205 protein-coding genes and 3 riboswitches (2 of these 208 cut by a window edge) are annotated in these 230,686 nt (G+C 62.7%); of the genes, 101 read left to right on the top strand and 104 right to left on the bottom strand.

Annotated features, from left to right (window positions below; all coding sequences use genetic code 11):
• Positions 1 to 136 carry the start of a gamma carbonic anhydrase family protein gene (locus tag RTH74_RS16155; protein ID WP_316915337.1) on the bottom strand. 407 nt of this gene lie to the left of the window's left edge, so only the first 136 of its 543 coding nucleotides appear in the window; its start codon is at positions 134 to 136; its stop codon lies off the left edge, out of view.
• Between the two features lie 130 nt (positions 137 to 266).
• On the opposite strand from RTH74_RS16155, the gene prlC reads away from it, so the two are divergent.
• Together prlC and RTH74_RS16145 are read left to right on the top strand one after the other, a co-directional pair.
• Positions 267 to 2,315 carry an oligopeptidase A gene (prlC, locus tag RTH74_RS16150; protein WP_316915336.1) on the top strand — a complete coding sequence of 683 codons (2,049 nt, stop codon included), beginning with the start codon at positions 267 to 269 and terminating at the stop codon, positions 2,313 to 2,315.
• The gene (locus RTH74_RS16145; protein WP_316915335.1) at positions 2,312 to 2,605 is read left to right on the top strand and encodes a YheV family putative zinc ribbon protein; all 294 of its coding nucleotides are present in this window, start codon (positions 2,312 to 2,314) and stop codon (positions 2,603 to 2,605) included. The genes prlC and RTH74_RS16145 overlap by 4 nt, the downstream gene beginning before the upstream one ends.
• Before the next feature lie 69 nt (positions 2,606 to 2,674).
• On the opposite strand, the gene RTH74_RS16140 is transcribed toward RTH74_RS16145, so the two are convergent.
• Complete coding sequence (locus RTH74_RS16140; protein WP_099526776.1) at positions 2,675 to 3,466, bottom strand: AraC family transcriptional regulator; 792 nt, start codon at positions 3,464 to 3,466, stop codon at positions 2,675 to 2,677.
• A gap of 81 nt (positions 3,467 to 3,547) precedes the next feature.
• Between RTH74_RS16140 and RTH74_RS16135 the strand changes: the two genes are divergently transcribed.
• The 13 genes from RTH74_RS16135 (at position 3,548) to RTH74_RS16075 (ending at position 18,778) form a co-directional block, all read left to right on the top strand.
• On the top strand, positions 3,548 to 4,534 hold the full coding sequence (locus tag RTH74_RS16135) for a bile acid:sodium symporter family protein (RefSeq protein WP_316915334.1): 987 nt from the start codon (positions 3,548 to 3,550) through the stop codon (positions 4,532 to 4,534).
• A 76-nt stretch (positions 4,535 to 4,610) separates the two neighbouring features.
• Complete coding sequence (locus RTH74_RS16130; protein WP_316915333.1) at positions 4,611 to 5,672, top strand: PA0069 family radical SAM protein; 1,062 nt, start codon at positions 4,611 to 4,613, stop codon at positions 5,670 to 5,672.
• A gap of 60 nt (positions 5,673 to 5,732) precedes the next feature.
• Complete coding sequence (locus RTH74_RS16125) at positions 5,733 to 6,638, top strand: AraC family transcriptional regulator (protein ID WP_316915332.1); 906 nt, start codon at positions 5,733 to 5,735, stop codon at positions 6,636 to 6,638.
• 227 nt (positions 6,639 to 6,865) lie between these two features.
• Positions 6,866 to 8,176 carry a sugar ABC transporter substrate-binding protein gene (locus tag RTH74_RS16120; RefSeq protein ID WP_316915331.1) on the top strand — a complete coding sequence of 437 codons (1,311 nt, stop codon included), beginning with the start codon at positions 6,866 to 6,868 and terminating at the stop codon, positions 8,174 to 8,176.
• A gap of 175 nt (positions 8,177 to 8,351) precedes the next feature.
• The gene (locus RTH74_RS16115) at positions 8,352 to 9,284 is read left to right on the top strand and encodes a carbohydrate ABC transporter permease (protein WP_106734171.1); all 933 of its coding nucleotides are present in this window, start codon (positions 8,352 to 8,354) and stop codon (positions 9,282 to 9,284) included.
• Between the two features lie 10 nt (positions 9,285 to 9,294).
• Positions 9,295 to 10,128 carry a carbohydrate ABC transporter permease gene (locus tag RTH74_RS16110; RefSeq protein ID WP_106734170.1) on the top strand — a complete coding sequence of 278 codons (834 nt, stop codon included), beginning with the start codon at positions 9,295 to 9,297 and terminating at the stop codon, positions 10,126 to 10,128.
• A gap of 15 nt (positions 10,129 to 10,143) precedes the next feature.
• Complete coding sequence (locus RTH74_RS16105; protein ID WP_316915330.1) at positions 10,144 to 11,247, top strand: sn-glycerol-3-phosphate ABC transporter ATP-binding protein UgpC; 1,104 nt, start codon at positions 10,144 to 10,146, stop codon at positions 11,245 to 11,247.
• Between the two features lie 26 nt (positions 11,248 to 11,273).
• Positions 11,274 to 12,749 carry a mannitol dehydrogenase family protein gene (locus RTH74_RS16100; RefSeq protein WP_316915329.1) on the top strand — a complete coding sequence of 492 codons (1,476 nt, stop codon included), beginning with the start codon at positions 11,274 to 11,276 and terminating at the stop codon, positions 12,747 to 12,749.
• 16 nt (positions 12,750 to 12,765) lie between these two features.
• A complete protein-coding gene (tal, locus tag RTH74_RS16095) occupies positions 12,766 to 13,728 on the top strand; it encodes a transaldolase (protein WP_316915328.1) in 963 nt (320 codons plus the stop codon).
• 2 nt (positions 13,729 to 13,730) lie between these two features.
• Positions 13,731 to 15,230: a xylulokinase gene (gene xylB / locus RTH74_RS16090; RefSeq protein ID WP_316915327.1), complete on the top strand. Its 1,500-nt coding sequence runs from the start codon at positions 13,731 to 13,733 to the stop codon at positions 15,228 to 15,230.
• Between the two features lie 29 nt (positions 15,231 to 15,259).
• Complete coding sequence (locus tag RTH74_RS16085) at positions 15,260 to 16,213, top strand: carbohydrate kinase (RefSeq protein WP_316915326.1); 954 nt, start codon at positions 15,260 to 15,262, stop codon at positions 16,211 to 16,213.
• Between the two features lie 12 nt (positions 16,214 to 16,225).
• Positions 16,226 to 17,890, top strand: a complete 1,665-nt coding sequence (gene pgi, locus RTH74_RS16080) for a glucose-6-phosphate isomerase (protein WP_316915325.1) — start codon at positions 16,226 to 16,228, stop codon at positions 17,888 to 17,890.
• A 159-nt stretch (positions 17,891 to 18,049) separates the two neighbouring features.
• Positions 18,050 to 18,778 carry a carbonic anhydrase gene (locus RTH74_RS16075; protein ID WP_099526789.1) on the top strand — a complete coding sequence of 243 codons (729 nt, stop codon included), beginning with the start codon at positions 18,050 to 18,052 and terminating at the stop codon, positions 18,776 to 18,778.
• A gap of 251 nt (positions 18,779 to 19,029) precedes the next feature.
• Here the strand turns inward: RTH74_RS16075 and oadA are convergent, their stop codons facing one another.
• Positions 19,030 to 20,841: a sodium-extruding oxaloacetate decarboxylase subunit alpha gene (gene oadA / locus RTH74_RS16070; RefSeq protein ID WP_115290400.1), complete on the bottom strand. Its 1,812-nt coding sequence runs from the start codon at positions 20,839 to 20,841 to the stop codon at positions 19,030 to 19,032.
• Between the two features lie 8 nt (positions 20,842 to 20,849).
• Entirely contained in the window at positions 20,850 to 22,265 is a 1,416-nt protein-coding gene (locus RTH74_RS16065) for an acetyl-CoA carboxylase biotin carboxylase subunit (protein WP_106734162.1), read from the bottom strand.
• Positions 22,266 to 22,419: 154 nt separating this feature from the next.
• On the opposite strand from RTH74_RS16065, the gene RTH74_RS16060 reads away from it, so the two are divergent.
• Together RTH74_RS16060 and RTH74_RS16055 are read left to right on the top strand one after the other, a co-directional pair.
• Positions 22,420 to 23,394 (top strand): LysR family transcriptional regulator, encoded by a 975-nt coding sequence (locus RTH74_RS16060; RefSeq protein ID WP_316915324.1) that lies wholly within the window; start codon positions 22,420 to 22,422, stop codon positions 23,392 to 23,394.
• 71 nt (positions 23,395 to 23,465) lie between these two features.
• Positions 23,466 to 24,653 (top strand): XdhC family protein, encoded by a 1,188-nt coding sequence (locus RTH74_RS16055; RefSeq protein ID WP_316915323.1) that lies wholly within the window; start codon positions 23,466 to 23,468, stop codon positions 24,651 to 24,653.
• Positions 24,654 to 24,897: 244 nt separating this feature from the next.
• Here RTH74_RS16055 and RTH74_RS16050 read toward each other — a convergent pair whose 3' ends face one another.
• The 5 genes from RTH74_RS16050 to hexR all read right to left on the bottom strand — a co-directional run bounded on the left by RTH74_RS16050 (position 24,898) and on the right by hexR (position 29,313).
• Complete coding sequence (locus RTH74_RS16050) at positions 24,898 to 27,135, bottom strand: xanthine dehydrogenase family protein molybdopterin-binding subunit (protein ID WP_316915322.1); 2,238 nt, start codon at positions 27,133 to 27,135, stop codon at positions 24,898 to 24,900.
• A gap of 14 nt (positions 27,136 to 27,149) precedes the next feature.
• Positions 27,150 to 27,608 carry a 2Fe-2S iron-sulfur cluster-binding protein gene (locus tag RTH74_RS16045; protein ID WP_316915321.1) on the bottom strand — a complete coding sequence of 153 codons (459 nt, stop codon included), beginning with the start codon at positions 27,606 to 27,608 and terminating at the stop codon, positions 27,150 to 27,152.
• 213 nt (positions 27,609 to 27,821) lie between these two features.
• A complete protein-coding gene (locus tag RTH74_RS16040; RefSeq protein WP_099526796.1) occupies positions 27,822 to 28,034 on the bottom strand; it encodes a PA3496 family putative envelope integrity protein in 213 nt (70 codons plus the stop codon).
• Positions 28,035 to 28,103: 69 nt separating this feature from the next.
• The gene (locus RTH74_RS16035; RefSeq protein WP_099526797.1) at positions 28,104 to 28,409 is read right to left on the bottom strand and encodes a YceK/YidQ family lipoprotein; all 306 of its coding nucleotides are present in this window, start codon (positions 28,407 to 28,409) and stop codon (positions 28,104 to 28,106) included.
• A gap of 37 nt (positions 28,410 to 28,446) precedes the next feature.
• Entirely contained in the window at positions 28,447 to 29,313 is an 867-nt protein-coding gene (gene hexR / locus RTH74_RS16030) for a transcriptional regulator HexR (RefSeq protein ID WP_017363449.1), read from the bottom strand.
• Between the two features lie 288 nt (positions 29,314 to 29,601).
• Here hexR and zwf point away from each other — a divergent pair, with 288 nt between their 5' ends.
• Positions 29,602 to 31,026: a glucose-6-phosphate dehydrogenase gene (gene zwf / locus RTH74_RS16025; RefSeq protein WP_221899489.1), complete on the top strand. Its 1,425-nt coding sequence runs from the start codon at positions 29,602 to 29,604 to the stop codon at positions 31,024 to 31,026.
• Positions 31,027 to 31,040: 14 nt separating this feature from the next.
• Here zwf and RTH74_RS16020 read toward each other — a convergent pair whose 3' ends face one another.
• Together RTH74_RS16020 and znuA are read right to left on the bottom strand one after the other, a co-directional pair.
• Positions 31,041 to 32,282 carry an MFS transporter gene (locus tag RTH74_RS16020; RefSeq protein ID WP_316915320.1) on the bottom strand — a complete coding sequence of 414 codons (1,242 nt, stop codon included), beginning with the start codon at positions 32,280 to 32,282 and terminating at the stop codon, positions 31,041 to 31,043.
• A 213-nt stretch (positions 32,283 to 32,495) separates the two neighbouring features.
• Positions 32,496 to 33,434, bottom strand: a complete 939-nt coding sequence (gene znuA, locus RTH74_RS16015; RefSeq protein ID WP_316915319.1) for a zinc ABC transporter substrate-binding protein ZnuA — start codon at positions 33,432 to 33,434, stop codon at positions 32,496 to 32,498.
• Between the two features lie 66 nt (positions 33,435 to 33,500).
• Between znuA and zur the strand changes: the two genes are divergently transcribed.
• The 7 genes from zur to RTH74_RS15980 all read left to right on the top strand — a co-directional run bounded on the left by zur (position 33,501) and on the right by RTH74_RS15980 (position 39,189).
• Complete coding sequence (zur, locus tag RTH74_RS16010) at positions 33,501 to 33,986, top strand: zinc uptake transcriptional repressor Zur (protein WP_316915318.1); 486 nt, start codon at positions 33,501 to 33,503, stop codon at positions 33,984 to 33,986.
• Positions 33,983 to 34,771, top strand: a complete 789-nt coding sequence (gene znuC / locus RTH74_RS16005) for a zinc ABC transporter ATP-binding protein ZnuC (protein ID WP_099525159.1) — start codon at positions 33,983 to 33,985, stop codon at positions 34,769 to 34,771. The genes zur and znuC overlap by 4 nt, the downstream gene beginning before the upstream one ends.
• Complete coding sequence (gene znuB / locus RTH74_RS16000; protein ID WP_192984436.1) at positions 34,771 to 35,559, top strand: zinc ABC transporter permease subunit ZnuB; 789 nt, start codon at positions 34,771 to 34,773, stop codon at positions 35,557 to 35,559. Before znuC ends, znuB begins: the two co-directional genes overlap by 1 nt.
• Before the next feature lie 89 nt (positions 35,560 to 35,648).
• Positions 35,649 to 36,494 carry a PA5502 family lipoprotein gene (locus RTH74_RS15995; RefSeq protein WP_099525157.1) on the top strand — a complete coding sequence of 282 codons (846 nt, stop codon included), beginning with the start codon at positions 35,649 to 35,651 and terminating at the stop codon, positions 36,492 to 36,494.
• Positions 36,495 to 36,678: 184 nt separating this feature from the next.
• Positions 36,679 to 37,686 (top strand): methionine ABC transporter ATP-binding protein, encoded by a 1,008-nt coding sequence (locus tag RTH74_RS15990; protein WP_316915317.1) that lies wholly within the window; start codon positions 36,679 to 36,681, stop codon positions 37,684 to 37,686.
• Positions 37,686 to 38,354, top strand: a complete 669-nt coding sequence (locus tag RTH74_RS15985; RefSeq protein ID WP_003464751.1) for a methionine ABC transporter permease — start codon at positions 37,686 to 37,688, stop codon at positions 38,352 to 38,354. Before RTH74_RS15990 ends, RTH74_RS15985 begins: the two co-directional genes overlap by 1 nt.
• A 64-nt stretch (positions 38,355 to 38,418) precedes the next feature.
• Positions 38,419 to 39,189: a MetQ/NlpA family ABC transporter substrate-binding protein gene (locus RTH74_RS15980; protein WP_316915316.1), complete on the top strand. Its 771-nt coding sequence runs from the start codon at positions 38,419 to 38,421 to the stop codon at positions 39,187 to 39,189.
• Between the two features lie 86 nt (positions 39,190 to 39,275).
• Here RTH74_RS15980 and RTH74_RS15975 read toward each other — a convergent pair whose 3' ends face one another.
• The 11 genes from RTH74_RS15975 to RTH74_RS15925 form a co-directional block, all read right to left on the bottom strand.
• Entirely contained in the window at positions 39,276 to 39,704 is a 429-nt protein-coding gene (locus RTH74_RS15975) for a GFA family protein (protein ID WP_316915315.1), read from the bottom strand.
• A 64-nt stretch (positions 39,705 to 39,768) separates the two neighbouring features.
• Positions 39,769 to 40,182 carry a YbaN family protein gene (locus tag RTH74_RS15970; protein ID WP_316915314.1) on the bottom strand — a complete coding sequence of 138 codons (414 nt, stop codon included), beginning with the start codon at positions 40,180 to 40,182 and terminating at the stop codon, positions 39,769 to 39,771.
• The gene (locus RTH74_RS15965; RefSeq protein ID WP_316915313.1) at positions 40,175 to 40,765 is read right to left on the bottom strand and encodes a biliverdin-producing heme oxygenase; all 591 of its coding nucleotides are present in this window, start codon (positions 40,763 to 40,765) and stop codon (positions 40,175 to 40,177) included. The genes RTH74_RS15970 and RTH74_RS15965 overlap by 8 nt, the downstream gene beginning before the upstream one ends.
• Positions 40,766 to 40,804: 39 nt before the next feature.
• Positions 40,805 to 42,139 carry a TolC family outer membrane protein gene (locus RTH74_RS15960; protein ID WP_316915312.1) on the bottom strand — a complete coding sequence of 445 codons (1,335 nt, stop codon included), beginning with the start codon at positions 42,137 to 42,139 and terminating at the stop codon, positions 40,805 to 40,807.
• 2 nt (positions 42,140 to 42,141) lie between these two features.
• Positions 42,142 to 43,458, bottom strand: coding sequence for an HlyD family type I secretion periplasmic adaptor subunit (locus RTH74_RS15955; protein WP_316915311.1), 1,317 nt, complete (start codon positions 43,456 to 43,458; stop codon positions 42,142 to 42,144).
• Complete coding sequence (locus tag RTH74_RS15950) at positions 43,455 to 45,212, bottom strand: type I secretion system permease/ATPase (protein WP_316915310.1); 1,758 nt, start codon at positions 45,210 to 45,212, stop codon at positions 43,455 to 43,457. Before RTH74_RS15950 ends, RTH74_RS15955 begins: the two co-directional genes overlap by 4 nt.
• Positions 45,213 to 45,378: 166 nt before the next feature.
• Positions 45,379 to 45,945, bottom strand: coding sequence for a heme acquisition protein HasA (locus RTH74_RS15945; RefSeq protein WP_316915309.1), 567 nt, complete (start codon positions 45,943 to 45,945; stop codon positions 45,379 to 45,381).
• Positions 45,946 to 46,015: 70 nt separating this feature from the next.
• Positions 46,016 to 48,631 carry a TonB-dependent hemoglobin/transferrin/lactoferrin family receptor gene (locus tag RTH74_RS15940; RefSeq protein WP_316915363.1) on the bottom strand — a complete coding sequence of 872 codons (2,616 nt, stop codon included), beginning with the start codon at positions 48,629 to 48,631 and terminating at the stop codon, positions 46,016 to 46,018.
• Positions 48,632 to 48,801: 170 nt separating this feature from the next.
• Positions 48,802 to 49,770, bottom strand: a complete 969-nt coding sequence (locus tag RTH74_RS15935; protein WP_316915362.1) for a FecR family protein — start codon at positions 49,768 to 49,770, stop codon at positions 48,802 to 48,804.
• A 98-nt stretch (positions 49,771 to 49,868) separates the two neighbouring features.
• Positions 49,869 to 50,381 (bottom strand): RNA polymerase sigma factor, encoded by a 513-nt coding sequence (locus RTH74_RS15930; protein ID WP_316915308.1) that lies wholly within the window; start codon positions 50,379 to 50,381, stop codon positions 49,869 to 49,871.
• Between the two features lie 67 nt (positions 50,382 to 50,448).
• A complete protein-coding gene (locus RTH74_RS15925) occupies positions 50,449 to 51,303 on the bottom strand; it encodes a LysR family transcriptional regulator (RefSeq protein ID WP_316915307.1) in 855 nt (284 codons plus the stop codon).
• Positions 51,304 to 51,446: 143 nt separating this feature from the next.
• Here RTH74_RS15925 and RTH74_RS15920 point away from each other — a divergent pair, with 143 nt between their 5' ends.
• Positions 51,447 to 51,872: a VOC family protein gene (locus tag RTH74_RS15920; protein ID WP_084341967.1), complete on the top strand. Its 426-nt coding sequence runs from the start codon at positions 51,447 to 51,449 to the stop codon at positions 51,870 to 51,872.
• A 33-nt stretch (positions 51,873 to 51,905) separates the two neighbouring features.
• Here the strand turns inward: RTH74_RS15920 and RTH74_RS15915 are convergent, their stop codons facing one another.
• Positions 51,906 to 54,788 (bottom strand): EAL domain-containing protein, encoded by a 2,883-nt coding sequence (locus tag RTH74_RS15915; protein WP_316915306.1) that lies wholly within the window; start codon positions 54,786 to 54,788, stop codon positions 51,906 to 51,908.
• A 291-nt stretch (positions 54,789 to 55,079) separates the two neighbouring features.
• Here RTH74_RS15915 and uvrD point away from each other — a divergent pair, with 291 nt between their 5' ends.
• The 5 genes from uvrD to RTH74_RS15890 all read left to right on the top strand — a co-directional run bounded on the left by uvrD (position 55,080) and on the right by RTH74_RS15890 (position 61,407).
• Positions 55,080 to 57,263, top strand: coding sequence for a DNA helicase II (uvrD, locus tag RTH74_RS15910; RefSeq protein WP_316915305.1), 2,184 nt, complete (start codon positions 55,080 to 55,082; stop codon positions 57,261 to 57,263).
• Positions 57,264 to 57,432: 169 nt separating this feature from the next.
• Positions 57,433 to 58,527 (top strand): TRAP transporter substrate-binding protein, encoded by a 1,095-nt coding sequence (locus tag RTH74_RS15905; protein ID WP_316915304.1) that lies wholly within the window; start codon positions 57,433 to 57,435, stop codon positions 58,525 to 58,527.
• Positions 58,528 to 58,576: 49 nt separating this feature from the next.
• Positions 58,577 to 59,659 carry a TRAP transporter substrate-binding protein gene (locus RTH74_RS15900; RefSeq protein WP_316915303.1) on the top strand — a complete coding sequence of 361 codons (1,083 nt, stop codon included), beginning with the start codon at positions 58,577 to 58,579 and terminating at the stop codon, positions 59,657 to 59,659.
• A 155-nt stretch (positions 59,660 to 59,814) separates the two neighbouring features.
• Entirely contained in the window at positions 59,815 to 60,396 is a 582-nt protein-coding gene (locus RTH74_RS15895; RefSeq protein ID WP_316915302.1) for a TetR/AcrR family transcriptional regulator, read from the top strand.
• 156 nt (positions 60,397 to 60,552) lie between these two features.
• Positions 60,553 to 61,407: a hypothetical protein gene (locus RTH74_RS15890; RefSeq protein ID WP_316915361.1), complete on the top strand. Its 855-nt coding sequence runs from the start codon at positions 60,553 to 60,555 to the stop codon at positions 61,405 to 61,407.
• Positions 61,408 to 61,524: 117 nt separating this feature from the next.
• Here the strand turns inward: RTH74_RS15890 and RTH74_RS15885 are convergent, their stop codons facing one another.
• Complete coding sequence (locus RTH74_RS15885) at positions 61,525 to 61,995, bottom strand: GNAT family N-acetyltransferase (protein ID WP_316915301.1); 471 nt, start codon at positions 61,993 to 61,995, stop codon at positions 61,525 to 61,527.
• Between the two features lie 104 nt (positions 61,996 to 62,099).
• Here RTH74_RS15885 and RTH74_RS15880 point away from each other — a divergent pair, with 104 nt between their 5' ends.
• Positions 62,100 to 62,507 (top strand): SMI1/KNR4 family protein, encoded by a 408-nt coding sequence (locus RTH74_RS15880; RefSeq protein WP_037005543.1) that lies wholly within the window; start codon positions 62,100 to 62,102, stop codon positions 62,505 to 62,507.
• A 153-nt stretch (positions 62,508 to 62,660) separates the two neighbouring features.
• Here the strand turns inward: RTH74_RS15880 and RTH74_RS15875 are convergent, their stop codons facing one another.
• A complete protein-coding gene (locus RTH74_RS15875; protein ID WP_106734143.1) occupies positions 62,661 to 63,314 on the bottom strand; it encodes a GntR family transcriptional regulator in 654 nt (217 codons plus the stop codon).
• A gap of 247 nt (positions 63,315 to 63,561) precedes the next feature.
• Here RTH74_RS15875 and RTH74_RS15870 point away from each other — a divergent pair, with 247 nt between their 5' ends.
• The 3 genes from RTH74_RS15870 (at position 63,562) to RTH74_RS15860 (ending at position 67,191) form a co-directional block, all read left to right on the top strand.
• Positions 63,562 to 64,956: an aspartate aminotransferase family protein gene (locus RTH74_RS15870; protein WP_316915300.1), complete on the top strand. Its 1,395-nt coding sequence runs from the start codon at positions 63,562 to 63,564 to the stop codon at positions 64,954 to 64,956.
• A 90-nt stretch (positions 64,957 to 65,046) separates the two neighbouring features.
• Complete coding sequence (locus RTH74_RS15865; protein ID WP_316915299.1) at positions 65,047 to 66,414, top strand: glutamine synthetase family protein; 1,368 nt, start codon at positions 65,047 to 65,049, stop codon at positions 66,412 to 66,414.
• Positions 66,415 to 66,462: 48 nt separating this feature from the next.
• Positions 66,463 to 67,191: a transporter substrate-binding domain-containing protein gene (locus RTH74_RS15860; protein ID WP_316915298.1), complete on the top strand. Its 729-nt coding sequence runs from the start codon at positions 66,463 to 66,465 to the stop codon at positions 67,189 to 67,191.
• 3 nt (positions 67,192 to 67,194) lie between these two features.
• Here the strand turns inward: RTH74_RS15860 and RTH74_RS15855 are convergent, their stop codons facing one another.
• Positions 67,195 to 67,905 carry a tetratricopeptide repeat protein gene (locus RTH74_RS15855; RefSeq protein WP_316915297.1) on the bottom strand — a complete coding sequence of 237 codons (711 nt, stop codon included), beginning with the start codon at positions 67,903 to 67,905 and terminating at the stop codon, positions 67,195 to 67,197.
• Between the two features lie 92 nt (positions 67,906 to 67,997).
• Between RTH74_RS15855 and RTH74_RS15850 the strand changes: the two genes are divergently transcribed.
• Positions 67,998 to 68,486 carry an acyl-CoA thioesterase gene (locus RTH74_RS15850; RefSeq protein ID WP_316915296.1) on the top strand — a complete coding sequence of 163 codons (489 nt, stop codon included), beginning with the start codon at positions 67,998 to 68,000 and terminating at the stop codon, positions 68,484 to 68,486.
• A 4-nt stretch (positions 68,487 to 68,490) separates the two neighbouring features.
• Here RTH74_RS15850 and RTH74_RS15845 read toward each other — a convergent pair whose 3' ends face one another.
• Positions 68,491 to 69,423, bottom strand: a complete 933-nt coding sequence (locus RTH74_RS15845; RefSeq protein ID WP_316915295.1) for an AraC family transcriptional regulator — start codon at positions 69,421 to 69,423, stop codon at positions 68,491 to 68,493.
• A gap of 196 nt (positions 69,424 to 69,619) precedes the next feature.
• Between RTH74_RS15845 and RTH74_RS15840 the strand changes: the two genes are divergently transcribed.
• The 3 genes from RTH74_RS15840 (at position 69,620) to RTH74_RS15830 (ending at position 78,625) form a co-directional block, all read left to right on the top strand.
• Positions 69,620 to 75,343, top strand: coding sequence for a filamentous hemagglutinin N-terminal domain-containing protein (locus tag RTH74_RS15840; RefSeq protein WP_316915294.1), 5,724 nt, complete (start codon positions 69,620 to 69,622; stop codon positions 75,341 to 75,343).
• A gap of 17 nt (positions 75,344 to 75,360) precedes the next feature.
• A complete protein-coding gene (locus tag RTH74_RS15835) occupies positions 75,361 to 76,998 on the top strand; it encodes a ShlB/FhaC/HecB family hemolysin secretion/activation protein (RefSeq protein WP_316915360.1) in 1,638 nt (545 codons plus the stop codon).
• Between the two features lie 70 nt (positions 76,999 to 77,068).
• Positions 77,069 to 78,625 (top strand): sensor domain-containing diguanylate cyclase, encoded by a 1,557-nt coding sequence (locus RTH74_RS15830; RefSeq protein ID WP_316915293.1) that lies wholly within the window; start codon positions 77,069 to 77,071, stop codon positions 78,623 to 78,625.
• Positions 78,626 to 78,646: 21 nt separating this feature from the next.
• Here the strand turns inward: RTH74_RS15830 and RTH74_RS15825 are convergent, their stop codons facing one another.
• On the bottom strand, positions 78,647 to 79,180 hold the full coding sequence (locus tag RTH74_RS15825) for a zf-TFIIB domain-containing protein (RefSeq protein ID WP_316915292.1): 534 nt from the start codon (positions 79,178 to 79,180) through the stop codon (positions 78,647 to 78,649).
• A gap of 122 nt (positions 79,181 to 79,302) precedes the next feature.
• Here RTH74_RS15825 and RTH74_RS15820 point away from each other — a divergent pair, with 122 nt between their 5' ends.
• On the top strand, positions 79,303 to 79,698 hold the full coding sequence (locus tag RTH74_RS15820; RefSeq protein ID WP_099525138.1) for a DUF3301 domain-containing protein: 396 nt from the start codon (positions 79,303 to 79,305) through the stop codon (positions 79,696 to 79,698).
• A 12-nt stretch (positions 79,699 to 79,710) separates the two neighbouring features.
• Here the strand turns inward: RTH74_RS15820 and RTH74_RS15815 are convergent, their stop codons facing one another.
• Both RTH74_RS15815 and RTH74_RS15810 read right to left on the bottom strand, forming a co-directional pair.
• Positions 79,711 to 80,589, bottom strand: a complete 879-nt coding sequence (locus RTH74_RS15815) for an alpha/beta hydrolase (RefSeq protein WP_316915291.1) — start codon at positions 80,587 to 80,589, stop codon at positions 79,711 to 79,713.
• 37 nt (positions 80,590 to 80,626) lie between these two features.
• Positions 80,627 to 81,604, bottom strand: coding sequence for a CobW family GTP-binding protein (locus RTH74_RS15810; protein WP_316915290.1), 978 nt, complete (start codon positions 81,602 to 81,604; stop codon positions 80,627 to 80,629).
• A gap of 95 nt (positions 81,605 to 81,699) precedes the next feature.
• Here RTH74_RS15810 and RTH74_RS15805 point away from each other — a divergent pair, with 95 nt between their 5' ends.
• Positions 81,700 to 82,050 carry an NADH:ubiquinone oxidoreductase gene (locus RTH74_RS15805; protein WP_316915289.1) on the top strand — a complete coding sequence of 117 codons (351 nt, stop codon included), beginning with the start codon at positions 81,700 to 81,702 and terminating at the stop codon, positions 82,048 to 82,050.
• Between the two features lie 355 nt (positions 82,051 to 82,405).
• Here RTH74_RS15805 and RTH74_RS15800 read toward each other — a convergent pair whose 3' ends face one another.
• Genes RTH74_RS15800 through dksA form a run of 3 tightly spaced genes read right to left on the bottom strand, consistent with a single transcriptional unit; the run spans position 82,406 to position 84,692 of the window.
• A complete protein-coding gene (locus RTH74_RS15800) occupies positions 82,406 to 83,050 on the bottom strand; it encodes a DUF1826 domain-containing protein (protein ID WP_316915288.1) in 645 nt (214 codons plus the stop codon).
• The gene (gene zigA, locus RTH74_RS15795) at positions 83,050 to 84,255 is read right to left on the bottom strand and encodes a zinc metallochaperone GTPase ZigA (RefSeq protein ID WP_316915287.1); all 1,206 of its coding nucleotides are present in this window, start codon (positions 84,253 to 84,255) and stop codon (positions 83,050 to 83,052) included. Before zigA ends, RTH74_RS15800 begins: the two co-directional genes overlap by 1 nt.
• 14 nt (positions 84,256 to 84,269) lie before the next feature.
• Positions 84,270 to 84,692 carry an RNA polymerase-binding protein DksA gene (dksA, locus tag RTH74_RS15790; protein ID WP_099525132.1) on the bottom strand — a complete coding sequence of 141 codons (423 nt, stop codon included), beginning with the start codon at positions 84,690 to 84,692 and terminating at the stop codon, positions 84,270 to 84,272.
• A 71-nt stretch (positions 84,693 to 84,763) separates the two neighbouring features.
• On the opposite strand from dksA, the gene folE2 reads away from it, so the two are divergent.
• The 7 genes from folE2 to RTH74_RS15755 all read left to right on the top strand — a co-directional run bounded on the left by folE2 (position 84,764) and on the right by RTH74_RS15755 (position 90,743).
• Positions 84,764 to 85,654, top strand: coding sequence for a GTP cyclohydrolase FolE2 (gene folE2, locus RTH74_RS15785; protein ID WP_316915286.1), 891 nt, complete (start codon positions 84,764 to 84,766; stop codon positions 85,652 to 85,654).
• Between the two features lie 3 nt (positions 85,655 to 85,657).
• On the top strand, positions 85,658 to 86,077 hold the full coding sequence (gene hisI, locus RTH74_RS15780; protein WP_316915285.1) for a phosphoribosyl-AMP cyclohydrolase: 420 nt from the start codon (positions 85,658 to 85,660) through the stop codon (positions 86,075 to 86,077).
• Positions 86,074 to 86,307, top strand: a complete 234-nt coding sequence (gene yidD / locus RTH74_RS15775) for a membrane protein insertion efficiency factor YidD (protein ID WP_316915284.1) — start codon at positions 86,074 to 86,076, stop codon at positions 86,305 to 86,307. Before hisI ends, yidD (RTH74_RS15775) begins: the two co-directional genes overlap by 4 nt.
• On the top strand, positions 86,304 to 86,864 hold the full coding sequence (locus RTH74_RS15770; RefSeq protein ID WP_074938559.1) for a carbonate dehydratase: 561 nt from the start codon (positions 86,304 to 86,306) through the stop codon (positions 86,862 to 86,864). Before yidD (RTH74_RS15775) ends, RTH74_RS15770 begins: the two co-directional genes overlap by 4 nt.
• On the top strand, positions 86,861 to 88,198 hold the full coding sequence (locus tag RTH74_RS15765; RefSeq protein ID WP_420713168.1) for a dihydroorotase: 1,338 nt from the start codon (positions 86,861 to 86,863) through the stop codon (positions 88,196 to 88,198). The genes RTH74_RS15770 and RTH74_RS15765 overlap by 4 nt, the downstream gene beginning before the upstream one ends.
• A gap of 157 nt (positions 88,199 to 88,355) precedes the next feature.
• A complete protein-coding gene (gene thrS, locus RTH74_RS15760) occupies positions 88,356 to 90,284 on the top strand; it encodes a threonine--tRNA ligase (RefSeq protein ID WP_316915282.1) in 1,929 nt (642 codons plus the stop codon).
• A gap of 108 nt (positions 90,285 to 90,392) precedes the next feature.
• Positions 90,393 to 90,743, top strand: a complete 351-nt coding sequence (locus tag RTH74_RS15755; protein WP_316915281.1) for a hypothetical protein — start codon at positions 90,393 to 90,395, stop codon at positions 90,741 to 90,743.
• Between the two features lie 48 nt (positions 90,744 to 90,791).
• Here the strand turns inward: RTH74_RS15755 and RTH74_RS15750 are convergent, their stop codons facing one another.
• The 6 genes from RTH74_RS15750 to RTH74_RS15725 form a co-directional block, all read right to left on the bottom strand.
• On the bottom strand, positions 90,792 to 91,808 hold the full coding sequence (locus RTH74_RS15750; RefSeq protein ID WP_316915280.1) for an iron ABC transporter permease: 1,017 nt from the start codon (positions 91,806 to 91,808) through the stop codon (positions 90,792 to 90,794).
• Between the two features lie 26 nt (positions 91,809 to 91,834).
• Complete coding sequence (locus RTH74_RS15745) at positions 91,835 to 93,064, bottom strand: ABC transporter substrate-binding protein (RefSeq protein WP_316915279.1); 1,230 nt, start codon at positions 93,062 to 93,064, stop codon at positions 91,835 to 91,837.
• Positions 93,061 to 94,038: an ABC transporter ATP-binding protein gene (locus tag RTH74_RS15740; protein WP_316915278.1), complete on the bottom strand. Its 978-nt coding sequence runs from the start codon at positions 94,036 to 94,038 to the stop codon at positions 93,061 to 93,063. Before RTH74_RS15740 ends, RTH74_RS15745 begins: the two co-directional genes overlap by 4 nt.
• A 2-nt stretch (positions 94,039 to 94,040) precedes the next feature.
• Positions 94,041 to 96,146: a TonB-dependent siderophore receptor gene (locus RTH74_RS15735; protein WP_316915277.1), complete on the bottom strand. Its 2,106-nt coding sequence runs from the start codon at positions 96,144 to 96,146 to the stop codon at positions 94,041 to 94,043.
• 144 nt (positions 96,147 to 96,290) lie between these two features.
• On the bottom strand, positions 96,291 to 98,228 hold the full coding sequence (locus RTH74_RS15730; RefSeq protein ID WP_316915276.1) for a DUF2207 domain-containing protein: 1,938 nt from the start codon (positions 98,226 to 98,228) through the stop codon (positions 96,291 to 96,293).
• 2 nt (positions 98,229 to 98,230) lie between these two features.
• Complete coding sequence (locus RTH74_RS15725) at positions 98,231 to 98,797, bottom strand: LemA family protein (RefSeq protein ID WP_316915275.1); 567 nt, start codon at positions 98,795 to 98,797, stop codon at positions 98,231 to 98,233.
• Between the two features lie 91 nt (positions 98,798 to 98,888).
• Between RTH74_RS15725 and RTH74_RS15720 the strand changes: the two genes are divergently transcribed.
• From RTH74_RS15720 to RTH74_RS15705, 4 genes are all read left to right on the top strand, one after another.
• Positions 98,889 to 100,808 carry a DUF294 nucleotidyltransferase-like domain-containing protein gene (locus RTH74_RS15720; RefSeq protein WP_316915274.1) on the top strand — a complete coding sequence of 640 codons (1,920 nt, stop codon included), beginning with the start codon at positions 98,889 to 98,891 and terminating at the stop codon, positions 100,806 to 100,808.
• Positions 100,805 to 101,512, top strand: coding sequence for a 3'-5' exonuclease (locus tag RTH74_RS15715; RefSeq protein ID WP_316915273.1), 708 nt, complete (start codon positions 100,805 to 100,807; stop codon positions 101,510 to 101,512). The genes RTH74_RS15720 and RTH74_RS15715 overlap by 4 nt, the downstream gene beginning before the upstream one ends.
• Positions 101,513 to 101,818: 306 nt before the next feature.
• Positions 101,819 to 102,196, top strand: a complete 378-nt coding sequence (locus RTH74_RS15710) for a GNAT family N-acetyltransferase (protein WP_106734215.1) — start codon at positions 101,819 to 101,821, stop codon at positions 102,194 to 102,196.
• 130 nt (positions 102,197 to 102,326) lie between these two features.
• Complete coding sequence (locus RTH74_RS15705) at positions 102,327 to 102,488, top strand: DUF2986 domain-containing protein (RefSeq protein WP_106734123.1); 162 nt, start codon at positions 102,327 to 102,329, stop codon at positions 102,486 to 102,488.
• Positions 102,489 to 102,566: 78 nt separating this feature from the next.
• Here RTH74_RS15705 and RTH74_RS15700 read toward each other — a convergent pair whose 3' ends face one another.
• A complete protein-coding gene (locus RTH74_RS15700; protein ID WP_316915272.1) occupies positions 102,567 to 103,469 on the bottom strand; it encodes a LysR family transcriptional regulator in 903 nt (300 codons plus the stop codon).
• Between the two features lie 183 nt (positions 103,470 to 103,652).
• Here RTH74_RS15700 and RTH74_RS15695 point away from each other — a divergent pair, with 183 nt between their 5' ends.
• On the top strand, positions 103,653 to 105,041 hold the full coding sequence (locus RTH74_RS15695) for an L-serine ammonia-lyase (protein WP_143505763.1): 1,389 nt from the start codon (positions 103,653 to 103,655) through the stop codon (positions 105,039 to 105,041).
• Positions 105,042 to 105,149: 108 nt separating this feature from the next.
• Here the strand turns inward: RTH74_RS15695 and RTH74_RS15690 are convergent, their stop codons facing one another.
• Entirely contained in the window at positions 105,150 to 106,817 is a 1,668-nt protein-coding gene (locus RTH74_RS15690; protein ID WP_316915271.1) for a BCCT family transporter, read from the bottom strand.
• A 283-nt stretch (positions 106,818 to 107,100) separates the two neighbouring features.
• Here RTH74_RS15690 and cls point away from each other — a divergent pair, with 283 nt between their 5' ends.
• Both cls and RTH74_RS15680 read left to right on the top strand, forming a co-directional pair.
• A complete protein-coding gene (cls, locus tag RTH74_RS15685) occupies positions 107,101 to 108,546 on the top strand; it encodes a cardiolipin synthase (protein WP_316915270.1) in 1,446 nt (481 codons plus the stop codon).
• Positions 108,547 to 108,604: 58 nt separating this feature from the next.
• The gene (locus RTH74_RS15680; RefSeq protein WP_316915269.1) at positions 108,605 to 109,330 is read left to right on the top strand and encodes a transporter substrate-binding domain-containing protein; all 726 of its coding nucleotides are present in this window, start codon (positions 108,605 to 108,607) and stop codon (positions 109,328 to 109,330) included.
• Here the strand turns inward: RTH74_RS15680 and RTH74_RS15675 are convergent.
• From RTH74_RS15675 to cbiE, 19 genes are all read right to left on the bottom strand, one after another.
• Entirely contained in the window at positions 109,313 to 110,524 is a 1,212-nt protein-coding gene (locus tag RTH74_RS15675) for a PepSY-associated TM helix domain-containing protein (protein WP_316915268.1), read from the bottom strand. The genes RTH74_RS15680 and RTH74_RS15675 overlap by 18 nt on opposite strands.
• A gap of 48 nt (positions 110,525 to 110,572) precedes the next feature.
• Positions 110,573 to 112,708, bottom strand: a complete 2,136-nt coding sequence (locus RTH74_RS15670) for a TonB-dependent siderophore receptor (protein ID WP_316915267.1) — start codon at positions 112,706 to 112,708, stop codon at positions 110,573 to 110,575.
• A gap of 166 nt (positions 112,709 to 112,874) precedes the next feature.
• Positions 112,875 to 113,390 (bottom strand): DUF3617 domain-containing protein, encoded by a 516-nt coding sequence (locus tag RTH74_RS15665; protein ID WP_106734116.1) that lies wholly within the window; start codon positions 113,388 to 113,390, stop codon positions 112,875 to 112,877.
• 387 nt (positions 113,391 to 113,777) lie between these two features.
• Entirely contained in the window at positions 113,778 to 114,185 is a 408-nt protein-coding gene (locus RTH74_RS15660; protein WP_106734115.1) for a DUF1850 domain-containing protein, read from the bottom strand.
• Complete coding sequence (locus tag RTH74_RS15655) at positions 114,182 to 116,209, bottom strand: TRAP transporter permease (protein WP_316915266.1); 2,028 nt, start codon at positions 116,207 to 116,209, stop codon at positions 114,182 to 114,184. The genes RTH74_RS15660 and RTH74_RS15655 overlap by 4 nt, the downstream gene beginning before the upstream one ends.
• Before the next feature lie 134 nt (positions 116,210 to 116,343).
• Positions 116,344 to 117,297, bottom strand: coding sequence for a TAXI family TRAP transporter solute-binding subunit (locus tag RTH74_RS15650; protein WP_143505779.1), 954 nt, complete (start codon positions 117,295 to 117,297; stop codon positions 116,344 to 116,346).
• A 535-nt stretch (positions 117,298 to 117,832) separates the two neighbouring features.
• Positions 117,833 to 119,173 carry a sigma-54 dependent transcriptional regulator gene (locus RTH74_RS15645; RefSeq protein WP_316915265.1) on the bottom strand — a complete coding sequence of 447 codons (1,341 nt, stop codon included), beginning with the start codon at positions 119,171 to 119,173 and terminating at the stop codon, positions 117,833 to 117,835.
• Positions 119,174 to 119,320: 147 nt separating this feature from the next.
• The gene (locus tag RTH74_RS15640) at positions 119,321 to 121,078 is read right to left on the bottom strand and encodes an ATP-binding protein (protein WP_316915264.1); all 1,758 of its coding nucleotides are present in this window, start codon (positions 121,076 to 121,078) and stop codon (positions 119,321 to 119,323) included.
• 40 nt (positions 121,079 to 121,118) lie between these two features.
• Positions 121,119 to 122,303: a C17 cyclopropane fatty acid synthase CfaB gene (gene cfaB, locus RTH74_RS15635; protein ID WP_316915263.1), complete on the bottom strand. Its 1,185-nt coding sequence runs from the start codon at positions 122,301 to 122,303 to the stop codon at positions 121,119 to 121,121.
• 147 nt (positions 122,304 to 122,450) lie between these two features.
• On the bottom strand, positions 122,451 to 123,245 hold the full coding sequence (locus RTH74_RS15630) for a DNA-binding domain-containing protein (RefSeq protein WP_316915262.1): 795 nt from the start codon (positions 123,243 to 123,245) through the stop codon (positions 122,451 to 122,453).
• Positions 123,236 to 124,081, bottom strand: coding sequence for a DUF692 domain-containing protein (locus tag RTH74_RS15625; protein ID WP_125834144.1), 846 nt, complete (start codon positions 124,079 to 124,081; stop codon positions 123,236 to 123,238). The genes RTH74_RS15630 and RTH74_RS15625 overlap by 10 nt, the downstream gene beginning before the upstream one ends.
• Positions 124,082 to 124,137: 56 nt before the next feature.
• Complete coding sequence (locus tag RTH74_RS15620) at positions 124,138 to 124,395, bottom strand: hypothetical protein (protein WP_099525107.1); 258 nt, start codon at positions 124,393 to 124,395, stop codon at positions 124,138 to 124,140.
• 114 nt (positions 124,396 to 124,509) lie between these two features.
• A complete protein-coding gene (locus RTH74_RS15615; protein WP_316915261.1) occupies positions 124,510 to 125,517 on the bottom strand; it encodes an iron ABC transporter permease in 1,008 nt (335 codons plus the stop codon).
• Positions 125,514 to 126,542, bottom strand: a complete 1,029-nt coding sequence (locus RTH74_RS15610) for an ABC transporter substrate-binding protein (RefSeq protein WP_316915260.1) — start codon at positions 126,540 to 126,542, stop codon at positions 125,514 to 125,516. The genes RTH74_RS15615 and RTH74_RS15610 overlap by 4 nt, the downstream gene beginning before the upstream one ends.
• Positions 126,542 to 127,309: an ABC transporter ATP-binding protein gene (locus RTH74_RS15605; protein ID WP_316915259.1), complete on the bottom strand. Its 768-nt coding sequence runs from the start codon at positions 127,307 to 127,309 to the stop codon at positions 126,542 to 126,544. The genes RTH74_RS15610 and RTH74_RS15605 overlap by 1 nt, the downstream gene beginning before the upstream one ends.
• Positions 127,309 to 129,417 (bottom strand): TonB-dependent receptor, encoded by a 2,109-nt coding sequence (locus tag RTH74_RS15600; RefSeq protein ID WP_316915258.1) that lies wholly within the window; start codon positions 129,415 to 129,417, stop codon positions 127,309 to 127,311. Before RTH74_RS15600 ends, RTH74_RS15605 begins: the two co-directional genes overlap by 1 nt.
• Positions 129,418 to 129,750: 333 nt before the next feature.
• Positions 129,751 to 129,945, bottom strand: a riboswitch (cobalamin riboswitch).
• 117 nt (positions 129,946 to 130,062) lie between these two features.
• Positions 130,063 to 130,755 carry a (2Fe-2S) ferredoxin domain-containing protein gene (locus RTH74_RS15595; RefSeq protein WP_316915257.1) on the bottom strand — a complete coding sequence of 231 codons (693 nt, stop codon included), beginning with the start codon at positions 130,753 to 130,755 and terminating at the stop codon, positions 130,063 to 130,065.
• A gap of 167 nt (positions 130,756 to 130,922) precedes the next feature.
• The gene (locus RTH74_RS15590) at positions 130,923 to 131,642 is read right to left on the bottom strand and encodes a cobalt-precorrin-6A reductase (protein WP_316915256.1); all 720 of its coding nucleotides are present in this window, start codon (positions 131,640 to 131,642) and stop codon (positions 130,923 to 130,925) included.
• Positions 131,639 to 132,841 (bottom strand): precorrin-6y C5,15-methyltransferase (decarboxylating) subunit CbiE, encoded by a 1,203-nt coding sequence (gene cbiE / locus RTH74_RS15585; RefSeq protein ID WP_316915255.1) that lies wholly within the window; start codon positions 132,839 to 132,841, stop codon positions 131,639 to 131,641. The genes RTH74_RS15590 and cbiE overlap by 4 nt, the downstream gene beginning before the upstream one ends.
• Positions 132,842 to 132,897: 56 nt before the next feature.
• A riboswitch (cobalamin riboswitch) is annotated at positions 132,898 to 133,103 on the top strand.
• 92 nt (positions 133,104 to 133,195) lie between these two features.
• Between cbiE and cobG the strand changes: the two genes are divergently transcribed.
• From cobG to RTH74_RS15555, 6 genes are all read left to right on the top strand, one after another.
• Entirely contained in the window at positions 133,196 to 134,509 is a 1,314-nt protein-coding gene (cobG, locus tag RTH74_RS15580) for a precorrin-3B synthase (protein ID WP_316915254.1), read from the top strand.
• Positions 134,502 to 135,128 carry a precorrin-8X methylmutase gene (locus RTH74_RS15575; protein WP_316915253.1) on the top strand — a complete coding sequence of 209 codons (627 nt, stop codon included), beginning with the start codon at positions 134,502 to 134,504 and terminating at the stop codon, positions 135,126 to 135,128. The genes cobG and RTH74_RS15575 overlap by 8 nt, the downstream gene beginning before the upstream one ends.
• Positions 135,128 to 135,868, top strand: a complete 741-nt coding sequence (locus tag RTH74_RS15570; protein ID WP_316915252.1) for a precorrin-2 C(20)-methyltransferase — start codon at positions 135,128 to 135,130, stop codon at positions 135,866 to 135,868. Before RTH74_RS15575 ends, RTH74_RS15570 begins: the two co-directional genes overlap by 1 nt.
• A gap of 133 nt (positions 135,869 to 136,001) precedes the next feature.
• On the top strand, positions 136,002 to 137,657 hold the full coding sequence (gene cobJ, locus RTH74_RS15565) for a precorrin-3B C(17)-methyltransferase (protein ID WP_316915251.1): 1,656 nt from the start codon (positions 136,002 to 136,004) through the stop codon (positions 137,655 to 137,657).
• 194 nt (positions 137,658 to 137,851) lie between these two features.
• Positions 137,852 to 138,694 carry an AraC family transcriptional regulator gene (locus RTH74_RS15560; RefSeq protein WP_316915250.1) on the top strand — a complete coding sequence of 281 codons (843 nt, stop codon included), beginning with the start codon at positions 137,852 to 137,854 and terminating at the stop codon, positions 138,692 to 138,694.
• Positions 138,695 to 138,768: 74 nt separating this feature from the next.
• Complete coding sequence (locus RTH74_RS15555; RefSeq protein WP_316915249.1) at positions 138,769 to 139,368, top strand: LysE family translocator; 600 nt, start codon at positions 138,769 to 138,771, stop codon at positions 139,366 to 139,368.
• An 81-nt stretch (positions 139,369 to 139,449) separates the two neighbouring features.
• Here the strand turns inward: RTH74_RS15555 and RTH74_RS15550 are convergent, their stop codons facing one another.
• Positions 139,450 to 140,430 carry a helix-turn-helix domain-containing protein gene (locus RTH74_RS15550; protein ID WP_316915248.1) on the bottom strand — a complete coding sequence of 327 codons (981 nt, stop codon included), beginning with the start codon at positions 140,428 to 140,430 and terminating at the stop codon, positions 139,450 to 139,452.
• A 94-nt stretch (positions 140,431 to 140,524) separates the two neighbouring features.
• On the opposite strand from RTH74_RS15550, the gene RTH74_RS15545 reads away from it, so the two are divergent.
• The gene (locus RTH74_RS15545; protein WP_316915247.1) at positions 140,525 to 141,136 is read left to right on the top strand and encodes a LysE family translocator; all 612 of its coding nucleotides are present in this window, start codon (positions 140,525 to 140,527) and stop codon (positions 141,134 to 141,136) included.
• Positions 141,137 to 141,148: 12 nt separating this feature from the next.
• On the opposite strand, the gene RTH74_RS15540 is transcribed toward RTH74_RS15545, so the two are convergent.
• Positions 141,149 to 141,718 carry a flavin reductase family protein gene (locus RTH74_RS15540; protein ID WP_179529206.1) on the bottom strand — a complete coding sequence of 190 codons (570 nt, stop codon included), beginning with the start codon at positions 141,716 to 141,718 and terminating at the stop codon, positions 141,149 to 141,151.
• Between the two features lie 83 nt (positions 141,719 to 141,801).
• Positions 141,802 to 142,545: an SDR family oxidoreductase gene (locus RTH74_RS15535; protein ID WP_037004120.1), complete on the bottom strand. Its 744-nt coding sequence runs from the start codon at positions 142,543 to 142,545 to the stop codon at positions 141,802 to 141,804.
• 140 nt (positions 142,546 to 142,685) lie between these two features.
• Between RTH74_RS15535 and RTH74_RS15530 the strand changes: the two genes are divergently transcribed.
• Positions 142,686 to 143,597: a LysR family transcriptional regulator gene (locus tag RTH74_RS15530; RefSeq protein WP_179529205.1), complete on the top strand. Its 912-nt coding sequence runs from the start codon at positions 142,686 to 142,688 to the stop codon at positions 143,595 to 143,597.
• Positions 143,598 to 143,698: 101 nt separating this feature from the next.
• Entirely contained in the window at positions 143,699 to 145,003 is a 1,305-nt protein-coding gene (locus RTH74_RS15525; protein WP_316915246.1) for an MFS transporter, read from the top strand.
• A 4-nt stretch (positions 145,004 to 145,007) separates the two neighbouring features.
• On the opposite strand, the gene RTH74_RS15520 is transcribed toward RTH74_RS15525, so the two are convergent.
• The 3 genes from RTH74_RS15520 to RTH74_RS15510 are packed head-to-tail and all read right to left on the bottom strand — an operon-like array spanning position 145,008 to position 148,894.
• Positions 145,008 to 147,269, bottom strand: coding sequence for a TonB-dependent receptor (locus RTH74_RS15520; protein ID WP_316915245.1), 2,262 nt, complete (start codon positions 147,267 to 147,269; stop codon positions 145,008 to 145,010).
• Between the two features lie 22 nt (positions 147,270 to 147,291).
• The gene (locus tag RTH74_RS15515; RefSeq protein ID WP_316915244.1) at positions 147,292 to 148,521 is read right to left on the bottom strand and encodes an MFS transporter; all 1,230 of its coding nucleotides are present in this window, start codon (positions 148,519 to 148,521) and stop codon (positions 147,292 to 147,294) included.
• Positions 148,505 to 148,894, bottom strand: coding sequence for a hypothetical protein (locus tag RTH74_RS15510; RefSeq protein ID WP_099525082.1), 390 nt, complete (start codon positions 148,892 to 148,894; stop codon positions 148,505 to 148,507). The genes RTH74_RS15515 and RTH74_RS15510 overlap by 17 nt, the downstream gene beginning before the upstream one ends.
• Positions 148,895 to 149,040: 146 nt before the next feature.
• Between RTH74_RS15510 and RTH74_RS15505 the strand changes: the two genes are divergently transcribed.
• From RTH74_RS15505 to RTH74_RS15490, 4 genes are all read left to right on the top strand, one after another.
• Positions 149,041 to 149,994 carry an AraC family transcriptional regulator gene (locus RTH74_RS15505; protein ID WP_316915243.1) on the top strand — a complete coding sequence of 318 codons (954 nt, stop codon included), beginning with the start codon at positions 149,041 to 149,043 and terminating at the stop codon, positions 149,992 to 149,994.
• A gap of 110 nt (positions 149,995 to 150,104) precedes the next feature.
• The gene (locus RTH74_RS15500; protein ID WP_125834164.1) at positions 150,105 to 150,593 is read left to right on the top strand and encodes a carboxymuconolactone decarboxylase family protein; all 489 of its coding nucleotides are present in this window, start codon (positions 150,105 to 150,107) and stop codon (positions 150,591 to 150,593) included.
• A gap of 178 nt (positions 150,594 to 150,771) precedes the next feature.
• Positions 150,772 to 152,916 (top strand): TonB-dependent receptor domain-containing protein, encoded by a 2,145-nt coding sequence (locus RTH74_RS15495; protein ID WP_316915242.1) that lies wholly within the window; start codon positions 150,772 to 150,774, stop codon positions 152,914 to 152,916.
• 85 nt (positions 152,917 to 153,001) lie between these two features.
• The gene (locus RTH74_RS15490) at positions 153,002 to 153,736 is read left to right on the top strand and encodes an HNH endonuclease (RefSeq protein ID WP_316915241.1); all 735 of its coding nucleotides are present in this window, start codon (positions 153,002 to 153,004) and stop codon (positions 153,734 to 153,736) included.
• Positions 153,737 to 153,788: 52 nt separating this feature from the next.
• On the opposite strand, the gene cobF is transcribed toward RTH74_RS15490, so the two are convergent.
• From cobF to cobW, 5 genes are all read right to left on the bottom strand, one after another.
• Entirely contained in the window at positions 153,789 to 154,556 is a 768-nt protein-coding gene (gene cobF, locus RTH74_RS15485; RefSeq protein ID WP_316915240.1) for a precorrin-6A synthase (deacetylating), read from the bottom strand.
• Entirely contained in the window at positions 154,553 to 155,263 is a 711-nt protein-coding gene (locus tag RTH74_RS15480; protein ID WP_316915359.1) for a VWA domain-containing protein, read from the bottom strand. The genes cobF and RTH74_RS15480 overlap by 4 nt, the downstream gene beginning before the upstream one ends.
• Positions 155,245 to 156,246: an AAA family ATPase gene (locus RTH74_RS15475; RefSeq protein WP_316915239.1), complete on the bottom strand. Its 1,002-nt coding sequence runs from the start codon at positions 156,244 to 156,246 to the stop codon at positions 155,245 to 155,247. The genes RTH74_RS15480 and RTH74_RS15475 overlap by 19 nt, the downstream gene beginning before the upstream one ends.
• Positions 156,247 to 156,532: 286 nt before the next feature.
• Positions 156,533 to 160,279, bottom strand: a complete 3,747-nt coding sequence (cobN, locus tag RTH74_RS15470) for a cobaltochelatase subunit CobN (protein ID WP_316915238.1) — start codon at positions 160,277 to 160,279, stop codon at positions 156,533 to 156,535.
• 74 nt (positions 160,280 to 160,353) lie between these two features.
• On the bottom strand, positions 160,354 to 161,403 hold the full coding sequence (gene cobW / locus RTH74_RS15465; protein ID WP_316915237.1) for a cobalamin biosynthesis protein CobW: 1,050 nt from the start codon (positions 161,401 to 161,403) through the stop codon (positions 160,354 to 160,356).
• Positions 161,404 to 161,497: 94 nt separating this feature from the next.
• Positions 161,498 to 161,695: riboswitch (cobalamin riboswitch) on the bottom strand.
• An 86-nt stretch (positions 161,696 to 161,781) separates the two neighbouring features.
• On the opposite strand from cobW, the gene RTH74_RS15460 reads away from it, so the two are divergent.
• Positions 161,782 to 162,213, top strand: coding sequence for a cobalamin biosynthesis protein (locus tag RTH74_RS15460; RefSeq protein WP_316915236.1), 432 nt, complete (start codon positions 161,782 to 161,784; stop codon positions 162,211 to 162,213).
• On the top strand, positions 162,210 to 162,965 hold the full coding sequence (gene cobM / locus RTH74_RS15455; protein ID WP_316915235.1) for a precorrin-4 C(11)-methyltransferase: 756 nt from the start codon (positions 162,210 to 162,212) through the stop codon (positions 162,963 to 162,965). Before RTH74_RS15460 ends, cobM begins: the two co-directional genes overlap by 4 nt.
• 222 nt (positions 162,966 to 163,187) lie before the next feature.
• Here cobM and RTH74_RS15450 read toward each other — a convergent pair whose 3' ends face one another.
• Positions 163,188 to 163,418: a hypothetical protein gene (locus RTH74_RS15450; RefSeq protein WP_316915234.1), complete on the bottom strand. Its 231-nt coding sequence runs from the start codon at positions 163,416 to 163,418 to the stop codon at positions 163,188 to 163,190.
• A 174-nt stretch (positions 163,419 to 163,592) separates the two neighbouring features.
• Here RTH74_RS15450 and RTH74_RS15445 point away from each other — a divergent pair, with 174 nt between their 5' ends.
• Both RTH74_RS15445 and map read left to right on the top strand, forming a co-directional pair.
• The gene (locus tag RTH74_RS15445) at positions 163,593 to 163,805 is read left to right on the top strand and encodes a ParD-like family protein (protein WP_316915233.1); all 213 of its coding nucleotides are present in this window, start codon (positions 163,593 to 163,595) and stop codon (positions 163,803 to 163,805) included.
• Positions 163,802 to 164,563, top strand: a complete 762-nt coding sequence (map, locus tag RTH74_RS15440) for a type I methionyl aminopeptidase (protein ID WP_316915232.1) — start codon at positions 163,802 to 163,804, stop codon at positions 164,561 to 164,563. The genes RTH74_RS15445 and map overlap by 4 nt, the downstream gene beginning before the upstream one ends.
• Positions 164,564 to 164,616: 53 nt before the next feature.
• Here the strand turns inward: map and RTH74_RS15435 are convergent, their stop codons facing one another.
• The 23 genes from RTH74_RS15435 to rpmH all read right to left on the bottom strand — a co-directional run bounded on the left by RTH74_RS15435 (position 164,617) and on the right by rpmH (position 186,154).
• A complete protein-coding gene (locus RTH74_RS15435) occupies positions 164,617 to 165,084 on the bottom strand; it encodes a hypothetical protein (protein WP_316915231.1) in 468 nt (155 codons plus the stop codon).
• 66 nt (positions 165,085 to 165,150) lie between these two features.
• Complete coding sequence (gene glmS / locus RTH74_RS15430; protein WP_316915230.1) at positions 165,151 to 167,001, bottom strand: glutamine--fructose-6-phosphate transaminase (isomerizing); 1,851 nt, start codon at positions 166,999 to 167,001, stop codon at positions 165,151 to 165,153.
• A gap of 11 nt (positions 167,002 to 167,012) precedes the next feature.
• Entirely contained in the window at positions 167,013 to 167,783 is a 771-nt protein-coding gene (locus RTH74_RS15425; RefSeq protein WP_296231128.1) for a DeoR/GlpR family DNA-binding transcription regulator, read from the bottom strand.
• 73 nt (positions 167,784 to 167,856) lie between these two features.
• Positions 167,857 to 168,468: a LysE family transporter gene (locus RTH74_RS15420; protein WP_316915229.1), complete on the bottom strand. Its 612-nt coding sequence runs from the start codon at positions 168,466 to 168,468 to the stop codon at positions 167,857 to 167,859.
• A 51-nt stretch (positions 168,469 to 168,519) separates the two neighbouring features.
• The gene (glmU, locus tag RTH74_RS15415) at positions 168,520 to 169,878 is read right to left on the bottom strand and encodes a bifunctional UDP-N-acetylglucosamine diphosphorylase/glucosamine-1-phosphate N-acetyltransferase GlmU (protein WP_316915228.1); all 1,359 of its coding nucleotides are present in this window, start codon (positions 169,876 to 169,878) and stop codon (positions 168,520 to 168,522) included.
• Positions 169,879 to 170,001: 123 nt separating this feature from the next.
• Entirely contained in the window at positions 170,002 to 170,436 is a 435-nt protein-coding gene (locus RTH74_RS15410; protein ID WP_099525064.1) for a F0F1 ATP synthase subunit epsilon, read from the bottom strand.
• Positions 170,437 to 170,515: 79 nt separating this feature from the next.
• Positions 170,516 to 171,892, bottom strand: a complete 1,377-nt coding sequence (atpD, locus tag RTH74_RS15405) for a F0F1 ATP synthase subunit beta (protein WP_064493638.1) — start codon at positions 171,890 to 171,892, stop codon at positions 170,516 to 170,518.
• Between the two features lie 30 nt (positions 171,893 to 171,922).
• On the bottom strand, positions 171,923 to 172,786 hold the full coding sequence (atpG, locus tag RTH74_RS15400) for a F0F1 ATP synthase subunit gamma (protein WP_099525062.1): 864 nt from the start codon (positions 172,784 to 172,786) through the stop codon (positions 171,923 to 171,925).
• A 48-nt stretch (positions 172,787 to 172,834) separates the two neighbouring features.
• Positions 172,835 to 174,379, bottom strand: coding sequence for a F0F1 ATP synthase subunit alpha (gene atpA / locus RTH74_RS15395; protein ID WP_072425163.1), 1,545 nt, complete (start codon positions 174,377 to 174,379; stop codon positions 172,835 to 172,837).
• A 15-nt stretch (positions 174,380 to 174,394) separates the two neighbouring features.
• A complete protein-coding gene (locus RTH74_RS15390; protein ID WP_099525061.1) occupies positions 174,395 to 174,931 on the bottom strand; it encodes a F0F1 ATP synthase subunit delta in 537 nt (178 codons plus the stop codon).
• Between the two features lie 12 nt (positions 174,932 to 174,943).
• Complete coding sequence (locus RTH74_RS15385) at positions 174,944 to 175,414, bottom strand: F0F1 ATP synthase subunit B (RefSeq protein WP_021487439.1); 471 nt, start codon at positions 175,412 to 175,414, stop codon at positions 174,944 to 174,946.
• Between the two features lie 85 nt (positions 175,415 to 175,499).
• Positions 175,500 to 175,727 (bottom strand): F0F1 ATP synthase subunit C, encoded by a 228-nt coding sequence (gene atpE / locus RTH74_RS15380; protein ID WP_003241387.1) that lies wholly within the window; start codon positions 175,725 to 175,727, stop codon positions 175,500 to 175,502.
• A gap of 66 nt (positions 175,728 to 175,793) precedes the next feature.
• A complete protein-coding gene (gene atpB, locus RTH74_RS15375; protein ID WP_099525059.1) occupies positions 175,794 to 176,612 on the bottom strand; it encodes a F0F1 ATP synthase subunit A in 819 nt (272 codons plus the stop codon).
• A gap of 24 nt (positions 176,613 to 176,636) precedes the next feature.
• Positions 176,637 to 177,026, bottom strand: a complete 390-nt coding sequence (locus RTH74_RS15370; protein WP_045733559.1) for a F0F1 ATP synthase subunit I — start codon at positions 177,024 to 177,026, stop codon at positions 176,637 to 176,639.
• A gap of 130 nt (positions 177,027 to 177,156) precedes the next feature.
• Positions 177,157 to 178,026 carry a ParB/RepB/Spo0J family partition protein gene (locus RTH74_RS15365; RefSeq protein ID WP_316915227.1) on the bottom strand — a complete coding sequence of 290 codons (870 nt, stop codon included), beginning with the start codon at positions 178,024 to 178,026 and terminating at the stop codon, positions 177,157 to 177,159.
• Between the two features lie 11 nt (positions 178,027 to 178,037).
• On the bottom strand, positions 178,038 to 178,826 hold the full coding sequence (locus RTH74_RS15360) for a ParA family protein (protein ID WP_017676269.1): 789 nt from the start codon (positions 178,824 to 178,826) through the stop codon (positions 178,038 to 178,040).
• 11 nt (positions 178,827 to 178,837) lie between these two features.
• Positions 178,838 to 179,485, bottom strand: a complete 648-nt coding sequence (gene rsmG, locus RTH74_RS15355; protein WP_280084432.1) for a 16S rRNA (guanine(527)-N(7))-methyltransferase RsmG — start codon at positions 179,483 to 179,485, stop codon at positions 178,838 to 178,840.
• Positions 179,482 to 181,374, bottom strand: coding sequence for a tRNA uridine-5-carboxymethylaminomethyl(34) synthesis enzyme MnmG (gene mnmG, locus RTH74_RS15350; protein WP_316915226.1), 1,893 nt, complete (start codon positions 181,372 to 181,374; stop codon positions 179,482 to 179,484). Before mnmG ends, rsmG begins: the two co-directional genes overlap by 4 nt.
• Positions 181,375 to 182,090: 716 nt before the next feature.
• Positions 182,091 to 183,458 (bottom strand): tRNA uridine-5-carboxymethylaminomethyl(34) synthesis GTPase MnmE, encoded by a 1,368-nt coding sequence (gene mnmE / locus RTH74_RS15345; protein ID WP_316915225.1) that lies wholly within the window; start codon positions 183,456 to 183,458, stop codon positions 182,091 to 182,093.
• Between the two features lie 157 nt (positions 183,459 to 183,615).
• Positions 183,616 to 185,361, bottom strand: a complete 1,746-nt coding sequence (gene yidC, locus RTH74_RS15340) for a membrane protein insertase YidC (protein ID WP_316915224.1) — start codon at positions 185,359 to 185,361, stop codon at positions 183,616 to 183,618.
• Positions 185,362 to 185,363: 2 nt separating this feature from the next.
• Complete coding sequence (gene yidD / locus RTH74_RS15335) at positions 185,364 to 185,609, bottom strand: membrane protein insertion efficiency factor YidD (RefSeq protein ID WP_061238809.1); 246 nt, start codon at positions 185,607 to 185,609, stop codon at positions 185,364 to 185,366.
• On the bottom strand, positions 185,602 to 186,006 hold the full coding sequence (gene rnpA / locus RTH74_RS15330) for a ribonuclease P protein component (protein ID WP_166432402.1): 405 nt from the start codon (positions 186,004 to 186,006) through the stop codon (positions 185,602 to 185,604). The genes yidD (RTH74_RS15335) and rnpA overlap by 8 nt, the downstream gene beginning before the upstream one ends.
• Before the next feature lie 13 nt (positions 186,007 to 186,019).
• Positions 186,020 to 186,154, bottom strand: coding sequence for a 50S ribosomal protein L34 (gene rpmH, locus RTH74_RS15325; RefSeq protein ID WP_002551315.1), 135 nt, complete (start codon positions 186,152 to 186,154; stop codon positions 186,020 to 186,022).
• A gap of 519 nt (positions 186,155 to 186,673) precedes the next feature.
• On the opposite strand from rpmH, the gene dnaA reads away from it, so the two are divergent.
• From dnaA to RTH74_RS15270, 11 genes are all read left to right on the top strand, one after another.
• Positions 186,674 to 188,164 carry a chromosomal replication initiator protein DnaA gene (gene dnaA, locus RTH74_RS15320; protein WP_106734038.1) on the top strand — a complete coding sequence of 497 codons (1,491 nt, stop codon included), beginning with the start codon at positions 186,674 to 186,676 and terminating at the stop codon, positions 188,162 to 188,164.
• A gap of 38 nt (positions 188,165 to 188,202) precedes the next feature.
• On the top strand, positions 188,203 to 189,306 hold the full coding sequence (gene dnaN / locus RTH74_RS15315; RefSeq protein ID WP_125881409.1) for a DNA polymerase III subunit beta: 1,104 nt from the start codon (positions 188,203 to 188,205) through the stop codon (positions 189,304 to 189,306).
• The gene (recF, locus tag RTH74_RS15310) at positions 189,306 to 190,409 is read left to right on the top strand and encodes a DNA replication/repair protein RecF (RefSeq protein WP_125834193.1); all 1,104 of its coding nucleotides are present in this window, start codon (positions 189,306 to 189,308) and stop codon (positions 190,407 to 190,409) included. The genes dnaN and recF overlap by 1 nt, the downstream gene beginning before the upstream one ends.
• Before the next feature lie 4 nt (positions 190,410 to 190,413).
• A complete protein-coding gene (gene gyrB / locus RTH74_RS15305; RefSeq protein ID WP_316915223.1) occupies positions 190,414 to 192,834 on the top strand; it encodes a DNA topoisomerase (ATP-hydrolyzing) subunit B in 2,421 nt (806 codons plus the stop codon).
• A 411-nt stretch (positions 192,835 to 193,245) separates the two neighbouring features.
• Positions 193,246 to 194,973 carry a GmrSD restriction endonuclease domain-containing protein gene (locus tag RTH74_RS15300; RefSeq protein WP_316915222.1) on the top strand — a complete coding sequence of 576 codons (1,728 nt, stop codon included), beginning with the start codon at positions 193,246 to 193,248 and terminating at the stop codon, positions 194,971 to 194,973.
• A 323-nt stretch (positions 194,974 to 195,296) separates the two neighbouring features.
• Entirely contained in the window at positions 195,297 to 196,907 is a 1,611-nt protein-coding gene (locus tag RTH74_RS15295) for a class I SAM-dependent DNA methyltransferase (protein ID WP_316915221.1), read from the top strand.
• A complete protein-coding gene (locus RTH74_RS15290; RefSeq protein ID WP_316915220.1) occupies positions 196,904 to 198,214 on the top strand; it encodes a restriction endonuclease subunit S in 1,311 nt (436 codons plus the stop codon). The genes RTH74_RS15295 and RTH74_RS15290 overlap by 4 nt, the downstream gene beginning before the upstream one ends.
• A gap of 10 nt (positions 198,215 to 198,224) precedes the next feature.
• Complete coding sequence (locus RTH74_RS15285; RefSeq protein WP_316915219.1) at positions 198,225 to 199,109, top strand: OST-HTH/LOTUS domain-containing protein; 885 nt, start codon at positions 198,225 to 198,227, stop codon at positions 199,107 to 199,109.
• Between the two features lie 3 nt (positions 199,110 to 199,112).
• Positions 199,113 to 202,397 carry a type I restriction endonuclease gene (locus RTH74_RS15280; protein WP_316915218.1) on the top strand — a complete coding sequence of 1,095 codons (3,285 nt, stop codon included), beginning with the start codon at positions 199,113 to 199,115 and terminating at the stop codon, positions 202,395 to 202,397.
• Between the two features lie 13 nt (positions 202,398 to 202,410).
• Positions 202,411 to 203,121: a SprT family zinc-dependent metalloprotease gene (locus RTH74_RS15275; RefSeq protein WP_316915217.1), complete on the top strand. Its 711-nt coding sequence runs from the start codon at positions 202,411 to 202,413 to the stop codon at positions 203,119 to 203,121.
• Positions 203,122 to 203,355: 234 nt separating this feature from the next.
• The gene (locus RTH74_RS15270; protein WP_316915216.1) at positions 203,356 to 204,852 is read left to right on the top strand and encodes a reverse transcriptase domain-containing protein; all 1,497 of its coding nucleotides are present in this window, start codon (positions 203,356 to 203,358) and stop codon (positions 204,850 to 204,852) included.
• Positions 204,853 to 205,073: 221 nt separating this feature from the next.
• Here the strand turns inward: RTH74_RS15270 and RTH74_RS15265 are convergent, their stop codons facing one another.
• Positions 205,074 to 206,072, bottom strand: a complete 999-nt coding sequence (locus RTH74_RS15265) for a hypothetical protein (protein ID WP_316915215.1) — start codon at positions 206,070 to 206,072, stop codon at positions 205,074 to 205,076.
• Between the two features lie 144 nt (positions 206,073 to 206,216).
• Between RTH74_RS15265 and RTH74_RS15260 the strand changes: the two genes are divergently transcribed.
• The 11 genes from RTH74_RS15260 (at position 206,217) to RTH74_RS15210 (ending at position 216,381) form a co-directional block, all read left to right on the top strand.
• Entirely contained in the window at positions 206,217 to 206,939 is a 723-nt protein-coding gene (locus RTH74_RS15260) for a hypothetical protein (RefSeq protein WP_316915214.1), read from the top strand.
• Position 206,940: 1 nt separating this feature from the next.
• On the top strand, positions 206,941 to 208,896 hold the full coding sequence (locus RTH74_RS15255) for a transposase (RefSeq protein ID WP_316915213.1): 1,956 nt from the start codon (positions 206,941 to 206,943) through the stop codon (positions 208,894 to 208,896).
• Positions 208,896 to 209,831 carry a TniB family NTP-binding protein gene (locus RTH74_RS15250; RefSeq protein WP_316915212.1) on the top strand — a complete coding sequence of 312 codons (936 nt, stop codon included), beginning with the start codon at positions 208,896 to 208,898 and terminating at the stop codon, positions 209,829 to 209,831. Before RTH74_RS15255 ends, RTH74_RS15250 begins: the two co-directional genes overlap by 1 nt.
• 12 nt (positions 209,832 to 209,843) lie before the next feature.
• Complete coding sequence (locus RTH74_RS15245) at positions 209,844 to 211,721, top strand: TniQ family protein (protein WP_316915211.1); 1,878 nt, start codon at positions 209,844 to 209,846, stop codon at positions 211,719 to 211,721.
• A complete protein-coding gene (locus RTH74_RS15240; protein WP_316915210.1) occupies positions 211,715 to 212,047 on the top strand; it encodes a hypothetical protein in 333 nt (110 codons plus the stop codon). The genes RTH74_RS15245 and RTH74_RS15240 overlap by 7 nt, the downstream gene beginning before the upstream one ends.
• Before the next feature lie 11 nt (positions 212,048 to 212,058).
• Complete coding sequence (locus RTH74_RS15235) at positions 212,059 to 212,499, top strand: hypothetical protein (RefSeq protein ID WP_316915209.1); 441 nt, start codon at positions 212,059 to 212,061, stop codon at positions 212,497 to 212,499.
• Positions 212,500 to 212,509: 10 nt separating this feature from the next.
• On the top strand, positions 212,510 to 212,908 hold the full coding sequence (locus RTH74_RS15230; RefSeq protein ID WP_316915208.1) for a DUF6957 family protein: 399 nt from the start codon (positions 212,510 to 212,512) through the stop codon (positions 212,906 to 212,908).
• A gap of 114 nt (positions 212,909 to 213,022) precedes the next feature.
• On the top strand, positions 213,023 to 213,313 hold the full coding sequence (locus tag RTH74_RS15225; RefSeq protein WP_316915207.1) for a hypothetical protein: 291 nt from the start codon (positions 213,023 to 213,025) through the stop codon (positions 213,311 to 213,313).
• Positions 213,314 to 213,340: 27 nt separating this feature from the next.
• The gene (locus tag RTH74_RS15220; protein ID WP_316915358.1) at positions 213,341 to 214,078 is read left to right on the top strand and encodes a metallophosphoesterase; all 738 of its coding nucleotides are present in this window, start codon (positions 213,341 to 213,343) and stop codon (positions 214,076 to 214,078) included.
• A 402-nt stretch (positions 214,079 to 214,480) separates the two neighbouring features.
• Positions 214,481 to 215,137, top strand: a complete 657-nt coding sequence (locus RTH74_RS15215) for a hypothetical protein (RefSeq protein WP_316915206.1) — start codon at positions 214,481 to 214,483, stop codon at positions 215,135 to 215,137.
• A 104-nt stretch (positions 215,138 to 215,241) separates the two neighbouring features.
• Positions 215,242 to 216,381 carry a hypothetical protein gene (locus tag RTH74_RS15210; RefSeq protein ID WP_316915205.1) on the top strand — a complete coding sequence of 380 codons (1,140 nt, stop codon included), beginning with the start codon at positions 215,242 to 215,244 and terminating at the stop codon, positions 216,379 to 216,381.
• On the opposite strand, the gene RTH74_RS15205 is transcribed toward RTH74_RS15210, so the two are convergent.
• The gene (locus RTH74_RS15205; RefSeq protein ID WP_316915204.1) at positions 216,375 to 217,328 is read right to left on the bottom strand and encodes a hypothetical protein; all 954 of its coding nucleotides are present in this window, start codon (positions 217,326 to 217,328) and stop codon (positions 216,375 to 216,377) included. The two genes, RTH74_RS15210 and RTH74_RS15205, sit on opposite strands and share 7 nt — an antisense overlap.
• 127 nt (positions 217,329 to 217,455) lie before the next feature.
• Between RTH74_RS15205 and RTH74_RS15200 the strand changes: the two genes are divergently transcribed.
• The 7 genes from RTH74_RS15200 to RTH74_RS15170 all read left to right on the top strand — a co-directional run bounded on the left by RTH74_RS15200 (position 217,456) and on the right by RTH74_RS15170 (position 222,887).
• Positions 217,456 to 218,352 (top strand): competence protein CoiA family protein, encoded by an 897-nt coding sequence (locus RTH74_RS15200; protein WP_316915203.1) that lies wholly within the window; start codon positions 217,456 to 217,458, stop codon positions 218,350 to 218,352.
• Between the two features lie 114 nt (positions 218,353 to 218,466).
• Positions 218,467 to 219,549, top strand: coding sequence for an ATP-binding protein (locus RTH74_RS15195; protein WP_316915202.1), 1,083 nt, complete (start codon positions 218,467 to 218,469; stop codon positions 219,547 to 219,549).
• 23 nt (positions 219,550 to 219,572) lie between these two features.
• Complete coding sequence (locus RTH74_RS15190) at positions 219,573 to 220,133, top strand: DNA-binding protein (protein ID WP_316915201.1); 561 nt, start codon at positions 219,573 to 219,575, stop codon at positions 220,131 to 220,133.
• Between the two features lie 289 nt (positions 220,134 to 220,422).
• Complete coding sequence (locus RTH74_RS15185; RefSeq protein WP_031628938.1) at positions 220,423 to 220,755, top strand: YegP family protein; 333 nt, start codon at positions 220,423 to 220,425, stop codon at positions 220,753 to 220,755.
• Between the two features lie 369 nt (positions 220,756 to 221,124).
• Positions 221,125 to 221,691 (top strand): hypothetical protein, encoded by a 567-nt coding sequence (locus tag RTH74_RS15180; RefSeq protein ID WP_316915200.1) that lies wholly within the window; start codon positions 221,125 to 221,127, stop codon positions 221,689 to 221,691.
• 679 nt (positions 221,692 to 222,370) lie between these two features.
• A complete protein-coding gene (locus RTH74_RS15175; RefSeq protein WP_084314717.1) occupies positions 222,371 to 222,610 on the top strand; it encodes a type II toxin-antitoxin system RelB/DinJ family antitoxin in 240 nt (79 codons plus the stop codon).
• Positions 222,600 to 222,887, top strand: a complete 288-nt coding sequence (locus RTH74_RS15170; protein WP_316915199.1) for a type II toxin-antitoxin system RelE/ParE family toxin — start codon at positions 222,600 to 222,602, stop codon at positions 222,885 to 222,887. The genes RTH74_RS15175 and RTH74_RS15170 overlap by 11 nt, the downstream gene beginning before the upstream one ends.
• Positions 222,888 to 222,924: 37 nt before the next feature.
• Here RTH74_RS15170 and RTH74_RS15165 read toward each other — a convergent pair whose 3' ends face one another.
• The 7 genes from RTH74_RS15165 to RTH74_RS15135 form a co-directional block, all read right to left on the bottom strand.
• Positions 222,925 to 223,374 carry a hypothetical protein gene (locus RTH74_RS15165; RefSeq protein WP_316915198.1) on the bottom strand — a complete coding sequence of 150 codons (450 nt, stop codon included), beginning with the start codon at positions 223,372 to 223,374 and terminating at the stop codon, positions 222,925 to 222,927.
• The gene (locus RTH74_RS15160) at positions 223,371 to 224,273 is read right to left on the bottom strand and encodes an NAD synthetase (RefSeq protein ID WP_316915197.1); all 903 of its coding nucleotides are present in this window, start codon (positions 224,271 to 224,273) and stop codon (positions 223,371 to 223,373) included. The genes RTH74_RS15165 and RTH74_RS15160 overlap by 4 nt, the downstream gene beginning before the upstream one ends.
• 92 nt (positions 224,274 to 224,365) lie before the next feature.
• A complete protein-coding gene (tagQ, locus tag RTH74_RS15155) occupies positions 224,366 to 225,253 on the bottom strand; it encodes a type VI secretion system-associated lipoprotein TagQ (protein ID WP_143505078.1) in 888 nt (295 codons plus the stop codon).
• 56 nt (positions 225,254 to 225,309) lie between these two features.
• Positions 225,310 to 227,112 (bottom strand): SUMF1/EgtB/PvdO family nonheme iron enzyme, encoded by a 1,803-nt coding sequence (locus RTH74_RS15150; RefSeq protein ID WP_316915196.1) that lies wholly within the window; start codon positions 227,110 to 227,112, stop codon positions 225,310 to 225,312.
• Positions 227,105 to 228,304 (bottom strand): FtsX-like permease family protein, encoded by a 1,200-nt coding sequence (locus tag RTH74_RS15145; RefSeq protein WP_316915195.1) that lies wholly within the window; start codon positions 228,302 to 228,304, stop codon positions 227,105 to 227,107. Before RTH74_RS15145 ends, RTH74_RS15150 begins: the two co-directional genes overlap by 8 nt.
• A complete protein-coding gene (locus RTH74_RS15140) occupies positions 228,304 to 229,020 on the bottom strand; it encodes an ABC transporter ATP-binding protein (RefSeq protein WP_316915357.1) in 717 nt (238 codons plus the stop codon). Before RTH74_RS15140 ends, RTH74_RS15145 begins: the two co-directional genes overlap by 1 nt.
• A protein-coding gene (locus tag RTH74_RS15135) for a serine/threonine-protein kinase (protein WP_316915194.1) crosses the window boundary here: on the bottom strand, positions 229,020 to 230,686 show its 3' portion. Its footprint extends 1,348 nt past the window's final position; 1,667 of the gene's 3,015 nt are visible here — the last part of the coding sequence; its start codon lies off the right edge, out of view; its stop codon occupies positions 229,020 to 229,022. Before RTH74_RS15135 ends, RTH74_RS15140 begins: the two co-directional genes overlap by 1 nt.

Raw genomic sequence — 230,686 nt, 5'->3', positions numbered from 1 at the left:
CGCCACGGATCACGGTCAGCGGCCAAACCGAGCTGTCCTCCCCCAGTTCGACGTCACCGATGACCACGGCGCTGGCATCGACGAAAGCCCTTTCGCCAAGCTGTGGAGTGGCTTGTTGGTAACTACGAATCGCCACGATAGAAATCTCCTGGGCTGCGGGAAAGCTTGATTCTAATTAAGATCACCCCCATGTCGGTTGTAATCGCGCCAGAAAAATTGCCGCTCTGCGCCGCAACCCCACATTCATTCGCCACAGGTGCCTCGTCGTGACCGCGAACAATCCCCTGCTGCAAGACTTCGACCTGCCGCCCTACTCGCAGATCAAACCGGAACACGTCGAGCCCGCCGTCGACCAGATTCTGGCGGACAGCCGCGCCGCCATCGCCAAGCTGCTCGAAGCGCAGCAGGCCAATCCGAGCTGGGACGGCCTGGTGCTGGCGCTGGACGAACTGGGCGCGCGCCTGGGTCGGGCCTGGAGCCCGGTGAGCCACCTCAACGCCGTATGCAACAGCGCCGAGCTGCGCGCGGCCTACGAGGCCTGCCTGCCCAAGCTGTCGGAATACTGGACCGAAATGGGCCAGAACAAGCCGCTGTTCGAGGCCTATGACGCGCTGGCCAAAAGCCCGGCTGCCGCCAGCTTCGACGTGGCGCAGCAGACCATTCTCGAACACGCCCTGCGTGACTTCCGCCTGTCCGGCATCGACCTGCCAGCCGAGCAGCAGAAGCGCTATGGCGAAATCCAGATGCGCCTGTCCGAGCTGACCAGCAAGTTTTCCAACCAGTTGCTCGACGCTACCCAAGCCTGGACCAAGCACATCACCGACGAGACGCGCCTGAACGGCCTGACCGACTCGGCCAAGGCGCAGATGAAGCAGGCTGCCGAGGCCAAGAGCTTGGACGGCTGGCTGATCACCCTGGAATTCCCCAGCTACTACGCGGTAATGACCTACGCCGAAGACCGCGCGCTGCGCGAAGAGGTGTACGCCGCCTACTGCACCCGCGCCTCCGACCAGGGGCCGAACGCCGGGCAGAACGATAACGGCCCGCTGATGGCCGAGATTCTCGACCTGCGTCAGGAGCTGGCGCGCCTGCTCGGCTTCGCCAACTACAGCGAACTGAGCCTGGCCAGCAAGATGGCCGAGAACACCGATCAGGTGCTGAGCTTCCTGCGCGATCTGGCGGTACGCAGCAAGCCCTTCGCCGAGCAGGATCTGAGTGAGCTGAAAGCCTTCGCCACCGAGCAGGGCCTGGATGACCTGCAAAGCTGGGACGTCGGCTACTACAGCGAGCGCCTGCGCCAGCAGCGCTACAGCATCTCCCAGGAAGAAGTGCGCGCCTGGTTCCCGGTGGACAAGGTGCTCACCGGCCTGTTCGCCATCGTGCAGAAGCTCTACGGCATCGAGATTCGCGAGCTGAAAGGCTTCGACACCTGGCACCCGGATGTGCGCCTGTTCGAGATTCAGGAGAACGGCCAGCATGTCGGTCGCTTCTTCTTCGACCTCTACGCCCGCGCCAACAAGCGCGGCGGTGCCTGGATGGACGGCGCCCGCGACAAGCGCCGCACCGCCGACGGCCAACTGATCGCCCCGGTAGCCAACCTGGTGTGCAACTTCACCCCGCCGGTCGGTGGTAAACCGGCGCTGCTGACCCACGATGAGGTCACCACCCTGTTCCACGAATTCGGCCACGGCCTGCATCACCTGCTGACCCGTGTCGAGCACGCCGGCGCCTCGGGCATCAACGGCGTGGCCTGGGACGCGGTCGAGCTGCCCAGCCAGTTCATGGAGAACTGGTGCTGGGAGCCGGAAGGCCTGGCGCTGATCTCCGGCCACTATGAAACCGGCGAGGCACTGCCACAGGCCATGCTGGACAAGATGCTGGCGGCGAAGAACTTCCAGTCCGGGCTGATGATGGTGCGCCAGCTGGAGTTCTCCCTGTTCGACTTCGAACTGCATGCCACCCACGGCGACGGCCGCAGCGCGCTGGATGTGATCGAGGCGATCCGCAGCGAAGTCTCGGTGCTGCGCCCACCTGCCTACAACCGCTTCGCCAACGGCTTCGCACACATCTTCGCCGGTGGCTATGCGGCCGGTTACTACAGCTACAAGTGGGCCGAAGTGCTCAGCGCCGATGCCTTCTCGAAATTCGAGGAAGAAGGTGTGTTCAACGCCGATACCGGCCGCGCCTTCCGCGAAGCGATCCTCGCCCGTGGCGGCTCGCAGGCGCCAATGGTGCTGTTCGTCGACTTCCGTGGCCGCGAGCCGAGCATCGACGCCCTGCTGCGCCACCTCGGCCTGAGCCAGGAGGCCGCATGAGCGACGCCCCGGTGAACAGCACGCCAAAACGCTTCATCGCCGGTGCCGTGTGCCCGGCGTGCAGCGAGACCGACAGCATCAAGATGTGGAACGTCGACGGCGTGCCGCACCGCGAATGCGTCAAGTGCGGCTATGCCGACACCCTCGACGCACGCGGCAACTCGGTGCCCAAGGAGATCCCCACGCGGGTCAACGTCAGCGGCCTGAAACCCAAGGCTGCCGACCCCAACGTGCAGGCGGTGCAGTTCTTTCCCAATCCGAAGCTGAAAAAGCCGAGCGAGCCCAACTAGTCCGGGCATTCTCGGGTGGGTTAGCGGCGCCGAGTGCCGATGATGCAGGCGAGTTGCACCCGCATGACTTTACTCGCGGAAAAACTCCCCGGGCGTCGCACCGAACTGGCGGCGAAAGGCCGCGATAAACGCCGATAACGAGTCGTAGCCGCAGGCCAGCGCCACATCAGTGACACGCTCGCCCTGCTCCAGCGGGGTGAGCGCATCGAGCAGGCGCTGGCGCTGGCGCCATACGCGAAAGCTCAGGCCCGTTTCACGCAGGAACAGCCGGCTCAGGGTCTTCTCCGACACCCCCAGGCGCTCGCCCCATTCGGCCAGCCCCAGCTGACGCAGCGTTGCATCCTCCAATCCCTGGCACACTTCGCGCAGCCGCGCGTCTTGCGGCAGCGGCAGCATCAACGCCACGTCCGGTGCTGCGCGCAGTTCGTCCAGCAACACAGCAGCTAGCCTGCCAGGTGCACCCTGCTCGTCATACTCGGCCGGTAACGCACTGAAGCCGCGAATCAGCTCGCGCAGTAGCGGGCTGACCGCCAGCACTCGACATTCGGCCGGCCCCCAGGGCACCGCGCTGCCGTCGATGTACAGACTGCGCATCTCGGTGCGCGGCGAGCTGAATACCTGATGCTCGACACCTGCCGGTACCCACACCGCGCGCTGTGGCGGAGCGACGAAGCGCGCGCCAAGAGTCTGCACCTCGAGTACCCCGGCGATAGCATAGGACAGTTGCACCCAGGGGTGCGTATGGCGAAAGGTCAGGGCGCGGTTGGTCAGCGATTCGGTGCGGCCATAGAGCGGCCGAGGCAGGCTCGGCAGCTCGGGCAGGCTGCGATGCAGGGTAGCGGGCTGTCTGTTTGTCGACACTTGCTGGCTCTTTAGCGTTAGCCGGAAATTTTCGATGACGATAGTCTGGCGCCCTCCTGTATCGCAAGTCCGAGATTCGCCATGTTCCTGCGCCGCCTGCTGCCCGATAATTTCACCCTGACCCTGCTCGCTGTGGTGCTCGCCGCCACGTTGCTGCCTGCCAGCGGCCAGGTCGCCACGACCTTCGAGTGGATCACCAACCTGGCCATCGCCCTGCTGTTCTTCATGCACGGCGCGAAGCTGTCGCGCCAAGCGATTCTCGCTGGCGCCGGGCACTGGCGCCTGCACCTGCTGGTATTCGCCTGCACCTTCATCCTCTTCCCGCTGCTCGGCCTGGCGCTCAGGCCGGCGCTGGAGCCGCTGCTGGGCAAAGAGCTGTACCTGGGCATGCTCTACCTGTGCGCACTGCCGGCCACCGTGCAATCGGCCATCGCCTTCACCTCGCTGGCGCGCGGCAACATCCCGGCGGCGATCTGCAGCGCGGCAGCCTCCAGCCTGCTGGGTATCTTCCTCACCCCGCTGCTGGTGGCCTTCCTGATGGGCGTGCACGGCGACAACGGCTCGACCCTCGACGCCATCGGCAAGATCAGCCTGCAGTTGCTGCTGCCGTTCGTTCTCGGCCAGATCGCTCAGCGCTGGATCGGCGGCTGGGTCAACCAGAACAAGAGCTGGCTGAAATACGTCGACCAGAGCTCGATCCTGCTGGTGGTCTACACCGCCTTCAGCGCCGCGGTGATTGGCGGCCTGTGGCAGCAGGTTCCGCTGGCCACCCTGCTGCTGGTGATTGCCGCCTGCTGCGTGTTGTTGGCGCTGGCCCTGGTGCTGACCCACCTGCTGGGCAAATGGATGGGCTTCAGCCTGGAAGACCGCATCACCATCCTCTTCTGTGGCTCGAAGAAGAGCCTGGCCACCGGCGTGCCCATGGCCCAGGTGCTGTTCGCCGGCAGCACCATCGGCGTACTGATCCTGCCGCTGATGCTGTTCCACCAGATCCAGCTGATGGTCTGCGCGGTGCTCGCACAGCGTTACGCCAAACGTGAGGAGGCACCGCAGACCGCGGCCGTTTGATCGACGCCGCGATGGAAGGGACTTGCTCGGGCTCGAAATAACTGTATTTTTATACAGCATATTTTGGAGTCCGAGCATGTCCGTCAGCCTGCCGCCACGTGGCCGTGGTACCGCCAGCAATCCGCACAACCGCTATGCGCCAACCCGCTCACAGCAGGAAGACGACGGCTGGTATCAGGACGAAACACCGCCAAGTCGCGCCACCGAAGTGCGCAAGGAGCAGGCGAAGACGGCGATCACTCGCAATAACTCACCGGACGTCGGCTTCGACCGCTCGGTGAATCCCTACCGCGGCTGTGAACATGGCTGCATCTACTGCTTCGCCAGGCCAACTCACGCCTACTGGGACATGTCGCCCGGCATCGACTTCGAAACCCGTCTGATCGCCAAGACCAACCTGGCCGAGCGCCTCGAGGAGCAACTGCAGAAACCCGGCTACGTGCCACAGCCGATTGCCCTTGGCATGAATACCGACGCCTACCAGCCCATCGAGCGTGAACAGCGCCTGACCCGCCAGACCCTGGAAATCCTGCTGCGCTACAAGCACCCGCTGCACCTGATCACCAAGGGCTCGCTGATCCTGCGCGACGTTGACCTGCTCAGCGAGCTGGCACACCACAATCTGGTCAGCGTGGCCTTCAGCCTGACCACCCTGGATGACGAACTGAAACGCATCATGGAGCCGCGTACCGCCGCCCCAGCGGCGCGCCTGCGTGCCATGCGCACGCTACATGAGGCGGGGGTGCCGGTCAGCGCCATCTGCGCGCCGATGATTCCGCAGATCAACGACATGGAGCTGGAGGCGCTGCTGGAAGCCGCCCGTGATGCCGGTGCTCGCTCGGCCGGCTACGTGCTGCTGCGCCTGCCGCTGGAGATCGCCGGGTTGTTCGAGGAGTGGCTGCAGGTGCACTTTCCGGAGCGCGCCGCACACGTTATGAGCCTGATTCGCCAGAGCCGCGGCGGCAAGAATTACGACAGCCGCTTCGGCAGTCGCATGCGTGGCGAGGGCCTGTTCGCTGAACTGTTGGAACAGCGTTTTCGTCTGGCGCGGCGCAAGCTCGGCCTGGATCGGCGCGGCAGCGTGATGCTGGACTGTTCGCAGTTCTGCCCGCCGGGTGCGCAATTGAGCCTGCTCTGACTTGGCAGCCCGTCTCGATATGTTAAAACGTGGTGATCGAGGTACTGGCCAACGACAACCATGAACCGCACATCCCGCGTAGCCGATCCGTCCTACGAACTGATGGACGACCACGAAGGCCATTCGCTGATCTACCGTCAGCACGGTTTTCCCTCGCCCCTCGTGCGCTGGCACTTTCACAAGGAATACGAGCTGCACCTGATCGTCGCCAGCTCCGGCAAGGTGTTCATCGGCGACTACATCGGCAACTTCTCCCCCTACACCCTGTTCCTTACCGGCCCCGGCCTGCCGCACAACTGGATCAGCCAGGTCGAGGAAGGCGAGGAGGTGGAAACACGCGACATGCTGGTCAACTTCACCGATGAAGTGCTGGAAAGCGGTACCGCCGTGTTCGCCGAGCTCAATGTCCTGCAACCCTTGCTGGCCCGCGCGCAGTTCGGCATCGAGTTCCGTGACCCACAGATGATTCGCGAAGCCAGCGTGCTGATGGGCAAGATCGCCAGTGGCCGTGGCATCACGCGCCTGGGCCATTTTTTCATCCTCATGGAACTACTCGCCGGCAGTGAGGATTACCAGCTGCTCTCGGCCGTGACCTCGTCGGAGCTGGGCGACGAGCAGCATGTCGAACGCATCAACCGGGCAGTGGACTATATCTTCCAACACTACGCGCAAGGCATCAGCCAGGAAGAAGTCGCCGACCACCTAGGCATGACCACCACCTACTTCTCGCGCTTCTTCAAGCAAGCCACCGGGCGCGGCTTCGTCGAGTTCGTCAATCGCCTGCGGGTGAGCAAATCCTGCGAGCTGCTGAGTAAGAGCGACAAGCCGGTGACCGACGTGTGCTTCGAGTCCGGCTTCAGCAACATTTCCAACTTCAACCGCCGTTTCCAGCAGCTCAAGGGCATGACCCCGTCGGGCTATCGCAAGCTGGCGGTGCAGCGCCTGACCGAGCAAAACCTGTACTGAATCAGCAGCAGCACTCTGCGCCAATATCGTCCACAACCCTCATGCCAGGCCGTTTCTCCGACGGTCTGATTGGTTTGCGCTTCCTCTTCGAGTGCAAAAAAGTATCGATAGCTGTGCGTTCAAGGATTTGTCCGCACGCGCTTGCGGGGGTGTAATCCGGCCCGAGCGAAACAAAAACAATAACGTTCTTCCGTAGCCGTGCTGGCGCGGGAGAGGAGTTCACAAACATGAACAACTCGATCAAAGCACTCGTTGCAGCCTCCTGCCTGTCCCTCACCGTGGTCGCCCAGGGCGCCGAAACCCTGACCATCGCCACGGTCAACAACAGCGACATGATCCGCATGCAGCGGCTCGCCAAGACCTTCGAAGAACAGAACCCCGATATCCGCCTGAAATGGGTGGTGCTCGAGGAAAACGTATTGCGCCAACGCCTGACCACCGATATCGCCACTCAGGGCGGCCAGTTCGACGTGCTCACTATCGGCATGTACGAAGCCGCATTGTGGGGCGAGAAAGGCTGGCTGGAGCCGATGACCGAGCTGCCGGCCGACTACGACCTCGACGACGTCTTCCCCTCGGTGCGCGAAGGCCTGTCCGTCAAGGGTGAGCTGTACGCCCTGCCGTTCTATGCCGAAGCCTCGATCACCTATTACCGCAAGGATCTGTTCGAACAGGCCGGCCTGGAAATGCCCGAGCAGCCGACCTGGGAGCAGATGGCCGAATTCGCCGGCAAGCTGCATCAGCCGGACAAGGGCGTCTACGGTCTGTGCCTGCGCGGCAAGGCAGGCTGGGGCGAGAACATGGCGCTGATCACCACCCTGGCCAACGCCTACGGTGCGCGCTGGTTCGACGAGCAGTGGCAACCGGAATTCACCGGCAGCGAGTGGAAGAACGCGCTGAACTTCTACGTCGACAACATGAAGAAGTACGGCCCACCCGGCGCGTCCAGCAACGGCTTCAACGAGAACCTGGCGCTATTCAACAGTGGCAAGTGCGCGTTGTGGGTCGATGCCAGCGTCGCCGGCTCCTTCGTTACCGACAAATCCCAAAGCAAGGTCGCCGACGCGATGGGCTTCACCTTCGCGCCGACCCAGGTCACCGACAAGGGCGCCTCCTGGCTGTATTCCTGGGCGCTGGCGATCCCCACCAGCTCCAAGTCCAAGGACGCCGCCAAGACCTTCAGCGCCTGGGCCACCTCCAAGGCCTATGCCGAGTTGGTCGCCGAGAAGGATGGCGTGGCCAACGTGCCGCCAGGCACCCGTGCCTCGACCTACAGTGATGCCTACATGCAGGCCGCGCCGTTCGCCAAGGTCACTCTGGACTCGCTGAAGAAGGCTGACCCGGCCAACCCCAGCGCCAAGCCGGTGCCCTATGTGGGTATCCAGTTGGTGACCATTCCCGAGTTCCAGGCCATCGGCACTAGCGTCGGCAAACTGTTCGCCGCCGCCCTGACCGGGCAGATGCAGCCTGAGCAGGCGCTGCAGGCCGCCCAGCAGAGCACTGCCCGGGAAATGAAACGCGCCGGGTATCCGAAGTAAACAACCCGCAGTCCCGCGGTTCCGTAGGGTGGGCCGGGCGGCGTTCCGCTTTAGCCCACCACGAACTCAAGGTGAAACGGTGGGCTGAAGCCCACCCTACGGGATGGAACGCCGCCCGGCCACCGCGAGTCCGCTCTAGATACACCACCTCCCCCATTACGCCTTCGGAGGCATGATGAATTCTCCGGCCATCGATACCCCCGCCGCGCAGGCCAGCACGCCGGTGGCGCAAAAGCCTCGGCGCCTGGCGCCCGGCTGGTTTCTGGTCAGCCCTTCGGTCGCTTTGCTGCTGATCTGGATGATCGTGCCGCTGGGCATGACCGTCTATTTCTCGCTGATCCGCTACAACCTGCTCTACCCCGGCGAGAACGATTTCGTCGGCCTGGAGAACTTCGAATACTTCGTCACCGACGCCGCCTTCCTGTCCGGCGCCGGCAATACCCTGCTGCTGGTGGGCAGCGTGTTGTTGATCAGCGTGGTGCTCGGCGTCCTGATCTCCGCATTGCTGGAGGCCAGCGAGTTCTTCGGCCGCGGTATCGTGCGGGTGCTGCTGATCTCGCCGTTCTTCATCATGCCCACGGTCAGTGCGCTGCTGTGGAAGAACCTGATCTTCCATCCGGTATCGGGGATTCTCGCCGCCATCTGGCAGTTCTTCGGCGCCCAGCCGGTGGACTGGCTGGCCCACCATCCGTTGTTCTCGATCATCATGATCGTGTCCTGGCAATGGCTGCCGTTCGCCATTCTGATCCTGATGACCGCCATGCAGTCACTGGATCAGGAACAGAAGGAAGCCGCGCGCCTCGACGGCGCCGGGCCCATCGCCATCTTCTGGCACCTGACCCTGCCGCACCTGGCGCGGCCGATTGCCGTGGTGGTGATGATCGAGACCATCTTCCTGCTCTCGGTATTCGCCGAGATCTACACCACCACCAGCGGCGGCCCAGGTTACGAGTCGACCAACCTCGCCTACCTGATCTACACCCAGGCGCTGCTGCAGTTCGACGTCGGCATGGCTTCGGCCGGCGGGCTGATCGCGGTGGTGATCGCCAACATCGCTGCCATCGTGCTGATCCGCATGATCGGCAAGAACCTGACCGACAAGCAGTGAGGGCCCTGAGATGCTGACGCTGAAACAATCCCGTCGCCTGCAGAGCCTGATCATCGGCGCCCTGGCCTGGGCAATCGCCGCGGTGATCTTCTTCCCGATCTTCTGGATGGTGCTGACCAGCCTGAAGACCGAGATCGACGCCTTCGCCACGCCACCGCAGTTCATCTTCACCCCGACGCTGGAGAACTACCTGCACATCAACGAGCGCAGCGACTACTTCGCCTTCGCCTGGAACTCGGTGCTGATCTCCGTCTCGGCGACGCTGCTGTGCATGTGCCTGGCCGTACCGGCGGCCTATTCCATGGCCTTCTTCGAAACCCGCCACACCAAGCGCACGCTGCTGTGGATGCTGTCGACCAAGATGCTGCCGCCGGTGGGCGTGCTGGTGCCGATCTACCTGCTGGCCAAGCAGTTCGGTCTGCTCGATTCACGCCTGGCACTGATCATCATCTACACCCTGATCAACCTGCCGATCGTGGTGTGGATGGTTTACACCTACTTCAAGGACATCCCCGTGGACATCCTCGAAGCGGCGCGCCTGGATGGCGCCACCACCTGGCAGGAGATCGTCCGCGTACTGCTGCCGATCGCTCGCGGCGGCCTGGCATCGACCATGTTGCTGTCGCTGATCCTGTGCTGGAACGAGGCGTTCTGGTCGCTCAACCTGACCAGTTCCGCCGCCGCCCCGCTGACCGCCCTGGTGGCCTCCTACTCCAGCCCCGAGGGCCTGTTCTGGGCCAAGCTTTCCGCCGTTTCGACCCTGGCCTGTGCGCCCATCCTGATCTTCGGCTGGATCAGCCAAAAACAACTTGTACGCGGCCTGTCCTTCGGCGCGGTGAAATAACGGGAGACTTTCAACATGGCTGATCTGAAGATCCGCAATCTGCAAAAAGGCTTCGACGGTACGGCGATCATCAAGGGCGTCGACCTGGACATCCGCGACCGTGAATTCGTGGTTTTCGTCGGCCCCTCGGGCTGTGGTAAATCCACCCTGCTGCGCCTGATCGCCGGGCTCGAAGAAGTCAGCAGCGGCCACATCGAACTCGATGGCCAGGACATCACCGACATGGCCCCGGCACGCCGCGACCTGGCCATGGTGTTCCAGACTTACGCGCTGTATCCGCACATGACCGTGCGCAAGAACCTGTCCTTCGCCCTCGACCTGGCCCGCGTGGGCAAGCAGGAGATCGAGGCCAAGGTCGCCAACACCGCGCGCATCCTGCAGCTCGACGCCCTGCTCGAACGCAAACCCAAACAGCTCTCCGGTGGCCAGCGCCAGCGCGTGGCCATCGGCCGCGCCATCGTGCGCAACCCGAAGATCTTCCTGTTCGACGAGCCGCTGTCCAACCTCGACGCCGCCCTGCGCGTACAGACCCGCCTGGAACTGGCACGGCTGCACAAGGACCTGCAGGCCACCATGATCTACGTGACCCACGATCAGGTCGAAGCCATGACCCTGGCCGACAAGGTAGTGGTGCTCAATGGCGGGCGTGTCGAGCAGGTCGGCTCGCCGCTGGAGCTGTATCACCATCCGGCCAACCTGTTCGTCGCCGGCTTTCTCGGCACACCGAAGATGGGCTTTCTGCGCGGCACCCTGAACAGGGTCGAGGCCGACAACTGCGACGTGCAACTGGAGTGCGGCACGCACCTGACGCTGCCGCTGTCCGCCGCCGGCCTCAGCGTCGGCAGCACGGTAACCCTGGGCGTACGTCCGGAGCACCTCAACGTGGTCAGCACCGGCAACGGCCGAATGCAGGTGACGGCCGACGTCAGCGAGCGCCTGGGCAGCGATACCTTCTGCCACGTGTCGTGCGCCTCGGGCGAGATGCTCACGGTGCGCGTGCGTGGCGACTTCGCGCCGCGCTACGGCGACACCCTGACACTGGATTTCGATACGGCGCACTGCCACCTCTTCGACGCCGATGGCCAAGCCGTCGCCAAACCACTGCAGCAGGCCGCCTGACGCCGCTCCACCACGGGATTTTTCAGATGAAACTCAATCGCCAGCAGCTTTCCCGGCTTGGCGGCGCCGTAGCGCTGCCCAGCTACACCGCCGACATGATCCGCACCGGCATCGCCCATTTTGGCGTCGGTGGTTTTCACCGCGCCCACCAGGCGGTATACACCGACGCCCTGATGAACCAGGGCCTGGCGCTCGACTGGGGTATCTGCGGGGTCGGCGTGCGCAGTGAAGACCGCGCCATGCGCGATGCCCTGGCCGGCCAGGATTACCTCTACACCCTGGTCGAACTGGGCGACGAGCCGAACCTGCCGGTGCGGGTGATCGGCGCAATCAACGACATGCTGCTGGCCGAAGAGTCGCCGCAGGCGCTGATCGACAAACTGGCCGACCCGGCGATTCGCATCGTCTCGCTGACCATTACCGAAGGTGGTTACTGCATCGACGACAGCACCGGCGAATTTCTCGCCGAGCTGCCAGCCATCGAGCACGACCTGCAACATCCCGAGTCACCAAAGAGCGTGTTCGGCTTTCTCTGCGCTGCCCTGGCCAAACGCCGTGCTGCCGGCATCCCGGCCTTCACCCTGATGTCCTGCGATAACCTGCCGCACAACGGCGATGTCACGCGCAAGGCGCTGCTGGCCTTCGCCCACCTGGCCGACCATGAGCTGGCCACCTGGATCGACCACCACGTGAGTTTTCCCAACGCCATGGTCGACCGCATCACGCCGATGACCAGCGCCGCCCATCGCCAGCAACTGGCTGAGCAGCACGGCGTCGACGATGCCTGGCCGGTGGTCTGCGAGCCCTTCGTGCAATGGGTGCTGGAGGACAAGTTCGTCAGCGGCCGCCCGGCCTGGGAAGCGGTCGGCGTGCAGTTCACCGACGACGTCACGCCCTACGAGGAAATGAAGATCAAGCTGCTCAACGGCAGCCACCTGGCGCTGACCTACCTGGGCTTTCTCAAGGGCTATCGCTTCGTCCACGAAACCATGAACGACCCGCTGATGCGCCAGTACGTACGCACCTTCATGGACCTCGACGTGACGCCGCAGCTGGCGCCGGTGCCAGGCATCGACCTGAGCACCTACAAGGACACGCTGATCGAGCGCTTCTCCAACCAGGCTATCGCCGACCAGCTGGAGCGGGTCTGCTCCGATGGCTCATCGAAGTTTCCCAAGTTCATCGTGCCCACCCTGCATCGCCTGATTGAGGACGGCAAACCGCTGGACCGCGTGGCCCTGGTGGTCGCAGCCTGGGCGTTGTACCTCAAGGGCGTGGACGAAACCGGCGCCAGCTACCGCATACCCGACCCGCGCGCCGAACACTGCCAGGCACTGGTGGCCGACGATGCGCAACTCACCGCACGGGTGCTCGGCGAGGAGGCGATCTTCGGCAGCGCACCAGGGCGTTCGGCCGAGTTCGTCGCCGCCTTCGAACGCAGCCTGGCCAGGCTGCGCGAGCAGGGCGTGAGCCAGACCCTGCACAACCTGTTGCACGCCTGAGGCCCTGGAGACGCATATGCCCAGCTTGCTCGCGCAACTCAAGCAGCACAGCGTGGTGGTCGCCGATACTGGCGACCTGGCCGCCATCGATCGTTTCCAGCCCGAGGACGCCACGACCAACCCCTCGATCATCCTCAAGGCGCTGCAAGCCGGGCAGTACCAGCAGCAGGTAGACCACGCGCTGCGCCAGGCAATGGCCAGCGGCATCTCGGTCCCGGCGATCATTGCCGATGCCTGCGACCGGCTGGTGGTGAGCATGGGTGTGGAAATTCTCGCGGCGATCAGCGGCAAGGTCTCCACCGAAGTGCCGGCGGCGCTGTCCTTCGACACCGCTGCCACGCTGGCGCGAGCACGCTCGCTGCATCAGCGCTATCTGCAACTGGGCATTCCCGGCGAGCGCGTGCTGGTGAAGATCGCCGCTACCTGGGAAGGCATTCAGGCGGCGCGGCAACTGGAGCGCGAAGGTATTCACTGCAACCTCACGCTGATCTTCAACCTGGCCCAGGCACGCGCCTGCGCCGAGGCCGGCATCTATCTGGTGTCGCCTTTCGTCGGGCGTATTCTCGACTGGCACAAACAACAAAACCCGAATGCCAGTTTCGACGCCGAGAACGATCCAGGCGTGTTGTCGGTGCGCCAGGTCTATCGCTTCTTCAAGCAGCATGACTACGCCACGGTGGTGATGGCAGCGAGCTTTCGCAACATCGGCGAAGTGCTCGCCCTGGCCGGTTGTGACCGCCTGACCATCAGCCCTGCCCTGCTCGCCGAACTGGAGCAAAGTAGCGGCGAGCTGCAACCGGCATTGGCGGATGACGGCCGCCGCACACTCGCGCCGACCTGCCTCGACGAAGCGCAATTTCGCTGGCAGATGAACGAAGACCCCATGGCCACGGAGAAACTGGCCGAAGGTATTCGCCAATTCCATGCCGATCAGCTCGCCCTGGAAGCGCTGCTGCTCGAGCGCATGCGGGAGCTCTGAGCATGTACCTCGGTATCGACTGCGGTACTCAGGGCACCAAGGTCCTGGTGCTGGATGCCGACAGCGGTCAGGTGCTCGGCGCCGGCAGCGCCAGCCATACGCTGCACAGCGGCGCCAATGGCCGCCGCGAGCAGCAGCCGCAGCAGTGGCTGGAGGCTTTCGAGCAGGCCACTCGACAGGCGCTGGCGGCCGCCGGCATCAGCGGCGAGCGGATTCTCGGTATCAGTGTTTCCGGCCAGCAGCACGGCCTGGTGCTGCTCGATGAACAGGGTGCGGTGCTGCGCCCGGCCAAGCTCTGGTGCGACACCGAATCGACCCCGGAGAACCAGCGCCTGCTCGATCACCTGGGTGGCGAGGACGGTTCGCTGCAACGCCTGGGCGTGGCCATCGCGCCCGGTTACACGGTGTCCAAACTGCTCTGGACGAAAGAGCAGCACCCGGACCTGTTCGCCCGCATCGCGCATATCCTGCTGCCGCACGACTACCTCAATTACTGGCTCACCGGCCGGGCCTGCAGCGAGTACGGCGACGCCTCCGGTACGGGCTATTTCGACGTGCGTACGCGCTGTTGGGACCGCGAGCTGCTGAACGTCATCGACTCCAGCGGGCGCCTTTGCAACGCGCTGCCAGAGCTGATCGAGCCGGATCAGCCAGTGGGCCGCCTCCGCCCGCAGATCGCCCGGCAACTGGGCCTGAACCCGGATGCCGTGGTAGCCAGCGGCGGCGGCGACAACATGATGGGCGCCATCGGCACCGGCAACATCCGCCCGGGTGCAATCACCATGAGCCTGGGCACCTCCGGCACCCTCTACGCCTACAGCGACCACGCGATGATCAGCCCGCACGCGCAGGTGGCGACCTTCTGCTCGTCATCCGGCGGCTGGCTACCGCTGATCTGCACCATGAACCTGACCAGCGCCACCGGGCTGATCCAGCAATTGCTGGAGCTGGACATCCAGACCTTCGGCGAGCTGGTCGAGCAATCGCCCATCGGCGCCGAAGGCCTGCTCATGCTGCCGTTCTTCAACGGCGAACGAGTGCCGGCATTGCCCAGTTCGCGCGCCAGCCTGCTGGGCATGGACAGCGACAACCTGACCCGCGCCAATCTGTGCCGGGCAGTGGTCGAAGGCACCAGCTTCGGTCTGCGCTACGGCCTCGACCTGCTGCGCGCCAGCGGCCTGCAGAGCCAGACCATCCGCCTGATCGGCGGCGCGGCGAAGAGCCCGGTATGGCGCCAGGTGATCGCCGACATCATGGGCACGCCACTGGTCTGCCCCCAGCACACCGAAGCCGCCGCACTGGGCGCCGCCATCCAGGCGGCCTGGTGCCTGACCCCCGGCGCAGATCGCCAGGCACAGCTGGTGGCGCTGTGCGAGCGTTGCGTGCATCTGGATGCCAGCACCCAGACGCAGCCAGACCCAGCACGCACGGCGCAGTACGAAATGGTCTATCAACGCTACCGCGAGCAGGTCAGCCTGCTGGCCGATAACAAACCGGCGTGATCACGCCTTGATTCATGAGGGAAAGGAACATGTACCTGGTCTGTGGCGAAGCGCTGTTCGACGTGTTCATCCAGAGTGACGGCGCACGTGGCAATGAGCTGGCCTTCAAGGCCATCGCCGGTGGCTCGCCGTTCAACGTGGCGCTGGGCTTGCGCCGAATGGGCGCCGACTCGGCGCTGTTCACCGGGATTTCCTCGGACAGCCTCGGCCAGCGCCTGCGCCAGGTGCTGCGCGACGAGGGCGTGAGCGATAGCTATCTGATCGCCAGCGATGCGCCGACCACCCTGGCGATGGTCGGCCTGGATGCTGCTGGCTCGCCGCACTATTCCTTCCGCGGCGAAGGCTGTGCAGACCGCCTGCTGCTCGCCGAGCACCTGCCGGAACTGGATGCACAGGTGCGCGGCCTGCATGTCGGGTCGTTCTCCCTGGTGGTAGAGCCGGTGGCCAACACCCTGCTGCAGCTGGTACAGCGCGAACATCAGCAACGCCTGATCAGCCTCGACCCCAACGTGCGCCTCGGCCCGGCGCCAGATATCGCCCACTGGCGCGAGCGCGTCGAGACCTTCGCCCGCTACGCGCATCTGATCAAGGTCAGCGAAGAGGATCTGCAACTGCTTTACCCAGAGCGCGACCCGCAGCAGGTCGCGGCAAGCTGGCTCAACGAACGCTGCCAACTGGTGTTTCTCACCCACGGCAGCAAAGGCGCCAGCGTCCACAACCGCCATGGGCACTGGTCGGCACCGGCGGTGGAGGTACACACCCGCGACACCGTCGGCGCTGGCGATACCTTCCAGGCCGCGCTGCTCAGTTATCTCGCCCGCCACGCACTGGACACTCCCGAAGCGCTGGCGACGCTGAGCCGCGAGCAGATCAACGACATGCTGTGCCTGGCCATCGAGGCTGCCGCGCTGACCTGCTCGCGAGTCGGCCCTGACCTGCCCTATCTGCACGAGCTGGACCGCCATCACCTGGCAGCGCGCTGAAGAGGATTGCCAATGCCTTACGCCCCCTCCTCCCAGGATGTCACCCGACTGCCCAGCTGGCAGGCACTGAACGAACATCGCCAGGCGCTGGACGGCTTCAACCTGCGTCAGGCGTTCGCTGACGACCCACAACGCTTCGAGCGCTTTTCTCTGGATGACTGCGGCCTGTTCCTCGATTACTCGAAGAACCTGATCGACGAACGCACGCGCAGCCTGCTGGTCGACCTGGCCAGGGACGCCGGCCTGACGCAGGCCATCGCGGCGCTGTTCGAGGGCGCGCAGGTCAATGCCTCGGAGCGCCGGCCGGCCTTGCATACGGCGTTGCGCCGGCCGTTGGGCGACCGCGTGCTGGTCGATGGCGAGGACGTGATGCCCCAGGTACACCGCGCCCTGTTACGCATGAGCGAGCTGGTCGGGCGCGTGCATCACGGCCTGTGGCGCGGCTATAGCGACAAGCCCATCACCGATGTGGTCAATATCGGTATCGGCGGCTCCTTTCTCGGCCCGCAACTGGTCTCCGAGGCGCTGCTGCCCTTCGCCCAGCGCGGCGTACGCTGCCACTATCTGGCCAATATCGACGGCAGCTCGTTTCAGGAGCTGGCCGCCAAGCTGAGCGCCGAGACCACCCTGTTCATCGTCTCGTCGAAAACCTTCAGCACCCTGGAAACCCTGAAGAACTCCCAGGCCGCACGCGGCTGGTACCTGGCCCAAGGTGGCTCGGAAGAGGAGCTGCATCGACACTTCATGGCGGTGTCGAGCAACGTCGAGGCTGCCAAAGCCTTCGGTATTCGCGAAGAAAACATCCTGCCGATGTGGGACTGGGTCGGCGGGCGCTACTCGCTGTGGTCGGCCATCGGGCTGCCGATCGCCATGTCCATCGGCATCTCCAATTTCAAGGAGCTGCTCACCGGCGCCTATCGCATGGACCTGCACTTCCAGCAGGCGCCGTTCGAACGCAACATGCCGGTGCTGCTGGCCCTGCTCGGCGTCTGGTACGGCAACTTCTGGGGCGCGCAGAGCCACGCCATCCTGCCGTATGACCATTATCTGCGAAACATCACCAAGCACCTGCAGCAGCTGGACATGGAGTCCAACGGCAAACGCGTGCGCCAGGACGGCAGCGCCCTGCAGATCGCCAGCGGTCCGGTGATCTGGGGCGGTGTCGGCTGCAACGGCCAGCACGCCTACCACCAGTTGCTGCACCAGGGCACGCAGCTGATCCCCGCGGACTTCATCGTTCCGGTGAGCAGCTACAACCCGGTGGCCGACCATCACCAGTGGCTGTTCGCCAACTGCCTGTCGCAAAGCCAGGCGTTGATGCTTGGCAAGAGCCACGCGGAGGCCGAAGCCGAGCTGCGCGCCCAGGGCCTGAGTGAAGACGAGGTACAGCGCCTGGCGCCGCACAAGGTGGTACCAGGCAACCGCCCCAGCAATACCCTGGTGCTGGAGCGGGTCAGCCCTGGTCGCCTGGGCGCACTGATCGCCCTCTACGAGCACAAGGTCTTCGTGCAGAGCGTGATCTGGGGCATCAACGCCTTCGACCAGTGGGGCGTGGAGCTGGGCAAGGAATTGGGCAAGGGCGTCTACTCGCGCATGGTCGGCAGCGACCCCAGCGGCGCCGAAGACGTGTCCACCCAAGGTCTGATCGACTTCTTCCGCAGTCACCATCGCGGCTAACCCACAGCAGCGGCTGGCCCAGCCGCTGGCGCCGTGCATCAATTGCAAAGATCTGCCAGTTGTCGCTCGGCTTGCCGAAGGCGACACTTGCGTGTGACTCGCACCCCGCTGCCGCTGTCGTTTTAGCAGCGTATTTTCGATAACGAAGAGGTTCAGGGCATGCCTTACAAACACCAGGTGATTCCGCTTCAGACCCACGAGGGCAACGAGACCGCCGATCAGGCGCTGCACAGCATCGTCGATGGCTTCAAGCGCTTTCGCAACGAGGTCTTCCCGCAGCAGGAAGAGCTGTTCAAGAAGCTCGCCACCGCCCAGAACCCCCGCGCCATGTTCATCACCTGCGCCGACTCGCGCGTGGTGCCGGAACTGATCACGCAAAGCTCGCCCGGCGACCTGTTCGTCAACCGCAACGTCGGTAACGTGGTGCCGGCCTATGGGCAGATGATGGGCGGCGTTTCCACCGCCATCGAATACGCGGTGATGGCCCTGGGCGTGCAGCACATCGTCGTTTGCGGCCACTCCGACTGCGGCGCGATGAAGGCCGTGCTCAACCCGGCATCGCTGGAAACCATGCCCACGGTAAAAGCCTGGTTGCGCCATGCCGAAGTCGCCCGCAGCGTGGTGGCAGAGAACTGCAACTGCAGCGACGACAAGGAAACCCTGGCAGTGCTCACCGAAGAAAACGTGGTGGCGCAGCTCAACCACCTGTGCACCCACCCTTCGGTAGCAGCCAAGCTGGCGCGCGGCCAGCTGTTCATCCATGGCTGGGTGTACGACATCGAAACCAGCCAGATCAAGGCCTACGATGCCGAGCTGGGCAGCTTCCTGCCGCTCGACGGCGACAAGATCCCGATGGCCACACCGCGCTCGCGCTTCCCGCAGGACTGAAACGCGCCGGCCGGAGTCAAGGCTCCGGCCGGCTGAAGGGAAAAGGCCATGCCCCGCGCAAGCGGTGCTGATCGCCTGCGCTGTACTTGCGCACCTGGGGCATGACCAGAGAACTGCAGTAAAAAAAGGAGCCTTGCGGCTCCCGGGTCTCAAACCCTGTGGCGCCTCATGCGAAGCGCCTGCGAATAAAAAAGGAGCCCGGGTTACGCCCCGTCAAACTTGCCCATCCAACAGGCCGGGCTCCATAGAGGTTAACCTTCGATTTCCACCAGTACTTCGCCCGGATTGACGCGGTCGCCCTTGGCCACGTGAACGGCCTTGACGGTGCCGGCAATCGGCGCCTGTACTTCGGTTTCCATCTTCATTGCTTCGGTGATCAGCACCGCCTGACCCGCCTTGACCGTGTCACCTTCCTTGACCAGTACATCGACGATGTTGCCTGGCATGGTGGTGGAGACGTCGCCCGGTGCAGCGGCCTGTTTACGCTTGCCACCGCTGCCTGCGACGAAATCGTTGAGCGGCTCGAACACCACTTCTTCCGGCATGCCGTCGATGGACAGGTAGAAGTGACGCTTGCCGTCGCCCTTGACGCCAACACCAGTGATGTCCACACGGTAGCTTTCGCCATGCACGTCGACCACGAACTCGGTTGGCACGCCCTCACCGCCCACCGGCGCGGCCTTGCCCTGACCATTCGGCATGGGCAGCAGCTCTTCCGGTTTGAGGGTGCCGGCCGCGCGCTCTTCGAGGAACTTGCGCCCGATATCGGGGAACATGGCGAAGGTCAGCACGTCCTCTTCGGACTTGGCCAGGCTGCCGATCTCTTCACGCAGGCGCGCCAGCTCGGGTTTGAGCAGGTCGGCCGGGCGCACGTCGATCACTTCTTCGCTGCCGATGGCCTGCTTGCGCAGTTGCTCATCGACCTTGCCCGGCGCCTTGCCGTAGCGACCCTGCAGGTACAGCTTCACTTCGTTGGTGATGGTCTTGTAGCGCTCGCCGGCCAGCACGTTGAAGAACGCCTGGGTGCCGACGATCTGCGAAGTCGGCGTCACCAGCGGCGGGAAGCCGAGGTCGGCACGCACGCGCGGAATCTCTTCCAGCACTTCGTTCATGCGGTTCAGCGCGCCCTGCTCCTTGAGCTGGTTGGCCAGGTTGGAAATCATCCCGCCCGGCACCTGGTTGACCTGCACGCGGGTATCCACGCCGGTGAACTCGCTCTCGAACTGGTGGTATTTCTTGCGCACGGCATGGAAGTACATGCCGATTTCCTGGATCAGCTCCAGATCCAGGCCGGTGTCGAACTCGCTGCCCTTGAGCGCGGCGACCATCGACTCGGTGCCCGGATGGCTGGTGCCCCAGGCCAGGCTGGAGATGGCGGTGTCGATATGGTCGGCACCGGCTTCGATGGCCTTGAGCTGGCACATCGAACCGAGACCGGCGGTGTCGTGGCTGTGGATGAACACCGGCAGATCGACTTCGCTCTTCAGCGCCTTGACCAGTTCGAAGGTGGCGTACGGCGTGAGCAGGCCGGCCATGTCCTTGATGGCGATGGAGTCGATGCCCATCGCCTGCATGGCCTTGGCCTGGGCGACGAAGGCCTCGTTGGTGTGCACCGGGCTGGTGGTGTAGGCGATAGTGCCCTGGGCATGCTTGCCGGCAGCCTTGACCGCCTCGATGGCCACGCGCAGGTTACGCACGTCGTTCATCGCATCGAAGATGCGGAACACGTCGATGCCGTTGACCGCCGCCTTGGCCACGAACGCCTTGACCACGTCATCGCTGTAATGGCGGTAGCCGAGCAGGTTCTGCCCGCGCAGGAGCATCTGCAGGCGGGTATTGGGCAACGCCGCCTTGAGCTGGCGCAGACGCTCCCACGGGTCTTCCTTGAGAAAGCGCACGCACGAGTCGAAGGTGGCGCCACCCCAGACTTCCAGCGACCAGTAGCCGACGCGGTCGAGCTTGTCGCAGATCGGCAGCATGTCTTCGGTGCGCATGCGCGTGGCCAGCAGCGACTGGTGGGCATCGCGCAGGACGGTATCGGTAACGGTGATCTTCTTGCTCATGATGTCCCCTACAGGCCCGCGTGGGCAGCGATGGCGGTGGCGATGGCGATGGCCAAGTGCGACGGGTTGCGCTTGATCGAGTACTGGGTCAGTTCCGGGTGGCTTTCGACGAAGCTGGTATTGAACTGGCCGCTACGGAATTCCGGGTTACGCAAAATTTCCTGGTAATAGGGCGCGGTGGTGCGCACGCCCTGCACGCGCATGTCGTCCAGTGCGCGCAGGCCACGATCCATCGCCTCTTCCCAGGTCAGCGCCCAGACGATCAGCTTCAGGCACATCGAGTCGTAATAGGGCGGAATGGTGTAGCCGGTGTAGATCGCCGTGTCAGTGCGCACGCCGGGGCCGCCGGGCGCGTAGTAACGGGTGATCTTGCCGAACGAGGGCAGGAAGTTATTCTTCGGATCCTCGGCGTTGATGCGGAACTGCAGGGCATAACCACGGTGGATGATGTCTTCCTGCTTGACTGACAGCGGCAGGCCGCTGGCGATGCGAATCTGTTCGCGAACGATGTCGATGCCGGTGATTTCCTCGGTGATGGTGTGTTCCACCTGCACCCGGGTATTCATCTCCATGAAGTACACCTCGCCTTCGGCGAGCAGGAACTCCACGGTGCCGGCATTCTCGTATCCCACGGCCTGCGCGGCGCGCACCGCCAGGTCACCGATATAGGCGCGCTGCTCGGGAGTGAGCTGCGGACTGGGGGCGATTTCGATCAGCTTCTGGTTACGGCGCTGGATCGAGCAATCGCGCTCGTACAGGTGCACGGTGTTGCCGAAACTGTCGGCGAGGATCTGCGCCTCGATGTGCTTCGGATTGACGATGCATTTTTCCAGGAAGACTTCGGCGCTGCCAAAGGCCTTGGTCGCCTCGGAAATCACCCGCGGGTAGGCCTGTTCCAGCTCCTCGCGGCTGTTGCAGCGGCGGATACCACGACCGCCACCACCGGAGGTGGCCTTGAGCATCACCGGGTAGCCAATGCGCTCGGCTTCTCGCAGGGCTTCGGCCAGATCGGCGACGTTGCCTTCGGTGCCGGGGGTGCAGGGCACGCCAGCGGCCATCATGCTGCGGCGGGCTTCGGTCTTGTCGCCCATGCGGCGGATGACTTCCGCGCTCGGGCCTATGAATTTGATCCCGCGTTCGGCGCAGATCTCTGCAAGTTCGGCGTTTTCAGAAAGAAAACCGTAACCAGGATGCAGCGCATCGCAGCCAGTTTCCACGGCCAGGTTGACCAGCTTGCGCGGGTTCAGATAGCCAGCCAGCGGGTCTTCGCCAATGCTGTGCGCTTCGTCGGCACGCTTGACGTGCAATGCATGACGGTCCGCATCGGAGTAGATCGCCACTGAGCGGATACCCATCTCGGCGCAAGCTCGCACGATGCGGACGGCAATCTCACCACGGTTGGCGATCAGTATTTTTCTTATCACGATCCAATCCTCAGCGCAGAGCTGCAAGGGCCGCTGCAACAGTTGGTTGCAAGAGTGGTGAAACCCTATCCGGCTGTACGAATTAACAAAAATGAATAATTATTTGATCGTGCATAAGTAATTACTTATGAATTGATCGAACGAGGGCGAAAACGTGCGTAAAACCCTGCTGCGCATGACGCTACGCCAGCTTCAGGTGTTCCGGGCGGTGTGCGAACACGGCTCCTACAGCCGCGCGGCCGAGGACATGTCACTGACTCAACCGGCCGTGAGCCTGCAGATTCGTCAGCTGGAGGAGCTGGTCGGCCAGCCCTTGTTCGATTATGTCGGCAAGAAGCTTTACCTGACCGAAGCAGCCGAGGCACTCAAACGGGCCAGCAGCGATATCTTCGGCCGCCTGGAAAGCCTGGATATGCAGCTGTCAGACCTGCAAGGCTCACTGCAGGGGCAGCTCAATTTGTGCATCGAATCCAGCGCCAAGTACTTCATTCCCCACCTGTTCGCCGAATTTCGCCGCCAATATCCGGATGTCATACTCAACCTCACGGTGGTCAACCACGCCCTGGTGGTGCGCCGCCTGACCCAGAGCCGCGATGACCTGATGATCATGAGCCAGGTGCCGCAGGACATGGCGCTGGACTTCATGCCCTTCCTCAACAACCCGATCATCGCCGTGGCGCCGCCCGATCACCCGCTGTGCGAGGCGGACAGCCTGCAGTTGCAGGACCTCACCACCTACCCACTGCTGATCCGCGAAAGCGGCTCGGGCACCCGGCGCGCCTGCGAGGAGTACTGTCACCAGAAACGCGCACACTTCCCGCATACGCTGGAAATCGGCTCGCTGGAGTCGCAGCGCGAAGCGGTGCTGGCCGGGCTCGGCATCGCCCTGCTACCGCGTGATGCCGTACGCCTGGAGTTGCAGCATGGCCTGCTGCGCGAGCTGCCGGTGGCCGAGTTGCCCTTGCAGCGCAGCTGGTGCGTGGTGAATATCCGCGGTCGCCGTCTGTCCCCGGTGGCGCAGGCCTTCGTCGACTTCATCCGCACCGAGCGCGCGCGCATCGTCAAACTGGCCGAACGCTTTCAGGCCAGCAGCGCAGGATCGGGCAAGAATCTCGCAGGATCGGCCTAACCCTTCTTAACTGGCATACGGGACATTGGCAGCCTGGGATCGCTCCACCAAAACCTGCCTGGGAGAAACCTATGCTGTCGGGAATCAGCGCCCTGCTCGGCGCCATCAGCGCGCTCGAACGCGACAACGGCCAGGCCGTGCTCGCCACCGTGGTCAAGGTCGAAGGCTCGGCCTACCGCCGCCCCGGCGCGCGCATGCTGATCCCGCTCTACGGCGGCACCGTGGGCACCATCAGCGGCGGCTGCCTGGAGTCCGAGGTAGCGAAGAAGGCCTGGTGGCTGACAGATAGTGGCGACGCCGTGATCCGCCGCTACAGCACGGCCACCCAGGACGACGATGATGATCAGGACGCCGCACTGACCTTCGGCCTCGGCTGCAACGGCACCGTGCACGTATTGCTCGAACGCCACAGCGCGGAAAAGCCGCTGGCGGTGCTCGAGTTGCTGCGCCAGGTGCGCGAAAGCGGCAATGCCGGGGCGGTCGCCACGGTGATCGGCAGCTACCGCAACGCCCGTGTACGTGTGGGCGAGCGTCTGTATCTGCATCCATCACTAGGCGACGGCAGCCGCCTGCTCGACCCCGCACTCGACGCAGAGGTGCGCGCCGACCTGGAGCAGACCCTGAGCCAGGGCCGCTCCTCGCTGCGCAGCTACCGTGATGAGCGTGGCGAGATCGAGGTGTTCTGCGAATACCTGGCACCGCAGCGACGCTTGGTGATCTTCGGTGCAGGGCATGATGCGCAGCCGCTGACGCACATGGCCAAGCTGCTGGACTGGCACGTCACCGTGGTCGATGGCCGCGCCCATTTCGCCCGCGCCGAGCGCTTCCCCGACGCCGACACCGTGCTGCAGATCGATGCCCGCCCACCTTACGAGCTGCACACACTCACCGACGGCGCCATGGTGGCGATCATGAGCCACAGTTACAGTCAGGATCGCCATTGGCTGGGCAGTGTGCTGCAGGGCGAGCCGGCCTATATCGGCCAACTGGGGCCACGTGACCGCACCGAACGCCTGCTGGACGAGATTCGCCAACACAGCGCGCAGTTACCAGCACTGGATCGCCTGCACTACCCCATCGGCCTGGATATCGGCGGCGATACGCCGGAGAGCGTGGCCACGGCAATACTCGCCGAGATGACGGCAGCCATTAACCAGCGCACAGGCGGCATGCTCAAGCATCGCCAGGCGGCGATCCATACGCCAACGCCGCTGGACTGCAGCGATATCGAGCCAGCGACCATACTGACCGCCTCCTGAGCAAAGCCCCGGATTGCATCCGGGCCACGGCCTGACACAGATTCGTAGGGTGGGCTGAAGCCCACCCTACACAATGCATGGATGCAGGATGCCAGAGCCGAAAGGACCTCCCATACAAAGCGCCTTCTCTAACTCCATCCGATCTACCGCCCGGCGCGCCCCTTGTGGGAGGGGCTTTAGCCGCGACCGGCTGAAACAAAAACGCCCGGGCAACTGCCCGGGCGTTTGTTTACCGCGTCTTCGGTCAGGCCTTGATCTGCGCCGGGAATGGCAGCTTGCGCAGACGCACGCCGGTCGCTGCGAACAGCGCGTTGGCCAGAGCTGGCGCCAGCGGCGGCACACCGGGCTCACCGACACCGGTGGGATTCGCCGCCGACGGCACGATATGCACCTCGACCTTGGGCATATCGTTCATGCGCAGCACCTGGAAGTCGTGGAAGTTCGATTGCTCGACCCGGCCTTCCTTCAAGGTGATCGCGCTGTGCCGGGCAGCCGCCAGGGCGAAGCCGATGCCGCCTTCCATCTGCGCCTTGATCACATCCGGGTTGATCGCGATGCCGCAGTCAACCGCGCACACCACGCGATCCAGACGGTAGCTGCCATCGGCCTTCACCGTGACCTCGGCGACCTGCGCCACGAATGAGCCGAACGATTCATGCACGGCAATGCCACGCCCGCGCTTCTCGCCCTCGGCACCCGCCGCCAGCGGTTTGTCCCAGCCGGCCTGCTTGGCGGCCAGCTCCAGCGCACCGCGATGACGCGGATGGCTGTCCAGCAACGCATGGCGGAAGCTGTAAGGGTCCTGCCCAGCCGCGACAGCGGCCTCATCGATCATGGTTTCAGCGACGTAACCGGTGTGGGTATGCCCCACCGAGCGCCACCACAGCACCGGCACCTTGATATTGGTCGGCGTGCTCAGCTCCACCTGCAGGTTGGGCACGGCATAGGAGAGGTTGGAAACACCTTCGACGGAAGTGTGGTCGATACCCTCCTTGACCAGGAACGGCTCCATCGAGGTGCCGGCAATGATCGACTGACCGACGATACGGTTGTGCCACGCCTGCAGCTTGCCGGCCTCATCCAGGCCTATGCGCACGCGGTGCAGGTACAGCGGTCGGAAATAACCGCCACGGGTATCGTCCTCACGCGTCCAGACCATTTTTACCGGCGCGTCCACGCCCTTGTCACGCGCGGCCTTGGTGATCGCCACCGCCTCCAGCAGGTAATCCGACACCGAACCGGCGCGACGACCGAAACTGCCGCCGGCATACAGCTGGGTCAGCGAAACCTGCTCGGGCGTGAGGCCCAGGTAGCTACTGATGATGGCCTGGTCGACGGTCTGGAACTGCTCGCCGTTCCAGATTTCGCAGCGGTCGCCGGACAGCTTGACCAGGCAGTTCATCGGCTCCATCGCCGCGTGCGCCAGATAAGGAAACTCGTAGTCGGCCTCGACGGTTTTCGCCGCCTGGGCCAGCACCGCATCGGTATCGCCCTTGCTCGTGGCCGGCCGACCTGGCTTGCCCGCATCGTCGCGGTATTGCGCGAGAATTTCCTCGCTACCAAGGGTGAAGGCCTGGCTCTCATCCCAGTCGATTACCAACGCATCGCGCCCCTGGCGCGCCGCCCAGGTGTTCTTCGCCAACACGGCGACGCCCGAACGACCATGGGGCAGATCGCGAAACTCCACCACTTCGACCACATCACGCACGGCCTTGGCCTTGCTGCTGTCGACCGAGCGCGGCACGCCGCCGAAACGCGGCGGATAGGCGACCATGGCCACCAGCATGCCGGGCAGCTTGAAGTCCTGAGTGAAGATGGCGCTGCCATCGGTCTTGCCCGGGCTGTCCTTGCGGCGCAGCTCGCGTTTGCCGATCAGCTTGAAGTCCTTGGGGTCTTTGAGCTGCACCTGCTCCGGCACCGGTAACGAGGCTGCCGCCTCGACCAGTTCGCCGAAGCCGGCACTGCGACCTGAACCGGCGTGACTGACCACGCCCTTTTCGACGCTGATTTCACTTACCGGCACGCTCCAACGCTGCGCGGCAGCCGCCACCAGCATGGCCTTGGCGGTGGCACCGGCGTTGCGCATCTGCTCCCAGGAGTTGGCCATGGCGGTACTGCCGCCGGTGCCCTGCATCGGGCCGAACGCGAGGTTGTTGTAGCGTTTCACATCGGCCGGCGCGCCTTCGACGCGCACCTTGTCCCAGTCGGCATCCAGTTCTTCGGCGAGCAATGTGGCCAGGCCGGTGTAGCTGCCCTGGCCCATCTCCAGGTGTTTGGCCAGTACAGTCACCGTGCCATCGAGGTCGATACGCACGAAGGCGTTCGGCTCCAGCGGGCCGCCTGCGGCCAGCGCGTCCATACCGCGCAGCAGCGGCGCGAAGAAGATGCCCAGCGCCAGGCCACCGGAGCCCTTGAGCAGAGTGCGGCGGCTAACATTGAGGATGCCGCGAGTGGCGCTATCGGGGGTTTCGATCTTGCCCATGTCTATGCGCCTCCTCAGGCCAGTTTGTCGGCAGCTTCGTGAATCGCGGCGCGAATCCGCACGTAGGTCGCACAGCGGCAAATATTGCCGCTCATGGCCGCATCGATATCGGCATCGCTCGGCGCCTTGTTGCTACTCAGCAAGGCCGTCGCCGCCATGATCTGCCCGGACTGGCAGTAACCGCACTGCACCACGTCGAGTTGCCGCCAAGCCTGCTGGACCACCTTGCCCACGGCATCTTCGCCGACCGCTTCGATGGTGTTGATGCGCTTGCCGACCACTGCCGATACCGGGGTAACGCAGGAGCGGGTCGGCTGGCCTTCGACGTTAACCGTGCAGGCGCCGCACAGCGCCATGCCACAGCCGTACTTGGTGCCGGTGAGATTGGCGACGTCGCGCAATGCCCAGAGCAGCGGCATATCGTCGGCCACGTCCAGCTCGTGGTCCTGGCCATTGAGATTCAGGATAATCATGGTCTGCCCACCTTGTTCTGATGGTGTCTGATGGTTCCGGCATGGCTTGCCGGTGGTCACGGTCAACCCCGCACACAGGGGGCCAGACCATCACTGTAGTGGGCACAAAAGCGCCTGTCGCCGCCAACCGCAGCGATCGGCAGAACCGGGCAATAAGTTCGTAGAATCGGGCAAGCTCGCTGCCCTGCTCGCAGGCAGGACAGCGAGAGCGGATCAGGCCGCGCGGCGCGACGCGCGCTCGGCCTGCTGCGAGTAGCCGGCGGACACCAGCTCGGGGAAGTCGGCAAGTTCGCGTTGCAGCTGACACTGCTCGGCATAGTGCTCGATGGCCCGGCGATAGGCCATGCGGCGCTGGTCTTGCAGTTTGCGCCGGGTCTTGGCGTCGGGTTGGTCGTGCAGGTGCGCGTCATCGAAGATACGAGGCATCTCGGTTCTCCCGGAACGAGGACTGGAGCACCCAGCTTCGCTTGGGGAGATGACGCTTTGACGGCAGCGCTATGAAGCCTCGGTGACGGCGGATATCGCAATGGTTTCAGACTTTGCCTCCGACTCATCGCGATTGAGCAGGCGCACCATGTCGACCGGTAGCAGCAGCGTATCGAGTGCAACATCCACAGGTAGAGAAACCAGAACAATCGGACAAGCCAGAAAATACCAGCACCACAGATCGCCTGTCAGCTCTAGTGCGGTGTTGGTCGCTGGATACAGATCAGAAGGCCTATCCGGCCCCAGCCTGGAAACCACGGTACTGCATCCCATAACGAGCGCGATGAGCGCAATCAGCACTCCTTGTCTCACCATGTCTTTCATCCTTGAAAGCATTCGCTAATCGCTCTATTCAGTCCTCGCTGTTACGCAGCGACTTCGGTGACAGCCGCAAGCTGCGCAGGCTGCGCTTGACGCTCTTAAGGTGGTTGACCAGGCTCGGCCCGCGCGCCATGGCCACGCCCATGGCCAGCACGTCGATCACCACCAGGTGGGCGATGCGCGAGGTCAACGGGGTGTAGATCTCGGTGTCTTCCTGCACATCGATGGCCAGGTTGACGGTCGACAGCTCCGCCAGCGGCGTCTGGCTAGGGCACAGGGTGATCAGGCTGGCACCGGATTCACGTACCAGGTTGGCACTGATCAACAAGTCCTTGGAACGACCGGACTGGGAGATGCACACCGCCACGTCGCCCGGCTGCAGGGTCACTGCGCTCATCGCCTGCATGTGCGGGTCGGAATAGGCCGCGGCATTGAGCAGTAGGCGGAAGAACTTGTGCTGGGCATCGGCGGCCACCGCGCCGGATGCACCGAAGCCGTAGAACTCCACGCGCTGCGCGTTGGAGCAGGCGGCGATGGCGCGCTGCAGTGCCTCGGGGTCGAGCTTTTCGCGCACTTCCATCAGTGTATGCAGGGTAGTGTCGAAGATCTTCAGGCTGAAGTCGGCGACCGAGTCATCCTCGTGAATCGCGAACTGACCGAAGCTGGCCCCGGCAGCCAGACTCTGCGCCAGCTTCAGCTTGAGGTCTTGGAAGCCACTGCAACCGATGGCGCGGCAGAAGCGCACGATGGTCGGCTCGCTGATGCCGACGCTGTGCGCCAGTTCGGCCATGGAGCTGTGCATCACCGATGCAGGATCGAGCAAGACGTGATCGGCCACCTTGAGCTCGGACTTGCGCAGCAGGTGGCGCGACTGGGCGATGTGTTGCAACAGATTCACTGAGATAGGCTCTATGCAGAAAAGGGTCTACCGCGGCACTCGCTGGGTCATAGCTCGGTTATGATCGGCTGGCGGCGGTTGTAGTGACCTTGTAGTTATACTACATAGCTCGCGCTCGCGCACAGCCAAGCCACTGCCAATTCGCTGAACGAACTCTCCGGCATGCCCGCATGCCGAAGAACACAGGCATACCTGAGGACGTTTTCGCGCCCCTCTCATGCGAACGCAGGCCGCGTGCAACGGCCTGCCACAACGAGTCGGAGTCTTCCCTTGAGCATCCCCTGCGACATGCTGGTCTTCGGTGGTACGGGCGACCTGGCCCTGCACAAATTGCTGCCGGCGCTCTATCACTTGCACCGCGAAGGACGTCTGCACGCCGATGTGCGCATCCTCGCCCTGGCCCGCAGCAATCATAGCCGCGAGGCCTACCAAGCTCTGGCCGAGCGTCACTGCCGCGCCCAGGTGGCGCGCGCCGATTTCGCCAACGAAACCTGGGCCAGCTTCGCCGCGCGCCTCGACTACTTCGCCATGGATGCGGCGCAAAGCGCCGATTTCGGCCGCCTGGCCAAACGCCTGGGGCGTGATGACGAGCGTGTACGGGTCTATTACCTGGCTACCGCCCCGAGCCTGTTCGAAGCCATCGCCGCGCACCTGGCCAACGCCGGTCTGGCCGGCCCCGCAGCGCGCATAGTGCTGGAAAAGCCCATCGGCCACTCGCTGGAGTCAGCCCGTGCGATCAACGCCGCCATCGGCGCCGTATTTGACGAAGCGCGGGTGTTTCGCATCGATCACTACCTAGGCAAGGAAACCGTGCAGAACCTGATGGCGCTGCGCTTCGCCAACGCCCTGTTCGAGCCGGTGTGGCGCGCTGGGCACATCGATCACGTACAGATCAGCGTGTGCGAAACCCTCGGCGTGGAGAACCGCGGCGGCTACTACGACAAAGCCGGCGCCATGCGCGACATGATCCAGAATCACCTGCTGCAACTGCTCTGCCTGGTGGCCATGGAAGCCCCGGTGCGCTTCGACGCCGACGCGGTGCGCAACGAAAAGGTGAAGATCCTCGAGGCGCTGAAACCCATCTCCGGGCTCGACGTGCAGGATAAGACCGTGCGCGGCCAGTACACCGCCGGCAAAATCGGCGGCCACGACGTCCCCGCCTATTACTTCGAGAAGAACGTCGACAACGACAGTGATACCGAGACCTTCGCCGCCGTGCAGGTGGAGATCGACAACTGGCGCTGGGCCGGCGTGCCCTTCTACCTGCGCACCGGTAAACGCCTGGCGAAGAAGGCGTCGGAGATTCTGATTCAGTTCAAGCCCGTGCCGCATCGCCTGTTCAACGATGGCGAAGCCAACCAGTTGCTGATCCGCCTGCAGCCGGAAGAGCGCATCAGCCTGCAACTGATGGCCAAGAACCCCGGCAAGGGCATGCACCTGAAACCGGTGGAGCTGGACCTCAACCTGGCCAATGCCTTCAGCCAGCAACGTCGTTGGGATGCTTACGAGCGCCTACTGCTCGACGTGATCGAAGGCGACTCGACGCTGTTCATGCGCCGCGATGAAGTGGAAGCCGCCTGGCAATGGGTCGACCCGATCCTGCAGGGCTGGCACCAGCACTACCAGAGCCCGCGCCCCTATCCGGCCGGCAGCGACGGCCCGGAGCAACTGCAACACCTTCTGGAGCGTCACGGCCGGCACTGGGCGGAGTGATCCGCCCCGATTACTCAGGCGGGCTTGCGGCGCACATGCATCAGCACGACCACCAGCACGAGCATCCCCAACACCCCCGCTCCGACGAACAAGCCCTCATACCCCAACGCCTTGGCCAGCACCCCGCTGCTGGCCCCAACGAAGCCGGATAGCAGCAACTGCGCCGAGGCCTGCAAGGTGAAGTCGGCGCCTTCGTGTTCGGGGCGACACATGCGCATCATGGCGGCGAACAGGGCGACAGTGGACATGCCGTCGGCCACCTGTTCGAACAGGGTCACGGCGTAGACCAGGCCGACATTGGAGCCATGGCTGACCAACAAGGCCAGGGCAGCGATGCCGATGGCTTGCAGGGCGCCGAACAGAATCAAGGCACGCAGCACGCCGATGCGCGCGTAGAGCAAGCCACCCAGCAAGGCGCCGCCGATGCCGGCCAGGCTGCTGATCAGGGTCAGTTGGCCAAGCGCGCCCGTGCTCCAGCCTTGATCCACCAGCATCGGTTTGATCATCGGTGAGCCGAGCGAGTCGCCCAATTTGAAAGTCAGTACCACCGCCAGCCACAGCAGCATGCCGGGTTGCGCCAGCAGGCCACGGTAGTGGTCGAACAGCAGACGTGGGCCGAAGGCGCGTTCCGCCTGGGCAGGCTGGAAAGGCAGAACACCGCGCTCTGGGAACAGCCAGATGGGTAGGGTCATCAGCAGGATAAGACCAGCCAGCAGACCGAGCGCCATGTTCCAGCCCAGCGGGTCGATCACCAGCAGCAGGCCGCTGCCGCTGACGATCATGCCAACCTTGTAGCCGCCCACCTGCAGGCTATTGCCCAGGCCACGCCAGCGTTCAGGCAGCAAGCGTACGGTGAGCCCGTCAGTAGCGATGTCCTGGGTCGAGGCCAGCAAGTTGATCAGCAGCAGCAAACCAAGCAACAACCACGGGCCGGAGCCGAACAGTGTCTGCGGTGCCAGCAGCGCCAGTGCCGCGACACAGACGATGACGCCGCTCTGAAGCGGCAGAATCCAGCCGCGGTGATGGCCCAGTCGGGGTGAGGCCAGGCGATCGATCCAGGGTGCCCACAACACCTTGAGCAGCCAGGGCAGCGCCAGCAGTTTGAGCAAGCCGATCAGCGCCAGGTCGACGCCATGCTGGCGCAGCAGCACCGGTAGCGAGTGGGCGATCAGCCCGGATGGCAAACCCTGCGCGCAATAGAGCGAGGCCAGCAGCACCAGCGTGGCGTTGGACGGGCGAGGTGCGGTGGGCGACATGACGGGCGCTCGCGGCAAAAGCGCAAGCCTAGTGGTTTGCGCATGCGGGCGGCAACGAGGCGGTGGTTACAGTTCGTAGCTCGGCGAGTCGCGGCTGGAGCCCCTGCCACAAAAGCCTGGCCGGCCCGTGGTCTGGATGCAATCCGGGGCGCTTCAATCGCGAATGAATTCGCTCCTACACAGGGCCTGCCGCTGGACTCTCCAATGCGTGTCCTACAGGCTATTCAGGCACTCGCTCAGGCCGCCAGCCAGATTCTCCAGCAGTTGCTCGTAACCGCTGGCGTCGACCGGCAAGGCGCCGCCCAAGGCATCCAGTTCCGCCAGTTTCACCGGCAAGCCTGCGGTCAGGGTTTCAGCCAAACGCGGACGTAGCGGCGGTTCGCTGAACACGCAGCTCGGCCCCGTCTGCTGCAGGCGCTCGCGCATGGCAGCGACATGCCGCGCACCCGGCTGTACCTCGGTCAGCACGCTGAATACACCGGCGTGCTTGAGGCCGTAGGCAGCCTCGAAATAGTCGAAGGCCTCGTGGAAAACGAAGTACGGCTTGCCTTGCAAGGCGGCCAGTTGCGGACGGATACGGCCGTCGAGCGCGTCCAGGCGCGCTTCGAAGGCTTTCAGGTTGGCGGCGTAACGCGCTGCGTTGGCCGCGTCGAGCTTGGCCAGGTCTGCCGCCATGCGGGCGGCGATGACCTTGGCGTTACTGGCCGCCAACCATAGGTGCGCATCCAGGCTGCCCGGGCGGTGGTCGTGATCGTGGCCCAGGTCGTCGCCACCATGTGCGTGCTCGTGATCATGATCGTCGTGATCGTGTTCCTCATGACTCTCGCCGAAATGACGCAGGGTCATACCGGGCAGGTCCTGCACGGCCACCTGGGGCTTGTCACGGCTACCCAGTACGCGCGGCAGGAAGGCCTCCATGTCCGGTCCGATCCAGTACAGCAGGTCAGCATCACGCACTCGCCGTACGTCGGACGGGCGCAACGCATAGTGGTGCGGCGAAGCACCGGGCGGCAGCAACACCTCGGGTTCGCCAACGCCGTCCTGCACCGCTGCGGCGATCAGTTGCAGCGGTTTGATACTGGTCAGCACTCGCACTTCGGCTTGGGCGCTGGCGACGAAAAACAGGGTAAAGAGACAGAAAAGGCGCAACACGGGGCATACTCGAATGGAATTGAACAGGTAATATAATAACGTCTCTCACTAGCGCCGTCCTTGCCCATGACCGACACGCCCCTGGCTTCACGCCCTCATGACCATTCTCGCTGCGTCAGCCATGCCCTGGCCGAGGCCGAAACCATCTGCGCGCGCCAGGGCCTGCGCCTGACTGTCCTGCGCAAGCGCGTGCTGGAGCTGGTGTGGGCCAGCCACAAGCCGCTCGGCGCCTATGACATCCTCGGCGTATTGAGCGATGAAGACGGTCGCCGCGCGGCGCCGCCCACGGTTTACCGCGCACTGGATTTCCTGTTGGAAAACGGCCTGGTGCACCGCATCGCATCACTTAACGCCTTCGTCGGTTGCAGCCACCCTGAGCACGCGCATCAGGGCCAGTTCCTGATCTGCCGTAGCTGCCACGCGGCTACCGAGCTGGAGCAACCGGCCATCAGCCAGGCCATCGTCGACGGGGCGGCCGGCGTCGGCTTCGTCGTCGAAAGCCAGACCGTGGAAGTGGTCGGCCTCTGCGCAGGCTGCAAGGGCGCGGCATGAGCGATGCGCTGATCCGCCTCGACGGCGTCGCTGTCAGCTTCAACGGCCAGCCGGTTCTGGACGATGTGCAGCTCAGCGTACAGCCCGGCGAGATCGTCACCCTGATCGGCCCCAACGGCGCCGGCAAGACCACCCTGGTACGCGTGGTGCTCGGCCTGCTCCAACCCGACAGCGGCAACGTGCGCCGAGCGCCGCGCCTGCGCATCGGCTACATGCCGCAAAAACTCCACGTCGACGCGACCCTGCCGCTCTCGGTGCTGCGTTTCCTGCGCCTGGTGCCTGGGGTGGATCGCAAGCGCGCCCTGGCAGCACTGGCCGAGGTCGGTGCCGAGCAGGTGATCGACAGCCCGCTGCAGAGCATTTCCGGTGGCGAGATGCAGCGCGTACTGCTGGCCCGCGCCCTGCTGCGCGAGCCGCAACTGCTGGTGCTCGACGAGCCGGTACAAGGCGTCGACGTCGCCGGCCAGGCCGAGTTGTATCGGCTGATCTCGCGGCTGCGCGAACGCCATGGCTGCGGCGTACTGATGGTCTCGCACGACCTGCACCTGGTGATGAGCGCCACCGATCAGGTGGTCTGCCTCAACCGCCATGTGTGCTGTTCCGGTCACCCTGAGCAGGTCAGCGGTGACCCAGCCTTCATCGAACTGTTCGGCCAGGACGCCAAGAGCCTGGCCGTCTACCACCACCATCATGACCACGCTCACGACCTGCATGGCGGCGTGGTTCAGCCCGGCCTGACCATCCACGGCCCGGCTCACGTTCACGGCCCTGGTTGCAAACACTGATGCCCGATTTCCTTCTCAACGCCCTGCTCGCCGGCCTTACCCTGGCCCTGGTGGCCGGACCGCTCGGCTCCTTCGTGGTGTGGCGGCGCATGGCCTACTTCGGCGACACCCTGTCCCATGCGGCCCTGCTCGGCGTGGCGCTGGGCCTGATGCTCGACGTCAGCCCAACCCTGACCGTGACCGTCGGCTGCGTGCTGCTCGCCGTGCTGCTGGTGACCCTGCAGCAACGCCAGCCGCTGGCCTCCGACACCCTGCTGGGTATCCTCGCCCACAGCACCCTGTCGCTGGGCCTGGTGGCGCTGAGTTTCATGCATGACGTGCGCATCGACCTTATGAGCTACCTGTTCGGTGACCTGCTCGCCGTCAGCCCCACCGATCTGGCCTGGATCATCGGCGGCAGCGCACTGGTGCTGGCGCTACTGGCCTGGTTGTGGCGACCGCTGCTGGCGATCACCGTGCACGAAGAACTGGCACGGGTCGAAGGCCTGCCGGTAGCAGCGATTCGCCTGGCGCTGATGCTGCTGATTGCTGTGGTGATCGCCGTGGCGATGAAGATCGTCGGCGTGCTGCTGATCACTTCCCTGCTGATCATCCCCGCCGCCGCCGCCCAGCGCCACGCGCGCACGCCGGAGCAGATGGCCGTCGGCGCCAGCTTGCTCGGCCTGCTGGCGGTGTGCTGCGGTCTGGCTCTGTCCTGGTATCAGGACACACCAGCCGGGCCATCCATCGTGGTCAGCGCTGCTGCGTTATTCCTGGCCAGCTTTGCGCTGCCCAAGCGCAACAGCTGATGGCGCGCTCTGCGTAGCCGATCAAGATGAAATCAGCGGTACGAACCTGTATGATTGCGCGTTTTTTGCACAATTCGAGACGCGTAGTTATGAAGTCGTTCGCTTTTCGTGGTCTTCCGCTTTTTCTGGTTCTACTTCTGGCCGGTTGCCAGAGCAGCCAGCAGCACAGCCTCCCGCCGGTCGATGATCTGGTCATCGCCTTCCGCCAGCTCGACCTGAGCCTCGCAGAAGAGCGTCTCGACGATGCGCGTAGCCAGCTCAACACCCTGCAGCAGCGCGCCAGCCGCGACACGCGCCTGGAGCAGTACCAGCGCCAGTTGGCCGAGGCCTATATGGAACAGGGCCGCGAAGCACTGCAGCAGGGCGATCTGGATCGCGCCGCGCAGGCCTTGGGCCAGGCCCGCAGCCTGATGCCACAGGCGCCGGCTCTGAGTCACGACCTCAACCAGGCCATCGACAGCGCACGAACGGCCCGCCAGACGGCCGCCGAGCAGCAGGCGCGCGATGCCGCCGCCAAGCTCGATGCCGAGCGTCAGCAACAACTGCGTCAGCAGCGCCTGGCCAGTGAACGCCAGGCCGCGACCAAGGCAGCAACCACTCCGGCAGCTGCGAGCCAGCCGGCACCCGTGGCCGAGCGTACGCCCAAGGCACGCCTGATCGATCCGAGCGCCGCCACCAGCGTCGTGGCCTTGCCTATGCTGGACAGCCAGGACAACGAAAACCTGCGCCGACTGCTCGACGGCGTAGCCGCCGATGTCGTGACCTTTCGCTGCGCAGTGCGCATCGAAGTGCGCGAGGCCAAGGATTACCCCTGGGTCGCGGCGCTGCTCTCGGCGCGGATCAAGAAGCTCGACCCAAGCTTCCGTCCGCAGTTGAGCCAGAAGATCGCGCCACAACAGGTACCGCGCCTGCTGTTGAGCCCACAACGCAACTGAGGAAGGGCGCGCGCACTACCGCTGATCGGTAATGCAATTTTGTAATAACCATAGGCCTACAAAGATTTTCTCGGCCTAAACACTGCCGGGTAAACTAGCGCCCTTTTGCGCCCGACCCGGCGCCCGATGGCCGGCCCCTTCCACCTTGAGGCCCGCCCTTGAACACACCCAAAAGGTCGTTCGCGTGATCCAGTTTCAATCCGTCCACAAGGCCTACCGCGTCGCAGGCCGCGAGATTCCGGCACTGCAGCCCACCACGCTGCAGGTCGGCAGCGGCCAGGTGTTCGGCATCATCGGCCATTCCGGCGCCGGCAAGAGCACCCTGCTGCGCCTGATCAACCGCCTGGAGGAACCCTCCGGCGGGCGCATCGAGATCGACGGCGTCGATGTCACCGCCCTCGATGCCAATGGCCTGCGTCGCTTCCGCCAGCAGGTCGGGATGATCTTCCAGCACTTCAACCTGCTGTCGTCGAAGACCGTCGCCGACAACATCGCCATGCCGCTGCGTCTGGCCGGCGAGCTGAGCCGCGCCGAAATCGACGCCCGCGTCGCCGAACTGCTGGCCCGCGTCGGCCTGCAAGATCACGCCAACAAATACCCCGCGCAGCTCTCCGGTGGGCAGAAGCAGCGCGTCGGCATTGCCCGTGCGCTGAGCACGCGACCGAAGATCCTGCTGTGCGATGAGGCCACCAGCGCCCTCGACCCGCAGACCACCACCGCCGTGCTGCACCTGCTGGCCGAGATCAACCGCGAACTGGGCCTGACCATCGTGCTGATCACCCACGAGATGGACGTGATCCGCCGCGTCTGCGACCGCGTGGCGGTGATGGACGCTGGTGTCATCGTCGAGGAAGGCCCGGTGGCCGAGGTGTTCCTGCACCCGCAGCACCCGACTACTAAGCGTTTCGTGCAGGAGTCCGAGCATGTCGACGAAGCCGAACAGCGCGATGACTTCGCTCATGTCGAAGGCCGCATCCTGCGCCTGACCTTCCAGGGCGACGCCACCTACGCCCCGCTGCTGGGCACCGTGGCACGTGAGACCGGGGTGGACTACAGCATCCTCGCCGGGCGTATCGACCGCATCAAGGACACCCCCTACGGCCAGCTCACCCTGGCCCTGACCGGTGGCGACATCGACGCCGCGCTGGCGCGCTTCGAAGCCGCCGACGTGCATCTGGAGGTACTGCGCTGATGCTCGAACAACTGCTGCCCAACGTGTTCTGGCCGGAAATCTGGCAGGCCAGTCTCGACACCCTGAATATGCTGCTCGGCTCGATGCTGTTCACCGTGCTGCTCGGCCTGCCGCTCGGCGTGCTGCTGTTCCTCACCGGCCCGCGTCAGCTGTTCGAGCAGAAGGCCCTGTATGGCGCGCTGTCGCTGGTGGTGAACATCCTGCGCTCGGTGCCCTTCGTCATCCTGCTAATCCTGATGATTCCCTTCACCGAGCTGCTGGTCGGCACCTCGCTGGGCGTCGCCGGCGCCATCCCGCCATTGGTGGTAGGCGCCACGCCGTTCTTCGCACGCCTGGTGGAAACCGCCCTGCGTGAAGTCGAGCGCGGCATCATCGAAGCAACCCAGGCGATGGGCGCCACCACCTGGCAGATCATCACCCGCGCGTTGCTGCCCGAGGCGTTGCCCGGCCTGCTCGCGGCCACCACCGTCACCGCGATTACCCTGGTGTCCTACACCGCCATGAGCGGCCTGATCGGCGGCGGCGGCCTCGGCGACCTGGCCGTGCGCTACGGCTACCAGCGCTACCAGCCGGACGTGATGGCCGTGACCGTGATCCTGCTGCTGATTCTGGTGCAGGTGCTGCAGATGGTCGGGGATCGCCTGGTCATACATTTTTCTCGTAAGTAATCACGACAAGCGGCGACTTGCTACCCGTGAGACCCGCACCAACCTTCCCAAAAGGAACCTTGAAATGAAGAAGCTGCTGACTGCCATCGCCGCTTGCGCGGCCTTCTCGGCCCAGGCCGAAACCCTCAACGTCGCCGCCACCCCGGTGCCGCACGCGGAGATCCTCGAGTTCGTCAAACCAGCCCTGGCCAAAGAAGGCGTGGAGCTGAAGGTGCGCGTGTTCACCGACTACGTGCAGCCCAACCTGCAAGTGCAGCAGAAGAACCTCGACGCCAACTTCTTCCAGCACCAGCCGTACCTGGACGAGTTCAACGCCAGCCGCAAGACCGACCTGGTCAGCGTCGCCGGCGTGCACGTCGAGCCCTTCGGCGCCTACTCCAGCAAGATCAAGAACCTGAGCGAGCTGCCGCAAGGTGCCACCGTGGCCATCCCCAACGACGCCACCAACGGCGGCCGCGCCCTGTTGCTGCTGCAGAAAGCCGGTGTGATCAAACTCAAGCCTGAAGCCGGCATCCTCGCCACGCCGAAGGACATCGTAGAGAACCCGAAGGCGATCAAAGTGCGTGAACTGGAAGCGGCCACCCTGCCGCGCGTACTGAGCCAGGTCGACCTTGCCCTGATCAACACCAACTACGCCCTGGAAGCCAAGCTGAACCCGACCAAGGACGCTCTGGCCATCGAAGGCAGCGACTCGCCGTACGTCAACATCCTGGTGACCCGCGCTGACAACAAGGACAGCGACGCCGTGCAGAAGCTGGTCAAGGCGCTGCACAGTGCCGAGGTGAAGCAGTTCATCGAAGAGAAGTACCAGGGCGCCGTCGTACCGGCGTTCTGATCGCCGCTGACGCCCTGAGCTGTACCCGATGCCGCGCCGCTGCAAAGCCGCGCGGCATTTTCATTTCTGCACGATGGAAAGGGAGCTCACGACGGGATAAAGCGCAGAACGCCGGCTTGCCGCGGCCCGGCGCCGCTAGGGTCGTCACTGGGATGGGCAATGCCGTCGCTGACCGGCACCTCCGCGAAGTCGAACGGGCTAATGCCCTCCAGGCAGGCGACATTGACGCCGTACTGGTGGGGATTGGAGCGACGATGATGGTGGGTGTAGATGCCACAGCGTGAACAGAAGAAGTGCGCGGCGCTCTGGGTGTTGAAACGATAGGTGGTGAGCAGGTCCTCACCCTGCAGAATACGAAAGCCGGCCAGCTCGGCCGAGACCGCCACCGCCCCGCGCATGCGGCAGTAGGAGCAGGTGCAGCGCCGTGCGCTGTGCAGGCCATCGCTCAAGGTCACGTTAAAGCGCACACCGCCGCAATGGCAGGCGCCGTTGATTTCGCCGATATCCTTGTTCATCACCACACCTTTTGATCGAAAGGGTATTGAGCATAGACCAGCGACCTGGCCCCCCGATCCTAGGCTACGAGGTGGACGTGTTCTTGGCCTTGCACCGCTCTGGCCGCGTCCAGATGAACAGCGCGCCGCAGCTCATGCCGGCGGTGGCAAATAGCACCGAAGGCAGGTGATCGACTGTCAGGATCATCACCAACAACGCCACCAGCATGCTGCCAGTCGCCAGCCACTTGGTGCGCCGAGCGATCAGGCCGCCGTTTTTCCAGTCACGCAGCAGCGGGCCGAAAATCCGGTGATTCTCCAGCCAGGCCGCCAGGCGCGGAGAACTGCGCGACGCTGCCCAGGCCGCCAGCAGCACAAACTCGGTGGTGGGCAGGCCCGGCAGGATCACGCCAAGCATGGCCATGCCGATGCTCAGATAAGCCAGCAGCAACCACAGCCAGCGCTGCCAGGCCGAACGCGCCAGCGTGGTTTCAGGCAAAGCAGCGTTCCAGGTGCACGGTGAAACGCTCGAAAGCGGCGATGGCCGCCGCCTCGGCCAGACGCTCCTGCTCTGTATCCAGTTCGACGCTGTCGAGCACGGCGGTAAACGCCTTCCAACCCTGTGCGCGACCACCTTCCGGCTCGCCCAGATGACGCGCGCCAAAGGTCTCGCTGAGGCCCAGCGCCGGCATGCGCTTGAGCAGGAAAGCGGCACCGAGCTTGGAACCTTCGGAAACGAACAACCAGGCCAGCGCCTCGCCGGTGCCCATGACCTTGTTGCGGATGCTGTCATCGCCCTCAGGCAGCGCGCGCTGCAGATCGGCCAGATCCAGCACGGCCTGCTCGACGCGACAACGCTGCGGCAGATCAGGCACCAGCTTGACCAGTTCGGGATCGTTGTAGAGTTTTTCCAAGTCGCGCTGGAACAGGTACTGCGCAGCCACGAAGTGGGCGAATCGATCCGGACTGGCAAAAGGATCATGACTCTTCACCAGATAATCGAGATGACTATGCGGCTCATGGGTGATGGCGTTGAGACGCTGCGAACGCAGCGGATGGGAAAGCTGGGAAGGTGCGGTCATGACGGAGCCCTCTGAATGGTTCGGTTAGGTAAAGACGAATCAGTCGGTTTCATTCGGTAATCCGCGGTCGTCGAAGGATTCCGCCAGTCGTTCCAGGTCGGAACCATCCAGCACGCCACTCAGCTGACGTAATTGTAGCCATGCGCGCAGGTAGCCATGACGCGCCTCGGCCAGATCGCGGCGGGCGCCATGCAGTTGCTGCTCGGCGTCTAGCACGTCGAGGTTGACCCGTTCGCCACCGGCCACGCTTTTACGCGTCGCCTGCACCAGCGTCTCGGCCGCGCTCACGGCCAGGCGATAGGCACGCACCCGCGCGGCGGCGCTGTTACACAGGTTGAACTGCTGACGCAGACGGGTGAGCAGCTCGGCAGTTTGCGCATCCAGCTCGAAGCCGGCCTGCACATGCGTCGCACTGGCCTGGCGGGTCGCCGCGCTCACCCCGCCACCGGCGAACAGCGGCACGCTGAGTTGGATGCCGATGCTGTCGGTGTCGTACTGCTGGTTGTAGGCGCTTTCCGAATCTGAGCTGGTCAGGCGGCTGCTGGCCACCAGGCTCAGGGTCGGCAGATGACCGGCGCGCTGTTTCTCGATGCCTTGGGCCGCTACTTCGACGGCGCGGCGCTGCGCCGCCAGTTCGGCATTACCGGCCACGGCCAGATCGCGCCAGGCCTCGAAGCGCGCCGGCTGCGGTGGCTGGATCGGGAAATCGTCAAGCAACGGCTGCAGGTCGCTGCGCGCCAAGGGCTCACCGACGATGGCCTCCAGCACGCGCAGGGCGATGTCCAGATCATCCTGCGCCTGGATCAGCTCGGCCTCGGCCAGGGCCAGGCGCGCCTCGGTTTCCAGCTCGTCGGTGCGGGTGCCCTCGCCAGCCCGTAGCAGACGTTGGTTGAGCTGCAGGCGCTCGACCAGGGCACGCCGCTGAGCGCGCGCCAGGGCGATGCGTTCGCCATTCAGCAGCGCCTGGCTGTAGGCCTCGAACAGGCGCACCGCCAGCTCCTGGCTGCGCCCGCGAAAGCGCTCGTCGGCCAGCAGCGTGCGCGCCACGCCCTGGCGGTAGTCGGCCCAGGCGGCGTAGTCGAACAGCGGCTGTTGCAGGCTGAGCACCGAGGCATAGCTGCGGTAATCGCGGTCAACGCGCTGCCCGCCCGCCGTCACCTGCGAGTCGTTGCGCTGGTTGCTGTAGCTCCACGACAGCCGTGGCAACAGCCCGGCGCGACCTATTGCCTGGCTCTCCAGCCCGGCGTCGCGCTCGGCAATGGCGGCCTGGAAGGTCGGGTCATGGCGTAGCGCCAGAGCATAGGCATCGAGTAAACCGAGGGCCGGTGCAGGCGCGGCGAAACACAGAAGCAGGCCGAAACAGAACACACGCATCGTCAGTCTTCCGCCAGGGCCAGGTGCGTGCGATCGAGCAACGGCTTGAACAGGTAGTTGAGCAGCGAACGCTCGCCGGTACTGATAAAGGCCTCCACCGGCATGCCAGGGCGAATACGCAGACCAGCCAGTTGCTGCATGGCATCGTCGCCCACACGAATGCGGATGGCGTAGTAAGGCTCACCGCTACGTTCATCCTGCAGGCGGTCGGCGGAAACCAGCTCCAGGGTGCCGGCGACCCGCGGCGTGGTGCGCTGCTCAAAGGCGCTGAACAGCAACTCAACCGGAAGACCGGGGTGCACCTTGTCCACCAGCGCCGGGCTCAGCCGGCCCTCGACCAGCAGTGGTTGATCCTGCGGGACGATCTCCAGCAGCGCCTGGCCGGGTGCGACCACGCCGCCCTCGGTGAACACGCTGAGCCCGACCACCAGGCCGCTGGCCGGCGCACGCAACAGGGTACGCTGCAACTCGGCATCGACCCCAGCCAGGCGATGGTGCAGCTCTTCGCTGCGTATCTGCGTCTCGGCCAACTGACTACGTACCTGTTCCTGGAACTGCTCGTTGCGCTGCGCGGCGCGCAGGTGCAGTTCGGTGATCTGCCGCTGCAACTGGCTTATGCGGCCGGCGTCATCGGCCAGCAGACCGATCAGCTCGGCACGCTGGCGCTCGGCATCGAGCAGGCGATTGCGCGGGATGTAGTTGTCCGCCGCCAACTCGCGCAGGCCCAGCAGTTGCTCATCGAGCACGCGCAACTGGGCTTGCTTGCTGCTGTACAGCGCACGCAGGCCACCCAGTTGCGCCTCGTTGCCGGCCAGGGTCTGCGCCAGGCCGTCGAGCTCCAGGGCCAAGGCCTGACGCCGGCTGGCGAACAGTTGACGCTGCAGCTCCAGGCTGGTGAGCGTCAGGGGATCGTCCGCGCGTGCCAGCAGCCAGGGGTCGAAGTCGATGCTCGCCGCACCGTCACGTTCGGCGGCCAGGCGCGCGGCGCTGGCACGGCTGCCGATCAGTTGCGCCCGCAGGCCATCGGCCTGCGTCTGCAAGACCTGGTCATCCAGCTCCAGCAAGGGCTGGCCAGCCTGCACTGCATCGCCATCACGGGCAAAGATGCGCCGCACCGTGCCCCCCGTGGGATGCTGAAGCGCCTGGCGATTGCCACTGACCATCACCGTGCCACTCACCGGTACTCCCTTGTCCAACGGCGCCAGCGCGGCCCAGGCGACGAAGCCACCGAAACCGATCAGCAACAACCACCAGCCCAGCCGTGTCGGCGCGTTGGCATCGACCGCTTGCAGGGGAAGCACAGAGGCCAGCGCAGTCATTGCTGGGCACCTGGCTGGGCGCCGTAGCTGATGCTCAGGGTTGGCGCGACACGCCGCACCGGTGCGCTCTGCGGCGCCGGGCGGGCCGCGTGCTGCAGATCCTGCAAAACCCGGGCGGCCGGGCCGAAGGCCTGCATTTGCCCACCGCGCAACACCAGCAACTGATCGGCGCCTTTGAGCAGTGCCGGGCGATGGCTGATCAGTACCAGCGTACGACCCTGTTCGCGCAATCGGTCGAGTGCGGCCACCAGCGCCTGCTCGCCAGACTCATCAAGGTTGGCGTCGGGTTCGTCGAGCACGATCAGCGCCGGCAGAGCGTAGACAGCGCGCGCCAGGCCGATGCGTTGCTTCTGTCCGCCTGACAGCCCGGCACCGCCCTCGCCCAACTGCGTGTCGTACCCCTGCGGCAGACGCAGGATCAGTTCGTGCACGCCGGCCATCTGCGCCGCGGCAACCACCTTGTCCGCATCGACCTCGGCGAAGCGGGCGATGTTCTCGGCGATGCTGCCGGCGAAAAGCTGCACGTCCTGCGGCAGATAACCCAGATGGGGGCCGAGAGTCTCTCTGTTCCACTGCTGCAGGTCGGCGCCGTCCAAGCGGACCTTGCCGCCCAGCGGCGTCTGCGCCGCTACCAGCAGGCGCGCCAGGCTGGACTTGCCACAGCCGGACGGCCCCAGGACCACCAGGCGCTGGCCCGGCTCCAGGCTGAAGCTGACGCCAGCCAACACTGGCGTGCGCGTGCCCGGTGCACAGGCCGATAACTGTTCTACACGCAGTTCGCCACGTGGCGCCGGCAAGCCCATGCCCATAGCCCGCGGCGGCTGCGCCTGGAGCAAATCACACAGGCGCCGGTAAGCCTGCTGCGCCGCACTCCACTGCTTCCAAGCACCGATCAGCTGATCCAGAGGGCCAAGGACGCGGCCGATGAGAATCGAGCCGGCGATCATCATGCCGGGAGTGATCTGGCCTTCTACGGCGAGCAAAGCGCCGAGTCCGAGCATCAACGACTGTAACGCCAGGCGTACCACTTTGGACGCGGCGCCAAAGGACGCGCCCTGCTCGCTGGCGCGGTTCTGCAGGTGAAGAAAGCGGCCGTGCTCGGCCTGCCAACGCTGGCGCAGACGCGCCAGCATGCCCATGGATTCGGTGGATTCGGCGTTGCGCATGTGAGCACTGGCAGCCTGGGTCGCCTGGATCGCCAGTTGCCCAGCCTCGGCTAGGGCTGCGCGGGTAAGCCACTGGTTGGCCCAGGTCAGCGCCAGCAGCAACGCCGCACCGCCCAGCGCCAGCCAGCCGAGCCAGGGGTGGAAGAGGAACAGCACCGCCAGGTAGAGCGGAAACCAGGGCGCGTCGAACAGCGCGAACAAAGCATTGCCGGTGGCGAACTGGCGCAGGCTGGTCAGATCGCTCAGCGGCTGCGCGCTGCTACCACGAGCGACGCGCAGGTTGGCATCGAAGGTGGCATCGTAGATGCGTGCGCCAAGCTGCCGGTCGATCTGCGCGCCAAGGCGAATCACCACCAGGCTGCGCACCCATTCCAGCAGCCCCATGAAGGCGTACAGGCCGAGCACCATCAGGGTCAGCATGGCCAAGGTCATGTGGTTACCCGAAGCCAGCACACGGTCGTAGACCTGCAGCATGTACAGTGCCGGGGCCAGCATCAGCAGATTAATCACCGCGCTGAAGGCGCCGACGCTGACGAAGCCGCGCCGGCAAGCCGCCAGTGCAGCGAGGATTTCGTTGGAAGGTTGCATGCTGTCGCGCCCCAGAAGCGCTGCCTACTGCAATTGACGCGGCGGGCAGCACTTGTCGAGAATTCGTGCGACCACCGTGGCGCGAGTTGTTCAGGCCGGCACCACGGCGGTCGTTGCCGGCGGCCGGGAGAGCGATCTCCCCGCCGCCTTTTTCATCACCGCTCGGTCAAGCCGCCAGGGCCAGATCGTCGGCCAACTCCGGCACGCCGATCAGTTCGGCCGAGCCGGTGCTCAACGGACCAGCAGCCAGAGCAGCGGCGACCACGTCGAAGGTGTCGGCAGTGGAGACGCCGTAGTCGTCGAGGATGTCGTTCAACTGCGCCTCGAGCTCACCGGTGTTGCCGGACATCAGGGCGTAGATGGTGTCGTGCACATCGCTACCGCTTAGGCCCAGACCATCGAAGGTCACCTGGTCGTCGAACAGGTTGTAGCCACTGGCGTCCTTGTACAGATAACCACCCAGGTTGACGCTATCCAAGTCGCCGGACAGTACGTGCGTGGTGATGTTGTAGCTCAGCGTGCCTTCGGCAACGAAAGCACCGGTGCTCTCATAGCCGGAGATGGCGTACTGCGTGCCGCTCAGGTAGCCCGGATAGAAACCACCGGTGTTGCTGCCCTCGTTGACGTTGCCACTGGTGTGGTTGTTGTCGGCGAAGGTCAGCTCCCAGGCCGAGAGGTAGCTGCTGATCGAGTTGCTGGCATAGGTGGCGCTGTAGGAAATGGACAGACTCATGGGTTGATCTCCTATCGGTGTCATTCACGGCCCGCCAACGAGCCGCGATTCGCTCGGGATGAGCAAATTCTCAGAACTGGTACTCGACGCTACCGGTCAGGGTTCTGCCGCGACTGAGGGTGAAGGCGTATACGTCCCCCAGCGGCACCAGGTAGGCGCGGTCGAAGGCGTTCTCCAGGGACAGGCTGAGCCGGGTCTGGGGCGTGGCCTTATAGCCGGCGAAGAAGTCGTAGACGACATAGGACGCCCAGTCCGCAGGGTAAATGGCTTCGAGGTTGCGCTCGGCGTAGGACTCGGTGTAGCCCTCGCTGTAACGAATACGCGTACCAACATCCAACTTGCGATCCAGCCAGCGGGTGCCCAGCACCAACGAACCGCGATCCATCGGCATGTACTCGGAGCTGCCCATCAGGCCGCCACAGCTGACCAGCGAGTTGGCATAGTCGTCCGGGATCGAGCCGATACCGACGCCCGGGATGATGCCGAATCGCTCGGCCCCACCCAGATAGGCATTGTTCGAGCAGTACTCGTTCTTGCCGATCATGTGGGTGAAGGTGAAGTCGGCGTAGAAGCGTCCGTTGTCGTAGTTGGCCTGGTACTCGACGCCGCGAAAGCGTGTCGAGGTCAGGTCGTTGACATGCGCCACCGTGCCCAGTGTCGGACCCGTACCGAACCCCGGCACCTGCCGGTTGATCGCCATATAGGTGAAGTTGTCCACCCGCGTATCGAAGTAGGCGACCTTGATGCCCAGACTGTCGTCCGCCTGTAGCAACCCCTGACGAAAGACGTTGAAACCAACTTCCCAGGCGCTGGAACGCTCAGGCTCGAGATAGGGGTTGGGGTACATCCACTCGCCACCGCCGCCATGCGGCCGCCCGTAGATGAGCGTTTCGGTCACGGCTGGCGGGCGCCAGCCCTTGCCGTAACTGGCGAAGAACTGCAGCCAATCCACCCCCGGCTTGATCGCCAGGCCAAAGGTCGGCGAAAAGCGCCCTTGCTCACGATCCACGTCGAAGGTCAGCGCTTCCTGGGTAAAGGTCGCAGGCGGCCTGAAGCGGCGAATGGTCATACCGGTTTCGCCCTGCAGCCGGTAGCGGTCGTAGCGTAGGCCGGCGCTGGCCGTCAGCCAGTCGTCATAGTGCAGGCGCAGTTCGCCGAACACACTGGCCATGCCACGCTTACCAGACGGCGTCATGCCTTCGACGTAGGGAAAGGAAGCGGCTGCGCTTTCGGTTCGCTGATCCGAACTGGGCCTGACCTTGTCCTGGAATAGCTCCGCACCGTAGTTGAAATCCAGGCTACTGAGCTGACCGAGCGCGAAGGTCGAGGTGTTCTCCAGCTGCAAACCGACGGTGCGAGTACGGTATTCGATCTGGTAGGCCGGCGAACTGCCGCGCGCAAGATTGTCCTGCTCGTTGCGGTTCTCGACGAAGTACAGCTTGCCTTTGAAATCGATCAGTGGATTTTCCGGGTCGTAGCTGTAGTCGAGGGCCAGGTTCTGCGAAGTCACCTCGCTGCTGCCGAGTTTCTCCCAGAGACGGTCACCGCTGACGCTCATCAGGTTGGCATCGTCATAGGAGACCTCAGTGCGCAGATAGCTCATCTGCACACGCTGCGTCTCGTCGAGATTCAGGCCGAGCTTGGCGAGGAACGAGCGCATCTCGCTGGCTGAATAATCGACGGTGGAGTTCTTCAGCCGCTCGGTTGCGTCATTGGCCGTACCCGCCTGGGTACGGATTTCGCCGATACGGCCGTTGGAGCCCGGCTCGTAGTTGCCCAGATTACGTTCACTGCCCGCTAACAGGACATCCCAGGCATCGTTGCCAAAAGCGAACACGCCGCTGCCGATGAAGTGAGTACCGTTGCCCAGGCCGCCCAGGCCACTGGTCGCCCGAAGCCGGCCACCAACCTCCTTGCCATCGCGTAGAAAATCGCTCGCCTCCACGGTACGAAACTCGGCTACGCCACCGATCACCCCCGCGCCACCCAACCCGGAACTGGCACCCTTGCTGATCACCACGCCGGACAACAGCTCGGGGTCGATATACATGGTGCCGTTGCGTTGCTGATGCCCACTCTGCTGGTAGTTCTGACGCATGCCATCGATGTTCATGTTGACCCGACCGTAGTCCTGCAGCCCGCGGATGTTCACCGACAGCCCCGGATCCTGCTGGCTCACGGCGGTATACACACCCGCCGACTGCTCGAGCAGATCGGCAGCATGATGAGGCGGTGTGCGGTCGATCTGCTCCCGATCAATCACCGCTACTGAGCGCGGTTGCAGGTAGGTCTCCTGGCGTTCGCTGAGCCATTGGCCCTGCACAGTGGTGGACTGCAGTTGCAGCGCCTGCTCGTCGGCGCGAGCACTACGGGTCAGGGTGACTTGCTGCGCGTCGTCGAAGCGGTAGTCCACCGGCGCCGTGCCGAGCAAACGGCGAAGACCTTCATCGAGGGAATAACGACCTTTCAACGCGGCGCTGGCAAAACCCTGTAGCCGCGCGCTGTCGAAGAACACCTGCACGCCAGCCTGCTCGGCGAAGGCCAGAGCAGCGCGATCCAGTGGCTGAGCAGGGATATCGAACTCCACCACCTGCCGCTGCACGGGCGTTCTGTCGCCTGTCGGTGCAGCAGCGACGATGGTGCTGCCCAAGGCGACGGCCACACCCAGCGCAACACCGCCGAGCAGCGGCGCAGGGCTACAACGACGAAGAGTGAGTGGTACTGCGCAACGACGATGACTCACGACTGACTCCAGGCTGATTTTGTTGATAATGAAAATCACTAACAACAAAGACGCCTGACAAACAGAAAGTCAGTAAGTCGATAAGAAACTTTTTTCGAAGGTCGTGAAAATGCTCAGTAGATCAGGCTGACGCCCATCAGCTCGTGATGCTGTAGTTGCATCTCACGTGTCAACGTCGTCAACGCAGCGTCGAGTGCATCGAGGCGGAAAACGCCGCTGACCTCACGCTGCATCAGCTCATCGCGACCGATGAGGATGTACCCAGGACGATACCGATTGAGCTCCTCGATCATCTGGCCCAGCGGCTGACGATCGAACACCAGAAGTCCTCGCTGCCAACTGGTTGCACGCTGCAAATCGAACCTTGTGTCATGCATCCCGGCAGCGTCATAGCGCAGGCTACTGCCTTCCTCCAGGCGTCGCTGCTGCTGCGCAGCATTGACCTGTACTGCATGCTCGAGAACGCCGACCAGCGCGCCGCCGCGCGCTTCATGCTGCACCAGGAAACGGGTACCCAGGGCCTGCGCAGTACCACCCGCAGCCTCGACGACGAAGGGCCGACCGGCTTGCGGCGCCACATTGAAGATTGCAGCTCCCGCAAGCAGTTCCACCCGGCGCTGGTCGGCGGAATAGTCGAGGCGAATGGCACTGGCGCTGTCGAGGATGACTTCGCTGCCATCGGACAAGGTCAGGCTGCGCACCTCACCACCGGCCGTATGGTGGTCAGCCAGCAATGGCAGCAGCATGCGCTCGCCCTGGCTAAGCCCCAGACCACCAAGCAACAGCGTCAGGCAGGCCGCCGCGCCCCAGCGGCGCAGCCGAGCGTTTCGCCCGGGACGGCGCGATACATTCGCCGCGACGGCAGCCACGCGGTGCGGTGTAGGTTTCTCGGCCGGCAAACGACCCAGCGCCGCCCAGGTGCGCTGAGCGAAGACCAACGCCTCGGCATGGCGGGCGTCGGCCTGCAGCCATTGCTGCAGCGCCTCTTGCTGACGATCATCGAGCGAACCGCCGGCGAGCAGTACCGCCCATTCGGCAGCCGCCTCGCGGATACTCCGCTGCTGCGGATCTTGGCTAATCACGCTCACTCTCGATTCTCGTTATAGGTCGTTGCGGCTTGGGTGGCACACGTCCGTCTTCAGTAATGACGCGCGACGAGGGATTTTACCGTAATGCTCACTCATGCCTGCTCGCCAGCCTCGACCAGACGCTCCATCACGTGCGCCAGGGCACGGGCCAGATGCTTCTGCACCGAGCTGTCGGAAATTCCCAGCTGGCGCGCCACCTGGGCATGCGTCAGGCCTTCAAGACGGTTGAGGCGGAAGATTTCCTGGGTGCGTGGCGGTAACTCGGCAATCGCCCGTTGCAGGCGTTCGAGCCCCTGGCGCGCTGCGGTGATATCGTCCAGCGAACTGCCCCCGACCTCGACCTCATGCAGCACGTCCTCACCAAGCAGATCGGTCTTGCGCCGGATCTGCTGACGCTGATGATCAATCAACAGATTGCTGGCCGTGCGAAAGAGATAAGCCGGCGAATTGTCGATGCGCTCGCCATCACGCTGCTCGGCCAGGCGCAGAAAGCTCTCCTGCGTAAGGTCCGCAGCCAGCTGCGGGTCGCGACTCTTACTCAGCAGAAAGTTATGAAGGGCCTTGGCGTGCTTCTGGAACAGGCCTTTGAGATCCAAGTCCGACAATCGTGCATCCCTGGTCTTGGGCGAGAGGAAAGCGGCATCTTATTTTTATTGAGAACCATTTTCAATTCTATGATCCCAGGCAGCTCAACAGACAATCCAGCGCCGGCTGGCGCTGCGCACGGCGCACCAGGGCAACTAGTTCACGGTTGAAGGTCGGCTCGCCCAGCTCGATCACCCGCAGTCGCGTCGGCCGCTGCAGCCACAGGCCGGCGCGTGGCACCAGGGCGACGCCCATGCCGTTTTCCACCAGGCGTACGATGGCGTCCAGCTCATCCAGCTCCAGCGCCTCGCGTACGTTCAGGCGCTGCTCGCGCAGAAAACGGCTGACCTGACGACCGCCGAACGAGGCGCGGTCGTAGCGCACGAAGGGCTGCTCCGCGAGCAGCCGCAGCGGGTCGTCGCCCGGCACGTCCAGCGGCGCGATAAGCACGAAAGGCTCCTGCGCCAGCGGCACTTCGAGGATTTCCTTGGGCAAGGCGAACGGCGGCTTGATCAACAGGGCCAGGTCCAGCTCGCCGGCATCCAATTGGCTGAACAGCTGTAAGGAAACGCCCGGCACCAACTTTAGCTCGACGAGCGGTGCCAGCTGGCGAAAACGCGGTAAAGCCTCGGCCAGCAGACCAGTCTGCAAGGTAGCGATGGCACCGACGCGCAACTCGCCCTGCCATTGATCGGCAGCCTGTGGCAGCGCCATCTGCGCATACAGCGCGAGCATCTGCTCGGCCAGCGGCAGGGCGTGGCGGCCCGCGGCGTTGAGCACAGCAGCGCGGCCACTGCGGTCGAACAGGCGTACACCCAGATGTTGCTCCAATACGCGCATCTGCGCGCTGACCGCCGACTGGGTCAACCCCACCTGCTGGCCGGCAGCGGCGAAGGTGCCCAGGCGAGCGACGGTGACGAAGGTTTTCAGCTCGCGCAGCATCCAGGCCTCCATTGATCAAAAATATTTGAGCTTGCGCGCAAGGATATTCGCTTTAGAACAATTTCGCTGTTGATAGGCTGGAGCAATGAACATCGATGACGGGTTGCACCCGCCCCACCCACAATAACCAGAGGTATTCCGTGATGTCCCTTGCGCCCTTCCACCTGGCAATTCCCGTTCATGACCTGGCTGCCGCGCGGCATTTCTACGGCGAGGTATTCGGCTGTGCCGAGGGTCGCAGCAGCGACCACTGGGTAGACTTCGATTTCTTCGGCCACCAGTTGGTGATCCATGAAGCGCCGAAGATGGCCTACCAGGAATCGGCCGCCAGCAACCCGGTGGACGGCCACGACGTACCGGTGCCGCACTTCGGCGTGGTGCTCGGCTGGGCCGACTGGGAAGCGCTGGCCGAGCGCCTGCGCAGCCGCGAAACGAAATTCGTCATCGAGCCCTATGTACGCTTCAAGGGCCAGGTCGGCGAGCAGGCCACCATGTTCCTCCTCGACCCCTGCGGCAACGCGCTGGAGTTCAAGGCATTCAAGGACATCGGCCAGCTGTTCGCCAAGTGAACGCAGGCTACCTGGGTAGCGAGCAAATGCCGCTCAATCCAGTGGATTATCGATCTGCGCACGCAGCAGCTCGGCGAAGGCGCTTGCCTCCACCGGGCGGCTGATCAGAAAGCCCTGGATCTCATCGCAGTTCTGGCTCTTGAGAAAGTCCATCTGTGCCTGGGTTTCCACGCCCTCGGCCACCACTTTCAGCTCCAGGCTGTGGGCCATGGCAATGATCGCGCGGGTGATCGCCGCGTCCTCGCCACCGGGCGAAAGATCGCGGATGAAGGTCTGGTCGATCTTCACGTAATGCACCGGGAAGCGCTTGAGGTAGCTGAGTGAGGAGTAGCCGGTGCCAAAGTCGTCGATGGCCAGCTTGACCCCCAGTTCACGCAGTTGGCGGAAGGTGACGATGACGCTGTCGACGTTATCCAGCAGTTGGCTTTCGGTCAGTTCCAGCTCCAGGTACTGCGGCGCCAGGCCGGTTTCTTCGAGCACCTGGCGCACCAGGCTAGTGAGGTTGCCCTGACGTAACTGATACACCGAGATATTCACCGATACTCGTATCTGCGCCAGCCCTTGCTGCTGCCACTCGCGCGCCTGGCGGCAAGCCTGACGCAGCACGAACTCGCCAATCGGCGCGATCAACCCGGTCTCTTCGGCCAAACCGATGAACTCGCCAGGCGCCACCATGCCCTGCTGCGGATGGCGCCAGCGCACCAGCGCTTCGGCGGCGTTGAGCTGGTCGTCGGCGAGGTTCAGCTTGGGCTGGTAGAACACCTCCAGCTGGCCTTCGTCGATGGCCTTGCGCAGCTGGTTCTCCAGTTGCAGGCGCTCCAGGGTGCAGGCCTGCAGGTTGTCGGTGAAAAACTGGAAGGTGTTGCCGCCCAGGTGCTTGGCATGTTGCACGGCCATGTTGGCCTGACTGATCAGCGCGCTGATCTCGCGCGCATAGTCCGGCAGCAGGCTGATGCCCAGCGAGGCGCTGATCACCAGTTCGTGCCCGCCGACGGTCATCGGCACGCGCAACTTGGCCAGCAGCCGGCTGGCCACCCGCGCCAGGCTGGAAAGGCTGCCGTAGGCATCGAGAATGATGGCGAACTCATCACCCGAGAGCCGAGCGATGCAGTCGGCCTCCGGCACGGCCTGGGTCAGGCGACGGCTCATCTGCCGCAGCAACTGGTCAGCCACTTCATGGCCGAGGCTATCGTTGAGCAGCTTGAAACGGTCCAGGTCGATGTGCACCAGGGCAATGCTGCGGCCGCTCTGGCGGGCACGCTGGCTGGCATCGTGCAGCCGCTCCTTGAACAGGCTGCGGTTGGCCAGGCCGGTCAGATCATCGTAGTGCGACAGGTAGCGCAGGCGCTCCTCGGCCTCGCGTCGCGCGCTGAGGTCGGCGAAGAAGCCGACGATTTGGCTGGGCCGGCCGCTGGCGTCACGTACCAGGTTGAGCTGCAGCCATTGCGGGTAAAGCTCGCCGCTCTTGCGCGTCTCGATCAGCTCGCCCTGCCAGGTGCCGCTGCTGTCCAGCTCCTGGCGGATCATCTGGTATTGCCGGCGCATCTCGCGGCTGCCGATCAGGCTGGTCACCGTGCGCCCGAGCACTTCCTCGCGGTTGTAGCCGGTCACCGCGCTGAACGCGCGGTTGACTGCCAGCACACGGTAGTCGGGGTCGAGAATGAAGATGCCTTCGCTGGCCGCCTCGAACACGGTCGCCGCCAGGCGCTGCTGCTGCTCCTGCTGACGTCGCGCGCTGACATCGCGTCGGGTACCGAGCATGCGCCGCACACGGCCGGCGGCGTCGCGCTCGACTGCACGGCCTCGGTCTTCGACCCAGACCCAGTGACCATCGACATGGCGCACGCGGTACTCGATCTGATAATCCTCGCTGCGTCCCTTGAGGTGCCGGACCAGCGCCCGGCGCAGCCCCGGCAGGTCATCCGGGTGCAGGCGCGGCGTCAGGTCACGCAGCATCACTTGTACCTGGCCCGGCTCCAGGCCAAACAGCTCGCGCAGGTGCGAGTGGTGCACCTGGTCGCTTTCCAGGTCCCAATCCCACAGCCCCAGCTCGCTGGCCTCCAGCGCCAGGGCCAGGCGCGCCTGGCTCTTGCCCAGCGCATGGGTCGCTTCGTCCAGTTCAAGGGTGCGTTCGGCCACGCGCATTTCCAGCTCACCATGGGCGCCGCGCAGTTCGCGCTCGGCGCGGCGGCGCTGCTCCACCTCGCGCGCCAGTTCCTCGTTGAGCCCTTCGGCGCGCTGCTTGGCACGCTCCAGGTTGCTGATCAGCGCCAGGTTGTGAAAGCGCTGCAACAAGCTGCGCTGCACCAGACGATTGACCTGCCAAGCCACCACCAGCAGGGCAAGAAACAGGATCACGCTGAGCAGCCCCCAGCCACGTTGCAGACCGCTGCCCGATAGCAGCAGATAGCCGGCCGACGGCAGCAAGCAGGGCAAGGCGAAAGTGAGGAAGGCAGGCAGGCTGACGGCATAGGCCACGCTGGCCGAGAGAATGGCGGCGGCGATCAGGCCGTAGACCAGCGCTTGCTGGTAGAACACATCGGTAGGCACCAGCACGATCACGGCGAAGGCGAGGGTCAGCCCGGAAGCACCGGCGCCGAAGAGGAAAATGCGTCGCCAATAGGGCTCGGCCTGACGACTGGGCAGCGCCTCGTTGAAGGCATTCACCTGGGTCAGGCGCAGCAGCGCCAGCAGCACCACCCAGCCCAGCCAGGCAGCGAGCATCGGTGCGCTCTGCTGACTCCACAGCAATAAGCTGCAGGCCAGGCCGACCAGCAGCATGAGCAACGTGGGCAAGCGCGAACCCTGGAACAACAGACGGGTACGCTCAACGGCAATATCCGTGGCGAACTGACGCTCAGCCTGATGCGAGTCCAGCGTCACCTCTTGAACTACGGCGCTAGTCGTGGCGGTCATAGGCGATTTTCTTGTAATGGTTGCCTAAGGGTATTGGGCGCTTTTTGTGGCGCTCCCAACCCTGACGTCGCGGGAGAATACCCGAGACAGACGCTGTGCCCAACAACGATGTGGCCCCTTTCACAGCGTGACGCCCAACTTTTGGCGGGCGCTGACGACCCATGATGGCCTTTGGCCTTCTATCCATGCACATCTGCGCCCTGACCCACCAGTCGTCGGCTGCGTCCGGCTCGTTTCGCCGCGCCTGGCTGACGGTTTGCCCTCCCCTGTCCGGCCCCCTAGAATGCCGCGATGCAAAATGACCTCGACCACAGACTCACGACCCTCAATCCCGCCCAGCACCATGCGGTCACCACGCCGCCTGGCCATCAGCTGGTGCTGGCCGGTGCCGGCTCGGGCAAGACCCGCGTGCTGGTGCATCGCATCGCCTTCCTGATCCAGCGCCTGGATGTCTCGGCGCACAGCATCCTGTCGGTGACCTTCACCAACAAGGCCGCCGCCGAGATGCGTCACCGCATCGAAGATGTGCTGGGCCATGCCCCTGCTGGTATGTGGGTCGGCACCTTCCATGGCCTGGCGCATCGCCTGCTGCGCGCGCATTGGAAGGAAGCGAAGCTGGCCGAGAACTTTCAGATTCTCGACTCCGACGATCAGCAGCGCCTGATCAAGCGGGTGATCCGTGAACTGGGCCTGGACGAACAACGCTGGCCGGCCAAACAGGCGCAGTGGTTCATCAACGGGCAAAAGGACGAGGGCATCCGCCCGCAAGGTATCCAGGCCAGCGGCGACCTGTTCCTGGCTACCATGCGCAGCATCTATGAAGCCTACGAGGCGGCCTGCGCGCGCACCGGTGTCATCGACTTCGCCGAACTGCTGCTGCGAGCACTCGACCTCTGGCGCGACAACGCCGGGCTGCTGGAGCACTACCAGCGTCGCTTCCGCCATATCCTGGTCGACGAGTTCCAGGACACCAACGCCGTGCAGTACGCCTGGCTGCGTTTTCTCGCCAAGGGCGGCGAAAGCCTGATGGTGGTGGGCGATGACGATCAGTCGATCTATGGCTGGCGTGGCGCGAAGATCGAGAATATCCAGCAGTTCGACAGCGATTTCGCCGATGCCGAGATCATTCGTCTGGAGCAGAACTACCGCTCCACCGCCAATATCCTCAATGCCGCCAACGCGCTGATCGCCAACAACCAGGGCCGCCTCGGCAAGGAGTTGCGCACCGACGTTGGCGATGGCGAGCCGCTGGCCCTGTATGCCGCCTTCAACGAGCACGACGAAGCGCGCTACGTGGTCGAGACCATCGAGGACGCCCTGCGCAAGGACGGCCTCAAGCGCAGCGAGATCGCCATTCTCTATCGCTCCAACGCCCAGTCGCGCGTGCTGGAAGAGGCGCTGCTGCGCGAGAAGATCCCCTACCGCATCTACGGTGGTCAGCGCTTCTTCGAGCGTGCCGAAATCAAGAACGCTATGGCCTATCTGCGCCTGCTCGACGGGCGCGGCAACGATGCGGCGCTGGAACGCATCATCAACGTGCCGGCGCGCGGCATCGGCGAGAAGACCATCGAAACCATCCGCGAGTACGCCCGCGCCCATGACGTGCATATGTGGGAGGCGATCCGCCTGATGCTGGCGGTCAAGGCTCTGCCGGGCCGGGCCTCCGGTGCGCTGGCCAGCTTCATCGAGTTGATCGAGGGCCTGGCCGAGAAAGTGCTGGCCATGCCCCTGCACCAGATGACTCAGGTGGTCATCGAGAAAAGCGGGCTGCTTGCCTATCACGAAGCGGAAAAGGGCGAGAAGGGCCAGGCCCGGGTAGAGAACCTGGAGGAACTGGTCAGCGCCGCACGCGCCTTCGAGAATGACGAAGACGACGAGCTGACCCCGCTGCAGGCCTTCCTCACCCACGCCTCGCTGGAGGCCGGGGACACCCAGGCCGCCGAAAACGAAGACAGCATTCAACTGATGACCCTGCACAGCGCCAAGGGCCTGGAATTCCCCCTGGTGTTCCTGGTGGGCATGGAAGAGGGTCTGTTCCCGCACAAGATGAGCCTGGAAGAACCGGGCCGATTGGAAGAAGAACGCCGCCTGGCCTATGTCGGCATTACCCGTGCCATGCAGAAGCTGGTGATCAGCTACGCCGAAACACGGCGTCTCTACGGTAGCGAGACCTATAACAAGGTGTCGCGCTTCGTCCGCGAAATCCCCGCACCGCTGATTCAGGAAGTACGCCTGAGCAACAGCGTCAGCCGCCCGGTGAGCACCAGCTCGATGGGTGGCGGCAGTCTGTTCGCCGGCAGCGCCGTACCGCAAACGCCCTTCAGTCTGGGCCAACGCGTACACCACAGCCTGTTCGGCGAGGGCACCATCCTCAATTTCGAGGGTGCTGGCGCCCAGGCGCGGGTCCAAGTGAATTTCGAAAACGAAGGCAGTAAGTGGCTGATGCTGGCGTACGCCAAGCTCGAAGCCGTGTGAAGAGCCTATGCACGATCAGCTGCACGTCGGCCCTACTGCGTTAAAAACAGGCTTGGAATGCTCATGTACAAAAGTACACTCCGCTTCCTCGCCTATTTTTGCCTTGTAGGACTCTAGCTCGCATGCTCGTGAATAGGCTCTGAGTACCTACCGTATCTGGAGATAATCGATGAATCGCCGCAATCTGTTCGGCACCGCCCTGGCGCTGATCGCCGCCATCGGCCTGGTTGGCTGCAAAGAAGACAAGGCTGCCAGCGAGCAAGCCGCTGCCAAGCCGGCAGAAACCGTCCATTGGAAGATGGTCACCTCCTGGCCGAAGAACTTCCCCGGTCTGGGCACCGCCGCCGAGCGTCTGGCCGAGCGTATCAACGCCATGAGCGCCGGGCGCCTGACCGTCAAGGTCTACGCCGCTGGAGAGCTGGTGCCGGCGCTGGAAGTATTCGACGCTGTTTCCCGCGGCACCGCCGAGATGGGCCATGGCACGCCGTACTATTGGAAAGGCAAGGTGCCAGCTGCGCAGTTCTTCAGCAGCGTGCCGTTCGGCCTCTCCACCCTGGAGATGAACGCCTGGCTCAGCCACGGCGGTGGCCAGGCGCTGTGGGACGAAACCTACGCACCCTACGGTGTGAAGCCGCTTTCGGCGGGCAACACCACCATGCAGATGGGCGGCTGGTTCAACAAGGAAATCAACAGCCTGAATGACATCAAGGGCCTGAAGATCCGTATGCCGGGCCTCGGTGGCGAAGTATGGAGCAAGCTCGGCGCGATCACCGTCAACCTGCCTGGCGGTGAGATCTTCACCTCCCTGCAGACCGGTGCCATCGATGCCACCGACTGGGTCGGCCCATACAACGACCTGGCCTTCGGCCTGCACAAGGCAGCCAAGTACTACTACTTCCCGGGCTGGCAGGAGCCGCAGGCCGTGGTCGAATCCATGGTCAACCAGAAGGCCTTCGACGCGCTGCCCGCCGACCTGCAGGCCATCGTCGTCGAAGCCGCGCGTGCCGCGACCCTGGACATGATGGACGACTACGTGTTCAACAACGCCAAGGCGCTGCAGAGCCTGAAGAGCGAAGGCGTGCAGTTCAAGCGCCTGCCGGACGAGGTGCTGCAAGCCATGCGCGAGCAATCCGACCTGGTGCTCGAGTCCCTGGCTGCCGAGAACGATCTCAACGGCCGCATCTGGGCCTCGCAGAAGGCCTTCCTCGAAGAGGCCAGCGCCATGCAGGCACTGACCGAGAAAGAGCTGTACAACTGGCGTTGAGCCAACTGAACGGGGCTGAAAAGCCCCGTTTTTCTTAGGGATTGCGCCCATGCACCTTCGTTCGCTGCTTCTACTGCCCCTGCTCGCCTTCAGCCTGATCGGCTGCAAGGAAGACTCCGCGCCGGCCAACCAGGCCACCGCTCCCGCGCAAAGCTTCCACTGGAAGATGGTCACCACCTGGCCGAAAAACGCGCCCGGCACCGGCACCGCTGCCGAACGCCTGGCCGAACGCGTCAACGCCATGAGCGCCGGGCGCCTGACCATCAAAGTCTACGCCGCTGGCGAGCTGGTGCCGGCGCTGGAAGTGTTCGACGCCGTCTCCCGCGGCACGGCCGAGCTCGGCCACGGTACCCCCTACTACTGGAAGGGCAAGGTGCCGGCGGCGCAGTTCTTCGGTGCGGTGCCCTTCGGGCTGTCCACCCTGGAAATGAACGCCTGGCTCAGCAAGGGTGGTGGTCAGGCGCTGTGGGACGAAGCCTATGCACCGTTCGGCCTCAAGCCGCTGACGGCGGGCAACAGCACCATGCAGATGGGCGGCTGGTTCAACAAGGAAATCAACAGCCTGGCTGACATCAGGGGCCTGAAAATCCGCATGCCGGGCCTCGGTGGCGAAGTCTGGAGCCGCCTGGGTGCGACCACCGTGGTGATGCCGGGTGGCGAAATCTTCACCTCGCTGCAAAGCGGCGCCATCGACGCCACCGACTGGGTCAGCCCTTACAACGACCTGGCCTTCGGCCTGCATAAAGCCGCCAAGTACTATTACTATCCGGGCTGGCAGGAGCCGCAGTCGGTGCTCGAACTGCTGATCAACCAGAAAGCCTTCGACGCCCTGCCCGCCGACCTGCAGGCCATCGTCACCGAAGCGGCGCGCGCGGCGACCCAGGACATGATGGACGACTACGTCTACCACAACGCCCTGGCGCTGGATGAACTGAAGAAGAGCGGCACGCTGCTCAAGCGCTTCCCTGACGAGGTGTTGCAGGCGATGCAACACGAGAGCGAACAGGTGCTGGGCGAGCTGGCCGCACAAAGCGAACTCAATGGCCGCATCTGGGCCTCGATGCAGGCGTTCCAGGCGCTGGCCATCCCCATGCATGCACTCTCGGAAAAAGAGCTGTACGACTGGCGCTGAGCCCGGCGATTGGTGACGGCGGTGCGCGTAGCGCACCCTACCCGTGGCGACCCACAACGGAGACGCAACCTAGGGTGCGCCACGCGCACCAGCCGGCAACGGCTCCGTTTGTCGTTCCAGGCGCCACCTCAAGCCCTGGCGGCCATACTTCAGGGATGAAGAAAAAGCCGACCGACCCCGCCCACATTCTTGATAACGCTCTGCAACTGGCCGACGTCTGTGGCTGGGAGCGCCTGCACCTGTTCGACGTCGCCGCCGCACTCGACATCGGCCTGGACGATATCGCCCGCCATTACCGCGACAAGGACGACCTGGTGGAAGCCTGGTTCGACCGCGCCGACCTGGCCATGCTTGGTCACGCAAAAAATCCCGCTCTGCAGGACCTGAACGCCGAACAGCGCCTGGAAAGTTGCCTGCTGGCCTGGCTCGATAGCCTCGCCGCACATCGGGCCGTCACTGGGCAGATGCTGCTGTACAAGCTCGAGCCCGGGCATATCCACCTGCAGGTGCTCGGCCTGATGCGCGTCAGCCGCACCGTGCAGTGGTGGCGCGAAGCAGCCGGACGGCAAAGCCTGCACCTGCGCCGTATCGCCGAAGAAACCCTGCTCACCAGCGCCTACCTGCGCAGCTTCGTGCATTGGCTGCGTCATCCCGAAGAGGACGCAGCAACCTTCCGCGCCTTTCTGCGTGCTCAACTACGCTGCGGCCCACTGCCTCTGCTGCTACAACGCCCGTAGGGTGCGCCATGCGCACCAGTGGCCGCTTCGGTACCAAGCCGGGCACGCACGGCGCCATCTAATGCAGGCAAAAGCCGGAAACATTCTGTCACTGGTCATGCGCCCCCATGGCGGGCAAGATGCCGACCAAGCTTTTCCACAAGAGAGAAAACCGTGATGCAGCGTTTCCTCAGTATCGCCATGGTTCTGTGCCTGGCACTGACCTTCAGTTTCGAAGCCCACGCCAAGCGCTTTGGCGGTGGCAAATCCTTCGGCTCCGCCCCCAGCCACCAGACCCGTCAGGCCACGCCGCCGGCGCAATCGGCTGCCCAGGCACCCGGTCGTCAACAGCCTGCCGCTGCCGCCAGCGGTGCTTCGCGCTGGCTCGGCCCGCTGGCCGGTCTGGCCGCCGGTGGCCTGCTGGCCTCGATGTTCATGGGTGATGGTTTCGAAGGCCTGCAGATCATGGACATGCTGATCTTCGGCCTGATCGCTTTCCTGCTGTTCCGCTTCCTCGCCGCCCGTCGCGCTCGCCAACAGCCGCAAATGGCCGCTGCCGGTGCGCCGTACCAGCGTGAAATGCCGAACGCCGACAACGTGCCGGCCGCTGGCAGCAATATCTTCGGTGGTCGTCTGGCCTCGGTCGCTCCGGTGATCAACGCACCGGCCTGGTTCAATGAGCAGAGCTTCATCGCCGCCGGTCGCGAGCACTTCATGAACCTGCAGCAGCACTGGGACGCCGACGAGATGGACAAGATCGCCGAGTTCGTCACCCCGCAACTGCTGGACTTCCTCAAGCGCGAGCGCGCCGAGCTGGGTGACGGCTTCCAGTCTACCTACGTCGATAACCTCGACGTGCAACTCGATGGTGTCGACGACAACGCCGAGAAGACCATCGCCACCCTGACCTTCAGCGGTGTGTCGAAGACCTCGCGCTTCGACCAGGGCGAGCCGTTCAGCGAAAGCTGGCGCCTGGAGCGCGCCCAGGGCGACAACCAGCCCTGGCTGATCGCTGGCATTCGCCAGAACTGATCGCTACTACGCAGAAAAAACCCGGGCTTGCCCGGGTTTTTTATTGCGGCATTTGCCGGTTATCGCGGCTGAAGCCGCTCCTACGATGTGGGAGGCGCTTTAGCGGCGACGTCCCCATCACGACAGATCCGTAGCAGCCCGGCGCATGCCGATATGCGGGATGTCGTCCTCCAGATACACCTCGGTCACCGCCTCGAAGCCATAACGCCCGTAGTAGCCCTGCAGGTGAGCCTGCGCCGATAGATAAACCGGCACCCCCGACCAACGCTGACTACACTCGACCAGCGCCCGCTCCATCAGCCGATGGCCCAGCCCGCTGCCGCGCGCCCGCTCGGCGATCACCACCCGACCGATTACCACCTCGCCGTCCATGCGCTGCGGATCGAGCAAGCGCAGATAGCCCACCAGCCCAGATTCATAACGCGCCAGCAGGTGGCAGGTGTCACCGACCAGGTCCTGGCCATCGGTTTCCAGGTAGGGGCAGTTCTGCTCGACCACGAACACCTGGGTGCGCAGTGCCAGCAGTTCATAGAGGGTCGCAGCATCGAGTTCGCTGTGGTGCAGGCAGTGCCAGGTAAGAGATGACATGAAAGGCTCCGCAAAAGCGCCAGTATGCAGTGACAACGACATGTTTTCATTCTGCCGGCCAGCTACTGTATAAAGCCGATCCCCCAAGATGAGGAGCCGACGCCGTGGAAGAAGTCATCGAACAGTTGCGCGAACTCAACGAGCCGGTACCGGTACCGCTGGAGCTGCCGGAAGAAGAGACCCTGGTGGAGATTCAGGAGCAGATCCTCATCCACTTGCCCTTCGAGCTGCGCGAATACCTGCTCAAGGTCAGTGATGTGGTCTACGGCCGCCTGGAGCCGGTGACCGCCAGTGATCCGCAATCGCACACCTACCTGCCGGAAGTCGCCTCGGTGGCCTGGGATCTCGGCCTGCCGCGCGATCTGGTGCCACTGTGCCAGGACGGCCGCGACTACTACGCGGTGGACGTGGAAGGCCAGGTCTGGCTGTGGGATGGCGACGAAGGCGAGCTGACCGACGAAAGCTGGGACTCGGTCTGGCACTGGTGCCGTGACGTCTGGCTGGAAAGCTGATCACGCCTTCGCCCTAGGGTGCGCCCTACGGACTATCGGCTTCTCGAACGCCGTCGCCGCTGAAGCGCCTCCCATGATGTGTAGCCGCGACTCAGCCCCGTGGGAGGGGCTTCAGCCGCGAGCCTCATCAAGCGAGTTACGCGAGCAGCGCCCTCACACCTCGCCCTGCTCCAACGCCAGCAGGTTGAGCAGAAAGCGCGCGAAGTAAAGCAGATCCTGCTCCATTGCCTGGCGAGCGCCCTTGGCATCGCCGGCTTCGATAGCGGCAAAGGCGTCTTCATGAAAGTCATTGAGCCGCAGCGACAGGTCGGCGCCGGTGAACAGGCGGTTGAAGAAGGGGCCGATCTGCAGCCATAGCGACTCGATCGAACGCAGCAACACCGGGTTGCCACATGCACCGTACAAATGCAGGTGAAACTGGCTGTTGGCGTTGAGGTAGTCCTGCACCTGGCGCTGCTCGATGGCGGCGTCCATGCGCTGCACACAGTCACGCAGCAGGGCCAGGTCGCTGCTGTCCAGACGCGGCGTGGCCAGCTCCACCGCCAGGCCTTCCAGCGCGAGGCGCACCTGAAAGATGTTTTCGTAACGCTCGCGGGTCATCGACGGGACGCGCACCGAGCGCTGCTGCTCGCCCTCCAGCGCGCCCTCGGCCACCAGCCGCTGCAGGGCCGCGCGAACCGGCATCGGGCTGGTGCCCCATTCGGTGGCCAAGTCGCGGATCTTCAACCGCTCCCCAGGTTGGAAACGCCCGACCAGCAGTCCTGAGCGGATGTTCTGATACAGCTGCTCCTGCAGATTGTCAGCCATGTGCCACCTCCATCGGTGGCGCCGGCAGTTGGGCAAGGGTCAGGCTACAGTCACGCATGGGAGGCTCCGATTGAAGATGCGGCGAGTCTACGACAGGAACTGATTTTGTGTGAAAAATGACTGAACATGAAATTTTTCGTGATCACAAATAGAGATTTAAAGCGTAAATAATCGATCATGATCTAAGCATTTACTATTTTGTGATCACAAAATATCATGCCGGCAGCATTCAATCGAGGTATGCCCCATGACCACCGCCAGTGGCATCAGCCAAGTTGCCGTTGACCGTTTCGTCGCCGCCGAGCGCGAGCGGTTCCTGTCCCGCAATCCGAAGTCCGTGGCCCTGGCCGAGCGCGCCCGCCACTCGCTGTACGGCGGCGTGCCGATGCACTGGATGGCCGACTGGTCGACGCCGGTACCGCTGTTCGTCGAGCGCGCCAAGGACGCACGTTTCTTCGACGTGGACGGTCATGAGTACATCGACTTCTGCCTCGGTGACACCGGCACCATGTTCGGCCACTCCCCCGATCCGGTGGCCCGCGCTATCGCCGAACAGGCGAACAACGGCCTGACCACCATGCTGCCCGGCGAGGACGCCGTGGTCTGCGGCGAGCTGCTGGCCCAGCGTTTCGGCCTGCCCTACTGGCAGGTGACCGCCACCGCTACCGACTCCAACCGCTACGTGCTGCGCTGGGCGCGCGCCATCACTCAGCGCAAGACCCTGCTGGTGTTCGACGGCTGCTACCACGGCACTGTCGACGACGTGATGGTGCGCGAGCGCGACGGCAAGACCGTGCACCGCTCCGGTCTGGTCGGCCAGGCCTATGACCTGACCGAGCACAGCCGCGCCATTCCCTTCAACGATGTCGCAGCGCTGGAGGCGGCGTTGGCTCAGGGTGACGTCTGCGCCCTGCTCTGCGAGCCGGCGATGACCAATATCGGCATGGTCCTGCCCGATCCAGGCTTCATGCAGAAATGCCGCGAGTTGACGCGTAAGTACGGCAGCCTGCTGATCATCGACGAAACCCACACCATCTCCACCGATATCGGTGGCTGCACGCGCCTGTGGGGCCTGGACCCGGACTTCTTCGTGGTCGGCAAGCCGATCGCCGGCGGCGTGCCTTGCGGCATCTTCGGTTGCAGCGCAGAGATGGCAGGCGCCATGACCCAGGCGCGTCAGCGCGCCAGCGAGGCAAGCCACGGTCACGGCCACAGCGGCATGGGCACCACCCTGTCGGCCAACGCCCTGGCCATGCACTGCATGCGCGCCAACCTGGAACAGGTGATGACCCAGACGGCCTACGACCACATGTTGCCGCTGGCGGCGCGCCTGGCCGAGGGTTTCCGCCAGTTGATCGACAAGCATGGCCTCAAGTGGTCGGTGACCGAGCTGGGCGCGCGTTGCGAGTTCCAGTTCTGCGCCACGCCGCCACGCACCGGCGCCGAGGCCGAAGCGGCGTTCCATGACGAGCTGCAAATGGCCCTGCACCTGTACCTGATCAACCGCGGCATCCTGATCACGCCATTCCACAACATGACCCTGTGCTGCCCGAGCACCACAGCGCAGGATGTGGACAAGCTGATCACCATGCTCGATCAAGCCCTCACCGAGCTGCTGGCCATACCCGGCGCCCGCGAGTAATTCATCGATCAGCCTGTGGGAGGGGCTTCAGCCGCGACAATCGCCGCTAAAGCGCCTCCCACGAGATAACGACTCACTGTGAGAATCACCATGCAATTCGCCAACCCGCAGGAAGCCCGCGACTTTCTCGCCGCCCACCCCGAGGTCCGCAGCATCGAGCTGATGCTGATCGACGCCAACGGCATCCCGCGCGGCAAGCTGCTGCATCGCGACGAGCTGCTGGCCATCTACGAAAACGGCCGACCGCTGCCCAGCTCGATCCTGTCGCTGACCATCCAGGGCGAGGACGTCGAGGAAAGCGGCCTGGTCTGGGAAGTGGCCGACGCCGACTGCTGGACATACCCACTGCCCGGCAGCCTTACCCTGCAACCCTGGCGCGTGGTGCCCACCGGCCAGGTGCAGGTGAGCATGCACCCCACCCAGGGTCTGCCGGCCACGCCGGGTGATCCACGCCATGTGCTGGTGCGCGCCATCGACGCGCTCAAGGCCGATGGTTATCACCCGGTGATTGCGGTGGAGCTGGAGTTCTACCTGCTGGACAAGCAGCGTGACGCCAATGGACGCCCACAGCCCGCCGTGCAGATGAACGGCGTGCGCCCACAGGCGCCGCAGGTCTATGGCGTGTATGAGCTGGAGCAGATGCAGCCATTCCTCGACGACCTCTACGCCGCCTGCGAGGCGCAGGGCCTGCCGGTGCGCACGGCGATCTCCGAATACGCCCCGGGCCAGCTCGAACTGACCCTGGAGCACCGTTTCGATGCACTGCAGGCGGTAGACGAAGGCGTACGCTACAAGCGCCTGGTCAAGGGCGTGGCCCACAAACACGGCTTGCAGGCCTGCTTCATGGCCAAGCCGTTCGGCGACCTGGCTGGCAGCGGCCTGCATATGCACGTGTCGCTGGCCGATGCCGAGGGCAACAACCTGATGGCCAGCGAAGATCCCCACGGCACTCCACTGTTGCGCCACGCCATCGGCGGCATGATGGCCACGCTCAACGATGCCCTGGCGATCTTCTGCCCCAACGCCAACTCCTTCCGCCGCTTCCAGGCCAACAGCTACGCGCCGCTGGCCAAGAGTTGGGGGGTGAACAACCGCACCGTGTCGTTCCGCGTACCAGGTGGACCGGCCAAGAGCCGCCACGTCGAGCATCGCATTTGCGGCGCCGACGCCAACCCCTACCTGGCGGCCGCAGCGATTCTTTCCGGCATCCGCCACGGCATCAAAAACCATATCGATCCGGGTGAGGAAATCATCGGCAACGGCTACGAACAAGCCCGCGAAACCCTGCCCACCGACTGGCTCACTGCACTGCGCAATCTTGAGGATTCAAGCTGGGCACGCGAAGCGCTCGGCGAGGATTTCCTCAAGGTTTTCCTGGCGATCAAGTGGGCCGAGTACCGCCAGTTCATGGGCGAGGTGGGTGAGCAGGATTGGCGCTGGTATCTCAATCACGCCTGATCTGACGGTGAGCTAGTCTGTAGCCAGCGAGGAGGCGGAGAACGACTCATGAAACGCTGGCGACTGCTGGCTCTGCTGATGGTGACTACGCTGGCGCAGGGCGAAACCCTGCGCGTCGGCATCGAGCAGCATGATTACTACCCTTACTACCGTGCCACGCTCGAAAGCCCACCCGAAGGCTACTGCCTGGATCTGCTGGAAGCCTTCGCCGAATATGAGGGGCTGACCCTCGAACTGCTGCCGCAGCCGCTCAACAGGCTGTACCGCAACATGCTCGACGAGCAAAACCTCGACCTGCTGTTTCCCGACAATCCCGAGTGGGCACGCCAGGCCAAGGCCGACCGCCACCTCTACTACAGCGAAGCAGCGGTGCAGATAGTCGACGGCACCATGGTCCTCGCCAACCGCCGCGGCCAGGGCCTGAACAACATCCGGCACCTGGGTACGGTACGCGGCTTCACCGCGCAGGCCTGGCAACCCCAGCTCGACGCCGGCACCGTGCACCTGGTGGAAACCCAGGACCTGCACAGCCTGATCCGCATGGTCGGGCGTGGCCGTCTCGATGCGCTCTACGCCAACCCACAGGTGGTGCGCTATCAGCTCGCCCAGCTGGACATGAGCAATAACTACCTGCAACTGGACCCGCAATTGCCGCTGATCTTCACCAGCTTCCACCTCAGCAGCGCAAGCCGGCCGGACCTGATCGAACGCTTCGACGCCTTCCTCGCCCACCAGCCGGACACGCTGCAGCGCCTCAAGGCGCGCTACGGCCTGTGAACCTCAAGGGCTTACCTTGATGTAGCGGCCACCGACGCTGATGCCCATGCCGCCGTAATCCTGGCAGCCCTCGGCGAATACCTCCTGCACGCGCAGCTCGATGCCTTCACGCAGCAGTTGCACTGCGCAATCGTTGCCCAGGCCGGCGTCCTGCAGGCGCATCTGCACCTCGTCGCCGACCAACTTGCCATCCAGCTCGCCAATCGCAGCCGGGCCGTACTCCTCGACCCGAGCACCAGCGCGCAAGGGCGAGAAGCTGGCGAGATAACCGCCACTGCCATCCTCGCTGATCAGCAGCTCACTCCATACTGCCTGGCCGCCGTAACGCAGGTAGCGTCCGGTCGGGCTGGCAGCGAGGGTCTGGTAATCCAGCGCCTGGGCTACCTTGGTCAGGTGCAGGCGAGTCGAAGAGCCGCTGAGGTTGTTGTCCAGCGCCACGCCTAACCAGGCGCGCGCCATGCCGGTCTGGCCGGAGCGCAGGTTAGCGAGGATGAGATTGTTCAGTGCCAACTCCAACTGTGCCGTATCGCCATCCTCGACGCGTCGTAACTGACGTTCGAACGCGCCGATGGCCTGCTCATAGCGACCGTCCTGATAAGCGGCCGTGCCGAACTGGTTGCACTGCACCGCCGTGGCGCACTCCTCGGTGGCCTGCACAGTAACGGTCAGGCCCAGCAGCAGCGGTAGAAGCAGAAATTTCGAGCGAATAAGCATGGATGGCATCCTTGCAGTAGTGAGTGTGTATCTTGCATCCCCAGAGCCAGCAGGCCTTACTCTCATAAGCCCCACACGTACTCGGAGCAACGATGGAAGCCGGAACCGCGCAACTGACGATGACCGTATTGATGACACCGGATATGGCTAATTTCTCCGGAAATGTCCATGGCGGCACGCTGCTCAAGTACCTCGATGAAGTCGCCTATGCCTGCGCCAGCCGTTATGCCGGCTGCTACGTGGTGACCCTATCGGTGGATCAGGTGATGTTCCGCGAACCGGTGCACGTTGGCGAACTGGTTACCTTCCTCGCTTCGGTCAACCACACCGGCCGCACCTCGATGGAGATCGGCATCAAGGTGATCACCGAGAATATCCGCGAGCGCTCGGTGCGCCACACCAACAGCTGCTTCTTCACCATGGTCGCGGTCGACGCTCATGGTCGCCCGGCGCCGATTCCAGAACTGCAACCGGACACCCCCGACGGCCTGCGACGCCAGCGCCAGGCCAAACAGCGCCGGCAGATTCGTGAAGAGTTGCAGCAGCGCTACCAGGCGCTGAGCGAGGAGAAGAACGCCTGAGGCATCAGGCCAGCGAGAGCGCCACCGTAAACGACTGCTGGCCGCCCGCCTGCTCCCAGGGCGGCCTGTGGAAGACCTCGAAAGCACCGTTGTTGATCGGCAACAATCGCTCCCCGGAATCCGGCAGCCAGGCCATGGCTACGCTGCTCAGGGTATTGACGATGCCCGGCAGATAAGCCCCCTCGCAGCGCAACGTGGCATAACGACCAGCCCGCAGAGCCTGCCCCGTCAGCGCCGTTCCCGTGGCATCGAAACCAGGGTCGAGCACCGCACAGTCGTAGCGGATCTGCTCGGTCGGCGTCACTAGCGAGCCATCGAGGGAAATACCTAACAGTTGCGCTCCTTGCAGGGGAAAACCGATCTGCTGCAGGTAGGCCCCGAATACGCGCCAGTGCTCCTCGCGATCCGTGTAGGAGCCATGAAAGCGCATGGCGAGCAGAGGCTGCGGCCTCAGCACGCAAGTTGCCTGTTCACGCTGCAACGGGGTTGGTAGCGGCCGGCGGGCCTGGGCGAACTGACGGTACTGCGTGGGCACCATGCCGAAGCGCCGCTGGAACGCACGGATGAACGCCTCGTGGCTGGCATAGCCGGCATCCAGAGCGGTCGACATCACCGACTCCGCGCCCATCAGCAGGTTCATCGCCGCCCGATCCAGCCGGGTGCGACGCAAATAGGCACTGGGCGACTCGCCCATCACCTCCTGAAAATAGCGCTGGAAATGAAAGGGACTGAGGCCGACATGCTCGGCGACCTCATCAAGCCCGAGGGGCACTGCCGGAATCCCCTCCAGCAGACGAACGGCGCAGGCGATACGTGGATCGTCCAGGCACCTGGGTGGTGGCTGGCGGCGTGGCGCGGGCGTGAGAGGCGCGACAGGAGGCGGCTGCGGAATCTGCGCCAACTCCCAGTCGATCGTGGGCCGAGTGGACAGTGCCAAATCGCCACCAAAGCACTCCCCATCCATTTTTTCTACCTGTAAGCTAGCCCGGCGCAAATTCTATCAAGCGTCTATTCTGCCATCGGTTTAAATTTCGCGACTCTCCCCCGCACGAAGACCGCCTCTACAGGCTGCTCTCACCAGTGCGTGGCAGGGAGAAGCCTCTATAACAATTGCCAATCACAGGAAGGCTGCCATGAACCGTGCCTACGCCCTCGTCTGGAACCCTCGCACCGGCGGCTGGAGCGTCGCCGACGAACACGCCAGACGGCACGGCAAAGGCGCCGGTGCAATACTGGCAGCCAGCTTACTGCTGGCTGGCCCGGTATGGGCCGCCGACCTGCCTACCGGTGGCCAGGTGGTGTCCGGCAGCGGCAGCATCAGCCAGCCCAATGCCCAACAGATGGTCATCGATCAGGCCAGCAACAAGCTCGCCATCGACTGGCAGAGCTTCGACATCGGCGCCGGTAACAAGGTGACCTTCAACCAGCCTGGTCGCGATTCCATCGCCCTGAATCGGGTGATCGGCAGCGACGGCTCGAAGATCATGGGGCAACTGGATGCCAACGGCAGGGTCTTCCTGGTCAACCCCAACGGCGTGCTGTTCGGCAATGGCGCCAGCGTCAATGTCGGCGGGTTGGTGGCCTCTAGCCTGGATCTGTCGGTCGAGGACTTCGACAAGGGCCAGTACCGTTTTCAGGGCGACGGCAGCCCAGCGGCAGTGGTCAACCAAGGCAACATCCGCGCAGATGGCGACGCCGTGGCGCTGCTCGGCGGCACAGTCAGCAACAATGGTGTGATCGTCGCCAATCGGGGCTCGGTCACCCTGGCGGCCGGCAATGCGATGACCCTGGACTTCGCCGGCGATGGCCTGCTCAACGTGCAGGTGGATGAAGCGGCAGTCGATGCCCTGGTGGAAAACCACCAGTTGATCAAGGCCGATGGCGGCCAGGTGGTGCTGACTGCCAATGCCGGTGATGCGCTGCTCAAGACGGTGGTCAACAACACCGGCGTGATCGAGGCCCGCACCCTGGGCGAGAAAAACGGCAAGATTCTGCTACTGGGGGATTTCGACGGCGGTGTGGTGAATGTCGCCGGCACCCTCGACGCCAGCGCACCGACTGGCGGCGATGGCGGCTTCATCGACACCAGCGGCGCCCATGTGAAAATCGCCGACGACGTCAAGGTCACCACCCTGGCGCCCAAGGGCAAGACCGGCGAGTGGCTGATCGATCCCTACAACGTCACCATTTCCAACGCCCCCAGCTCCGGCATGGGCGGCTTCAACGGTAACGCCAACGACAGCGTGCTCAACGTCACGACCCTCACCAACGCCCTGGCCAGCACCGGGGTGACGGTGACCACCGGTGTCGGTGGCAGCCAGGCCGGCAACATCACGGTGGACGCGGCGATCAGCTGGAGCGCCAATACTGTCCTCACACTCAATGCTGCCGGCAGCGTCATCATCAACAAGGACATCACCGCCACCGGCAGCAACGCCGGGTTGGCCTTGCTCTACAACGGTGGCTACAGCCTGAACAAGGGTGCCCGTGTCACCCTGTCGGGCCACAGCGCGAGCCTCAGCCTCGGCGGCACCAGTTACACCCTGATCCGCGACATTGGCACGTTGCAGACCATCGGCAGCAGTGGCTTCTATGCCCTGGGCAACGATATCGACGCCAGCGCCACTGCCGGCTGGAACGGTGGTGCCGGCTTCAACCCGCTCGATGGGGTCAGTGGGACTTTCACGGGGCTTGGCCACAGCATCGACAAGCTGACCATCGCCAGGGGTCTGGAGAACGACGTCGGGCTGTTCCGCTCGGTGAGTGGGTCGGTTCGTGACCTGACCCTGTCCAATGCAACCATCACCGGCCAGCAAAACGTCGGCGGCGTCACTGCCACGCTCGGCGGCAACCTCAGCAACGTCCACCTGACCGGCAGCGTAGTCGGTGCCGGCGTCTTCGTCGGCGGCCTGGCCGGCTCGGTGAACAACGGCACCATCCGCTATTCGTCCTCTGCCGCCGATGTGGTCGGCCTGGCCGTGGTGGGTGGCCTGGCGGGCAACGTGCAGAACATCACTGTCGCCGATTCCTACTCCACCGGCTCGGTCACCGCTACCGTCAACAACACCGGCGCCTATGCCGGCGGCCTGCTGGGCGAGGTGAGCGGCAGTGCGACGCTGACCAACACCTACGCCAGTGGCAAGATCTCCGGCTACACCGCCACGGGTGGCCTGATCGGTGGTGGCTTCCTGCCGACCATCACCGTCAACAACAGCTACTGGGACATCAACAGCACCGGCCAGTCCACCTCGCTGGGCGGCGGCACCGGCCTGTCCAGCGGCGTGCGTAACCAGGCCTCCTACGCCGGTTTCGACTTCACCAACACCTGGGTGATGTTCGAGGGAGATACCCGGCCGATGCTGCGCAACGAGTACTCCACGACCATATTCACGCCCCATGCACTGCAGCTGATGGGGCTGGACCTGTCCGCCAGCTACCGCCTGGGCACCGATCTGAGCCTGACCAGCGCCATGGCCGCCAGTGGCGGCTACTACGGCGAGGTGTGGGGCGCGTCGGGCTTGCGCCCGATCGGCAACAACGCCCAGCAGTTCACCGGCAGTTTCGACGGGCAGGGACACAGTATCAGTGGCCTGACCATCGACCGGGCAGCGACCAACTACGTTGGGCTGTTCGGTTACACCTACGGTGCGTCCCTGGCCAACGTGAAGCTGATTGGAGGCAACGTAACTGGCAACGACGGCGTCGGTGCCCTGGTCGGTTATATGCTGGGCGGCACCCTCGGCAACGCGTCGGCCAGCGCCACGGTCAGCGGCGCCAGCACGGGCGAGAGCAACACCGGCGGGCTGGTGGGCACCAACGACGGCGGTGCCATCGCCGATGCCTCCGCCAGCGGCAATGTCACCGGCGCCGGCTACCAGATCGGCGGCCTGGTCGGCTTCAATGTCAACGGCGGCAGCATTACCCGCTCCTATGCCACCGGTAGCGTGACCGGTACCAACTCGAGCGCCGGCTTAGGTTACGTCGGCGGCCTGGTGGGCGCCAACGGCTACAGCTTCGATGGCGGTTCCATCAGCCAGTCCTACGCCACCGGCACGGTGAGGGCGTCGTCGGGGCCGGTCGGGGGCTTCGTTGGTCACAACGAAGGCAGCATCACCGACTCCTATGCCACCGGCGCGGTGATCGGGCAGGGCTCCGCCAGCAACATCGGCGGCTTTGCCGGCGTCAACTTCGTAAACGGCACCATCGGCAACAGCTACTCCACCGGCTACGTCAGCGGCCCCAGCCAGGTCGGTGGCTTCGTCGGCTACAACAACGGCACCAACGGCGCCATCAGCAACACCTACTGGAACACCCAGACCAGCGGCCAGGTGCAAGGTACCTCTGGCGGGCTGGCGGGCGGCATGACCGGGCGCACCACCGCGCAGCTACAAGGTGGGCTGCCTTCCGGCTTTTCGTCATCGATCTGGGGCAGTGGCGCCAATCTCTACTCGTACTTCACCTGGCGCTACAACACCACCCCCGTGGCCATCAGCGGCCATGTCCTGGCCAATGCCGGCGGCAACGCCCTCGCAGGCGCCACCCTGACCGCCGTGTCCGGCGGCACGGCAATCGGCAGCGCCAGCAGCGGTGCCGACGGCTACTACTACATTCTCAGTGACGCCAGCGGCCTCGACAGCAATGGCGCCATCGCCTACCTGGACGGCAATGCCACGGCCGGCGCCGCCTTTGCCGACGTGATCGGTACCAACGGCATCCAGGGGCTGGATGTCTACGGCGATGCCGCGCATCTGGTGACGGGCCAGGGCAGCCTCACGGCCACCCGCAACCGCTACCTGGCCGCGCGGGGCAGCTACACGGACACCGATCTGGCCTTCCTCTCGTCAAGCAATTTCGCCGCCCTCACCAGCAGCGGCTACGGCCTGCAACTGACCGCCAGCGCCACCAGCTACAGCCTGGACACCAACCTCGGCTCCGGCGGCCTGCTCAGCCTCGACAGCGGCGGTGCCTTCGGCATCAGCGGCACCCGCCAGCTGTCGGCAGGCGGCAACCTCGATGTGGCCGACCGCCTGACCTGGGGCGACAACGCCGGGCTGACCCTCAGCACCAGCAATGGCGGCAACGTCCTGCTGGGGGATGGCATCGACGCCGCCAACGGTAGTCTGACTCTGTCCGCAGCCGGCACCGTAACCAGCAACGGTGGTGTCAACCTAGGCGTACTGAGCCTCGCCAGCGGCACCTGGAATCAGGTAGCCGCCAGCCTGCCCAGCTTCAGCGTCACCGATTTCCGCCTGAGCCCCGGTGCCACCTTCATCCGCGCTGTGGGCGGTGACGGCAGTGTCGCCACTCCGTACCGCATCACCGATGTCTATGGCCTGCAGGGCCTGGCCTCCACCAGCCTGGCGGGCAGCCGCTTCGTCCTGGCGAACGACATCAATGCCTCCAGCAGCGCGCTGTGGAACAGCGGCACCGGCTTCCTCTCCATCGGCAGCCTGGCCAACCCCTTCACCGGCCGGTTCGACGGGCAGGGGCACCGCATCAGCGGCCTGGCCATCAACCGCCCCGGCGCCACCTACAGCGGCCTGTTCGGCTACAACGCCGGTTACGTCGGCAACCTCAACCTGGTGGGCGGCAGCGTGGCTGGCGGCACCTACGCCGGTGCCCTGGTGGGCTACAACGCCGCCGGCGGGGTGGTCGAGCGGGTCAGCAGCGACACCACCGTCACCGGCACGGGCAACGTCGGCGCCCTGGTAGGCACCAACGCCGGGACCCTCAGCGAGTCCCTGGCCACGGGCAGCGCCAGCGGCGGCCTGAATGGCGGCGGCCTGGCCGGCAGCAACGCCAGCACCGGCACTATCCGCGACAGCTACGCCACCGGCAGCGCCCAGGGCAGCGCCACGGCAGGCGGCCTGGTCGGGTTCAACGATGGCAGCCTGCTGCGTGTCTATTCCACGGGCACGGCCAGCTCCAGCGTCGGCGCGGTCGGCGGCCTGGTGGGCAGCAATGTCGGCACCGCCACCGGCAGCTTCTGGAACACCACCAGCAGCGGCCTGGCCCAGGGCGTCGGGGCCGGCACCGCCACCGGCATCTCCGGGTTGACCAGCGCCCAGCTCACCACCCTGGCGCCCTTCGTGGCCGCCGGCTGGAACATCGACGACGCCGGCGGCACCGGTGCCACCTGGCGCATGTACGAGGGCCACAGCGCGCCGCTGCTGCGCAGCTTCATGACCGCCCTCAGCGTCAACGTCGGCAACGCCAACAAGACCTACGACGGCAGCGCCACCAGCAGCACCGGCGCCCTGGTATTCCCCATCGGCTACGACCCGGCCCTGGTTGCCGGCAGCGCCTTCTACAATGCCAGCAGTGCCAATGCCGGCACCTACAGTGGTTCCGACCTGCGTCTCGGCGGGCTCTACTCCAGCCAGTTCGGTTATGACATCGAGATGCTCGCCGGCACCCTGACCATCGACAAGGCTGCGCTGACCATCACCGCTGGCAATGCCAGCAAGAACGTCGGCCAGACTGCCACTCTCAATGGTTTCACAAGCGCCGGGCTGGTGGCAGGTGATCAGGTCAGTGGCGTGAGTCTGGCCAGTGCAGGGGCAGCGGCCAGCGCCGGTGCCGGCAACTACGCCATCGTCGCCAGCAACGCCCAGGGCAACGGCCTGAGCAACTACGACATCACTTATGTGGACGGTGTGCTGAGCGTCACCGGCAGCATCCCCCTGCCCAGCCTCGTCGACCCTCGTCTCGTCGCTGCCCAACTGGCGGCCAGCCAAACCGATGAGCAGCCCAGCCGGCCCCTGATGATAACGACCCCGAAACTGTTCGACGCAACGACCTACAGCCCACAACTGAACCTCGTCGATAACGGCATTCGCCTCCCAGAAGGAATCTGAAGTTGCGTTCGACCTCCATGCTGGCGGGCCTTACCGCCTCTCTGATCACGCTGTCCGCTGCAGCAGCCACTGCGCCGGATGCCGGCCAGACACAACAAGGTATCGACCAGGCACCGCTGCAATTGCCCGAGCGGCAACGCCTCGAGCTCAATCTGCCCGATGCCCCGGCCGATCCAGCCGCCGAAGCAGGCCCGCGCCTGCAGGTTAACGGTTTCATCCTCGACGGTAACCAGGCGTTGTCCGATGAGGTGCTGCTCACTCAGCTCGCCGATCTCTCGGGACGCGAGCTGACCGTCGGCCAGTTGCAGGGCGCTGCCAACCGCATCACCCGCCTCTATCGCGAAAGCGGCTATCCACTAGCCCGCGCCTACCTGCCAGCCCAGGAAATCGAAGGCGGCATGGTGAAGATCGCCGTGCTCGAAGGTCGCTATGGCGAGATTCAGGTCAAGGATCAGGCCACCCTGCGCGGCAGCGCCCTAGCCCCCCTCGCGGCTCTGCAGGCAGGCGACGCGGTGCAGGGCAAGTCGCTGGAGCGCAGCCTGCTGTTACTGCAGGACACCCCCGGCGTCGAGGTGAAATCCACACTGCGGCCAGGCACGAGCACCGGCACCACGGATCTGCTGGTCGACGTACAGCGCGCGCCGCTGGTGTCCGGCTCGGTGGATGCCGACAACTACGGTAACCGCTTCGTCGGTGAGTACCGTCTGGGCGGCACCCTCAACCTCAACAACCCACTCGGCTTCGGCGACCGCCTGACCCTGCGCGCCATGGGTTCCGAGGAAGACCAGCGCTACGGGCGCATCGCCTATCAGTTGCCAGTCGGCCCCTGGGCGACCCAGGTTGGCGTGGCCTATTCGGATATGGACTACCAGCTGGGCAAGGACTTCGAAGATCTCGATGCACACGGCAATGCGCGCATCGCCAGCGTCTTCGCCCTGCAGCCACTGGTACGCTCACGCGATTTCAGCCTCTATGGCCAGTTGCAGTTCGATGACAAACGCCTCAAGGACGACATCGACCTGTTCGACCAGAAGAGCGACAAACGGGCCCGCGTGACCATCCTGTCGCTGACCGGCAACAGCCGCGACACGCTGCTTGGCGGCGGCGTCAACAGCTTCGCCCTGGCCTGGAGCCAGGGCAGCCTGAACATCGACGGCGCGCCCGCCAAGCGCGTTGACGATCTTACCGCCGGCACCCGCGGCCAGTTCCACAAGCTCAACCCCAGCCTGGTACGCCTGCAGCGCCTGAGCGATCGTTTCAGCCTCTACACCCAGCTACAGGGGCAATGGGCCGATGGCAACCTGGACAGTTCCGAGAAGCTCTACCTCGGCGGAGCCTATGGCGTGCGCGCCTACCCGCAAGGCGAAGCCTCGGGCGACCAGGGCTGGCTGGCCAACGTCGAACTGCGCTACGCCCTGAACGAGGCCTGGCAGCTGTCCACCTTCGTCGACCATGGCCAGGTTCGCCTGAACAAGAACACCTGGGCCGATGAGGACAATCATCGCAGCCTCTCCGGCGCTGGTGTCGGCGCTCGCTGGGCCGCCCATGGTTGGCAGATCAGCACCGTCGCCGCCTGGCGCCTCGGCAATGCCGATGCCGAAAGCGACGTGTCGCGTACGCCGCGCGTCTGGGCACAGGTGGTTCGGGCCTTCTAACCTTCGCCGGAACCGACCGACGAGCTGGAAAAAGCTGACCGACGCGACGACATCGCAGGACACTGGCAGAATGCCGCAATCGTCCTGCCGGTCGGCCTGGGTCATGGAAACGCTCTACTTCTCCCCACTGTTGCTGGGCATCAACCTGATGCTCGGCTGCGCTATCGCCAGCACCGCCCTGTGGTACTTCGCTCGTCCCTATTGCGGCCCGGGCGTGTGGATGAGCGGCGCCTGGACGCTCAACCTCGGTATCTGGCTGTTCATCGGCTACATGGCCAGCGGCAACCCGCTGCTGAACATCGCCGGCAACAGCCTGCAACTGGCCGGCGAAGCCTTGCTGATGGTCGGCGTGTTCCGTTTCCTGGGGCTGCCGCCGCCGTGGTGGACGGTACCGGCCAGTGCCGGTGCGATGAGCCTGGTGATGAGCTGGCACTGGTTCGTGGCGCCAATCAACACCGAATTCGTCGTCACCTTCTACGCGCTGATCGGCGGTCTGCTACCGATCCAGGCCTGCCGCGCCCTGTGGGTCGCCCGCGAGGAACCGGAGCTGCGTGGCGTACGCCGTTTCGTCGCACTGGCCTTCGCCGGTTTCGCCCTGATTACCCTGCTGCGTGCCCTGCTCGGCCTGATCGATGGCCTGCAGGGCATCGAACACGTCGACGTGACCCGTTCGGTGCCCTACCTGCTGCCCTACAACTTCGGCATCCCGCTGTGGGTGATCGGCCTGGTCGGCCTGGCGCTGATGACCATGCGTCGTATCCTCGCCGACAGCCGCCGCCACGCCGAGCAGGCAGAGGACAGCGCCGAGCGTTTCGAGCGACTGATGCGCATCACCCAGGCCGGCGTGGTGGTGCTGGAGCGCGGCCGCATCGTCGACGCCAACCCGATGCTCGAGACGCTGTTCGCCCGCTCTCGCGAGCATCTGCTCAGCGCGGATCTGCACAGCCTGTTCGCCCCCGCCGAGCAGACGCGCATCGAAGAGCTGCTGGGCCGTGCCGACGGCCAGCCGCATGACCTTGAAGCCCTGCGCGACGCCGTGCCCTTCGCTGCCGAAATCAGCATCGCCCAGTTGCGTGAGGACGGCCGACAGGTCGCCGAGATCCGCGATGTCAGTCGGCGCAAGGCGCTGGAGCAGCAGCTGCTGCACCTGGCCACCACCGATCCGCTGACCCAGGCGCTGAACCGCCGCGCATTCGAAGAGCGTGCTGGCCAGGCACTGCAGCGCAGCCAACGGCAAAACCTGCCGCTGTGCCTGGCCATGCTCGATCTGGATCACTTCAAACAGGTCAACGACCGCCACGGCCACACCACCGGCGACGCGGTACTGCGCGAGTTCAGCCTGCTCTGCAGGCAGCAGGCGCGCGCCACCGACCTGTTCGCCCGCGTCGGCGGCGAGGAATTCATTCTGCTCTTGCCGGATAGCGACCTGGACGCTGCTGCCCAGGGTCTGGAGCGCCTGCGCACGAATCTGGCCGAGAGCAATCTGCAAGGGCTGCGGATCAGTGTCAGCATCGGCCTGGCCGAGTGGCGCCCTGATGAAACCCTGGAGCAGTTACAGCAACGCGCCGACACGGCGCTCTACGCCGCCAAGGTCGCGGGCCGTGATCGCCTGATGCGGGCGACCTGAGCCGACGCGGGTGAAACGCCCTCAGTCGTGGCCGATGTAGAACAACAACTCACGCCGCTGCGGATGATCCTTGAGCCAGGCGCGGATCTCGTCGGCACGGGCGATGGCCTCTTCGCCGGCGATGCGGCTGAAGCGCTCGCGTCGTGCCTGTTCGCTGGCCTCCTGCCGTACCTGGCGCTGCCAGGCGTCGGTGAAGATCGCCGGCATGCGCTGGCTCAGCTCTAGGGCCTTGAGCAGTTGCCATTCGCCGCTGTCCAGCCAGGCCTCATCGCACGTGCCGCACAGGTCGAGACGATTGGCTCGGGTGCCGCTGATCTGAAACTTGCTCATCAGCTTGGCGCACTTGGGGCAACTCAGGGCATGACTGGTTTCGCCCACTTCAGCCTCAGCGGCCAGTTCGCTTGGCGTCTCTTGCGCTGGCTGACGCTCGGCCCAGTCGCGGTAGTGCAGCAGGCTGACCAGCGTGCCTTGGCACTGTGCGCAGCCATGGCCGAGCAGGCCATCTTCGAGTTTTGCCGGTTGCAGGCGAGTGGTGCGGCAGGCGGGGCAATGCATGGTGACGTCCTTTTCATCTGAAGAGAGCGAACGCTAATGCAGAGCCGACGCATGGGCAAGTCACTGTGCTGAGAAGCACGTGGCAGATAAGCTAAGCTCTGTCTCCCGAAGCTGGAGTCGCCATGATCAACCTGTTCGATGTGTTCCTGCTGATGCTGTTCGCCGCTGCCTGCGCCTGGCTATGGCGCGGCCACGGTATTCGCGAGCGTGCGCTGGCCTTCGCCAAGCAGCACTGCGCCAAGCTCGACGTGGAGCTGCTCGATGGCGCCGTAGCATTGCGTCGTCTGGCCATCCAGCGTGATGCCAAAGGCCATCGTCGCCTGGCGCGACTCTATGACTTCGAGTTCACCGTCACCGGTGAGCAACGACTGCGCGGACATATCAGCATGTTCGGCCCACACCTCGGCCGCATAGAACTGCAGCCCCACCCGATATTGGAGCCGCAGCCCGAACCGGTTGCAGTGCAACAACCAGGCAACGTCATTCGCCTGGAAGACTGGCGGCGCAAGGCGCAATAGCGCCTGCCCGATTCAGCCGCGCTGCAGCAGGAAAGCGGCCACGCGCTCGGCGCTGTCCGCCGGCTGCTCCTGCATGAAACAGTGCCCACCCGGCACCACCTGACTGCGCACATGGGCGTTGCCCGCGCACCAACGCGCCACGGACTTGGCAACGAAGGGATAGGTGTGCACACCGTGAATCACCTCGGTCGGCGTCGTCACCTTGGCCAGCGACGGCCACAAGCGCCGCGGGAAAGAGCCGAAGATATCGGCCTCACGGCTTGGCCGGCACTTGAGCTCGACACCGCCCTCGACATCCTTCAGCGCATGCTCAATATAGGCGTCGAACGCTGCCTCATCCCAACCACGGAACATGCCACGGCCATGTAACGCGGCGTGCGCACTGGCGCGGTCAGTCCATTGCCGGCGGCGCTTGTGCGCCTTCTTCGCCATGCCGGTGCGCTGCGCTAGGCCGACCACGTCGGACAATGCCATCACCCCGATCATCGCCGGGCTGAACAGCACCGGGTCAAGCAACACCGCACGCCGGAACAGCTCGGGATGGCGCGCCAGAATCAGGCTGGTGAGCACGCCGCCGAAGCTGTGCCCGAGGGCGAAGCGCGGCACATCGCCGAACGGCCCGCTCAACGCCTCGAACGCCTCCACCGCCAGCTCGGCGCTGCGGTTCCAGCCATGGAAGCGGCCGCCATGATCGCTGTCGCCATGGCCCTGCACGTCGCACAGCCAGAGATCGAAGTCCTCGACCAACGCGGCCAGCATTGGTGTGTAGACGCGCCCGCAATAGCCATTGCCGTGCAGAAAATGCAGCAACGGCTTGCCAGACGGGGGCGTGTGCCAGCCGCGCAGGGTGAAGCCGGCAGAGGTGTCGTAAGACCAGGGCAGCAGTTGCATGAAGGTTATCCACAGCGACGAGGGCGCGGCGAGTTTATCAGCCCACTGCCGGGATTCGGCACACAGCGAACGAAGCGCTTAGCGTTTCGGCGTCCTGCGCCTGATCGAAGATCAATTCCAGGCGCGAGTCCTTACGCCATTCGCTCGGGGACCAGGCCTCCAGCGTTTGCCCCTGCAAGGCATTCAACGAGTGCCAGCCTTCGCCGCCGTGCAGCACGGCCTTGGCCCTGCGCCAATCCATACGTTGCAACCACTGGCTCACCTGCGCGAGATCGAAACGCTGGCTGGGGTGCCAGCACCAGCCAATGCTCCAGCCCTCTGCCTGATCCTGCACCTGACAGATCGGCTCCGCGACATTGCGCCAGATCTGCGCCAGGCCCACCGCAGCTGTGGGTAGCTCGGCACTCGCCTCAACGGGCGAAGCCTGAGCCGCCAGGCCCGGCAGCAAGGCCAGGTCGAGCCGGCCCTGCGCGGTCCAGTACAACGGCACGGGCGGCAGATCGGTAGCAATCCGCGCTCGCGCCTCGGCGCCCAAGCCTTCGCTCTTGTTCAACAGCAGCAAGCCGGCCTCATCCAGCGCCTGACGCTGCACGTCCGGCAGCGGCTGACCGCTAGCCAGTGCGGCAGCATCCAGCACCATCAGTGCCGGTTGCACGGCCAGCACGCCTAGCCAGGGCGGCTGACGCAACTGCGCCAGCAACTGCGCCGGATGCCCCAAGCCGGATGGCTCGATCAGCAGGCGATCAGGCCTGGCCTTGCGCAGCAGGCGGCCAAGACCCACCTGAAACGGCGCACCGTTGACGCAGCACAGGCAGCCGCCGGCCACTTCGGCCATGGCGATACCGTCGTCGCCTTGCTCGAGCAAGGCGGCGTCCAGACCGATCTGGCCGAATTCGTTGATCAGCACCGCCCAGCGCTCGCCCGCTGGTTTTTGCGCCAGCAGATGACGGATCAGCGTGGTCTTGCCGGCGCCGAGCGGGCCGGCGATGAGGTGGGTAGGGATTTGACTGAGCATGAATTTATGTTCGGTGGTTCGCCAGACAAGTGCCAGCACAGACTGCAAAGAAGCAGCATGTTAGATTCGCCGGCAGTTTTTCGGGAGTCGAAACGATGCGTGCATGGCTGTTGCTGTTTTCCCTGCTGCCGGGCCTGGCCCTGGCCGAAGCTTGCGTGGTGCACAGCCAGGCCGAACGCCTGGACGTGAAGGTCTGCCAGGAGAATCGCAACATCCCCACCACGCTATTTCGCGACGGTTTCTGCCAGCCGCAGCTGCAAGGCCAGACGGTCGAGGTGGAGTTCGTCGAGCAGTGCCCCGAGGGTGCCCACGGCGTCTGCCAGAACGCACGCGCCGGCAGCGGTATGTACCTGCAGGATATCCACTACTACGGCGTGGCCAGCGACGCGTTGTACCTGGAGCCTGCCTGCAAGACGCAATATCAGGGCACATGGATCAAGCCCTGACATCAAAGCGTCATCCAACAAGCGCCTAATGACCTCGGGTACCTCACGTAACCCTCATGTCGAGTCACGCGTCGACATGATCTCTTGGTGCTTAAGGCCGGGGCAGTCGCTCCGGCCTATTTTTTGGTGATGTCCCATTGCAGTGGATAGCGTCTCGTAGGAGCCGCGCCCCGCGGCGAATGGTGTTCACACCGCAATTCTTCCTGAACAACCACGGCCGCTTCGCCCCGAGGCGGGGCTCCTACTGTTGCCTGCGGGCACTGCTATGGCTGGCGAATAACCCGGATGCAATCCGGGACGCTGGCGCACTGCAGCCTACGTAACGCCCCTGTAGGAGCCTGCTTGCGGGCGATATTCAGGCCAGCCAATCCAGGGTCAACAACAGACGTCGCTCACCCACTGGCGGCTGCGGGGAGCGGTGGATCAATCCGCGCCCTTCGTTGCCATGCCATTTCTCGCCCTTGGCCAACGCCACATGGCCGGCCTCCAGGCGCTGAATCAACGCTTCGTCCTGCGGCTCGGCACCCGGTTGACCGAGCTTGCTGCGCGGCATCGCGCCCTCCTCCAGCCAATCGCTGCCGACACCGGCATAGCTGGTGATCAACCGTACCGGCACGTGGTCGACGTGAAAGCGCGGGCACATGGCCTTGTCCAGCGCGCGCAGGCGCAGGCCGATGCGCTGGGCGTCGAGCAGGCAGGCATAGGCCCGCACCAGCCAGGCCACGTCGGCGAGGAAGGCCGCCTGACCCGGCAGATCGGCGTACTGCGCCACCAAGCCATCGAGATTCGGCTCGCTGTCCGCGCGCGGCAGTTCCAGGGTCATGGACTGCGCCAGCGGCTCACCTTGCGCCAGCAACGCGTCGGCGAAGTCGGCGATCTGCGCCGGCAGGCGACGCTGCCAGACGGCCAGGTTGACGCCGTCGTGCAGCACCTCACCAAGCACCTGGATATCCTCGCCCAGCACCTGCCGGGACAGGTACGGCAACTGCAGGGCGAACATCAGGCGGCCTCCTGCTGCCAGGCACCGAAGGGGTCAGCGAGCAGGCACCAGGCATCCGGGCCGCCGGCCATTTCCTCATCGGTAAGCAGGCAGTCGTCCAGCTCACGCACCAGTCGCGGGAAGTCGATGTTCTGGCCAATGAACACCAGCTCCTGGCGGCAATCACCGACTTCAGCGCTCCAGTGCTTCATGATCGTCTGCAGACCTTCCTCGTCCTGCGGCCAGTGCTGCTTGGGCACGAAGCGCCACCAGCGCCCGGCCAGCCCATGGCGCATCAGGCCGCCAGCCTGCGACCAACTGCCGGCCTCCTGGTATTTGCTGGCCAGCCAGAAAAAGCCCTTGGAGCGCAGCAGGCGGCCATTCGTCCACTCACGCGAGAGGAAGTCGAAGAAGCGCTGCGGATGAAACGGCCGGCGCGCACGGTAAGCGCTGGAGGCAATGCCGTATTCCTCGGTTTCCGGCACATGCTCGCCGCGCAGCTCCTTGAGCCAGCCCGGCGCCTGCGAGGCGCGGTCGAAGTCGAAGCGGCCGGTGTCGAGGATCTTGTCCAGGGCGATCTGGCCCATGCTCATGGCCTGAATGTCGGCGTGGGTGTTGAGCCCACGGAGGATGGCCATCAGCTCCTCGCGCTCGGCCTGGCTGATCAGGTCGATCTTGCTGATGAGGATGACATCGGCGAACTCCACCTGCTCGATCAGCAGGTCGGTGATCGAGCGTTCGTCCTCCTCGCCCAGGGTTTCGCCCCGGCTGGCCAGGCTGTCGGCCTCATGGAAATCGCGTAGGAAGTTCACCCCGTCGACCACGGTGACCATGGTGTCCAGCCGCGCCAGGTCGGACAGGCTGCGGCCCTGCTCGTCGCGGAAGGTGAAGGTCTCGGCCACCGGCAGCGGCTCGCTGATGCCGGTGGATTCGATCAGCAGATAGTCGAAGCGACCTTCGCTGGCCAGGCGGCTGACCTCGTCGAGCAGATCTTCGCGCAGGGTGCAGCAGATACAGCCGTTGCTCATCTCCACCAGCTTCTCTTCGGCGCGGTTGAGGCTGACGTCTTGCTGGACGGTGGCACCGTCGATGTTGATTTCGCTCATGTCGTTGACGATCACGGCGACCTTGCGGCCTTCACGGTTCTTCAGCACATGGTTGAGCAGGGTGCTCTTGCCGGCGCCAAGAAAGCCGGACAGCACAGTAACGGGTAGACGCTGATTCATGGGGTGTTCCTCGTTCAGTCACGGTCACGCTGATGTTTTTCGCGCTGCTCCTGACGCTCCTTGGCTTCGATGCTCAGGGTCGCGGTCGGGCGCAGCAGCAGGCGTTTCAGGCCGATGGGCTCGCCGGTCTCGGCGCACCAGCCGTATTCGCCACGCGCCAGGCGTTCGAGCGCCTGGTCGATCTTGTCCAGCAGCTTCTTTTCCCGCTCCAGCAGGCGCAGCTGCCACTGGCGCTGCTCCTCGGCGGCGCCGATATCGGCGACATCGCTGCTGATTTCGGGTTGGCGCAGCTCGGTGAATTCCTCCTCGATGCGCGCCTGCAACTCGGCTCGCTGGGTCAGCAGCAGCTCGCGAAAGAACTGCTGCTGGGCGTCGTTCATGTAGTCGTCGGCTGGCTGGGCCAACAGTTCGGCTTCGGTGGTCGCGGTCAGGGTCATGGCAAATCGGCTGGCTTGTTTCAACTGTTATAACATAACATTTATTTCTGACCGCTACCCACGGATTTACGATGAACGAACAGCCTCTGCCGGATATTGCCGCCCAAGCCACCCACCATGACCTGCCGCTGGACTGGGTCGGCATGGCCGGCATCGCCCTGCCCATTCGTCTGGCGGACGCCGCCGTGACCGCCAGCGTCGATATCGGCGTAAGCCTCGACGATGCCGGCGCGCGCGGCATCCACATGTCGCGCCTGTACCTGGCGGCGCAGCGTCTGGTGCATCAGCCATTGAACGTGCCGGCAGTGCTGCAGGTGCTGGACGACTGCCTGAGCAGCCACCAGGAGCTGTCCGACAGCGCCACCCTGACTCTGCGCGGCGAGGTACCACTCAAGCGTCCGGCGCTGGTCAGCCCGTTGAACGGTTGGAAGGGCTACCCCTTCGAACTGCGCGCCCGGCAGGACGGCCGCGGAGTGAACATCGAGTTGCAGGTCGAGGTCAGCTACTCGTCCACCTGCCCTTGCTCGGCAGCACTGGCAAGGCAGTTGATCCAGCAACGCTTCGCCTGGGACTTTCCCGATCAGCAGGTGGATTACTCCAGCGTGCTCGACTGGCTCGGCTCGACCCAGGGTATCGTCGCCACGCCGCACAGCCAGCGCAGTACGGCGACCCTGCAACTGCGCCTGGCACCAGGCTGTGTCGAACTGCCCGTACTGGAGTTGATCGACAGTGCCGAGCAGGCCCTCGGCACGCCGGTACAGACCGCGGTGAAGCGTGCCGACGAACAGGCCTTCGCCCTCGCCAACGGGCAGAACTTGATGTTCTGCGAAGACGCCGCACGCCGCCTGCACCGCGCCCTGCGCCAGTTGCCGCAGGCCAGCGCCTTCCACCTCAAGGTCGTCCATGCGGAAAGCCTGCACGCCCACGACGCGGTGGCGCACAGCCGCTGGAACTGGAGTTGAGCCATGACTGCCGACGCCTTCTGGTTGCAGCTGGAATCCGCCGACGCCGGCCACGCCGTGGCGCTTGACGAGGCCCTGGCGGCCATCGCCTGGAACGACGCCGGGCTGATCCCAGTGATCGCCCAGCGCCACGACAGCGGCGAGGTGCTGATGCTGGCCTGGATGAATCGCAGCGCGCTGCAGGAAACCCTGGCCAGCGGCCAGGTCTGCTACTGGTCGCGCTCGCGCCAACAACTGTGGCGCAAGGGTGAAACCAGCGGCCATCGCCAGCGCTTGCTCAGCGCGCACCTCGATTGCGACGGTGACGCCCTGCTACTCAAGGTCGAGCAACTCGGCCCGGCCTGCCATACCGGCCGACCCAACTGTTTCTATAACGATCTCGACGGCGAACAGCTGCGCGTGGCCGTGAGCGGCCCAGCATGAAGCGCCTGGCCATCGCCCTGGTGCGTTTCTACCAGTACCTGATCAGCCCGCTGCTCGGGCCGCGCTGCCGCTTTCACCCCAGTTGCTCGCACTACGCCGTCGAGGCACTGGAAAAGCATGGCCTGCTACGCGGCCTGTGGCTGAGCCTGCGCCGGCTGCTGCGCTGTCACCCCTGGCATCCGGGCGGCTACGACCCTGTGCCCGAACCCTCGCCCAAGGAGCAACCATGATCCGCAAGAATCCGTCCGGCCACCTGCCGGTCATCGCCGAGTCCGCCTACGTCGACAAGACCGCCATCATCTGCGGCAAGGTGATCATCCACGACAACGTCTTCGTCGGCCCCTATGCGGTGATCCGCGCCGACGAGGTGGACGCCAGCGGCGACATGCAGCCCATCGTCATCGGCGCCAACTCCAACATCCAGGACGGCGTGGTGATCCACTCCAAGTCCGGCGCGGCGGTGACTATCGGCGAGCACACATCCATCGCCCACCGCTCGATCATCCACGGCCCGTGCAGCGTCGGTAACCGCGTGTTCATCGGTTTCAACAGCGTGCTGTTCAACTGCGCCGTCGGCGACGGCTGCGTGGTGCGGCACAACGCCGTGGTCGACGGCTGCGACCTGCCGGCAGGCTTCCACGTCACCTCCACCCAACGTATCGGACCGAAGACTGACCTGGCCAGCCTGCCGCGCGTCAGCGTCTCGGCCAGCGAGTTCTCCGAGGACGTGGCCCGCACCAACATCGACCTGGTGCGGGGCTACAAAGCCCTGCAGAACGAGTTCTGAGCGTGCTGATCCGTAACGCCCGCCTGGTCAACGAGGGCCGCGTGTTCGAGGCCGACCTACGCATCCGCCACGGGCGCATCGACGCCATCGCCGGCAGCCTCGCCCACCAGCCCGGCGAGGACCTGCTCGACGCCGCCGGGCACTACCTGCTGCCGGGCATGATCGATGACCAGGTGCACTTTCGCGACCCCGGCGCGCCGCACAAGGGCAGCTTCGCCAGCGAGTCGCAGGCGGCAGTGGCCGGCGGTATCACCAGCGTCATGGACATGCCCAACACCAACCCGCCGACCCTGACGCTGGAAGCCCTGGCGGCCAAGGAACAACGCGCCGCCAGCTGCTCGAAGGTCAACTACGGCTTTCACTTCGGCGTCAGCCACGACAACCTCGACACCGTCGCCGCGCTCGACCCTAACCGCGTGGCGGCGGTGAAAGTGTTCATGGGCGCCAGCACCGGCAACATGCTGGTCGACGACCTGCCAGCGCTGGAACGGCTGTTCCGCGACTGCCCGACCATTTTGCTCACCCACTGCGAATACACCCCGCGCATCCGCGAACGCGAGGCGCAGTGGCAGGCGCAATATGGCGATGACATCCCGGCCGGCGAACACCCAGCGATCCGCGACGCCGAAGCCTGCTACCAGTCCTCTAGCCTGGCCGTGAGTCTGGCGCGCCGCTACGGCACCCAACTGCATGTGCTGCACCTGACCACGGCCCACGAGCTGAGCCTGTTCCAGTCTGGCCCGCTAGCCGGCAAGCAGATCACCGCGGAGGTTTGTGCCCATCATCTGTACTTCGATGAGCGCGACTACGCGCAGCTCGGCCACCTGATCAAGTGCAACCCGGCGATCAAGACCCAGGCCGACCGCGACGCCCTGCGCCAGGCGCTGCTCTGCGGGCGCCTGGACATCATCGGCACCGATCATGCGCCGCATACCTGGGAGGAAAAGCAGCGCCCCTATATGCAGGCGCCATCCGGCCTGCCGCTGGTGCAGCACGCCCTGCCGTCATTGCTGGAGCTGGTGGCCGACGACCTACTGCCCCTGCCCATGCTGGTGGAAAAGACCAGCCACGCCGTAGCCGAACGTTTCGCCATCGAGCAGCGCGGCTACCTGCGCGAAGGCTACTGGGCCGACCTGACCCTGGTCGAACGCCTGACCGAGCCACGCCCGGTGGCGGCCGACCCGATCCTCGCCCACTGCGGCTGGACGCCGTTCCAAGGGCGAGCCTTCCGCCATGCCGTGCGCAGCACCTTCGTCTCCGGGCAACTGGCCTGGCACGCCGGCCAGGTGCAGGACGACTGCCAGGGCTTGCCACTGCGATATCGGCGCGAATGACAGAACCTGTGTGGCCGCTTTTGTAGGGTGGGTCGGGCCGCGCAGGTTAGCGGCGCATAGGCATGGTGACAGGTCTCACCACGCAATCCGAGCGCCGCGTAACCCACCATGCGGTCTACAGATTTCACCTTCAACCGAACCTGATTAGAGACCCCTTATGCCCAGCATCACCCTGCCCGACGGCAATCAGCGTCACTATGCCCAGCCCCTGAGCGTCGCCGAGGTGGCCGCCGATATCGGCCCCGGCCTGGCCAAGGCCGCGTTGGCCGGTTGTCTCGATGGCCGCCTAGTGGACACCAGCACGCTGATCGAAAACGACGCCCAACTCAGCCTGATCACCGCCCGCGACTCACAGGGCCTGGAGCTGCTGCGCCACTCCTGCGCGCACCTGCTGGCCATGGCGGTCAAGCAACTGTACCCGAGCGCCCAGGTGACCATCGGCCCTGTGATCGAGGACGGCTTCTACTACGACTTCGCCTTCGAGCGCCCCTTCACCCCGGATGACCTGGCGCTGATCGAGACGCGCATGCACGCGCTGGCCGCCGCCGACCTACCGGTCAGCCGCCGCGAACTGCCGCGTGACGCCGCCATTGCCCACTTTGCAGCGCAGGGCGAACACTACAAGGCCGAGCTGATCCGCGACATCCCCGAAGGCGAGGTACTGTCGCTTTACCGCCAGGGCGACTTCGAAGACCTCTGCCGTGGCCCACATATACCGCGCACCGGCCATCTGCAGGCGTTCAAACTGACCAAGGTGGCCGGCGCCTACTGGCGCGGCGATGCGAAGAACGCCGCGCTGCAACGCATCTACGGCACCTGCTGGGCCACGCCGAAGGAGCTCAAGGCCTACCTCACTCTCCTGGAAGAAGCCGGCAAGCGCGACCACCGCAAGCTCGGCACCCAGCTCGACCTGTTCCACTTCGACGACTGCGCCCCCGGCTCGGTGTTCTGGTACCCCAAGGGCTGGACCCTGTTCCAGCAGTTGATCGGTTACATGCGCCAGCGCCAGGACGCCGCCGGCTACGTCGAGGTCAACACCCCGGACGTGATGGACCGCAGCCTGTGGGAAACCTCCGGGCACTGGTTCAACTACCGCGAGGCCATGTTCACCACCACCACCGAGGACGAACGTGTATTCGCCCTCAAACCGATGAACTGCCCTGGTGCCGTGGCGCTCTACGCCCGCGGCCTGAAGAGCTACCGCGACCTGCCGCTGCGCATGGCCGAGTTCGGCAAGGTGCACCGCTACGAGCCATCCGGCGCCCTGCACGGCCTGCTGCGCGTGCGCCACTTCACCCAGGACGACGCTCACATCTTCTGCACCGCCGCGCAGATGGAGCAGGAGTGTGCCGACACCATCGCCCTGGTGTTCGCCATCTACCGTGACTTCGGCTTCGACGATGTCGCAGTGAAACTCTCCACCCGCCCGGCCAACCGCATCGGCAGCGATGCCACCTGGGACCAGCTGGAAGGCGCGCTGTCCGGCGCCTTGCAACGGATGGGCATCGACTACCGGCTCAACCCCGGCGAAGGCGCGTTCTACGGGCCGAAACTGGAATACGTCCTGCGCGATGCGATCGGCCGTGACTGGCAGTGCGGCACCCTGCAGGTGGATCTCAACCTGCCAGAGCGCTTCGACATCAACTACGTCAACGAACAGGGCGAGCGCGAGCGCCCGGTGATGCTGCACCGTGCCCTGTTCGGCTCGCTGGAGCGCTTCACCGGCATCCTCATCGAGCACTACAGCGGCCTGTTCCCACTGTGGCTGGCGCCGCAGCAAGCCGCCGTGCTGACCATCTCCGAAGGGCAGAACGACTACGCCCGCCAGGTGCTGACGCGCCTCAAGCGCGCCGGTTTGCGTGCAGCGGCGGACCTGCGCAACGAGAAGATCGGCTACAAGATCCGTGAAGCCACCCTGCAGAAGGTGCCCTACCTGCTGGTGATCGGCGAGCAGGAGAAGGCCGAAGGTCGCGTCACCCTGCGCAGCCGTGCCGGTGACAACCTTGGCAGCCTGCCGTTGGATGAGCTGGTCGTACGCTTGAGCCAGGAGGCGCGCATGCCCGGCCAGGAGAACAGCCGGGGCTAGGGCCACGCCTTTGCCCTAGCGCGGCAGACGATAGGTGGTCGGCTTCCGATTAGACGCAGCGCTCAGCCGCAGCTAGCTTGAAAAAGCCAACTGCGAAGGTGAGCAACCATGAGCGACTGCAAACAGCACCAGAACCATGAACACCAACATCGACCGGGATGCGGTCACACCGCCATCGAGCACGACGGGCACGTCGACTACCTGCACGATGGGCATCTGCATCACATGCACGGTGATCATGTCGATGAGCACGTGCTACCGGTGAGCGGCGCAAACCCGCAGCGCTGCACGCCCCAGCACCAGTGCGCCGGGCACGCCGCCGACCACGTGCATGGCCCAGGCTGCGGCCACGAGGCCGTGCCGCATGGCGATCACGTGGACTACCTGGTGGACGGTCATCTGCACCATCCCCATGGCGACCACTGCGATGATCACGGGCCAGTCAAGCTGGTCAACTGAGCCCGCACAGCCTCACGCGCCAGGCGCCAGGCGAAGCCGTTGGCGGCATCAACTGCCCGGCTGCCTGCGCCGCAGCAGCACGAACAGCGCCACCGGTGCGCCGACTAGGCCGATCACCGCATTCAGATGCAGCACATGGCGGCTCCAGGGCAGATGGGTCACCAGGTCGGCCGCCAGGCCCAGCGCGGCGCCGAGCAGCACCGCACCCGGCATCAGCTGACGATGATCGCCCGTTCTCAACACCCCGCGTGCCACCTGCGCCGCCACCAGACCGAGAAACGCCACCGGTCCGCAGAACGCGGTCACCAGACCACATAACCAGGCGGCGATGAACAGTGCGCTGCGTCGTACCCGCTTGACCGACATCCCCATCGACGCCGCGTAGCGATCCCCCAGCAATAGCGCGTTGAGCGGCTTGCTCAGCACACCAAGCGCCAGCAGCCCGAGCAGCACGCCCGGTATCAGCAGGCGCAACTGCGCGACCGTGGCGCCGGCAAAACTGGCGTCATCCCAGACCTTGAAGGCCCGCGCCTGGTTCTCGTCGATGAAGTGCATCAACACACTGATCAGGCCCACGGCGAGATAACCGAACATCAACCCGGTGATCAGCAGGGTGATCGCATTCAACCGGCCAGACAGCAGCGCCAGCAGGCTCAGCAGCAGGGTCGAACCGGCCACCGAGGCCAGCGCCAGCCCGACGTTGCCCATCACTCCGAACTTGATCAGCAGGCTGTTGCCCGCCACGCCAGCCATGGTGACCAGCACCGCAGCGCCGAGGCGCGCGCTGTGCACGATGCCGAGCACGAACGGGTCGGCTAGCGGGTTGCGGAACAGGGTCTGCAACAGCAGCCCGGTCGCACCCAGCGCCGCACCGGAGAACAACGCGTTGAGTGCCCGCGGCATGCGGAACTCGAAGAGGATATTGGCCCACACCACGTCCACCTCGGCCCCCGCGATAGCGCCGACTACCGCCCTGAGCGGGATGCCCACCGCACCGACCGTCAGTTCAGCGACGAACAACGCCAGCACACACAGCAGCAACAACGAATAACGCAGCCAGGGCATGGGCCTGGGTTCAGCCGAATCGAAGGTCATGGCAAACGACGCAGGAAAGTGGATTGAACGGGAACCGGCAGCAACTCTGGATGCAGCGCCTGGACGAGGTCGCGCAGCGCCAGATGCGGGCGGGTCATGCCGTTGTCGTGCATCGGCGAGGCCCAGGCGCCAAGATATCCGCGGTCGAAGGCATAGACCTGGCCTGTGCGTACCGCCGCGAACCAGTCCGCCCGTGGAGTCGAATCGATCATTTCGTCGAGACTGGCGAAGCCCGGACGCGCGCCGACCCAGGCGGCGGCGTGCGCTCCAGCCACGTAGGCCTGCTCGAAGCTGACGTGCAGCAGGCTGCCGGGCTTGCGCAGATGCTCGAGCACATAGTCGGAGCCGGCATCGGCCAGCAGCTGCGCGCGCTGATTCAGCGCGCCGAATACCTCGAAACTGCCGCGCGTGGCCGGGAAGCCCACCATCACCCTGGGGCGTTCGGCGGCCGTGGCGGCGAGATCGCGCCAGCCCAGGTAGTCCGACTCGATGGCGGCGAAACGCACGTTACCCTCGGCCTCGCGGTTGACCAGCAGTGCCAGCAACTTCAGCCATTCGGCGCGCCCCAGTGGGTGGGCCTCGAGATGGTCCGCCTGGGGCACCGCGCGTACGCCCACGCGCTGCAACTGGGCGTGCAGATTGAACTCCGGGTAGGCGGAATAGAAGCTCAGGTATACGTCCGGCCGCATCGCCATGATCGGCTCGATATTGGCGTGGGCATGACCCCAGAGCTCGGTGATGCCACCCTCGGCAATGCGTTGCCGTACCGACTCCACGGTGACCGAACGCACGTTCTCCACCCCCACCAGGCGTTCGACCATGCCCAGCTCATCGGCCGCGCCGAGCATGGCCGAGTTGCCAGTGGCCAGGCGCTTGATCGGCACTTCGATGACGATACTACCCTCGGCATGCTCAGGCACCGGCGTGCCGCATTGCACCAGGAGTAGCTGCACCACCTCACCGGCATCGACTCGCGGGCGGAAGGTCACGCGCTTGAAGTTCGGCCCGTACTCGACCGCCAGTTGCTCGGACCAGTCGAAGCGCGAGTGTTGCGGAAAGTAGTCGAGGCCCTCGCGGTAGTCCGCGACGCATGCCGAATCCAGGTTGCGTGCCGGCCCCTCTGCGCCGACGCTGACGGCGGGGAATGTCTCAAGCGGCGGCGCGTCGATGCGTTCACAGGCGGCCAGCAGGGCCAGCAGGCTCGCCAACAGCACGCGCGGAATCACGGCCGGGCCTCGGCGGCCTGCAACACCTCGAGCAGATCGCCCAGGCGGGTAAAGTGGCGCTGCTGCTCATGCTCCCTGAGCCAATAGCCATCGTCCTCGGCATGCAGGGTCTGGGTGGCCGTGGCATCTTCGCGAAAACCGATGCGCTCCAGTGCGCGGCGCGCCCAGGTCAGAGCGCTGCCCTGCCCCTCCAGGCGAATGCCGGCGCCAGCGCCCTGATCCATCAGCCACTCACCACGCTCGATGTCGAAGCGCAGCTGTTCGGTGGCGAAGGTGGCACTGAGTACGCCACTGAGCACCAGGTCTTCCGGCGCGCCCACGTGCATCTGCCGCTGCCCATCGAGCAACCAGATGTGGTCGGCGCAGCGAATGGCAAGATCCAGGTCATGGCAGGAAAGCAGAATCGCCAGGCGCTGTTCGCGGGCCAGGCGTTGCAGCAGGTGCAGCACCTCGATGCGGCGCGGCAGGTCGAGAAACGCGGTGATCTCGTCCAGCACCAGCACCCGCGGCTTCTGCGCCAACGCTCGGGCCAGCATCACCCGCTGGCGCTCGCCATCGGACATCTCCTCCACCGGCTTGCCAGCCAGGGCCGCAGCACCGGCCGCCTGCAGTGCCTGCCGCACCTCGCGCTGATCGTCGACGCCGAGCCGGCCGCTCCACCCCAGGTGGGGATAACGCCCCAACGCCGCCAGCTCAAAACCGCTGAGCATCCCCGCCTCGACGCGGTCGGTCAGTACCACGGCGAGGCGCTTGGCTCTCTCGATGGGGGACAGCCGCGCCACTTCGACGCCTTCGAGTAACACCCGCCCGCTGACGGCCGGCTGCATGCCGCAGAGTGTGCGAATCAGCGTCGACTTGCCCGCGCCATTGGCACCCAGCAGGCAAATCAGGCGGCCGACCGGCAGCTGCAGATCGAGCGGCCCCAGCACACGCTTGCCGCCATAGCCGACACACAGGTTCTCGCAGCGCAGCATGCTCAGAAGGTCACTCCGAGGGTCAGCATGGCCGTGCGCGGCGCACCAGGGTAGGTCGGCACGAAGCTGCCGCCGGAGTCGTAGTAGCGCTTGTCGAACAGGTTCTGCACGTTGAACTGCGCCCGGTACTGCTGCGCCTGACCGAACTTGTAGCTGATATTGGCATCCCAGCGGGTGTAGGACGGCAGGGTGAAGGCGTTAGCGTTATTGGCTTCGCGCTCGCCCACGTAGTTGGCACCTATGCCCAAGCTGACGCCCTCGGCGATGCCCCATAGGTCGTAGGTTGTCCACAGGCTGGCGTTGGTGCGCGGTGCGTTGGCCAGGAGATTGCCCTCCATACCGGCATCGGTGTCGTCGCTGATGTAGGCCTTGAGGCGCGTGTAGCTGGCCAGCATGCGCCAGCGCGGCGTGATCATGAACGGCAGGTCGAGCTCCCAGCCCTTGCTGCGCTGCTCGCCGACCTGAATGCTGTAGGTGAAGGTTGGATCGTTGGGGTCCGACACCAGGCCGTCCTTGCGGCGAATGTCGAAGTACGCCAGGGTCGGCGTCAGGCGCCCGCCCAGCAGGCTGAGCTTGACCCCGGTCTCGTACTGCTCGCCCTTGACCGGCGAGGGGATAACGCCATCGCGCAGGATGCCGTTGTTCAGTTCGGTGCGCATCGAGCGCGACCAGCTGGCGTAGAACGAAACCGCATCGACTGGCGTCCAGGTAATCCCGACCCGCGGCGAGAACTCGCTGAAACTCTTCTCCGACGGCTTGTCGAGCCCGTAGAAGTCATCGATGGCCGACGCCTCGATATGGTCGTAACGCCCACCCAGCAACAGACGCCAACGCTCGGCCTCACCAAAGCTCATCTCGTCCTGCGCGTACAGCGCCCAGGAGTCGTTGATGAAGCGTCCTTCACCCGCCGGCGTCAGCGCCGAAGGCGGCTTACCGTAGACCGGATTGTTGAAGTCGATGGTGCTGGTCGTGCCGGCCGCCGCGTCGTAATCCCACCAGTCGCGGCTGTATTCAGTGCCGAACAGCACGCGGTGGTTGATCGCCCCCGTGCGCAGGTAGCGACTGACCTCGGCCAGGGCGGTGACGTCGATCTGTCGATCATGGTTGAGCTGCGGGCGCCTCGAGACGGTGGGGTTGTCCGGCGTGCCGCCGATTCCGCCATTGAAGAAGCCGTAGGAATACCAGTAAGCATCCAGCCGCGCATCGGAAGCCTGGATCGCCGCATGCAGATCCCAGTCGTCATTCAGCGCGTGATCCAGGGTGACCGAGGCCAGCTTGCTGATGGCGCTGGCGCGGGTGTGCGGCTCGGCGAAGTTGCGCTCGATGGGCGCCTGCAGATACAGCGGGTTGTTGCCGAAGCCGCGATCCATGTCGGCGACCTTGCGCGCATATTCGAACTCGAAGGTCAGCAAGGTTTCCGGCGCCAGCTGCCAGGTCAGCACCGGCGAGATGAAGGTGCTTTCGTTGTCGACGAAATCGCGGAAGCTGCCGTTGTCCTGCCAGGACGCTGTCAGCCGATAACCGAGGGTGTCGGACAACGGCCCGGTGCTGTCCAGCGTCGAGCGATAGAAGTCATAGCGCCCGGCACTGACGTCGATACGCGTGCTCTGCTCGGCCTGCGGTTTCTTGGTCACCATATTGACCACTCCGCCTGGCTCGAAACGCCCGTAGAGGGCCGATGCCGGCCCCTTAAGTACCTCGATCTGCTCGATGTTGACCAGATCATCGATGGCCACGAAGTTGGAGCGGCGAATGCCGTTCTTCAGATTGCTCTCGGTACCGAAACCGCGCAGCCTGAAGCGATCATTGACGCCACCGAAACCAACCTGATTGGTGATGCCCGGCACCGTGCGAATGGCCTCACCGAAGGTTGTTACACCACGATCCTCAATCAGCTCACGCGTCACAGTCTGGATCGAGAACGGCGTTTCCTTCACCGGCGTCAGGCTCTTGTTCGCCGTTGGTGCGGTGGTGGCGCGATAGCCCTGCTCGCGGCTACCAATCACCTCGCTGGTTTCAAGTTCCAGCGGTTCGGCCTGCGCCGCTGCGGCGCAGAAGGCAATCGCTCCCGCCAGAAGCGAATGCCTAGGGTTCAGTGCGGTCTTCATGGGTACTCTTATTCTCGATATGAAGTGAGCCGTCGGCAGAGATGGCGACTCAGTAAAGATACTTTATAACATATCAAGAATAAGGATCATGCCCCCGATAATAGAGGGCTTGCCTACAGGAACATGGCGGCTGACGAACCGGACTTACCAACCCCCGCCGCCGCCTCCTCCGCCGCCACCGCCGGAAGAGCCGCCACCGGAAGATCCACCACCACCGCCTCCCGAAGAGCTGCTCGACTGCGGGGGCGTCGACGCCAACGCCGTAGCGCTGCTGAGGCCGGCCGCCAGGGCACTGCTCATCGCTTGCGGGGAACTGTAGCTACTGCGACTGTGATACCAGGTCGGCTGATAATCGCGCTGCTCGGGGTCGATCAGGCCGCTGGCCAGTGCCGCGCTGAAGCGCGCGCTCCACTTGTCCTCGACGCCCAGGGCCATGGCGAAGGGCAGATGGCGTTCGTACAGGGCGATGCTCATCGCCGGCGCATCACCCGCCAGCGCCAGAACGTCGCTCTCGGCCAGTTGCAGGTAGTCGCGATAGCCTTCCAGCGCATCGAGCAGGTGTCGCCCCTCCAGGGTTGGCGCCGGCAACAGGTAATAGAACGCCAGCACCAGTGCGACATAGGCGACGATCAGCAGCAACGCTGGTACGGACACCGACGCTGAGATCATCATCAGCCCTACCGGCACTGGCCAGCCGAACATCAGCGCGACCAGATACAGCCCCATCTGCTTACCGAAGCTGGGCTGATGGCGGGCCATGTTGAACACGACCAGTGCCGGCACGCCAAAGCCCAGGCTGAACACCAGTCCGGCCAGACCTGTGGCCCACTCATCTTCGCCCTGGCCACTCAAGAGCACCGTTGCGGCACATGCCAATGCGGCCCACACCAACCCCAAAGCCCAGATGCCACGGTTGTTGGCAAACCAGGCCTTGCCCTGCTCGCCAAGCTGGCTGCTCAGCCCGGCCACCGCATCCGCCAGACGGGGCTCGTACTGAGTGCCGATGATCAGCGCAATACCAATCTTGTTGGCCGGAAACAGACGTTTGCGCAGGTCGCGATCCAGCTCGCTCATGTCACTGCCCGCGCCCTGGTCGCGGGCCAGGCTGAAGCCGCCGCCGTGCGGCTTGTCCTCGATATGCAGATGCTTGCGGATGGCCATGTCGGTGAGCCACACGCTGAAGGCGCGCGCCTCGCCAAAAGCGCCGCGCAACCCGCGATGCCAGAGATAGCCCGCCTGCACCGCACTCATGCCCTGCGGGCCCTCGAACAGCGGGATGATCACGCCCTTGCGCGGGTCGCGGCCGACACGCTTCCAGGCGCGCAGGTAGAACAGCAGCAGGCCGATCAGCAACACGGCACCGATGCCCACGCCCAGGTTATCCAGCATGGCGCGACTGGCGTTTTGCAGCAGGCCAGGCCGCGGTACCAGCCCTGCCTGCCAGTCCAAGGCCACGGTCAGGCCGTGATAGGCCGGCAGCGTCTCGGTGGTGGCCAGGCGCAGGTAGTCATCGCGCCGTTCGAGTACCCGGAAGTCCTGGCCCTGATCGCCCTGGGCTCCGGTATACGCAGCAAACTGGCCGATGCGCGCCCCCGCTGGCAGGCGCACCTCCACCGAGGCCTGGCGGATGGGGAATAGCCAGCCGTTGCCGGTGACGTTCCAGTACAGCTCGTCACTGTCGGCGTGATGCAACAACGTCCGCTCGACTCGATAGCGCAATTCGTAGCTATAACGCCCCGGCTCGAGCAGGACGCTAGCCGAGCCGAGGTAATAGCGCACCCAGGCGCCATTGCGCTCGGTGCGCACATGTTCCTTACGGCCGTCGCGGGTCACGCTCAGCAGGGTGATCGGGCTGCTTTGCTCCAACCCCATCGGTAGCGCATAGCTGACCGGCAGATCGCGGTATATGCCGCGACGAATATCCTGGCCCTCGGCGCGTACGGTAATGCGCTCGGTTACCAGCAGATTGCCGTCAGCCTCGACCTGCAGGGTGACGGCAAAATCTTCGATCGCCTCCTGCGCCAACACCAGGCCGGGCAGCAGAAAACAGCTAAGCAACAGGCCACGCAACCATCCTTGCATGCTCAGAACTCCATCTTCGGCGACTGGCCTTCACGCGGGTCATCCAGGGTGAAATATTCGGCCTGGGTAAAAGCGAACAGCCGAGCCACCAGATTGCTCGGCACCGACTCGACCAGTACGTTCAGCTCACGCACCGCGCCGTTGTAGTAACGCCGAGCCATCTGGATATGGTTCTCGACCTCGCTGATGTTGCCCTGCAGCTCACGAAACTGGCTGTCAGCCTTGAGCTCCGGATAATCCTCAACCAGCACAAACAGCTGGCGTAGCTGATGACTGAGCAGCGTCTCTACCGGCGCACGTTGGGCCAGCGGCGAATCCGCCAGTTGCACCGCGCGCATGCGCTCCTGCACCAACGCCTGCAGCGTGCTCTGCTCGTAGCTCATGTACTGCCGCACGCACTCCACCAGCACTGGAATCAGGCTGGAGCGGCGCTTGAGCTGCACATCGATGCCGCTGGCGGCCTCAGCCACGCGGTGGCGGTTGAATACCAGGCGGTTGTAGTAGAAAACCACGGCGCCGCCGAGCACCAGCAGCGCGCCCGCCAGCCACCAAAATCCTGAAACCTGCATAGCCTCTCCTTGTTTGGCCCGCGGCCGCCCGCTTTGCACTGACATCGTGGCAGCCCGTATCCTGTAGTGCCAGCCAGCCAGCGAGGCACGCATGCAGATCGAGTTGATCGAGATCCGCGACCACCTGAATCGCTTCGCCCCTTTCGACACTCTGCCGGAGCAGACTCTCGACGAGATCGCCCGCCAGGTGCAAGTGGGCTACTTCAAGGCCGGCAGTGAAATCCTCGCCGTCGCTGCGCCGATCCACGAGCTGCATTACGTACGCAGCGGCGCGGTGGAAATCCACCGGCGAGGCGGCGAACTGCACAACCGCCTGACCGAAGGCGACATCTTCGGCCAGGCCGGGTTGCTGCGCGGCAACAAGGTGCGCCTGGGCGCCACGGCACTGGAAGATTGCCTGATCTACTTCATACCGGGCCCCCTGTTTCAACAGCTCTGCGACCAGTTCGACAGTTTTGCCGACTTCGTCGAAGCCGAAGGCCAGTCGCGGCTCAAGTCCGCCCTCGAAGACAGCCACGGCAAGGCCAGTGAGCTGATGAAGATCAAGGTGCGCAAGCTGATCTCACGCGGCGCGGTCAGCGTGCCGCTGGATACACCGATCCAGCAGGTGGCGCAGGTGATGACCGAACACAGCGTGTCCTCGGTGATCGTCGTCGACCCCGGCACGCGCTGGCCCGACCCGAACCAGGTGGACGTCGCCGAGCAGCAGAACCAGGTGATGGCCGGCATCCTCACCGACCGCGACCTGCGCACCCGCGTGGTCGCCGCTGGTCTGGCCAGCGACACACCGGTCAGCCAGATCATGACGCCCAACCCGATCACCCTGCAGGCCGACGACTCAGTGTTCGAGGCCATGTTGTGCATGCTGCGCAACAACATCCACCACCTGCCGGTGCTGCATCGCCGCCGCCCAGTGGGCGTGGTGGCGTTGGCCGACATCATCCGCTACGAGTCGCGCAGCAGCCTGTACTTGGTCAACGGCATCTTCAACAAGACCTCGGTGGAGGGGCTCAAGAGCCTGCTGCCGGACCTGCGCGCCACCTTCGTACGCATGGTCGCCGACGATGCCAGCGCACATATGGTCGGCAGCGCCATGAGCGGCATCGGCCGCGCCTTCAGCCAGCGCCTGCTGGAGTTGGCCGAACAGACACTCGGCCCGCCGCCGGTGCCTTACTGTTTCATGGTCGCCGGCTCCATGGCCCGCGACGAGCAACTGCTGCTCACCGACCAGGACAACGCCCTGGTGCTCGACGATAGCTTCGATGCGGACGAACACGACGCCTACTTCGCCGAACTGGCGCAGTTCGTCAGCGACGGCCTGGCCGCCTGCGGCTACAGCTACTGCAAGGGCGGCATCATGGCCACCAACCCCAAGTGGCGACAGCCGCTGAAGGTGTGGCGGCAATACTTCAGCGAATGGATCGAGCGGCCCAACCCGGAAACCCTGCTCAACGCCAGCATCTTCTTCGACCTCGACGGCCTCTACGGCGAAACCGAGCTGGTGGAGAACCTCAAGGACCTGCTTGCCGCAAAAGCCAGCGCCAGCCCTGCCTTCCTCGCCGCGCTGGCGCGCAATGCACTCAACCGCACGCCGCCGCTGGGCTTCTTCCGCACTTTCGTGATGGAAACCGACGGCCGCCACCGCAACATCATCAACCTCAAGGGCCGTGGCACCGCGCCGCTCACCGACCTGATCCGCGTGCACGCCCTGGCCTGTGGCTCCAAGGCGCAGAACTCACTGGATCGTCTCGACGCCATCGCCGCCACCAAACTACTGCCTAAGGAAGCGCTGGAGCACCTGCGCTATGCCTTCGAGTTTCTCAGCCTGGTACGCGTGCGCCACCAGGCCCGTGAAGTCGAGGCCGGCAACGCGCCGAGCAACTACATCGAGCCGGAACAGTTCAGCGCCAGCGAACGCCAGCACCTCAAGGAAGCCTTCCAGGTGATCAGCAACGCGCAGAAATTCCTGCGCTTTCGCTACCCGGCGCAACCGGCGAGCCGCACGCGATGAGTGAGCGCGCGGCCCAGGACTGGCCGCAACTGTTCGCCAGCCTCGCCGACAGCAGCCGCGACCCACGCCTGCGCGCCTTCTACAGCGCCGGCTGCGTCGCCGCCGATACGCCATTGGCGGAAGTGCCGCTGGTAGCACTGGATGTGGAAACCACCGGCCTCGACCCACGTGAACACGCCATCGTCAGCCTTGGCCTGGTGCCACTGAGCCTGCAACGCATCCGCTGCGCAGAAGCCCGTTATTGGGTGGTCAAACCCACCAGCGAGTTGAGTGCCGAATCAGTCACCTTCCACCACATCACCCACAGCGACATCCGCCACGCCCCACGCCTGGCCAGCGTGCTCGAAGAGCTGCTGGAAGCCCTGGCCGGCAAGGTGGTGGTGGTGCACTACCGCAATATCGAACGCAGCTTCCTCGACCAGGCCGTGCGCCAGCACCTCGGCGAAGGGCTGATCTTCCCCACCATCGACACAATGGAACTGGAAGCCCGCCTGCACCCCAAGCGCACCGTAAGCTGGTGGGACCGCCTGCGCGGCCGCGAGCCCATTTCCATCCGCCTGGCCGACAGCCGCCTGCGCTACGGCCTACCGCTGTACTCGGCGCACCATGCGCTGACCGATGCGTTGGCCTGTGGCGAGCTGCTGCAGGCGCAGGTGGCGAGGCACTATCCGGGGCATACGCCAGTGGGGGCGGTCTGGGGCTGATTGATACAGGGCATGCGTGTATGCCCCCGTCAGAGCGGGAGGGCAAAAGTGGAAGTCAGGCAAACACTCTGCCCGGCCAGTCATCCCGAGATAAGGTTAAGCTTCGAAAGCCTTTCGCGTCAGGCGTAGCGCAATGATACGGAGCTAAATAGAGCGCTCAATTATCGGATTGATGCCGCCTTCAATCTAATCACTGTTAGAACACACAGGAACCAGAAGCTCGTGTCTCAGAAGCGACCGCGCGTCAACCTTGAGCCTGCAATACAATCCGATTTCGAAGCGCTCGTCGCCATCCGCATCGAAGCCATGCGCGAGAGCCTGGAGCGCATCGGACGGTTCGATCCAGCGCGCGCAAGAGAGCGCTTTCTTGCCGGCTTCTCGCCCGAGAGCACAAGGCACATCGTCGTCGCCGGCAAGCGCGTCGGGTTTGTCGTCACAAAGCTCCAAGAGCCGTACCTATTGCTCGATCACTTGTACGTCAGACCTGAGCATCAACGCCTTGGCATCGGCGCCCAGGTCTTGCAGTCCGTGTTCAGTCAAGCCGAGTCACTGCAAAAGCCGGTCAAAGTCGGTGCGTTGCGGGAGAGCGAGTCCAATGAGTTCTACACCCGCCATGGCTTCCAGCTTGTGGAACAAGGCGAATTCGACAACTACTACGTCCGTAGTCCCTCGAGTGCGCCCTGACCCTTCACACGGCCGGCCTCTCAGATCAGACGACAGACTCCGACGCACAGCATCTTATACGGCGATCCCCCCGCAGAGCGTGGGTACTACCGGCAACACCTTCAATCTATAACAGCGCAGACACACGCCCATGAATCGCCGCAAGAAGATCAAACAACTACTCGAAGCCCATGCCAAGAAGGCCAATGCCAAGCTCGCGCCCAAAAGCAGCAAACCCAAGTACATCAGCAAAGCTGACAGGGCGAAGTTGGAGGCTGAAACGGCTCAAGAGCCTCTCGCGCCCGTGGAGTAAAAGTCGGTTAGACGGATGATGTGGGCCCCATCGAAAAGCCAAGAGCATCGCGGCTAAAGCCCCTATCACACGAGCGGGCTAACCCAGCACCTTGTCTGCGGTATACACCGCCTCGTCGAGAAACACGTTCACCGCCGGGTGATCGCGCTCGCCCTTGCGGTAGGCGAGAAAGACGCCGCGCTGGATAGCCGGCAGCAGCGGCACGGCGGTGACGCCGGGTAGCGTTCGCACCAGGCGCAGGCCGGAAACAATGGAGATGGAGTTGCCTGAGGCGACCATGGCCGCGACCATCTCGAAGCCGGCGCAGTGGGCATTGATGCGCGGCGCATAACCCGAACGGCGGCACAGGTTGGTGATGAATTCGCCGAACGAGCTGCCGGTGGAATCCAGCGCCCAGGCTTCGTCGCGCAGCTCGGCGATGGTCAGGCTGTCGCGCCGGGCCAGGGCATGGTCGATGGGCAGCAGCACGTGCAGCTGGTCCTGAGTCAGGGGAATCAGCGCGTAGTTCTCGCGGTTTTCGTCGGGCTGCACGGCGAGGTCGTCGATCACCGCCACGTCGATCTGCCAGGCGCCGAGGGCGCTGAGGCTTTCCTGCGGTTCCAGTTCCAATACCACCACGTTCAGCCGCGGGTAGGCGCTGCGCAACGCACGCAAGGTTTCCGCGATCACCGCCACGGCAATCGAGGGGAAAGCCGCCACACGCAATTCACCGGCGATTTCGCCGCGCAGCAGCGCCAGCTCCGAGCGCGCTTCGTCGAGCACCATGAGGATGCGCTCGACATGCGCCACCAGGCGCTCGCCGGCCGGGGTCAGCACCACGCCGCGCCCGCGTCGTTCGATCAGCGCCATGTCCGCTTCGCGTTCGAGCTGGGACACCTGCTGCGAAACCGCCGAGGGCGTCAGGTGCAGCGACTCGGCAGCGGCGGCCATGGTGCGGCAACGGGCCAGTTCACGCAGGGTGCGCAGGCGGGTGATGTCCATGACGCGATCTCAATAGTTAAGGGTCGCTAACGAATAGGTTAAAAATAAATCAGTATACATAATGATATGGCCGGCCTTAGATAGAGATATCCACACGCGCTGAACCGGGCGCGTGGTTCACCCACATACAGGCATCGCTGAAAACCGGGTTTTCAGCCGTGCCCACAGAAGAAGAATCTCGCCATGGCTATCAGCGTTTTCGACCTGTTCAAAGTCGGTATCGGCCCCTCCAGTTCCCACACCGTCGGCCCGATGCGCGCGGCCGCGCTGTTCACCCACGCGCTGGAGAATCACGATCACATGCCGCAGGTGACCCGCGTCGCCGCCGAGCTGTACGGCTCGCTGGGCGCCACCGGCAAGGGCCACGGCAGTGACAAGGCGGTGCTGCTCGGTCTCAGCGGCCATGAGCCGGACACCGTCGACGTGGACCAGGTGCCGGGCTACATCGAGGCCATCCGCCGCGACAAGCGCATCGTCCTGGCCGGCAAGCACGCCGTCGCCTTCGACGAGAAGGCCGACCTGAAGATGTTCCGCAAGGCGCTGCCGCTGCATGCCAACGGCCTGCGCTTCGCCGCCTTCGATGCCGCCGGCATTCAGGTGCACGAGGCCACTTATTACTCGGTGGGTGGCGGCTTCGTGGTCAGCGAGGCGATCCTCGCCGACGGCTCCAAGCACAAGGTCATCGCCCCGGATGCCACCAGCCTGCCGCTGCCGTTCACCAGTGGTGCCGACCTGCTGCGCCTGGCGCGCGAGAACGGCATCGGCATTGCCGAGGTGATGCGCCGCAATGAACGTCACTGGCGCAGCGACGAAGAGACCGATGCCGGCCTGCTGGAAATCTGGAAGGTGATGCAGGCCTGCGTCGACCGTGGCTGCCGCACCGAAGGTATTCTGCCGGGCGGCTTCAAGGTACGTCGCCGTGCCGCGATCCTGGCGCGCAAGTTGGGCGGCTTCCAGCGCAGCTATCTGGAAGACCCGCTGCGCATGCTCGACTGGGTCAACCTCTGGGCCCTGGCGGTGAACGAGGAGAATGCCGCCGGTGGCCGCGTGGTCACCGCGCCCACCAACGGCGCCGCCGGCATCATCCCGGCCGTGCTGCACTACTACGCCAACGCCATTTCCGGCGCCAGCGACCGCGGCATCATCGATTTCCTGCTCACCGCCGGCGCCATCGGCATCCTGTACAAGGAAAACGCCTCGATCAGCGGCGCAGAAGTCGGTTGCCAGGGTGAAGTGGGCGTGGCCTGTTCGATGGCGGCCGGTGCGCTGTGTGCGGTGCTGGGCGGCACCCCGGAGCAGGTCGAGAACGCGGCGGAAATCGGCATGGAGCACCACCTGGGCCTGACCTGCGACCCGGTCGGCGGCCTGGTGCAGATCCCCTGCATCGAGCGCAACGCCATCGCCTCGGTGAAGGCCATCAACGCCGCGCGCATGGCGCTGTACGGCGACGGCTCGCACTACGTGAGCCTGGACAAGGTAATCAAGACCATGCGCGAGACCGGCGCGGACATGCTGACCAAGTACAAGGAAACCGCCCGTGGCGGCCTGGCGGTAAATATCATCGAGTGCTGATGCACTAGCGCCACAAACAAAAACGCCGCGAACCCTGACAGGTTCGCGGCGTTTTCATTTATGGCCGGAACGACCCGCTCCCGTCCATGGGAGAGGGTCGTTCGTCGCTTAACGCGGCTCGCTCATCAGGCCTTTGACGATGGAAATACAGCCCACCAGCAGCACGATGGTGAACGGCAGGCCCGTCGACACAGCCATGGCCTGCAGCGCCACCAGACCGCCGCCGAGCAGCAGGGCGATGGCGATCACGCCTTCGATGCTGGCCCAGAATACGCGCTGCGGTACCGGTGCGTTGACCTTGCCGCCGGCGGTGATGGTGTCGATCACCAGGGAGCCCGAGTCCGACGAGGTGATGAAGAACACCACCACCAGCACGATGCCGATGAACGAGGTGATACCGGTCAGCGGCATTTCACCGAGCATGCTGAACAGCTTCAGCTCCAGGCCGGCTTCCTGCGCACCGGTGAAACCATCGACCAGCAGCTGGTTGATGGCGGTACCACCGAAGGCAGTCATCCACAGCACCGACACCAGCGACGGCACCAGCAGCACGGCGACAAGGAACTCACGCACGCTGCGACCACGACTGACACGGGCGATGAACATGCCGACGAACGGCGACCAGCTGATCCACCAGGCCCAGTAGAAGGCGGTCCAGCCCTGGCTGAAGTTGGCATCTTCACGGCCGACCGGATTGGACAGCGCCGGCAGGTACTGCAGGTAAGCGCCGAGGTTCTTGAAGAAGTCGGTGAAGATCACCAGGGTCGGCCCGGCGATGATGATGAACAACAACAGGGCCATGGCCAGGCCCATGTTGATTTCCGACAGGCGCTTGACGCCCTTGTCGAGACCGGCAACTACCGAAGCCAGGGCGATCAGGGTGATGGCGATGATCAGCAGCACCTTGGTGGTGTCCGTCGCCGGGATGCCGAACAGGTACTCCACACCCGCAGCCGCCTGCTCCGCGCCAAGCCCCAGCGAGGTGACCAGGCCGAACAGGGTGGCGAACACCGCAAGGATGTCGACGATATGCCCTGGCCAACCCCAGACGCGCTCACCGAGTATCGGGTAGAAGATCGAACGGATCGACAGCGGCAGGCCCTTGTTGAACGAGAACAACGCCAGTGCCAATGCGACGATGGCGTAGATCGCCCACGGGTGCAGGCCCCAGTGGAAGATGGTCGCAGCCATGCCCAGACGCACGGCTTCTTCTGCGTTGCCGGCAGCGCCGCCAAGCGGTGCCCAGTCGGTACGCACGCCATCCTCACCGACGGTGATACCACCCATCGCCGCGCTGTAGTGCGACATGGGCTCGGACACGCCGTAGAACATCAGGCCGATACCCATACCGGCGGCGAACAGCATGGAGAACCAGCCCATGTAGGTGTAGTCGGGCGTCGCGTCCTTGCCGCCGAGGCGTACCTTGCCCAGTGGCGACAGGATCAGGCCGACACAGAGGACGACGAAGATGTTGGCGGCCCCGATGAAGAACCAGGCCATGTGGTGGGTGAGCCAGTCGCGCAAGCCGCTGAACAGCGGCTCGATCTGGTTCTGCAGAGCCAGGGCGAGGATCACGAAGATCACCGCGACCAGCGCGGAGATGGTGAAGACCTTGCCGTGGATGTCGAGGGCGAAAACGAATTGCCCTTTGATGTTGTCCTGACCGATGACGTAATCGGTGTCGATCAGATTGGCCTCACCGGACGGTGCCGGGATGCCTTCGTGGGTTTCCGCTGCGGATGGCGGGGTCGTGTCATGCGAAGGGACGTTTCCCATACGTGGCGTGCTCCTTGATGCGTTTGACTCGCTAGACGAGCGTGAACAGGACGGATGCCCTCCTCCAATTAAAGACGACCCACAGACGTGGTCGAACCGGAAAGGGTAACACATGAATTCCGCTCACTCAGACTCACAGACACATGAGAGTCCCGAATAATTCCCTGTAAGCTGGCAATTTGCCCGGCACTGCCACACCAGGACACAGCGTGGCAGGATGTACGCAGAACGCCCTGAAACCGCCGTAGTCAGTTGCACACAGCCTGTGAAAGGAAGAGCCTGCATGCCTGCCGATTTCGGCATTCCCCACTTGTTCGCCTACCTGATCGCCACCATTCACGCCCTTGGCGTACTGGCCGCGATCCACGCCGTGCTCACCGTGCGCACCGCCCAGGGTGCGCTGGCCTGGGGCCTGTCGCTGTTCTTCATGCCCTACCTGACGCTGCTGCCGTACCTGGTGTTCGGCCGCAGTCGCTTCGATGCCTACGTCAAGGCGCGGCGTCAGGCCGACAAGGAAATGCACCACGCCATGGCCGAGCAGGACTGGCGCCCCTGGGTCGAGGAAGCCAAGGCCGCGCACCTGTCGCCCGCCTACGACCGCGTACGAGCCCTGCCACGCCTGTCGCACTTGCCCGGCCTGACCGGCAACCGCGTCGACTTGCTGATCGATGGCGAGGCCACCTTCGCGGCGATCTTCAACGCCCTGGCCGGCGCCCAGCAGGTGATCCTGCTGCAGTTCTTCATCATTCGCGACGACCGCCTCGGCCGCCGCCTGCAAGACGTACTGCTGGAGCGCGCCGCCGCTGGCGTACAGGTGCATGTGCTGTATGACGGTGTCGGCAGCCATTCGTTATCAGCCGCCTTCATCGACCGCCTGCGCCGCGGTGGCGTACAGATACACGCCTTCCCCACACGCTCCGGGCTGCTCAATCGCTTTCAGCTGAATTTTCGCAACCACCGCAAGATCGTCGTGGTCGACGGTGAGATCGGCTTTCTCGGCGGACTCAACGTCGGCATCGAATACCTCGGGCAGAAGCCGCCGCTGGCGCCCTGGCGCGACACCCATGTCGAGGTGCGCGGCCCGGTGGTGGCCAGCCTGCAGGAAGCTTTCGCCGAAGACTGGTACTGGGCCTGCAAGCGCCTGCCACCGCTGCTGATGCCGAGCAAGCAGGATGAACCCGGCCTGCTCTGCCAGGTGGTCGCCAGCGGCCCGGCCGACCCGCAGGAAACCTGCTCGCTGCTGTTCGTCGAGGCGATTCATGCGGCGCGCGAGCGGATCTGGCTGAGCAGCCCCTACTTCGTGCCCGACGAGGCGCTGTTCGCCGCACTGCGCCTGGCAGTGATGCGCGGCGTCGACGTGCGCCTGCTGCTGCCGGCACGCCCGGACCATCGCATCGTCTACGCCGCCTCCAGCCTGTACGCCTTCGAAGCCTTGCGCGCAGGCGTGCGCATCTTTCGCTACCAGCCGGGCTTTCTGCACCAGAAGGCTTTGCTGATCGATCACGATGTCAGCATGCTGGGCAGCGCCAACCTGGATAACCGTTCCTTCCGCCTGAATTTCGAGGTCAGCCTGCTGACCTTCGACGAGGGCTTCAACGCTCAGGTCGCCGCCATGCTGGAAGACGACTTCAGCCGCTCGCGCGAGCTGGTCAACGCCGACCGGCGCAACCTGCACCGCCTGCAACAACTGGGCATGCGCGTAGCAAGGCTGATCTCGCCGATTCTCTAAGGCGCAGCTATGGTTAGGTTGCCAGCCGCTGTTAGCTGTCAGCGAGACCCTGCCTACCATGACCAAGTGCTTTGCCCTGCTGCTCTGCCTGCTCGCCCTGCCCGTCGCCGCGCAGGAGGACATTCGCGTCGGCGTCGAACTTCAGCCCTATCAACCGTATTCCGACGTGGAGAACGGTGAGTACCGCGGCTACGCCCGCGACCTGCTGGACGCATTCGCCGCCGAGTATGGCTATCGCTTCGTCTACACACCGCTGCCGGTCCGACGGCTGCTCGGCGATTTCCTGTCCGGCCGGGTCGACCTCAAGTTCCCCGATCACCCGCAATGGAATGCCGACCAGAAAGCCGGCCACGACATCCACTACAGCCACCCGGCAGCGCCTTATGTCGACGGCATGCTGGTCAAGCCGCGGTACCTCGGGCAGGGCCAGCAACGCATCGAACTGCTCGGCACACAGAACGGCTTTACGCCCTGGCCCTACCTGGCGGACATTCGCGCCGGAAAAATCCGCCTGATCCAGGCCAACCAGATCGACTCGTTGCTGCGCATGGCCGCCAGTGACCGCGTTGACGCGGTCTACCTCAACCCCAAGGTCGTGGCTCACCAACTCCGGCAGATGCGCATGGCGCCCGATAGCCTGGTGTTCGACCCGGAGCTGCCGCATGTGGAGGATCACTACTACCTGTCGAGCATCAACCACCCCGAGCTGATCGAGGCGTTCAATCGCTTCCTCACGGAGCGAGCCGATCAGGTCGCAGCGCTGCGTTTACGCCACGGCTTGTGAGCCGCTGCGCAAGCGCTGTTCGGCGAGCACGCGCGAACGACGCTTCCTGGCCCAGATCACCACGCCGGTCACGGACAAGGCCGCAACAGCCAGGCCCAGCAACGACACCAGAATCCGCCCCGACAAACCGATGATGCGCCCGGAGTGCAGCGGGAATTGCGCCTGCAGGAAGATATCCCCGGCACTGCCGGTGCCCGGCACATGCGCACCGGCCAGTTCGCCACTGCGGCTGTCGACGTAGATCCAGGGATTGCCCAGCCCGGCATCGCCATGGTCATCGCCCAACTCGTAGAAGCCGACGCCGTAGACACCGAACTCCGCCGAGTGGAACAGCCCGGCGGCAGGCGCCTGCCACCCCAGCCGCCGCGCTTCTGCGTCGGCAATGGCGATGGCCTGGCGGCGGTCGATCTGCGGCACGATCTGCTCGTCCAGGGTCACCGGTGTGCGACTGGCGAAAGGGCTTGGCGTCAGCGGCGAGAAAAGCTCCACCAGCGGACGCACCACCTGGCGTTCGAGGTTCATCGATACCGAGGTGACAGCGAGGATCAGCAGCAGCAGCCAGATCCACACGCCGCCGGAGCGGTGCAGGTCGAAGTTGAGCTTGTAGCCGCCCTGACGCCAGCGGAAGGCGAACGACTTGCGCCAGCTACGCAGGTTGGGGAACGACAGCCACAGCGCGACCAGACAATCGAGGCACCAGACGATGGCGACGATGCCGAAGAACAGCACGCCCAGCTCGATACCGAAGCCATCCGGGATGTGCAGGCTGTAGTGCAGCTTGTAGAGAAACGGCAGCAGGTTCTCCCGGCTCAGGGAGATCGCTCCCCACTCGCGCTGACCCTGGACATCGCCGTTCGCCGGGTCGATGCCCAGCTGATTGAAGCCTAACTCGTAGGCCTTGCCGGTAGCCGGATCGATACGCGGGTCGACGAAGACCCCCAGCGCATGGCCAGGCTCCAGCGCCAGCGGCATGAAGCTCACCTGCAAACGTGGGTCGCGTGCTTCCAGGGCATCCACAAGCTGCAGCGGGTCCTGCGCCGGCCCTGCGCTTTGCGCGTCGAACAGCTGCGGGTTGAGCCATTCGTCCAGTTCGTGATCCCAGGAAATGACAGCGCCGGTCAAGCCGGCGGTGAACAGGAACAGGGCAATGAACAGGCCGCACCAGCGGTGCAGCAGTACCAAAATCGGGCGCATCGAAATCTCTCATCGACGACAGGGCCGCCCTTTGGGGGGCCCTGGCTGTCAGTATTTCCAGGTCAGGGTGGCGCTGACGTTACGTGGGGCACCGTAGTAGGCCTGCGTCCAGTACAGGCTGTTCAGGTACTTCTCGTCGGTGAGGTTGTTGAGATTGGCCGACACGCTCCAGTTCGGGTCGATGTCGTAGCTGGCCATCAGGTCGACCACGGCGTAGGCCTTCTGCTTGGCGTCGGCACTGCCAATCGAAGTGAAACCGTCATCGGCCGTCAGTGGCACGGCGATCTTGATATCGTCCTGCCAGCGCACGGCGGCGCCGATCTTGAGCTTCTCCATACCTGGGATGCGGTAAGTAGCAGCCGTCTTGATCATGTGCTTGGGCGAGTAGGTCACCGCATGCGAGCCATCGGCATTGGTGATGTCGACAAAGGTATAACCGGCGCTGAGTTGCAGACCCTCCAGCGGTTCGCCAGAGAACTCCAGCTCGTAGCCTTCGCTGGTCAGGCCTTCGATGGCACGGTAGTAAGCCACCGAACCATTCATGCCGGCCTGCTCGGCGAAGTTGTCCTGTTCGGTACGGAACACAGCCAGGGAAACGTTGACCTTGTCGTCGAACAGTTCACCCTTGATACCGGCTTCGTAGTTCACGCCCTCCAAGGGGGCCAGACGTGAGCCACTCACATCGTTCTTGGTCTGCGGCGTAAAAATCTCGGTATAGCTGGCGTAAACCGAATACTGATCGGTGATGTCGTAAACGATGCCCGCGTAAGGCACCACCTTACCGCTGTTCTTCGACGACTTGGCCAGGCCATAGTTGGTGCCATCGCTCTTCACATCGACCACGCGAGCGCCAGTGATCAGGCTCAAATCATCGGTCAGGCTCCAGCGCGCAGCACCGTAGACGCTCTTCATGCGGTCGGTGAAATCACTGCCGTTGCTACCGTTGTCGTTAAGGGGATTCGGATAATTGCCGGTCCACTGCTCCAGCGGCGGCAGCATGGTGCCGGTGCTGGAGTCATACCAGGACAGATCCTCAAGCTCGGAGCGTGACCAGCTGCCGCCCAAAGCCGCTTCGTGCTGACGACCGCCCAGATTGAAAGGGCCACTGGCCTGCAGATCGACGATCAGCTGCTTGTTCTTTTCGTTGTATTCGGACGGATAGGAATACAGGCCCGCACCCGTCTGGCGGTTCGGCGTGCCGTAGACATAGAACATCGAGCCATCGCTCTTCTTCTCGACACGGGTGACCACTGTCTTGGCCTGCCAGCCATTGTCGAAGGTGTGCGCCAGCTCGGCAAAGGTGCGGTTTTCCTGATTGTCCCAGTAGGCCCAATCGGTCGCGGTGCTGGTAGAGCGCGAATAGTCGGTCTTGCCACCGTCCTGATAGACCAGCGGCAACGCCCCCCACATCGGCGAGTTGGCGTCGCTGGTCTGCAAAGTGTGGCCGAGGGTGAAGAGGGTGCGGTCATCCAGATCGAACTCCAACACACCATGGAACACGTTCTTCTCACGCGAGTAGCGGTCGAGGTAGGAGTTCTTGTTTTCGTTGGCGTACACCACGCGGCCGCGGATGTTGCCGGCATCGGTCAGCGCACCGGATACGTCGGTATCGATACGCCGCTTGTCCCAGGAGCCGGCCGTCAGATCGACGCGCGCCTGCGGGGCCAGCGTGGGTCGCTTGCGCACGAAATTGACCGTCGCCGAGGGATTGCCGGTACCGGACATCAGGCCGTTGGCGCCGCGAATCACCTCCACTCGTTCATACATGGCGGTGTCCAGATCACCTTCGACATTGCCGTAGACGAAGGGTACGGCGATGCCGTCGTACTGGAAGTTGGTGATGTCGAAGCCGCGGGCGGTGTAGTAGGTACGATCAGTTTCGACTTCCTGCACCTGCACGCCCGGCACCGCCTTGAGCGCATCGTTGACGCTGGTGAGCTTGAAGTCGCGCAGCTGGGCGCTGCTCAGGGTAGAAATCGACTGCGGAGTCTGCCGCGGGGTCAGGTCGAGCTTGGTCGCAGCACTGCTGGGCGTGGACTTGTAGCTGTCGACCTCGGCCGCTGCACTGTCGCCGACCACGGTCTGGGCATCGAGCTCGAGCTGCTCCTGCTCGCTGGCCACGGCATGGTTGAAACTGCAGGCGGCCGCAATCGCCACGGCCAGGTGGGTTTTTCTGCTGAACAAGGGAGGATCTCCTGATGCGCTGTCGATAACCGCTGGCAGTCCCTTCGCAGCCGAATGCCTCCCTGGCAGACATTTGCCAATCGCAAATGCAAATAATTAGCGACAAAATTCTCGCAGCAGGCACCTTACCAAGTCAATACGAATAATTTACATATTCAGTTGTATCTCAGTTTCCTTTGAGAGTAGCGCAATCCGCCCCCATCCAGCGGGCTTGGCTCTCCATGCTGCTCGGCTGGCCCTTGTAGGTACCTTTGACCTGGGTGGTAAACTCCTTGTCGCTGACGAAGCGGGTTTCCCCTTCGCCTTGCGCATCCGGGCAGGTGAAGCGGAATTTCCACAGGTTGCCGCTGCGTTCGGTGATCTGCTGGTTACAACCAGAGTTGGGGTCCTGCAGGGGAATGTCCTGCGACTTGATCTGCTCTTCGGTCAGGCAGATTTGCACCCCACCGGCACCGAGTTTCACACCGCGCTCGGCCATCATGCCTTCCATCATCTGACGCTGCGCCGGCGGCAGGTTCTGCATCTGCGCAAGGATCTGATCCATGCCCGGCATAGCCTGACCGCCGACTTGCATGTTGTGCGCGCTGACCTCCCAGACACCGGGCTGCAGCTCTACGGCGCTAGCCACCACGGGCGACAGACAGAGAGCAAGAGGTAGAGCGGTACGATAAAGAATGCGCATCACAGGTCTCCTGAGCGGATAGTAGGCCAAGCCGACGGCGCCTCGGCGAGACCAAGGCATCGAGCCGTCACTCCAACAAGAGTCACGCCCCGCGGCGATTTGGACAGTTCATCAGCGCATAAGATTCGTAGCGCGCATAGCCCTGCAGGCCCGGGATGAACAAAACCCCCACAGGCTTGCGCCGCATGGGGGTTTCCTTTTTTGGAGCTGTTCACGATCTCGCGAGCTAGAGTCATGCAAGGCAGAAACAGGCGAGGAAGCGCAGTGTACGAGCTGTACATGAGCATTACTCGCCTGTTTTAACGCAGCAGGACCGACGCGCAGCAGATTGTGGACAGTTCCAGCCGGCACTTGTGGCGCCGGGAGCATGGATTCGCTCGGGCGAACCTAACCCGCGTCAGCCGCGGGGGAGCTCAGCTCACAGCTCCAGAGTTCCAACGCCGGCTGGCTTGCTTTTGGCGGGCCGAGCCAGTCGCTCATCGGGCGACAACGCTGGTTGAAACACAGTTGGTAATCCCCGGCCTCAGGCGTACGCCCGACTCGCAGGGGTTGCAAAGGCGGTAGCTGACGCTGGTAGTGCCAGCTGCCATTGCGCAGTTCGGCGCCGTCGGGAATTTCCATTCCGGCGCCGGAACCCTTGACCCGCGCCTCACCGAGAACCAGGCCCTCGGCGGTGACGCGGTAATCCTCTTCCCAGCGAATCTTCTCGATGGTGTGCGTCCAGGCCAGGGTGAAGGACGGCGTGGGCAACTCTGCCCACACCGCGCCGGCCAACCCCAGGCACAGGCCGATCACGCCGTCGCTGCCTCGGCGCGACGGGCGCGCCAGAAGTGCTGAGCGATGAAGATGGCACTGAGGGCAAAGCCGATTTCGTCACTGATCGGGGTGGCGAGAATCAGGCTCGCACCGGCGGCCAGACCCAGCAGACGCTCCCACCAGGTCAGCTTGGCCTGCAGGTAGCCGGTGAACACGGCGCCCCAGATACCGATGGCCAGCATCGCTTTGAGACCGACGTAGACCGTCGCCAGCAGGCTATCGCCCTGCAGCATCAGCGCTGGCGAGTAGACCGCCATGAACGGCACGACGAAGCCAGCGACAGCGATACGTACCGCCCAGAAGCTGATCTTCAGACCACGCTCCTTGGCGATCGGCGCTGCAGCGAAGCAGGCCAGCGCTACCGGCGGCGTGAGGTCAGCCATGATGCCGAAGTAGAAGACGAACATGTGCGAGACGATCAGCGGTACACCCAGTTCCAGCAGTGCCGGCGCCGCGATCGAGCTGGTGATGATGTAGTTGGGGATGGTCGGAATGCCCATGCCCAGCACCAGGCAGGTGAGCATGGTCAGCACCAGCGACAGGAACAGGTTGTCCTGGCCGATGGCGAGGATGTAGCCGGCGAAGGTGGAGGCCACCCCGGTCAGCGACACCACACCGATGATCACGCCGACCAGGGCGCAGGCGATGCCGACCGGTACGGCATGACGCGCACCTTCGACCAGCGCGTGCAGGCACAGGGTCAGGGTTTCACGGCCGCCTTTGACGAACCAGCAGATCGCCACCAGCGCGGCGATGACGCCGAACACCACACCGATACCCAGCTGGAAGAAGCCGGCGCAGAGCACGCCGAGGGCGATCCAGAAGGCAAAGCGCATGGCCTTCGACGACACCCGCAGGATGATCGCCGAGCCGAGGATGACCATGGCGGTCAGCGCCAGGCCGACGGTACCGGAGAACAGCGGGGTACGGCCGGAGAACAGCAGGTAGATGAGGATGAACAGCGGGATCAGCAGGAACCAGCGCTCACGCACGGCCTTCCACGGGTTCGGGCATTCGTCCTTGGGCAGACCGCGCAGGTTGGCGCGCTTGGCCTCTAGGTGAACCATCCAGAACACCGAGCCGAAGTACAGCAGCGCCGGGATCAGCGCGGCCTTGGCCACTTCGAAGAAAGGTACGTTGATGGTCTCGGCCATGATGAAGGCCACCGCGCCCATGATCGGCGGCATGATCTGGCTGCCCATCGACGAGGTCGCTTCGACGCCACCGGCGAAAGCCGGGCGATAACCGAAACGCTTCATCAGCGGGATAGTGAACTGGCCGGTGGTAACCACGTTGGCCACGCCGGAACCGGTGATGGTGCCCATCAGCGCCGAGGACACCACCGACACCTTGGCCGGGCCGCCGACCTTATGGCCGAACAGGCCCATGGCGAAGTCGGTGAACAGCTTGATCATCCCGGCCTGCTCGAGGAAGGCGCCAAACAGGATGAACAGGAAGATGTAGGTCGCCGACACATAGGTCGGGGTGCCATACAGACCTTCGGTGCCGAACGACAGCTGGTTGACGATCTGGTCGAGGCCGTAGCCGCGGTGCATCAGATCGCCCGGCAGGTACTGGCCGAGCATGCCGTAGGCGAGAAAGCACGCGCAGATGATCGGCAGAGCGATGCCCATAACCCGGCGCGCAGCTTCGAACACCAGCACGATCAGGGTCAGGCCGATGATCATGTCGCCGGTGGTCAGGTCACCGGAACGTTGAATCAGGTCCGCCTCGAAGTACCACTGATAGATGGCCGTGGCCATGCCGGCCAGGCCCAGCAGCCAGGCCAGCGGTTGCCACGGGCGGCCCTTGCCGAGCGCCGGAAAGCTGATGAACACCAGCAGCAGCAGAAAGCCAACGTGCACCGCACGCAATACCTGGGTCGACACCGGGTGAAAGGCTGCGGTGACGATCTGGAAGATGGAGAACAGCAGGGCGACGGCAAAGAGCGCCTTCGGCCAGTCGGACGGGCTGGCGGCCAGGCCGTTGTTTTGTTCACTCATGGAGTGCAAACCTCATGACTACTTCGATTGCGGAGACAGAGTCGCCAACAAAACCTACCGCCCACGGGCGCCGGTTTTATTCGCGATTCTGTGAAGACCGGACCGTGGCGGGCTCGCCACGGTCCGAGCCGTCATTACAGCGCGCCGGCTTCCTTGTAGAAGCGCTCGGCACCCGGGTGCAGCGGGATCGGCAGGTTCTTGGTAGCGGTTTCCAGCTTGATGTCCTGGGCCGCAGAGTGAGCGGTGCCCAGACGGCCGAGGTTGTCGAACATCAGCTTGGTCATCTGGTAGGCGACTTCGTCGGAAACGCCTTCATGAGTGACCAGGATGTTGGTGATGGCAACGGTGGGCACATCAGCGTCCTGACCGTCGTAGGTGCCGGCCGGAATGGTGGCAGCCTCGTAAGCGGCGTTGTCGATCTTCGCGGTCACTTCGGCCGGGATGGCGACGAAGCTGATCTTCATGGTCGAAGCCAGGTCACGAATGGCGGCCATACCCAGACCGGAGGACTGCAGGGTGGCGTCCAGCTGACGGTTCTTGATCAGCTCGACCGACTCGGCGTACGGCAGGAACTCGACCTTGCCCATGTCCTTGTAGGTCAGGCCGGCGGCTTCGAAGATGGCGCGGGCGTTGAGCTCGGTGCCGGACTTCGGTGCGCCGACGGAGATGCGCTTGCCCTTGAGGTCTTCCAGGGTCTTGATGCCGGATTCAGCGTTGGCAACGATCTGGATGTAGTTCGGGTAGGTACCGGCGATGGCGCGGATCTTCTTCAGCGGCGCTTTGAAGCCAGCGTCTTCGACGCCGTTCCAGGCATCGGCGACCGAGTCACCGAGGGCGAAGGCCAGCTCACCGCGACCGGCTTCGAGCAGGTTGAGGTTTTCCACCGACGCCTTGGTCGCCTGGACCGAGGTCTTGGAGCCTTCGATGCCGTTGCTGTACAGCTGCGAAAGGGCCACGCCAATCGGGTAGTACACACCGCTGGTACCGCCGGTGAGCACGTTGATGAAGGTCGGGGCAGCGAGCACTGCGGTGCTGGCAGTGATGGCCGCAGCAGCGGCGAACAGGCTGATTTTCTTGGTCAGTCGCATGGAAGTATCTCCGTCGTTGTTATTGGCTATATGCAGAGTTTCACTCTAGACGACGCCACACAGGCGGCGTCGACGGTGCGCGATCAGCAGCGCAGGGTGCAGCGTCGGACAAGAGCCACGGCGGGCGCGGTAGGAAGGCGGCCCATGCACGGCAGCGAGTGCGGCATGGCGCGAGGGGCATGGCAGTTCATGGGCTGACCTCTTGTCGTTTTTATGGTCGCCGCGTCGGCAAGATGCTGCACGGCTGCAACTGTCATAGCAGATGCCGTGCCAGGGCCTGAAAAGCCCGATTTAGAGAGGTTGAATCTAAAGACCGATGGGTCACTGAGCGGTAAACCGCTTACCCTCGCGAGGGCATAGGCAGAATTCCGCCTACCAGGTGAGCGAGATACAGTCGGGGGATGAGGTGAGCGCTACTTGCCGGATTGCATCCGGGTGACGGCTGGCCGCCAAACCGTAGGGTGCGCCATGCGCACCGGTTGACTCGAGATCATGACACCAGGTGCGCATGGCGCACCCTACATGCCCGCGCGCCCTACTCTTCTCCACCCGGCAGGTATTCACCACGCGCCAGTCCATGACGCTGCATTTTTTCGTTGAGGGTGCGCCGCGGCAGCTGCAGCATTTCCATCACTGCGGCGATATTGCCCTGGCATTGCAGCAGGGCGTTATGCAGGCACTGCGCCTCGAAGGCCTCCATCTGCTGCGCCAGGGCCTGGCCGGCAAAGCGCTCGGCCGGCGGTGGACTGGAAAGCCCCAGCGCATGGCGCTCGGCGGCGTTGATCAACTCACGCACGTTGCCCGGCCAGTCATGCCCGAGCAGCCGCGCCAGTTCGCTCGGCGCCAGCGGCGGCGCTTCGCGACCATGACGCAGCGCCGCCTCGCGGGCGAAATGCTCAAACAGCAGCGGAATGTCCTCGCGGCGCTCGCGCAGCGGCGGAATATGCAGGGTGGCGACGTTCAGGCGGTACACCAGGTCCTCGCGGAAGCGCCCGGCCTTGACCTCGTCGAGCAAGTCCGGCTTGGCCGCGCTGATCACCCGCAGGTCGACCTGAATGCTCTTGTTCGAACCGAGGCGTTCCAGAGTCTTTTCCTGCAGCACGCGCAGCAACTTGACCTGTTGCGCCAGCGGCAGACTCTCCACCTCGTCGAGGAACAGCGTGCCGCCGTCGGCATGCTCGATGCGGCCGATGCGCTTGGCCTGAGCGCCGGTGAAGGCGCCGCTCTCGTGACCGAACAGCTCGCTCTCGAAGATGGTCTCCGGAATCGCCGCACAGTTGAGCGCGGCGAAGGCCTTGCTGGCCCGTGAGCTGAAGTCGTGCAGGCTACGCGCTACACGTTCCTTGCCGCTGCCGGTTTCACCACGAATCAGCACGTTGACCGAGGTGCCGGCTAGTTCGAGGATTTGCCGACGCAGGTTTTCCATCGGCCGCGAAATGCCGATCAGCTGGCTTTCGATACGGCCCTTGTCGGCCACCTGCTGGCGTAGCTGGCGGTTCTCACAGACCAACCGACGCTTGTCCAAAGCACGGCGTACGCTGTCGAGCAGACGCTCTGGGGTGAAGGGCTTTTCGATGAAGTCATAGGCGCCCTGGCGCAGTGCCTGCACCGCCATGGGCACGTCGCCATGGCCAGTAACCAGGATCACCGGCAGGTCGCTATCGATCTGCAGCAGCTTGTCGAGCAGTTGCAGCCCGTCACTGCCGGGCATTCGAACATCGCTGACGACAATGCCGGGGAAGTCGCGGTCGACCAGGGCCAGGGCCTCGGTCGCACTGGCGCAGGCGCGTACCTCGAAACCGGACAGTTCCAGCCACTGCTGCACCGCCTCGCGAATCGCCGCTTCATCGTCGACCACTATGACCTGAGCGCTCATGGCACCTCCTCTTGAGAACGGCGGGCAGTGTAGCCCGACGAATGCAATCCGGGGCAACGACCGGTTCGCACGGCGCACCCTGGGATCGGACGCGCAACTCGTAGGGTGTACCGCGCGCCCCGGCCGCAACAGCGCTGTGAATAGTTTCTACGGCGCAACCGGCAGCCTCATGCTGAACACCGCACCCAGCTTGCCGTTGTGCGCCTCCAGCGTGCCGCCGAGATCGCGCACGATACCGTAGGACACCGCCAGCCCGAGCCCAAGCCCCTGCCCCACCGGCTTGGTGGTGAAGAAGGGTTCGAACACCCGCCCGAGGGTCTCCTCGGCGATACCGCCGCCGCTGTCCTCGACGCTGAGCAGGCAGCCGTCGCCTTCGCGGGCGATATGCACCAGAAGAATCCGCGGCTCGCTCTCGGCCATGGCATCGAGGGCGTTGTGCAGCAGGTTGAGAATCACCTGCTCGATGCGAATGGCATCACCGAGCACTTCGGCGTCATCGTCGATCTGCGTGCGCAGTTCGATCTGCTCGTTGCGCATGCGCGGCGCCAGCAGCTGCAAGGCCTGCTCCAGTACGTCACCGAGACACAGGCGCTCACTGAGGCCAGCCGGTGTCTTGCGGGCGAATGTCTTGAGGTGACCAGTAAGCGCGGCCATGCGCTGCAGCAGGCCGTCGATGCGCTGCAGACCGTCGCGCACCGCTTCCGGTCGACCACTGTCGAGCAGCAGGCGCAGGCTGCCGAGCTGCATCTGCAAAGCGGTCAGCGGCTGGTTGATCTCGTGCGCCAGGGCCGCCGACATCTGTCCCAACGCGGCCATCTTGGCGGCATGCACCAGGCCGTCCTGGGCCTCGCGCAGCTCGGCGGTGCGCAGCGCTACCTCGCGCTCCAGGCGCTCGCGGATGCCGGCCTGCAAGCGCTGGTTCTTGCGCCGCTGGAAGAGGAACAGCAACAGAAAGGCTAAGGTCATCCACACCCCGGCAGCGGCCAGGCGGTAGCCACGCACACTGTCGGCCAGGCCGATCGGCTCGCTGAGCAGGTGCAAGGTCCAACCTTCTTCGGGCATGTACAGGCGCTGCCAGAGGTAATCGCGATTGCCGTCGGGGCCGTCGACCCGCGCCCAATCCGCATCCTTGTCGATTTGCCGATGTACCTCATGGGCGAGCGGCTGCAACGCCTGCTCGGCGTAGCGACGCACCTCAACGAGCTCGGCACGCGCCTGTTCGTCGAGTGGTTGCAGGGCGCGAAAGCGCCAGATCGGCTTGTTGCTGAGGATCACCACCTGATAGCTGTCGGCGACCATCAGCACGCCCGGCTGGCCGACCCATTCGCGCTGCAGGTCTTCCAGCTCAAGCTTGACCACCAGCACGCCGAGCAGCTCGCCCTTGTCATCGCGCACCACATGAGAAAGGAAGTAGCCGGGAATACCGGTGGTCACCCCCACCGCGAAGTAGCGCGCACCGCCATCACGCACGGCGTTCTGGAAGTACGGGCGGAAGGCATAGTTGTTGCCGACGAAGCTGCTCCAGTCGCGCCAGTTGCTGGCCACCAGGGTTTCGCCCTGGGCATCGAGCAAGTACAGGACGGTGGAACCAGCGGCGGCGTTGAGGCGCTCCAGGCGCTGGTTCAGGGCCAGCCGTAACTGGCGATCATGTGGCGCGCGCAGCAGGCTGCGGATGTCACTGTCCAGCGCCAGCACCTCGGGCACCGAGCTGAAACGTTCGACCAGGGTGCGAATGGATTGGGCATAAAGCTGCAACTGCCCGCGCGCCTCGACGCTGCGCTCGTCCCAGGCCCGGTGCTCGGCATAACGACCGCCCAGCCACAGGCTCACCAGCAAGCCGGCGGCAATCGCCAGAACGGTGAGCAGAACGCGGTAGCGATAGCGGGGGCGCTGCGGCAAGGGCATGGGCGGCTCGCGGAATCAAGACGAGCCGCATGTTACCCCATCATGAATAAAGGTCGGCGCGCGTCCACGGCAGATCGTGGCTGCCGTCGTCGCGTGACTTCACCGCCAGGATCTGATGCAGGTTCATCCAGCCATGCTGGAAGCCATAGGCACAACCGGCCAGGTACAGACGCCAGATACGCAGAGACTTTTCCGGTACCCACTGCGCGGCCTGCTGCAGTTGCCGTTCCAGGCCCTGGCTCCACAAGTGCAAGGTGCGCGCGTAATGCAGGCGCAGGCTCTCGACGTCGACGATCTCCAGCCCAGCCTCGCTAAGCGCCTTGCTGATGGTCACCAGATGCGGCAGCTCGCCCTGCGGGAACACGTAGCGGTCGATGAACTCACCCGCACCACGGCCGACCGGACGACCATCGGTGAAGCGCGAGGTGATGCCATGGTTCATCACCAAACCACCGGGCCGGACCGCCTCGAACAGGCGCTGGGCGTACAGCGGCAGATTGGCGTGACCAACGTGCTCGAACATGCCGACGCTGACCACCTTGTCGAAACGGCCGTCCCGCGGCAGGTCGCGGTAGTCGAGCAACTCCAGGGTCACCCGCTCGCCCAGCCCCTCCTCGGCCACACGCTGACGCGCCAGCTCCAACTGCGCTTGGCTGAGGGTGATGCCATAGACCTCGGCGCCGAACTCGCGCGCGGCGAAACGCGCCAGCCCGCCCCAGCCACAACCGACGTCGAGCAGCCTGTCGTCCGGCTGCAGGCGTAGTTTGCGGCACAGATGGCGCAGCTTGGCCTGCTGGGCTTGGTCGAGATCTTCCTGGCCGGTTTCGAAGTAGGCACAGGAATAGACCATGTCGCGGTCCAGCCACAGGCGGTAGAAGTCGTTGGACAGGTCGTAGTGGTAGCTGATGGCTTCGGCATCGCTGTGCTTGTCGTGGCGGGTGACGAGCTCCACCGCGGCGGATTCATCACCGAGCAGCGCCGAACTCAGCGCATCGCCGACCTCGATGGCATCTTCGATGGAGCCTTCCAGATCCACCCGGCCTTCGACGTAGGCGGCGCCCAGGGCATCCAGGCTGGGATGCGCCAGTTGCGTGACCAGGCTGGGGTCCTTCACCACCAGCGTCACCCGAGGTTTCGGCCCCAGGTCGAGCTGCTTGCCGTCCCAGAGTTTCAGGCGCAGCGGTAGCTGGAGATCACGAAGTGCAGTGGACAGTTGCGCAAGCATGATTGTCCCTCCCGGCCAGGCGTGTTTTGCAGAGGCCTGATGCAGATGACCTGGCCCCTCTCACCGGGTTCGATTGCGGCGACTAACGGCGTGCGTGGCACGGACACGCCTGAATCCGCGGCCAGATTGCACAGCCTATGGCAGCGGTCAGGACTGGGCGCTGTCGACCCGCTGCAGCAGGCCGTCAGTCAGCCACTGGCGCAACCAGCCTACCGCCTGAGCTGGCGCCTGTTCACCGAGATGCGCCAGCTCGCCACACAGTTCGGCGAAGCTCCAGCCGTGCACGGTCATGCCCCGCAATGCCGCCGCTTCATCGGCTGCCAGACTGCGATAGCGGGTAACCAGCTGATCGCGCCAGATCACGCAGGTCTCCACCTCCTCCAGCGGCTGACTGCCGGGGAAATCGCCCTGCTCCTTGCACGCGCGCCACAGCGCCAGGCTGTTATGCCGACAAACCAGCCACTGCACGCTCGGCAGCAGGCGGACCTGCAAGGTAGGCCAGTCTTCGGCCGGCAGTTCGGCCATTTGCGTCAGGCTCAGGGGCAAGCCATCGGGCGCATCGAAGGCCAGGGTAAAAGCCCATTCCAGCCGCGCCAGCTCGCTGAGCGGCGCAGCCTGGGCCGGGACCAGATAGCCGTCGATAAAGTCAGCCAGCTGCGAGCCGAGCCAGCGCAGGCTGAAATGCTGCGAGGGGTGCGCATCGAGATAGGCCAGGGCCAGAGCATCGAATTCCTCATCACCGAGCCAGCCGTGCACCGCAGGATAATCACCCCGTAACGCTTCCAGGAGACGCGCGCGGTAGGCGTTGTGGTAAATCGCCAGGCCCTGTTCGGCACTCAGCGCCGCGCTACCCAGCAGACTGGCGCGCAGCGCCGGGTTGGGCTGTGCATCGCGGCCCAGCAGGTAGGCCTGCACCTGCGCCTGCCAGTCACTCAGGCGCATTGCGGCGTGCCTTGCAGCGCCTGGGCGGCGAAGCGGCGTGCAGTGTTCAACTCGTCGAGCAACACATCCAGGTCGGGAAAATGATCGTCGCGCTCCAGCAGTGTGGACACCGGGCCGAGGTGCTGCAGGGTGCGTTGATAAAGCTGCCAGACCGGATCACTGACCGGCTGATCATGGGTGTCGATCAGGTAGCTGCCGTAATCGCTGTGACCGGCCAGGTGCAACTGACGGATACGCTGCTTGGGCAGGCTGCTGATGAAGGTCCAGGCATCGAAGCCATGGTTGCGCGCGCTGACGTAGACATTGTTAACGTCCAGCAACAGCTCGCAGCCGCTCAGTTCGCTGAGCGCGGCGAGAAACTGCCATTCGCTGAACTGATCATCGGCGCAGCGCAAATAGCTGGAGACGTTTTCAAGCACCAGCGGCCGTTCGATCACGTCCTGCACCTGGCGCACCCGTGCGGCCACATGCTGCAGGCTTTCCTCGGTGTAGGGCAGCGGCAGCAGGTCATGCAACTGGTGGGCATTGCCCTGGCTCCAGCACAGGTGATCGGAGATCCATGCCGGCTGCACGCGCGTGGCGAGGTGCTTGAGCTGACGCAGGTAGTCGCGGTCCAACTCATGAGGGCCGCCAATCGACAGCGACACGCCATGCATCACCAGCGGGTATTGTTCGCCGATGGCATCGAGAAAGTAGAGGGCCTTGCCGCCCGCTACCAGGTAATTTTCCGAGACGATCTCGAACCAGTCGATGGCCGGCTGCTGCTCGAGAATGGCTTGGTAGTAGGTGCTGCGCAGGCCCAGGCCGAAACCCAGATTACCGCGTTGAGCATTCATCGCTGGCTCCTTGCAGGGTGATGCGGGGCAACCGAACGGCGGCCGCCCCGGCTCACTTACTCGCCGACAGTACCTTTGGCGGCATTGCACTCAGCGAGGGTCATCGATTTGAAGCCGTGACCTTTGCAAGCACCCTGGCCTTTGCAGCTGTTTTCGGCGGTTTTGCAATCATTCTGGCCTTTGCAGGACGTGACGCCGTAACAATGTACTTTGGCTTCCTCGGCCACTGCTACGGTGCTGGAGAAAGCAGCGAACATGCTGGCAGCAGCGAAGGCGATAGCGGCACCAGTAGCAGCGGTGGATTTCATGGTCATGTGCGTATCCTCGAGTGATCTGGGTTAGCCGGGCTAAGGTGTTTTGCGTGCCGGCATTGAACTAGAGCAACGAGGCGAGCCAGCGTTACAGCAGGATTGAAAAATTTCAGCGCCTCAGCGCCGACGCAGTAGAGCGACGAAGAACACCCCGCCGATGGCGGCAGTGACGATGCCGATGGGCAGGTCCTGCGGCGCCAGCCAGGTGCGCGCGGCGACATCGACCCAGACTAGGAACAGCGCCCCCAGCAGCGCCGCCACCGGCAACACGCGACGATGCTCGGCACCGACCAGAAAGCGCGCCACGTGCGGCAGCATCAGGCCGACGAAACCGATGGCGCCAGACAGCGACACCAGCACGCCGGTAAGCAACGACGCCACCACGAACACCAAAAGGCGCACGCGGCGCGGTTCCAGACCAAGACTCACCGCGCTCTGCTCGCCAGCCATCAGCGCGTTTAGCGCGCGGCCCAGGCCGAGCAGCACGGCCAACGCCAACGCCAGGCACAGCGCCGGCAGCCAGAGCAGCTCCCAGCGCGCCAGACCGAGGCCGCCGAGCATCCAGAACAGCACCGAGCTGGCCGCGTGTGGGTTGCCCAGGTACAGCAGCAGGTTGCTCGCCGCCATCATCACGAACGACACCGCCACTCCGGCCAACAGCAGGCGATCACTCTCCAGCCGCCCACTGCGACTGGCGATGGCCAGCACCAGCAGCATGCTCGCCAGCGCACCGGCGAAGGCTGCCAGCGGCAGGCTGAGCAGACCGGCGAACTCGCCCAGGTAGAGCACCACTACTACCGCACCGAAGGCCGCGCCGGAGCTGACGCCGAGCAAGTGCGGGTCGGCCAGCGGGTTGCGCGTTACCGCCTGCAACGCCGTACCCACCAGCGCCAGCCCGGCGCCCACCAGCGCGCCAAGCAGCACCCGCGGCGCGCGCAATTGCCAGACGATGCTGTCCTGGCCAAGGCTCACCGCTGCCTCGGGCACGATGCCGAACAGGTGCTGGCCGAGGATCGCCAGTACCCGCTCGAGCGGCACCTGCGCCGCGCCGAAACCAAGTGAGACCGCGCAGGACAGCGCCAGCAGTACGCTCAAACCGAGCAGCAACAGACGAAATCGACTCACTGAGTGAAGGCCTCGGGGTGCAGCGCCGCCGCCAGCGTCTCGATGGCCGTCGCGTTCTCCAGGCTCGGCGTGACGGCCAGGTAGGACAGCACCACGAAGCGTCGTTCGCGGATCGCCGTCACGCCTTGCAGCGCCGGGTGTTGCAAGAGGAAATCGCGCTTCTGCGCCGCCGTGCGCTCGCCGTAATCGACGATCAGGATCAGTTCCGGGTCCTGCTCGACCACCGACTCCCAGCCGACCTTCATCCAGTTGGCCGCCACCCCATCCATCACGTTGCGCCCGCCGGCCGCCTCGATCAGCGGTTGCGGCATGCCCAAGCGTCCGGCGCTGAAGGGCACGTCCTCGCCACTGTCGTAGACGAACACCCGCGGCCGTGTGGGCTGCTGGCCCAGGCGCGCGTCGACAGCCGCCACGCGCGCCTGCATGGTGTGCACCAGCGCATCGGCACGCGCCTCGACGGCAAAGATGCGGCCGAGGTTGCGCAGGTCGTTGTAGACATCGTCGAGGCTGGCGACACGGCCAGGCGTGACGTGCGCGCAGGATTCGCTGAGTTCATACACCGGAATGCCGAAGCGCTCCAGGCTGGCCGGGGTGACCTCGCCGCCGATGCGCATGCCGTAGTTCCAGCCAGCGAAGAAGAAGTCAGCGCCGGCATCGAGCAGGTTCTCCAGCGAGGGGTAACGCGAAGCCAGCTCGGGCAGATCATCCAGATCGGCTTGCAGCTCGGGGGTCGGCGTCTTCCAGCCGCTGACGCCGCTATAGCCGACCATGCGCTCTTTCAGGCCCAAGGCCAGAAGCATGGCGGTCAGGGTGATGTCGTGGCTGACCGCCCGCTGTGGCGGCTGCTCGATGGTTACCTGACGGTCGCAGCTGGTGACGGTGACGGCCCAAGTAGGGCTGGCCAACGCCAGCAAAAACGCGCCAACGAGTGTAGGAGCGAGCTCTGCTCGCGAAGCTTTTGTCGATCCCCAGGGTTCGCGAGCAGAGCTCGCTCCTACCGATGCAACCGTGCGTAAACGCTTCATCAAACGATCCAGGTAATACGCGGGTAACCCGCCAGTGGATGGGTATCGACCAACGCCTGCACGCCGAACACCTGCTGCAGCAACTCGGCGCTCAGCACCTCGGCGGGTGTACCGGCGGCCACCAGACGGCCTTGGTCGAGCACGCACAGACGGTCGCAGAAGGCCGCTGCCAGGTTGAGGTCGTGGAAGCTGGCCAGCGTCGCCAGGCCCAGCGCCTTGATCTGCCGCAGCAGCTCCAGTTGGTAACGCGGGTCGAGGTGGTTGGTCGGCTCGTCGAGGATCAACAGTTGCGGCTGCTGCACCAGAGCGCGAGCCAGCAGCACGCGCTGCTTCTCGCCACCGGACAATCGCACGAATGGCTGTTGCGCCAGGCCGCTGAGGCCAACGCGCGCCAGCGCCTCGTCGATCAGACGGCGATCCTCGGCATCGTCGCCATCGAACAAGCCCTTGTGCGGCGTGCGGCCCATGGCCGCCACCTCCGCCACACGCAGGCCGAAGTCCTGGGGAAATTCCTGCAACACCACCGCCACGCGCTGCGCACTCCAGCGCGGCGAGCGCTGCCACAACGCCTCGCCGTCCAGTTCGACGCTACCCGCACTGGGCCGCTGGAAACGGTAGGCGCAGCGCAGCAGGCTGGTCTTGCCGCTGCCATTGGGGCCGATCAGCCCCAGCAGCTCGCCGTCGCCGACCTCCAGGTCGATGCCGTCGAGCAGCGGGCGCTGGCCGTCGGGCGACCAGGCCAGCTCGCGGATACGCAGGCGCGGCATCAGAAGCTGTAGTCCGTAGTGACGAACAACGAACGCGGCGCCCCCAGGTACCACTGCTCGCCGGCACTGCTGGCGGTGGTGGCGTACTGGCGGTCGAACAGGTTGTTCAGCTCCACGCCCAGGCGCACGTCGGGCAGCGCCTGCCAGGCGATAGTGGCGTCGACCACGGTGTAGCCGGGCACCTCGATCTGGTTGGCCGCATCGGCGTAGCGAGCGTCAACGTAACGCGCGCCCATGCCGACATCCACCCCGCTGCCGAGCGCCTTGTTCAGCCACAGATTGGCGGTGCGCCGCGGCACGTTGCTCGGGCGATTGCCGCTGCGGTCACCGCCACCTTCGACGAAGTCGTCGTACTCGGCGCGCACCAAGGCGGCATTGGCCGATACCTGCCAGCCGTTGCCCAGGGCCAGCTCCAGCGTGGCCTCCAGGCCATCGGAGGACTGCTGGCCGATCTGCTCGGTGGGCGAAGCCGGGGTTTCGCGGCTGAGCAGCTTCTTCTTGACGATGTGGTAAGCGGCCAGCGTCCACTCGCCCTGGCCGTTCCAGAACATCTGCTTGAGGCCGATTTCGCTCTGCTTGGCTTCGCTCAGGTCGAACTGCTGCTGGCTCGGGCTGAGGGTCAGCAGGTTGTTCACCCCTTCGGTGCTGGTGGCGTACTGGCCGTACAGCGACAGCTCGGGCGTCAGGGCGAAGACCAGGCCGGCGCGCCAGTTGCCGCCACTCAGGCTGCGGTCGACGCTGCTATCGCTCAGCAGATCATCACGCTGGATATGCACCTGATCACGCCGTACTCCAGTGACCAGCGACAGGCGCTCAGTCAGCTGGGTGCGGTTCTCGGCGAACAGCGAGAACTGCCGCGCCAGGTTGCGTTCACGTGGACCATAACCGCGTGGGTCATTGCTCTGGTACTGACCGCCACCGGAGCCTGCCAGCGGGACAGTGTCGCTGAAGCTGCTGGCGAAATCGTGCTGGCGCGCGAAGTGGATGCGGTTGTAATCCACGCCCACCACGGTGCGGCTGTCGAGGCCGAACAGTCTGTGATCCAGGGTGAAACTCTGGCGGTCGCCGACCTGTTCCTGGGTGTGCTTGATCTCGTAGAAGCTGCTGCGGTTGATCAGGTCGCCCGGTTGCCAACGGTAGGTCTCGGCGTTGCGCCAGTAGCGCTGGGTCTTGATGTAGTAGAGCTGGTTGCTGGCACTCAACGCATCGCTGATGCGCCAGTCGGTCACCAGCCGGGTGATCTGGTCGTTGTAGCGAATGTCAGCATTGGCGACGTTGTAGTTGCGATCACGAATGCTCTCGCGGTACTTGCCATCGACCAGAGGGGTGCCGAAGTAGCGCTCGGGGCTCTGGTCGCCCTGGTCGTGAGACAGACTGAAGCTCAGGTCGTCACTGGCATCCCAGCGCAACGCAGCGCTCAGCGCCAGACTCTCGGAATCACCGCGGTCGACCCAGCCATTGCTGGCCTGCTGGTTGAGATTGAAGCGGTAGCTCAGGGCCTCGCTCAGCGAGCCGCCGCTGTCCAGCGCGGCCTGGCGACGGTCATCGCTGCCATAGCCGAGGCGCAGCTGGTTACGGATCTCGCCGGCGAAGGGCTTCTTCGGCACCACGTTGATCACCGCACCGGTGGCGCCTTCGCCATAGAGTACCGACGCCGGGCCGCGCAGCACGTCGATGCGCTCCACCGACCAGGTGTCCACCGGGAATGTCACGGTGCCTGCACCGATGTACTGGCGCGTGCCGTCGTACAGCTGCATGGTCGAGGCGTGGCCGCTAAAGCCACGCGCCGACAGCGCCGTGCCACCGTTGCCCGGCGTGCCGATGGTGCTGATGCCCGGTGTGCGGGTCACCGCATCCTGCGCGCTGCGGTTGTTGCGCTCACGTACTTCGGCGCCGCTCAGGCTGCTGGTGCTGGCTGGGGTTTGCAGGGCCGACAGGTCGAGGCGCGAGCCCGCCGTGGTCGGCGTGTGCAGGCTGGTCTCGCCCTCCTGCGCGGCTTGCGCCTGGACAGTGACAGCGGGGAGATCGACAGGGGATTCGTCGGCCAGGGCGACACCGCCAGCCAAGACCACCAATGGCAGAGAACAGAAGCGCAAGAGGTGTTGCACGTGAACAATTCCGGGGCGTTGAAGAGGCTCGTCGAGTCGCTTCGAGGCGTTAGAATCAGATCTTGCAACGGCCAGTGGCGACCGCTGATGACCCTGGCCCGGAGCGATAATGTTATAGTTATAACATAACATTATCTTGTTTTTCAGGTGACTGAAGATGGGCTCAGGCCCTACTTTCAGGCATGACGAAAAGAGGTTCTTGTAGCGGAAATGGCGCGCCATATTGCTTCCATCGCAAAGAGAAAAGGCACGGCAATCCGATGGAAAATGCGCAACAGCAGACAGGGGCACGGGGCGCCCTACTGGAGTCAACGCCCGCCCACCGCGGGTTGCCAGACACAAACGACTCCAGGCCGGTCTCCGGGCTCGCGAGGGTCATGAACGCATCGCCTTCCCATGCGCGTGGCGCACAGTGGCGTATCGATGCGGTCGCTCGCTTACCGTTGCGGGGGCAGCGTCGGACTTGAACCGACTTCCCGTTTCACCTCACGCGCGGCGGCGTGAGACACCTGAAGCGGGGCGGATATGACCACCCGCCTCCGCTCAAGTCAAGGCGCGGGACATGTTGTGGGAGGCGCTTTAGCGGCGATTGCTCTTCTGTAGGAGCGGCTGGCCGGCATTGCGCTTCAGCCGCGAAAGGGGGCGTTAAGCCTGCTCGTCGATACGCAATTCCGGCAACGCCCTACCCGCCACCAGGCGCTCATCGACCAGACGAATCACCGCCGCTTCATCCTTGATGCCATACCACTCGCCCTGTGGATAAAGGCTCGCGGTCGGCCCCAGGTCACAGGGAAACTGGCACTGGCTGCGGGTGATATGCACGCCGCCCTCGCACTCCAGCTTGCCGGCGGCCTTGAGACGCTGGCGCAGGGTTTTCCACAGGCCCAGCGCACCCTTTCGCGTGCAGCGCGGGCCGTTGCATAGCAGCAGGCGTTGCGCATGCGGCGGAATCTGCGACCAGGCGTGGTGCTCCGGCACAGGCGGTACGTCGCTACAGGGGAGATGCGCTTCGTGATGCGCCAACAGCGCACCCAGTCCATCGAGCCAACTGTCCTCCAGCGCCGTACAAACTACGAACACCTTGGCTCCACCGCCCCGCTCGGCGATACGTTCACGCAGCCAGTCGCGGTGCGCAGCATCGGCGCGCGGCTCCAGATCGACCACCAACAACGGACGTGGCGCCTCATCGATGGCCAGCCAGAAACCATCCTGCTCCGTGTCATGCAGGTGCGTTTCACCGAGCAGCATTTCGATGCGCTGCCGCAGACGCTCGGCCGAGGCTCCACGACCCAGGCCGGGGCCGATGAACAGAACGCGGGCGTAGGGGGTTTGGCTCATGACGGTCTCCAGAACGGGCCGGCAGTCTAGCAGCGTGCGTAGGGTGGACGTCGCTTTTCACGTCCACCACAACGGTGGATCGATAAAGCGCGATGCAACCGCCGCGACGATCGCAAGCGTAGGACGGGTGCAACCCGCCAGACCGGCGTTGGCGGGTTTCACCCGCCCTACAGGAACAGCGCCTCGTAGAGAGCGTCCAAGTCCGCGAACTCACGCGTTACCGCCGGCAACTGCGGGCGACGCAACAGCAAAACCGGCAATCCAAGCTCACGGGCGACTTGCAACTTCGGCTCGGTGGAGGCGCTGCCGCTGTTTTTGCTGATCAGCACGTCGCAACACAGGCGGGCGAACAGGGCGCGTTCCTCGTCCAGCGAGAACGGCCCGCGCGCACCGATAATCTCGGCGCGCGGCGGCGCCGGCTCGGCCTGCAGGCAGCGCACCGTCCAGTGCTGGTGCTCAGGAATTTCATGCAGGTGCGTCAGTGGTTCGCGCCCGGAGGTGAAGAACGGCCGCTCGAACAGCGCCAGCGCGCGGGTCAGCTCATCCCAACCGTCCACTTCGCGCCAATCGTCATCCACGCCTGGCTGCCAGCCGGGTCGACGCAGCGCCCAGCAGGGCACGCCGGCAATCTCGGCAGCGCGAGCGGCGTTATGACTGATCTGCGCGGCATAGGGATGGGTCAGATCCAGCAGTAGCTCGATGCCTTCATTAGCGATAAAGGTCGCCAGCCCCTCGGCGCCGCCGAAACCGCCAACCCGCACATGGCAGGCCAGGTCGTCCGGCACGCGGCCCAGACCGGCCAGACTGTACACCGTCTCCGGGCCCAGCCGACGCGCCAGACGCAGCGCTTCGGTAGTGCCGCCAAGCAGCAGGAGTCGCGCGCTCACGGCTTGCGCACCATCAGCAGGGTGATCGGTAGGGCCGCACGCCAAGTGTCGAAGCCGCCCAACGGCTGCGCCTGGGCCACGGTCAGACGCAGCAGCTCACCGCCGTGCTGCTCACGGAAGGCGACCAGCGCCGCCTCGCTCTGAATGGTCACCGCGTTGGCCAGCAGACGCCCGCCCGGCTTGAGCGCGGCCCAGCAATCATCGAGCACGCCTGGCACGGTGACGCCGCCGCCGATGAAGATCGCTTCCGGCGCCGGCAGTCCATCCAGTGCTTCGGGCGCATGTCCAGCGACCAGTTGCAGGCCGGGCACGCCGAGGGCATCGCGGTTGTGGCGGATATGATCCTGACGCCCTTCGTTGGCCTCGATGGCGATGGCCCGGCAGGCCGGATGGGCGCGCATCCATTCGATGCCGATGGAGCCGCAACCGGCGCCGACATCCCACAGCAACTCGCCAGGCAGCGGTGCCAGCCGCGCCAGGGTGACCGCGCGCACGTCGCGCTTGGTCAGTTGGCCGTCGTGACGGTAGGCGTCGTCCGGCAGGCCGCAGGTCGGTGGCAACAGTTGCGCGCCGGTGTCGGCCAGGCACTCCACGGCCAGCAGGTTGAGATCGGCACCGCGTGGCAGGTTCCAGCTCGCGGCCAGACCATCGAGACGGCGCTCCTCAGGGCCACCCAGATGCTCCAGCAGGGTCAGGCGACTGGCGCCGAAACCGCGTGCACGCAGGGCTTCGGCGACCTGCCCAGGCGTATCACCATCGGCGCTCAGTACCAGCAGACGCGTGCCGGGATACAGCCGCGCATTGAGCGTGGCCAACGGCCGCCCTACCAGCGAAACGACCTCAACCTCCTGCAACGGCCAGCCCAGGCGCGCCGCCGCCAGCGACACCGAAGACGGCGCCGGCAATACCTGCAACTCGTCGGCCGGCATCTGGCGCACCAGGCTGGCGCCGACGCCATAGAACATCGGGTCGCCACTTGCCAGCACACACACGGCTTCACCACGCCGCGCCAGCAGCGGTTGCAGGTCGAAGGGGCTGGGCCAGGTTTCCCGCTCACCCGTGATGCACGGCGGCAACAGCGCCAGTTGGCGCGGTGCACCGACAATACGGGTGGCCGCCAGCAAGGCGCGACGCGCGGCCTTGCCCAGGCCGGGGTAGCCGTCTTCGCCGATGCCGACCAGGGTCAACCAGGGTTTCATCCAATGTCCTCGCACAGGCCCGACGGACCGCCTGTCCGCGCTCCGGGCAAAGCGGGCATAATAGCGCCTTCGTCGGTGCCCTTGAGTCGATACGACTCAACAGCGGGCCTAAGAGGGAATCCGGAGCGATCATTGATCGTGACCGAGCTGCCCCCGCAACTGTAAACAGCGAGTCCAACGCAATCGGCCACTGGGTAACCGGGAAGGCGCGGCGGATGAAGACCTGTCAGCCAGGAGACCTGCCGACGAACGCTGGTCGCGAGTGCCAACATCGGGCGGGGTGTACCGATGCCATGGAGTCCCCTATGGGATTTCGCTGGTTCGGTCGCCGCGTCGTTATCCACAGGTGACCGCTTGCCCACATCCGTCCGCCCTTCCGCCTGCCCCGGCCTGCTGCGCATCGTCCCCGCGCTCGATGGCGGCATCTGCCGCATCAAGCTGCCTGGCGGCGCGCTGCGCAGCGCCCAGGCGCGGGCGATTGCCGAGGCGGCCAGGCACTGTGCCAGCGGCGTGCTGGATCTGACCAACCGCAGCAACCTGCAGATTCGCGGCGTGCTGCCTGGCCAGGAAAGCGCGCTGATCGACGCCCTGCTCGGCGCCGAACTCGGTCCCCGAGTGGCCGCTGCCGACGATGTGCGCAACCTGATGCTCAGCCCCGCCGCCGGTCTCGACCCGCAGGCACGGATGGACGTGCGTCCGCTGGCCAGCCAGTTGCTCGACCTGCTGCAGGACACCCCGGAGCTGCATGCCCTGTCGCCCAAGTTCGCCCTGCAACTGGACGGTGGCGAAGCCCTGGCCATGCGCGAACACCCCCACGACCTGTGGCTGACCGCCGAGGACGACCAGTACCTGCTGCTGGGCCTGGCCGGCTGCCCCTTCGACGCGCCGCTGGCGCGAGTCGAGGCGACACATACGGTCACGCTGGTGCGCGAACTCCTGCTGCTGTTCCTTGAACTGGCGATACCCGAACAATCGCGCATGCGCCAGTTGCTGGCACAGATCCCGGCCAGCGAGCTGTTGCAACGCCTGCAGACGCGTCTGGATTTTCCCCTGCAGCCGGCACCGGCCAATTGGCAGACTGCCGCGACGATCAACCGCTCGCCGGCTGGGATTTATCCACAAGCGCAGAGCGGCCTGTGCATGGTCGCAGCCGGCGCCCAGTTGGGCCGACTGCATGCCGAACAGCTGCTGTCGCTCGCAGACCTCAGCGAGCGATTGGGAGACGGCGAGCTGCGCCTGACCCCCTGGCAAGGCGTGCTGCTGGGCAATGTGCCGGAAGCCGCCAGCGGTGAGCTGTTTGCTGCGCTAGGTGAGCTCGGCCTGCTGACGCATATCGACGAACCGTTGCTCGGCCTGGTCGCCTGCACCGGCTCGGCGGCCTGCGCGCGCGGCCTGGCCGACAGCAAGCACCACGCTCTACACCTGGCCGAACGCCTGCGCGAAAGCGGCGCCCGCCCGCAGGTACATCTCAGCGCCTGCCCGCGCAGTTGCGCCAGCGCCCGCGTGCGGCCCTACACCTTGCTGGCCAGCACGCCCGATCATTATCAACTCTACCAACGCACGCCCGAGACGTCCGGTTTCGGCCGCCTGCTGGCGCCCGCCATGACCATCGATGAAGCCGGCGCCTGGTTCGCCCGCCACCACCCCGCAGGAACCCCCGATGCTTGATTACATCCGCGACGGCCAGGAAATCTACCGCCGCTCCTTCGCCACCATTCGCGCCGAGGCCAACCTCGAGGGCATCCCCGCCGACCTGGAAAAACTCGCCGTGCGGGTGATCCACGCCTGCGGCATGGTCGACGTGGTGGAAGACCTGCGCTTCTCCCTCGGCGCGGGCGCCGCTGGCCGAGCAGCGCTGCTGGCCGGTGCGCCGATCCTCTGCGATGCACGCATGGTCGCCGAAGGCATCACCCGCCCGCGCCTGCCGGCCAATAACCCGGTGATCTGCACCCTGCACGATGCCGGCGTGCCGGAGCTTGCCCGCGAAGTCGGCAACACCCGCTCGGCCGTGGCCCTGGAGCACTGGCGCGAGCATCTGGAAGGCAGCGTGGTGGTGATCGGCAATGCGCCGACTGCGCTGTTCTACCTGCTGGAAATGCTCGATGCCGGCGCACCGAAGCCGGCGCTGATCATCGGCATGCCGGTGGGCTTTATCGGCGCGGCGGAATCCAAGGATGCCCTGGCCGCAGACAGCCGTGGCGTGCCCTACGTGATCGTCCGTGGCCGCCGTGGCGGCAGCGCCATGGCGGTGGCCGCAGTCAACGCCCTCGCCTCGGAGGTGGAGTGATGGCTGGCCGTCTGCTCGGCCTCGGCGTCGGCCCCGGCGACCCCGAACTGCTCACCCTCAAGGCCCTGCGCCTGCTCAAAGGCGCGCCGGTAGTTGCCTATTTCGTGGCCAAGGCCAAGCACAATGCCGGCCATGGCGGTAATGCCTTCGGTATCATCGAGGAACATCTGGACGCCGCCCAGCAGCGCCTGCCGCTGGTCTACCCGGTGACCACCGAAAAGCTCGCCCCGCCGCTGAGCTATGAGGATGTGATCGCCGATTTTTACGACACTTGCGCCGAGCAGATCGCCCAGTTGCTGGATGCCGGCCAGGACGTGGCGGTGATCTGCGAAGGCGACCCGTTCTTCTATGGCTCCTACATGTACCTGCACGACCGTCTGGCCGACCGCTACGAGGTGGAAGTGGTGCCCGGCGTGTGCTCGATGCTCGGCTGCGCCTCGGTGCTCGGTACCCCGCTGGTGTACCGCAACCAATCCCTGAGCGTGCTTTCCGGCGTGCTGCCGGAAGACGAGCTGGAACAGCGCCTGCGCGACGCCGAAGCAGCCGTGGTGATGAAGCTCGGGCGCAACTTCGACAAGGTTCGCCGCGTGCTGCGCAAACTCGGCCTGGACGACCGTGCCCATTACGTCGAACGCGCGACCATGGCCAGCCAGAAGATCGTGCCGTTGGACGAGGTGGAGCCGATGGATTCGCCGTACTTTTCCATGATTCTGGTGCCTGGGCAGAAGTGGAAAGGCTAACCCGGACGTGTGGGAGGGGCTTCAGCCGCGACAGTCGCCGCTGAAGCGCCTCCCACGGATCGCTGCCTGCCCTCCCGGATGCAATCCGGGAAACCCATTCCCCGGATTGCGTCCGGGCTACAGGATTTACCGCATGAACATCATCATCCTCGGCGCCAGCGCGCTGGCCACTGCACAACGCCTCAAGGCGCTTTATCCACAGGCGCTTACCCACGGCCTGCGTGGCCGTGCCGATGGCGCCGAGCGTCACTACGACGAGTTCGGTGAACACCTGCGCGCCCTGTATCGCGCCGGTCAACCGCTGGTAGTGCTGTGCGCCGCCGGGATCGTCATCCGCAGCCTCGCCGCGCTATTGGCAGAGAAAGGCGCCGAACCGCCGGTGCTGGCCCTGGCCGAGGATGGTAGCGCCGTGGTGCCGCTGCTCGGCGGCCTGGCTGGGGTCAATCGCCTGGCTCGCGAGATCGCCGCGCACCTGGGTGTGACGCCGGCCATCACCACCAGCGGCGAGCTGCGCTTCGGCACCTGCCTGCTGGAGCCGCCTGCCGGCTACGCGCTGGCCGATCTGCAGCAAGGCAAGCGCTTCGTCAGCGACCTGCTCGGCGGCGAAAAGGTACGCATCGAAGGCCAGGCGCCCTGGCTGGAAGCCGCGCAGTTGCCTGTGGATAACGCCGCCAGCCGGGTCATCCATATCACCGCGCAGGTGCGCCCGGCCCAGCCTGATGAGCTGCTGATCCACCCACGCTGCGCGGCCGCGCTGATCGAGCGCCCCGGCGCCGACCTGTCGGCACGACTGCAACAGGCGCTGAGCGAAGCCAACCTGGCACCACAAGCGCTGGCCTGCCTGCTCGCGGACACAGGCTGGATGGCCAACGCCGAACTGCACGCCGCCGCCGCCGAGTTGAACCTGCCGCTGCGCTTTATCCACAGCACCACCGAACTGCCGCCCGAGCACCATGCTGGCGACGGCCTGCTCCTGCTGCTGGGTGAACAGCCGCTGGATATCGAACGCCTCGGCCAGCGCCGTGGCCGCCTCAGCGTGGTCGGCCTCGGCCCTGGCGCGGCCGAGCAAATGACTCCCGCCGTACGCCGTGCCCTTGACGAGGCCGAAGATCTGCTCGGTTACGACACCTACGTGAAGATGGCCGGCCCGCTGCGCGCCGATCAATGCCTGCACCCCAGCGACAACCGCGAGGAGCTGCAGCGCGCTGCCCACGCCTTCGACCTGGCCGCCACGGGCCGCCGCGTGGTGATGATCTCCTCGGGCGACCCTGGCGTATTCGCCATGGCCGCCGCCGTGATGGAGGCGCTGGAAACCCCGCAGAGCGAGGCCTGGCACGGCGTTGAGCTGGAAGTGCTGCCGGGCGTTTCCGCCGCCCTGGCCACCGCCGCCAAGGCCGGCGCGCCACTGGGCCACGACTTCTGCCTGATATCCCTGTCCGACAACCTCAAGCCCTGGGCGGTGATCGAGAAACGCCTGGAGCACGCCGCCATCGCCGATCTGGCCATGGCCTTCTACAACCCGATCTCCAAATCCCGCCCCTGGCAGCTTGGCCGCGCGCTCGACTTGCTGCGCCAGCACCGCGCGCCGGAAACGCTGGTGGTGCTCGGCCGCGATATCGGCCGCCCCGCCGAAGCGCTGCGCAGCCTCACCCTCGGCGAGCTGACACCGGAGATGGTCGACATGCGCACCCTGGTGATCATCGGCTCCAGCCAGACCCGCCGCTTCCCCCGCGCTGACGGCGGCGAGTGGGTGTATACGCCGCGCTGGTATCCGGCGCAGGCCGACTAAACCATCGCCCTCAAACATGATTGCCAAGCGTTTGTAGGAGCGGATTTATCCGCGATTTTCGCGGCTGAAGCCGCTCCTACAGATCAAGGTGCTTGGTTTTATCCACAGCCCCTACCATCTGCACAAACGTTCTAGGCACGCCCGGCAAACGGGTTAAGCTCAGGCGTTCAACTTTCCACCGCGGGCAACAGGCGATGAACGCGCAGTCATGGGTCGACCTCAAGCAGGATGCCGATACCGGCATCGAGGTGATCCGTGCGCATTTCGAGGGCCACGCCTACGACCCGCACTGGCACGACAGCTACCTGATCGGCTTCACCGAGCAGGGTGTGCAGCAGTTTCATTGCCGCCGTGCGCTGTTCAGTAGCGTCCCCGGGCAGACCTTCTTCCTCGAGCCCGGCGATATTCACGACGGCCACGCGCCGACGCCGGGCGGTTTCACCTACTCCACGCTCTACCTTGAGCCAGCCTGGCTGGAAAAGGCATTGCCAGCGCTGTTCGAACAGGCACCCGCCGACTGCCTGCCCGGCGTGCCGCGCACCCAGCCGGACGACCCCGGCTTGCTGCCATGTATCGCCAACGCCCTGCAGGCGCTGCGCGACGGTGAACCACGCATGGTGCGCGACGCCGCGCTGGATACACTGCTGGAACGCATCTCGCGCAGTCTGCACTGGCGCCAGCGCCTGTCGGGCAACCCACAGATCGCCAGCGTGGCCCTGCGTGCTCGCGACTACCTGCATGCTCACTTTCACGAAAACATCGGCCTCGACGAACTGGCGCAGGTCTGCGGCGTCGACCGCTTCCGCCTGAGCCGTGCTTTCAAGGCAGCCTTCGGCATCGCCCCGCATGGCTACCTGATCCAGCTGCGTCTGGTACGCGCGCGGCGCCTGCTGGCCATCGGCACGTCACCCGCGGATGTCGCCAGCGACCTGGGTTTTGCCGACCAGAGCCACCTGGGCCGCTGGTTCCGTCGCGCCAACGGCCTTACCCCGGGCGCCTACCGCAACCTCTGCACAAAGCTTCAAGACCACGGCTAGAACGAGCCGGACAATCGCGCCATACCCAATATGGAGCGATGCCCAATGCCTTTCCCCGCCCGGCGAGCCCAGCCATGAACCAGTGGCTGCCCTTCATCCTCTTCGCCTCAGTAGCGTCGATCACCCCCGGTCCGACCAACCTGCTGATCCTCGGCAGCGCTGCCCGCTTCGGCCTGTCCATCGCCCTGGCCATCGCGGTAGGGGCGAGCCTGAGCGCCAGCCTGATGCTGCTGGTGGTCGGCCTGGGCCTAGGGGAACTGCTGGCCCGCGCCCCGCTGTTGCAGACGGCGATGACCTGGGCCGGCGCCGCCTGGATCAGCTGGATGGCCTGCAAGCTGATGCGCGCCGAAGCCGCTGGCCTGGACGAGCGCCGCGTCGACCAACGCCAGGGTTTCATCCAAGGCGCCGGCCTGCAACTGATCAATCCCAAGACTTGGCTGATGACCGTCTCGGTCACGGCGATCTTCCTCGACGGCCAGGCCTCATTCGGTGCGGTAGCGAGCTACGCGACGCTGTTCCTGCTGGTGTCCACGCCCTGCCTGTTGGCCTGGGGAGTACTGGGCGCCGGTGGTGCGCGCCTGTTACGGCAACCGACCAGGCTGCTGTTGTTCAACCGCTGCATGGCCGTTCTACTGCTCGCTTCGGTGTGGCTGCCGCTAATGACAAACCTGTAGGAGTGCCGCCCCGGCGCGAAGCGATTGCAGCGATGCCGCCATACCGAGGCTATCCACCACATTCGCCGCGGGGTGCGGCTCCTACAACGCGCCGCCCTGACGGCGGAAGGTGCCGGGCGCCAAGCCAAAGCGCTGGCGGAATAGCTTGCCCAGGTGGCTGGCATCGCTGACACCGATCTCGTCGGCAAGCTGCGCCAGGCTGTGGCTGGAGTTGAGCAGACGCCAGCGCACATGTTGCAGGCGTAGCTCATTCCAATATTCGCGCGCACTCATGCCCTGGCTGGCCTGAAACAGGCGGTCGAGCTGACGGCGGCTGATGCCGACACTGGCCGCCAGTTGCTCGATGCCGTCGGCACTGGCCAGGCCGTGGCGCATCAGGGCGATGGCGCGGTCGACATGGCGTTCGCCACTCGACGTGGTGTGCAGCGAACGCAACGCATGCTGGCCGCTGCGCGTCTCGTCCACCAGCATGTCGGCCAGGCCTTTTAGCGCCCTTGCCCGGCCACTGCCCTGGGCCAGCAGCTCCACGGCCAGGTCGATGGCCGCCGTGCCGCCGGCGCAGGAAATCCGCGCGCCATCGAGGCAATACAGGCGCTCGCGGGCCAGGCGCAGGTGCGGGAAGCTGGCGCGAAACTCCGCCTCGTGACGCCAGTGCACCGCCACCTGATGACCGTCGAGTAAACCGCAGGCGGCGAGCATAAAGCTGGCATTGTCGATCGCCACCAGTTTCACGCCAGCGCGCGCCGCGCGCCGCAGCAACGGCTGGTAGGTCGGCGCCAGCGCGGCGGTGGCCTGCGCGTTGCGCCCGCCGAACAGCACCAGGTAGTCGTAGTCGGCCAGCTTCAGCTCGTCCGGCGTGGCCTCGATGCTCAGCGCCGCACCGCTGCTGGACGACACATGCCCAGGCTGCAGGCCGAGGATCGTCCAGGCGCAGTAGCGCTGACGGCTATAGTCCTCGTCGTCGGCGCTGAAGCGCAGCTTGTCGAGGAAACCACCAAACGGCAGCAGGGCGAACTCCGGTAGTGGCAGCAGGAGAAAACGCAGATCGGGGTTTTCAGTCATGCCCTGTCCAGAACCAACCATTAGATGACCAGAATCTACCTCATTCCCGCCACTGCCGCTGACTAGACTGGCCGCGCATTCACAGGAGACCCGCATGGCCCTCGAACTCTGGCTCGTCTACTTCGTCGCCACCCTCGGCCTGGCGCTGACGCCCGGCCCCAACAGCCTGCTGGCGCTGACCCACGGCGGGCTGTACGGCGCGCGCATGGCCTTGGCGACCATTATTGGTGGCGTAGTCGGCTTCAGTACCTTGATCGCCCTGGCCATGTTCGGCCTCAGCGCGCTGCTCAAGACCGCACCCACTGCGCTACTGGCGCTGAAGTGGATCGGTGGTGCCTACCTGATCTGGCTGGGTGTGCAACTGTGGCGTTCGCCGCCGATGAACCTGACCCTGACCGACAGCGGCACCCGCCCCGGCGCCGCCCGGCTGTTTCGCCAGGGCCTGCTGTCGGCGCTGTCGAATCCCAAGGTGATCCTGTTCTACGGCGCCTTTCTGCCGCAATTCCTCGACCCGCAACGCGGCCTGGCCGTGCAGTTCGTGGTGATGGCGGCGACCTTCGCCGTGGTCGAGTTCCTCGTCGAGCTGCTGCTGGCGCTGCTGGCCTTCCGCGTACGGCCCTGGCTGGAGCGCGGCGGTCGCGCCTTTAACCGCAGTTGCGGCGTACTCTTCGTGCTGATCGGCGTGGCGCTGCCGCTGGCGCGCTGAGCACGCCTGGCATCAGGCCTTCAGCGCCTCACCAATCGCGTAGTAATGCCCGCCCGCCACGTGATGCAGGCTGCGCAGGCTCGGGTCGGCCGTCTCGAAATGCCAGCGACCGTCGCGGAACACGCGCTCGTCAGCCCAGGCCGCGATCACCTCGCCGATGAACAGGTCGTAGGCCTGCTGGTTGTGCGGCTCATCGAGCAGCCGGCAGACCAGCCAGGCCGAGCAACCCGCCACCAGCGGCAGGTTGTGGCCTTCCATCGCGAACAGCTCGACGCCAGCATGGGCCAGCTTCGCCGGGTCGTCGGCCAGGCTGGCGTTGCCCACCGCCTGGGTCAGTTGCAGCTGCGCCACGGTCGGCACCTGGATGGCGAACAGACCGCTGCCCTCGATCAGCGCGCGGGTGCGAGTGGCCTTGTCCAGCACCACGGTGAGCTTCGGCGGATCGAAGTCCAAGGCGCAGCACCAGGCTGCCGCCATGACGTTATCCACAGCCTGGTGGCGGGCCGACACCAGCACGGTGGGGCCGTGGTTGAGCAGACGGTAGGCCTTGGCCAGGTCGACGGGGCGGATCGACGCGTTCATGCAGACTCCTGAAAGCGAAAAAGGCGCTCGCATGCTGGCCCGTGAAGACCCGCATCGCAAGCGCCCGCAGCATCGGTTGTGGATCAGAATTCCTGCACGGTCGGGCGCAGGACGATCTCGTTGATGTCGACATCGGCCGGCTGTTCGATGGCGTAGGCAATGGCGCGCGCCACCGATTCCGCCGGGATCGCCTGCTTGTAGAAGTCGACGACGAAATCGCGGCTCTGCTGGTGCGCACTGCCGAACTTCAGTTCCGAATCCACCGCGCCTGGCTCGATGGTGGTGGTGCGGATGCTGCCACCGACCTCATGGCGCAGGCCTTCGGAGATGGCGCGTACGGCGAACTTGGTGCCGCTGTAGACGGTACCACCCGGGCTGAACACCTTGATCCCGGCCACCGAGGCGATGTTGATGAAGTGCCCGGCGTTCTGCTGCTGGAACACCGGCAGCGCCGCGGCGATGCCGTACAGCACGCCCTTGATGTTGATGTCGATCATGCGCTCCCACTCCTCGACGCGTACGTCGCTCAGCGGCGCGATGGCCATCAGCCCGGCGTTGTTGACCAGCACATCGACGCGGCCAAAGCTGTCCAGCGCGCCCTGGATCAACGCCTTGACCTCGTCGGCGCGGGTCACGTCGGTCTGGTAGGCCACGGCCTCGCCACCAGCGGCGACCAGTTCGCTGACCAGTTGCTCGAGACGCTCCTTACGCCGTGCCGCCAGCACCACCTTGGCGCCCAGTTGGCTCAGATGACGCGCTGTAGCTTCGCCCAGCCCGCTGCTGGCGCCGGTGATAACCACGACCTTGCCGGAAATGTTGTTGCTCATGGGTAAGCCCTCTCTCGATTCGTTGAAGTGTCCGTGCCATACGCCGGACATGGGCTCACGTTAGAGGCGATTTCAGTTTCAATGAATGGAAGAGTTTGGATTAGGCTATTCCATATTCTGGAATACAAAGGCGCCCCGACATGCTCAATCGCATGGAGATGATCCGCATCTTCTGCAGCGCGGCCGACTGCAGCAATTTCCGCGAGGCGGCGACTCGGCTCGGGGTTTCGCCGCAGGCGGTGACCCGCGCGATCAAGGCGCTGGAAGAGGAACTCGGCGAGATTCTGTTTCACCGCAACACCCGCCAGGTGCATATCACCGCCTTCGGCGAGGCCTACGCGGTGCGTGCCCGGCAGATGCTGGAGGATTTCGACGCGCTGTTTCGCGGCCATCGCGCGGAAACCGAATCGGCCATCGCCGGGCGCATCGGCATCACCGCGCCGCAGGCCATCGGCAAGCGCTTTCTGGTGGGTTTCCTGCAACCCTTGCTCAAGCAGCACCCGCAACTGGTGCTGAACCTGCGCCTGGAGGACGAGATCACCGACGCGGTGGAAGCGCAGATCGATATCGGCATCCGCGTCGGCTTCCTGCGTGACAGCCGCTACGTCGCGCGCGCCCTGGCGCCGGTGCCGCTACTGGTGGTGGCCACGCCGGAATTGATCGCTGCCACGAGCCAGCCGCGCAGTCTCGACGAGCTGCAGCAGCGGCCACTGTCGGTGCTGATCGACCGCAAGAACGGCCGCCCCTGGCCGTGGACATTCGCCCATGGCCCCAGCCTGCATCCGCCCGCGCCAGCGCTGGTCTGCGATGACCCCGAAGCCGAGCTGGAGGCCGTGCTCGCCGGCCTGGCCTACGGCCAGTTGCCCGCCTACCTGGCGCAACCCTATCTGGAGAGCGGCCGCCTGCAGGCAGTGCTGACCGAGCAGGCGCCCGATCCCTGGCAGCTGTTCATCTACCGTCCGCAGCAAGGCCCGGTGCCGCCCAGGGTGCGCCTGGTGTTCGATCACCTGCGCGCCTGCTTCTCCGATCCGGCGCAGTTTCCTCAGGGCTGAGGTCGCTCACGACAACGCCACTGTCGCCTGCGAAGCGCCCTCCCCGGCCATCGCTCCGTAACCTGCCTGAAATCGTCTAAATCAGGGATCAGGAGCGTCGTATGCATGCTATCCACACGGGCCAGCAGGTGAGCCCGGCCACCTTGCACAAGGTGATCGCCGCCTCCGCCATCGGCAACTTCGTCGAGTGGTTCGACTTCGCGGTCTACGGCTTCCTCGCCGTCACCATCGCCTCGCTGTTCTTCCCACCGGGCAATCCGACCCTGGCGCTGCTGCAAACCTTCGCCGTGTTCGCCGTATCGTTCGCCCTGCGCCCACTAGGCGGCATCGTCTTCGGCATCCTCGGCGACCGCATCGGCCGCAAGCGTGTGCTGTCGATCACCGTGCTGCTGATGGCCGGCGCCACCACCCTGATCGGCCTGCTGCCGACCTACGCCAGCATCGGTCTGTTCGCCCCGCTGCTGCTGGCCCTGGCGCGCTGCCTGCAAGGCTTCTCCGCCGGTGGCGAGTATGCCGGCGCCTGCGCCTTCGTCATGGAGCATGCGCCCACCGAGCAGAAAGCCCGTTATGGCAGCTTCGTGCCGGTCTCGACCTTCATGGCATTCGCCTGCGCCGCCGGCCTGGTGTTCGGCATGGGCTTCTGGCTGGACGAAGCGCAGATGCAGGCCTGGGGCTGGCGCGTGCCCTTCCTGATCGCCGCGCCGCTGGGTCTGGTCGGCCTGTACATGCGCCTGCGTCTGGACGAATCGCCGGCCTTCCAGGCCCTGGCTGCCCAACCTCACCCTGAACATTCGCCGCTACGCGAAACCCTGCGTGAGCATGGCGGCACCGTGCTCTGCATGTCGGCGTTCATCTCGGCGACGGCGCTGTCGTTCTACATGTTCACCACCTACCTCACCACCTATATGCAGGTGGTCGGCGGCGCCGCGCGGCCGACCGCCTTGCTCGCCAGCCTGATCGCGCTGTTCTTCGCGGCCCTGCTGTGCCCCTTCGTCGGGCGCTATTCGGATCGCGTCGGCCGCCGCCGTACCATCCTCACCGCCGGGGTGGCGTTGATCGTCGCGGTGTATCCGGCCTTCACCCTGGCCGCCTCGGGCACCCTGCTGGCTTCAGCCCTGGGCGCCATGCTGCTGGCAGTGGGTGCGGTGATCTGTGGCGTGGTGACGGCGGTGTTGCTCTCCGAGCAGTTCCCCACCCGGGTGCGCTACACCGCCTCGGCCTTCACCTACAACCTGGCCTACACCATCTTCGGCGGCACCGCGCCGCTGGTCGCCACTTGGTTGATCGAGGCGACCGGCAACCGCATGTCGCCGGCCTACTACCTGATCGCCATCGCCCTGCTGGCCCTGGCCGGCGGCCTGGCGCTGCCGGAGTCCTCGAAGCGGCCGCTGAGCTACCAGCACTGAGCGATCAGTACTGCACCGAGTAGCTGAGGCCAAAGGTGCGCCCCGCCGCCGGCAGGCTGGAGATGGCGCCGTAGGTGGCCTCGGCCTGCTGACCGTAGACGGTCTTGTAGTCGCGGTTGGCCAGATTGTAGACGCCGAAACCAACCTCGCCGCCTAGCCAGGGCGCGTGAGCGATCAGGTCGAGCACGGTATAGCCCTGGATCTTGGTCGCCGGGGTGGCGCGGATGGTCGGGCTGATCGCGGCCGACTGCGCGTCGTCATAGGCGCGGTCACTGCCGCCCACGGTGAGCGCCTGCAGACGCACGCCATAGCCATCGAGGAAGCGCCAGTCACTGTAGACGGTGGCCTTCAGCGGCGAGACGCGGAAGGCATTCAGCTCGCGCCAGTTACCGGCAGCGTCCTTGTACTGGCCACGGGTGTAGGCCAGGGTACCGCCCAGCGTCCAGCCCTCGACCACCGGCACCTGCAGGTTGCCTTCGGCGCCCCATACGCGCTCGTCGGTATCAGCCACCGAGACGCTGAAATCGCGGTTGAACTGCACCACCTTGTCGGAGGTGTTGTAGAACGCGGTCACCCCGGCATTGAGGCCGCTGGCATCGCCCAGGCGCCAGCCCAGTTCGTAGTTGTTGACCTTGATCGAATCGATGCTGCTGCTATCGATGACGAAGCTGGCCGGCACGTCGCGCAGCATGCGCTGGGTGTCGGGCAGGCTGAAGCCCTGGGAGAAGTTGGCGAACAGCTGCTGAGTGTCGGTCAGCTTGTATACCGCGCCGAGGTTGAACAGGGTTTCGCTGTGGCGCACGTTGCCGCCTTCCAGGGTGCGCGCCTGGTAACCGGCCACGGTGGCGGCGGTGACGGCCTCGCCATAGGGGATGGAGTCATCCACCTGGTTGCGGATGGTTTCGCGGCGTACCCCAGCCCGCAGGCTGAGGCGCTCGGTAAGCTGGTAGTCGCCCTGGAGGAACGCGCCGGTCTTGCTCACCTCCACGTCCGGGCCCATGGAGGAGCTGTAGGTCTCGCGGTAGTTCAGGCCATTGCTGGTGAAGAAGCTGTTGAAGTCGTAGAACTGGCCGTCCTGACGATCCTGCTCGCGCTCGTAATCCAGGCCATAGGTCAGTTGCAGATCGCGCCCGGCCAGCTCGAAGCCCTTCTGCAAGGCGGTGCGCACACCCCAGACATCGATGTCGGTGCTCGACTGCAGCACCACGTTGGCCACGCCACCGGGCAACGCGGCATTTGCCGCGCGACTGGCGAACGGGAACCAGCGCGATTTTTCCTTGCGGTAGTAGGCCTCGGCGGTCAGTTGCTGGCCACCCAGCAAGTCGCGGTTGAGGTATTGCACATTGGCGCCGTAGTGGCGGGTGCGCGGCTGATCGTCGAGCTGCAAACCGTCCACCGCGTTGTGGCTGGGCTGGTAGTTCGAGACCAGTAACGCCGACAGGTTGGGGCCATAGTCCGGGCCGTAGTCGCTGTCCTGCTCGTCGTTGTAATAGCGCACGCCGGCGCTCAGTTGCTGGTCGTCGTCCAGGTGCCAGGTCAGGCGACCGTTGAAGTCGAAGCTGGTGGTGTCCTGGCGGTCGGTCTGGAAGATTTCCGGGCCGATGCGATCACCATGGGCGTCGCGAATCTCGCCTTGCTTGGTGAAGCTCAGGCCGGCGAAACCGCTGACCGCGCCCTGGTGGAAAGCGGCGGTCTGCGAGGCCTCGTAGGCCATGGCATCGCGCGCGGCCTTGCCGGGGGTGCGCAGGCCGATACGGCTGCTGAAGTCGCTGGTTTCATCGTCGGCGTTACGCGTGATGATGTTGATCAGACCGCCGGTGGCGCCGGCGCCATAGATGCTGGTAGCACCGGAGATCACCTCGATGCGCTCGATCATCGCCGGGTTGATGCTGTTGAGCTGGCGCGAACCGTCACGCGAGCCGGTCAGCGGTACGCCGTCGATCATCACCTGCACGGTGCGCCCGCGCATGGTCATGCCGTAGTTGCTGGTGGTGCCGCTGCTCGGCGCCAAAGAAGGTACAAGCTGGCCAAGAATATCGGCGGTGGAGCGCCCGGCGGCGGCCTGTTCGGCAACCTGCTCGCGATCAATGCTGTACACCGTACCGGCGATCTCGGCGATGCTCTTGGCCGAACGGGTAGCGGTGACCACCATCGGGCCGAGTTCCTTGACTTGGCTGCTCGTGGTGTCGTCGGCCTGCGCGTGGAGCGCGCCGCTCACCGCCAGGCTGAGCAAGGTGACCTGCATGGATGCCGAAAGATGCCTCATGGTTTCCCCCAGAGAAAGCGCGTCAATGATTGCCGGAGCCGGCCTGGATCGACCGGACGATAGGTTTGCAGAGCAGCACGCTGAGCACTGAAAGCGCGCCCAGCAGCAGGTAATAGGTTTCGTAGCCCAGGCCCTTGGCGAGGAAGCCCGACAGCGAGCCACCGACGAAAAACACCAGCAGCTCGAAGCACACCAGCACGGTGAAGTCGGTGCCGGCCTGCTGCCGCGAGCACAGCTGCATGAACAGGGCGTAGAGGCTGGTCATCGCCAGGTAGCGGATGGCCAGGAGCACCAGCACCATGGTGCCGAGCCACAGCGGTGAGCCGTCGGCCAGGCCGCTGAGCAGCAGCCCGGCGACTGCCAGGTAGGCCAGGCTGCGCAGCCAGCCGGCACGTAGCAGCAGGGTCGCCGCGCGCTGGCGCTGCAACAGGAGCGCTGCTGCCACGGCGGCAAGTAGCCCGACGCTGGCGCCGGCCACCGACATCAGCAGGCCGATCTGCGTCAGCGACCACTGCCGATCCACCAGCATCGGCGTGAGCATGGCCATGGCCGGCGCCTCGACCAGGCGATAGACCAGGATCAGCAGCAGCGCCCAGCGGATCTCCGGGCGCTTGAAGGTGGCGATGAAGCCCGGCCTGGCGGCATCGGCCTGCGCCGACAGGCGATCATCGACCCGCGCTACCGCCAGCATGGTCAGGGCGCTGAGGCCGGCCAGGGTCAGCAGCGCGCTCTGCCAGCCGACCACCTGGTATAGCCACAGCACGCCGGCACCGCCGAACAGGCTGCCCAGGGCCACACCAATGCTCTGCGCCATGCTGCCCAGGCGATGATCCTCGCTGGCCAGCGACTCCACGGTGTAGCCGTCGATGGCGATGTCCTGGGTGGCGGCGAAGGTGGATATCCACAGGCTCACCAGCACGAACAGCAACAGGCCGTGCTCCAGGCCGGTCAGCGCCAGCACCAGGATTCCGGCCACCAGCGCCGCCTGAGTCAGCCACAGCCAGGTGCGGCGACGGCCGAGGCTGTGCAGGTAATGCCGGTCGACCAGCGGCGCCCAGAGAAACTTGAACGCCCAGGGGACGTACAGCAGCGAGAGCATGCCGATCCAGCGCAGGTCGACACCCTGGCTACGCAGGATGGCCGGCATCGCCACGTTGAAGAAGTACAGCGGCAGCGCGTGGGCCAGGTACAGCACCACGATCACCGCCAACGCCAGCCGGGTCACCGGCACCTGCTCAGACGGACGCTGCATGATCCACCATGCGCTCGGCGATCCAGCGATAGCCGTGCGTCCTGTCCAGGGTGACGAAGTAGGGCACGCCCCAGGCGGCATGCAGCGCCGGGGTGTCGAGCCGGGCCTGCTCCTCGGCGTCACAGGCAATGCGCACCAGCCCCTGGCACACCTCGCGGAACGCCGCCTTGTGCTGCTTGTACCAGACGCCCTGGATGGCCCGGTAACCCTCGGCGAAGGTGCTGCCCTCGCGGGTACTGGAAATGAAGAAGAACGGCTGACGGCCTTCGATCAGACGCTCGATGCCGTCCAGCCACTGGCTTATCTGCGCCGCGTCGACCTGGTCGTGAAAGACCGCCTCGACCACTGCCGTTTGCGTGAGGAGCAAACCCATCGCTGTGTGATTCCCATGATCGTTGGTGACGCAACCAAGACGATTGCGACCTCATTGCACATGAGAATAATTCTGAACAATGTTGCGCGCTTAGGGGAAAAGAAGGAAAAATTAGCCGCAACGAAACTTCCACCGGTCAAGCCAGCATGACGGTCTTCACCTGCGGTCAGCTCAGCGATGTCGTCCACACCCTGGGCGGCAACCTGCATTTCCAGCGCGAGCTACCGGGCGAACAGCCAGTGCTCGACGGCGAACAACAAGTGCAAGTGCTGAGCGAAGGCCTGGTGCTGTACTTCAGCCACAGCCGCGATCTGGTCGACGCCAGCAGCGACAACCGCCTGGCGCCGGGCATCACTGCCGCCTTCCTGCTACAAGGCGAAGCCGAAGTCAGCCTGCCGCGCCAGCGCCTGCACTTCGATGCCCGCCCTGGCGGTCAGCGCGCCATGCTGGTCAACCTGACCGATAGCGACCAGTTCCAGCGCCACTGGCGCAGCGGCCGCGAAGAAACCAAGGTATGCCTGAGCATCACCCCGGACTGGCTGCAGCAGTTCGCCCTCGACAGCCAGCTGCGCAGCGACGCCCTGATGCGCTTCAGCCGCAGCCACTGGCACAACCTGCCCTGGCAACCCTCGGTGGACATCCTCCAACGTGCCCACCAGTTGCTCGAACGTGACGCGAGCCTGCCGCCGTTGATGCAACGCCTGCAACGCGAGAGCTTCGCCCTGGATCTGGCCTGCGACATCCTGCGCGGCATCGATGCGCCGCCGGAGAAACGCCTCGGCAGCCATCTGGAACGCTGCCTGCTGCGCCTGAAGGAGTGGCTGGACAGTGGCGAGGCCGACACCCTGAGCATCGCCGACATGGCGCGTCAGCTCGGCACCAACCCGGTCGACCTGCAGAACGCCTTCCGCAGCCGCAACGGCACCACCATCGCCGCCTACCTGCGCCGCCAGCGCCTGGCCCGCGCTTATCAGGCCATGCGCCAGCAGGGCCTGTCAGTGGAGGATGCCGCCAATCTGGCCGGCTACGAGCACCTCAGCAGCTTCAGCGCCGCCTTCAAGCGCGAGTATGGCTTTCCGCCGTCGCAAGCCCGACGCTGAGCGAAGTGGATCAATCCGAATCTGCACAATTGGATCTATGTGACTGGGCCACCTCTGCGTAGATTCATCGCTACCGGGGCAGGCCATCGCGCCCCTCAACGCGGATACGGATGATCACCATGAGCCAGCGCCTCGACTACTTCGCCCTCTCCCCCAAGGCCTCCGGCAAATACGCCGAGTTCTCCATGCTGCTGACCCGCAGCCCGTTCCTCGCGCCGCTGGCCCACCTGGTCATGCTGCGTGCGTCGCAGATCAACGGCTGCGCCTTCTGCGTCGACATGCACGTGAAGGAAGCGAAGATCCATGGCGACCGCGAACTGCGCATGCACCATGTCGCCGTGTGGCGCGAATCGCCGCTGTTCTCCGCACAGGAGCGCGCCGCGCTGGAATGGACGGAAGCCCTGACCCAGCTGTCGCCGCACGGCGTGTCCGACGCCATCTACGCCAGCGTGCGCGAGCAGTTCTCCGAGCAGGAACTGTCGGAGCTGACTTTTCTGGTGGTCGCCATCAACGGCTGGAACCGCCTCAACGTGGCCTTCCGCACCGTGCCCGGCTCCGCCGACAAGCAGTTCGGCCTGGACAAGGCCGGCCTGGCCTGAGGGTTATCCACAGGGTCGGTCGCCAGTCGCGCGGCGGCCCTGCTTCTCTCTGAGCGGCCCGCTGCACAGCACGGGCAAAACCGGCATGATGTGCCCCCGCGCCAGCACCGCGCTGGCGTGACGAATCCTCGTCGACCTCCATCAGACACACTCGCCGCCCGCTCAACGGAGCCCTTGCATGCTGCCCCTGCCGTTTTCCCGCCAACCCGCCCACCTCACCCTGCTCGCCCTCGCCTGCCTGAGCGGCCACAGCGCCTTCGCCGAAGAGCCCGTGCAACTCGATCCACTGCAGGTCACCGGCGAACAGGTAAGTGAAGTAGAGGCCGCGCGCGAGGAGCTCAAGCGCGTCCCCGGGGCCACCAATGTGGTGGATATGGCCAAGGTCGAACAAGGCCGCGTGGCCGGCGTCGCCGATGTGCTGGCCTACCAGCCCGGCGTCTACGCGCAGTCTCCCGGCAACGAAGGGGTGAAGATCAGCGTGCGCGGCTCGGGGATCAACCGCGGCCCCGGTTCGCATGCCTCCGGCACCCATATCATGCTCGACGGCCTGCCACTGACCGGTCCTGGCGGCACGCCTTACGAACTGCTGGAGCCGCTGTGGATAAGTCGCGCTGAAGTGCTGCGCGGCGCCAACGGTTTCGACCGGGGTTCGCTGGCCCTGGGCGGCGCCATCGACTACATCACCCACACCGGCTACACCGCGCCCAAGCTGCAACTGCGCTATGAAGCAGGCAGCCGTGGCTACCAGAAGCGCAGCATCGCCTCCGGCCAGGTGCTGGGCGATTTCGACTACTACTTCGCCCTCACCGACAGCGAAACCGACGGCTATCAGGATCATTCCTCAGGCAAGGGCAAAGGCGTCGCCGCCAACTTCGGCTATCGCCTCAACGAGAACCTGGAGACGCGTTTCTACCTGCGTTACCGCGAGACCGAGCACGAAGTACCGGGCCGTCTGACCAAGGCGCAGATCGAACATGACCCACGCGCCGCAGCCGCCAACAACCTGCGTATCGACGCCTACCGCGACCAGCCCGGCAGCACCTGGATCGCCAACAAGACCACCTGGCAGATCGACGATGACTCGACCCTGGTGGCGGGCCTGGCTTATCACCATTACCCGATGGATATCGTCGAGAACAGCTCGCCCAACGGCAACACCTACCGTGTTCGCGTGGACTACAGCGACGTCAGCGGCACGCTGAATTACACCCGCCGACACACCCTGTTCGGGCTTAACAGCACCACGACCCTGGGTTTCCGTAGCACCACCACTCTGCCCAGCAGCAAGTCGAAGGAGAACGCCGCGTTACCGATCACCGTCGGCGGCACGGACTACCCGGCCGGCACGCTGATGCGCGCCTACGAACACCTGGGTTCGGACACCGTGCTGCATATCGGCAACGAGCTGGAGCTAACGCCCGACCTGTGGCTGACCAGCGGCCTGGCGCTGATCCATACCCGCCGCGAAGTGCAGGTGACCTGGCCAGCCACCGACGACAAGCTCGACGAAAGCACTTGGGACTACGCACCGCGCATCGGCCTGCGCTACCAGCTCAACCCCGAAGTACAGCTATTCGGCAATATCACCCGCTCGGTGGAACCGCCACATGCCTGGTCGATGATCTGGAGTTCGCCACTGCGCTTCCCGGCCAATAACCAGCCTTACGCTTCCCGCCAGCGCGCACCGATCTCGATGGACAACCAGACCGCCACCACCTTCGAGGTCGGCGGGCGCGGCGATTCCGTACTAGGTCAGTGGGAGCTCACCTACTACTACTCGCAGGTACGCCACGAGCTGCTCACCGTCGAGATAGAGAACAACGTCTTCGCCGAATCCAACGCCAGCCCCACCGTGCACCAAGGTATCGAAGCCGGCCTCACCAGCCCGCTGTGGCAAGGCGGCGCGGCCGGCGCCCTGAGCCTGCGCCAGGCTTACACCTTCAGTGATTTCCACTACCGCGACGACGACGAATTCGGCGGTAACCGCCTACCCAGCCTACCGCGCCACTACTACCAGGCCGAGGTGCGCTACGACCACCCGAGCGGCTTCTACGCCGGCCTCAACACTCAGTACGCTTCCAAAGTCGCGGTCGACTACGCCAACTCCTATTACGCCGACGCCTACGCCACCTTCGGCGCCACCCTCGGCTACGCCTCGCCAAAGGACGACTGGCAAGCCTGGCTCGACCTGCGCAACCTGACCGACAAACGCTATGCCGCTACCGTGACGCCGGGCTATAACGACAACGGCGTGGATGTAGCGCGCTCCACGCCTGGAGAAGGGTTTGGGGTGTATACGGGGGTTTCTTGGAGTTGGTTGTAAGACGACGGAGCTGATTTGGAGATGGTGGAAAAAACTTCGCGGTTTTCCACCCTACGGACTATTCATCGAGGCAACTTAGGTAGCTATGGCAGTAACCACCGGACATGGAAATCCAAAATGGACACGAGAAGAAGTAATCCTCGCTCTGGATCTATACCTCGAATGCGGCTTGAGTATTCCTTCTGCCTCAGATCCAAGAGTTAAAGCACTCTCTGAAACCTTGCGAGCGTTCCCCCATCACAGCGCTGCTGCCCGAAAAGCCTCCTTCCGCAATGCTGACGGGGTTGCTTTTAAGCTTCAGAACTTGCGCCAGGTGAGTACCGGCCTAGGCCTAGGTAATGTTTCCAAAACAGACCGAGCAGTCTGGGAAGAACTTGGTTCCTCTCCAAATAAAGTGAAGGAATTGGCAGCCCTCATTAGAGCTGGGCTTGATACTTTGAGCGAAGTTAGGGAAGACCAAGCAGAGTACGAAACCTTTGCAGAAGGACATGTCGTAACAGAAACACACCTCCGTCGAGAAAGGAGTCCTGTTCTTCGCACCCGCCTTATAGATTTACGAAAGAAACAAGGTCGTTTCGCCTGCGAGATTTGCGCAAGGAAACCAAACGTCCTCGATAACACACTGGCAGATGCAATCTATGAAGCCCACCACGTTGTCCCACTAGCAATAGGAGATGAACGTGTCACCAAGATTGCAGATATGGCTTTGCTATGCGCTTGTTGCCATAGACTGATTCACAAGGCCATCGTCGGCCAAAAGCGCTGGCTCAGTATTCTAGAAGCAAGAAAACTCATATATGGATATGAATGCACCGATTAACAGACTCGGCGTGTAGGGTGGACAACGCTCTTCTTGTCCACCACTTCTAACCTCAATCCCCCGCCGCACCCTCCTTCCTCAACAAATAACTATCCATGATCCACCCATTACGCTCACGCGCCTCGGCACGGGTCGTGACGAGGCGTTCGGCCACCTCATCCAGCGGGCCGGCGATCAGGATTTCATCGGCTGTACCGACGTAGGCGCCCCAGTAGATATGCAGGCCCTGGCCGACGAAGCGGCGGTAGGTGTCCTTGGCGTCGAGCATCACCGCCACGCTGTCCACGCCCTGCGGCCAGCCTTCGGCGAGCAGGCGACCGGTGGTGATTTCGACTGCGCGGCCGATGTTGTTGAGCGGGATACGGTGGCGCGCGGTCAGCGCCTGTAGGCTGGTGATGCCGGGGATCACGTCATAGATGAAGTCGCTACGCCGCGCGGCGATGGCTTCGATGATGCGGATGCTGCTGTCGTACAGCGATGGGTCGCCCCAGACCATGAAGGCCGCCGTCTCGCCATCGGCCATCTGCTCGTCGATCAGTTGCTCGAACACCGCCTGCTTGTCGCGGTTGAGTTCGTCGACGCTGGCGCGGTAGTCCGCCGCCTCGCGTTCGCGCTCCGGCTGCTGGCCTTCGGCGAAGCGCGGCGTGTGGCCGTCGAGGAAACGTGCGCAGATCTCCCGGCGCAGGGCGTTTAGCTTGTGCTTGGCCGCGCCCTTGTCCATCAGGAAGATCACGTCGCTGCGGCGCAGCGCCTTGATCGCCTGGTAGGTGATGTAGTCCGGGTCGCCGGCGCCGATGCCGACCAACAGCAGGGTTTTCATGGGGTTCTCCAGGTGCGGCCCGGCGCGCCGGGCGCCAGGTCGTCGATATGGTGGTAGTCGGCCTGCAGCGCCTGCGCCAACTGGCGGGCGCGGCCCAGGCGGATGGGCGCACGCTCGGTATCGAGCAGCAGGGTTGGGCATGGCAGCGGCGCCAGATTTGGCAGGTCACGCAGGCGGCCATCGGTGAGGATCAGCAGGCGCTGGCGTTCGCTCGGTTTGGCGCGCTGCCGACACAACAGCCAATCACCCGCCTGATTCAGCGCATCGAACAGCGGTGTGCCACCGCCCGCGCCCAGCTCGTGCAGCCAGCGGTGCAGCTCGGCGCTGGCCTTGCGTCCCTGCCACAGCCATTGCGCCTCGCGGCCACCGGCCTGCAGCACGGCGAGGCGCGCGCGCTGGCGATAGGCGCTGTCGAACAGCTCGGCGAGCACGCCCTTGGCCCGGCTCAGCGCACCATGGCGCCGGGTCGAGGCGGAGGCATCCACCAGCACCAGCCAGAGTTCTTCAGCCTGCTGGCTGCGCGGGCGCAGAACCAGTTGTTCACGGCGTTGCGGTCGGCCCTGGCGCAGGGTCGCCGGCCAGTCGATACGCCCGCGCACGCCCGTACGTGCGGCGCCACGCAGGCCGCCGCCGAGTCGTCCGGGCCGGTTGCGGGCATCCGCGCCTGTGGCTGTGCGCGGGCGGATGCTCAGGGCTTTTTTGGCCAGCGTGGCGGCACGCGCCGCTCGCCCATGGCCTGCGGCTGCGCCGGCAGCTCGCCCCACTGACCTTCGCCCTGGCTCTGTTCCTGCGCCTGCTGCGGCGCCTGGCTCTGCTCTGGCGGCGTGGCAGCCGGCGGTTGTGACTGGCGACGGCGATGGCGCAGAACGAAGTGCTCCACCGCCTCGATATCCACAGGCTCGATGCCCAACGCGCCACGCCAGGCCGCATGAGCACGGGCGGCACGCAGCCAGACCAGGTCGGCGCGCAGACCATCGACACCCGCAGCGAAGCAGCGCTGGCTGATCTCGCCCAGGGCGGCGTCATCCAGCGGGATATCGGCCAGGCGCTGGCGGGCATTCTGGCAACTGGCCGCGAGGGCAGCCTGCTCGGTTTGCCAGCGCTGCAGGAAGGCAGCAGGGTCGGCATCGAAGGCTAGGCGGCGACGCACGATCTCGGCGCGCTCGGCCGGTTGCGGCTGACCGTCCAGGGCCAGGTTGAGGCCAAAACGATCGAGCAGTTGCGGGCGCAGCTCGCCTTCCTCGGCGTTCATGGTGCCGATCAGCACGAAGCGTGCGGCATGCCGATGCGAGATACCGTCGCGCTCGACGTGGTTGACGCCACTGGCAGCGGCATCGAGCAGCAGGTCGACCAGATGATCCGGCAGCAGGTTGACCTCATCGACATACAGCACACCGGCGTCGGCACGCGCCAGCAGGCCGGGAGAAAACTGCGCCCGGCCTTCGCCCAGCGCGGCGTCCAGATCCAGAGTGCCGACGATGCGCTCCTCGCTCGCCCCCAGCGGCAGGGTGACGAAACGCCCGCCATCGAGCAGGTCGGCAAGGCCACGGGCCAGGGTCGACTTGGCCATGCCGCGTGGGCCTTCGATCAGCACGCCGCCGATGGCCGGATCGATGGCCGCCAAGCACAGCGCCAGCTTCAGCGAGTCGGCACCGACCACGGCGGCGAGGGGGAAGTGATGTTCGGTCATGGCAGTGATCCGTGGAGGTGAAGGGTCGCGCCTGGCTGTTGTGGGAGGGGCTTTAGCCGCGAGCTTGTCGCCGCTGAAGCGCCTCCCACGATGGGCATGCTGCACCCGTAGGGTGGGTTAGCGGCGCATAGCGCTGATAGTGCATCCGCACAGGGAATTAGCGCGCCGCGTAACCCGCCAGGCGATATATCGTGTGGCGCCAATGGTGGGTTATGCCGCACCCGCTTCTGCGAGTTGGCTGGCAACCGCGCAAGGCGGCTAGCCCACCCTACGGGAACGAGTCGCTTCATGATTCTTCGCTATCGAGCAACAGGTTTTCCAGCGCTTCGCGATACTCGCCGGGATTCTCCCACAGGCCGCGTTGCTGAGCTTCCAGCAAACGTTCGAGGATATCGTTAAGCGCGCCGGGGTTGTGCTGCTGGATAAAGTCGCGGGTGTCCTTGTCGAGCAGGTAGGCATCGGTGAGCAGCGCGTACTGGTGGTCGTCGACCAGCTCGCTGGTGGCGTCGAAGGCGAACAGGTAGTCGATGGTCGCGGCCAGCTCGAAAGCACCCTTGTAGCCGTGGCGCTTCATGCCCTCGATCCACTTGGGGTTGGCGGCGCGAGCACGCACGACGCGGTTGAGTTCTTCCTTGAGGCTGCGGATGCGCGGCGTGTCCGGCTGGCTGTTGTCGCCGAAGTAGCTGGCCACCTTGAGGCCGCGCAGGGTTTCCACCGCCGCCAGCATGCCGCCCTGGAACTGGTAGTAGTCGTTGGAATCGAGAATGTCGTGCTCGCGGTTGTCCTGGTTGTGCAGCACCGCCTGCATCTGCTCCAGGCGCTCGACGAAGCGCTGCCGCGCCGGCGCGCCCTCGGCGCCGCCGCCGTAGGCGTAGCCGCCCCAGTTGAGGTAGACCTCGGCCAGATCCGCACGGCTCTGCCACAGGCGTTCCTCGATGGCGTTCTGCACCCCGGCGCCATAGGCCCCCGGCTTGGCGCCGAACACCCGCCAGCCGGCCTGCCGACGTGCTTCGGCTTCATCCAGGCCGCCGTCCTTGAGCGCAAGCGATTCGCGCCAGACCCGCGCCGACAGCGGGTTCATGTCTTCCGGCTCGTCCAGCTCGATCACCGCCTGCACGGCGTCGTCGAACAGGCGGATCAGGTTGCTGAAAGCATCGCGGAAAAAGCCAGAAACGCGCAGGGTGACGTCCACCCGGGGTCGGCCAAGTTGTTCCAACGGCAAGACCTCGAAGCGCTCGACGCGCTGGCTGCCGGGATGCCATACCGGGCGCACGCCCATCAACGCCAGGGCCTGGGCGATATCGTCACCGCCGGTGCGCATGGTCGCCGTGCCCCACATCGACAGGCCAAGCTGGCGCAGGTGGTCGCCTTCGTCTTGCAGATGGCGCTCCAACAGGCGATCCGCCGCCTGCACGCCGAGGCGCCAGGCGGTCGGCGTGGGCAGGTGGCGCACATCGACGGTGAAGAAGTTGCGTCCGGTGGGCAGTACGTCAAGGCGGCCGCGACTGGGCGCGCCACTCGGCCCGGCGGGCACGAAACGCCCTTCCAGCGACGCCAGCAGGCCGCTCATCTCGGCGTCGCCACAGGCATCCAACAGCGGCGCGATATGCTCGGCCAAGCCGTCGAGAATCAGCGCCACCTCGGCACCAAAGGCTTCGCTGCGCTCTCCTGCCAAACGCTGTTCGATCAAGCTTAGCGCCAGCAGCTCAAGGCGCTCGCGGGTATCGCCGACGGTACGCCACAGGCTGTTATCCACAGCCTGCAACGCCTGTGGACGCAGCCCTTGCCAGAGCTGGCCCATATCGCAGTCCAGTGGATCGAGGCCCAGTTCCAGGCCTCGGGCCAGCGCGCGCAGCAGGCTGGCATTGGCGCCCTGGCCGTCGCCCCGGGGGATGCGCAGCAGCGCCAGCAGGGTGTCACGACGCAGTTGCCCGACGGGCGATTCGCCGAACACATGCAGGCCATCGCGGATCTGCGATTCCTTGAGGTCGCACAGGTAGGCGTCGAGCTGCGGTAGCCAGCTATCGCCGTCGTCGTTGAGTTGCAGGCCCAGCTCGCGGTCGAGGCTGGCCTCGCGCACCTTGGCCAGAATCTCACCACGCAGCTCCACGGCGCGGCGCTGATCGAGCTGGCTGGCGTCATAGTATTCGTCGGCCAGGCGCTCCAGATCGCGCAGCGGACCGTAGCTCTCGGCACGGGTCAGCGGCGGCATCAGGTGATCGATGATCACTGCCTGGGTGCGGCGCTTGGCCTGCGCGCCCTCGCCCGGATCGTTGACAATGAACGGGTAGACGTTGGGCAGCGGGCCGATCAGCGCCTGCGGCCAGCAGCCCTGGGACAGGCCAACGCTCTTGCCCGGCAGCCACTCCAGATTGCCGTGCTTGCCGACGTGGATCAGCGCATCGGCGGCGAAGGCCGTGCGCAGCCAGGCGTAGAAGGCGATATAGCCGTGCGGCGGCACCAGGTCGGGGTCGTGGTAAACCGCTGCCGGGTCGAGCTGATAACCGCGCGCCGGCTGGATGCCGACGAAGGTCAGGCCGAAACGCAGGCCGGCGACCATCATCCGTCCGCTACGGAACATCGGGTCGTCCTGCGGCTCGCCCCAGCGCTCGTGCACCGCCTGCTGGTTGGCCGCCGGCAGACTGTGGAAAAACGCCAGGTAGTCGTCCAGCGCCAGGCTCTGTGCGCAGGGCCGCGTATCCAAGCCATCCAGATCGTTGGTAACGCCACCCAGCAGGTTGTGGACAAGTGCAGTCCCGCTATCGGGCAGGTTATCCACCGGATAACCCTGGGCCTGCAGGGCGCGGAGGATATTCAGCGCAGCAGCCGGTGTATCCAGGCCGACGCCGTTGCCGATGCGGCCATCGCGGGTCGGGTAGTTGGCCAGGATCAGACCGATTCGCTTCTGATCGTTGCTTTTAATCGCCAACTGACACCAGTTACGCGCCATTTCGGCGACGAAGGCCATACCTGACTCGTGCGCCTGGTAGCATACCACATCGCTCTGGCTACGCTCGCTGCGCCAGGCCAGGCCCTTGAAGCTGATGGCAGTGCCGATCAGCCGGCCATCCAGCTCGGGCAGCACCACATGCATGGCCAGGTCACGCGAGCCCAAGCCTTGGGCGCTGGCCTGCCACTGCGTGTGGTTATCCAGCGAACAGATGGCCTGCAGCACCGGGATATCCCGGCGAAACACCCGCGCCTGCGGCGCCTCGGGGTTGGACAGGGCAAAGCCGGTGGTATTGATGATCAGCGCGGTGCTCGTCTCGTCCAACCAGGCCTGTACCTGATTCAGGCAGGCCGGCTCCTTGAGGCTGGCCACGGCAATCGGCAGCGGGTTGAGCCCCTGAGCGATAAGGTGCTGGCAGAAGGTATCGACGAAGGCGATGTTCGCCGATTGCACATGGTTGCGGTAGAACAGCAGCGCCACTACGGGCGCATCCGGCTGCCACTGTGCCTGCCAGTCAGCCAGGGCTGCCGGGCTACGCTGCGGATGATAGAGGCCAACGCGCGGCAGCGGTTGCGGCTCCTGCCAGGCATCGTCGCGCCCCAGCCAGCGGCTACCGATGCAGTGGAACAACTGGCGGGCGTTGTCCAGCCCGCCCTGGCGCAGGTACTGCCAGAGGCGCTGGCTGTCTTCCTCGGCGACGTTGCCCAGGGCATTCAGCTCCGGGTCGGGTTTGTCGTCGCCCGGCACCATGATCACCATGGCACCACGCGCGCCCAGTTCCACCAGGCGCTCCACGCCATAGCGCCAGTAGCTCACCCCGCCATGCACGGAGATCAGGATGACCTTGGCATGCTGCAGCACCTGCTCGACGTAATAATCCACCGAGGCGTTGTTGCTCAGTTGCGCCGGACTGGCCAGGCGCAGGCTGGGGTAGTCCTCCGGCAGTTGCCGGGCGGCCTCGGCCAGCAACGACAGGTGCGAATCCCCCGTGCACAGGATCACCAGCTCGGCAGGCGTCTGGCCAAGGTCGGCGATGCTGTCGGCCGGCAGTTGGGCGCCGGGCTGGGTGCGCAGAAGATGCATATTCGCTCTGTGGGAGGGGCTTTAGCCGCGACTCTCCGCGAATTGGATCGCGGCTAAAGCCCCTCCCACAATCCTCAGGCCAGTGCCGCTTTCAGCTCGGCCTCGATGGCCGCGCGGTCGAGCTGCTGGCCGATCACCACCAGGCGGCTCAGGCGCGGCTCGTCGGCCTGCCAGGCGCGGTCGAAGTGACGGTCGAAGCGCTGGCCGACGCCCTGCACCAGCAGGCGCATGGGCTTGCCAGGGATCGCCGTGAAGCCCTTCACCCGCAGGATGCCGTACTTGGCCACTGCGTCTTTCAGTGCGGCGAGCAGCCGCGCCTCCTCTGTTTCCGGTAGTTCCACGTGGAACGAGTCGAACTCCTCGTGATCGTGGTCGTCGTCTTCATCGTCGTGATGGGTGCGGCGATTTTCGATATGCAGCTCGGTCTCGCTGTTCAGGCCCAGCAGCACGCTCAATGGCAGATCACCACCGTGTGCCTCGATCACCTTGACCGCTGGCGGCAGTTCCTCGGCCACCTCGGCACGCACTGCAGCCAGCGCCTCGGCATCGAGTAGGTCGGCCTTGTTGAGGATCACCAGATCAGCGCTAGCCAACTGGTCGGCGAACAGCTCATGCAGCGGCGACTCATGGTCGAGGTTGGGGTCGAGCTTGCGCTGTTCGTCGACCTGATCGGGGAAGGCGGCGAAGGTGCCGGCGATCACCGCCGGGCTGTCGACCACGGTGATCACCGCATCGACCGTGCAGGCATTACGGATTTCCGGCCAGTTGAAGGCCTGGACCAGCGGTTTGGGCAGCGCCAGGCCGCTGGTCTCGATGAGGATATGGTCGAGATCGCCACGGCGCGCCACCAGTTCGCGCATCACCGGGAAAAATTCTTCCTGCACGGTACAGCACAGGCAGCCGTTGGCCAGTTCGAAGACGCGGCCATTCGCCTCTTCCTCACTGCAGCCGATGGAGCACTGCTTGAGGATCTCGCCATCGATGCCCAGCTCGCCGAACTCGTTGACGATCACCGCGATACGACGGCCGCCGGCATTGGCCAGCAGATGGCGTAGCAGCGTGGTTTTGCCGGCACCGAGAAAACCGGTGACGATGGTGACTGGCAGTTTGGCGAGGGTTTTCATGGAGGGCCCCGTGGCGTCGTTAAATTCGGCGGACGGGTACGCGCAGGCGGGCACGCGAAGGCGTGCTGGCCGCGTCGGATCACCCCGTCCGAGCATGTGGCTGGTCTATCGAGGCAGGTCTCCTGGCTCACGGCTTGCGCTACGCGCATCCCTTCACCTTCCCGCTATAGAGCAGTGGTGTATTGAAGGGTTTAAGACCGTTTACAGTTGCGGGGGCAGCCAGGGCATCGACCCTGTTCCCTCTTAGCTCCCCAGCGGCTTGCCGGGAAGAACCTCGAAAGCGAGAAGGCTACGCAGGCCGCGGCGGCCGGTCAATCGCGGTTGACCGCTGGCAGGTGCCATGATGAGCTACGTCACCCTCCGACACGAATGCCGCTCATGACCGCCAGCCACCTCGATCCCCTCGCTGCCCCCTGGGTGGTTGCCGGCCTGGGCTGTCGACGTGGTTGTGCACAGGACGAACTACTCGACCTGCTGGCTCACAGCCTGGCGCAACATGGGCTGACTGTGGATAACCTCACCGGGTTGGCCAGCATTGCACATAAGCAACACGAGCCGGGGCTGCATGAGCTGGCCAAGCACCTGAAGCTGGAACTGAGCTTCTTCACCCCCGACGACCTCATACCCTACCAGTCGACACACCCTGCCAACCGGCTCACGCAATCCACCACCGGCAGCCCCGCCGTGGCAGAACCCTGTGCCCTGGCACTGGCCACCCGCCTGGGCAGCAGCGCGCAGTTGCTCGGCGTGAAGAACCGCAGCGCCAGCGCCACCTGTGCGCTGGCCACATTCGACAGAGAATCCGCATGACCGTCTACTTTATCGGTGCCGGCCCCGGCGATCCCGAGCTGATCACCGTCAAGGGCCAACGCCTGATCCGCTCGTGCCCGGTCATTCTGTATGCCGGCTCGCTGGTGCCAGAAGCAGTTCTTGCCGGTAATAGCGCCGAAAAGGTGGCCAACACTGCCGAACTTAACCTTGGCGAGATCATCGCGTTGCTGCGTGAGGCCCATGAGCGCGGCCAGGATGTGGCCCGCGTGCACTCCGGCGACCCTTCACTGTATGGCGCCATCGGCGAGCAGATTCGCGAGCTGCGGGCGCTCGGCATCCCCTTCGAGATCATTCCCGGGGTCACTGCCACCGCGGCCTGCGCGGCGTTGCTGGAGTCCGAACTGACCCTGCCCGGCATCGCCCAGACGCTGATCCTCACTCGCTACGGCACCACCTCGCCGATGCCCGAGGGTGAGCAGTTGCATGACCTGGCCAGACACCGCGCGACTATGGCCATACACCTCGGCGTACGCCAGTTGCCGGCAATAGTTGCCGAGTTGCTACCGCACTACGGCAGCGACTGCCCTATCGCGGTTATCCACAGAGCGAGTTGGCCGGACCAGGACTGGGTACTGGGTACCCTGGCCGACATCGAAGCCAAGGTCGCGACCAAGGATTTCCGCCGCACGGCGCTGATCCTCGTCGGTCACGTGCTCGGTCCAGGCGCCTTCGCCAAGTCGGCGCTGTACGACGCCGCCCATCGGCATCTCTACCGCCCCGGCCGCGACTGATCTGGCGATAATCTGCACAAATCTCTGAAAGCCTCGTATCCATTGACTTTCGATGATTTATCAACAGGAAAGTAATGAAGTTATCCCAGGCCACTGTGGATAGCTGTTTGCCGAGGATCAGTTTTTGTACAACTGGCTACAAGACCCAATAGTACAGGGCTGTAGCCAGGTATCACGAGGATATCCACAAGATGATCCACGCCAATTGTGAGCAACTGTGGATCAGAGCTGTACCTCGACCCGCTTGATACCCAATGCCCGCAACTCCACCATCAGCTCGTTCAGGTCGGAAAAGGTCTCCACCTGTTCGGCCTCGTCCACCAGAAAGAAACTGCGCCCGGCGTCTTTCTTGAAAAATACGATCCATTCAGCGGTATTGGCCGGGTTGGCCATGATCTGGGTATCGAACAGGACGCCCTCGGCCGTTCTGCGTTTCACATCCTCGCGCTTCATCCTCTCTCCTGTTCCAGCGTGACTCAGATGACCCCACCGCCTGCATAAGGCAGCGGATACTGCTCCTAGTGTAAAGGATGAGGTGAGCACGCCTTGTTCACTGATGATCGGTGAGTGAAATCAGCCACACTCTTATATATGATTTATATACAAAGCATATATGAGGGATTTTCCATGGGTATCGTCAACATCGATGACGAGCTACACGACCAGATTCGCAAGGCGAGCAGCGTGTCAGGCCGTTCTATCAACGCCCAGGCGGGTTTCTGGATTCGTATCGGCATGCTCTGCGAAATGAACCCGACACTGAGTTTCAATGAAGTGATGGCCGCCGAGATGCGTGCAGCTGGTGTGGTGATTCCGCCAAGAATGGCGAACGCGTCATGATCAAGACGCCGCAACAGATCGCCCTGATGGCGGAGTCCGGCAGGCTGCTGGCGTCCGTGTTCGGCTATCTGGATCGGCTGGATCTGCTCGGCATGTCCACTCTGCGGGTCAACAACCTTGTGGATAACTACATCGTCGGCGAACTCAAGGCGCGTCCGGCGAGCAAGGGCCAGTATGGTTTCGCCTATGCCATGAACACTTCACGTAACGAGGTGGTGTGCCATGGAGTCCCCAGCGCCAAGGAGTTTCTGCGCAGCGGCGATTTCGTGAATTTCGATATCACCCTGGAAAAGAACGGCTACATCGCCGATTCGAGCAAAGTCTACCTGATCGGTGACGTATCGACGCAGGCGCAACGACTGGTGCGCATTACCTATGAAGCGCTGTGGAAAGGCATCGCTGCTGTACGCCCTGGCGCCCGCCTGGGAGACATCGGCCATGCAATCGAAAGCCACGCGCGTGCGCATGGCTATTCGGTGGTTCGCGATTACTGCGGTCACGGCATCGGCCGAGAAATGCACGAAGCGCCCGAAGTGTTGCACTGGGGCAAACCCGGCACCGGCCTGACGCTACGCGAAGGCATGACCTTCACCATCGAACCCATGCTCAATCAGGGAACAGCGGAGGTTCGCACCTTGCGCGACGGCTGGACGGTGGTGACCTGCGACGGCCAACTCTCCGCGCAATTCGAACACACCGTGGCGGTAACTCGCGATGGCGTTCAGGTCCTGACGCTGCGGCCCGACGAGCCTCACTGATCACAGCGGAATCGCGAAAATCCCCTGTGGATAAGCGCCTCCGGCACTTACCGTCAACCTGGGCAATTCAACTGGTCGGGATGAATCTCGACGGAAAACAGCACGCCATCTCGGCCGAGGTAGGAATGTTCCTGATGGATCCGGTACTTGCGCATCGCTGCCATCAGTTGCGGTTCCTTGCAGGCCAGGCGCTCAAGGCCGCTACGGGCCCGCACTTGCATGCTGGCCATGAGCTCATCGGAAAACATACGTGCGGGGCGGTCGATCCGATATCGGTAGAAGATCTTGTCACCACCAATCAGCCCGATGTACTCGAGCGTGGTCAGCGCATCAACCTTTCTAGGTAGTGCAGCGTTCATGCTCGCCAAACGCCCACTCAGCTCGGCCTGCTGGGCAGCCCTTTCCTGTTCGCCCTTGTAAGCGAAGTAACGGCCCGCGCCGACAATGACAAGCACGGCCGCGACACTCAGGTAAAAGTTACGCGGATTGCGCCGTTTCTTCGGCGCCAGTTTCATCAACATCCCTGTCTACCTCTACTACCGAGAAACACCCCTGGCGGAACCAGGGGTGGCAGCGAATGAGCTAGCTCACTCCACCGTTACGCTTTTTGCGAGATTTCGCGGCTGGTCGACGTCGGTGCCCTTGAGCACCGCTACGTAGTACGACAGCAGTTGCAGCGGCACGGTGTAGAGGATCGGCGCGAGCAGGTCATGGATATGCGGCATGGCCACCACATGAGTGCCCTCGCCGTTGCTCATGCCAGCCTGCTGGTCGGCGAAGACGATCAGCTCGCCACCACGCGCACGGACTTCCTGCAGGTTGGACTTGAGCTTTTCCAGCAGCTCGTTGTTCGGCGCCACGGTAACCACCGGCATATCGGCGTCGACCAGCGCCAGCGGGCCGTGCTTGAGCTCGCCAGCCGGGTAGGCTTCGGCGTGGATGTAGGAGATTTCCTTGAGCTTGAGCGCCCCTTCCATGGCCACCGGGTACTGCGCGCCACGGCCGAGGAACAGGCTGTGGTGCTTCTCGGCGAACAGTTCGGAGATTTTCTCCACGGTCTTGTCCATGGCCAGGGCTTCGCCCAGACGGGTCGGCAGGCGACGCAGTTCGTCGACCAGTTGCGCTTCCAGCGCCTTGTCCAGGGTGCCGTGCACCTGGCCGAGGGCCAGGGTCAGCAGCATCAGGCCGACCAGCTGGGTAGTGAAGGCCTTGGTCGAAGCCACGCCGATTTCCGGGCCGGCCTGGGTCAGCAGGCACAGGTCGGATTCACGCACCAGCGAGCTGGTGCCGACGTTGCAGATCACCAGGCTGGCCAGGTAACCGCCCTGCCCTGGTGCCTTCTCCTTGGCGTTGCGCAGTGCGGCCAGGGTGTCGGCGGTTTCGCCGGACTGCGAGACGCTGACGAACAAGGTGTCCGGCTGCACCACCACCTTGCGGTAGCGGAACTCGCTGGCCACTTCGACCTGACAGGGAATCCCGGCCAGTTCTTCCAGCCAGTAACGGGCGACCATGCCGGCATGGTAGCTGGTGCCGCAGGCGACGATCTGCACGTTCTTCACCTTGGCAAACAGCTCGGCCGCCTGCGGGCCGAAGGCCTGCACCAGCACGTGGTCGCTGCCCAGTCGGCTCTCCAAGGTTCGTTGCACTACTTTGGGCTGCTCGTGGATTTCCTTGAGCATGAAGTGGCGGTACTCGCCCTTGTCGGCGGCCTCGGCACCTTCGTGGTACTGCACGGCTTCGCGCTGCACCGGCTGACCGGCTGCGTCCCAGATCTGCACGCCGTCACGGCGGATTTCGGCGATATCGCCTTCTTCCAGGTACATGAAACGGTCAGTGACCTGGCGCAGGGCCAACTGGTCGGAAGCGAGGAAGTTTTCGCCCAGGCCCAGACCGATTACCAGCGGGCTGCCACTGCGCGCGGCGAGCAGGCGATCCGGCTGCTTGGCGCTGATCACGGCCAGACCGTAGGCGCCATGCAGTTCCGGGATGGCAGCCTTGAGCGCGGCCGCGAGGTCACCGAACTGCTGCAACTTGTGATCGAGCAGGTGGACGATGGTTTCGGTATCGGTATCGGAGCTGAACACGTAACCCAGGCCCTTGAGGCGTTCGCGTAGCGCTTCATGGTTCTCGATGATGCCGTTGTGCACTACGGCCAGATCCTGGCCGGAGAAGTGTGGGTGAGCATTGCGCTCGCTCGGCGCACCGTGGGTAGCCCAGCGAGTGTGGGCGATGCCCAGACGCCCGGCCAGCGGCTCGGCGTCCAGCGCGGCCTGCAGTTCGCTGACCTTGCCGACCCGGCGACGGCGATCCAGTGCACCCTGCTCGGTCAGCAGCGCTACACCGGCGCTGTCGTAGCCGCGGTATTCCAGGCGCTTGAGGCCTTCGACCAGCACCGGGGTGATGTTGCGCTCAGCGATGGCGCCTACGATTCCACACATGAGGTTCTCCTTTAGTTTTCCAGCGGCGCGAGGATCAGCTGGATGCCGCGCGCGCGTATCTGTTCGGCGGCCTGGGCATCCAGGCGCTCGTCGGTAATCAGGGTGTGGAAGCTGCTCCAGGGCAGTTCCAGATTAGGAATACGCCGGCCGATCTTGTCACTCTCGACCATGACGATGACCTCACGAGCCACCTCGGCCATCACCCGCGACAGACCGAGCAGCTCGTTGAAGGTGGTAGTGCCACGCTCCAGGTCGATGCCATCGGCGCCGATGAACAACTGGTCGAAATCGTAGGAACGCAGCACCTGCTCGGCGACCTGGCCCTGGAAGGATTCCGAATGCGGGTCCCAGGTGCCGCCGGTCATCAACAACACCGGTTCGTGCTCGATATCGCGCAGCGCGTTGGCCACGTTGAGCGAGTTGGTCATCACCACCAGGCCTGGTTTGTAGCCAAGCTGCGGGATCATCGCCGCCGTGGTGGTGCCACTGTCGATGATGATCCGTGCGTGCTCGCGAATACGTGCCACGCCAGCGCGGGCAATCGCCTGCTTGTGCGGGGAAATGAACTGCGTCGGCTCGCTGATCAGTTCCTGCGGCACCGGCACCGCACCGCCATAGCGACGCAACAACAGACCGTTTGTTTCCAGGGCGGCAAGATCCTTGCGAATGGTCACTTCGCTGGTGGCGAAGTGCTGAGCCAGGGCATCCACCGACACCTCGCCCTGCTCGGCGAGCAAGGCAAGAATGGTGTGACGACGCTGCGGCGTGTTGCGCTTCGACATGCTTAAGTTTCGATTCGAAAGATAATGGCGCGAATCAAAACATATGATCGAAAAGCCCGCAAGCGTCCTCCGATCAGTTCAACGTCAGTTTGACCCCGAAACCTACCAGGCACAGCCCCGCCAGTTTCTCCAAAACCCTTGCAATACGCGGGTTGGCGCGCATGCGCTCGGCGAGAAAGTGGGTCAGCAGCACGATCAGCAGGCCGTAGAGAAAGGTCAGCGCCATGATGGTCACGGCCATGAAACCGAAAGTAATCAGGCCCTGATGGCGCTGCGGATCGATGAACAGCGGGAAGAAGGCCATGTAGAAGATGATGGCCTTGGGGTTGAAGACGGTGATCACCAGGGTTTGCCACAGGTACTGGCGCGGCTTGATGTCCAGCGTCGGTGCCGCGCCGGGCTTGGCCAGAATCATGCGCAGGCCGAGGTAGATCAGGTAGGCCGCACCAAGCCACTGCACCACATGGAAGGCCGCCGGGTAAGCCTTGAGCAGCGCGGCGACGCCTGCGACTGCCAACCACAGCAGCACCTGATCGCCGAAGATGATGCCGAAGGTCGATGCCAGCCCGCCTCGGATGCCGCCCTTACCGGTGGACAGGATCAACGCCAGGTTACCCGGCCCGGGAATGGCCAGCAGGATGATGAAGGCCACCACGAAGGCGGCGTAATCCGTCACACCGAACATACAGAACTGCCTCCGGCAGGTTATCCACAGGCCTGGTCGGCCAGAGCGGTTTTACTTCTTGGTCGGACGCTTCCAGCCTTCGATATTGCGCTGCTTGGCGCGGCCGACGGCCAGGTTATCGGCCGGCACATCGCTGGTCACCACCGAACCGGCGCCAGTCGTCGCGCGGTCGCCCAGCGTGACCGGCGCCACCAGGGCACTGTTGGAGCCGATGAAGACGTCCTCGCCCATGACGGTGCGGAATTTATTGGCACCGTCGTAATTGCAGGTGATAGTGCCGGCACCGATGTTGGTCCGCGCGCCGATCTCGGCATCGCCCAGGTAGCTCAGGTGGCCGGCCTTGGCGCCTTCACCCAGCACCGCGTTCTTCAGTTCGACGAAGTTACCCACATGGGCCTTGGCACCCAGTTTTGTGCCAGGACGCAAGCGAGCGAACGGGCCGCAATCGGCGCCCTCGCCCATCTCGGCGCCGTCCAGGTGGCTGTTGGCCTTGACGATAGCGCCCTTGCGCAGCACCGAGTCCTTGATCACGCAGTTCGGGCCGATCTGCACATCGTCTTCGATGACCACTTTGCCTTCGAGGATGACGTTGATATCGATGGTCACGTCGCGGCCTACGGTCACCTCACCACGCACGTCGAAGCGATGCGGGTCGCGCAGGGTGACGCCCTGGGCCATCAGGCGACGCGCCATGCGCTGCTGGTAATGGCACTCAAGTTGCGACAACTGGATACGGTCGTTGGCGCCGAGCACTTCCATCTCGTCGGCAGCACGCTCGGTGGCCACAGTCAGGCCATCGGCCACAGCCATGGCGATCACGTCGGTCAGGTAGTACTCACCCTGGGCATTACTGTTGGACAGGCGCCCCAGCCAGTCAGCCAGGCGCTTGCCCGGAACGGCGAGGATGCCGGTGTTGCCTTCGCGGATCTGCCGTTGTGGTTCGCTGGCATCCTTGTGCTCGACGATCGCCTGCACCACGCCAGTGGCGTCGCGCACGATGCGGCCATAGCCAGTGGGGTCAGCCAGTTCGACGGTGAGCAGGCCAAGCTGATCATCGCTGACCAGGGCCATCAGCCGCTGCAGGGTAGCCGTTTCGATCAGCGGCACGTCGCCGTAGAGGATCAGCACGGTATCTGCGCTGAGTTGCGGCAGGGCCTGGGCCACGGCGTGACCGGTACCGAGTTGTTCGGCCTGGATGACGAAATTCAGGTCGTCGGCGGCCAGGCGCTCACGCACCTTGTCAGCGCCATGACCGATCACCACCTGGATGCTCTGCGGCTGCAGGCTGCGCGCAGTGTCGATGACATGCCCCAGCATGGGTTTATCGGCGACCGGGTGCAGCACCTTGGGCAGCGCCGAACGCATGCGCGTGCCCTGACCGGCGGCAAGAATGACGATATCCAGACTCATAGAAAGCTCCTTGCTGGGCAGGATTTGACCGCGGCCAGAGGGAGCCGCATGAAAGAACGCTAGTTTGCCAGAAACGCAAAGGGGCGACCTAAGTCGCCCCTTGCGTGATACCGCGATACGCGATCAGCGGCTGCGGCCGCCGAACTTCCGGCGCATCTCTTCGATGGTGCGCAGCTGGGCAGCAGCCTCGGCCAGGCGTGCCGAAGCACTGCCGTAGTCGAACTCGGTGCCCTTTTCGCTCAGCGCCTTCTCGGCAGCCTTGCGTGCCTCGATGGCAGCGGCTTCATCCAGGTCGCCAGCGCGAACAGCGGTGTCGGCAAGAACCTTCACCATGCTCGGCTGAACTTCCAGGAAGCCACCGGAGATGTAGAACACCTCCTCGGTGCCACCCTGCTTGATCACTCGCACCGGACCCGGCTTGAGATCGGTCAGCAGCGGGGTGTGGCCCGGCAGGATACCCAGGTCACCCAGGTGACCGTGGGCGATGACCATTTCCACCAGCCCCGAGAACAGCTCTTCTTCCGCACTGACGATATCGCAGTGGACTGACATAGCCATAACAATGCCTCGGTTGAGAGGCCGGATTGGGCTAGTGCCCGCTCCGGCCCGGACGCCCCCTAGAGGGCGCACCCGTTACTTACAGTTTCTTGGCTTTCTCGATGGCTTCGTCGATGCCGCCTACCATGTAGAACGCTTGTTCCGGCAGGTGGTCGTAGTCGCCTTTGAGAATGCCGCTGAAGCCGGCAATGGTGTCCTTCAGGGACACGTACTTGCCCGGGGCACCGGTGAAGACTTCAGCCACGAAGAACGGCTGGGACAGGAAGCGCTGGATCTTACGAGCGCGCGATACCAGCTGTTTGTCGTCTTCGGACAGCTCGTCCATACCCAGGATCGCAATGATGTCCTTCAGCTCTTTGTAGCGCTGCAGAACATACTGAACGCCACGAGCGGTCTCGTAGTGTTCCTGGCCGATCACGTTCGGGTCCAGCTGACGGCTGGTGGAGTCCAGCGGGTCAACGGCCGGGTAGATACCCAAGGAAGCGATGTCACGGCTCAGTACGACGGTGGCGTCCAAGTGGGCGAAGGTAGTCGCCGGGCTCGGGTCGGTCAGGTCGTCCGCAGGTACGTATACGGCCTGGATCGAGGTGATCGAGCCTTTCTTGGTGGAGGTAATACGCTCCTGCAGAACGCCCATCTCCTCGGCCAGAGTCGGCTGGTAACCTACTGCCGACGGCATACGGCCGAGCAGTGCGGATACTTCGGTACCGGCGAGGGTGTAACGGTAGATGTTGTCGACGAACAGCAGAACGTCACGACCTTCGTCACGGAACTTCTCGGCCATGGTCAGGCCGGTCAGTGCGACGCGCAGACGGTTGCCTGGTGGCTCGTTCATCTGACCGTAAACCAGGGCTACCTTGTCGAGAACGTTGGAGTCCTTCATCTCGTGGTAGAAGTCGTTACCCTCACGAGTACGCTCACCCACACCGGCGAACACGGAATAACCGCTGTGCTCGATGGCGATGTTACGGATCAGTTCCATCATGTTCACGGTCTTGCCGACACCGGCACCACCGAACAGACCGACTTTACCGCCCTTGGCGAACGGGCAGACCAGGTCGATAACCTTGATGCCGGTTTCCAGCAGCTCGTTGGAGCCAGCTTGTTCGGCATAGCTCGGCGCAGGGCGGTGAATTTCCCACTGCTCTTCTTCACCGATCGGGCCGGCTTCGTCGATCGGGTTGCCCAGCACGTCCATGATCCGGCCCAGGGTCGCTTTACCGACCGGTACGGAGATGGCCTTGCCAGAGCTGTTGACGTCCAGGCCACGCTTGAGGCCTTCGGTCGAACCCATCGCAATGGTACGTACCACGCCGTCGCCCAGCTGCTGCTGAACTTCCAGGGTGGTTTCGGCGCCAACTACTTTCAGCGCTTCATAAACACTCGGCACCTTGTCACGCGGAAATTCCACGTCGATGACGGCGCCGATGATTTGAACGATACGTCCGCTACTCATCTTTGGTTCCTCTGAATATTTGAACCGTTCTTAAACCGCGGCAGCGCCGCCGACGATTTCCGAAATTTCCTGGGTGATCGCTGCCTGACGTGCCTTGTTGTAAACCAGCTGCAGGTCTTTGATGAGATCACCGGCGTTGTCGGTTGCGTTCTTCATCGCGATCATCCGCGCAGCCTGTTCGCACGCGCTGTTCTCGACCACGGACTGATAGACCTGCGACTCGACGTAACGTACCAGCAGCGCATCCAGCAATTGCTGGGCGTCCGGCTCGTATACGTAGTCCCACAGACCTTTCTGCACGCCTTGCGCATCGCTCGCGGCCAGCGGCAGCAGCTGCTGCACTTCCGGCTTCTGCGTCATGGTGTTGACGAACTTGTTCGACACCAGATACAGACGGTCGATACGGCCCTCGGCGTAGGCATCCAGCACAACCTTGACGCTACCGATCAGGTCGTTGATGGACGGCTCTTCACCCAGCTTGCTGATGGCGGCAACCACGTTGCCCCCGTTGCTGCGGAAGAAGCTCGCGCCCTTGCTGCCCACCACGCAGAAATCAGCCTCGACCTTCTGGTCGCGCCATTCCTTCAGGCTTCTGAGCAGCGCCTTGAACAGGTTGATGTTCAAGCCGCCACACAGACCACGGTCCGAGGTCACCACGATATAACCGACGCGCTTTACATCACGCTCCACCATGAACGAGTGGCGGTATTCCGGGTTCGCCTTGGCCAGGTGACCAATCACCTGACGAATACGCTCAGCATAGGGACGACCGGCAGCCATGCGCTGTTGAGCCTTGCGCATTTTGCTGACCGCCACTTTTTCCATGGCGCTGGTGATCTTTTGCGTGCTTTTGATGCTCGCAATCTTGCTGCGAATCTCTTTTGCGCCTGCCATTTCACACCTTTTGGTTCAAGCAGGCGGGGGCCGAAGCCCCCGCTGCGGTTACCAGGTTTGGGTGGCCTTGAACTTCTCGATACCGGCTTTCAGGCCAGCGTCGATTTCGTCGTTGAAGTCACCCTTCTCGTTGATCTTCGCCATCAGGTCGGCGTGATCACGCTTGAAGAAGGCGATCAGGGCCTGCTCGAAGCTGATGATCTTGGCGACTTCGACGTCCTGAAGGAAGCCACGCTCGGCTGCGTACAGGGACACCGACATTTCGGCAATGGACATCGGCGCATACTGCTTCTGCTTCATCAGCTCGGTTACGCGCTGACCATGCTCGAGCTGCTTGCGGGTGGCTTCGTCCAGGTCAGAAGCGAACTGGGCGAATGCCGCCAGTTCACGGTACTGAGCCAGAGCGGTACGGATACCACCGGAGAGCTTCTTGATGATCTTGGTCTGAGCCGCGCCACCGACACGGGATACCGAGATACCGGCGTTGACGGCCGGACGGATACCCGAGTTGAACATGGCCGATTCCAGGAAGATCTGACCGTCGGTGATCGAGATCACGTTGGTCGGAACGAACGCGGAAACGTCACCCGCCTGGGTTTCGATGATCGGCAGAGCGGTCAGGGAACCGGTCTTGCCAGTCACGGCGCCATTGGTGAACTTCTCGACGTACTCTTCGGAAACGCGCGAAGCACGCTCCAGCAGACGGCTGTGGAGATAGAAAACGTCGCCCGGGTAGGCTTCACGGCCTGGCGGACGGCGCAGCAGCAGGGAGATCTGACGGTAGGCAACGGCCTGCTTGGACAGGTCGTCGTACACGATCAGGGCGTCTTCACCGCGGTCGCGGAAGTATTCACCCATGGTGCAACCGGAGTACGGCGCGAGGAACTGCAGAGCAGCCGATTCGGAAGCCGAAGCTGCTACCACGATGGTGTTGGCCAGAGCGCCAGCTTCTTCCAGCTTGCGCACCACGTTAGCGATGGTCGATTGCTTCTGACCAATGGCGACGTAGACGCAACGGATGCCGCTGTCTTTCTGGTTGATGATGGCGTCGACGGCCAGAGCAGTCTTACCGATCTGACGGTCACCGATGATCAGCTCACGCTGGCCACGGCCTACCGGGATCATGGCATCGACCGACTTGTAACCGGTCTGCACCGGCTGGTCGACCGACTTACGCCAGATCACGCCCGGCGCAACCTTTTCAACGGCGTCAGTAGCTGCGGCGTTGATCGGGCCTTTGCCATCGATCGGGTTGCCCAGTGCGTCAACGACGCGACCCAGCAGCTCCGGACCAACCGGAACTTCCAGGATGCGACCGGTGCACTTGGCGCTCATGCCTTCGGCGAGGGTCAGGTAACCACCCAGTACTACGGCACCTACGGAGTCTTGCTCCAGGTTCAGGGCCATGCCGTACACGCCACCAGGGAATTCGATCATCTCACCGTACATGACGTCGGCGAGGCCGTAGATGCGCACGATACCGTCGGAAACGCTGACGATGGTGCCTTCATTACGGGCTTGAGCGGATACATCAAGCGACTCAATGCGCTGCTTGATGATTTCGCTAATTTCGGAAGGATTCAATTGCTGCATGCCAGTTCCCTCAAATCAGGATTTCAACGCTTCGGCCAGCTTGTTCAGCTTGCCGCGGACCGAACCGTCGATGACCAGGTCACCTGCACGAATGACAACGCCGCCGATCAGGGCGGGATTGACCACGGGCGTGGGCTGGACGGTGCGATCGAGCCGCTTGGAAAGGGCGGCAGCCAGAGTTTGCAATTGCTCAGCACTGAGCTCGAACGCCGACTCGACTTCGACATCGAGGGCGCGTTCGGCTTCAGCCTTCAGCACAGCGAATTGTTCGAGTACTACCGGCAGCAGCGACAGTCGGTCGTTGCTACCCAGCGAGTGCAGGAAGTTGCTGAACGAAGCGTCGATGTGACCGGCACAGAGCTGCGCCAGCACATTGACTTTCTGCTCATCGGTCAACGCCGGGTTGACCAACTGCTGAGCCATGGCCGGCGCTTGAACCGCAGCAGCGGACAGCGACAGCATGTTCAGCCAGGCATCGGCCTGCTGTGCAGCACTGGCAAACTCAAACGCAGCTTTCGCGTAGGGCCGAGCGAGCGTGTTGGTATTGATCATCGCGAGCCTCGCTTAGAGTTGAGAGGCCAGTTTTGCGACCAGATCGTTGTGCGCAGCGCCGTCCACGGAGGACTGCAGGATCTGCTCAGCGCCGGTGACAGCCAGAGCTGCTACCTGTGCACGCAGTTGTTCCTTGGCACGGTTCACTTCCAGATCGATTTCGGCTTTGGCGCCAACAATCAGCTTTTCACCTTCAGAGCGGGCCTGGGCCTTGGCTTCTTCGACGATTGCGTTGGCGGTCTTGTTCGCCCGGTCGAGAATTTCGGCAGCTTGCTCTTTGGTTTCACGAAGCATCTGGGCAGCGCGTTCCTGGGCCAACTGCAGATCGCGCTCAGCGCGCCCGGCAGCATCCAGACCTTCTGCGATTTTCTTCTGGCGTTCCTGCATGGCCAGCGTCAGCGGCGGCCATACGAACTTCATGCAGAACCAGACGAAAATAGCGAAGGCAATCGTTTGACCGAACAGGGTCAGGTTAATGTTCACAGCGATTTACCTCGTGCTATCTCGTGTTCAGGGAAGAAAAGCCTGAAGAGGCAGCACTCATCATGCTGCCTCGACTCAGGAACTCTTAACCCGCGACAACGAAGATCAGGTACATCGCGATACCAACACCGATCATCGGAACGGCGTCGAGCAGACCGGCCATCAGGAAGGTCTTGGTTTGCAGCTGCGGGCCCAGCTCAGGCTGGCGAGCGGTGGATTCCAGCAGCTTGCCGCCCAGCAGGGCGAAGCCGATACCGGTACCCAGGGCACCCAGACCGATCATGATGGCAGCGGCGATGTAGACGAGTTCCATAGTTAGCTCCAGAGTTTTTAGAGGTTAAGGTTACGAGTTAGGGGTTTTCGGGTTTTTCGATGTCGATCAGTGGTGATCTTCGTGCGCAGCACTCAGATAAACCACGGTCAGCACCATGAAAATGAACGCCTGCAGCGGAATGACCAGGATGTGGAAGATAGCCCATGGCACGTTGAGACCCCACTGAACGTAGAAGGGCAGCAGCGCGATCAGGATAAACACCACTTCACCGGCATACATGTTGCCGAACAGACGTAGGGCCAGGCTCAGCGGCTTGGTCAGCAGGCCGATGATTTCCAGGAACAGGTTGAAAGGAATCAGCGCCCAGTGATTGAACGGGGTGAACGACAGTTCCTTGGTAAAGCCACCGATGCCCTTGACCTTGATGCTGTAGAAGATGATCAGCAGGAACACGCCCAGGGAGATACCGAAGGTACCGTTAGGGTCAGCGGTGGGGACGATCTTGAAGTACGGCAGGCCCATGGCATGCGCCAGGCCAGGAATGTAGTCGACCGGGATCCACTTCAAGCTGTTCATCAGGAACACCCAGACGAAGATGGTCAGGGCCAGCGGCGCAACCAGTGGGTTCTTGCCGTGGAAGGTGTCCTTGACGATGCCCTGGACGAACTCGATGCACATCTCGGCCACGTTCTGCAGGCCAGTCGGTACGCCGGTAACGGCGCGCTTGGCGGCAATGCGGAACAGGGTGATGAAGATCAGGCCCATGAACAGGGACCAGCCCAGAGTGTCCACATGGACAGCCCAGAAGCCCATCGCTTTCACCTCTTCCGGGGTCTGGGCAATGATCCAGCCCTTATCCGGGTGAGAGCCGTAGACCAGGTTCTGCAGGTGATGCTGGATATATTCTGCTGGGGTATCAGCCATAAACGCCTCAAACGGTCCAATGCTTCAGAAAACTTTCATGAGTAGGGGAGCACAAGCTGCAGCCAGAAGGCCTAGCAGATAACCGATGAACAACTGCATCGGTGCAAGTGGTTCAACCCCTACGAACGCCAGTGCAAACAGCACTGCCGTGATAATCCATTTACCCATGGCCCCGGCCCAGATCGACTGGACGATGGCTCGGGCCGAACGCGCGCCAAAATAACGAAAGGCCTTGAATGCAAAATACGCGTTGGCCAGCAGGGCGATAAGCCCGCCCAGCAGTGCCGAATAGGCCGCAACCCATCCACCACTGACGGCAAAAATCACTGCAATTACAGCCGTCACGATGGCCTGAAGAATCAGGATCGGAAAACCTGGCTGACGATGAAACGGGACCTTACTGGGGATGCCCATCGACCTCTCCCTGCAAGGTGCCGAAACTCGGCCCATAGCCGACAAAATTGCGCGGGGAGTATATGGGCCAGCCTGCGCCCGATCAACCGTGCTGTAGTAGGAGCGAAGTAGGACTACAGACTGAATTGTTTCAACGAATGTGCGCCAGTACGCCCTGCAATTCGTCGAGGGAGCTGTAGCGGATCACCAGCTGTCCTTTGCCCTTGCTACCGTGCTTGATCTGCACTGGCGAGCCCAGACGCTCTGCGAGCTTCTGTTCCAGGCGACTGATGTCCGGGTCGGCCTTGGCTTTGGCCGGGGCCGGTTTGGCACTCAACCATTGGCGCACCAGGGCCTCGGTCTGACGAACGGTCAGGCCACGTGCGACAACATGTCGCGCGGCTTCAACCTGCTGTTCGAGGGGTAAACCGAGCAGTGCACGGGCATGACCCATTTCCAGATCGCCGTGGGAAAGCAGGGTCTTGATCTCGTCCGGCAGGGCGATCAGGCGCAGCAGGTTGGTGATGGTCACGCGCGACTTGCCGACGGCATCGGCGACCTGCTGCTGGGTCAGCTCGAATTCCTGCTGCAGGCGCTGCAGGGCCACGGCTTCCTCGATCGGGTTGAGGTCTTCGCGCTGAATGTTCTCGATCAGCGCCATGGCGATGGCGGCTTCATCCGGCAACTCACGGACCATGGCCGGGATCTTGTCCTGGCCAGCCAGCTGGCTGGCACGCCAGCGCCGTTCACCGGCGACGATCTCGAAACGACCACCACCGATGGGGCGCAGAACGATGGGCTGCATCACGCCTTGGGCGCGGATGGAGGCGGCGAGTTCTTCCAGCGCGGTCTGGTCCATGTCACGACGCGGCTGATACTTGCCGCGCTGGATCAGCTCCAGCGGCACGTATTGCAGCTCACGCGTGTCGACCTGGGCGGCCTCTTCCTGCAGTGCATTGACGGTGTTGCCGCCGAGCAGTGCGTCCAGACCTCGACCCAGACCTCGTTTCTTCGCAGCCATGCGGATGTTCCTTAAGCGGTAGCGGTTTTCGCGGCGGCGCGCTGACGGCGCACCAGCTCGCCAGCCAAGGCCAGGTAGGCGATGGCTCCACGGGATTGTTTGTCGTAGACCAGCGCCGGCATACCGAAGCTCGGCGCCTCGGCCAGGCGCACGTTGCGCGGGATCACGGCGTCGTACAGCTTGTCGCCAAAGTGCTGCTTGAGCTGGGCGGTAACGTCATTGGTCAGGCTGATGCGCGGGTCGTACATGGTGCGCAGCAGACCTTCGATCTGCAGCTTGGGATTGAGCAATTGGGCGATGCGCTGGATGCTGTTGACCAGGTCGCTCAGCCCCTCGAGCGCGTAGTACTCGCACTGCATGGGGATGATCACGCCGTCGGCGGCGACCAGGGCGTTGATGGTCAGCATGTTCAGCGATGGCGGGCAGTCGATGAGGATGTAGTCGTAGTTCTCGCGGATCGGCGCCAGGGCATAACGCAGGCGGCTTTCCTTCATCTTCATTTCCAGCAGGGCAACTTCCGCGGCGGTCAGGTCGCGGTTGGCCGGCAGTAGCTGGTAGCCGCCGTGCTCGGAGAACTGCATGGCCTGACTCAGATCGCATTCACCGATCAGCACGTCGTAGATCGAGTGCTCGAGGCCGTGCTTGTCGACGCCACTGCCCATGGTCGCGTTGCCCTGAGGGTCGAGGTCGATCAACAGCACGCGGCGCTTGGTCGCCACCAGAGAAGCAGCCAGGTTGATACACGTCGTGGTTTTGCCCACGCCGCCTTTCTGATTGGCGATCGCGAATACCTTGGCCATCTTCTTTCCCCTTAGACCGAGCGACGCAGTATCAACAGATGGCGCTGGCCTTGGCAACCGGGAACCCGCAACACATGCGTGGCGCTGAGACGGAAGTCGGTCGGCAGGGCCTGCAATTCGTCATCCGGGTGTACGCCTTTCATCGCCAGCCACTGGGTGTCGACGCTGCCGAGGTGGCGCGTCCAGTTGCTGAAGTCTTCCAGGCTGCTGAAAGCGCGCGAGCTGATGCCATCGAACGGCTGCTCAGGCCGATACGCTTCGACCCGGTTGTGGACAACCTCGAGGTTGGCGAGTTTCAGCTCCAGCTTTACCTGGACCAGAAAACGGGTTTTCTTGCCGTTGGAGTCGAGCAGGGTGAAGCGGCGCTCGGGGAACATGATCGCCAGCGGAACACCGGGCATGCCGCCGCCGCTGCCGACGTCGAGCCAGTTATCTCCAAGTTCGGCCACGAACGGGACTACCGACAGGCTGTCGAGCAAGTGGCGCGAGACCATCTCGTCGGGATCGCGCACCGCGGTGAGGTTGTAGGCCTTGTTCCATTTGATCAGCAGGCCCAGGTAGGCGAGCAGTTGTTCCTGCTGCAAGGCGCTGAGCTCGATGCCCAGTTCGCGGGCGCCCTGGATCAATTCTTCGGCATGACGCTGAGTGACCGACATCAGGCGCTCTGCTCCAGCTTCTGTCCCGCGCTACGTTTTTTCAGGTGAATCAGCAGCAGGGAAATAGCCGCCGGGGTAACCCCAGGGATACGTGAAGCTTGACCGAGTGTGGCCGGGCGAGTGGCGCCGAGCTTGAACTGGATTTCCTTGGACAGCCCGGAGATCGAGGCATAGTCCAGATCATCCGGCAGCTTGGTGTCCTCGCTGGCCCGCAACTTGGCAATTTCGTCCTGCTGACGGTCGATGTAACCGGCGTACTTGGTCTTGATCTCGACCTGCTCGGCCACCTGGTTATCCACAACCGGTGCCTCGGTCAGTTCGACCAGTGTGGCGTAGTCGATCTCCGGGCGAGCCAGCAGGTTGAGCAGGTTGTATTCGTGTGCCAGCGGCGTACCGAAGCGCGCGGCAATCGCATCCCCCTGAGGCGTGCCCGGGCGCACCCAGGTGCTTTTCAGGCGCTGCTCTTCCTGCACGATACCTTCACGCTTGGCCTCAAAGGCTGCCCAGCGCTCGTCATCGATCAGGCCCAGCTCGCGGCCTTTCTCGGTCAGGCGCAGGTCGGCATTGTCCTCACGCAGGATCAGCCGGTATTCGGCGCGCGAGGTGAACATGCGGTACGGCTCCTGGGTGCCCAGGGTGATCAGGTCGTCGACCAACACACCGATGTAGGCCTCATCGCGGCGCGGGCACCAGGCCTCTTTGCCTTGGGCGCGCAGTGCGGCGTTGCAGCCCGCCAGCAGGCCTTGCGCACCCGCCTCTTCGTAGCCAGTGGTGCCGTTGATCTGGCCGGCGAAGAACAACCCGCCGATGACCTTGGTTTCCAGGCTGTACTTGAGGTCGCGCGGATCGAAGTAGTCGTACTCGATGGCGTAGCCAGGGCGAACGATATGGGCGTTCTCCATGCCACGGATGCTGCGCACGATCTCCAACTGCACGTCGAACGGCAGCGAAGTGGAGATACCGTTGGGGTAAAGCTCGTGGGTGGTCAGGCCTTCCGGCTCGATGAATACCTGATGGCTGTCCTTGTCGGCGAAGCGGTGGATCTTGTCTTCGATCGACGGGCAGTAGCGGGGGCCGACGCCTTCGATCACGCCCGAGTACATCGGCGAACGGTCGAGGTTGGCGGCAATGATCTCGTGGGTGCGGGCATTGGTATGGGTGATCCAGCAGCTGATCTGCTTGGGCTGGTGCTCACGCTTGCCGAGGAAGGACATCAGCGGCGTGGGGGTGTCGCCTGGCTGTTCAGTCATCACCGAGAAATCAACCGAACGTCCATCGATGCGCGGCGGTGTACCGGTTTTCAGGCGGCCGACGCGCAGCGGCAGCTCGCGCAAACGGTGGGCTAAAGCGATGGAGGGCGGATCTCCGGCACGGCCACCAGAGTAGTTCTGCAGACCAATGTGGATAAGTCCGCCGAGGAAGGTGCCTGTGGTCAACACCACGGAGTCCGCATGGAACCTGAGCCCAATCTGGGTAACAACGCCTTTGACCTCGGCGTTTTCCACAATCAGATCATCGGCTGCCTGTTGAAAAATCCACAGGTTGGCCTGGTTTTCCAGAATCTCGCGCACCGCAGCCTTGTACAGCACACGGTCAGCTTGCGCGCGCGTGGCACGGACAGCTGGGCCCTTGCGGCTGTTGAGAATACGGAACTGGATACCGCCCTTGTCGGTAGCGGTGGCCATGGCGCCGCCGAGGGCATCGATTTCCTTGACCAGGTGGCTCTTGCCGATCCCGCCGATAGCCGGGTTGCAGCTCATCTGGCCGAGGGTCTCGACATTGTGGGTGAGCAGCAGGGTCTTCACGCCCATGCGTGCTGCAGCCAGGGCTGCTTCGGTACCGGCATGACCGCCGCCGATCACGATCACGTCAAAACGGGAAGGGAAATCCACCACGCACCTCGTGCCTGTTGAGAAAGGGGTCTGAAAGAAAGGCGGCAAGTATAGGGACTTAAGCCTGCTGAATGAAGCCTTCTGCACAAAAAATAGCCAACTGGTTGGCCATGGTTGTTCGCACGATTTCCATTACCTGATCACCCTTGCCCTGTGAAAAACGCGCTCAGGCTTATAAAGAATAGAAAGAGAGAATTTTTATAAAGCTTGTTCTTTATGTTTATGTATAGAGCAAGGCTTTTCTGTGGATAACCATCTGCATCCCTTGCTGTTATTGGTGTACAGAGAATGATAAGCCTGTGGCGTTCCTGCTCGGATCCACTGAGAAAGCTGCTGAACCACTGTGGATGGAAGTGCCAGTTACCCACAGGGGTGGTTACGCCCAGCTTTGTCATAGGGTTATGGGCAGGGTTTAAGTGCGATTTTCCACAGGGTTTATTTTGGCCTGAATAACTCAGTAAATGCGCAGCAGCAGCCCATTCATTGGTGATCCAGCAAGCTTATTTGTGGGGAAATCTGCTTGGCGCGTAAGGCCTGTCAGTTGTGTGTAGGAGCGGTTGCCCCGCCGCGAATCAAGACGACGCGCAGCGGTTCTTAACCCGGGTGAAAGCTCGGGAATGACAAGGAGGGGAAAGATTGATGGCGGGCACGCATGCGCTTTCGCGGATAAATCCGCTCCTACAAGAGCCCTGTAGGCAAGAGCATGGAGGAAGGTTTCACTTGCCGATGCAGAAGCTGGAGAAGATCCGCCCCAGCAGGTCGTCGCTGCTGAAGGCGCCGGTTATTTCGCCCAGGGCCTGCTGGGCCATGCGTAGATCCTCGGCCAGCAGTTCGCCGGCGCCCATCAGAGTGAGCTGGTTGCGGCCGTGCTCGAGGTGCTGCTGCGCCTGCAACAGCGCTTCGAGGTGACGCCGCCGCGCGCTGAAACCGCTTTCGGCGGTCTGTTGATAACCCATGCAGGCTTTCAGGTGCTCGCGCAGCAGTTCGAGACCTTCGGCGGATTTGGCGGACAGGCTCAGCGTGACGTGGCCGTCGGCGCTGGTTTCCAGCGCGACTGCCTCACCGGAGAGGTCGGCCTTGTTGCGGATCAGGGTGACCCGTGCTGGATCCGGACGCTGCTCCAGAAACTCTGGCCAGAGGGCAAAGGGATCGGCGGCTTCCGGCGCAGTGGAGTCCACTACCAGCAGCACGCGATCCGCCTCGCTGATGGCCTTGAGCGCACGCTCCACGCCGATGCGCTCGACCTGATCGTCGGTATCACGCAGGCCGGCGGTGTCGACCACGTGCAGGGGCATGCCGTCGATGTGGATATGTTCGCGCAACACGTCGCGCGTGGTGCCGGCGATATCGGTGACGATGGCTGCTTCACGCCCGGCGAGGGCGTTGAGCAGGCTGGACTTGCCAGCATTGGGACGGCCGGCGATGACTACGGTCATGCCGTCGCGCAGCAATGCACCCTGGCCCGCTTCGCGCAGCACTGTGGATAAGTCGGCGCGCACACCGTCGAGCTGGTTCAGTACATGGCCATCGGCGAGGAAGTCGATCTCTTCCTCGGGGAAGTCGATGGCGGCTTCGACGTAGATGCGCAGTTGGATCAGCGATTCGGTCAGCGCGTGCACGCGTTTGGAGAACTCGCCCTGCAGCGAACGCAGCGCATTGCGAGCGGCCTGCTCGGAGCTGGCCTCGATCAGGTCGGCAATGGCTTCGGCTTGGGCCAGGTCGAGCTTGTCATTGAGGAAGGCGCGTTCGCTGAACTCACCTGGGCGTGCCAGGCGTGCCCCCAACGCCATGCAGCGGCGCAGCAGCAGATCGAGCACCACAGGGCCGCCGTGGCCCTGAAGCTCCAGTACGTCTTCACCAGTGAAGGAGTTGGGGCCGGGAAAGTAGATGGCCAGACCTTCATCCAGGGTCAGCTCGCTCTCGCCATAGAACGGCCCATGATGAGCGAAGCGTGGCTTCAACTCACGTCTGCAGATGGCCTGAGCCAATTGACCTGCCAGTGGACCGGATACCCGCACGATGCCCACGCCACCACGACCCTGGGCGGTAGCGACGGCGGCGATGGTGTCTCGGGCGTGGTTCATGGCGGTTTACTCGATGTTTATGGGGCTAGTAGGCACGCGGAAGAAGAGCTGTGGATAACAGCGATTCGCGAGCAGAGCTCGCTCCTACGATAAATGCTCGGATAGCAAAACGCCCCAATCATGGGGCGTTTGCTTGATGCTTGGAAGCCTTGGCGAATCAGGCGTTGGCCGCTTTCGTTGCTGCTTCAATCCGGCGGGTAATGTACCACTGCTGGGCGATGGACAAGCAGTTGTTGACCACCCAGTACAGCACCAGACCGGCAGGGAACCACAGGAAGAAGAAGGTGAAGATGATCGGCATCAGCTTCAGCACGCGGGCCTGCATGGGGTCCGGCGGCGTCGGGTTGAGCTGCTGCTGGATGAACATGGTCGCGCCCATGATGATCGGCAGGATGAAGAACGGATCCTTGATCGAAAGGTCGGTGATCCAGAACATCCACGGGGCCTGACGCATTTCGACCGATTCCAGCAGTACCCAGTACAGGGCGAGGAATACCGGCATCTGCACCAGGATCGGCAGGCAGCCGCCCAGCGGGTTGATCTTCTCTTTCTTGTACAGCTCCATCATCGCCTGGGACATCTTCTGGCGATCGTCACCGTGCTGCTCTTTCAACGCCTGCAGTTTCGGCGATACGGCACGCATGCGCGCCATCGAGCGGTAGCTGGCAGCAGACAGCGGGAAGAAGATCAGCTTGATGATGATGGTCAGGACGATGATCGACCAGCCCCAATTACCGAGTACGCCGTGGATCACTTCCAGCAGCCAGAAGATCGGCTGGGCGAGGAACCACAGGAAGCCGTAGTCGACGGTCAGCTCCAGGCCTGGCGACAGGGTGCCGAGGTGTTCCTGCAGCTTGGGACCAGCGTAGAGGATCGCACCAGTCTCGCCTTGGGCGCCGGCAGCAACCTGCACGGACGGGCCGGTGAAGCCGACGATGTAGTTGCCCTGGCTGTCTTTGCGGGTCTGAATCAGGTTCGTGCTGTCCTTGCTCGGCACCCAGGCGGTGACGAAGTAGTGCTGCAGCCATGCAACCCAGCCGCCCTGCACGGTTTCCTTGAAGGACTGCTTGTCGATGTCCTTCATCGACACCTTTTTGTACGGCTCGTCGGTGGTCCACAGAGCGGCGCCAAGGTAGGTCGCGGTGCCGGTAGCGGTGGTCGAGGACGGGTCGCCGCTGTTATCGCGCTTGAGCTGGGCAAACAGGTTGCCGCTCCAGGCTTGCTCGCTCTGGTTGTCGATCAGGTAACGAACGTCGACCTGATAGGCGGACGGATCGATGCAGCCAGGCTTCTTCAGTTCCTGCTCGCGCGCGGAGCATTGCGGGTTGAGGCCGCGTTTGAAGCTGTAGCGCTTGATGTAGTTGACACCGTTCTCGCTGAAGGTGAGATCGACCACCAGGCTGTCCTGGCCTTCGACCAGCTCGTAGCTCTGCTTCTCGCTGCTCCACAGGGAACGACCGCTGGATTTGTCCGGAGCGTTCTGGCCGATCAGGCCGCTCTGCGCGAGATAGGTGCGCTCGTTGCCGTTGTCGAACAGCTGGAACGGAACGTCCGGGCGGTCCTGACGGCGCGGGTACTGCGGCAAACGCAGTTGCACGACATCACCACCACGCGGGTCGATGGCCAGGTCCAGAACATCGGTCTTGACGCGAATCAGCTCATCGCTGGTAGCGGCAGTAGGCGCGACAGCAGCTGCAGTAGGCTCGGCCACGGCAGTTGGAATGTCGTCGCCGCCGGTGTTGGCGGTTACAGCAGGTGTGTCGGGCAGGGCAGGCGTCGCCGCGGTCGAGGTACTAACCTCGGCTGGCATAGCAGCCTGGCCATAGTCCTCGTTCCATTGCAGGACCATGAGGTAGGACACGACTGCCAGGGCGACGATCAGGATCGAACGTTGGATATCCATGATTATTCGGCCATCGAAGGGGAACGGGATGTTTTAACGGGTGGAACCGGATCGAAACCGCCGGCATTCCATGGGTGACAGCGACCGAGACGGCGCGCCGTCAGCCAGCCACCACGCAGGAAGCCATGTTGTTCGATGGCTTCGTAGGCATAGCAGGAGCAGCTGGGGTAGAAACGACAATGACTGGCCATCAGCGGGCTGATGGCGTAGCGATAAACCTGGATACAGGCTAGAGCCGCTTTACGCATGGGGATTGTCGCTTGTCCCGGGGGATAAGTCTGCGTCGCGACTGGGCCGGCTTCGGGCCAAGCGTTTCCAGAGTTTGCCGAACTGCTGGGCAAGTTCGCCATTCTCCAGATCACCTAGCCCTTTGCGGGCGACCACCACGATGTCCCAGCCTGTCAGGTTGACCTGATTGAGGCGAAAGGACTCGCGGATTTGACGCTTGATGCGGTTGCGCTCGACGGCGAGCTTGACGCTCTTCTTGCCGATCACCAGACCTAGGCGGGGATGATCAAGCTGGTTATCGCGCGCTAGCAACAGGACACTTTTGCCCGGAGCTTTACCGCTTGGGGAGTCGAAGACTGCCTTGAATTGCCGGGGAGTCAGCAGTCGCTTTTCCCGGCCGAAGCCTCGACTCACCACCTGTCTGGATTAGTTAGACAGCAAGACGCTTGCGGCCCTTGGCGCGACGACGCGACAGGACGGCACGGCCGTTCTTGGTGGCCATGCGGGCACGGAAACCGTGGGTGCGAGCGCGCTTGATGGTGCTGGGTTGGAAAGTGCGTTTCATGGTGCGTTACCTGGGTGATCGACTAGGGTCGGTATGACCCCGGTTTTAAGAGACCGGCAATTCTAGAGAAAGCCGCGCGGTAGGTCAATTTCCAACCAACCTTATTCGCTAGATAGAAATAGAAAGAAGGAAAAGGGTTTAAAGCTCTTTTTCTATGTTTATGTTGAATGGTGCTGCCGATACCTGTGGAAAACCCGCTGGCAGCCCCTTTCCGGCTGCTCATGCGGCGATGATAAGTCTGTCCAAAAGGCTTGGTTGGTCTGTGCGTCTCCTGCATACAGCCTGAGGATAGAAAGCAGGGTTACCCACAATGCAGTTATCCGCCCGTTCGTCCCCAGGGTTTTACAGAAGGTTATAGGGTGCTTATCCACAAGGCTCATGGGCTGCTGATAAGTCTGATGAATGTAAGTAAGGCTTTGATTTTACTTGGCCATCTAATCCCTGCTGTGTGGATAACTCGGTCGTTCGCCGTTACAATGTCGGCTGTTTTTGCATCGCCGCCTGGATAGGGGATAGTCAGTGTCAGTGGAACTATGGCAGCAATGCGTCGAGCTCTTGCGCGACGAGTTGCCGGCCCAGCAATTCAACACCTGGATACGTCCTCTGCAGGTCGAAGCCGAAGGCGACGAGCTGCGTGTATATGCGCCGAATCGTTTCGTACTCGATTGGGTCAACGAAAAGTACCTGAGCCGTTTGCTCGAGCTTCTGGGTGAGCGCGCCGGCGGTCTGGTCCCTGCGCTTTCCTTATTAATAGGCAGCAAGCGTGCAGCGACTGCCCGCGTCGCGCCAACGGCCCCTTTGCCTGCCGCTGCACGTGCAGCTCAGGTTCAGGCCGCCGCTGCCGTCAGCAAGCCGGTTCCGCCGCCTGCACAGCAAGAGCCATCGCGTGCCAGCTTCGATTCCATGGGGGGCTCCGCGCCGCAACCGCCGACTCCTGCCGTGGCGCCACGCACCGAACGTACCGTACAGGTCGAGGGTGGCCTCAAGCACACCAGCTACCTCAATCGCACCTTTACCTTCGATAACTTCGTCGAGGGCAAGTCCAACCAGTTGGCGCGCGCTGCTGCCTGGCAGGTGGCGGACAACCCCAAGCATGGTTACAACCCGCTGTTCCTGTATGGCGGCGTCGGCCTGGGCAAGACTCACCTGATGCATGCTGTGGGTAATCACCTGCTGGCGAAGAACCCCAACGCCAAGGTGGTCTACCTGCACTCCGAGCGCTTCGTCGCTGACATGGTCAAGGCGTTGCAGCTCAATGCCATCAACGAATTCAAACGTTTCTACCGTTCGGTGGATGCGCTGCTGATCGATGACATCCAGTTCTTCGCCAAGAAGGAGCGCTCCCAGGAGGAGTTCTTCCACACCTTCAACGCGCTGCTTGAAGGGGGTCAGCAGGTTATTCTCACCAGCGACCGCTACCCGAAAGAGATCGAAGGCCTGGAAGAACGCCTGAAGTCGCGTTTCGGCTGGGGGCTGACGGTAGCAGTCGAGCCGCCGGAACTGGAAACCCGCGTGGCGATCCTGATGAAGAAGGCCGACCAGGCCAAGGTCGATCTGCCGCACGATGCGGCGTTCTTCATCGCTCAGCGCATTCGCTCCAACGTTCGTGAATTGGAAGGCGCGTTGAAGCGGGTGATAGCCCACTCGCACTTCATGGGCCGAGATATCACCATCGAGCTGATTCGTGAATCGCTCAAGGATCTGCTGGCCCTGCAGGACAAGCTGGTCAGCATCGACAATATTCAGCGCACCACCGCTGAGTACTACAAGATCAAGATCACCGATCTGCTATCCAAGCGTCGTTCGCGCTCGATCGCCCGACCACGTCAGGTGGCCATGGCATTGTCGAAGGAACTGACCAATCACAGCCTGCCGGAAATCGGTGTGGCCTTCGGCGGTCGTGATCACACCACGGTGTTGCACGCATGTCGTAAGATTGCTGAACTTAGGGGATCCGACGCGGACATCCGCGAGGACTATAAGAACCTGCTGCGTACCCTGACTACCTGATCAAATCAATGCAGCTCCACGAGGCAAGGGACTAGACCATGCATTTCACTATTCAACGCGAAGCCCTGTTGAAACCCCTGCAACTGGTCGCCGGTGTCGTGGAACGACGCCAGACGCTGCCGGTTCTGTCCAACGTCCTGCTGGTGGTCGAAGGCCAGCAGTTGTCGCTCACCGGTACCGACCTCGAGGTCGAACTGGTTGGCCGCGTCACGCTGGAAGACGCGGCCGAGCCGGGTGAAATCACCGTGCCGGCGCGCAAGCTGATGGACATCTGCAAGAGCCTGCCAAGCGACGCGATGATCGACATTCGTGTCGATGACCAGAAGTTGCTGGTCAAGGCCGGTCGCAGTCGCTTCACCCTGTCGACGCTGCCAGCCAACGACTTCCCTACCGTCGAGGAAGGTCCAGGTTCGCTGACCTTCAACTTGCCGCAAGCCAAGCTGCGTCGCCTGGTCGAGCGGACCAGCTTCGCCATGGCTCAGCAGGACGTACGCTACTACCTCAACGGCATGCTCCTGGAAGTTCAGAGCGGCCTGTTGCGTGCAGTCGCTACCGACGGCCACCGTCTGGCCATGTGCTCGATGGAAGCTACTATCCAGCAGGAAGGCAAGCACCAGGTCATCGTGCCGCGTAAAGGTATCCTCGAGCTGGCTCGCCTGCTGACCGAGCAAGACGCCGAAGTCGCCATCGTTCTTGGGCAGCACCACATCCGTGCCAACACCGGTGAGTTCACTTTCACTTCGAAGCTGGTGGACGGCAAATTCCCGGATTACGAGCGTGTGCTGCCGCGCGGTGGCGACAAGCTGGTGCTGGCGGATCGTCAGGGCCTGCGCGAAGCCTTCAGCCGCACCGCGATTCTGTCCAACGAGAAGTACCGCGGGATTCGCCTGACCCTGGCTTCTGGTCTGCTGAAAATTCAGGCCAACAACCCGGAGCAGGAAGAGGCCGAGGAAGAAATCGTTGTCGACTATTCGGGCAGCGGCCTGGAGATTGGTTTCAACGTCAGCTATCTGCTGGATGTGTTGGGCGTGATGGGCACCGAGCAGGTGCGCCTGATTCTTTCCGACTCCAATAGCAGTGCTCTGCTGCAGGAAGCCGATAACGACGACTCTGCCTACGTTGTCATGCCGATGCGTCTTTAATGTCCCTGAGCCGTATCACGGTCACTGCGGTGCGTAACCTGCACCCGGTGACCCTCTCTCCCTCCTCCCGCATCAATATCCTTCACGGTGCCAACGGCAGCGGCAAGACCAGCCTGCTTGAGGCGATCCACCTGCTTGGCCTCGCCCGCTCCTTCCGCAGCACACGATTGCAGCCGGTCATTCATTACGAACAACCTGCCTGTACCATTTTCGGTCAGGTGCAGTTGGCTGAAGGCGGCTCCAGTAATCTGGGTATCTCTCGCGACCGTCAGGGCGAGCTGCAGATTCGTATCGATGGGCAGAACGCACGTAGTGCTGCGCAGCTGGCTGAGCTATTGCCACTGCAGGTGATCAACCCCGACAGTTTTCGCCTGCTTGAAGGTGCACCGAAGATTCGCCGGCAGTTTCTCGATTGGGGTGTGTTCCACGTGGAACATCGCTTTCTCGGTGCCTGGCAGCGCCTGCAGAAAGCCCTGCGGCAGCGGAACTCGTGGCTGCGCCATGGTACACTTGATGGTGCTTCGCAGGCCGCGTGGGACCGCGAACTATGCAGCGCGAGTGAGGAAATCGACACCTATCGGCGTGCCTACATTCAGGCCTTGAAGCCGGTGTTCGAAAAGACACTGGCTGAGCTGCTGGAGCTGGAAGGGCTGACCCTGAGTTACTACCGAGGGTGGGACAAGGATCGTGAGCTGAGTGAAGTGCTCGCCACCTCCCTCCTCCGCGACCAGCAACTCGGGCATACCCAGGCCGGGCCGCAGAGAGCTGATTTGCGTCTTCGACTTGCGGGGCATAACGCGGCAGAAATCCTGTCGCGAGGACAACAGAAACTGGTCGTGTGCGCGTTGCGCATCGCTCAGGGTCACTTGGTCAACGAAGCCAAGCGTGGCCAATGTATCTATCTGGTGGACGACCTACCGTCGGAACTGGATGAGCAGCATCGTCAGGCACTGTGCCGGTTGCTGGAAGATTTGCGCTGCCAGGTGTTCATCACCTGTGTAGATCATGAATTGTTGAGGGAAGGCTGGCAGACGGATACGCCGGTTGCCATGTTCCACGTGGAACATGGCCGTATCACCCAGACCCAAGACCATCGGGAGTGAAGGCATGAGCGAGAACCAAACGTACGACTCCTCCAGCATCAAGGTGCTGAAAGGACTGGACGCCGTACGCAAACGTCCCGGGATGTACATCGGTGACACTGACGATGGTAGTGGTCTGCACCACATGGTGTTCGAGGTGGTCGATAACTCGATCGACGAAGCGCTGGCAGGCTATTGCAGCGAAATCACCATCACCATCCACCCGGATGAGTCGATCAGCGTGCGTGACAACGGCCGTGGTATCCCGGTCGACATGCACAAGGAAGAAGGCGTCTCGGCGGCCGAGGTCATCATGACCGTGCTGCACGCCGGCGGTAAGTTCGACGACAACAGCTACAAGGTATCCGGCGGCCTGCATGGCGTGGGTGTCTCGGTGGTCAACGCCCTCTCCAAGGAGCTGGTGCTGACCATTCGCCGTAGCGGCAAGATCTGGGAACAGACCTACGTGCATGGCGTACCACAAGCGCCTCTGGCCGCTGTCGGCGATACCGACGGTACCGGCACGCAGATCCACTTCAAACCGTCCGAAGAGACCTTCGCCAACATTCACTTCAGCTGGGACATCCTGGCCAAGCGTCTGCGTGAGCTGTCCTTCCTCAACTCCGGCGTAGGCATCCTGCTGCGTGACGAGCGCACTGGCAAGGAAGAGCTGTTCAAGTACGAGGGTGGTCTGAAAGCCTTCGTCGAGTACCTGAACACCAACAAGACCGTGGTCAACCAGGTCTTCCACTTCAACATTCAGCGCGAAGAAGACGGCGTGGGTGTCGAAGTAGCCCTGCAGTGGAACGACAGCTTCAACGAGAACCTGCTCTGTTTCACCAACAACATTCCACAGCGCGACGGTGGTACTCACCTTGCCGGCTTCCGTTCCGCCCTCACCCGCCACCTGAACAACTACATCGAGGCCGAAGGCCTGGCGAAGAAGTTCAAGGTTTCCACCACTGGTGACGATGCCCGTGAAGGCCTGACTGCGATCATCTCGGTCAAGGTGCCGGACCCGAAATTCAGCTCGCAGACCAAAGACAAACTGGTATCGAGTGAGGTGAAAACCGCAGTCGAGCAGGAGATGGGCAAGTACTTCTCCGACTTCCTGCTGGAGAACCCCAACGAAGCCAAGGCCGTGGTCGGCAAGATGATTGATGCCGCGCGTGCTCGTGAAGCGGCCCGTAAAGCGCGTGAGATGACTCGCCGTAAAGGTGCGCTGGATATCGCCGGCCTGCCCGGCAAGCTGGCCGACTGCCAGGAAAAAGATCCGGCGCTGTCCGAACTGTACATCGTGGAGGGTGACTCCGCGGGCGGTTCTGCCAAGCAGGGCCGTAACCGCAAGACCCAGGCGATCCTGCCGCTCAAGGGCAAGATCCTCAACGTCGAACGTGCACGCTTCGATCGCATGATTTCCTCGCAGGAAGTCGGCACGCTGATCACTGCGCTCGGTTGCGGTATCGGTCGTGAGGAGTACAACATCGACAAGCTGCGTTACCACAACATCATCATCATGACCGATGCTGACGTCGACGGTTCGCACATCCGTACCCTGCTGCTGACCTTCTTCTTCCGTCAGCTGCCGGAGCTGGTCGAGCGTGGCTACATCTATATCGCTCAGCCGCCGCTGTACAAGGTGAAGAAAGGCAAGCAGGAGCAGTACATCAAGGACGACGAGGCCATGGATGAATACATGACTCAGTCGGCCCTGGAAGACGCCAGCCTGCACGTCAACGAGAACGCTCCAGGTCTTTCTGGCAGCGCGTTGGAGAAACTGGTCGGCGACTACCGTGGCGTGATGAAGACCCTTGATCGCCTGTCGCGCGTCTACTCAAAGGACATCACAGAGCACTTCGTCTATCTGCCGCGTATTTCGGTGGAGCAGCTCGCGGACCAGGCCTTCATGCAGAACTGGCTGGAAGGCTTTGCGGCACGTTTGAAGACTACCGAGAAGTCTGGCCAGACCTACAGTGCCAGCCTGCGCGAAGACCACGAACGCCACCTGTGGCTGCCGGAAGTGGAAGTCAGATCCCACGGTCTTTCCAGCTACACCACCTTCAACCGCGACTTCTTCGCCAGCAACGATTACAAAACTGTCACCAGCCTGGGTGATCAGTTGAACAACCTGCTGGAAGAAGGCGCCTACGTGCAGCGTGGCGAGCGCAAGAAACCGGTCAACACCTTCAAGGAAGCGCTGGACTGGCTGATGGCCGAAAGCACCAAGCGCCACAGCATCCAGCGATACAAAGGTCTCGGTGAGATGAACCCGGATCAGCTGTGGGAAACCACCATGGACCCGGAAGTTCGCCGCATGCTCAAGGTGACCATCGAGGACGCCATCGCCGCCGACCAGATCTTCAACACCCTGATGGGCGACGCTGTGGAGCCGCGCCGCGACTTCATCGAGTCCAATGCGTTGGCGGTGTCGAATCTGGACTTCTGAAGACCTGTCGACGGGCAGGTTAATTGGCATGATTTTACGAGTTATTGTCATGACAATTTCTGTCACTACCCCGGCCTAGCGCCGGGGTTTTTCTTTGTGGATCAGGGCATTAGCGATTGGCGAAGAACCCGCCACTGGTAGCTTCTGTAGTGAGGCTACAGAAAAGCGCCGGAAATCTCGTTCTGGAGGGCCTGAATCCTGGGCGAAATACTGAGGGCAGGACGGAGTAGGTCAAGTTGCGTCAATTCAAACCGCATCACCCATCAGCCTAGGAAACCACCTTTGATGGGCAGCACGATGCGATACGCTTGCGGCTTCTTCAACGCTAATCGCATGCTAAGCCACATGGCCACTCGGCCCAGATGAGATACGTGAAGTCCTGAAGTGATTCAGACGGAGAATTCTGACCACATGCAGCAGCAGAACATACCCATCGGCACCCTGGTAGATATGTACAAACGTGGCGAGCTACGTCTACCCGAGATTCAGCGCCACTATGTCTGGCGCGCGACGCGAGTGCGAGATCTGTTTGACTCGCTGTATCGGGGTTACCCCAGTGGTTCCATCCTGATGTGGGAGACCGATGAGCCGGTTCCCACTCGTGAATTCGCTATTACTCAGGATACGAATGCCTTCGCTGGGCGAAAGCTGCTGCTCGATGGTCAGCAGCGTCTTACCTCTCTGACAGCGGTACTTAATGGTGATGCGGTGCAGGTGCGGGGACGGAAGCGTCCCATCGACATCCTGTTCAATCTGGAGCATCCAGACGGCCCGCCGAGCTACGACACCGAGGTGACCAGCGATGAGGATTCACCGGTTGCCGCCGAGGATGAACTGAGCGACGACGCCGATGATGGTGACGACAGCGAGCAGGGCATCCTGGAAAAGATGAACCGCCGCACCTTCGTGGTGGCGAGCAAGAATCTGGCCTCACAGCCACAGTGGATCTCGGTGAGCGCTGTTTTCGGTACGGCCAATGATGCAGAAATTCTGGAGAAAGCCGGGATCGAGTCATTCAAAGATCCGCGTTACCAAAAGTATTCCGACCGCCTGAAGAAGCTGCGTGCCATCAAGGACTACCAGTATGTGGTGCACGTGCTGGAGCGCAGCATGAGCTACGAGGAAGTCACCGAGATCTTCGTGCGGGTGAACTCACTGGGGGCCAAGTTGAAGTCCTCTGACCTGGCGCTTGCGCAAATGTCTTCGCGCTGGCCCAATCTGCTCAAGGAGCTTGAGGTCTTCCAGGAGGAATGCGAGCAGAGCTGGTTCACCATCGAGCTTGGTCAGCTGGTGCGCGCCATCGTGGTGTTCGCCACCCAGCAGTGTCTATTCCGCAGCGTGGCCAGTACTCCGGTGGACAAGCTCAAGGAAGGTTGGAAGCAGGCCCAAGAGGGGCTGCGCTTTGCCATCAACTTCCTCCGCACTAATGCCGGCATCGAGGACGAGTCGCTGCTCTCCTCGCCCATGTTCATCCATGCCCTGGCCGCAGTTAGCCGCATCAAGGACAACAAGCTGACCGCTGAGGAGCAGAACAGCCTGCTCCACTGGTTGCTGGTCGCCAATGCGCGAGGACGCTATTCGCGTGGCTCAACCGAAACTCTGCTCAACGAAGACCTGGCGATCCTGTTCAGAACGGGTGATATCGCCGCGCTCATGGAGCCGGTGAAGCGCCAGTTCGGTCGTTTGCACATCGAATCGAGTGATCTGGCTGGTCGGGGCGTCAACAGTCCCCTGTTCTCACTTGCCTACTTGGCCTTGAAGGCTGCGGGAGCCAAGGACTGGTACAGCGGGCTGGGGCTATCGCTTACCCACCAAGGCAAGCTGCATTTCATCCAGTGGCATCACATCATTCCCAAGTCGCTACTCAAGGCGATGAGCTATGAAACCGGCGAGATCAACGAGATCGCCAATATGGCTTTCATAACTGGGCAGACCAACCGCCGCATCAGCAACAAGGAAGCGACCAATTACCTAGTCGATATCATCGACAAGCAGGGTGAAGAGGCATTGGCCAGTCAGTGCGTTCCCACCGACCCTGCACTTTGGGCCACGGAAAGGTATCGCGAATTTTTGCACCATCGGCGTGAGGCACTTGCACTGAGAATGAATGAGCACATAACGGAAAAAGCCAAACTATGAATAAGCTCGTGCTCCCAAGCTCCCGCAGTGAGGAGCTGTAAAACCCGGGGACGCCTCGCAATATCGGCAATCAGAACAGCTTCGCCCATTCGGCCAAAGTTAGAGCGTTAGGCCAAAGTTAATTGCCTGCTGCCCTCCTCCTGGAAACCCCGGTTGACTGAAAGGTCTGCCGGGGTTTTGTCGTTCAGGGGGAATTGATTTTTCGGGCTTCAAGTGGCGTCGACTTGTAGAATCGAGCCCACATTTTTTGATGCGCGCCTAGGCGGCATGGCAGCAATCGCCAGGTGCTGGGCTTCGTGCTTTGTATAGGGATTGATTTACCCATGGCTGACAAGCTGTCACTCGAAACGCTGGAGTCCTGGCTCTGGGAGTCCGCCAACATTCTGCGTGGCTCCATCGACTCCTCTGACTTCAAGAACTACATTTTCGGCCTGCTCTTCCTCAAACGTTACAACGATGTGTTCGAAGAGCGCATTGCCAAGCTGATGAAGGACGAAGGCCTGACCTTTGGCGAGGCTCAGGATGAGATAGAGGACAAATGGGGAACATTCCCGATTAGTGCCCGTTGGTTCGATCTGATCTCGCGCACCGAGAATATCGGTGAGGCCCTGGACAAGGCGTTCGCGACCATAGAGGCCAACAACCCTGAGCTGCAACACGTGCTCACGGCTACACAGTACGGTGACAAACGAGTGCTGGCGGATGTGACCTTGCAGCGTCTTTTGCGCCACTTTAACCAGTACAAGCTGGGCAATGACGATCTGTACAAGGCCGACATGCTGGGCGATGCCTATGAGTATCTGATCAAGCAGTTTGCCGACGACGCCGGTAAAAAAGGTGGCGAGTTCTATACGCCCAAAGCTGTGGTGCAATTGGTAGTTGAGCTGATCGATCCGCAACCCGGTCACAGCGTGTATGACCCGACCTGTGGTAGCGGTGGCATGCTGGTAGAGAGCGCCCATCATGTAGCCGCTTTGCCCAATGGCACTCTGATGGGTAAGCCAAATGTTTTGCTGTATGGGCAGGAAAAGAACCTGGGCACTTGGGCCATCGCCAAGCTCAATCTATACCTGCACAACATGCATGCCGAGATTGAACGCGGCGATACGCTTGTTGAGCCCAAGCACCTCGACGGCGATTACCTGAAGACCTTTGACCGTGTGATTGCCAACCCACCGTTTTCAGCCAAGTCCTGGTGGGCTCCGTTGGAGTTGAGCAACGAAAACGAGCAGGAGAACGGTAAGAAAACCAAAGCCCCCAACTACAAGCAGGTAAGCGACCCTTATGGGCGGCTTGTTTATGGCATCCCGCCACGCGGTTATGCCGACCTGGCTTTCGCTCAACATATGTTGGCCAGCCTCAAGGCCGATGGTCGTATGGGGATTATCCTGCCCCACGGGGTTCTGTTCCGCAGCGGTGAAGAAGGCAAGATTCGCGAGGGAATGCTATTCGGCACAGACGCAGCCAATGGCAGCCAGCCGGGTGATCTGATTGAAGCCATCGTCGGCCTGCCCTCTGCACTTTTCTACAACACAGGCATCCCGGCTTGCGTGCTGATCCTTAACAAACAGAAACCTGCTGCTCTCAAGGACAAGGTCATCATCATCGATGCCAGCCGCGACTACCTCGAAGGTAAGGCGCAAAACAGCCTGAGCACTGAGCACATTACCCGCATCGTCAGCACCCACAAGGCGGCATTTGAGCAGCAAGCCGAGGTCGAGAACTATTGCCGGTTGGTGACGCTAGATGAAATCCGCAGCAACGACGGCAATCTCAATATTGCCCGCTATATCGACAATGGAGAGACCGAAGAAACTGTCGATGTGGCCGCGACCTTAGAGCAACTGTCCACTCTGGCCGAAGAAGAAGTATCGATTGACATGCGGCTGAATGGTTATTTAGCGGAGTTAGGGTTGCTGGAGGCTGAATTATGAGTTTGGTGGGGAGGTCGGAGTATATAGAAACCAAGGTTGGCTGGATTCCTGATACTTGGTTTGTCTGTTCCCTTGAAAAAATTTCTACTGACACCATTACATATGGTGTTGTGCAGCCCGGCCCGGAAGATGAAAACGGTGTACCTCTGGTACGTGGTGGCGATATCAAGGACGGACGAATAAGCAACACTCTCCGCACAATTTCCAGCGCGGTGTCCAAACAGTTTTCACGTACTGTTTTGCGCGGAGGCGAGTTACTTGTCTCCTTGGTTGGGTATCCTGGCGAGACAGCAATTGTTAGTAAGGAATTAATTGGAGCAAATATTGCCCGGCAAGTTGGTCTGATAAGGCTTGGTGAGGCCGTTAGCTCCCGGTTTGTGCAACAGTACCTTTCATCTCCCATCGGCAAAAAGATACTCCTTGGTGGAATGATTGGTTCAGCACAGCAAGTTATCAACCTGAATGCATTACGCGAGGTCGATGTACCTTTACCCCCTCTACCCGAACAACGAAAAATCGCTGCGATCCTCACTGCCGTGGACGACAAGTTGGACGTGATAGCCCGCCAGATTGACGCCACCCAGACTCTCAAGCAGGGTCTGATGCAAACGCTTTTCAGCCGGGGTGTGGGTACCCAAGATGCTACTGGCCGTTGGTCACCGCATACCGAGTTTAAGGACAGTGAGCTGGGGACGATTCCTTCGCTATGGTCTATAAAGGAAATTGGTGAAGCCTTAAGTGTTGTGGAACGCCCGATCAAAATGGAAGACGATCAGCTTTACCGGAGAGTGACGGTGAAGCGGCGTTATGGTGGGGTCGAGCTTAGGGATGAGTTACATGGAGCAAATATCAAGGTCAAGAACCAGTTTCTTCTTGAAGCAGGAGACTTCCTTATCTCAGAGCGTCAGATTGTCCATGGCGCGTGTGGAATTGTTCCCGAGCACCTTGCGGGCGCATTGGTTTCAAACGAGTATCTTGTGCTTCAAGCAAAAGAAGGCTTTGACGTAACCCATTTCAACTATCTGGTTCAGTTACTGAAATATGCAAAGCTGTTTCTTGTTTGTAGTCAGGGTGTGGACATCGAGAAGTTTCTCTTCAAACCCAAGGACTGGCTGAAAAAGCGGATTCCTGTACCTCCGCTCGCGGAGCAGCAACGAATCGCAGAGATATTGGGAGCCAGCGAAAAGAAAACTAATGCCCTGCAAAGGAAGCAGTCTGAGTATCAAAACCTCAAGCGTGGCCTGATGCAAAAACTGCTAACCGGCGAATGGCGGGTCAAGCTCGATAGCCCTAGTGGCATAGCCTGAGCATTTCTTCATGGACGAAATCATCCCCCTGCCCTCGGATCCTGTGCCTGACCTTCAGCGCACCGTGCAGCGCAAGCTCGGGCGCTGCATGTTGCAGTTGCAGCAGTATGAGCGGTTGCTGAAGGCTATGGTGGCCCATAGCGAGTTGAGTGGCCCTCCGGAAAGACTTCAGGCGATTCGCGACGAGAAGGTTGCCTGTGCCCATAAGAAAACCTTGGGCACCTTGGTGGGGATGCTGACCGAAAGCTATCTCAAGCTGCCGGACTTAGCTGATGAACCAGAGCAGGCTGAGCCTATTGATCAGATATGGGTCAGCTTTCGATGCCAGATGGAGTTACCCGAGGAGCGCTACGCCGAAACCAAGGCTGCGCTCAAGGAGCTGGTCGACCTGCGTAATGAGTTGGTGCACCACTTTCTTCACCGCTTCGACCTTTGGAGCGTCGATGGCTGTATAGCCGCCGAGGCATACCTTGATGAAAGTTACGAAACCATCGACGGCCATTACCTGACACTGCGCGACTGGGCCAAATCCATGGATGAGGCTCGACAGCTCATGGTGTCCTTTATGCAGACCCCGGAGTACAGGGATTTCGTTATCAACGGTATTGGGCCGGATGGCACCGTACACTGGGCTAGCAGCGGTATAACCAATTGCTTACGTGAAGCGGAAACCAAGCTGGCTCAGGCTGGGTGGACACCCCTTTTCGAAGCCATTCATTGGATTGCCAAGACCTACCCCGAGCAGACGCCCAAGCGCTATGGCTGCGGAAGCTGGCGTCATGTTATCCATGCGTCGCAGCAGTTTGAAATTCGTAAGCAAAGCCAAGCCGATAATGGCCCTACGGTGGTTTGGTATCGCAGTCGCCCGAGGGAAACCTCCAAGGAACAGGAGTAAGTAATGAGCCAGTCACCGGAGAAGGTCGGGGTCGAACTGCCCGCTATCAACTGGCTGATCAAGTTAGGCTACACCCATCTGCCTGGTAGCCAGGTACAGGTCGAGCATCGTCACCTGGCTCCGGTACTGGATGATGTGTTGCAGGCTCGGCTGCTCATCCTCAACCCATGGCTGGCGAGCGCCCCCGGTGGTATCAGCGCGGCGTTGATCGAGCTACGCAAGCGCGTCAATGATGAGCTGTTACCTGCCAACAAGGCGTTCTGGGAACAGGTGGTGCACCGTTCGAATATCCAGGTGAAGGATGTCGAGGGTAAGCCACGCAGCGTGCGTTTCTTTGATGCCAGTGATGCCAGCAACAACGACTTCCATGTGGTTGATCAGTACGTGGGGCGCAATGCGGATGGGGATGTTTTCCGCCCTGACCTGCTGTTGTTTGTGAATGGCTTGCCGCTGGCCATCATCGAATGCAAAGCCAGCCATCACCGCCTGGACGAAGCCTTGGGCCAGTTGGATGGCTATCAAAGCACCTTCCCTACCCAATTTGTATTCAACCAGGTCTGTGTTGGGTTGAATCGGCGTGAAGGGTTGTATGGTGCGATCCTGACCAAACCTGCCTATTACGCCCGATATCGGTTGCAGGCACAGGAGACTGCTGCTGTTACTGCCCTTTTAGGCGAGACGCCCAGTGAGCAGGACAGCCTGCTGTGGGCATTGTTTGAGCCGAGCCGCTTCCTGCAACTGATCACCCATTTTGTACTGTTCGAAACCCGCGACGGCAAGACCGTGAAGAAGCTGCCGCGCTACCAGCAATGGCGGGCCGTTCGCAAAACGGTAGACCGGCTGTGCGCGCCGAAACCCATGGGAGGTGTTGTTTGGCATACCCAGGGTAGCGGCAAGTCACTGACCATGGCCCTGCTCGCGCGGATGCTGCGTGCCGATAGCACGGGTTTGAACAATCCTACTGTGCTGGTACTGACCGACCGTAAAGACCTCGACAAACAGATTTTAGATACCTTCCATGCAGTAGGTATCACGGCAGCTCAGGCTGTGTCGGTTGATGGGTTGTTGAAGATGTTGTCCAACGACTACGGCAGCGTGTTTACCAGCACGGTGCAGAAGTTCCAGGAGAACGATCAGCCCTCTGATCAGGCTGCCGAGACGCCTGACGAAGAAGATGATGCCCTACAAGCGATCCGCCACCGGCGGATTCGTGAGGAAAAGGACTTCTTCATCGTGCATGAGCGCAATGTCCGCCACCTGGCGGTGGATGAGAACGGTGCTCCGGTAAAGGCCCAGTGGGAAGAGATCAACCGGGAGAAGGTGCACTTCCGAGTGCTGAGCACCAAGCCCAACTTCTATGTGCTGGTCGATGAAGCTCACCGTAGTCAGTACGACTTTCTCGCTGCCTTTATGCGCGCCAGCTTGCCTAACGCCAAATTCATCGCCTTCACCGGTACGCCGCTGCTGCAAGAGGACAAACACACGCTGGGCGAGTTTGGTGGTGGCGAGTACATCGACGAATACCGCCTGCATGAGGCAGTGGTGGATGGCGCAACACTACCGATCAAATACCTGGATGCCTGGGTAGGGTTGTCAGCCAATGCTAAGTTGGATGCCGCGTTCAAAGAGCAGTTTGCCGACCAGAGTGAGGTTCGCCAGCACGAGTTGAAGCGTGAACTGCTGCGCCGTTGGCGCCAGGCCGGTGATCGTATGGAGCAGGTCGCCGAGCATCTGGTCGAGCACTTCCTCAGTAACGTAAAAGCCAAGGGCTTGAAGGCCATGCTGGTGTGCGATGGTCGCGACATGGCGGTGCGCTACAAGGATCTGCTCGATGCGATCATGGTCGAACGGGCGAACAAAGGGCTGCCCACTTTTGACAGCAAGGTGGTGATATCCCTAGCCAGCATCACCTCTTCCCGTACGGGCGCTTCCGCCATGGAAGAGGCAGCAGAGTATGAAGTAGAGGCCGACAAGATTCGCAGCATCGAGGAGCGGATCAAGGCCGAGTTGAAAGCCGGAAAGACCCCAGTGGCTATGCCGTCCGAGCAGATTGGCAATTTTGTCAGCAAGCTGTTTCCCCTGCCCTACGGGGAAGAAAGCAAGGGGCTTGATGGTAAGCCGCAGGCGAACAATGTCGGGCTGATCATCGTTTCTGACATGCTGCTGACAGGCTGGGATGCCCCGATTGTCGGCACCATGTACCTCGACAAGCCGTTAAAAGAACACACCCTGTTGCAGGCTATCGCACGGGTGAACCGCACCCTGCCTGGCAAGAATGCTGGCTACATCGTGGACTACTACGGGGTAGTCGATCACCTTGATCACGCCCTGAAAATATATGGTGGCGAGGTGAAGCCTTCGCAGGTCTGGGAAGGTGTTGAAACGGAACTGCCTAAGCTGCAAGCCACGCTCGACCGCATCCTCAAGTTGCTGCCTAAAAAGCATGACCCGGTGGCGCAGCGCGAGGCCTACAAAGACGATGCCGAGCGCTTCCTCGATCCTGCCAACCGGTTGGACATGGTCGAAGAATTCCTCGACCTGGTGAAGCAGTTCAACCGCTCAGTGGACATCATCCTGCCGGATGTCCGTGGTGTTCCTTTCAAGCCCTACTTCACCCTGCTGGGTGAGATTCGCCTGATGCTGCGGGACAAACTGCCGGGTAATACCTACAAGGAGCGCATCACCAAGCTGGAGTCTGCACTGCTGCAACAGCTGCTGGATGAGTACATCGCGGCCAGCCCGGCCAAGAGCCTGCTGGGTCATGAGGTGTCGATTCTGGATGCCAGCGATATGGAGCGTTTGAAGAAACTGGCCAGCCCCGGTAGCCGCGCCCTGGTGATGAAAAACCAGCTCAAGCAAACCATCGTCACCGGCAAGGACAAGGATCCAGCATTCTTCGACAAGATCGCCGAGGAGCTGGAAAAGCTGCTAGAAGAGGAAAAGGCGGGGCGCATTACCCAGGCCAAGTTCTTGGAGCAACTGGAGCTTTTCAGCCAGCGTATTCAGGACAAGGACAACACCGGTTTTCATAAGCCAGCGCACTCAGCCGTTTACCACTACCTTGCCGCCCAACTGGCTGAGGACACGGCAAGAGTGGCAACCACCAAGCTGTTCGAAGATGAAATGCTAAACCGTGCGCTGGCGACTGAAAACTGGAAGAAAATGCCGGATACGCACCCTGATTTTAGAGACCACCTGCGCGGAGTCTTGATGCCCCTGGCAGGCTGGGAGCGTTCAGTGGCGCGTGATCACGCGAAGCGAATCTTCGATATCTTGCTGAAAAACTAAAGCGGCGTTATCCATGCCAGTCTTGAATTACGGCCAAACGGCTATCGAGTGGTACTTCCAGCTTGATAGCAAACTCAAGCGCCATTACGTGACCGTGGAACGGGGGCGTCCCGTGCTTTTGCGCGGGCCGCAGGTGGATGAGCCTGAGCAAGAGGCTTTGGTGCTGCGCCGAGCACGCTGGATTCGAGAAAAGCTGGTACAGGTGAATCAGCCCCTGGCCAGCGAACCCATCGTAACTGGCAGTCGCCTGCGCTATGCAGGGCGCACCTATTACACCGAAGTTCGTCACGTGCCAGACGCCCTCAAACCTCGGTTGGCCTTCACTGCGTCACGCTTCATCGTTGATAACCCTGAAGGTTTGAGTATTCATCCCGACGCCCTGATGCCCATGCTGGAGCAGTTCTACAGGGATCGGGCTCATGAGAAGCTGCCGCTACGTGTTCGTCACTGGCAGCGTGAGACCGGGCTGCTGGCTGCGGGTGTGCGTATTCGTCATTTCCAAAGCCGTTGGGCGAGTTGCGATGCGAACCACATCCTGGAGTTTCATCCTCGGGTAATGGAGCTGCCGGCCAGCGTGCAGGACTACGTCATTGTCCATGAGCTGTGTCATACGGTGGAGAAGAACCACACCAAGGCCTTTTGGGCGCTAGTGGCCAGCCATATGCCGGATTGGCAGAGGCAGCATCAGGTGTTGGAGCGGGCAGTGTTTGGGGATGCAGTGTGATAGAAAGGTTTCGATGCCTTTGGTCAATGTTGACATCCCAACTCGCTAAGGACATTCTTCAGTTACTTTCTTAGAGAAAGAACGGAGCACCTCTTTTAGCAGCTAACGCTGCGCAATCGGGGGCGTAGCGTCAAAACTACACCAACCAAATGAAAACTTACTTTTACTAGGTTTGTTCCGTGGAAGGCCCGAGGTAATACTCGGGCTTTTTGTTTTTAGGAGTCGGAGTCGAAGATGGAGCAAAAAATATACAGTGCGATAGTGAAAGAATGTGAGAAACTCATTCTTAGGCATCATAGCTATCATAATAAGCTTCATGTTGAATGGGTTCGAAATAGTAAGAGGATTAAAGACGCCCCACCAAAGGTGGTTGAAACCCCTGAGTATTGGGAGGTAGATAAAAAATTTAATCCTTTTTACGTAAAATCTAATGCCAAGGCCATAGCGCGCTCTATTGCTAAAAAAATATCACAAGGAACCTACGCGCCGGCTGAACCATTCAAAAAGTTGATTCCTAAGTCCGGTGGGGGACGTCGAGAGTTAACCATCTATCAAATACCGGACGCAGCCGTTTCGCGGTATTTCTATGGCAGGCTTCTTGCCAAAAATAGACATAGGTTTAGCTCCTTTTCATACGCGTACCGAAATGACAGAAATGTGCATTTTGCCATTCAAGATATAGCGGTTGACCTTTCTCAAGATGCAAGAACTTTCATTGCTGAATTCGATTTCTCGGATTTCTTCGGTTCTATCGATCATGCCTATCTATATAGACAGCTGCATGAAAATGGTTTCTATGTCAGTGAAGAGGAAGAGGCTGTCATTAGATCTTTTTTAGCCTCTCGTACTAAAGGTATTCCGCAGGGGACTTCGATATCGCTGTTCTTGGCGAATCTTGTGTGCTGGAAAATTGATAAGGCACTGGAAAAATCCGGTCTCAAGTTTGCGCGGTACGCTGATGACACTGTCATTTGGAGCCCGGACTATACAGCGATATGTAAGTCATTCTCGATTATCAATGACTTTTCCAAAGAAGCTGGTGTGCCTATCAATGCTAAAAAGTCGGATGGCATTAGCTTATTGGCACGGGATGGTTTGCCAGCAGAAATTGCATCAAAGAACCATTTTAATTTTCTAGGTTATTCGATTGGTGTCGGAAAGGTTTCTATTAGGGAAGCCTCAGAGAAAAGAATAAAGAAACAAATATCTTACTTGCTGTATCGGTCAATGATTCAGCCGCTGAAGTCGACGCCACTTAAAGGTCTTGTCATTCCGGCTAATAATCGAGACAAAGCACTTTTGGTTGCCATTATGCAAGTTAGACGCTATATGTATGGCGGTTTATCAAATCGTGATATCGCTGACTATATTTCTGGTCGGAAAAAGCACCTTCATTTTAAAGGGGTGATGAGCTTCTATCCCCTTCTTGATGATGAGAGTCAACTTAAAGCGTTAGACGGTTGGCTTACCTCCACTCTCTATAGGTGTATCCAGCTGCGGTCGAAGCTTTTAATATCGCATGGATATAATAGAAGCTCCTCTTTCCCATTTTGCGTAAAACACGCGGATCTGGTCGACCAACTAGCGCGTAGAAGGGTCAAGGGTAAGCGTCTATTAGAGGCCCCTAGCTTTATGCTGATTTATCGAGCTCTACAGCGTGGATTGCGTGAGGCAGGGATCGAGCGGGTCATGCATCCGGAGTCTATAAAGTACGAATACAGAGGTGTCTAAATTTTTAAATTCCAACAGAGCCTGTAAGGCATCCTACTCTCTTGCTCGGTCAGTTCACTGGGATCTGGTATAGCGCAGGGCTGAAGTCCGGTCACCGCAGTTCATCGAGCGGCCTCCGACCCGAGGTCAACTGTGGGGTTTGATTGACCGTAACGTCCTATTACGCGCAGTGAGCTGGGCTCACTCGGCAAATCCATAGGCCGCAATTGACTGGCTTAGGTTCACAAGTCCAGATCAACGCTCAGCTTGCCTCGTCTCTCCTGACGGGTTGCTGAGTCGCTATTGCCAACTGCCCAAATGCGCGCTTGGACAACCTCGCGGTAGCTTCGCGTCTTGCTAGGTTTCGGTAGAGCCAGCAGAGGCCGCAAGGGAATAGATTCAGGAGCCGGTTGCCCATCCAGCGCTTCCAGCGCACAGAACAGTTCCGTCTTCTCGATCAATCCTTGCCCCGCGTTAATTCGTACAATGAGCTCGGCAAAGTAGTCTTCGAATAAGACCTGCAAATGGCCGGTGTCAATAAAGTGCGATAAGAACAGCCAGTGGCCCTTTTTGTCATACGGTGAGCCCCCCCAGTAGAGGCTCAGCTCCGCCATACGCTGAAGCACCCCGTTATAGCGCTCGAAAACAAACCAAATAGTGGGAGCTAGGTGACGCTGTGCGAGGGCATGTTCATACAGTTCTCGCGCGGCTGTGGCGGGGTCGCGCCAAGCGCCGGGCTGGATACACAGCACTAGGCACTTCCGTTCTCCCTGTGCATCGTAGAGGTAGTAGCCACCTGGGCTGCCCAGGGTGCCGCGTCGTCGAATGACGCGCCCTTTATAGGTATTGAAAGGGTGCAATTTGGACGAATCAAAAAACTCTTCGAGCTGGTTAAACAGCGCATATTTCTGCGTCGTGTTGCGAGTGGGCCGTGTGTGGTCAGCTCCTTGCTGCGATTGAGCATCGCCACGAATCAAGGTTTCCAGGTCGGCTAGCTTGAGCTGATTGCTCAGCACAGCGTCGAAGAGTTCTTGAGCGGTACCTGGTGCGCTCGACCAGAGCTTAGCCAGACGTTCCAGCGGGGCATAACCGCATTGGATGCGCTCCCGTTCGATGCCCGGCTTGAGTCCATCCAAAAAACGGCCAGCAGCTTTTACCCGCGCCCAGGTTTTCGGCTTCAGTCCCAAAAGACCTGCCAGTTCAGGATCGCTGAGCGGCCCTTCAGCCAGGGATTGTTCCACCACCCTGCTCTGCACGTAAGTGTCGTACCAGCTCGTATCGACGTGCCGCCCCATCGCCTTCCCTAAATTTGTTGGACTCGAATCTATTGACAAGCCTAGCAAGGCTGGCTATTAGTGTAAAGGCTATATATTGGAGGCCAATAAATGCCGACTAGAAAGAAAGGGACTAAGCCTGTACGCGATGTCGCTAAGCGCACCAACCGTGGGCGTAAGGCCTATATCGTGCCGACTGAGCGCAACGCCACTGGCTTCGTCGCCGGCGAAAGTTTTCTTGAGAGGAACCACCTGCTCCTGCTCAGCCTCCAGGTTGGATTGAGGCGTGTGTCGGATCAGGCGGTCTGTATCGACCTTGAAAACGAAACCCTAGTGCCTAGTCGCGCTGAGCTGCCCAAAAAAGCGGGAAGGAAGGTCACCAGCTACACCGCAGACAGTGAATATGAGCGCGCTGATGGTCAGATCGGCGTTTGCGAAAGTAAGCCCAGTGCCTTTTTGGAAAAGCATGCTGAGAAGCATGCACGGGCAGAAAAAATCCTCAGTAAATACGGCAAGCCGTTTATGACGCTGACCGAAGAGGGGTTCACTCCCGTATTTATTTCTAACTTGGAAAACCTGAAGAAAGCACTTAGCTCGGCTCAGGAGCAGCACGCCGCAGAAGCGGGCCAAAAAATCAGCCGTGCGCTGTTGCGACAAGACCGGTGGCTGACACACGAACTTAAGCAGTGGGCTGCTTTGACGAGCGCTGACATTTTCTTTGGCCTCGCCTACGGCGTACTCCGTGCTGACCTTACCCAGCCGCTGTTTTCAGCCACCGCTTGTGTAGAGGCAGCTCACGGCACGCTTGATCATCTGATGTTCGTGGAGCTTTGACATGGCGGTGTTCAACGACAGCCACATCACTCCGCGCCGTTACAAAGTTGATGGCCTCGTCGCTGGTCGCGACGGGCGAACCTATGTGATTGGGAGCATTCACACCAAGGCACGCCAGGTAGTGCTGCTGGGGCCCTTGGGGGAGACATATGTCTATCAAGACGATGAATTTCGTAATGAGGTTGCAGCAGGAGAGCTGAAGCTCGTTGTGTGCCAGCGGAATGAGCACGGTGTCGATGAGATTTTTCAGCCTCGGGAGTTGACTAGAGCAGAGGAAAAATCTCGGGATGAGAGAAAGCAGTATATCGATATCATCTTGGAGCATATTGAAACGGGTACGTGGGAATTTATCTACGCTGAGATTCAGAAAAAATATTCTGGCAGTCGCAAAATTCCATCACGACGGACTATTGAGCGCATCTGGGCGATCTATAAAAGATCGCTCTCCCCCAACTGTCTAGCAGCCAACTATTCGCAGCGAGGTGTCCATCGCGCGCTATCAATCGATCCGATTGTCGAAGAAGTTATTCTTAATGTCATCGAGGAGAAGTACTGTAATAACTATCAATTTGGCATCCAAGACATTGTTAATGATATCAACAAAAAATGCGATGATAAGTCTGCTGAATTAAAAATCGATTTGGGTGGGGTATCCAGGCGCACGGTGAGCCGATTTATCGGCAAACTCAATCTGAAAAAAATTAAAGGCCGCCTGAGTCGAAATTCATTCCGCTTGATTATGCGCAATGCATTGAATTATCTCGACGTCAAAGAGCCGTACGCTCGCGTTGAGATCGACTCGACGGTACTGGACATCTTTATTGTCGATGCCTTTGGAAACGTTATCGGCTGTCCCACGCTCTACGCGATGATCGACACTGCTACCCAAACGATTGTGGGTATTCATCTGACGATTCAAGCAGCTAGTCAGATTGGTGTATTACAGACCCTTCAGTTCGCATTCTCGCCTAAAGGCGAAGCCTTCCGTCAACAGTATGAATGCCTTAATACATGGCCGGCGCCCGCGGATGTTCGCACGCTTGTAATGGATAATGGCTCCGATTTTCATGGCCCCATGGTTGTTAAAGCCGCCAGTTTTCTCTCGACGCTTTTGGAGTACTGCGTTGCTGGTGCGCCATATCAGAAACCTTTCATTGAGCGCTTCTTTGGCACGCTACACACGATGCTGATTAATAAGTTACCCGGCGCAAAGTTTTCGCACGACAAGCGCGAGCAACACGCGCTGGAGAATGCAAAGGCATCGGCGAAGCTAACGTTAGATGAATTGAAAAAATATATTATCCGCTGGGTTACGGATACTTACCATATTAAGAAAAATGACCGACTTTCCAGTAGGTACGGCTTCAATTGCTCACCGATTGAGGCCCTGAATATGCTGAGTCAGCAATATCCAATTTTCCCTGCACCCTCGCCAGACGAAATGATGAGTGCTTGTCGGCATCACCTTGGAGTCAAACTTAATGTGACCCGAGAAGGGGTCAATTATCAGAAGCAACAGTATCAAAGTGCTTATGTGTCGGCGCTATATAAGACAAATTCTAGAGTTAAAGTGGATGTCTGCATCAATCCGTTGGATTGCAGTGTGATCCATATTTTTGACGAGGATTCGAAGAGCTGGCTGGTGGTGCCGAACAAAAACACTTACATGCCGGCCATGAGTTTTGAACAGGCCAAGTATTACAGAAGCCAAAACTATCTGTCAGACCATGCTTTTTCGAAAGAGTCGCATGTGTTGAACCAGCAGAAAATTATCGAAGACGCGAACGCTAAGAAGAGCAAAAAGGGCGGTATTAACAGCAATCGTAAGGCCGAGCGTGAGATCGAGCGGGCGCAGGCCTCGATTACTACTGCTGGCCAACAGTCGGAGCCTGATGTGCCACAGGCAGCGCCAGCTTCGCTCGAAGTGGCTGCAAAACCCCACCGGAGGAAGAAGTGATGACGAGTACTGTGAGCAAGGTGGTGCGTTCCGAGGGCTTCTTCCATGGTCGGCTTTTGCAGTCGTATGAGCGTGGCAAGCAGGTAATCGAACAATCATTGCTGGGTGAGCGGCAGATTTTGCCGCTGTTCGGCCCGAGCCGTGTTGGCAAGACCGAGATTGCTCAAACCTGGATGGCCGACTTTCCGAATCAAGGCACGGATGGCAGGGTCTGCAAGCCGTTGATCCGGGTTATCTCCCCTGCGGAGCCAAACCAGCGTTCGCTCACGTTGAGCATCATTCGCGGTCTCGATGGCCGGGTGCTGAGTAAGTGCAATACCTCCGACCTCTATAACCAGGCGCTGCGGCAACTGGAGGTTGCCGGGGTCAGAGCGATCATCTTCGATGAAATTCAGCACCTATCTGAATATGGCAGCGTCCAGAAGGTAAGGGCGTCAGCTGACTTTCTCAAAGTGTTGAGCGACGAGTTGAACATCTCACTCATTCTCATGGGACTGCCATGTGCAGAACGCTTGCTCAGCTTGAACGAGCAGTTGCGGGGCCGCTGTCTGACCACGGAGCTTATTTACCCTTACGCCTGGATCAGCAACACAGATCGAGCAGGTTTTGCCGCAGGTGCCCAGTTGATCGCTGAGGCTTATCGCGAACAAGGTTGGTCAATCCATGTAGAGGATGTCCCAACCCTGAAGGCACTTTATGCCGCGTGTGTCGGGCGTTTCGGCCTTCTGGTTGACCTGTTCAGTCATGCTGAAACTGGTAATACCCGCAAGGTCATCGACGCAAAGTGCTTGGCCAAGGCCTATGCCCATGCTGTTAACGAGCAGCACTTTTCCGGTAATCCGTTTCTCCCAAATACGGATATTTCGGAGCACGAGCTGAATGCAGCTTATGTGAAAGTGCTCAATCAAGCGCACCTGCCTATTCCGAAGCTTTGAGCGGGGCTCACCATGTCTTTTTTCCAGACCGTTGTCCTGAAGCCCGGAGAAAGCCTGAACTCGCTGTTCATGCGTAAAGCCGAACTAAACGGCTACGGCACGGCCCATGCGCTGTTGAGAGAAGCTGGGTTGACGATGAAAGTCAGTTATTCGCTGGATGAGCTTGAGCAGCTGCGACTCTGCTTTGAACTAGCTAGCAATGAGCTGACGCTGTGGTGCGATGGTGAGGGCCGTTACCTTGCACAGAAAAGCTTTTTGCGCCGCAATCAGTCGCCGATTTGCCCAGCATGTCTGACCACCGAGGGTGTGGCTCGGGAAGCCTGGTCTCACCTTTTGGTAACCGCCTGCCACATCCATAAAGCAGCATTGGTCAGCCAGTGCCCGCAGTGTACGCGAGAGATTTGCCAAAGCCGTCGCGAGCTAATGCATTGTGATTGCGGCTACGACTTTCGCTGCGCGTCAGTTGCATCAGCTTCGCCGTTTTCCGTGGAGCTGTCGGCCCTGATGGCTGGCGTTACCTTGTCAGTTTGTAAGACCTTACCTGATGCACTCAATCAGCTCGGCTACGAGCCGCTTTTGCCTGAATTTCTTGTGTTATTGGCTAAGGCACAGGGCCGACTAAGTGAGGCGCTGCCGGTCAAATTTCGCTTGGGCAGTAGCTCTTCTGTAGAGGACTCGGTGGCAATGGTGAGTTGTCTTGAGTCGTTACTGGGCGAGTGGCCTCGGCGCTTTGATGCGACCCTCCAGAATCAATTGTGCAATGGAACTGGAGTGGGCCTGGCAGAACGTATTGGCGTTTGGTATCGGGAGCTTTTCAGTACTTACTCGGCGTCGAGCTTTGATTTTCTACGAGATCGATTCAAAGGCCTGATCGCCGAGCACTTCGATGGACGTCTGGGTGTTAGCACTCGCGGCCTGATGTTTGGAGCTGACAACGCAGATGCCATGCACTGGTTCGCTGCCGCTGAGGCCGGCAGGCTTCTGGGTGTGGCTCCCGATATTTTTGCCAACCTGGTGATTACGCAACAGATTGATGGGCGAGTGCATCAAGAGGGCAAGAGTCGTTTCGTCGCTGTTCACCGCTCAACGCTCGACCAGATTGACGCTGATCGAGCTAGCTATCTCTCTGCGACGGAAGCCCGTCAGCGCTTGAACGTCTCGAAGAACTTCTTTGAGCGCTTTGTCCAAGCAGGCGGGTTGCGCCGCTACAAGCGCAATGAGCGACCGGTGCTGGTGGCGGGTGAGTTCCGGGTTCAAGACGTCGATCAGGTGATTCAGCAGCTGGTGGGGCGTGTCCGCAAAAAGCCCAGAACCGTGCAGTTGATCGGCATCCAAGACATCTCCGCCAAGCACGGTATTTCTAACAGCAAGATCGTGTCGGTATTGCAGGACATCCTGCAAGGCATTGTGCGGCCAGTGGCTCACGTCAGCTCACTCGCTGGGCTTGCCGGGTTGCAATTCGACAAGACGGAGATCGAGCAACGGGTTCGGGACAGTGATCCTGATGTTGCGCTAAGTGTTGACGACCTGGTGCAGGTCTCAGGTTGGAAAGCCGGAGTGATCAAAAAGTGGATTCAGGGTGGGTTTCTACAGGCTATTGAAGAGCGGCATGGCAAGGCCAAGCGCGATGTCGTTCCGGTCTCTGCGCTGATCAGGTTCTTGTTGACCTACAGCCCGACCGCAGAACTGGCGAAGCAATTGAATACCCAGTCGCTGTACCTGATGCAGTCCTGGCGCCCAGCTAGGATCGAGGCGCTCGTGCCGCCGCAGGATGCGTATGGGGGACAGCGTGGGTTGCTTGTGCGAAATGCTGACCTGGCACTCGCTGCACAACTGCGTAAGCCCACCATCCGAGAGCTCGCTGAGCAATTGGAGGCATCCCCATGTTGACCCTTGTGAAGAAAGCCAAGCTCGCCGATGCCCTGCTGGATGATTACCCCGAAGTCATCACGGGTTACATCGTAGACGCCACGGTGGTGTCCGGATGTTTGGTCGGGGAGGCATACAAGACCTGGGGCTATGCCAGAGGTGAAAAGCTGATCTCCGGCAGCATCACGCAGGTCATCGAGTGCGGCCACCGCTGGCTGATCAAGACCGGCGAGCAAGATTGCCTGGTCGTTGTGAATTTTTCACGGGGTGGTCGGCAATCGCTGCTGCATCTCATCGATCTTTTTGATTCCGCGCGGCTTACTCATTCGCGCCGCTGCCTGCACTGAGGAGAAACGGAATGAAGCCTTCCAAGCAACACTCCAGTATCGATGACATTCAGGCCAGCAAGGAAAGCGCCTGGATTGCCGATGTTGTAATTCTCAGCACAGCGAAAGGCCCTCTGCACTGCGCGCTCGTTCAAGACCTCAAGACTGAGCGATTACTCGGCTGGTCGACGGCGCTTGAGGCTGATCCGACGTTGATGATGCGGGCTATCGAACTGGCATGCACCAGGCATGTTAGGACGCGCCCGACCAACCTCTTCCTCTACCCAATCAACGATAACTTCGCTCCCCATGTAGTTGCGACATTGGTATGCCAGGAGTTTCAGTTGAGGTCTATCGAAGTGCGGGACATGCATCTGGCGAGATCCATGGAACGTGTCTGGGGGGAGCTTCAACTTCGTTTCAGTCAGTCGCTGTCAAAGCCCGCCCAGTTTCACGACGAGCTGGATGATTGAGGGCTCTGCAATGGACGATCTCCAAACGATAACTGACCTGCTCTATTGCCCTGGTGAGCCGATGGCCGGCTCCGGGATGACCGATGAGCAGGCGCTGGCTTATGCACGCGAACGCTTTTCCTACTTCGAGTTTTGCCTGGTTCGCCACTGGCTGTGGATCGATCTCGATGTGACCGACGCGCAGCGTGTTGAGTTGGAAAAGACACGCCGCCAACCGGTGATCCTTTATGCGCATCAGGTCATCTATGACTCGGCCCGCAGGTGGGACGTGGGCGACGTAGTGCGGACATCCCCCCTGGTCTCTTTCGAAGACGACTTCCTATTTCGGACGTTGAATTCGGTCTACCTGTTGCTTGGCGATGGTCAGCGCAAAAGGTCGACCTTGGAAACCGTTGGACGCATTTTCTGATGCCAGTGGCCAGGTCAGGGGGATTCGAACCGGGCTGCGCATAACACCAGATCCGTTAAAGGACGAGACGACCCAGGGCCGCCGAATACGCCCAGGACATGAGGAGTAATCGTGATGAGTGAAAAAGGCCAAAGCGAATCCGATATCCACTGCGCGGTGTGCGGAGACGCCACGCGTGTACCGGGTTACGGCCAGCAGTTCGGTACCTTGCAGGCGTTGTGGGGGTACGGCTCGCAGCACGATGGCGAGCGGTACCAGGTGCATCTGTGTGAATCCTGCTTCTTCGGCGCGTTGGCCTATCTGCGTCAGGAGCGACGTATTCACACTTTGTTTGATGACGAGCAACCAGCAGACGACCAAGTGTTTGGCCGGGTCGCCCGCGATGACCTTTTTGGCGGCTCTTAACTCACAGCCAGGGCCTTGGACATGACGATGCGTATCCACTTGCTGTCCGATCTGCACAATGAGTTCAGCGCATTTACCCCGCAGGTGCTGGACGCTGAGGTGGTCATCTTGGCCGGTGACATCGATGTCAAAACGCGTGGAGTGGCGTGGGCCAAACAGACCTTCTCTGGCCCTGTTCTATACGTGCCGGGTAACCACGAATATTACGGTGGCCATCTGAGTCGCACCCTAGAAAAGATGCGCATGGCTCAGGATGAGCGGGTGCGGGTGTTGGATCGGGATGAGGTCGTGATCGCGGGCGTGCGGTTTCTCGGCGCAACGATGTGGACGGATTTTGCGGCCACCGGCAACCCGCCCATCGCGTCCTTCAGTGCACAAAATGCCATGAACGATTTCCGGCAGATCCGCACGGAAAACTATCGGCGTATTCGGCCCAGTGACCTCGTCGAAGAGTCAGTAAAAACTCGTGACTGGCTGCGCGCCAAGTTGGATAAGCCCTTTGATGGCCACACTGTGGTGATCACCCATCACGCCCCTACCCTGCGTTCGCTCCAGGACAACCCCCATGCGGGGGGCCACATGGATGCTGCGTATGCCAATCGTTGGGAAGACCTGATGGGGGGCGGCCAAGTGGCATTGTGGGTTCACGGTCATTCGCACACGGCAGTCGACTATGACGTGGCGGGTACTCGCGTCGTGTGTAACCCCAGGGGCTACCCCGGCGAAGAGACCGGCTTCAATGCCAACCTGGTGCTAACGCTGTAGTCATGGGGACGATCACCGTGGGCACGCACTCTGGGTCTCTGGCAGAAGCGTTCAACTACCCATTCGATGAGCCGGTAACGGCATACCTCACCGAGACGGTGATTGTTTCTTGCTGTGGTTACGGCGTAATGCACCGGCATGTCAAAGCCGAGCTATCTGGCCGGTTTCAAGACGGTCATCGGCTAAGAACGTCGGACATTCTTGAGGCTGAGCAGCACGGGCCGCACTGGGTTTTGCGAACGCTCAGCGGGAGTTTTTACGTGATTGTCAGCTTCCACCCAGACGGTGGGTGGCAGTCACTCCAGTCGTTTCTCAAACTGCGCGAACAGGGTGTTCACTTAACACCTCGACGAGTGCAGTAACGATGCGATACATCCCACATGGCCAGTAAGCGAGGATCTGATGCTTCATCGCCCCATCCATGACGCGGTCATGAACCAAGCTTTGCGCCGGGCAAAGGAATGTCATCCGACGGTTGCAGAGCGGCATGCTGATGAGCTGGCGCGGTACGCTCGATTAACGTCAGCGTGCGAGGCCCTGGAGTCCTTCCTAGGGTGTCGTCCTCTCGCTGATGAAGATGTGTTCGGCATGCTTGCGCAACGGCGCACGCAGATCGCAAATTTGCTCGCCCTGGCTAACTTGGAGGCTTACGAGCAGGAAGCTGAACCCGGGCTTTACCTTGCTATCCCCTTCTTCGACCGCTGCGCCGATAAGCAACCTGTTTTCCTGGTGAACCGAACCACGCAGCGAATCACTTACATCCGCCGATCTATGTACGCATTTGCGAGCACAGACGATGGGGTCGACGAGTACCGAACGGTGGGGAGTGCTTTTACCGACGGCATTGCTGCGGGCGCAGTGATCGAGCCAGGTGAAAAATTTCAGGTCGATAACTATTCCATGAGTTGGGACGGGGACTTTGTCAGCAACCGGCGGGTTGTGCTGCTGGTCGATGGTGAGCGCGGAGAATGGTGGACTAGCGTCTCAAAGCTTGCAGGCTATCTCTGGGATGGAAATTTGCATGGGCTGCATTTGCTCAAGATGGTTAAAAGTCTTTGAGCCCTCAGGGGATGCGCACCGGGTGCGAATAGGCATTGGTGCGCTGCCCCCTAGTTGCTTTGCCCACGGTAGTGCCGTTTTTCCCCTGCGATGGAGACTTTCCCATGCGAGAAGAGTACGACCGCGCCAAGCTGTTAGACGAAGTGTGGGCCGAGCCGATGATGGTGGTTGCGCCGCGCTACGGGCTATCAGATGTCGGCTTGAAGAAGCTCTGTACGCGCTTGCAAGTACCAACCCCGACCAGAGGGCACTGGGCGAAAGTGAAGTCAGGGCGTGGTATTCCTCCCAAACCCCGACTCAAGCTCTATAAGGGCAACCCCCGCTATCTACTGAAGCCGCCTGAGGCCCAGCGTCATCGCCCTGCGGAGCCAGAGGTAATCGATGAGCGATTGGCTGCCGTAATTGCCTACGAACAGAATCCGGCAAATCTCATCAAGGTACCCACGCGCGGTACGCACTGGCACCCACTGGTTGCGGCAACACGCGATGCGTTTCATGCGACTTATAAGGATAGCCGTGGCCTTCCGCTACCCGGAGGTAAGGGGATCAACATTGCGGTTTCAACCAAGCAGCGTCCCCGCGCACTACGCATTGCCAATGCTCTGGTACGAGCAATAGAAAAGCGCGGATTCACCTTAGTGGCAGGAAAACACCACCTAGAAGTCGAGATGTTTGGAGTGGGCTTAGCTTTGAACATCTTTGAAGCTACAAAGCGGTCTGACTATGAGCCGACAGACTCGGAGCGAGCAGCGAAAGCGCGTGGTGATTGGTCGTATTGGCCACGTTATCGCTATACCCCGTCAGGCTGCCTGGAGATCCGCAGCGGAGGTTATGGCGGCTCGATCAAGGATGGCCCCCACCAAGTGGTGGAGGATCAGCTGAACAAGCTGATCATGCGGATGGCTAAGCAGGCCCTGCATATTGTGGGGGCACGTGAAGAGTGGGCGCGTGCTGAGGAGCGAAAGCAGATTCAGCGCCGTGAGGCGCTGGCACAGAAAGCTATACAGGATGCTGAGAAGGAAAAATTGGAAGCCCTCAAAGCAGCTGCACGTCGTTGGCAGCAAGCACAGGCAATTCGTGCATACCTGGCGGCACTTGAGCAGACGACGCAGTCGACTGGGGTGGGGCTGGATGAAGCCCAGCAACACTATATTGCTTGGGCCTGGGCAAAAGCGGACTGGCTCGATCCGCTGGTGCTGTGTCCGGATGCCATTCTGGATCAGAAGATCGAGATTCCTTACTGATCCTTTAGCAGTGGTATGGGGGGGCCAAGGTACGTCCCACGAAGCGTCATCCGATCAAAGCTGTAGACATGGGCATGCGGGCTTTCAACGCAGCGGCCTACGAGAGGAAACTTTTGGTCAGGTTTGCCGGGTTGGAGCTCAATGTTGCTACCGCAAACCGGGCAGTCTGCGGAGAAGCGCACCAGGCGTGTCCAGCGATATTTCTCGTGCCGGAACATCTCTAGCTCGCAGCTAACCTCCTTGAACGCAGAGACCCAATGGGGGGCTTTGACAACGCAATCGTCTATGACGCGGAACCAAGGGGCGTATACCTGTTGCCACACGAACACGAAACCTAGCAGTGTCAGGGCGAGAGTAATGAGGCTGCCCATGGAGATTGGGCCTGCACGTGTGCCAAGACTGAGTAGCATGATTCCCAGTAGGGCCACCCAGAAAGCACTGCCCAATAGAATAGTGCTGAGAAAGCTAATGCCCCGAGCGCTAAGGTTGCGCATTTCCCCGTTGCGTAGAAACAGACGGGCTGCGAGTGATGCCTTAATAGCGCCATTGGCTGAGCGGCGATAGCGGATGGTGGATGAAGGTTCGACCTCTGGGGGCTGGGCAGAAGCCTCTTCGGTCGCCAACTCTAGCCAGTAAAGGCTGACATTGCCTCTGCCGCCACCAGGTTGGTAGCCGAGTTGCAGACGTTGCTTAGAGGACTCTGGTTGGGTCAGGCGTAGCGCGCGTCGCAGAATCGCGATGGACGGCACCCAGTCTTTGGGATCCATTTCTTGCTCTGACGCGGTACCGCAACCTGCCAGCAACGCTTTGGCTTCGAAGCTCAGCTTGTCTGTGCAAGCTGGGCGAGCAAGGCCGGCGTCGACCATAAAAGACAGAATCTCATAGGAGCGCCCGCGCGATGGGCTTGCCTTCAGCTGGTGCTGGATGCGTTGAAGTGCTTCGATCATGCATGTCCCTATGCGTCTTATAAGTAAGGGTTTTTAACCGGAGTTTCCGGAATGTGGCGGTTTCTGGAGGTTTTTGACCACTGTTATTTTCACTCTGGAGGTCTTCTTAACTCCAGAGGAACGCCTCATGACCATGACGATAGCGGTGGATGCCAATGCCCGAGTTGTATCGATTGACGAGGTAGAGCGTGGCTTGGCTTGTGGGTGCCGCTGCCTCGAATGCGACGAGCCATTAGTTGCTCGACAAGGGCGGCAACGGATTCATCACTTCTCCCACGCCTTGCAAAAAGTCCCCTGTGAGGTAATGCCGGAAAGCTTCTTGCATCGGTACGCCAAGCAGGTTGTGAAAGAAAGTATGGGGTTGCAGCTACCGCCCCTGCCCGGACATTTCCCCGACTCTGAAGACCCAAGCTCTTGGTGGGACTTTGCGTCGGTCAGAGAAGAATGCTGGATGGGCGATTTCAGGCCCGACCTACGCGCTGAGTTGTTCGATGGCCCCTTGTTGATCGAGCTTGCCTGTACCTCCTTTGTCCAGGAAGAAAAGCAGGCGCGAATAGAGCAGTTGGGGATTCGTACCGTCGAGATCGATCTGAGTGGCTTAGCGGTGAATCCCTCAAAAGAAGGGCTGTTGGAGCTCAGAGTAGCCATCCTGCACGACACCACTCTGAAGCAGTGGCTCTATCCGCTATTGCCGCAGCCAACAAACGTCAGCGAACTCACTTTGCCCGTTGTTGAGGCCATAGAGGTGCAAGACCGGAGTCCTCAGCCTGCTGAGCGGATGAGATTTACTATCCAAGGGCTCTGGATTGATTTGCGGGTGCTTGAGTTTGGGTCAGTCGTTGTTCGCTCGGTTGCATACAGCCCAGCGATGGCTGAAACGCTCAAACAATTGGCCAGGCAATACAGCGGACGCTATGTCCCCAAATACAAGAACTGGATGTTCCCATCCTGGGCTAAATCTCTTCTTCAGCAGGAGCTTGAGGCCTTGGCCGATAGCGACCAACTGATCTCCGGTGTCCACTAAGTTATAGTGGCGTCCGGCCAGCCTAGCTGTACTGGCATGCGTTGTAGGATCGAGAGATATCCGTCGAGGTCTGGTAGAGCCTCTGGATGCCAATAAGCCAAGGAGACTAGGTGGTTGATTGCTGACGTTGAGCGTTTTCTGCGGGAAAACCCAGGCTCAAAGGCAAGGGATATTGCCAAGCATCTAGGGGTGGACAAGGGGGAGGTCAATTCGCTTCTTTATAAGAGTCCCGATAAGTTCGCCCAGGATGCTGACCATCGGTGGTCGATGGTGAAGAGTGTGCTGACCGTCGTCCTTAAAAAGGAGGCGTGGGTGGACAGTGCCTCCTTTGAGGGTGCGCTGGCTGCTGCTGGGTCGCCCTTGGATTCTGCCTGCACAGACGCGGTGTTCGTTGTGCCTAAGGGCTGCAAGATCATGATTGATGCTGCGGCGCGAATGCTTGCGCTATGCAATCAGCTCGTGATGGTTGGTAAGGCGGTGTCGATTGATTTCAGTGCCTGCAAGGCAACGCTGACTTACTTCAATCGGCTAGGTTTTTTTGACCACCTAGCTGGGGCCGTGAGTGTGATACCGGAGCGACCCTCCCTATCAGGGGCGGCAACCTACCGTGGCAACAATCATGGTGTGGTTGAGCTTGCACCGATTGCACCTCACATCCCCGATGAGTCCATTCCGAAGCGTTTGAAAAACAGCCTGGTGGAGTGTGCAGGTGAACGCTATATGCAGTCCGCATTCACCTTCATTTCGGAGCTATTTGGCAACGTGAGGGATCATGCAAAGTCCGAGATTCCGGGCGTTGCAGCTCTTCAGTACTACCCGAAAGGCCGCAAAATTCAGACAGTGATCTCTGACAGCGGGATTGGTATTGTCGGAAGCCTACAACCTGTTCTGGAACGGAAGTACCCAGAGCTCTTTCAGCAGCTCGATTTCTCGAAAGCAGAGTCAGGGCCGGAGCTGGTCTTGCACGTCTTCAAGCAGGGGCGAGTCTCCAGTTCCGACGACGATGGCCGAGGGCTCGGGCTGAAACGAAGTGGTGATATGGCCGCTGATTTCAATGCCACGGTTACGGTGAGACAGAGAAACTTTGAGCTGACGATGGTTTACAGCGATGGTCGATTCAACCGTAGCTACCCCCGAATGGATATGCCAACCATCCTGGGAACCCATATCTGCTTTGACTTCTTAATTGACAGCTAGAGCCCTCTCGTTAAACTGAGCAAATGAATCAGAAATCAATCACGGTCAAGCTAAGAGACTTCACCGAGGACGACCACCCCTTTGGAAACGTCCAGGGGAAGGCAACCTTTGGGAAGCTGCTCGACTTCGTCCACTCCCATCCGCAGTACTCCGTTTTTGGGATCTCCCTCTCTGGCATAGAAGCGACGGATGCATCATTTCCGAGAGAGAGCGTGGTTGCTGTTGCGAAGCTTTTTAGGGGAGAGCGCGGCTTCTTCCTCACGGATGTCAAAAATCGAGATTTGCTGGATAACTGGAGCTACGCAGCCCAGGCCAAGGAGATTCCTCTGACTGTCTGGGCTGAAGACCATTACCAAGTCATCGGCCCTGAAATCAGCTCGTCCACGAGGGAACTGCTCGATTGCGTGCTGCCGCAGCGCGCGGTTACTGCCGCCAAGGTGGCTGAGGTACTGAACATTTCGGTAGCCAATGCCAGTACGAAGCTCAAGAAGCTCAAGGATCAGGGGTATATCCTTAGAGCCGAGGAGACCGCCGAGTCCGGCGGAATTGAGTACATTTACCGCGCCATCGGCGATTCTGCTTAAACGGCTTTACAAATCCAGATTCGAGGCGTAACGTTCGCGTCGACTCCAGAGGTTTTTTGCAGTCTCTGGTTAAACTGGATCAATTAAGCAGATTGGTGATCGACATGGCAACTAATCCTCCAGCTGGTGATGGGCATCGCAATGGTGCGGTACGTCAGCGTTCCCAAACCCAGACGCCGTCTGGGCATTGGGTTAAACGTGACACGGAAACCGGCCAGTTCATGGACGTGAAAACGTCCGACAAGACGCCGTTCAAAGGCGTGCGGAAAGAGAAATAGGAGAGCAGCTTATGAGCGCGAAATACGAGATTTTCCTGGGAACGGATCGTCAGTACTACTTCCGTTTGAAGGCGCCTAATGGCGAGAAAATCCTTGCTAGCGAGGGCTATACCACTAAGGCGAACTGCCAGAATGGTATTCAGTCGGTAAGGGTCAACTCCCCATATGATGCCAACTACAAGAAGCTGACGTCCGTAAACAGCCAGTACTACTTCACTCTGCATGCAGGTAATGGGCAGGTCATTGGCAAGAGCGAAATTTACAGCTCCGCTCAAGCACGTGATGGTGGTATCGCGGCGGTTAAGGCGTATGGCCCTAGTGCTCCGGTGGTAGATCTCACCTGATCCAGTGTGCTCGTACGAAGCCCCTGCTCTGTAGGGGCTTTATTCGAGCATCTGGTTATGGGGCGAGGATGCCGAGAGGCTGAGTGCCCCCGCTACTAATTGTTAACGATATAAGCTGAAGACATGGACATAGCAAAGTGCACCTTGGATGGCGGTGAATATTCCGCAGTGAAATTTGCCAAGCTCCCGGCTCCTGAGTTAGCAAATAAGCGTCGGCACCTTGTTTGTGTCAGATGTGGCACTCGGGCGATTTTTGTCAAAGAGGCTCGAAGCGGACAAGGCCCCCACTTCCGAGCAAGACCTCATCGAAATTGCCCGCTCGCCGCACCAGAGTCCGAACGGGGTGAGGGTGGTGGCGATGATAAAGATATGCTGCATAACCCCGGTGATCACATCGTTCTCGATCTTCGCTATGGGGCTGCTGAGCAGGTAAACGGTGACCCGGTATTAGAGGGTGGCGGCGGTACTAGGGGCGGTCGGCATGTGGGGCTTGGAAACAATCGCCGAGCGATATCTAGGCGTAGGCTTCGCCCTATCTTAAAGAACCTAATATTCTCGGAAGAATTTAGGCTCTCAGAACAAACCATTGAGTTACCTGATGTTGATCAGTATCGGGTACGCGATTTGTTCGTCAATTTCTCTGATGTCACAGACGCTCATGTAGGTTGCTTCAGAGGCTTCTGGGGGGACATCCATGATACCCGCCAGTCCAAGAATGAGGCGCGCTGGATCAATACTGGTGATAAAGACAACGTAAGCGTGATCATCCGTAAGGACATTTGCACGGAATTCCTGGACTATCACGGTGCCACTTGGGAGGAGCTTGAGGGTATGCATTTTCTGGTCTTTGGTTGGCTAAACCGGAAGCAGGAAAGCAACAAGCTTTGGATCCGGCCCAGAGGCATTGAATACACCGCCATTTATGATGGGATGTGAACTCTCTTGAGCCATTCCTTTTGCACAGGTGGGGCAAGGGCACTCGGCATCGGCTGAGATGCGTAATCCCGGATAGCTAGAAAACCCGCTTCGGCGGGTTTTTTGTTGCCCCAGAAATGAAGGTTCCCGCTACGGAGCTGTGGGATCGAGCTTCAGTCCTTCGACGGACGGAGATTCCATCCTCCTATCGAGCTCTTTAATCTGGATTTTAATGACAGCGGGGTGAAATCCGCATGCTTGATGGGCTTGGGGCTTTTCGCTGCATGTAGGATCCGAGCTGTGAAGCCTACGGAAAATGCCACTTATTGCGGTCATTTTGACGAAAAATGCCACTTTATGTGGCTCGATTATGCCAATAATGGTGCCCATTATTTTTAGTAAGTCATTGATTTAACTGCTTTTATTTATTTTGGCGAATGCCAGTTTTGTTGCCCATCGACAAGACCTGTTGTAGGTGGGAAAGATTTAGTTCTCTAGCCCTTCCCTGAAGAGTCCCGGCCCTACCGAAAGGTGAGCCGGGATTTTTCATTAGCGCTATGTGGCTACCGGTAAATGGGGTTTGGCGCCGCAGTCAGGGAGCACTTGGTCGGTGTGTTACTGGCGGTGCGCCAACCCGCTTGCCAAACGGCGGTTGTCCTGTCACTGTAAATACGATTGTCATTACAGTGAGGGCCGCACGATGGCGTCCATCAATATCCGCATCGACGACGAGCTTAAAGTCCGGGCTTACCGGGAACTGGAAAAGCTCGGCGTCACCCCTTCTGAGCTGATGCGCCAAGCCCTGCAATACGTGGCCGAGCGCGGGCAGCTGCCTTTCCGTCCGGTACTGATGACCGAGGAAGATGAAGCCCTGATTGCCACGGTGCGTGAGCGCCTTGCTGCTCCGCAGCGCGTGAAGGTCTCGCTGGATGACCTATAGCCTCGAATTCGATGCACGAGCACTGAAGGAGTGGCACAAGCTGGGGGACACCGTCCGCGAGCAGCTCAAGAAAAAGCTCGCGGAGGTGCTGGTCAACCCGCGCGTTGAGGTGAATCGCCTTCACTCGCTACCCGACTGCTACAAAATCAAGCTGCGCAGCAGTGGTTATCGCCTGGTGTATCAGGTAATCGACCATGAAGTGGTGGTGTTTGTCGTCGCGGTGGATCGACGTGACCGTGAGCAGGCTTACCGCAAGGCCGCTGAGCGGCTTAAATAACGCCCTCGCAAAAGAAAGCTTGGCTATGTCTTGCCATCTAGTGTCGCTGTTTCTTCTCGCGCTTACGCCACGCCGCGCGCTGGCCTCGTACTTCCACCATGGCTGATAGCATCGCGCGATAGCGCTTGCTGTTGAGGGTTAGCAGGGTAGCCAACGACAGCAGCAGACCGATGGAGTACAGCAGATCAGGCGCTCGCCTGCCCCAGTGTCCGACGACCACCAGTATGCACACCACCATGGCTGCGACGATCAACCAGACCGCCCAGGGACGGCCGCGGATCACCAGAAGGTTGGCGCCACACAGGTATAAGGATATCCCGCAGCTACCCAGCATCATGTAGATGCCATAGTCATCCAGGCTGGGCGGATAGACCTCCAGCAGCAGAATCTGACTGACCGCCAGGGAAAACAGCGCCAGAAAGAACGCAGCGATGAAGACCGGGAAGTGCCGGTGCAGTATCGAGAGAAAATCGAGTCCTTGCTTCACTCTAGTTCCTCGTAAAGGCCGATGGCATAAGTCTGCACCATGCTGCTGCCGAGCAAGCCGAGGCCGGCACCCAGTGCATCTCTGATATTGATCGCCAATGTCGACGAGATTTCACTGGTACTGAAGCGTTTCGGAAGCTCGCCGCTATTCTGCAGCGCTTTGCGCAGCGCGGGAGTAAGCGCTGGATTGCGGTTTTCCAGGATCTCGTTGGTCAAACGTCGCCTTTCCTGACGGCTCAGACCATTCAGGCTTTGGTACCAGCTTCGTCCTGTCATGGCCCTGCGCATGTTCATCACACGCAAAATGGTTGCTCCGGCCCCGGCTACGCCGCCCAGAGAAATGATATCCAGCGCTCTGGATACGTCCTGATACCACTGCTGGCTATCCAGCCTATCGAGTGCTTCCGGGTTGTTCACTTCGGTATAGACCCGCGCAGCACCGGCTAAGCATTGCACGGAACTCGCCGAGGCAGCCGCTACGCCTAGCGTCGTGATCACCAGGCTCGCTCCACCCGTAAACGGCACGATGGCTGTGCCTCCGATGATCGCGATCCAGCCCAGCACCGCGCCGGCACAGGCCAGGCTGGTATTGACGCTCTCGGCCACCAGCCGCGATTCACGTGGGTTGGACTGCACCTGCTGAACGAATTGCTGCGGTGACACGTTGCGCTGAGCTTCACGAATGATGATGCGCTTGGGTCTGATGCTGCAGATGGGCGTGAACTCGCGCAGCGTCACCGAATTGAACTTGGAGTCGATGTACACCACGCCAGCACCTGAGATGGCAGGATCTGCGTCGATGGCGGCATAGAGCTTGCGCAGGTCGATCATGGCTTCGATGCGCTGCCGCGCCATCATCTGTGATGGGGTGTTTCTCAACCCGATCAGGTAGTCGGACATTGGCCCTCCTTGGTCGAAATTCCGATAACCGCCGGCCCTACCCAAGAAGGAGAACCGGCGGAGTATTCGGTCAATTGCTTATCCGAAATGACTTAAACCGGGCAGGGAATCGGTGCCCAGTCGCCCATGTCCGGGTTGCTGCACATGCTGTTGACCTTGGTGGTGCCGGCAGTCGCCACTTGCTGGCTCTTGGCCTTCTTGGCTTCGGCCTGTTGCAGGACCTGTTCGGTCTTGACCGCTTCGGCAGGCACCTTGGCCGGCTTCTTGGCGGGGGTCTTGGCGGCTGTAGCTACCTCAGTGCGTGCGACGCCGACATTCTTCAGGTCCGCCTCGTAAGCCTGGGTGTAGTTACTCAGGTCTTCGCCGGCCTTGCCATTGACGGCAGTGATCAGATTGTTGGATTCGTTCAGGCCGGAAACAATTTCGGCCAGACGCTTGCGACCTTCTTCCTCGTTGACTGCACCGGACTTGCGCTGCTTCAGCAGGTTGCTGAATTCGTTCTGGTAGCAGCTTTGGGAGGCTTCGGCATAGGCGATGCTGCGGTCGAAAGTACTGGCGCTGGCATTGATGTCGGTCGAGTAGGAGCCGATGCGCTGACGATCGTCACTGATCTGTTGTTGCTTGGTGGTGTAGTAGGCCGCTGCGCCACCAACCAGGGCACCGCCAGCAGCGCCGATGGCAGCGTTGCGCTTGCGATCTTCCTTGTCGGCAGTCAGTGCGCCTGCCAGTGCACCGCCTACCGCACCGAGTACGGCGCCGGTGGCCACCGAGCGGGTCAGGTTCGAATCGGTATCACGCAGGTGTTGAACCGGCTGGTAGCAACTTGGGTAATAGGTAACCTCGGTGCTTTTGCCGACACGGTTGACGGCGGAGGTGGAGCAGCCGCTGATCAGTACGGTCATCGAGGTGAAACCGATAGCGGCGAGTGTCAGAACGCGGCTACGAGGTTGCGAGGTGAGGTTCGTTTTGGATGGACGCATAGCTAGGCTCTCTCTGCTGGTGGTGGATTGTTGTTTGGAGACAATGGCTGGCGTATTCACGGCTGCGGCACCGCTTGCGTTTCCAGCAATTGCTTGAGGATCTGGGCCGGGTCGGCACGTTGTTGGGCGCGGTACAGCGCGACGTGACTGACGAACAGAGTGGCGCGGTTGACCAGGCTGTTGCCGATCACCGGTTTGCGTGCGAGTTCTTCCTTGATGCGCTGGAACTGTGCCTGGATCACCGCGTTGGTGTAGCGGGTACCGCTGGCCATGTTGTCGATATAGATCGCCACAGCGCCGTTGAGCGCCTTGGTGCCATTCTCGATGGCCCCGGCGAATATCTGCGCCGAAGCGGCATCATTGTTCTGCTGAGCCTGGCGTTGGCTCTGACGCAGGTTGGTCAGGCGGATGTTGTAGTTGTTGATGGTTTCGGCCACCAGGGCGGCAGACTGGATCAGGTTGCCGGCGGCCTCTTCGCGCTGGCGGGCGATCAGCGAGACGTTGCGCTTGAGCTCTTCGTTGACCACACCGAGCTCTGCCTGCAGGCGTGGGTCGGTCGCGCTGGCGATGATGCTGTCCAGGCGTTGAGTCGGGTCCTCGGCATCGCCGATATCGTCGGTGAGGCCAGATAGACGTCCCTGTTTCTGCCATTGAGCGAACAGTTCGTCATAGCGCGAACGCGGGGCAGACAATGCGCCGATCGCCACACGAAACCCGGTGGTTTCGTTGCGTTGCTCGCTGCCATCGGTACCGAACAGTGGGTATTCGCGGCGCATGCCGGTAAACAGCGTGCCCTCGCCTTCCAGGTAGTTGCCGCCTTTGACCACGAAGCCGCCATAGGTGCCCTGGCGGCGCCCGGCACTGACCAGCTGGAAAGATTCCTGCACCATCTCGGCGGCGTTGCCGATCACATCGAAAAGCCCCAGCGGGTTGGCCTGCTTGGTGCCGATTGGCATCAGCCGGGGCGCCTGTCCGGTACCACCTGCCACCTGGTTGAACACGGCCCAGTTGGCCAATGGGCCATCATCGTCACTGCCCTCGACCGGGCGTGGGAAAAGTCGTGATTCAAGTTCCTGACGGCTGACCTGCGAGCCGCCTCGGGCAGCGAACTCCCATTCCACTTCGGTGGGTAGGCGAACGAAAGCCGCGCCACCCTCTTCCGCTTTGCTGCCGCGACCACTGACCGGCAGCAGATCACGGTGGTTGGCCAGCAGCCAGGCGCTGTAAACCGCGGCGAAACGCTCGGCTTCGAAGCGCGACAGTTTGACCTGGGGCAGTCGTCCTGCCGCGCTGGTGACCGGCGCACAATTCGGGCTCGGCTCACCACTGGCCAGTGCCTGAGCCTGGGCCATGACCTGAGCGTACTGGCGGGCAGTGACCTCGTACTTGCCGATGAAATACATCATCGGTTTCAGCGGGCTGCCGGCGTCGATCTTGGGCAGGCGCTCGGCGATCTGTTTCTTCCACTGCGGAGCCAGGTCCTGCAGGCTGAACTGGCCGTTGATGAAGTCGCGGCGATAGCCGGAGATGAAGGATTGCTTGTAGCCGGCTTCACCTTCGCCGAATGGATAGCCCAGGCTGACTTCGCGGTCATCCAGGCTGCCCTGAGTCAGGACATAGACATGGCGAAAGACCATCTCGCCACCGCAGGGCAGCGGCAGACTGACATCGCCCGGTAGGGGTTTGGGGTTGTCCAGCCTGGCCAATTGTTCCGCATCGAGTTCGCGTGGCGCCTCGGCCTCTGATTGCGCAGGTGCGGCGGGTGCGTTCGCCGCTGGTGGTTCATCGCCCGGCGAGCAGGCGGCCAGGGCGAGCGTGGCGAGTATCAGGGCGGAGGGAGCGAAACGACTGTCAGACATCACGAATTCCTTGAGAGGCGTCGATCCGGGCCACGCGCCGACCGCCCAGCGCAGCGGCAAGGGCGCTGGCCAGCAGGACGGCTCCGAGGGCCACCAGGTAGTGCTCGGGCAGCAGGCGACTGGCGTAATCGCCCGGTACCTGCACGAAAAGATGGTTGATACCGCCCTCTGCCAGTCGGTACAGCAGAGCTGACAGGGCGCTGGCGAACAGGCCGCTGTACAGCGCCTGGAGGATCACGAAAAACAGTAGTGCGCCGCTGCCGAAGCCCAGCAAGCGCAGCACGGCCAGTTCACGCTGCTTGCGCTCGATGGCAGCCAGGGTACCGGCGCTGGTGGCCGCTAACGCGCCCCCGAGAGCCAGGGTGGTGATCAGCCAGAACAACAGATCGAGATTGCGGCTCAGTGTCTGTACCTGGGCGATTTGCGCCGCCTGGGTCACGACCTGCACCTGCTGCGCGGCCAAGTACTGGCGCAGCGGCTCGACGTCTTCCAGCGCGCGCGCGTACAGACGAAAACCGGGATAGATACGCGACGCTTGTGTCGACGTTGCGCCTGGCCAACCCAGTGCAGCCACTGCCAGGCCGTCGCGGTAATCCTCGACGGCCTCCAGCAGCGTCGCCTGCGCGAACAATGCATCGCGCTCGAAGGCCGCCAGCGGCAGCACAGCCAGCACTTGCAGGGTGGTCTGCTGCCACTGCAGGTCGTTGCCTCGCTGGCGACCGAAGCGCGCCTGCAACTGGCTACCTGGCGTGATCCCCAACTTCTCCGCAGCGGTATGGCTGAGCACCACCTGTTGCAGCGCCTGTGGCTCCGGCAGGTCCTGTAACAGCGGATCACCGTCGGCCGTCGGCAGCATCTCCACGCTGACCCTCGCCTCCCCTGGCGCCACCTGCAGTTCGCTGGTAGCGGCAATCTGCCGGGTACGCGGGATGGCAAAGGCGACGTCGTCTCGTTGGCTCAGTGCCTCGATGAATTCTGCCTGCAGGCGTGTGCCGCCCAGCGGGATGATCTCGCGCACCGCAGGGTCGCGTTGCAGGCGTTCGGTAAGACTGCCGACCAGGCCATGCTTGAGGCCGAACAGCACCAGCAGCGGCGCGATCACCGCCACCAGGGCCAGCACGGCACATGCCGACAGGCGCGCTTCGCGGCGGTAGTCCTGCCAGGCCAGGTCGGCGATCAGCAGCGGGCGCATCAGGCGGCCTGCTCAAGATGGGCACTGACACCGCCGTCGGCGTCGCGGCGGCAGTGCATGCGCAGGATGCTCAGACCGGCGCGCTGCGCCAGCGCCTCGTCGTGAGTCGCCACCACGCAGGTGGCGCCGGTCTGTTCGGCCTGAGCGAGCAGCAGCTGCATGACCCGCTCGGCATTGAGTGGGTCCAGCGCCGCAGTAGGTTCGTCAGCCAGCAGTAACTGCGGCCCGTGAGCCAGGGCTCTGGCACAACTGACGCGTTGGCGCTGGCCGATCGACAACTGCGCGGGATACTTGGCCAACTGCTCCTGCACATCCAGCGCCTGCGCCAGACGCAGTACCTGGCCGCTGTCCGCCATTCCGAGCATTTGCCGGGGCAGCGCTATATTGCTGCGCACATCGAGAAAGCCGAGCAGCCCGCCTGCCTGCAGCACGTAACCCAGATGCCGGCTGCGCAGCTGCGCCAGTTGGTTCTGCCGGCCCTGTCGCCACAATGTGGCGATATCGCTGACCGAGCCGGTCAACTCCATGTCGAAGGTCTCGGCGACATCCGGGGCCAGCACCAGGGCCAGCAGGTCGAGCAGCGTGCTCTTGCCACAACCGCTGGGGCCAACCAGTGCCACTCGCGCGCCGGCCTCCAACTGCAACTGCTCGATGGCCAGGCTGTAGCGCTGTGCGCCCTGGCCACGTTGCTTTAGGACCTGCTGAAGGCGAATCATCATGGCAGCGTCGACAGCGGTACACGGTACAGGGCGTCGCCCGGTTCGGCATTGCCGAAGCGCACCCAGTTGGCCATGTCATTGTGGAAGGTTTCGTAGAGGCGAATCTTCGACTCCAGTTCGTCGATGAAATCCTCCTGCTCGGCCACCGACAGCGACAGCCAGAGGTCCTGGGTCATGCTCAGCGCCTTGCTACGATATGGCAGGCCGTCGAGGTACTCGCCGAGCACGCCGCTTTGCGCCAGATTGGTACCCTGGCGTAGCGCAGCGGGGTCGCGACTCATGTAGGCGCTGGCGCTGGCGATCTCGCTGAAGAAGTCGGCCGGCGAGGTCTTGGTCTTGCGTGCTGCATCGACGATCAGCTTGAGCGACTGCTGCAGGTCGTTGAGTTGCAGCTTGGTCAGCATCACGCACACCTGCAGTGTCGGCAGGTTCGGGTTGCTCAGGTCACGGTCAGCAGTCCAGGCGCTGACCAGTTGCGGCGCCTGGCTGGAGCTGCGGCGGCCGAGAAAGTCCATGTGCATGGCGTAGCCGATGGCCTGCGATTTGGTCGCCAGATTGGCGCCACCGGCCAGTTGCGGGGTGACTGGTGCCTGCTGTGCGCGAATCTGCTGCGCCAGTTCGGCGAAGGTCGAGCCGATCTCGCGCACGCGCTCGCCGAAGGCTTCGACATCACCGCCCGGTACCGAGACGTAGAGGTCGCCGATCTGCGGGTTGCTGTCGGCCGTCAGCACCCGATATTGCTGCTCGGCAGCAGCGTGGTTGGCTTTGCCGGCCGGTGTGCGCAGGTGCAGGGCGAAAATCTTGATCTGCTTGCTCAGCGCCGCTTGGCGTACCTCGGCCTCGTTCATCAGGGTGCTGCTGAAGGGGTCGTTCTTGCGCAGCGCGCCGGCATCGCTGACCAGCAGGATCAGGCGCCCTCCATAGCTCGACCAGTCCATGCCCTCGACGGCCTGCATGACACCGGCGAAGGCGTCCTCGTCGAAGGAGTGGCTGGATACCGTGGTCGCCTGCACCTGCTCGGCGGCGCGCAGGAAACGCTGCGGATCACTGCCCTCCTGCAGGTTGACCAGCGTCTTGCTCAGGTACTGCAGGCCCGGCGTGCGCGACGTGCTGTTGCGATAGCCGACCAGGCCGAAGCTGACGTTGTCCAGCTCACCCCGCGCCTGCAACTGGCTCTGCAGCTCGCTGACCACCTGGCGTACGCGGTCGATGTAGGGCTGCATCGACACCGAGGTGTCGACCACCAGCACGATGCCGGTGCGGAAGCCCGAATCGGTGGCAGCGACCGGCTTGTCGGTAGAACTCTGTGCGGCGCTGCCGGGATCGATCGAGGCGATGTTGAGCAACTGCACCGGCTGGCCTTCGGCGTCGAAGGCCTCGCGGAAGTCGAAGATCGGCATCAGGTAGAACTGGTCCTGCGGAACCGCACTGTTTGTCGGCTCCAGCGCCACCACTTGCGGCACCTGCTCGGGATCGTTCTGCGCCTGCAGCAGCAGCTCGCGAGCCTGGCTGGTATGGTCGATCAGACGTTCGACGTCGGCAGCCTGCTGCATGAACAGCACCGGTGCCCGCCCGGAGCGCTCGGTGAATTTCAGCACCAGGCTTTGTTTCCAGTCGGTTGCCTGTTCGGCGGCGATCCAGCCCTGCACTCGGCCATCGCTGG

Source organism: Pseudomonas sp. zfem001, from assembly GCF_032621725.1.
Lineage (GTDB): Bacteria > Pseudomonadota > Gammaproteobacteria > Pseudomonadales > Pseudomonadaceae > Aquipseudomonas > Aquipseudomonas sediminis.
The sequence above is the reverse complement of the archived record's forward strand: the minus strand, read 5'-3'. Positions and strand labels throughout refer to the sequence as shown.

Bases quoted from the DNA above. Each gene is read 5' to 3' on its own strand.
- RTH74_RS16145 (WP_316915335.1), top strand. From the start codon at position 2,312: ATGAGCGACGCCCCGGTGAACAGCACGCCAAAACGCTTCATCGCCGGT.
- RTH74_RS16135 (WP_316915334.1), top strand. From the start codon at position 3,548: ATGTTCCTGCGCCGCCTGCTGCCCGATAATTTCACCCTGACCCTGCTC.
- RTH74_RS16130 (WP_316915333.1), top strand. From the start codon at position 4,611: ATGTCCGTCAGCCTGCCGCCACGTGGCCGTGGTACCGCCAGCAATCCG.
- RTH74_RS16125 (WP_316915332.1), top strand. From the start codon at position 5,733: ATGAACCGCACATCCCGCGTAGCCGATCCGTCCTACGAACTGATGGAC.
- RTH74_RS16120 (WP_316915331.1), top strand. From the start codon at position 6,866: ATGAACAACTCGATCAAAGCACTCGTTGCAGCCTCCTGCCTGTCCCTC.
- RTH74_RS16115 (WP_106734171.1), top strand. From the start codon at position 8,352: ATGAATTCTCCGGCCATCGATACCCCCGCCGCGCAGGCCAGCACGCCG.
- RTH74_RS16110 (WP_106734170.1), top strand. From the start codon at position 9,295: ATGCTGACGCTGAAACAATCCCGTCGCCTGCAGAGCCTGATCATCGGC.
- RTH74_RS16105 (WP_316915330.1), top strand. From the start codon at position 10,144: ATGGCTGATCTGAAGATCCGCAATCTGCAAAAAGGCTTCGACGGTACG.
- RTH74_RS16100 (WP_316915329.1), top strand. From the start codon at position 11,274: ATGAAACTCAATCGCCAGCAGCTTTCCCGGCTTGGCGGCGCCGTAGCG.
- tal (WP_316915328.1), top strand. From the start codon at position 12,766: ATGCCCAGCTTGCTCGCGCAACTCAAGCAGCACAGCGTGGTGGTCGCC.
- xylB (WP_316915327.1), top strand. From the start codon at position 13,731: ATGTACCTCGGTATCGACTGCGGTACTCAGGGCACCAAGGTCCTGGTG.
- RTH74_RS16085 (WP_316915326.1), top strand. From the start codon at position 15,260: ATGTACCTGGTCTGTGGCGAAGCGCTGTTCGACGTGTTCATCCAGAGT.
- pgi (WP_316915325.1), top strand. From the start codon at position 16,226: ATGCCTTACGCCCCCTCCTCCCAGGATGTCACCCGACTGCCCAGCTGG.
- RTH74_RS16075 (WP_099526789.1), top strand. From the start codon at position 18,050: ATGCCTTACAAACACCAGGTGATTCCGCTTCAGACCCACGAGGGCAAC.
- oadA (WP_115290400.1), bottom strand. From the start codon at position 20,841: ATGAGCAAGAAGATCACCGTTACCGATACCGTCCTGCGCGATGCCCAC.
- RTH74_RS16055 (WP_316915323.1), top strand. From the start codon at position 23,466: ATGCTGTCGGGAATCAGCGCCCTGCTCGGCGCCATCAGCGCGCTCGAA.
- RTH74_RS16050 (WP_316915322.1), bottom strand. From the start codon at position 27,135: ATGGGCAAGATCGAAACCCCCGATAGCGCCACTCGCGGCATCCTCAAT.
- RTH74_RS16045 (WP_316915321.1), bottom strand. From the start codon at position 27,608: ATGATTATCCTGAATCTCAATGGCCAGGACCACGAGCTGGACGTGGCC.
- RTH74_RS16040 (WP_099526796.1), bottom strand. From the start codon at position 28,034: ATGCCTCGTATCTTCGATGACGCGCACCTGCACGACCAACCCGACGCC.
- RTH74_RS16035 (WP_099526797.1), bottom strand. From the start codon at position 28,409: ATGGTGAGACAAGGAGTGCTGATTGCGCTCATCGCGCTCGTTATGGGA.
- zwf (WP_221899489.1), top strand. From the start codon at position 29,602: ATGCTGGTCTTCGGTGGTACGGGCGACCTGGCCCTGCACAAATTGCTG.
- RTH74_RS16020 (WP_316915320.1), bottom strand. From the start codon at position 32,282: ATGTCGCCCACCGCACCTCGCCCGTCCAACGCCACGCTGGTGCTGCTG.
- zur (WP_316915318.1), top strand. From the start codon at position 33,501: ATGACCGACACGCCCCTGGCTTCACGCCCTCATGACCATTCTCGCTGC.
- znuC (WP_099525159.1), top strand. From the start codon at position 33,983: ATGAGCGATGCGCTGATCCGCCTCGACGGCGTCGCTGTCAGCTTCAAC.
- znuB (WP_192984436.1), top strand. From the start codon at position 34,771: ATGCCCGATTTCCTTCTCAACGCCCTGCTCGCCGGCCTTACCCTGGCC.
- RTH74_RS15995 (WP_099525157.1), top strand. From the start codon at position 35,649: ATGAAGTCGTTCGCTTTTCGTGGTCTTCCGCTTTTTCTGGTTCTACTT.
- RTH74_RS15985 (WP_003464751.1), top strand. From the start codon at position 37,686: ATGCTCGAACAACTGCTGCCCAACGTGTTCTGGCCGGAAATCTGGCAG.
- RTH74_RS15980 (WP_316915316.1), top strand. From the start codon at position 38,419: ATGAAGAAGCTGCTGACTGCCATCGCCGCTTGCGCGGCCTTCTCGGCC.
- RTH74_RS15975 (WP_316915315.1), bottom strand. From the start codon at position 39,704: ATGAACAAGGATATCGGCGAAATCAACGGCGCCTGCCATTGCGGCGGT.
- RTH74_RS15965 (WP_316915313.1), bottom strand. From the start codon at position 40,765: ATGACCGCACCTTCCCAGCTTTCCCATCCGCTGCGTTCGCAGCGTCTC.
- RTH74_RS15960 (WP_316915312.1), bottom strand. From the start codon at position 42,139: ATGCGTGTGTTCTGTTTCGGCCTGCTTCTGTGTTTCGCCGCGCCTGCA.
- RTH74_RS15955 (WP_316915311.1), bottom strand. From the start codon at position 43,458: ATGACTGCGCTGGCCTCTGTGCTTCCCCTGCAAGCGGTCGATGCCAAC.
- RTH74_RS15950 (WP_316915310.1), bottom strand. From the start codon at position 45,212: ATGCAACCTTCCAACGAAATCCTCGCTGCACTGGCGGCTTGCCGGCGC.
- RTH74_RS15945 (WP_316915309.1), bottom strand. From the start codon at position 45,945: ATGAGTCTGTCCATTTCCTACAGCGCCACCTATGCCAGCAACTCGATC.
- RTH74_RS15925 (WP_316915307.1), bottom strand. From the start codon at position 51,303: ATGCTGCGCGAGCTGAAAACCTTCGTCACCGTCGCTCGCCTGGGCACC.
- RTH74_RS15920 (WP_084341967.1), top strand. From the start codon at position 51,447: ATGTCCCTTGCGCCCTTCCACCTGGCAATTCCCGTTCATGACCTGGCT.
- RTH74_RS15915 (WP_316915306.1), bottom strand. From the start codon at position 54,788: ATGACCGCCACGACTAGCGCCGTAGTTCAAGAGGTGACGCTGGACTCG.
- uvrD (WP_316915305.1), top strand. From the start codon at position 55,080: ATGCAAAATGACCTCGACCACAGACTCACGACCCTCAATCCCGCCCAG.
- RTH74_RS15905 (WP_316915304.1), top strand. From the start codon at position 57,433: ATGAATCGCCGCAATCTGTTCGGCACCGCCCTGGCGCTGATCGCCGCC.
- RTH74_RS15900 (WP_316915303.1), top strand. From the start codon at position 58,577: ATGCACCTTCGTTCGCTGCTTCTACTGCCCCTGCTCGCCTTCAGCCTG.
- RTH74_RS15895 (WP_316915302.1), top strand. From the start codon at position 59,815: ATGAAGAAAAAGCCGACCGACCCCGCCCACATTCTTGATAACGCTCTG.
- RTH74_RS15890 (WP_316915361.1), top strand. From the start codon at position 60,553: ATGCAGCGTTTCCTCAGTATCGCCATGGTTCTGTGCCTGGCACTGACC.
- RTH74_RS15885 (WP_316915301.1), bottom strand. From the start codon at position 61,995: ATGTCATCTCTTACCTGGCACTGCCTGCACCACAGCGAACTCGATGCT.
- RTH74_RS15875 (WP_106734143.1), bottom strand. From the start codon at position 63,314: ATGGCTGACAATCTGCAGGAGCAGCTGTATCAGAACATCCGCTCAGGA.
- RTH74_RS15870 (WP_316915300.1), top strand. From the start codon at position 63,562: ATGACCACCGCCAGTGGCATCAGCCAAGTTGCCGTTGACCGTTTCGTC.
- RTH74_RS15865 (WP_316915299.1), top strand. From the start codon at position 65,047: ATGCAATTCGCCAACCCGCAGGAAGCCCGCGACTTTCTCGCCGCCCAC.
- RTH74_RS15860 (WP_316915298.1), top strand. From the start codon at position 66,463: ATGAAACGCTGGCGACTGCTGGCTCTGCTGATGGTGACTACGCTGGCG.
- RTH74_RS15855 (WP_316915297.1), bottom strand. From the start codon at position 67,905: ATGCTTATTCGCTCGAAATTTCTGCTTCTACCGCTGCTGCTGGGCCTG.
- RTH74_RS15850 (WP_316915296.1), top strand. From the start codon at position 67,998: ATGGAAGCCGGAACCGCGCAACTGACGATGACCGTATTGATGACACCG.
- RTH74_RS15840 (WP_316915294.1), top strand. From the start codon at position 69,620: ATGAACCGTGCCTACGCCCTCGTCTGGAACCCTCGCACCGGCGGCTGG.
- RTH74_RS15835 (WP_316915360.1), top strand. From the start codon at position 75,361: ATGCTGGCGGGCCTTACCGCCTCTCTGATCACGCTGTCCGCTGCAGCA.
- RTH74_RS15830 (WP_316915293.1), top strand. From the start codon at position 77,069: ATGCCGCAATCGTCCTGCCGGTCGGCCTGGGTCATGGAAACGCTCTAC.
- RTH74_RS15825 (WP_316915292.1), bottom strand. From the start codon at position 79,180: ATGCATTGCCCCGCCTGCCGCACCACTCGCCTGCAACCGGCAAAACTC.
- RTH74_RS15820 (WP_099525138.1), top strand. From the start codon at position 79,303: ATGATCAACCTGTTCGATGTGTTCCTGCTGATGCTGTTCGCCGCTGCC.
- RTH74_RS15815 (WP_316915291.1), bottom strand. From the start codon at position 80,589: ATGCAACTGCTGCCCTGGTCTTACGACACCTCTGCCGGCTTCACCCTG.
- RTH74_RS15810 (WP_316915290.1), bottom strand. From the start codon at position 81,604: ATGCTCAGTCAAATCCCTACCCACCTCATCGCCGGCCCGCTCGGCGCC.
- RTH74_RS15805 (WP_316915289.1), top strand. From the start codon at position 81,700: ATGCGTGCATGGCTGTTGCTGTTTTCCCTGCTGCCGGGCCTGGCCCTG.
- RTH74_RS15800 (WP_316915288.1), bottom strand. From the start codon at position 83,050: ATGTTCGCCCTGCAGTTGCCGTACCTGTCCCGGCAGGTGCTGGGCGAG.
- zigA (WP_316915287.1), bottom strand. From the start codon at position 84,255: ATGAATCAGCGTCTACCCGTTACTGTGCTGTCCGGCTTTCTTGGCGCC.
- dksA (WP_099525132.1), bottom strand. From the start codon at position 84,692: ATGACCCTGACCGCGACCACCGAAGCCGAACTGTTGGCCCAGCCAGCC.
- folE2 (WP_316915286.1), top strand. From the start codon at position 84,764: ATGAACGAACAGCCTCTGCCGGATATTGCCGCCCAAGCCACCCACCAT.
- hisI (WP_316915285.1), top strand. From the start codon at position 85,658: ATGACTGCCGACGCCTTCTGGTTGCAGCTGGAATCCGCCGACGCCGGC.
- yidD (WP_316915284.1), top strand. From the start codon at position 86,074: ATGAAGCGCCTGGCCATCGCCCTGGTGCGTTTCTACCAGTACCTGATC.
- RTH74_RS15770 (WP_074938559.1), top strand. From the start codon at position 86,304: ATGATCCGCAAGAATCCGTCCGGCCACCTGCCGGTCATCGCCGAGTCC.
- thrS (WP_316915282.1), top strand. From the start codon at position 88,356: ATGCCCAGCATCACCCTGCCCGACGGCAATCAGCGTCACTATGCCCAG.
- RTH74_RS15755 (WP_316915281.1), top strand. From the start codon at position 90,393: ATGAGCGACTGCAAACAGCACCAGAACCATGAACACCAACATCGACCG.
- RTH74_RS15750 (WP_316915280.1), bottom strand. From the start codon at position 91,808: ATGCCCTGGCTGCGTTATTCGTTGTTGCTGCTGTGTGTGCTGGCGTTG.
- RTH74_RS15740 (WP_316915278.1), bottom strand. From the start codon at position 94,038: ATGCTGCGCTGCGAGAACCTGTGTGTCGGCTATGGCGGCAAGCGTGTG.
- RTH74_RS15735 (WP_316915277.1), bottom strand. From the start codon at position 96,146: ATGAAGACCGCACTGAACCCTAGGCATTCGCTTCTGGCGGGAGCGATT.
- RTH74_RS15730 (WP_316915276.1), bottom strand. From the start codon at position 98,228: ATGCAAGGATGGTTGCGTGGCCTGTTGCTTAGCTGTTTTCTGCTGCCC.
- RTH74_RS15725 (WP_316915275.1), bottom strand. From the start codon at position 98,797: ATGCAGGTTTCAGGATTTTGGTGGCTGGCGGGCGCGCTGCTGGTGCTC.
- RTH74_RS15720 (WP_316915274.1), top strand. From the start codon at position 98,889: ATGCAGATCGAGTTGATCGAGATCCGCGACCACCTGAATCGCTTCGCC.
- RTH74_RS15715 (WP_316915273.1), top strand. From the start codon at position 100,805: ATGAGTGAGCGCGCGGCCCAGGACTGGCCGCAACTGTTCGCCAGCCTC.
- RTH74_RS15710 (WP_106734215.1), top strand. From the start codon at position 101,819: ATGCGCGAGAGCCTGGAGCGCATCGGACGGTTCGATCCAGCGCGCGCA.
- RTH74_RS15705 (WP_106734123.1), top strand. From the start codon at position 102,327: ATGAATCGCCGCAAGAAGATCAAACAACTACTCGAAGCCCATGCCAAG.
- RTH74_RS15700 (WP_316915272.1), bottom strand. From the start codon at position 103,469: ATGGACATCACCCGCCTGCGCACCCTGCGTGAACTGGCCCGTTGCCGC.
- RTH74_RS15695 (WP_143505763.1), top strand. From the start codon at position 103,653: ATGGCTATCAGCGTTTTCGACCTGTTCAAAGTCGGTATCGGCCCCTCC.
- RTH74_RS15690 (WP_316915271.1), bottom strand. From the start codon at position 106,817: ATGGGAAACGTCCCTTCGCATGACACGACCCCGCCATCCGCAGCGGAA.
- cls (WP_316915270.1), top strand. From the start codon at position 107,101: ATGCCTGCCGATTTCGGCATTCCCCACTTGTTCGCCTACCTGATCGCC.
- RTH74_RS15680 (WP_316915269.1), top strand. From the start codon at position 108,605: ATGACCAAGTGCTTTGCCCTGCTGCTCTGCCTGCTCGCCCTGCCCGTC.
- RTH74_RS15675 (WP_316915268.1), bottom strand. From the start codon at position 110,524: ATGCGCCCGATTTTGGTACTGCTGCACCGCTGGTGCGGCCTGTTCATT.
- RTH74_RS15665 (WP_106734116.1), bottom strand. From the start codon at position 113,390: ATGCGCATTCTTTATCGTACCGCTCTACCTCTTGCTCTCTGTCTGTCG.
- RTH74_RS15655 (WP_316915266.1), bottom strand. From the start codon at position 116,209: ATGAGTGAACAAAACAACGGCCTGGCCGCCAGCCCGTCCGACTGGCCG.
- RTH74_RS15650 (WP_143505779.1), bottom strand. From the start codon at position 117,297: ATGCGACTGACCAAGAAAATCAGCCTGTTCGCCGCTGCTGCGGCCATC.
- RTH74_RS15645 (WP_316915265.1), bottom strand. From the start codon at position 119,173: ATGAGCGCTCAGGTCATAGTGGTCGACGATGAAGCGGCGATTCGCGAG.
- RTH74_RS15640 (WP_316915264.1), bottom strand. From the start codon at position 121,078: ATGCCCTTGCCGCAGCGCCCCCGCTATCGCTACCGCGTTCTGCTCACC.
- cfaB (WP_316915263.1), bottom strand. From the start codon at position 122,303: ATGCTTGCGCAACTGTCCACTGCACTTCGTGATCTCCAGCTACCGCTG.
- RTH74_RS15630 (WP_316915262.1), bottom strand. From the start codon at position 123,245: ATGCGCCTGAGTGACTGGCAGGCGCAGGTGCAGGCCTACCTGCTGGGC.
- RTH74_RS15625 (WP_125834144.1), bottom strand. From the start codon at position 124,081: ATGAATGCTCAACGCGGTAATCTGGGTTTCGGCCTGGGCCTGCGCAGC.
- RTH74_RS15620 (WP_099525107.1), bottom strand. From the start codon at position 124,395: ATGACCATGAAATCCACCGCTGCTACTGGTGCCGCTATCGCCTTCGCT.
- RTH74_RS15610 (WP_316915260.1), bottom strand. From the start codon at position 126,542: ATGAAGCGTTTACGCACGGTTGCATCGGTAGGAGCGAGCTCTGCTCGC.
- RTH74_RS15605 (WP_316915259.1), bottom strand. From the start codon at position 127,309: ATGCCGCGCCTGCGTATCCGCGAGCTGGCCTGGTCGCCCGACGGCCAG.
- RTH74_RS15595 (WP_316915257.1), bottom strand. From the start codon at position 130,755: ATGAGCCAAACCCCCTACGCCCGCGTTCTGTTCATCGGCCCCGGCCTG.
- cbiE (WP_316915255.1), bottom strand. From the start codon at position 132,841: ATGAAACCCTGGTTGACCCTGGTCGGCATCGGCGAAGACGGCTACCCC.
- RTH74_RS15575 (WP_316915253.1), top strand. From the start codon at position 134,502: ATGCTTGATTACATCCGCGACGGCCAGGAAATCTACCGCCGCTCCTTC.
- RTH74_RS15570 (WP_316915252.1), top strand. From the start codon at position 135,128: ATGGCTGGCCGTCTGCTCGGCCTCGGCGTCGGCCCCGGCGACCCCGAA.
- cobJ (WP_316915251.1), top strand. From the start codon at position 136,002: ATGAACATCATCATCCTCGGCGCCAGCGCGCTGGCCACTGCACAACGC.
- RTH74_RS15560 (WP_316915250.1), top strand. From the start codon at position 137,852: ATGAACGCGCAGTCATGGGTCGACCTCAAGCAGGATGCCGATACCGGC.
- RTH74_RS15555 (WP_316915249.1), top strand. From the start codon at position 138,769: ATGAACCAGTGGCTGCCCTTCATCCTCTTCGCCTCAGTAGCGTCGATC.
- RTH74_RS15550 (WP_316915248.1), bottom strand. From the start codon at position 140,430: ATGACTGAAAACCCCGATCTGCGTTTTCTCCTGCTGCCACTACCGGAG.
- RTH74_RS15545 (WP_316915247.1), top strand. From the start codon at position 140,525: ATGGCCCTCGAACTCTGGCTCGTCTACTTCGTCGCCACCCTCGGCCTG.
- RTH74_RS15540 (WP_179529206.1), bottom strand. From the start codon at position 141,718: ATGAACGCGTCGATCCGCCCCGTCGACCTGGCCAAGGCCTACCGTCTG.
- RTH74_RS15535 (WP_037004120.1), bottom strand. From the start codon at position 142,545: ATGAGCAACAACATTTCCGGCAAGGTCGTGGTTATCACCGGCGCCAGC.
- RTH74_RS15530 (WP_179529205.1), top strand. From the start codon at position 142,686: ATGCTCAATCGCATGGAGATGATCCGCATCTTCTGCAGCGCGGCCGAC.
- RTH74_RS15525 (WP_316915246.1), top strand. From the start codon at position 143,699: ATGCATGCTATCCACACGGGCCAGCAGGTGAGCCCGGCCACCTTGCAC.
- RTH74_RS15520 (WP_316915245.1), bottom strand. From the start codon at position 147,269: ATGAGGCATCTTTCGGCATCCATGCAGGTCACCTTGCTCAGCCTGGCG.
- RTH74_RS15515 (WP_316915244.1), bottom strand. From the start codon at position 148,521: ATGCAGCGTCCGTCTGAGCAGGTGCCGGTGACCCGGCTGGCGTTGGCG.
- RTH74_RS15510 (WP_099525082.1), bottom strand. From the start codon at position 148,894: ATGGGTTTGCTCCTCACGCAAACGGCAGTGGTCGAGGCGGTCTTTCAC.
- RTH74_RS15505 (WP_316915243.1), top strand. From the start codon at position 149,041: ATGACGGTCTTCACCTGCGGTCAGCTCAGCGATGTCGTCCACACCCTG.
- RTH74_RS15500 (WP_125834164.1), top strand. From the start codon at position 150,105: ATGATCACCATGAGCCAGCGCCTCGACTACTTCGCCCTCTCCCCCAAG.
- RTH74_RS15495 (WP_316915242.1), top strand. From the start codon at position 150,772: ATGCTGCCCCTGCCGTTTTCCCGCCAACCCGCCCACCTCACCCTGCTC.
- RTH74_RS15490 (WP_316915241.1), top strand. From the start codon at position 153,002: ATGGCAGTAACCACCGGACATGGAAATCCAAAATGGACACGAGAAGAA.
- cobF (WP_316915240.1), bottom strand. From the start codon at position 154,556: ATGAAAACCCTGCTGTTGGTCGGCATCGGCGCCGGCGACCCGGACTAC.
- RTH74_RS15475 (WP_316915239.1), bottom strand. From the start codon at position 156,246: ATGACCGAACATCACTTCCCCCTCGCCGCCGTGGTCGGTGCCGACTCG.
- cobN (WP_316915238.1), bottom strand. From the start codon at position 160,279: ATGCATCTTCTGCGCACCCAGCCCGGCGCCCAACTGCCGGCCGACAGC.
- cobW (WP_316915237.1), bottom strand. From the start codon at position 161,403: ATGAAAACCCTCGCCAAACTGCCAGTCACCATCGTCACCGGTTTTCTC.
- RTH74_RS15460 (WP_316915236.1), top strand. From the start codon at position 161,782: ATGACCGCCAGCCACCTCGATCCCCTCGCTGCCCCCTGGGTGGTTGCC.
- cobM (WP_316915235.1), top strand. From the start codon at position 162,210: ATGACCGTCTACTTTATCGGTGCCGGCCCCGGCGATCCCGAGCTGATC.
- RTH74_RS15450 (WP_316915234.1), bottom strand. From the start codon at position 163,418: ATGAAGCGCGAGGATGTGAAACGCAGAACGGCCGAGGGCGTCCTGTTC.
- RTH74_RS15445 (WP_316915233.1), top strand. From the start codon at position 163,593: ATGGGTATCGTCAACATCGATGACGAGCTACACGACCAGATTCGCAAG.
- map (WP_316915232.1), top strand. From the start codon at position 163,802: ATGATCAAGACGCCGCAACAGATCGCCCTGATGGCGGAGTCCGGCAGG.
- RTH74_RS15435 (WP_316915231.1), bottom strand. From the start codon at position 165,084: ATGTTGATGAAACTGGCGCCGAAGAAACGGCGCAATCCGCGTAACTTT.
- glmS (WP_316915230.1), bottom strand. From the start codon at position 167,001: ATGTGTGGAATCGTAGGCGCCATCGCTGAGCGCAACATCACCCCGGTG.
- RTH74_RS15425 (WP_296231128.1), bottom strand. From the start codon at position 167,783: ATGTCGAAGCGCAACACGCCGCAGCGTCGTCACACCATTCTTGCCTTG.
- RTH74_RS15420 (WP_316915229.1), bottom strand. From the start codon at position 168,468: ATGTTCGGTGTGACGGATTACGCCGCCTTCGTGGTGGCCTTCATCATC.
- glmU (WP_316915228.1), bottom strand. From the start codon at position 169,878: ATGAGTCTGGATATCGTCATTCTTGCCGCCGGTCAGGGCACGCGCATG.
- RTH74_RS15410 (WP_099525064.1), bottom strand. From the start codon at position 170,436: ATGGCTATGTCAGTCCACTGCGATATCGTCAGTGCGGAAGAAGAGCTG.
- atpD (WP_064493638.1), bottom strand. From the start codon at position 171,892: ATGAGTAGCGGACGTATCGTTCAAATCATCGGCGCCGTCATCGACGTG.
- atpG (WP_099525062.1), bottom strand. From the start codon at position 172,786: ATGGCAGGCGCAAAAGAGATTCGCAGCAAGATTGCGAGCATCAAAAGC.
- atpA (WP_072425163.1), bottom strand. From the start codon at position 174,379: ATGCAGCAATTGAATCCTTCCGAAATTAGCGAAATCATCAAGCAGCGC.
- RTH74_RS15390 (WP_099525061.1), bottom strand. From the start codon at position 174,931: ATGATCAATACCAACACGCTCGCTCGGCCCTACGCGAAAGCTGCGTTT.
- atpE (WP_003241387.1), bottom strand. From the start codon at position 175,727: ATGGAACTCGTCTACATCGCCGCTGCCATCATGATCGGTCTGGGTGCC.
- atpB (WP_099525059.1), bottom strand. From the start codon at position 176,612: ATGGCTGATACCCCAGCAGAATATATCCAGCATCACCTGCAGAACCTG.
- RTH74_RS15370 (WP_045733559.1), bottom strand. From the start codon at position 177,026: ATGGGCATCCCCAGTAAGGTCCCGTTTCATCGTCAGCCAGGTTTTCCG.
- RTH74_RS15365 (WP_316915227.1), bottom strand. From the start codon at position 178,026: ATGGCTGCGAAGAAACGAGGTCTGGGTCGAGGTCTGGACGCACTGCTC.
- RTH74_RS15360 (WP_017676269.1), bottom strand. From the start codon at position 178,826: ATGGCCAAGGTATTCGCGATCGCCAATCAGAAAGGCGGCGTGGGCAAA.
- mnmE (WP_316915225.1), bottom strand. From the start codon at position 183,458: ATGAACCACGCCCGAGACACCATCGCCGCCGTCGCTACCGCCCAGGGT.
- yidC (WP_316915224.1), bottom strand. From the start codon at position 185,361: ATGGATATCCAACGTTCGATCCTGATCGTCGCCCTGGCAGTCGTGTCC.
- yidD (WP_061238809.1), bottom strand. From the start codon at position 185,609: ATGCGTAAAGCGGCTCTAGCCTGTATCCAGGTTTATCGCTACGCCATC.
- rpmH (WP_002551315.1), bottom strand. From the start codon at position 186,154: ATGAAACGCACTTTCCAACCCAGCACCATCAAGCGCGCTCGCACCCAC.
- dnaN (WP_125881409.1), top strand. From the start codon at position 188,203: ATGCATTTCACTATTCAACGCGAAGCCCTGTTGAAACCCCTGCAACTG.
- recF (WP_125834193.1), top strand. From the start codon at position 189,306: ATGTCCCTGAGCCGTATCACGGTCACTGCGGTGCGTAACCTGCACCCG.
- gyrB (WP_316915223.1), top strand. From the start codon at position 190,414: ATGAGCGAGAACCAAACGTACGACTCCTCCAGCATCAAGGTGCTGAAA.
- RTH74_RS15300 (WP_316915222.1), top strand. From the start codon at position 193,246: ATGCAGCAGCAGAACATACCCATCGGCACCCTGGTAGATATGTACAAA.
- RTH74_RS15295 (WP_316915221.1), top strand. From the start codon at position 195,297: ATGGCTGACAAGCTGTCACTCGAAACGCTGGAGTCCTGGCTCTGGGAG.
- RTH74_RS15290 (WP_316915220.1), top strand. From the start codon at position 196,904: ATGAGTTTGGTGGGGAGGTCGGAGTATATAGAAACCAAGGTTGGCTGG.
- RTH74_RS15285 (WP_316915219.1), top strand. From the start codon at position 198,225: ATGGACGAAATCATCCCCCTGCCCTCGGATCCTGTGCCTGACCTTCAG.
- RTH74_RS15280 (WP_316915218.1), top strand. From the start codon at position 199,113: ATGAGCCAGTCACCGGAGAAGGTCGGGGTCGAACTGCCCGCTATCAAC.
- RTH74_RS15275 (WP_316915217.1), top strand. From the start codon at position 202,411: ATGCCAGTCTTGAATTACGGCCAAACGGCTATCGAGTGGTACTTCCAG.
- RTH74_RS15270 (WP_316915216.1), top strand. From the start codon at position 203,356: ATGGAGCAAAAAATATACAGTGCGATAGTGAAAGAATGTGAGAAACTC.
- RTH74_RS15260 (WP_316915214.1), top strand. From the start codon at position 206,217: ATGCCGACTAGAAAGAAAGGGACTAAGCCTGTACGCGATGTCGCTAAG.
- RTH74_RS15255 (WP_316915213.1), top strand. From the start codon at position 206,941: ATGGCGGTGTTCAACGACAGCCACATCACTCCGCGCCGTTACAAAGTT.
- RTH74_RS15250 (WP_316915212.1), top strand. From the start codon at position 208,896: ATGACGAGTACTGTGAGCAAGGTGGTGCGTTCCGAGGGCTTCTTCCAT.
- RTH74_RS15245 (WP_316915211.1), top strand. From the start codon at position 209,844: ATGTCTTTTTTCCAGACCGTTGTCCTGAAGCCCGGAGAAAGCCTGAAC.
- RTH74_RS15240 (WP_316915210.1), top strand. From the start codon at position 211,715: ATGTTGACCCTTGTGAAGAAAGCCAAGCTCGCCGATGCCCTGCTGGAT.
- RTH74_RS15235 (WP_316915209.1), top strand. From the start codon at position 212,059: ATGAAGCCTTCCAAGCAACACTCCAGTATCGATGACATTCAGGCCAGC.
- RTH74_RS15230 (WP_316915208.1), top strand. From the start codon at position 212,510: ATGGACGATCTCCAAACGATAACTGACCTGCTCTATTGCCCTGGTGAG.
- RTH74_RS15225 (WP_316915207.1), top strand. From the start codon at position 213,023: ATGAGTGAAAAAGGCCAAAGCGAATCCGATATCCACTGCGCGGTGTGC.
- RTH74_RS15220 (WP_316915358.1), top strand. From the start codon at position 213,341: ATGCGTATCCACTTGCTGTCCGATCTGCACAATGAGTTCAGCGCATTT.
- RTH74_RS15215 (WP_316915206.1), top strand. From the start codon at position 214,481: ATGCTTCATCGCCCCATCCATGACGCGGTCATGAACCAAGCTTTGCGC.
- RTH74_RS15210 (WP_316915205.1), top strand. From the start codon at position 215,242: ATGCGAGAAGAGTACGACCGCGCCAAGCTGTTAGACGAAGTGTGGGCC.
- RTH74_RS15205 (WP_316915204.1), bottom strand. From the start codon at position 217,328: ATGATCGAAGCACTTCAACGCATCCAGCACCAGCTGAAGGCAAGCCCA.
- RTH74_RS15200 (WP_316915203.1), top strand. From the start codon at position 217,456: ATGACCATGACGATAGCGGTGGATGCCAATGCCCGAGTTGTATCGATT.
- RTH74_RS15190 (WP_316915201.1), top strand. From the start codon at position 219,573: ATGAATCAGAAATCAATCACGGTCAAGCTAAGAGACTTCACCGAGGAC.
- RTH74_RS15185 (WP_031628938.1), top strand. From the start codon at position 220,423: ATGAGCGCGAAATACGAGATTTTCCTGGGAACGGATCGTCAGTACTAC.
- RTH74_RS15180 (WP_316915200.1), top strand. From the start codon at position 221,125: ATGCTGCATAACCCCGGTGATCACATCGTTCTCGATCTTCGCTATGGG.
- RTH74_RS15175 (WP_084314717.1), top strand. From the start codon at position 222,371: ATGGCGTCCATCAATATCCGCATCGACGACGAGCTTAAAGTCCGGGCT.
- RTH74_RS15170 (WP_316915199.1), top strand. From the start codon at position 222,600: ATGACCTATAGCCTCGAATTCGATGCACGAGCACTGAAGGAGTGGCAC.
- RTH74_RS15160 (WP_316915197.1), bottom strand. From the start codon at position 224,273: ATGTCCGACTACCTGATCGGGTTGAGAAACACCCCATCACAGATGATG.
- tagQ (WP_143505078.1), bottom strand. From the start codon at position 225,253: ATGCGTCCATCCAAAACGAACCTCACCTCGCAACCTCGTAGCCGCGTT.
- RTH74_RS15150 (WP_316915196.1), bottom strand. From the start codon at position 227,112: ATGTCTGACAGTCGTTTCGCTCCCTCCGCCCTGATACTCGCCACGCTC.
- RTH74_RS15145 (WP_316915195.1), bottom strand. From the start codon at position 228,304: ATGCGCCCGCTGCTGATCGCCGACCTGGCCTGGCAGGACTACCGCCGC.
- RTH74_RS15140 (WP_316915357.1), bottom strand. From the start codon at position 229,020: ATGATTCGCCTTCAGCAGGTCCTAAAGCAACGTGGCCAGGGCGCACAG.